This is a genomic window from Paenibacillus assamensis DSM 18201 (genome assembly GCF_000422445.1).
GTDB lineage: Bacteria > Bacillota > Bacilli > Paenibacillales > Paenibacillaceae > Paenibacillus_B > Paenibacillus_B assamensis.
Genome location: NZ_AULU01000006.1, coordinates 115344 through 346029, shown reverse-complemented (window position 1 = coordinate 346029; position 230686 = coordinate 115344). Strand labels below are relative to the sequence as shown.

Genomic DNA, 230686 nt, shown 5'->3' with positions numbered 1-230686 from the left:
GATCCCACCAGCTTCCAGTCGTATATACAGCTGTATCCATCGCCCCCATCGTGGCATCCCCACTAGACATAGCCATTGTCAACATGATCATAAACGCAACATGAATACTCCCAGCAATGATCATCGCCCATTTGATTGCTTTTGTACTCCGCTTAACAATATAAGCGACAATGATAGCAGTGACCGCATAACTCATCAATACGTCATATTCCATGACGAGAATAAAATGAATGAGACCATCTAAAAACAGCAGAAACGAGCTCCAAATATAAATGCCTGGCCATGGCCGAAGCTGCCGCTCTGCTTGGCGTCGCTTAATTTCTAACCCGACACCGAACAAAATCGTCAGCATCCCTAGAAATTTTCCATTCACGAACAGCGTAAATAACGACTGTACCATCGCCTCTGCACTAGCCCAGAATGGCACTCCTGCTTGCCCCGTAATGAAATCAATTTCACCTACCGAAGCAAATATCCAAATATTCGTTCCTAACGTTCCAATGATGGCGAATCCTCTCAAGATGTCAAGTAATAGAATTCGCTGCATAACTCCACTCCTCCTGTTTATCTCAATCTATTATGTCAGGCTATCTTAGGTCAACTTCCAAGTGCAGAAGGCCTCCCTCGACAAGCCAGATCATATCTTTAACACTCTGCTCATCTAAGCTGTTCTTGAATGGAGTTAGGCTCAATATCTCTTTAACGTTCTTGATCGTACAACGCGCTTGTGTACATTATGTGTAGACAAAGGACTAATGTCATTAAGTTTACATAATATTTTTTCCGTTAACATATAACCTATAAAAAAACGCCCCGCTGCTTTGAGGGACGTTGTTACCTTATCATTTCACATGAATCCAATCGATTGATTACATCTTAACTTATGGCAAATCTATTTACCTTATTCTCCGCTGTTGTAATGGCAGTAAGTAGAGCTTCACTACGCCCTTCTTGAACTCTTCTAAAATAGAGACAACGCAACACATTTTTACTATTAACTCGCGCAATTACTTGTTCACGACTTCTAGGTCTGTCGGCACATTGCGCCAAATTGCTTATCCACTCAACGATTTCCGCTAGGGGCAATCGTTCTGTTTCAATCATAACATCTATGATGTTAGTAATGCGCTCATCCTCTTCTTCGTTAAAGATATGAATACCGTTATACAACACCTCTTGAATTGCGGAAAGCACTTCTCGTTGTACCGTTGCATCGCTTTCCGAACACTGCACGAGCTCAACAAACATATCTGCACCATGAGCAGCACTGTGAGCCCAGCCTCCTTCATCTAAGTACCCACGAAGATCCTTCTCTTCTGCGTAATACCGAAGCAGCTCTTTTTTGAGATGCTGAAATTCAGCGAGATCTAGAAATGGCTGTTGTCTATGGCGACGTACGATCAGTACGATAGCTAGAGCCGTAAATGTCCTTGTAAACACGGATTGATCGTTCTGGCTTCCAATCCCATTGAACAAATGCTCATTATTAAGCAGTAATGCTAACAAACTGCGTAATTCCTCTTCTGAAAGCTTATTTCCCTCCTGAATCCACATATAAAATGTCGGATAAATTAAATTATCCCGCAACTCAGAATCAGGATCCCCAATGTACTTCAACATCAGTGGAATGAAATTTTGAATTCTTTCTCCTTCTCGAAGCTGATATTGCTCCTTCTCGATTCGTTTTAGCTCCAGTTTTAATTTCGCTCTCATATCGTTCACTTGTTTATCCCCTTTAACAAGATTAATATTTCCTCGATTACAATTTCAGGTTCATCATGATGAATATAGTGCCCGCTGTGTGCTGCAATACGAAATGTATTTACTTCTGAAGTTGATAAACGCTGTACCTCTTGCTGCAGCTTCTGTTCGATCTCTAATATAGCTTGACTCGGCCATTCCCCCTCCCCTATATCCGGCAGCCCCCTAGTAATAATGGAGAGTGGAATATTACCTAAGCAGCTATGCTCAGTGACTTGCTTATAGCTCTGTACCTTATCCATTTTTTCGCTGTTCAACAGTGGATTTTCATAATATTCTCGATTCCCTTGTATCAGCGTTTCAGGGAGTACTTGCTCATAAGCAAGCTCTTTGTACGCAGGTGCCGCATCTACAAGAACGATGCCAGCAATTAGCTGTGGATGGAGACTCGCGTACAGCCTCGCAACTAATCCTCCAAAAGAATGACCTACTAATAGGTATGGTGGTTTGACATTTACCGATAACAACAATTGAGAAAGCTCATCAGCTAGATCTCGACACGTCCTCAGTCCCGAGGCAGCCTGACTTCTACCTAATCCCGCTCTATCATAGGAAAATGTCGATGTTTCTATAGATATACGATCTTGAATGTCTTTCCATGTCTCACAGCTATCGCCCATCCCTGCGATAAATACAACACTCGGTGAACCTTTATAAAGATATTTACTATACAATTGAACATTATTACAGCAATGAACACTTTCAACATAATCATTTTGAAGCAATGGATCACCTCTATTCCTGTGTTACGTTTATCTTTTCTATGTAAAAATATTACTCTCTTATTTTGATCTATCAAAACGGAATTGTCAATTTATTCTAAAATATTTCTGAGATATCGTTTGTAATGAACGAGTTGCTGGTACATCCCTGTTGATTCGTTTCTCCAGCCAAGGTTAATGAAAGTATAACTCCTGCCCATCATGTGGTAACATGAATATAGGCAAGACTGACATCAAGTTGAAGCGTAAAGAAACAGAAAGGATGTGTAACTATGCAATACCGCAGACTAGGTAGAACAGAACTTAACGTATCTGCTATTGGTATCGGCACATGGCAATTTGGTGGTGAATGGGGTCATCAATATACCCAAGAAGAGGCAGATCGAGTATTACATACAGCAAAAGAAGAAGGCATTAATTTTATTGATACGGCGGAATGTTATGGAGACCATTTATCCGAGTCCCTCATTGGGAATTTTCTAGCTCGTGATAAGCGTGAAGACTGGGTCGTTGCAACGAAATTCGGTCACCAATTCCACTCCCATTTGAATCGTACAGATCGGTTTGATGCGGAGCATGTGCTCACTCAATTGGACAAATCATTGCTTGCATTGAAGACAGACTATATCGATCTGTATCAATTCCATTCTGGTAGCGATGAAGCTTTCGACCAGGATGATCTATGGACGCTGCTGGACAAGCAAGTCGAGTCAGGAAAGATAAGACACCTCGGTATTTCTTTAAACAAGAGCAACAGTATGCATCAAACAACACGTGCCCTTTCCGTAGGCGCCAGCACGATTCAAATTGTGTACAATCGCCTTGAGCGTCAACCTGAACAAGAGGTATTCCCTGCATGTGAAGCAGACGATATTGGCGTACTTGCTCGTGTACCATTGGCGAGTGGCTTCTTAAGCGGAAAGTACAAACCAGGTGCAACCTTTGCCGACAACGATGTAAGAAAACGCAATGAAGGCATTGAACTAGACGAAACGTTAAAACAAGTTACGCTCATTCAGCAAAATGAAGTTCCAGCAGATGTGCCGATGGCGCAATGGGCATTGGCTTGGTGTCTTCGTCACCCTGCTGTCGCTTCCGTTATCCCAGGCTGCAAAGATGAAGCACAAGTTCGCAGCAATGCACGAGCTGCTACTCTGCTAGACGCGGAGCATCCTTTAGTTACTACTAAATAATATGGATTTACAGGTAAAGACCGGTTCAATCGAACCGGTCTTTTAGATCATTCACTATTATGATGTGGTCAGATCTAATGAGAATACAATTTTATTACGATCAATTACCTTATCCTTCTTTATATCTTTTCAGCACTGTTGACTGCATTACTCGCGCTATCGCAGAAGGAGAATGCATGTTATCATTCAATGCGAGCTGGGATGTATCTTATATATACAGCATGAAGCAAGGGTAAAAGCAGTATTGGGATGATCCAGACAAGGATAGAATATTGGAGAATGTATGGTAAGGAGAGGTCAGGGACAGGAATAAATTCATTGGTTTCTAGATTCACCCATAGAAATAAACGAACAGTAAGATCATGTGTTGCTTGCATAATAATTGCGATAGCCGCAGGCTGCCATGTACGATATTTTCGTAACAAATACACACACATGATAATATTAATAACAACAATGATATATAAAGAACAAAGAAAACTAATATATGCAATAATCGCACTGCTAAAGAGCGCCGCGTAGGCGTGATGCTTACGATATCTATATGCGACAACGGTTAATAAGCAAGACCAACCAATTGACATTAATAGCAGCACAACCCATGGTATTGTCACAGCACTAATGAGCGGTAACAGATAATCAGTTAGTCCAAAATGACCATGAAACACAAGAAACAATACAATATTAAATCCAATAAACGTTACAATCAGTGCCCATAACGGAGTCTGTTGTTTGCTGCTCGTTCGCTCTCTAAGAATAGGATCACATTGTATCATTTCAATTGCTTTTGCAGCACTTTCTTCGACACTATAACCGCGAATCGTGTAGTCACGGGATAACATATACAGCTGCTTTTTAGTTCTTAGTACGAGTGAAGAGGACTCATCTGATGAACCCAGCCGTTGAGATAACCGTTCCAAATATCGTTCAATTGCCTCCATCGTTTGCCCCTTCCTGTTCTGGAATCGCTAGTATAGAGTCAAATGTAACATACATCTTCCATTATTGGGAAGGTAATCATGACATATTTCTACAAAATTCTGCATATATTCATACGCAAACCTGTCGAGCTAGCATTCAAAGACAAATTCATATCAAAGGGTAGTACATATCCACGCACCACAATGACTACTTTTTGTTCAACGGACAAAGACCATCTGTACAATGCCCCACCGGGATGATCATCCTGCCCCCAGCAATCCAATTATAGATCTTCTTCCCAGCTGCCGTTTTGGCAAGCAGCGTAAGCAACGGATACAATGGCCATAACGGAACCACCAGCTTCGTAATGGAGGCAACCGCATGGATCCCTGACTGAATCGTATTTGATGCTATCCACCTAACATGCAGTTCCTTTTCAACCCCTTCGATACTTACACCATACTGCTCCAACTTCGTTATTAGCTCCGGATCGCGTATCGATACAAACTGAAGGGACTTGAACCAATCCAGCTTTAACAGTCGCTTATGAATTTGTTGGCACAAAGGACACCAACTGTCATACCATACTTCCAGCTTTGCCGTGCGACTGGCATTCATAAGGACTACCCCTCTCTTGAAAAAAATTCAATATGATAACAACATAAAGATAATAAATTGCGAATGTATTTACATATAAAATATTATGTTAACATTATTTTATATTTACCTTTATCGCCCTTACCTATCTTATGCCTTACCTTTATCAGAAAATGTTAACTTTCTCGACTCGACATCAAATACCTATTCGCTATTTTCTGCCTTGCCTAAATAAAAGAAAGAGACCCATCTGTAGTCTGACAGGTCTCTGGAACTGCATAAGTAAAAATTAGAATATAGTATCAGCGATTTACGCACACTGTATTACCTTAATGACCATTGTTGATTAAATCATCTTGAGATTTTTAGAATGCATTATTTCCAAACAATATTCATCTCCCCGAATGATTCCTTGCTCCACTTAATCCTTCTTCATCACCCGTCCCTATCAACTGTACTTCTCTCTTTGACAAAACAATGGTTTCTTGTGGATGAGATATCCTTCGTTTGTATAGTGACATTAACAATTCAATATGATCAGGTGACATATCATAGTACTCTTCCCAAGACTCTAAAGATTCCTCAAAATCCATGGATTGATACTCCAATAAATGCCCACCATTTTCTAAAAAGTTCTCGTGAGAATCTATTGAATAAAAATTAGCATCAGTCCCCCAAAATGCAGAAGTTATTAATGGTTGCTCTTGACCATCTATATCGTCTATGAGATATTGTAATGCTTCATTCTTCCCAATGTTTATTTCTTCATTTCTATTTACAGCATAAGGAATTTACAAGCATCAACTTTTTTTCCAGTTAATAATTATATTTGACCGATTTATCACGTTGCAGCGGATATTGTAACTTTCCTAACATACAAAAAAGACCTATCTGTTATATCAGATAGGTCTGCCCACTGCTCTACAAAAATAAGTAAAATACCATCAGAAGATTGCTCATATCTACTTACTAATTACTCGATAAGTCCCGCAGTAAACATCGCCAGATCTAGATGAGCCGTAGCAATGCGTGTTTTCTCTTCATCGCCGAGTATTGATAGCTGCTCAATCGCACTTTTCAAATTACTTAAATTATCTTTCATAGCATCTGTCGATTCATACTTGAAGGCCGCAAGTCGTGTCTCCATTAACAACATTGGCTGCTTATAAACTTTAACAATTTCTTGTGCAAGATCCGTTTTTTGTTGGTAGCTCAGCCCATTCACATATTCCATATTTCCATATTTCGTAGTGAAATCTTGATTGAATCGTTTAAGCAACGCCGTATACTCTTGTCCCCATTTTTCAAACGAAGTACGTTCTTGTTCTTTCTCCTGCTTAATCCGCTTTTCTTCATTCTCCTGATTGATTCTCTCTTGTTCTTGTTCTTTCAAAAATGCTTCGTACTCTTCTTTGTTCTGCTCAGGAAGTAGTGGTTGATTAGGATCTTCCCAATGATAGCTGATCTTCTCTATAAGATCATTCGTATTAATACCATTTGCTCTAGCGATTTGAGCTGCAGACATCGCTTCGGGATAATGCTTTGCCGCATACAATTTGAAGGCAGCCATTTTGAAATCTTGTGCGGAATAGATCACGCTTAATGCCGCCCCTTTATTTTTAGCTAACAAGCTAGTGAACCGTTTCTCGAAATCATGCTCTTGTAAAATATGATCTGCCAACCAGTAGTTCACTTGGCTCGACTTAAGCAATTGCTTATGTAAACGGTCCTTATTATTTTTGAACAGTTCAATCTCCGTCGCTTCGTAAAGTTGATTGAAATGAATGACCATTTGTGCAAGTACTTGAGGATTCTTTGCTCCGCCTTTTGCATTGTAATGCTTATAAATGGAGTCCACCCATTTTGTACTCGTGTCATTATATTGTGTTACGTACGTTTTTACATTCGCTTTAGCTTTATCTACGATTTTTTTCTTTGCTGCAATATTTTTTTGAATGGCTTTTGAAGGACCACCATAATAAAACACGGGAACTTTCTGATTATATCGGTTATATGCGGTTCCCTTTTTAACATAGTAATGATAACCAGAATACCAGTCACCCGTCATGTTACTCTTGTCTGGATTAAGAATGACGATATTGTTGGAATTTGATAGGTCACCAAGCTGATGACTGCTTAATGATCTCGCCGTTCCCCACAGCATCGTATTACTGAAACCATGTCTAAGTTCACCTTCGATATCATAGCGGTTTTCACTCACAGCATTTTCATAACTCTGGTTCGCCTTATCTAAAGCCGCTAAAGCCTTGTCCAAGTTACTATCTCGCTGCTTCATCACTTGCTTCATGGAATTGTCAATCGCTAGCTTATCTGGCATAAGTGGAGTTGTATGTTGTACATATTTCGCTTTACCATTGACAATCTTTTCAATCGCTACCATAGGAACGTAGATGCTATTTTTTGCACTGCTCACTGGATGAGAAACATTTACACTTACATTGTTAAGCAGTATCTTATTTGATCCTAATTGAAGCACCGCTTGTGTAGATCCCTTATCTTGAGTAAGAGTTTTCATAGAAGCATCGTAAACCAAATTAAGATTGAATGCTTCATTAACTACCTCGTAATCGACGTAGAGCATCTTGTCCTTTGTAAAATAAGAAGTATCTCCCCCGATAAATGTAAACCGCTTGTTCCACTCCACCGTGCTTTCCTCATGTACTACAATTGGTGCGGGCTTTGCATTTGACTTATTTGCCACAACTGCATTACCGTCAAGAAAAATGGTGATTAGCATAAGCACTGCGACGATTCCTGAAACCCATTTCTTTTTACTCATATTTACCCCTCCGTATGAATCTAGCTGCCTAGTACGTATGAACCATTCACATTTTACCACAATGTGGATCAACTAGCTTGTATAAAATGGAGTTTCGCTTTGATTTGTACAAGAGGGTACATTCATCTATTTATATTAACATATTTATTATTATGTTAACTTTATGCTGCTATGTAATTCCTATACATAGCAAAAGCTGCCTCCATAGTCATTTAAGACTTCAAGAGGCAGCAGGCATCTACTTTTCGAGCACTCACTATTTATCCAAATCTATCTATAGATATCAAGTTATTTTTTTCACATACTTTGTCATCTCATTTATTCTGCTAATTAAGCGTAATAAGCATTCATCAACTGCTGTGTCTCTTGCTGACCTTCTTCTTTAAGAACTCCTTGCTCTGTCCAACAAGTACGACAAGCTTCTTCCGTAGCGCAAAGATGTTTATCATCACACATGTAGCATAATTGAAGGAAGTTACGTGTTACGTTCTGCTCTTTATAGTCAAATGTTGTGAATGTTCTCATCATTATCACTCCTCTTCTGGATTGATTTCACTATACCATGAATGTTAGAATTTTTATGTGAATTAAATCACAATATTAAATCAAAAAATGTGCTTCCCCTTTTCATAAGAAGCACATTCGTTGTTAAGGTATCAACCACATATAGATGGGAACGAATAAAATAGACGTAATGACACCAGCTAAGCCCATGGCAAGACCACTAAAAGAACCCTGCTCTTCCGAATTGGCAAGGCATCTTGCCGTCCCAATGCCGTGAGCAGCCGTTCCCATGGCGAGTCCGATCGACATGTCATCTCGGAAACCGAACTTGTGTAGAATCGTAATCCCGAATACACTGCCGAATAATCCCGTGCATACACTGAATACAGCAGCAAGTTCCGGTACACCTTGCAGCACCTTTGTAATCTCGATTGATATTGGTGAGCTGACGGACTTAGGTAGCATACTAAGTATGATCGCTTGTGAATCTGTTAGAAGCCACAACATAAACGCTACGCTTACGATACCGAGAGTCGATCCGCAGACGATCGAAATAATTATCGGTTTGAGTTGTTTCGCAATTTGTTCCCGATGCTTGTATATAGGTACACCTAGTGCCACGGTAGCTGGTCCAAGCAGCATCGAAAGCCATTCCCCACCAGCGGAGTATGCCTCCAACGGAATGTCGGCCGCGATAATGACAGCGATTAACAATCCTGCACTAATTAAGATTGGATGAAAACTAGGATAACGTCCTTGTACGTAGCGTGCCAATAAATAGGCGCCGATTGTAGCAGCAATACCTGTTATAATAAGAAGTAGCTCACTAAATGTCATAGCATTCTTTCCTCCCTCTTGTTCGTTGGAGAGGAAAAAGACTGTTGAGCCTGTGTAGCATCCATTAGTGGTTGCGACTTCCAGCGACGCGCAGACCATGCAGTAGTAAGTAGGACTGCTGTCGTACTGCCACCGATGCCAACTAAAATGCTAAACCAATGTTCGCCAAGCAATGGTGCAAATGCGATAATGCCTACTACATATGGAATGAAAAACAGCAGCATATGCTTCAATAGGAATTGGGCGGCTTGCTCTACCCATTCTAAGCGAACTATGCGCATATATAATGCAGCTAGAAATAATAGCAATCCTATGACATTGCCGGGTAAAGGAATGTTTCCATTATGCTGGAGCCATACTCCTACGAGATGAAATAAAGCAAGGATGAAAAATCCAAGCAGGCCGTACATACTCCATCACCTTTCTATCGTGTGTTAAACTTGTGTGGGACACAACATTTTCATTATACTACGTTATGGAGAGTACTGTGTAACGATTATCATAACCATGATAATTAACGCTATTTACGAATGACTATATAGATGAAAGAGGAGAATTATTATGATTGTTAAAACAGAACAAGAAATCGCAAGCCTTAAAAAGATAGGACAAATCGTTGCACTGACGATTCAAGAAATGAGAAAGCATACGCGCGCTGGTATCACGACACGTGAATTGGATCAAATCGGTGCACGTGTACTTAGTGAGCACGGAGCATTGTCAGCACCGAAAGTAACCTATGACTTCCCAGGATATACATGCATTAGCGTAAATCAAGAGGTAGCACATGGTATACCAGGTGACTATGTGATTAAACCAGGAGACCTCGTCAACATTGACGTTTCTGCGCAGTTCGATGGATATTTCGCGGATGCCGGTCAGTCTTTTCAAGTCGAGCCTTATGATTCCAAGCTTACTCAGCTATGCGATGATACGTACGAAACGATGATGAAGGTCATCTCCCAACTCAAACATGGCGTGCGCCTGAACGAAATCGGCAAAACCATTCAGCAAGAAGCGAAAAGTCGCGGCTATGCCGTAATAAACAATTTGTGCAGCCATGGCATAGGCAAAGCGCTGCATGAGTATCCGCAGCAAATTCTTCCTTACTATGAAAAGGGTGATAAGCGCACGTTGAAAGAAGGTTTGGTGCTCACGATTGAGCCCTTCCTATCAACGGAAGCAGACTTTGTACTACAGCAATCAGATGGATGGACACTCAAAGTTCCTGACCAGAGCTTTGTTGCTCAATTTGAACATACGATTATCATTACAAAGGACGAACCAATTATCTTAACGGTTGTCTAGTCTGAAGTGCAGTAAGCTGATCAATTAGAACACCTATATAAATGAAAATATGTCCCCTTACCTGAATAATGAAGGATATACAGTGCTGAACAATCAGCACCCGCATTGGCCCCTTCACTTCCTAAGGGGACTTTTTTCTGTACAACGATTCAGTCATGCACAATGAATATGCCTAACCGTTGTTGTTTAGTTAATACCCTCATTAATAAATATAGCATCTGTATCTACATCCACATTGACAACTTCTGTGCTGCTTCCTCTTTCTGCTTATCACTAACATGCGTATATACCGTCGTCGTCTGAATAGACGAATGACCGAGCATTTCCTGAACGGTTCGAATATCTGTCCCGCTGCGTACAAGCATCGTAGCAAAAGAGTGCCGCAGTTTATGACAGGAATAAGAGCGTTTGCGCATCGTAGTTGCTTGCCCCATGTCTTGTTGAAAACGTGCAAAAGTCTGCTCAGCGATCAGCTGAATGTTCCGAATTGATAGACGCCTTCCCTGTTGAGATACAAATATAGCATCTTCACCAGCACGTCTTGGTTGCTTCCGTTCTTGCAGCGCTTTATTTAATTGCTGAATGACTGGCTCTGGCAATGGTATCGTTCTCCATTTTCTCCCCTTACCGAACACTTCGATGTAACCACGATCGGGTCGATAATCAGACAAGTTCAAGCGATGAACTTCACTCACGCGCAATCCCCCATAAGCCATCAGCATCAACACCGCCATATTTCGTTCACGGTACTTTCCATCTGTAAGCTGTACGACACTTCGCAGCTCTTGCGGTTCCAAGTAGATAGGAGCTCGATTCATTTCTGTCTTCGACTTCTTCACCTGCAGCGCAGGATTCGTCTCTGCCAAGTCAAACTCATTTAACGCCCGATAGAAACTGATAAGTGCACAGTGCTTACGATTACGTGTTGCATCACTGACCCCAGCTGCTTTTACTTGCGATAAATACGAGACAATTTGCAGCTTTTTCGCATCCTGCACACGTTTGCCTTGAAGACTACGCAAGAAACTATACAAGTCTCCCATATAATTGCGTTCCGTATAGACGGTGTATCCCGCGTTTGACATCCACAAACGAAAAGCTTCGATCTCTTCGGTGTAATGCTCGGTCAGTTCTGCTCTCGTCCAACTCTCCATCGTGTTCTCCTTTCTGCTATAACTCTCCTTATTCCTATTCGAGTTGAGCTCTATTTCCCTACTATATCAACGCAAAAGCGCATGAAAATAACTGCATATAATCATTATTATACGCAGTTTTAGTTTGTGGGCGCAAATTATTTGTTTTATGAGGCGTAACACGTGTTTAAAACATCAATAATTTGGAATATCCCCTTTATTCTATCACCGTCCAATTCTCACGTTCCCTGTACAACCAAGAGGACTACCCAAGTACGGAACCCAAGTAGTCCATCTTTTAATTTCACCTTTCGGTAGCTAATAAGGAGAACCTTGTTCCTGATTCTATACTTCTACCATGTATATCCGTTGCAATCGTGTATAGTAGATTTTCTCCTTCCTGAAGATCTTGGACCGTCAACGTACGCCATAATAACAGACCAGACTGTCTGCCAGAAATTCCGCTGTGCGCATCCCATGCATAGTGAAATGAATCAAGCGGCAAGTCTCTGTTGTTGAGAAAGACTGCTACAGTCGGATATCTATGGGGGTCATCACGCTCTCCTCTTTCGAGACCGACATAATGGAGAACCACTTCTATAGATCGAGAACTCCGTTCCTCTTCGGCTGGCCTTAATACAATCAAAGCATCAAATGTGGAGGTTTGAATATCGGGTGCTAAGCTGCGGTTCACCTTAAACTGATCTATAATTTGCGGTATTAAGACTTCAAACTCTGCAATGCGCTTAAGTTGCTGGATTCCGGGAAAAGCATACTGCAATATGCTGAAATAACGCCTCTCTAGTTCAATTGGTGAAATAACTCCACCTATAGCACGTAATATTTGACTAGGCGTCAATGTAAACTGACCTAAAGATATTACACGACTAACAGATGGTTTAACCAAACCCTCACCCTCACCACTTCCAGATTGTATGGCTGAGCTTGGTTGATCTAACACAAAAGGGAGTTTAGGGAGATCAGGGAGGCTAATGGTCACATCAAGTTTGAAACGTAATCCCGCTCCTAATTTTTTGACTTCCTTCTCAATAACACTAATTACATATTTAACAAATTCATTCACATTATTAGGCACACTCATAATTTGCAATACTTTTCCAGGATCGAATAGTAGACGATTCAATGCGTCATTGATAGGCTTCATTAGTTGATTGGCAACTACCTCTCTTATAACACCATCCACCGCTTTTTCAACAAGACTTCGAAATTGAGAAGGGACTTTTTCTATAGCTTTATTAATTACTTCATTACGAATAATCCCGGTTAAAAGATTAGCAATATTCATTTGAATCAACATAATGATTCTTTCCTTTAAACGGTCCATTTGAATTTTAAAAATCGCAATCAGCCGTTCTAATTCCTCTTTAAGATAATCTAAGAAAGCCCTCAAAACCGCTCCGATAATACGACTTACAAATATAGGGGCTTTAGTCGCCAACACACTTAACATCAACTGATAACATTCATAAACTTTATCCAACCGTGGCATCCAGCTTGTATTTCTAAGATTGTCTACATAGGAAGATATTGCAGCCCCACCAATAGGCGTAAAAACATCGAATATTCTATCAAATAGCTTTTGTGGAATAAAGTCTCCAAATAATTTAGCTGCTTCTTGGAACCCCGCCTCCAAAGGTTTCCTCATATAAGATTTGCCCGTTACTCGGAGAATATCTTGTACTTGAACACTATTGAGCTTTTTACTTGCATCACGAAGCAATCCACCAATATCCTGTTGTATCTTCATGACGATACCATTAAATATTCGGATAACATTGCGCCCGATTAGAGTTAGTAACACGGATGATACTGCTTCGCGTATTAGTTTTCTATCATAATTAACTTCGTTCAAAATATAGGGAAAAGTTACTTGCGTTGCTAGCTCTATACCTGGAATACATGCGCTTCGCATCAGGGTACCTAGTTCCTTATTAGTCGCGAATACTTTATCCAATGCGCTTACAAATGAAGGAGACTTAATCACCTCAGCAACAAATGATTTCAGTCCAGCTGCCAATCGCCGCATAAGCTCTACTTCATTTGACTCAGAAGACCTCGTATAGGCAAACATGGCTCTCATGCTTTCTTCCGCTCCGCCTGGAAATGCATTACTAAATATATTGGCAACGATTTGGATTTCCGTTGTTTTCGCTAATAGTTGTTGTAGAGGCTTGCCCAGTAAATATTGAGTAATTATTTCGATTGAAAGCTCCGCGTCTGGTTTACGTCCTAGTTGGGTATTCATATTTCTTCTTATCTTTTCTGACGGCTTGGTACTTAGAGGACCACTGAACTTAAATGGCTCCGTTAGCTTACTCATCTGACTATTTAGTAGTTCGCCTAATTGTCCTGCCGCCCAACGGGTAGCTTCATCCTGTACATTAGCGAGCTTGCTTATGATCCACCGTTGTGTTTCTTGTAAAATAATCGTAATACTCCGAGTAATGGCTTGTTCTTTAGACAACTGTCCGATTTCAAGTGCTAATCTTGTAGTAGCAACAATTGGGGCTTGTAATGAACGGATGAGAGATAGTTGGCTGGACGATAGACCACTTTGCTCTGCTCTAGCAATCATTTTTGATACAGCCAAATCAGAATAGCGGTATATAAGTTTTCTTGGGCTATCAAAATTAACCTCTACATAACCTCGATATCCTGCCCCAACCTTAAAACCATATCCAGCCTCAAATACCATATTAAAACCTGGCTTAATGTCCTCATCATCTGAGAACAAAGAGCCTGTAGCAACTAGGTTGGCATAAGCCATTATAGCGATTGCAGCTTGTGCGTAGAGAACGCCATTAATCCTAATTTCCTCAAGAAGCAAGTTAAAAAGCTCAGTAGGCGTGCCCTTCATATCAGGCAACTCAGTTACAATTTTTCTGAGTTGCTCGATGTTTATATTCGGTTTGAGTCCAATACCTGCTGCAACTCTAGCTATTGCTTGTAGTCTAACGGCTACCCCCGCCTCTTCTAGCATATCAAGCGGACTTTGAGCCTGAAACTGAACTTTTGCTTCACCTGTAATGTCCGCAAAGATCGGCACATTCTTCATCTTGTTAAATAACGCGGACACTCCAACCCCTGCTGTTTCTTGAAAACTTACTCCCCTCCTTACCTCTACATTGGATTTAAATTCAACTAACGATCCCCCTGCAACGCTGCTCCAAGGTACAACTTTTTTAGATTCATCGGAAAAAATCTGGCGTTTGGGATTAGTTTCAGACAAATATCCCACCTCTTTCCACAAACAAAATCCTCTAATATATATGATCAGAGAAATAAATGATGTTATGGAATGTTCTGAAAGCAACTTTTTGCCGCCTCACATCTTGATGATGATCCATATGGATCTACCCAATGAAGTATCATTAGATATAATTTCATGTAAAATAAACCCTCATTTTTAGGCTAAGCCAAAATAAAAAAACTCGCCCCCACAAAAGGAAGGCAAGTTTTACTGTTATTTTTCATTTTACATATAATCTTACTTCGACTCACTGCTAGCATTCATTTGCGCTTTCTTTTTAGCGCGAAACTTGCGGAATATAAACCATACGATTGCAATAACTACAAATAGTACGGCACTGATGATTGTAAAATATTCATTAATTACATTTTCAGCTAATGAGCCGTAAATATAAAACAAAATCCCTACAATATAAAACTTAGCTGCTCGTCCGATCGCCGCGTACCCCATCAATTTCCACAAAGGGAAATTGGTACTGCCTGAAAGAATGGTAAAAATTTTAAACGGAATAGGTGTAAATGATCCTAGAAAAATAGCAGCTTCCCCATGACGATTAAACATCTCCGTTGCAGAATCGATCCATTCTTTTTTAAGGATTTTATTCAAAAACGATCGTCCTGCCACTTTCCCAATCCAATATCCAATTGGCGAGCCCAATAAACATCCAATAAATCCAACAGTAGCCAGCCATAGTGCATTGGAAGGATCAACTATACTTAGGGATACTTGTGTAAAGAAGGCTGGAATCGGGAAAATAATCGCATCAATGAAAGCATGGATCATCATACCCCATATCCCGAAATCTTCCAGGAATTTCAATATAGAATCTACCATTCAGTTGTTTCGCTCCTCAAATTTGTCTGTATTTATATTTCCAACGATATGTTTGTTTCTGTTCCCCATTTATTCGTTCATTGCAAATGCTTCCCTCTTTATCATATGAGGCAAAAATGAACAAAAATCCAAGAAAAAATGATTTTACTCTCAAATTTTCCTGAACAAACCTTCATAACCTCTATCTTACCATAGATACAGTTAGAGCTCCTCAACTATATATTGACTTCTTACCTTTTTTTCATGGGATGAGAGGACAATATTCGTTGATGGTGTTCCATACTTCATTGCTTCATCAATGAAATGCTCCAAACTTTCTACGGAATGCGTAGCTACTTTTGCAATATAGCTTATTTCCCCTGCTACGCGATAGCATTCCATAACATCAGGATGATGGTTACAAAAATGAGATAGCGCCTTACAATCTTTAGATTCGAACAAAATAAGCGCCATGATGCCACGATCTAGCTTCTTTAAGGACACACTCGCGTGATACCCTTCAATTGTATTGTTATCTTCAAGCTTTCTTACTCGCTCAATGACAGCAGGTGATGATAAATGAACGATCTCCGCCAATTCTTTCATGGAAATTTTAGCATTCTTCTGCAGCTCTTCTAGAATTTGCTGATCAATTTTGTCCAAATCTATCCCTGCCTTTCTTTATAAAGCATTTTAAGGCAATAACCGTTGTAAGTAAAGTAACGCCCTATGTTAACCATATTCAACTCATGTGTTGCATCATATTTATGATTTAAAATAATGAGATAGGAGGCGATCAGATGAAAAAAGTATTATTGCTATTAGCCGATGGATTTGAAGCAGTGGAGGCTAGTGTATTCACTGATGTTTTTGGTTGGAACAAATGGGAAGGTAATGGAGCCACAGAATTAATCACCGTCGGCTTGCGACAGCAAATTAAGTGTACTTGGAACTTTACGATTCTCGTTGAACGAGTTGTAGATGAAATCAATCTTGTTGACTTTGATGCACTTGCTATTCCTGGAGGATTTGAAGAGGCTGGTTATTACAAAGATGCCTATGATGAAAGATTTCTCGAAGTCATAAGGCACTTTCATGCTAACCGCAAACCAATTGCTACTATTTGCGTGGCTTCCTTACCCTTGGGTAAAAGTGGAGTTTTGCAGAATAAGCGGGCAACTACGTATAGTCATCCAACAAGTCGCCGCAAAGAACAATTGCTTGCATTTGGAGCAAATGTACAGCATTCACTTGTCGTTCAAGATAGTCATATTATCACATCATCTAATCCAGCTACAGGCTTCGATGTTGCGTTCCTTCTACTGGAGACTCTAACATCTATAGAAAATACTAAACGTGTTAAAGAATTAATGGGATTTAATAATTAATGATAAAAAGGAGCTTATAAAACCGAAAAGATAGTTATATATGCTCCTTTTATCTCTCCTTTTTTATGCTTTCGCTCCCCAAGATAAGGACTCGCGGTCTATTTCAATGTAGGTTAAGATTTTGTAAACTAATACCAACAAGTAGGCAATTTACCGACTTAACCTATTATAATCCTCGACAAGCTATTACTTGACTGCTATGAATGATAACGTTTAAATAAGTAGGCAACTTAGAGCGGGCATCAGCTGCTATGCAGTTTTCCACAAGACGTGCTTCTCGTTTCCCCTGCCCGTCCCACATCCAAATCACCATGATTCCGATCATTCAAGATAACTTTCTTCACAAGATTATACTAATTACTAGATGATATTTTCTTTAAATAAGGTTCACAACTCTAGTTGTATGATCTATAATAAGATCACTTTATGAAAGGAGGTGAGTATGAACATAGTTGGCTATTAATTAATAGGAGGTGCATGAACCACATAAATGAAATTATTCATAGCACGCTTTAACATCATCTTTTACAGATACTAATCACATAAGCCACAAGTGCTCTGAATTCCATTCCAATACCCAAATCCATGTTAGGAGGAATAATAATATGATACAAACACGTACTTTATTAAATCCTTTCAAAAATGTTCCATTTCTTGCGGCATTCGCAATGACATTGTTACTCGCTCTTGTTTCTGTCGTGTACGCTGAACAAGCTTCTGCACATGGTTATATCGAATCTCCACAAAGCCGTTCTTACAAATGTAAATTAACGACCAACATTAACTGTGGAGCAGTGCAATATAATCCACATGACCTCGAAGGACTTAAAGGCTTCCCTGCAGCAGGTCCAGCAGATGGCCAAATTGCTAGTGCAGGAAGATCTGCGTACAGCGCGCTAAATGACCAATCGGCTACTCGTTGGGACAAAGTGACGCTAAATGGCGGAGCAAATACATTTACTTGGCATTTAACAGCTGCACACGTTACAACCGATTGGAAATACTACATCACGAAAAAGAATTGGGATCCTAGCCAACCGCTGAAACGTTCTGACCTTGAATTGTTCTGTTCTGTATACGATGGCGGTGCTAAACCTCCACAAAAAGTTTCTCATTCCTGTAACGTTCCTACTGACCGCTCAGGATATCATGTTATTCTTGGAACTTGGGATGTTCATGACACAGCTAACGGATTCTACCAAGTTATCGATGTTAATTTGATCAACAACGGTTCTGGCATTCAATTACCAACTGTTCCTGGTAACATTACATCTATTGTTCAAACACTTAACAGCATTACATTAAACTGGTCTGCTTCCACTGCATCTTCTGGCATTAGCTACTATGAAGTATTCCGTAACGGGGCACTTGTTGGTTCCCCTACTTCAACTTCTTTTGTAGACACTGGCTTGCAAGCTAACACTTCCTACACATACACAATTAAAGCGGTAGACAATTCTGGCAATAAATCTGCTGCCTCTTCACCTGCATCGTTCACAACGAATAACGGCGGCGGCACGACTGCTCCAGCATGGAGCGCAACTCAAGTATACCTTGGCGGAGCCAAAGTTTCTTACAATGGCGCTATCTATGAAGCGCGTTGGTGGACACAAGGCGAGACTCCAGGCGTAGCTGCAGTTTGGAAAAAACTCTAGTATGTTATAAACAACAAACAACCTTACTTCTTTTTTGAGGTAAGGTTGTTTTCTACTGCTCTACTTTTTACATGTATATGCATATCGATCACACCAATCTATTACATTAATGTGGTATGGCTCGCCATTCATAAGTACTAAAGGAGTGAAATAATGAATGCAATCGATTTAATCATATTTAATTTGGAGGAAGTTAGACGTAGAAGTATAAAAGTATGGAGAGCTATCCCCGATGAAATGCTGCATTGGAAACCTGATGAGAAAGCCTTTACATGTGCGGAAATGATTAGACATATCGTACAAGCTGAATTTTTGTATCACCATGTACTAATAAGTAGAGGGGGTACAGCATTAGCAAATTTGCATAATCCTTTCGAATCGAAACCATTCATTTCTGTACATGATGAGCTCGAGTTCTCACAGCCTTATCACGAGGATTTTTTGGAGTATGTAAAAACTATTCCTATCAACGATTTAGAACATATTCAAATCGACCTATATGATCTAGGTGGTTTTATTAGACCGCTCGGGGATATGCTGCTCCGCATTGCTTACCACGAATCTGTTCACACAGGCCAGTTGTTAGACTATATGAGAACAATGGGAATTGAACGACCAAAAATATGGGACTAATTACTGGTTTATATTTTGACTATCGTTATTGCAAGCAAGTTTCATCTTTTTACATATGTTTAGATTTATTCTTAAATAAAATTATTTACAAAAGGAAGTTCACAACTCTATTTCCATGATCTATAATATAAACATTGTGAAAGGAGGTGTACATCGCTAGCGCTTCTAACTTGAAGGAGGTGTCGTGTACTCGTTAAATGCAGCTATAATCATAGCATGCTTTTGCATGATCCCTTAATAGGGAGTAGTGGCACACATGCATGAGCGCCTTTGAACTCATTTTACCCAAACCATGTTAGGAGGAATATTAATATGATACAAGCACGCACGTTATTAAACCCTTTTAAAAATGTCCCTTTTCTAGCGGCATTTGCTATGACTCTTCTACTTGCTCTTATCTCGGTAGTATTTGCTGAGAAAGCTTCTGCACACGGTTACATTGAATCTCCACAAAGCCGCGTTGTAAAATGTAATAAACTTATCAACCTTAACTGCGGGGATGCACAATATAATCCCAATGATCTAGAAGGTCTTAAAGGCTTCCCAGCAGCGGGTCCTGCTGATGGCCAAATTGCTAGTGCTGCTAAACCAGCCTACGCTGCACTTAATGCGCAAACAGATACTCGTTGGCATAAAACAACGATGAATGGCGGACCTAACACATTCACTTGGTTCCTGACTGCTAATCACGCTACTACGGACTGGAAGTATTACATCACGAAACCTAGCTGGAATCCTAACCAACCTCTAAAGCGTTCTGATCTCGAATTATTCTGTACATTCACTGATGGCGGTGCAAAACCACCAAAAACCGTTTCCCATACATGTAACGTTCCTACTGACCGCTCTGGCTACCACCTCATCCTCGGAACTTGGGATGTTCATGATACTGCAAATGCCTTCTACCAAGTCATCGACGTGAACCTAGTTAATAGCGGTACAAGCCCTCAATTACCATCTGTTCCTGGCAACATTACTTCTATCGTTCAGACTCTAAACAGCATCACATTGAACTGGTCTGCTTCCAATGCATCTGCTGGTATTAGCTATTATGAAGTATTCCGCAATGGCACACTTGTAGGCTCTCCTACTTCACCTTCTTTTGTAGACGCAGGCTTACAAGCTAACACTTCTTATACGTACACAATCAAAGCTGTAGACAATTCCGGCAATAAATCTGCTGCTTCCGCAGGCGTGACGTTCAAAACTTTAGCGAACGGCGGTGGCACAACAGCACCTGCTTGGAGCTCTACTCAAGTTTATTTGGCAGGCAGCAAAGTTTCTTACAATGGCTTTACCTATGAAGCTCAATGGTGGACGCAAGGTGAAACTCCTGGTGTTGCTGCCGTGTGGAAAAAGCTCTAACCTAAACGAATCATTACCCAAAACAACCTTGCTCCTTTTTCAAGGAGAAGGTTGTTTTTATTCCTTATCATCCACTTTTGTTTAATCTATTAAAAGCTTCAATCTATTCATCTAAAAATTTATATAAATGGAAGTTTCCTTCTTCAATTCTATGATCTATAATAGAAATAATTAAGAAAGGGGGTGCATCGTTAACGAATGTATGAAGGAGGTGTCGCAACAACCTGAAAGCGATTACAATCCAATCTCTATAGCGCAGCTTCCACACACAGGATGATATACGCGCTGCCTACCTCGTTTTTACCCACCCAAACCCATTTTAGGAGGAATTAGAATATGATACAAACTCGTACATTGTTAAACCCTTTTAAAAGCATTCCTTTCCTTGCAGCATTCGCAATGACACTTCTACTGGCTTTGATTTCTGTGGTGTTTGCTCAACAGGCTTCAGCACATGGTTACATTGAATCCCCTAAAAGTCGCTCATATAAGTGTAATCAGCTTATAAATGTCAATTGTGGACAAGTCCAGTACAACCCACACGATATTGAAGGACCTAAAGGCTTTCCTACAGCTGGACCTGCAGATGGTCAAATTACAAGCGCTGGCAGAGGAACGTACAGCACACTTAACGCACAAACCTCTACTCGCTGGGATAAAACGACACTAAGCGGTGGACCGAACACATTTAAATGGCATCTTACTACTCCACATGCTACAACAGACTGGAAATACTATATTACGAAGAAAAATTGGGATCCTAACCAGCCAATTAAGCGTTCTGACCTCGAACTCTTATGTACATTTGCAGATGGCGGTGCTACACCAGCCAAATCAGTTTCCCATACGTGCAACGTTCCTACTGACCGTACAGGATATCATGTTATCCTAGGCACTTGGGATGTGTTTAATACAAATAACGCCTTCTATCAAGCAATCGACGTAAACTTGGTTAATAGCGTTACCGCTCTTGAATCTTCATCCACTCCTGGCAACATTGCTTCCATCATTCAATCCCTTAATAACGTTGCATTAAATACCGTTACTTCCAATCAAACAAGCTACTTTGAAGTATTCCACAACAATACTGTGTAGACTTCGCTACTTTTTAACGGCCCTCTAGAGCAAACCTACATGCAGCTCAAATGAGCGGCAAGAATAACATAAGTTCTAATGGTACATCAATAACCTTGCTCCATGAATCGGGGCAAGGTTATTTGATTACTATCAGCTTCATAATTAGAACCCTGCCTGTGTTCGGCAATGTTCCGCAAGCAGTGCTGTAGAATGATTAAGGCGATCTTTGATCTTCCAATGCTTATAAATATGCAGACCTGGCTTAGAGTTGACTTCAAATAACCATGCCTTTCCCTTTTGGTCCACTCCAATATCCAGCGCAACTTCCCCAACAGGCTGCTTGATGCACTTCGTCACCTGATTCGCTACCTGAAGGCTAAGGGCAAGTATCCCTTTCTCAACCGTTGTCGCTTTTGATCCAAACACAGGTTTCAATACTTCTTGCACTGGCTTAACCCATCCGCCATGTGTTGTAACATTCTGACTACCAAAAACATTGGCCCCGATTGCGCTAATCTGCCACTTATGGTTGCCGTCTTTAAAGAGATGTACACGAAAATCAAAGAAATCGTTGTGCAGCTTGGCTAATTGAACATCTGCCTGCACAATGTAAGACGTTCGCATATTTTTGCCTACTATTTCATGATACAGCTTGGAAAGGTCTTTAGACGTAGATACCATATACCTCTTATTAAATCGCGCTTCCTTGATAAAGCCTCCATCGACATCCTTCTTCATTTTATAAATTCCTTTTCCTTGTGAGCCTGTAACTGGCTTGAAAAATACCGCTTGATGGCTAGCAAGCAATTGTGTCACTTGCGTAAGTGTAGGTGCTATAATACTAGCCGGCAAATGTGAGCGAATGGCAGGATGCTTCATTAAATATTGATGGATGGTATCTTTTCGAAAAATAAACGGTGGATTAAATAGCGGAATATGCCGCACACGTGCTTGATGAAGAAACTGCCGAACGTGCGGTCGCTCATATACCTTGTACGGGACGATACGATTATAGATAACATCTGGCATAGGAAGCGGCTGCTTATTCACTCGATACTCGCCAATCGCACTTCGTGACAAACTGCGACCATGAATCAATCCTTTCGACCAGTTCACTTCACTAGGAAGAAACGTCACCACAACACTTGCATGCGTATTCAAGTGTCGCTGCATAAGCCCCGCATGATCTGTGATCCGTGCATAAACAATGCCTATAATAGGTCCGAGCCGCAGCTTACCATTGTAGTATTTTAGATGCAAACTTTGTACAGACGGCAGCAATAGCTTCTTTTGTAGTGTTCTTGATAGTTGAACGGTGCTTGAATTTCCTTGTTTGGTAGAACGAATCACGGCTTTGACATGTCTCCCACCAACCTGCACAACGTAAGACCGTCCGTCTTTCAGCCCCCACCGAGTAAGGAGCGCGTTAGGCAGCATAAGTTCATCAGCGGATGTGCTTACCCACTGTATGTGGACACGTGTAGATCGGCTCAATCGACTCACCTCTTCAGCATCATGCAGTAATCTAAGTAATAGAACGAATAATACGATGCTTCTTTAATATTTGAATGATATAGGCAGCTCGATGCTTGTAAGAGTGTCTTGCTACTGCCCGTAATGCGTGCTGCTGCATTTCTTTTCGTTTTTTCGGATTATTCAAATAATACGTTAACCATTTAAACGTTTCTTGTTCTGATGACGTAACGATACAATCCCTACCTGGCTTGAATCGGCGCCTTACTTCAGGTGTATCTGCTGTAATCATGCAAGCACCCGAGGCCATAATCTCATAGGTACGTTGTGTAAGACGATCTGGAGAATTCTGCGGACAAAGTACAATGTCAGCTGAACTATATACTTTATTTGCTTCTGTATAGGTCAGATAAGGGTGGAGCCATTTGCGTGGAATTGACTGTCTAAACATATCCTTCAACCGGCGCCAATCATTTCCGTATATATTCAGTGTATAGCCTTCGGATAAAGAAGGATTGATCATACGTTTAAGTGTCTTGAATCTGAAGTCGTTCGGTTTTCTGGAGTAATAAGGCGCATATCCATTGGCAACTAGTGCTAATTGTGTTTTATATTTAGGTTGAACAGCTGTTGGATGATGGACACTTCGGTGATGCCCGAAATCTAAATGTGCGGCTGCTATCTTTCTTCGTTTATATTTTGAAACGGATGATCGATGAATCGTAAACACAAAATGAGGTTTTACTCTTCGTATATACGGCAGAGAGAAACGCTTCATAAATCCGGGGTCTTCTGTCGCCCAATAAACATGAGGAACATTGGCAGCCTTCAAATGTTTAGCTAAGAATAGCTGTTTCTCTACCGTATCATTAGTCGGCGTCCAACCCATCGTTATGATTAGTTGAGGACGGAATGAAGCGACCATACGAGGCAGATGTTCATCAGACGTGCAAGTAGCTACTTGATGCCCCAAATCACGAAATCCGTTTGGCAGTCCGTATTTCCACATCGGATGGTCTTCTACAAATAATATCCTCATGCAAGCCTCCCTTCTTGCTACATGAACATCATGATAACGTTTCTATGAGTATATGCCAGCGACTATTACTAGGTAATGGACAATTGCCATACTTTAATGAGATCTATTATTCCATTTGAAAGCCTTACAACATAAAAAGCTCTTTCAAGTTAAAGAATTAACATGAAAGAGCCACTCTACAGATTGTTTTTTCTTAAAGAAGATATTCTACCCTATATGGCCAATTCTCCTTGTTGTGCTTTCCGTTCAATATGAGCCATTCGCAAGAACAATGCCACAGCACCTATTGCCAAGCCTGCAATGAGACCAACCCAATATCCATAAGCCTCAAGCGAAGTAGTCTGAGCAAGTACATATCCTACAGGAAGTCCTACAATCCAGTACGAGCAGAACGCAATAATAAATACCGACTTAACATCCTTGTAACCGCGCAGTATGCCTTGAACAGGTGCTGCCACAGCATCTGATAACTGGAAGAAGATCGCATACACCATAAATACTTGCGTAAGCGCAACAACTTGCGGATCGTTTGAGTATAAACGAGAAATATTTTCATTGAACAAGAATAAAAATACCGCACAAAATACAGACAACGATACCGCAGATAAAATACCGATGCGAGCATATTGCTTAGCATCCTGAATTCGTTTCGCCCCTACTTCGAATCCAATAACAATCGTCATAGACATCGCAATACTGAGCGGTAGCATATATAACAAAGAAGCAAAGCTCAACGCAGATTGATGAGAGGCAATCGTAACGGTGTCGTAATTGCTCATTAATAATGTGACTGCGGAGAATACGCTAACTTCGAAAAATATCGACAAGCCTATTGGCACTCCTATCGTCAGTACCTCTTTCCAATGAGCAAACGATATAGCTTCAAATCGTCCAAGCATTCCTAACGAACGCATCATTTCATTTCGCTTCATTAATATAACCGCAATAATGAAAATGACGATATACGTAATAGCCGTCGCTACTCCAGCACCGACTCCACCTAGTCGAGGCATTCCAAATTTACCGAAAATGAAGCAGTAGTTGAGAAATACGTTGATTGGAAAAGACAATAACGTAATGAACATCGTAATACGTGTTTGCCCTAAGCCATCTATACTGGCACGAAGCACTGTGTATAAAAACAACGGAATAACACCAATACCGAGAGCGGACAAATATTCTCTGGCTACGCGTGCAACCTCTGGCTCAAGCGTCATCCAATTAAATATTGGATCAAGTACAAATGCCCCGATTACAATAACAGCTATACCAACGATAATAGATAAGTAAGCGGCTTGAATAAGGCTTGATGCAATTTTATCTTTTCTGCCAGCCCCTACATGCTGTGCGATAATCGGTGTAACCGCTAGGAAAATACCACTCAATCCGGTGTACACTGGAACCCATATACTTACAGCCATTGCAACTCCGGCTAAATGTTCTGTGCTAAATTGGCCAGACATGATGGTGTCGAAGAAGCCCATTAACTGCATCGTAACTTGCGTAACTAATATGGGTAGTAATATGGCAAGCAATTGTTTAATCTTCTGCTTGCGCGAGTATGTCTGAATCATATGCTGCACCTTTCTCATTTTAATAAGTCGAATATAATACTGTTTTAAACGCTCTACATAGTGTATATGTTTACACATGAAAAAGAAAGAAAATCATGAAAAAAACTGTGATTTTAAAATAATCGTGAAAAGCGCTACAAATCACTCTTCATCGACGCTTTAGCTTTTGATGGAATGCACATATAATAATAGATGTCATCATAGGAATAGGGTTACATGTAAACAGTATTAACTTATGAATTAAAGGAGCAACAACATGTCTATTCAAAAAAGTAAAGATCGCGCACGATTGGATGAGAAACTCCCGTCTATGCCGTGGTTCGTGCAACAATATATCGAATTTAAGCTGCCAGACTTATCTCCCTCTACTTTATTGGAGTATGTAAGGGACTATGAAATTTTTTTCAACTGGTTGATCATAGAAGGAATTAGCAAAGCGACCGCCATGCAAGAAGTAACGCTGTTAGATCTCGAATCACTTCGCATGGAGCATGTTACATCGTTCCGTATTTATCTCACTACGTATAAAGAGCAAACGAACAGCAGAATTACAGTATCTAGAAAGCTATCTTCACTTCGTTCTTTGTTCCATTACTTGAGCCAAATCGCAGAGGACGAGAATTTCTACCCGCTTCTGAAACGTAACATTATGGCGAAAATTGAGATTAAACGAGTAAACAAACCGAAGGATACAGCCGCCAAGCTAAAAGGGAAATTACTCGAAGAAGAAGAACTCGGAGAATTTATCGACTACGTGCGCGAAGGCTATGCAGCAGATGTAGCAACCAATAAGCAAGCCTTATATTCACATGAGCTAAATGCTATACGTGATGCGGCTATCGTCAGTCTAATCCTGAATTCTGGCCTGCGTGTAAGTGAAGTTGTGAATTTAAATGTCGAGGATATCGATTTGAACAATAAGCTTTTGTATGTATTCCGCAAAGGTAACAATGATGAAACATTCAAGACTCCTGTCTACTTCCGTGAACGCGCCAAAATGGATCTTGAGCAATACTTCATGCTTCGTTCTACTCGATATCACGCCCCTAAGCAAGAGAAGGGCTATTTTTTAGCGATCAAAAATGGAGAAAAAGTCGGTAAGCGCATGTCCAAGCGAGCCATGCAGCAAATGATATTGAAATATGCAAAGCTGTTTGGCAAGCCTGCCTTAACGATTCACAAGCTGCGACATTCCTTTGCTACCGATTATTATTTGCAAAATGATATTTACAAAACGAAGGAGCAGCTTGGCCACGCCTCAACCGAAACGACAGAAATTTATGCTCATCTAACAGACAAAACGATGTCTGAGGCTATTGATAAGTAACCGTGTAGATGGTGGACATACAAAGAACTCCCCAACGTTCACTCTTCCTGTGAAGGATTGGGGAGTTCTTTATGTACGCTAATTTACAGTGCTTCTGACAGCGCTCTATGGAAGACATGCCATGCAGCATGAACGACCTGATCAATTTCGTGTTTTTGCAGCTGTTCATAATGAATACCTGCGACTACCGTAACCGTAGTTCCCAGTCGCTTTGCCGCTTCTAGCGCCATTGGCTCAGACAATATTGCTTCTTTATGACCCGGCACAACATGCGTCATCGTATATATCTGCTCAGACGATGCCCCTGCAAGTCCGGCATTTAGACGATCATTCGTATCTTTATCGCTAGCAGTCATTGATATCGGTATCTCATCTTGCGTTAGGCATGTACCATCCATGCTGCGAATACACTCGTCTACATCGGATGTAACGACCGGATTAACATAGTAGGCTGTAGATACAGCCCCAATATGATGATGATGCGTATGCATTCCTCCCGACAACCGAATCAGATAATCTCGACCCAGTTGCATAACCTCACAAGAGATTGTATGTTCCCAGCTCAGTGTTAGCAGCTCGTCTTTATCATTCATATGCTTAAATAATCCCTCTAATTTCATCGAGCGATTGAATATTTTCCAGCTCCATATAGCTGTTAATGCCTGCCAACAATTCTTCCCCAGCACGCAGGTTCATAAAGTTATACGTTCCTATTTGCACAATGGACGCACCTGCCATAATGAATTCGATCACATCAGATGCCGATGCAATTCCTCCCATACCCATGACCGGAACTTCTACTTGTTTAGCCACTTCATGCACCATCCGAAGCGCAATCGGCTTGATAGCAGGACCCGATAAGCCTGCATACATATTTTTGAATACACTTGTACGTTGATAAATATCAATCTTCATTCCTGTGAATGTATTCACTAAAGAGATCGCTTCAGCACCTTCTTCTTCACACATCACAGCCATATGAACGATATTTTCCGCATTCGGTGATAACTTTACAGCCAAGGGCAGCGAAGTCATCTGACGTACTTCTCGAACTACTTCCCTTGCAACTTCCGTCTTAATACCGAATGCTACTCCCCCTTCCTTAACGTTTGGGCATGAAATATTCAATTCTATCATATCTACGGCTCGACGATTTTGCTTACGTCTCTCTTCAGCATCCTGCGTTATTTTCATCGCGCCAAGTACATATTCCTCTATATTACTCCCACCAAGATTAGCGATTTTCACAGGTTCGATCGTTTCCCAAAATCTCATTTCCTCGCGCAGAAATGCATCAATACCTGGATTCTCCAATCCAATACTATTTAACATCCCTCCCGATGTCTCCATAAGGCGGGCGCCGCCATTGCCTTTGCGTGGATGCAGCGTCAGCCCTTTACAAGAAATGCCGCCTAGTTTATTGATGTCGTACATCTTGGCATACTCCTTGCCAAATCCAAAGGTACCAGATGCCATAACTATTGGATTACGGAAGCGTATCCCAGCAACTTCACAAGCTAAACTCTTCATGCCAGTCAACCTCCTCTGCTAAAAATACAGGACCATCTGTACACACTTTCTTATTTCCTTGTTTCGTTGATGTGGAACATCCATAACAGGCTCCGATGCCACAGGCCATCCTTTTCTCAAATGAGACATATACCTTGACATCGAGCCCTTTGGTCAAATTGGCAACCGCCTTCATCATTGCATACGGGCCGCATGTATAGACATAATCGTAGCGGGTCCATTCAATATGCTCCAGAACGTTACCGTTCACACAAATGTGCAGTTCATTTGCATAAGGCTTATATGCCTCCGTTAAATAAGGTTGATCACGAAAGCCTAGAAAAATATCGGGTTTATTGCGGAACTGTTTAGCTGCATATAACAGCGGTGCGATTCCAACACCTCCGCCAATTAATGCAACGCGCCCCGGTTGATTCACGAATCCATTCCCAAAAGGTCCTTCAAGTTGAATGGAATCCCCTGCTCTCAATTTCGCGAACAATCGAGTACCTTCTCCAACCACCTTGTACAAAAATTCAATATGATCATGTTCAACATTGCACACACTGATTGGTCGCGACAGGATCGGATGGTTCTCCCATGCTCGAAGCATAAAAAACTGCCCCATGTTCACTTGAAAATGTCCTTTCACTTTCATCGCGTATATTCCCTCAGCAATGCATTCGTTAGATAAGATTGTGTGCACGGCTATACTCCTTTGTAAGCATTCGACATCTTAACTATGTCATGCTTTAGAAAGGAACAACTGTGAAATGAATCACAGTTTGAATGATGGAATATCGAAAGTTGACAAAGTGTTCAGAATATTAGCAACATATGCTGCATGGTACAGCCCTAATCGTTTACATATATGAAGTTTAAAATTTTGTCCCATGTTGCCTCTAGATACCAAACTGGATCACGAGGTACAAGCACAACACACAAGGATGGATGTTTGTGATGGCAATCCATAATATCAAAAACGTCAGCTTGTCTTATATATAGAAATACATATGATCCTGCCACTTGTTTATCCAATATATGAAGTGTTTCTTCAATTGGATAATTCCCGTTTTCTTCCGTGCGAATAAATAATATTCGCTTACCCGAAGACATGTCATCCAACATTCGCTTAATTCGTCGGTTCAATTTACTCATTACTTCAGGGTACTGTTTTAATTCGGTTAACGTATTTTGATAGACGTCGAAATCATGGACAGAAGAAACCTGATAGAACGTATCTTGTACGATATAATGCGCTTTTTGATAGCTTAGATCACCAGTAACCGTAATATGTTTAAGCGACAAGAAATCTTTAAATTTCGCCTCCAACAGACGGTTGACATCAGGTAAGGATTTAGAGGTCATCCAATCTAACGGCCCACTACATGGGCGAAGATTACGTGATTGAAGTTTGATAGCAGGCAAACATGAAGATCCTAAACTATAAATCGCATCATATCCTCCGCGTACTTGTGCGAGATTCATGACAACACTCTCCCCTATCAATTTATATAGATTATGAAATTCAAAGAGAGGGAGTGTTGGCGTTTGTCGCTTATATAGCGCTTTTCATAGACCATCTTAAGACAATTGACAACAACTGGAGTTGTGAACGGAATCCATCACATGCATATCCCCATTTCTTACAGGACATAACAAGAGAACAGAAGTTTACGGAAAGGAGGGTACATAATTATGCAACGATTGCTTTTTATCATTTTGCTGGGATTAACCTTATCTGGCTGTTCTAACTCGCAGCAAGTACGTCATGATGTTGTATCAACGACTCACGATCTAACAGCGCCTGACACAGCTGTGCAACAGTATAAACCCGAACACCACAATTATTATGTTCCAAAACTTCCGGGTTCAGAATCAAACATTTCAAATAGCAAGGAAAGAAATAAGCTTGATCCACCATTTGCTGCGGAAACTAAGACAGTGAAGCAGCCTGAAAAACAAGTTGCTTTACATCAATCAGCACAACTAAAAACTCGTTCTACACAGCAACGAGCACGACAACAAATCCAAATGAAACAACGCGTGAGCAAGAGATTATCGATTGCTCAATTGCACAATAAATATCCCCAGCTGTTTAAGCTAAGAGGGAGTTCCCAAGCTGGCAAAAAAGTCGCACTAACCTTTGATGATGTGCCTGACCAGACTATTACTCCTGTTATACTCGATATTTTAAAACAAGAAAATATTAAAGCGACATTTTTTCTTGTCGGTTACCGCGCAGAACGCAATCCTGCTATTGTAAAGCGCATGGTGGACGAGGGTCATATTATTGGCAACCATACGTACAATCACCCGCTGCTAACTCGTCAAGACTTGCCCAAATTTATTCGCCAACTAAGACAGACGGAAACGATAATCGATGACATAATTGGCTATAAGCCAAGGTATTTCCGTCCTCCTTTCGGAGAAATTACAGAAGAACAACTTCGATGGGCCGGTAAACATGGGTACATGGTCGTAAATTGGGATGTAGATTCCAATGACTGGAGAGGAATACCAGCTGCCGTTATGGAGAACAATATCATAAACGAAGTGTCTCCAGGGTCCATTGTTCTTCAACATGCAGGCGGAGCGGGTAAAAAAGGCTATTTAGACAATACCGTTAAAGCATTACCATCTATTATTAAACGGCTTAAAGCGCAGCAGTATGATTTTGTAACTATCCCTGAATTATTACATGGTTCAAAAAGCAAAAAATAACATAGTAAAGGACCAATCACAGCATATGGCGTTGGTCCTTTACTATGTTTACATAATATATGTTATGTAAATTATTTATTTACTTAGATTCTCCTTCTCTCTAATAAGTACACTATCATCCATTTCTATTATCTCTTCCAGTCGTCCATACCATTCTAACTAATCCTCATATATTGATAATGGGGGTGATTAGAATGGCAAAATTTCTTGATGGCCAAATATCACAAAATGCTAGCTATGCAGGTTCCATCTCGATTCCTGCAACAACGGCGCCTGCTTTATTTGGAACACTTGGATTAAATCTTACTGGCGCAGGACCGAATGTTCGTGTTAATTATGAAGCTACTGTGACCTTGGCTAATCTACTTGGTGTTCTTACAGTAGCAACAATAACGATCGTTCGTATTAGCGGCGGTATTCCAGTAGTCGTTTATACAGCAAATCAAACTCTTCCTGCACTTGTTCTAAGCGCGTATAATTTCACAATATCAGGCATTGATAATAACGTTCCTGTCCCTGCTGCTCCAGGATTTGTTTCCTATCAAGCCTTCATCAGTGTAGGCGGCTTGCTCATAGCTAGCCGTGTTGGTCCAGAAAGCTTTAGCGCGTTTGCTTCCTCTGACTAATGGCAAGTTACATCATTCTTCTAGGCGGATTGTATAATTCGCCTTCTTTCTGCTTATACTATGTAAATCAAAAGAAGCCGCGATATATACGGCTTCTTTCTCCCAAACAAACTATAGTCATTGACTTGCAACTTGACTTCTCTACGATTACTTCAACACATATACTTGCACGTCTTGTACACCAAATTTACGAGCTTCCTTTTGGCTTAGGGGCAAGAAAATATCAACTTTGTTCCCTTTAATCTTACCACCTGTATCTGTTGCTGTTGCAACTAGACCACCTTCTGGCAAATGCTTAAACTGGTAACCTGTTATAAATAGCTTCGTACCAAGTGGAATCACATCAGGATCTACTGCTACGGTACCTAGCTTAAGTGGATTACCAAGGGCGTCAATTGGGCCCCAGCCATTTTCACTCGGATGATCCGTATAAGATGTAGCTTTCATGTTATAAGTGCGTTTAAACGTCATAGGTTTACCGTTAACACTAATTACATTTTTCGGAGACTTGCTCACTTTATCGTCTGAGCTCGAGCTTTTGCGATCCGCCGTTGTAACCTTTACAGGTTGAGCTGGTTTACGGTTAGTCTCTTTGTCATCAGACTTAGCTGAATCTTGCTTTTCTTTTTGCTTTGGTACAGAAGCTTGCATAGGCTTGTCTGCATCTTTCAAACTTACTGCCATCACGGCCGGAATGCCTTGGTCCGTATTTCCCCATATCTCTTGTTCATTTATCATAGGGTTCGCGGCTTCTTCAGCTGGAATGCTCGCTGGAACGCTCTGAGCCTGCTCTTCTAATTCTGTTGCGGTAGTAGAATCCGCATATACAGGTAGTATTTGAATAATCAAGATAGCTACCAATAGTACTCCTGCAATTTGTAACGTCATTTTTTTATTCATAAATATCCTCCTTGAAGCATGCGTCCATTACAATTTCCATGGACTAACATCAACGCGGTGATCATAACATAGAATTCTAGCCTATGATCAGGTAGTTTCTGTAAAAATGCGCAAATTCACGTGTGCCAACGACTTCAATCACTTGATCTATTGTTTGGAAAATGACATTTCTGACTTTATTTTTACATATATATCCTTTATAGCAACACCCTTTTTCTATTACCCATCCTTGTAAAAGTGAAACAAAATCAAGCAATATGAAGCAACTATTAATAGGTCATTTCTCTATTAATAAGTCATTTAATCATAAAAAAAACAGGTTAATAAAACGTCATTTTTACGTTCCACTAACCTATTCCCTTACTTCAACAATTTATAACTATCTCTTATTACCCAACAAATCGTTTACTGATATACGTATAAATCCCACATAGTAGTACACATATACCTGTACCTATCAACAAGCTTTCTACCTGAACAATATCCGCAAGTGGTCCAAACAGAATCATCCCTAATGGAAGCGCACATGAACTAGCAATCTGTACGAAGCTAAATACACGGCCATGCATAGAAGGCTCGACTTTTTCCTGCAATAAGACCGTAATCGGTGTGTTAAAGCAAGGCATCGTTATTCCGATTAATACATTGCATATTAAATATACGAAAAATAGTGGTGCGACTCCTAGCCCGATCATCATCAATCCATAGAGAGCACATGCAACTGCCGTTGTATGCATTCGATTGCGAAATCCTCCCCATGTTGCAATCAACGCCCCGCCTATAACTGCACCTATACCGAACGTCATTTCACTTACCGTCAGTCTCCACATTTCAGCCCCAAAAGAGCGACTTACCATTAGAGGTGTTAAAAAGGCTGCTGGACTAGCTAATATCATGATAACGATCAATAGAATAAGCAGTTGTTTAATAAACACATGATGCTTCAAGTATACGAACCCTTCTACAATTCCTTGTAGATTCGATTTATTCTGGTTCTCCGTTTGCAAATACGCTGGGATTGATATCGTTAATAAAATGCTAATCCCGATGACAGCGGTGATCACATCAATCAACAATGTTGTTTCAAGCGTTGCCACAGATAAAATGGCTCCACTTGCTGCTGGAGACAGAACCATCATTAACGACGAAATCGTGCTGTGAATTCCGTTTACTTTCATTAAATGTTCTTTCGGAACAATCTGAGGAATTAACGCATTGATGGCCGGTGTTTGTATACCCGTCCCTGCTGAACGAATCAACAATACGATAAAGAGCTGCCACACACTTTTATAACCTGTGAAAAATAAAATAGCCAATAGTAATGTTGCAGCAGCAATCATGCCGTCAGATACGATAATCATTTTTTTACGGTTATAACGGTCCACCCAGACGCCTGCGAATAAAGATATGATGATCTGCGGAAGAAATCCGCAGACTGTCGCAATTGTCATCATGACCCCAGATGAGGTTGTAAGCGTGATATACCAAATAATCGCGTACTGTACTAAAGAAGAACCAAACAAGGTAATCGTTTGTGCAGTTAAAAATAATGAGATTTGAGACTTCCAGTTATAATTGGAGCTATGCATGTTATCATTTACACCTCTTATTTAATTTCATTTATCTATTTCGTTTGAATGATTAGCATTTACGAGTTCACTACTTGCCCTGTTCTATATTGAAAATACGATCTGCCCATTCCGCGTAGAAGCTTTCTTCGTGCGAAACAAATTAGATTGCCATTTGATACTCCCTTCATCCGGAATCATTTCAGCCAGCAGTATTCTGATTAACGTGCTTTTTCCCGCTCCATTTTGCCCAACAATCCCTACATGTTCGCCTTTGTATAATTCAAAAGAAGCATTTTCATATAACGATTTATCCCCGAAATGATGTGATACGTTTTCCACTTTCAGCAAGCTCATATCGACTCCTCTTTCCTAAATAAAATAAAAAAAGCAGAGAGCTGCGTCATTAGACGCTAACTCTCTGCTTCGTGATCAGATGTACCGAATGGGATACAACTGCTTCGAACCAATGAAGGTATTCACCTCATTGATATCGCCACAAACACAAAGAGCCATAGACAAAGCATTGTCCATGGCTCTTTAATCTAAGTAAACATCGGTAAATAGCCATAACTAAATAAGCATAGAAAACTACACTTTTTCAGCAAGACGATTCAACCGATGAATATAGGAAACTTCAAGCTTCCTGATTAAGCTCCGTACAACGCTTCATCGTATACGTTTGTGCGGAGCGAAGCTTCATCACGAGTTTAACATGTTTAATATAGAGCATTGTATACACCTTTCTTGTTTCATTAAAGCGAATTTTAGCATATGTTTCTAATTAGGGTCAAGTTACACTACACCCTTTTAGCGCGTTGATTGAATGTGCAAGCTATAACATGATTGCGTAGTTGCTCAATCAGAGTAAAGAAATTTATTTTTGTTTACATAATAATTTTTATGACTACTTATTGAACTGCAACTCAACTATAAAACGAAAAACTATTGCCAACATAGCCCAATATAGGTTAAGTTATAGTCAATTGCATAAGAACCAATCCGGGAGCTTGAGTGAGTCAGGCTGAGATTGTAGCCGTAACTGCTACTGACCGTATATCTGAACTGGATAATGCCAGCGTAGAGAATTGACATCGAGAACTTTGTGTATTCAACCGTCTATACGTCTGCGTATTCAGGCGGTTTTTTTGTGCAAATTTATAGAAAAAGAGGGGTAACCATCATGCAGCAAACATCTAAAGGATTAAAGTTCTCTGACGTGCTCATTACTGTCGTCATTGCACTCGTATTCGGAGTCCTTTTCAAAGTATGGGATACGGTCTACAGCGCCTCTAAGCTGCTCTTTCCTCAATCCGGTCAATTGACGTATGGATTATGGTTTATGGCAGGCCCATTCGCCTACTTGCTACTTCGCAAGCCTGGTGTAGCATTCATCGCAAGTTCAGCAGCCGCTATCATCTCGATGCTGCTTGGCTCCACATGGGCATTTGAAACGGTCGTTTATGGTGTTGTGCAAGGTTTAGCAGCAGAACTCGTATTTCTACTTGTTCGTTATCGCAAACACAGTCTTGTTGTAGCAGGTGTCGCAGGTATGATGTCTGCGGTCGGTTCCTTCTGTGTTGACCTGTACTTCGGTTATGCTGACTATGAAACTTGGGTGCTTGTATTAAAATATGGTTTACGATTCCTTAGTGCCTTTGTATTCTGTGGAGTATTCGCTTACTTCCTTGTTCGCGCACTTGAAGCAACAGGGGTAACCAAGTCTATTCGTCCACTCTCGCAATCTGACTATGCGGCACTTGATAAATAAACATTGCAGCGTAGAATAGTGCAGTAATTTGATTGAGGTGTAATTCATGAACGTATTACAACATAGTTCAGACCTATGTATCACCAATCTAAGATTAAAATTTGCAGGAGAGTCGTCCTTTATATTTAAGGACCTCTCCTTCGTTGTTCCTCAAGGACAGAAAATACTACTATTAGGGCCGAGCGGCTGCGGCAAATCTACGCTGCTGCAAGTATTGAGCGGGATTATACCCACTTCTATTGAGGTCCCTATGAAAGCTGACTCCATTCAGAAGCCTGACAGCTGGGGATTCGTTTTCCAAGATCCCGACACTCAATTTTGTATGCCCATGGTAGACGAAGAATTGGCGTTCGTGCTAGAGAATCTATCTGTTCCCCGTGAGCAGATGAAAGCGCGCATGATCAGCGTATTAGAGATGGTTGGTTTGCACCTCGACCTTAACGAGCTGCATGTTCCGATCCAAAGCTTCTCTCAAGGTATGAAACAGCGCTTGGCACTTGCGACGGTACTGCTGCTCAATCCTGAGGTGTTATTTCTCGATGAGCCTTCTGCCCTGCTCGATCCGGATGGCACCATGCAAATATGGGAGGCAATCAAATACGTCGCTAGTGAGAAGACCGTCATTATCGTTGAACATAAAATAGAGCACGTCATCTCCTATGTAGACCGGGTTGTTCTGTTCAATGATAAAGGTGAAATCATTGCCGATGATACTCCAGATTTCGTGTTCTCAAATAATAAAGATGAGTTACAACAATTCGGAATCTGGTATCCTGATGTGTGGCAAGACTATACACAATCAAATACATACCAGACAATTATGCATGAGAAGAATGAGAAACATTTGTACAACCAATCACCTTCTATTCCAACATTATCACGAAAGCAACCGCCATTGTTATGGCTGCATCAATTTGCAGGCTATCGTGAAAAACAGCGCAGGATTTATGTACGAGAAGCTGCCGTACATACAGGGGAATGGATCGCGATTACCGGAGAAAACGGGGCTGGAAAAAGTACCTTTCTCCTTTCCCTTATGCAGCTTCTCCAGACGGATGGGACATACGTTATTGAAGGGCACTCTATTGTGCAAGCGCAAAGCCACCGTAGGAAACATACGCCGCCAAGTCAGTTGGCATTCGTATTCCAAAATCCTGAAATGCAATTTGTAACGGATTCCGTCTATGACGAAATTGCATTTGCGCTTCAATTAGAGAAGCGTCCTCAAGTCGAAATTGACCGGATTGTCAAAGGACTGCTGTCATCGTTTCATTTGCATGTTAGCGAAGACCGACATCCGTATCAGTTATCTATGGGTCAGAAGCGCCGTCTGAGCGTAGCGTCAGCTATCGTTCAGAATCAGCCTGTTTTACTGCTGGATGAACCTACATTCGGATTAGATGCAAAAAGCACATTTGCTATACTGGAAAGACTAGAACAACTTCGGGTTAGCGGAGTATCTATATTAATGATTACTCATGATCCGCATATCGTTGAATATTTTTGCGACCATGTATGGGAGATTCGTGAGGGAGAACTATCGAGTATATCTAAAGTAAAGAGCTCGACCGCAGCGACCACATCTTTGTATGATGCTAATAAGGATGTCGATATGGCCGAGAGCCATATCATTCACAGCGAAGCCGCAACCGAGAGGAGCAAATAGATGGAACTGTTCACTCCTCAAAAAGAAACGTGGTTCTATCACGTCAATCCTGCATTCAAATTCTTTATTATATTTGCAGCGCTCTTGATCACCTTGTTCAATCGGAATTTCGCATTTGCACTTCACTTGCTGCTCATCTACATCCTGTTGCTGGTACTATGGAGCGGATACTCGTCGCGAAAATTATTGCTGTTGTTAGCACCTTTCGTTCTTATATTTATTTCTACCGCATCAACGATGATTCTGTTTGGCAAAGGCGATGTGATCTGGTGGACATGGGGCATTATTAAAATTTCAGAAGAAAGCTTTTTTCGTGGACTTCTACTATCGATGAAAACGGTTAGTTTCGGCGTTATGGGTTTATTGTTTGTATTAACAACAAAGCCGCTATTATTTTTCTACGCCCTCATGCAGCAGTTTCATTTACCGCCAAAGTACGGATATAGCTTTATCGCTGCCATTCGTTTACTGCCAACAGTATGGGAAGAATTCCATACTCGGACCAATGCTTTAAAAATACGCGGTGTTCGATATAAAGCAGGCATGAAAGGCATATACGAACGTATACGTCTTTATGCCGTACCGCTGCTTGCTCAAAGCATTCGTCGTGCGCAGCGTATTGCCGTTGCCATGGAAGCAAAGCAGTTTCACATCGGTTCTTCACGTACCTATTATTATGCGACGTCCTATTCACGCTTAGATGCTGTATTGTTGCTCCTTATGCCCGGACTATTGTTATTCGCATATATAAGCGCACAGTATATCCCGATATTTGAATGGCAACCACCGATACAGCAGTAATTTTCTGATAAAATGAACCAATAGACTTATACATCATATGTATTTTGTTCATTACAGATAAGCAGCATCGCTTGAATCACATTATATAAAGGCCGTCCAATAGTAGCATGGACTTTCCCTCGTAAGGGACTGTTCATACTCCAGAAGGACGGCCTGTTTTGTACGATAATTATTGCACATACACGGTTCAACCTAATTAATTACTTTTCTTAAAAACTCTTGCGTACGTGGATGCTTAGGAGCTTGGAACACTTCCTCAGGTGTCCCCTCTTCTACAATGTTGCCGCCATCCATAAATAAGATGCGATCTCCTACTTCTTTGGCAAAGCCCATTTCATGTGTAACGATAACCATCGTCATACCTTCTTGAGCCAATGACTTCATCACTTCAAGCACTTCTCCAACCATTTCAGGATCAAGTGCAGAAGTTGGTTCGTCGAACAACATCACATGCGGCTTCATAGCTAAGGCACGCGCGATCGCAATCCGTTGTTTCTGTCCACCTGACAGTTTGCTCGGATGCACATGGGCTTTATCCGACAATCCTACTTTGTGAAGCAAATCCATTGCAATTTGTTCGGCTTCACTTTTTGACTGCCCTTTCACCTTAATTGGCGCCAGTGTAATATTATCTAGCACAGTCATATGAGGGAATAGGTTGAATGACTGAAACACCATCCCCATTTTCTCACGTGTATTATTCACATCATGGGCTTTCTCATTGATACATTGACCTTCGAAATAAATCTTGCCGTCGCTTGGCTCTTCGATCAAATTCATACAGCGAAGCAATGTGCTTTTACCAGATCCGCTTGGTCCGATCACAACCACAACTTCACCTTGCTTAATTTCAGCATTAACACCTTGCAAAATATGCAGCTTTCCGAAGCGCTTATGCAACTGTTCAATTTTTATCATTTGTGTTCAACTTCCTTTCCAACCTGCCAATTAACTTGGACATAGAGAATGTCATGATGAAGTAAACAATTGCTGCCCCTACTAAGGATGGGAATGGTTGATATGTTTTCGTCCGAATGAGATCCGCATTGTACATTAAGTCTGCAAGACCGATAACCATAACGATGGACGTTTCTTTAATAATAACGATAAATTCATTACCGATAGCTGGCAATACCGAGCGCAATGCTTGCGGAATCACAATATAACGCATCGTTTGTTTCTGCGTCATGCCAAGTGAACGCGCCGCTTCAACCTGCCCTTTATCTACACCTTGAATTCCAGCACGGAAGATTTCGGCCAAGTAAGCAGCACTATTTAATCCAACTGCAATTACACCTGCCGTAAATTTATCTACTTGAATGGGAAGTGCGAAATAAATAATAAGCAATTGAACGAGTAGTGGCGTTCCTCTGAATACCTCAATATAAGCAGTTGCAAGCCATCTTAATGGCTTAACCTCTGATAAACGCATAAATACAAGACCGAAGCCTAGAATTACACCAAATAGAATTGAACATAGCGTAAGTAATAAGGTGACTCCCGCACCTTGTAAATACATCTCTTTATATTCCCACAGCGTTTCAAAAACAGCCATAACCATCTGACGCCCCTTTCTCTATCTGCATAACAAAGGACGGCCTATCAGCCGCCCTCTTTATACCAACATTCAACTCGTTTATTGGGACTCGGACAATGCGTTCGCTTCCGTAATAAACTGATCCAGCTTGCCTTCGTCTTTTAAGCGCTTGATCGTCTTGTTGATGGCATCTTTCAGCTTATCACTGCCTTTCGGAATCGCCACCGAGTAGCCGTCTCCGATTGGTTTAAGGGCAATAGAACTAACTGTAACCTTGTTATTATTACTTGCATAAGCAGCAGCAACCGGCTTCTCTACAAGCACAGCGTCTACACGATTGGTTTCCAATGATAGAACAAGGTCATTTACTTTTGGTAAACGGTCAGCTTGGGCATCAGGAATCTGCTTCAATACCTCTTCAAACGTACTTCCACTTTGAACGCCGACTTTTTTACCTTTCAAGTCTTCAATCGCTTTATATTTGTCAGCATCCTCCGCACGTACGAGTACACCAACTTCAGCTTGATAGATAATATCTGAGAATAACATCGCCTTCTCACGTTCAGGAGAACGATCAATACCCGCAAGTGCCATATCAGCGTTTCCTTTATTAATTGACTCTAGCACGACGTCAAATTTCATATCTTGAATCTCTAGCTCTACTCCCAAATCCTTCGCGATTTCTTGCGCTACCATAATATCGTAACCAACAATTTGGTCTTTACCATCGATATCTTTATGGAACTCAAATGGCGGGTAATCCGCACTTGTTGCCATTACAATCTTCTTATTTTCTAGAACCGTATCGTATTTATCTTTGTTAGAGCCACAGCCTGCTAGCACTGTCATAACGAGCATACATACCATTAATAGAAGCAATAGTTTTCTCTGTTTCATCTGTAATCCCCACTTTTGTCTGTAGTTGTGATGTCTATGTCTGTTATTATACATACTTATGCATACTTATACAATAGCTTTTTTTAAAAATCTCCTTTTATATTAGATTCGAATAACATTCTCAATATTCGTTATTTATAATACAATGGTTAATATATTAATATTTATATTAGCGAGGGAGCTGCTTATGAACACAAAAACACGAATTGCAGAAGCAATTGAACAGAATCAAGCTGAATTTATTGAAATATCAGGCTTTATCGCGGCTAACCCTGAGCTAGGGCATGAGGAATTTTTAGCATCAGAAAGACTTATTCAATGCTTGCACAACCATGGTTTTACAATTCAATCACCTGTATTAGAGCTTCCAACTGCTTTCATCGCGACATATAACACAGGTAAACCTGGACCGATTGTTGCATTTTTATGTGAATATGATGCATTACCACAATTAGGACATGCATGCGGACATCACTTAATATGCATGATGAGCATCGGTGCAGCAGTTGGCCTCAAAGCTGTTATGGATGAAATCGGTGGAATTATTCGCGTATACGGCACACCTGCTGAAGAGACTGCCGGTGCCAAGGTGCCTATGACAAGAGCAGGTCTATTTGATGATTGCGACATTGCGATGATGGTACATCCTTTCTATCAGTACGAGCAATCTGGTACTTCACTTGCTATGGATGCCATTAAAGTCGAATACTTTGGCGAGGCGGCACATGCAGCAGCTTCACCTTATAAAGGTATTAATGCAGTGGATGCAGTCATTCAATTGTTCAATGGTGTAAATGCGATGCGTCAGCAAGTCCGCAGTGACGCGAGAATACATGGTATCATAACTAACGGTGGACAAGCACCTAACATCATCCCAGATTACGCAGCAGCTGAATTCTATGTTCGCTCAGCTGATCGTCCTTATACAGATGAACTAAAACGCCGTTTCCAAGCTATTGCTGAAGGAGCTGCACTGCAGACAGGGTGCACAGTAAAAGTTCATGAAGATCCTTGCGCTTATGACGAACTTCGCACGAATGAAGTGCTGTCACAGTTGTTTAACAACAACCTGATCCAAGCAGGTATTCAATTAGACGAAATTAAAATCGGAAAAGACCATGGTTCACTGGACCTTGGCAACGTATCCACACGAGTACCTACGATTCACCCGTATGTACCGATTACACATGAGCCTTATGATTTGCATACGATCCCATTCCGTGATGCAGCGCAGCAGCCTTATGCCTATGAACAAATGATCTTCGCTTCCAAAATGATGGCCTATACTGCCTATGACGCTGTATCAGATGCTCAACAACTAGCACAAATTAAAGCGAGCTTTACAATGAAATAGATGCATAAAAAAGGAGCTTCCCACATCCGTCTAATGATTAGTGTGGATAAGCTCCTTTTTATATCGAATGATTACTTTTTTTACTATTTTATTACATACTTATTACGATTCAACGCTTCGTCTTATTCCGAATGAATCGTCATCTCAATTGGGAAGGTAATCGATACTATGGTACATCCAGGTTGCGAATGAAAATTCATCGTGCCTCCATGTCTCTGTACGATGCTATAACAGATGGCAAGCCCTAGTCCTGTCCCTGTTTCTTTTGTAGTAATGAATGGTGTACCCGCTTGTTGCAATACAGATGGGTCAAAACCAGTCCCTTCGTCCTCCACTTCCAAAATAACGTTACTACCCTCATACTTTGTACGAATACGCAGTACCTTGTTAGCCTCCATCGCTTCTAGTCCATTGCGTATAATATTGTGCAGCAGCTGCCTTATTTCCTTCTCGTCCAACATAATATAAGGAAGTGCTTTCAAGTCAAGCTCAATATGCTGACAATTAACAGTCGCGGTAGCTTGGACTAGAGGATAAATATGCTCAATAATATCATTTATCGACTTCGGCTGAAATTCTACAATTTTATGCTGGGCCAAGGTCAAATATTCGGTAATGATTGTATTTGCTCTTATAATTTCATCCATCATCGTATCAAAATATACATGCTCATGCTCATGTTCTGGTTTATTGCGCAGCAATTGCAGAAACCCTCTTACTGTCGTTAACGGATTCCGTATTTCATGACTAATGGCCGCTGCCATCTCTCCTACAATTTTAAGGGCACTCATCCGCTTAATCTCTTGTTCGAGCGCAGCCTGCTGTCGCATCGTAACCAGCATATCGTTCATGTTCTGTGTCAATTCTCCCCATTCATTATCCCCGCGAACACTAATCTTTCCACTTAAATCCCCAGCAGCTATCCGCTGCGACGCCTCCACTAAAGTTCGAAGGGGACGTGTTACGAAACGCCTCATCCACCAATGAACAAATGCATATATACTAACTAACAAAGTGATCCAAACGAAAAAAATAATAAAAAACACTTTCATCAGTGTCTGGTCTATTACTTGGGTTGGTAGAAGAATCACCGCTTGCCAATCAGCCTCTTTAATAGGAGTTGAAATCATATATTGCTGTATGCCCTTATTATCTGTAATTTCTATTTGAGAGGTCATTTGCTGTTCATTGATTGGTGCGAGAAATTCATATTCAGATTGTGCTTGTGTGTCATCCCACATGAAGTCCGAGGCGTCCTTATCAAGCAACAATTGTCCTGTTTTGTTCAACAGGACTACCTTACTTTTTGGATGGATACTGAGATGACTGGAAATTTGGCTGAGGTCTTGGAATCGCAGATCAACGCCTGCAACCCCTATGAGTTGATCGTCGTAATCATAAACAGGTGTACTAATCGAAATAATGGGAATATGGGTAAAATGATCAAGGTAGGGTGACGTGATGTATGTACTGCCTTTTTTGACAGGACCATGATAATAGTCATATCGAGGGTCGTCGCGTAGCTTAGCTGATGACTCATCTAACCATTTTGGAATTGTTATGCCTTGCAGTTTACCTTCTGAGTTGTAACCATACCACGACGTATATTTTCCTTGCTTCTCATAATTGGATTGATAGGAATACCAGTAACCTGCAACATAGGGGTTCGTTTGACTAGCAAACTTCTCTATTATTTTGTTACGCTCTTCCTTTGAGTCTTTACTTACATAACTATGTTGAATCAAACGGGCATACGTTTCTAAAAGCACTTTCTGCTGACGGATGATCGCATCGACTTCTGAAGCTGCAATCATCGCTTTTTCCTTATAGTCTTGATGAACATAGCTTTGGATCGTTGCACGTATCGCCTCTGAGGACAATATGAAGATGAAAGTAATCGCTATTGTAACCGTCAGAACGAGCCGTACGACCATTTGATCATGTATCGTCCGTCGTCTCATAACTATCCCCCGACATACTATTATTCACTCTCTCATAGGTGATATTCTACAGGTGATATTCTAGATGTAACAAACTTGCTAACTTCCTCTAGGTCAAATGGCTTCGTGAAGTAAGCAATAGCTCCGGCTCCCTTCGCTCTGCGTACGAGTTCCTTTTCACGGTAGGCTGAAATGATGATGACCTCTGTCTTAGGTCGCAAAGCACGTAGCTGGTGCAACCAGTCTATTACATTCATATCAGGTATACGGACATCCATAATAACAATAGAGCACCGATGAAGCTTAATGATGTCCATTGCACGGCATCCCGTACTCGCTTCATGCACCTCAACACTTTCCGATTGAAGCGCTTCCCTTAATAGCAATCGAATAGCAGGCTGATCATCAATAATCAATATGGAGGCAGGCTTATCCGGCATAGGCTCTTCCTCCGATTCCATGAGCATGGACGGCACTGCTTGTTCACGCAACACTTCGAGCTCTTGGCTCTGAAGTCGCTTACGATAACCTTTACATATTGCATATACAAGGAAAGGAACAGCCGCCATAGTTGTAGCGAACCATAAAGTCTGCATTGCTTGTTTCTCCTTCCCGATTATGTGGGTCAACATACTTATCTTTCGTCTTCATCTTCGACAATGATCGACGAACTCCCCATGAGCTTCCAACATAAACCGACACCTCTTTATTATAGTATGAAAGTTCAATTTCGCCTATTATTATTTAAGATCGAATAAAGCCGTTGGCATTCGCCAACGGCTTTATTACAGGAAATGCATTCCTCATTAAACGATATACTTACCTACTCTTCATCTTCCGCAACTCGTGCAGGTGGCACATAATTCAGCGGTAAATCAACGATAACCGTCGTACCTTTACCTTGTTCGCTGACGATACTCATTTCACCACCATGAACTTTTACAATCTCATCCGTTATCGCAAGACCTAAGCCAGTCCCACCATGCTCTGGATTAACTTGGTAAAATTTATCCATAACTTTGGTAAGATGTTCCTTGCTGATTCCAATTCCAGAGTCAATAATCCTCACTTCATAATGCGTATGTGTTTGTTTTAAACGGACTTCTATCCTAGATTTTTCAGGTGAAAACTTAATTGCATTATCCACCAGGTTGAGGAATACCTGCTTAAGACGATTGGCATCTCCATTTAACTGTTCATCAGAATCACTATTAGTCACATCATCATTTAAAGTTAAACTTATTTGTTTCTGCTCTGCTTTCATCCGCACCTGAAATAGTGTTTCTTGCAGCAGTTTATAAAGAGACAACGGCTGCCAATTCAGTTGCAGTCGATTTTGCTGCAGCTTAGAGAAATCAAGTAGTTCCTCTACAAGTCCTATTAATCGATCGGTTTCTTTGGAAATGATATTGAGTCCTAACTTCGTCTCTTCATCGACTTGATTCATATTACCTAGCAGCAGGGTCTCACTCCAACCTTTTATCCCGGTTAGCGGCGTTCTAAGCTCATGAGAAATGGAGGATATGAAATCATTTTTCAGCTGATTACTTTTTACAATTTCTTTGGCCATATAATTGAGTGTCCGAGCAAGATCACCTAACTCATACTTATAACCTTCTTTAGCCCTGACTTGGAACTTCCCTTTAGCCATCTGAGCCGAGACAATCGTTATCTCATTAATCGGCTTGACAATGGAATCTGCTAGACCAACACTAATTAGGAAAATAATAAGCAGCACGGCAATAGAAATGAGAATTGAAAGCATAATGATACTCATAATCTTACTATTAGCCGCCTCTAGCGATGTTGTCATTCGCAAAACATATGAAACATTACCATTAGCCAATAGTGGTGCTGAAACTGACATCACGGTCTCTCCCGTTTCAGGAACCTTCCCAATCCAACGCTCAATCTTGGCATTGTTCGCTGCAACTAAAAAATCTGAAGTTTGCACTTTCTCTAGAACAGGAAAGCTTGATGAAGTGTAAAGCACTTTACCTTCTTTGTCAAGAATTTGCACCTCTGCATTGTCTATGTTGAAATAACTGTGCAGTTCTGGCAGCCAACGTTCACTGTTTTCATCTGCTAAAATACTCGTATAGGTCTTATAGTATTTCATACTATTCGCGGCATGACTCTCTAAATAGTTCGAGATCGTATCGTAATAATAACTCCGTACGAACACGGAGAAAATGATTTGCAAAATTAACATCGTTAAAAACACTACGATAAAATAATGCAGTACGACCGAACGGCGTATACCTGGCTTTATGATAAAACGATTGCCTTCCATTTATATCCATGTCCCCAGACGGTTTCTATATATTTTGGTGAAGATGGTTCATCTTCAATCTTTTGACGCAGACGACGAATGTTGACGTCAACGATTTTGGGATCGCCCATGTAATCTTTGCCCCACACATGATCCAACAAAATGTCGCGGCTAAGCGTAACATCTTCTTTTTCCATAAAATACTGTATCAAGGAGAACTCTGTAGGTGTCAAGTCAATTGCCACTTGGTCTTTCGTGAAGCGCTTCGCAATGAGATCCAATGTGAATGGACCTGATTGATACACCACTTTTTGCAGCGACTGCTGATAAGAATGAACACGACGCAGCAGTGACTGAATGCGCGCTACGAGTTCAGTAGGACTGAACGGCTTGCTCACATGATCATCTGCTCCAACGGACAAAGCGTATACTTTATCTTGCTCTTGCACTTTAGCTGTTAAGAAAATAATACCAATCCGCTCGTTATGCTCACGCACACGGCGACACACTTCGAAACCATCCATACCGGGCACCATGACGTCCAATAACGCGACGTCAATTCTCGGATCTGCCATTAGTTTTTCAAGTGCTTCTGGTCCATTTGAAGCTTCAACAACCTCAAATCCATTTCGTTTTAGATTAATAACGATAAAACTGCGGATAGATTCTTCATCTTCAAGAATAAGTATTTTTGTCAATCGATCCAGCCCCTCTTCCCATTTCTTAACGTTTCGTCCTATTTATTCGCTTTTACATCTTTGTTCTCTTCCAGTGGAAGCTTGGGCTTCAAGTCCAATACATCTTTGCTGTTAATGCCGATGACTTGATCGCCGTACGCAGCGAGATACATCCACTTATCCTTATAACGTTCCCACGATCTAACGCTAAAGAATCTTATTTCGGCCAGCGCTTCGTTCGTAAACTGGTCGATAAATAAAATGTGATCGTCTACTTGCGACTTGGTGTCAATCGTCACTCGCCCATACCATGATCTCGGAAGAGTGAATTGGAACCGATCTTGATGATCACGATATTGCTTCTCAACAAGTTGGAATCCATCATTGCCATCCCATTGATAGTAATTTGTGAAGTAAGGAATCTCATATTTCTCATACAATTCCCATCCGCTAGGTTCTTCAAGTGAAGCAATCTCAATAATATTATCAGCATTTATATCTACACTGCGAATCACATTAGCTTTGTAGGTTAAGTCTTCACTAAGAATATTTTTCAACTCACCATTTTCAGTTAATGTAACAACTTGTGTTAGACCTGTATTCGATTCTGTTGATGCGTCTAGTACAAGGCCTCGTTTATACTTTGAAATAAAACCTGATGTGACATAATTAAAGTTATGTGCTTGGCTATCTAACTGCAATTCTCCTCTTTTGACAAAAGTGTTCTCTCTATAACCAAACATACTCAACTCATATGGTGAGTCTTTTCTCTTGTTAACGATAAAAAGCTCATCTTTCTTATCTCTGTTCAGATCATCGATAACAAATTGAGAATAAGGTTGCTCGAACATCTTCGGCAGCCCAGAATCGGTATACGTATATACAACTAACCCTTTCGTTAGTTCAACATCTCCTGGACCGTAGCCGACTACAATCTCCGTGCGATTGTCTTCATTAAAATCCACTAACTCTACACGATCCAAATTAGGTCCCGCACCAGGAAAATTGATTAGCTTTTTCCATACGGATCCATCATATTTGAGAATTATGCCGTGTATACCATCCGCTCCGTCTGGTCTGTAAAACGCTATTGCCTCATGAATTCCGTCTCCATCAATATCCCCTGTTCGAATGGCACTATTGTCCTTTGAATTCAGCGGACGGATGAGAACACCATTCTCTTTCTTAATTTCCTGATCAACAACGGATTTCAAATCCTCTTGCACTTCAGGAAGCTTAGGAACCCTTAGTAAAGATATAGGATCAGCAACTACTTGACATCCAGATAACAATAGCGTTAACGCAACGAGCATCATTGTGCTGCGGCGGCGTGCACGCCTCTTTTTCACTTTCATCCCTCAATTCTTTCGTTCCCTACATAAGTTGTGTTCATTATTCCAATCTTCATGTCTTATCATGCCATCATACCTATCCATCTTAATGTCTGAAAGCAGAGCTATGTTGCTACTGTTAATACAGCTCCAAGACTACTGTCGTGATATCTAAATCATACTCTTTTTCGAGCAAATAGGAAATCAATACAAACAATTGCTCCACCGAGTCCTGCTTCGCTCCTACTTGCTACCTTACTTACAAATCTATCAATCTCCATCTTCTCATTATAAAAAAAAAGAGGCATCCTTAGGTGACAAACCCATTACAATTTGTCTAAAGATGCCGTAATCTTACATTTTGTGGACATAGCAATCAATACTCTTCCTATCCTCAGCCTCTTTCACTAGTAGTACAATTTATTAAGAGGGCTCTGTTCATCCATTAGCGGCTGCAAAGCATAAATGGATATAGGAAAATACACAAATCCATAAACATATGCGGCTAGTTGATATAAATCATAGAAGAGTACAAGAGATTTATCGGTTAAGTAAAAAGGCTGGTCCGGTGCAATTGATGTAAAAGGTTCTAACGTCGGGATTTCTCTCTCCTGAATCTGTCTTGCGACATCTTTACTTAAAAATGCCACATAAGGAGCACCTGGACGAAATAATTCCGCCAACGTATAAAGATGACCGCTTCTCACATCGAAGGTTAATCCACGCTGATAGGTCATACCATGTGCTGCACCTTTTGTGTATCCATAAACCGTAAGTGTAAGACTAAGCAATTCACGTTCATTTAACTTGATTTCATACGAGCCTTGAACCTCGGTAGTATCATTTTCTTCATACCCCGTTAGACGAATCAAATCTAGAACATTACGATATATCAGATGATTGATTTGCGCGGCAGCATGCGTATACTTCTTATCATCCACTTGCGGAAAAAGGACTTTCAGGCGAGGCTTGTGAATGACATACGAACGAATGTTAACTGGTAAAGGATATAAGGTCATCGCTATTCCCCTTAACATATTGGTGATGGTGAACATTACACTCATCCTATGACAAGAGGCAATTAAGCGTGACTTTAGCCTATATTAATATTTGATATCAAATCCCTATATATAGAACACCATAATAAAATGAAAGACTTCAATTAAGTTATGGATAGCCGCTGCTTTTCTGTCTGAAGTAGTCTGCGTCCCATCACATCTACTTCTATACGACCATTGGCAAGCCCGATTACACGAGTTGCATATTTTTCAGCGAGTTCTACCTGGTGCAGGACTGCAACTACCGTCACTTGTTCTTTCAAAGCCAGTTCACGAAGTGTGTTCATGACACTTTCTGCTGATTTAGGATCTAACCCAAGTACTGGCTCATCTACTAACAGCACCTGAGCACCGTGGACTAATGCGCGGGCGATCGCAATCCGCTGACGCTCTCCACCACTTAATTCTGATGTCAGCATATGAGCCTTGTCCAATAGCCCTAGACGTTCCAGCGTGTCCATCGCTCCCATATAGTCGTCATTCCGCACCATTCCTGTCATCATACGCCATAAAGGAGTCTGTTGGGATCGGCCGATCAATACATTCTTCAGTGCTTTTCGATTCACATTCAACACAGGTGTTTGTTCCAAGTACGCACATTCACGACGTATTTTTCGTCTTCCTGACCATCCTTGCACGGTAATATTATGATCACCGATGCGGTATGTACCACTTGTCCATGTTTGCTGCATCGCAAGGCATTTTAACAGCGTTGATTTACCGCTACCACTCGAACCTACAACGCCAACAAATTGTCCCTTTTCGATTTCTATATCGATTTGCTGTAGAGCTGTCTCAGAAGGCGGATATACTTTGCTTAAATTTTCTATTTTTAGCATGTGATATGCTCTCCTCTCCACGAACCAAACTATATCTATAGTCTAAAAAAGGTTGTCCCATTCGCGCAAGCAAATCTTTCACCTGCATGGAATAAAGACAACCTTAAAAGCGCTAGAGCACTTCATTTCCCTATTTATTAGGATATTACATTTACAGCCCGATTACGAATCCGTTGCTGAACGTATCGTTCCTCGGAACTTGAAGCCAAGTACAGAGAAGACAATAAAGAAACAAGCAAGTATATAGAATATACTTCCTATCGAAATGTACTTGATGCCCATTCCTGCTAGGTATGGACCTAACAAGCTGCCGATACTAAAATGCAAGGATGCGAGCATGTTTGCTGAAGGCAAATATGCCTTTGGCAGTATGTCTGCTGCATATGCAAGTCCTAGTGAGAAGAAGGAGCCCACAAAGCCACCAGCAAGCATAAACAGAATAAGCAGCATCCATGTATTGTCGCCTACCATTGGAATGAATACAAATACGAGACCGCCTATAATTCCGCAAATCATCAAAACAGCTTTACGGTTCCAACGATCACTTAGCATGCCAAGCGGCAATTGCAAAATAAGACCGCCTAGACCGAAGAATGGAAGCAAGTAAGATATTGATGCTTCACCCATGCCTAGACGCAACGCATAGACAGGGAAACCACTGTTCATAGAAGCTTCCATATATCCAAACAACATTGCTGGCATTAAGGCAAACCAAGCCCATTGATAAGAACGGCGATAGCGCTGTGGCGGCTGTTCCATACCAGTTGATGCATCCGCCTTGCGATCAGGCAGCATCCACCAAGCAATAGCTAATATAATGATAAACAGTATTGCCGTTACTATAAAAGGTGCTGCATCGTTTATTTTCAATAAATTAATTCCTAATGGTCCTAGACTGAATCCTACCCCATACGCCATACCGTATAAAGAAATATTTCGTCCACGACGATTTGCCGGGCTAATCGATACTGCCCATAATTGAGTAGCATAGTGCAAAGCACTGTCACCCATTCCTACAATTAAACGAAGAACGATCCAAAATCCAATGCTTGGAATAAGTGGGAACAGCAGCATTGCTATCGTTACCGCGATCATGCCACCTAGCAGCATACGCTTAAATCCCACTTTAATCAAAATTCGCTCAACGAAGAACATCATACCAAATACGCCAACATATAGCGCTGTAGCATTTAGTCCGTTTATATCAGACGGCACACCCATGCGCTCCAAGAAGATAGTAAGCAACGGCAATAACAAGCCTTGGCTAAGACCCGTTATCATAACAACCGCAATCAAAATAACAAATTGCCATGTAGGAGACGTTGTTGTACGTCGTGCTGTAAGCATATTCTCCCTCCACATTATGTAGTTTTTTATATAAGTTTTACGCACAAAAAAACATGAATTCGTTTAACGAATTCACGTTGTTTGTGTCAACATTTCAATATTATAGTGGACAACTGCTGTAAACACAATTCATAATGAATAAGGAATAATGCCCAATGCAATTCTATAAGAGATTGTTCAACCATATCCATGTTGACAGCGTTGGACACTCATCATTAAGGAGGACCGTGTAATGGCCCTTCACATTCGAGTCGAATGTTCAGCCGTTTACGAGTTTATCGGCAGTTTCATGCTATTCGTGCAGCGCAAATGGATACATAATGTAGATGATGGCTTAGAATGGGTGCGAGATGTTGAACAGCAGGCTCCTGACTCATTCCTTATTCGTACTTCTCAGCTTCAGAACTATTGCATTAATGAGTTCGATATGTTATTCGCCGCATCGCTCGAGTTAAATCATGCCCACCATGTTTCATTGTTTTTGACTCAATTCCAAGAGATGAGCGACAATGCTTGGTTGAGCCTATTTTCTGACAGCGGACTGCCATACGATAATGAGCATGTGGTCAGATTAAGACAAGACTACATCCCGTTACTTCATGAATGGTACGAGCACTATTTTCGTTGGTCTGTGCCTAATTGGGAGCCTATTCTCATTCAAGATGCCGCAGAGAAAACACGCCTGTTGCATAAGATGTCTCCTGTAGATTTAATCGAGCTTGCAACTAATGGAGCCGTCTTTGAGCATAACGATCACATGCGTGAAGTCGTACTGGCTCCTATGTGGCATTACCGGCCCATCATCAACACTTGTACGTTTACAAATACAACACTAGTGTTATACGCTACAGAATCAGAAGACGACGACGATGTTCCACCTAAAGCGCTTAAGCGGATGATTCACGCATTATCTAGCGATGTTCGCTTGAAAATGCTGCGGTATCTCTCGCATGAATCTGTCACTTTTTCAGAACTTGTTTCCTTTGTTCAGCTCGAAGAAAGCACTGTTCAGCAGCATCTCGTTATTTTACGTGCTGCGGGCTATATTCGTACGTTTTGGAATGGTAAGGTAGAACGAATTTCCCTACGCCAAGAAGGAATTGCCGATCTTTCCGCATTTTTAGAAAATTATGTACAGTCTTGATCGATCGTCATGCAAGAAATAATGTTCGAATGTATACGAGTAAGTCAACATTGAGCGATTAATTTCCAGATGACCGTCAAGCACCATGGAGGTGAATCGCGATGAGCCAATCTACACAGCCAGTCCAGCAAACGTTGTTGTTCGATCTGGATGATACGCTTATCCACTGTAATAAATACTTTGATATCGTTATTCATGAATATTTGAAATTAATGACTCGCTGGTTTGATGCCTATCGTGTTGAACAGCAGGACATTTTATCTATTCAATCACGCTTCGACTTAGAGGGTGTAAGTGCGAATGGATTTGTCAGCACACATTTTCCACAGTCTTTAGTAAAATGCTATGAATTTTTGTGTGAACAAACTGGTCGCGTCTATATATTGTGGAAGCTCGGGCTAAGTGTGTACGAGATGGAAGTTGAACCGTACCCGGGCATGCTGGAAACATTAAATCGATTACGTGATGAAGGTCATGATCTTTTCCTATACACCGGTGGCGAGACAGTCATTCAACAACGTAAGATTGAACAAATGAAACTGTCTGTTTACTTCGATGACCGTATTTTTATACGGCAGCATAAGACAACGGAGGCCCTATCCTCAATTCTTCATCAACTGGAGACGGATCCGCTGCAAACTTGGATGATAGGCAATTCTTTGCGCACCGACGTAATCCCCGCCCTAACGAACGGGATCAATTCTGTCTATTTAAAGCAGAACAATGAATGGGCCTACAACCTTGTAGACGTAACCGTGGAGCCTAAGGGTGCATTTTATACGATTGATCGACTAACATCCGTACCCGATGTGATTCAACAATGGTGCACAGATCGAGACGTTCGTGTCTAATAGGTTAAGCATCTATCTATTGTAATCACAATAAGTACCTGTTCATATAGTAAGGTGCTTCATCAGAAGCCCTTTCGATGTTTGTAAAGGATTTTAGGTAGTTTCCTTTTCCATCGAAGGGGTATTTTTGATGCTCGATTATAAAAAAAACACTCCAAACCTACATACAACAGAGTTTGGAGTGCTTACATTATATTGTGTTAGTCAACATGTATAGATTTACTGTTATCACTTAGGCTTGTCTTTATCGGAAGCTTTGAATTGAAACGCAATTTTTGAATCTGTAGCGTTCCATACTAAAGCTGCTTCGAATACTTTATCGCCTTTTTTGAAGCCCTTCAGCATCGAAGTTTCTCCCTTAGCCAGCAGTCGCTTCACCGTCGCAGAAGATATTGCCTTACCAAGAATCTTTTTTGATACCGTGAATCGACAATTTGGATATCCTGTACAACCATACATCACTTTCTTATCTACAACAGGCTTTGTGCATATCGGACATGGACCTAATTCATCAGAGTGAGCATTGCCCTTTCCATGACTAGGAGAATTCTGCTCTTCCTGATCAAGTGGTTGGATGTCAAATGACCAACTCTTCTCATTATCGATAGCATCTTGTATCAGCTTATGGGTTAATTTTTTGGCCTGTTCCATAAACGATTGCGGTGAGGCTTGTCCTTGGCCAATCTCATGCAGACGCTGCTCCCATTTTGCTGTCATCTCCGCTGACGCTAATACACTTTCACCTAGCGCATCAATAAGCATGATTCCTTTGGGCATGGCATAAACCATGTTTTTCTTTACCTCGATATACTTCCGGTCTTTCAGCACCGAAATAATACCAGCTCTTGTAGCTTCAGTACCCAGTCCTTCTGTCCGTTCTAATACTTTCTCCAGCTCAGAATTGTCTAGGTGCTTGCCTGCTGTTTTCATTAATGTGATTAATTGTCCTTCTGTATATCGCTTAGGAGGCTGTGTTTTGCCTTCCTTTACTTGAAGGCTTGCAACCTGACCTATTGCCCCTTCCGCTAACTGTGGAGGAATCATCGTCTCCTCGTCATCATCTTCCTGTCGGTACAGCACTTTACGCCAGCCCTCTTGCATAATCTGCTTGCCTTTAGTTACGAATGTGTCTTCGTCATCGACTGTTGTCGTTAATTTTGTATAATTAATAATCGCTTTTTCATAGTGCGCTGCAATTAATCGCTTGGCAATCAGTTCATAAAGACGTCTTTGCTCTTCTTTCAAACGCATTAAATTGGGAACTTGCTCAGTTGGTACAATCGCATAGTGATCACTCACTTTAGAAGCATTAACAAATCGCTTGTTGCCAATTATTGATTCATTGGGCAGTGGATAATAGGATGCAAGTGAATCAAAACGGGACAGCTTCTGTAAAATATCTGGGAATTGCTTCGCCTCTTCTTCTGTTACATAAGCCGAGTCAGACCTAGGATAAGATATGTACCCTTCCAAATAAAGCTGTTGCAAAATGTTCAACGTTTGCTGTGGTGAGTATTTGTAAATTTGGTTCGCAGCAGCCTGCAAAGCAGACAGGTTGAACAACTGCGGTGGCTGAAATTCTTTGCGCTCGGTTTGAATACTTGTAATCGTTGCAGATTTGTTCTCACAGCGCACGCGAGCTTGTTCTGCTTCATCAGCAGAAGAAAAGCGCGATTGCTCTCCTTTAAACCAAGTGCCTTCGTAGTTCAGTCCATCCATGTCAAACTGGGCTTTTAATTCCCAGAAAGGTTCAGATTTGAAGTTCTGAATCTCCTTCTCTCTAGCTACGATTAATGCCAAAGTCGGGCTTTGTACGCGACCTGTTGAAAACACTTCTCGTACACCTCGCCGTTGGAACAACAAGGAATAGACCCTAGAGCCATTCATACCTACAAGCCAATCTGCACAAGAGCGGCTTACTGCTTCGTAATATAAATTCCTTGTCTGTTCTTCTTCCATTAAGTTGGAGAAGCCTTGAACCACAGATTTCGGTGTAAGGGAAGAAATCCATAAACGTTTCATTGGTTTCTTTACACCGCTCAACTGAATAATAATTCGTACGATGTACTCCCCTTCTCGCCCAGCATCGCTTGCAATAATAATTTCTTTGACATTTGGACGCTGAAGCAAGCCTTTTAATAATTGAAATTGTTTGGCTTTAGATGGAGTGACTTTATGTTGAAATTTCGGCGGTAAAATTGGTAAAGTGCCTAAATTCCATCGTTTATAAATTGGATCATACGCCTCTGGTGGAACCAATTCACAAATATGTCCTACCGCCCATCCTACATAAGCACCCTCTGGGAATTGGGAACACGGAGCAATTTCAATATAGCCTTGCTGTTTCTTATGCTTGAACGGAGCCGCTAGCTTCGCCCCTTGATCTGGCTTTTCCGCAATAATTAGCTGCAAACGGTGCAACCCCTTCTCAAGAAGTAAAAAAGGTCGAGATCCTCACCTCGACCTACTCGACCTAACTTTATCAATAGCCATTATTTTATCACATGTCAAAAATGTACTCAATCCATCTTACATCCTAGCTAACTCTAATAATTGTTACTGAGGCACCTGGAGCCGTTGTTGCCAAAGTAGCCGCACCTAGTAAGCCGAACAACTGTAGAGATAAAGTTGCACCAGCTGGTATAGAAGCAATAACGTTCGCCTCAAATGCACCTAATGCAACAGTAGGTGCATTAATGGTTGCGGCTAACGGTGTTCCATTTACGACAATTCGTGCACTTACAAGAACAGAGACAGCCAGATTTATGGTATATGCAATGTAATAATGACCTGCGGGTGTTATCGTAAACACGGTATTCGTGCCATTTATCGTAATTCCTGTGCCAATATCCTGAGCATCAGGAAGTGGTACGTTTGTACCGCCTAAAACTACTGCAATTAATGTTCCTGATGTATTCGCAGCAAACGCATAGTTATTCGTAACTCCTATGCCGGTAGCGCCGGTTACTCCGGTTCCTCCCGTTGCTCCCGTTACTCCTGTCGATCCGGTTGCTCCCGTTACTCCTGTGGCTCCCGTTACTCCCGTCGCTCCTGTTGCTCCTGTTGCTCCTGTTGCTCCCGTGGCTCCCGTTACTCCTGTCGATCCTGTCGCTCCTGTGGCTCCCGTCGATCCCGTTACTCCTGTCGATCCTGTCGCTCCTGTGGCTCCCGTCGATCCCGTTACTCCTGTCGATCCTGTCGCTCCCGTTACTCCCGTCGCTCCCGTTACTCCCGTCGCTCCCGTTACTCCCGTCGCTCCCGTTACTCCCGTCGCTCCGGTTGCTCCCGTTACTCCTGTCGCTCCCGTTGCTCCCGTTACTCCTGTCGCTCCCGTTACTCCTGTGGCTCCCGTTACTCCTGTCGCTCCTGTGGCTCCTGTTACTCCTGTGGCTCCTGTGGATCCCGTCGCTCCGGTTGCTCCCGTTGCTCCTGTCGCTCCCGTTACTCCTGTCGCTCCTGTCGCTCCCGTTACTCCCGTTGCTCCTGTGGCTCCCGTTGCTCCTGTGGCTCCCGTTACTCCCGTTGCTCCTGTGGCTCCCGTTACTCCCGTTACTCCCGTGGCTCCCGTTGCTCCCGTTACTCCTGTCGCTCCGGTTGCTCCCGTTACTCCTGTCGCTCCTGTGGCTCCCGTCGCTCCCGTTACTCCCGTTACTCCTGTCGCTCCGGTTGCTCCCGTTACTCCTGTCGCTCCTGTGGCTCCCGTCGCTCCCGTTACTCCGGTTTCTCCCGTCGCTCCCGTTACTCCCGTCGATCCCGTTACTCCTGTGGCTCCCGTTGCTCCTGTTGCTCCCGTTACTCCTGTCGCTCCCGTTACTCCTGTCGATCCGGTTTCTCCCGTTGCTCCTGTGGCTCCCGTTGCTCCTGTGGCTCCCGTTACTCCTGTCGCTCCTGTTACTCCGGTTACTCCCGTTGGTCCCGTTGGTCCCGTATTCCCTGTCGCTCCGGTTGCTCCCGTTACTCCCGTTACTCCGGTTACTCCCGTCGCTCCTGTTTCTCCCGTTACTCCTGTGGCTCCCGTTACTCCTGTCGCTCCCGTCGCTCCCGTTACTCCGGTGGCTCCCGTTACTCCGGTGGCTCCCGTTACTCCGGTGGCTCCCGTTACTCCGGTGGCTCCCGTTACTCCTGTCGCTCCTGTTACTCCGGTTACTCCCGTTGGTCCCGTTGGTCCCGTATTCCCTGTCGCTCCGGTTACTCCTGCTCCCGTCACTCCGGTCGGACCTGTTACCCCCGTCGCTCCCGTTGGTCCCGTATTCCCTGTCACTCCGGTTACTCCTGCTCCCGTCACTCCGGTCGGGCCTGTTACCCCCGTCGCTCCCGTTGATCCCGTAATCCCTGTCGCTCCTGTTACTCCTGCTCCCGTCACTCCGGTCGGGCCTGTTATCCCAGTCGCTCCCGTTGGTCCTGTATTCCCAGTCGCTCCGGTTACTCCTGCTCCCGTCACTCCGGTCGGGCCTGTTATCCCAGTCGCTCCCGTTGGTCCTGTATTCCCAGTCGCTCCTGTAACACCACGAATTTTACATTTACCCTCAATTTTTTCAAGTAATTTTTCCAATACAACAATCGCTGTTTTTATATTATTAATAAGTTCTTTATGACATCCTTTTAAACATACTGCTATTGCGAGTAATTGTTCGAGCAGAATTAACCATTTTTCAACAAACGCCCTCACTGAAAAACAATCCTGATTTAGTAAGGTTTGAATTATTTTAATCGTCTTTCGTAAATTAGCCTTTAAGGTGTCATGTATACATAATTCGATAACAAAACTGTTTAATCTATTTAGTAGGTGATTCAATTGCTCTACGCACTTATTTTCGGGATTCAAAATGCACTGTTGAATTAAAGCTACCAAACTTTGAATTTGTTTGATCAGAACTAAAGATTGTTGAGGCGTCAGTACACCATGACATATTTTATTTCGCAACCCATTCTTCCCATTCTTTCTCTTTTTCTTAGCTGTCTCTTTTCTCTTCCTTACTGTGGTCTTCCCTAATCGCTTTAACAATTTTCGTTTCGCATATTCAAATTGCGTAGAGCCTTCTGATAATTGCTCCTTCGTTTTACTCCCTCTATTTGTAGCTACGTGAATCACCTCCTCTACCTACACCATATGTAGTTATACCTAATATGGATTATAGGAATGGGAGAATGTATAAATCAGTATCTTTTGCAACCTCATCTTCATAAGATGCTGCATAGGCATCTGATTACACAAAAATAGCTCTGTTACCTCTCTTATGCGATATATTTTATGACATTAATTATTCGTCTCCTAAATAATAACGAACAAGGTGAATGTGATGAACAAACACAACTCCCGCATATTAATAGGCAGCCCCATACACCAAAAACCGCAAATACTAACAGAATTCCTCCAATCATTGCTTCAACTGCATCATCAGCAAATTGAATTTCATTACTATTTCATTGATGATAATATGGATCCAAAATCCCGCGAACTGCTTAGCGAATTCCAGAACAAAATGGATTGTACTCGGATCATTCGTTCAGATGAGCAGCAACATTATGAGTGTAATGATACAACTCACTATTGGCATGCCAACTTAGTCTGGAAAGTAGCCTCTTTCAAAAACAGCATCATGCAACACGCAATTGATAATAAATTTGATTATGTGTTCCTTGTTGATTCCGACTTAGTTCTACACCCAAATACGATAGAACAGCTAGTCAAAGCCGATAAACCGATCGTCTCGGAAATTTTTTGGACGAAATGGATACCCGAGGCTTTGGAGCAACCTCAAGTATGGCTTTATGACGAATACACTCAATGGGAACATTGCCCTGATGAGCTGCATGTATCTGAAAAAGAGCAAATACATCGATTCACACAATTTTTGAACAAAATGAAAGTACCCGGATTATACGAAGTAGGCGGACTTGGAGCGTGCACATTAATTCGTCGGGATGCCCTATTAGCCGGAGTATCCTATACACGGATCTCAAATATATCGTACTGGGGTGAAGATCGTCATTTTTGTATCCGTGCCGCAGCATTAGGTATTCCTCTACACGTCGACACGCATTATCCTGCCCTTCACCTATATCGGGAATCCGATCTTGAGCAGTACCTCCAAAGTAAATCTCTAGAAAAAACAACCCTTACAGATTACGAAAACACTCCTCCTATAGAAAACGGCAGTCAGACTCCAGTTACTGTCCGTGAGCGTCCTAAACTTACGTTGACTATGGTTGTCCGAAATGAGGCCCATCGTTATCTCCGTCAAACGCTAAGTATGCATCGTGATTACATTGATGAAGCTGTCATTATCGATGATGGCAGTACCGATAACTCTTCAGACATATGCAAAGAGCTGTTAGGAAACGTACCACTTCGCCTCATTCGAAACGAACGTTCCAGATTCAGCAATGAGATTCAGCTGCGGCAGCAGCAATGGACAGAAACGGTGCAGACAAACCCTAATTGGATTTTAAATTTGGATGCCGATGAGCAATTTGAATCCCGTTTTGCCGACCATATTGACGATATGCTCAAAGCCAATTCTATCGACTGCTATTGTTTCCGTCTGTTCGATCTATGGAATGAGACACATTACCGTGAAGATCAATATTGGCACGCCCACCTGTATTACCGTCCATTTTTAATTCGCTATCGTGAAGATTTCCAACCTGTCTGGAAAGAAACACCACAACATTGCGGTAGATTCCCACTCAATGTACTGGAACTTAGTCATCAGCTTTCTCCACTTCGATTGAAACATTTGGGCTGGGCAAAATACGAGCACCGTCTTGAAAAATACAATCGCTACATGCAATTAGATCCAGGTGCACAATATGGTTGGAAAGAACAGTACGACTCTATCTTGGATGAAGAACCTATACTCATCCCTTGGTCACAATCCGAATTTTAGAGAAATGGAGACCTATTCATCTATGTCCACTATAATCCACACGCTTCCACTGCTTATTCGTAATTCACCATATGATCAACTTGACCGCAGCATGTTACAGCAGTGTCTGCAAAGCTTGAGCTTTAGTGAACAGGCTGTTGTCGTGATATACAATCAAGGTAGTATGAGCAATGAAGAAGTGAAACAACTTTGTCAATCGATCGGACTTCCTTTTCATCTACTAGGCTCGGAAACTAATATTGGTATTGCTCAAGCTCGACAGAAATGCTTCGAATTTATATGGGAGAACTACCCTAACACCGATTTTATTTCTGAAATCCACGTTGATATGATCTTCCCGCCTAACTGGTATCAACCTCTAATTGATTATTTAGAACAATCCGAAGAACCTCTTATCTCTCCTGGAATACTGACCGCTGAAGGAGTTCTTCAACCGCTTGGAACGCATGTAGAAGTCCCTTCTTCCTATGAACAACTGTGTTCATTGCTCAATAGCTGCTCTCAAACATCTGTTATGAGCGCCTTCGTTCATCCTGTAATACATCGTGCAAGCATTTTGCGCGCAATTGGGGGGTATGATATTCGTTTCCTCCGCGGCAAACAAGGGTATGAGGATGATAGTTTAGTACTAGGGTACTTGTATTACATGGGTCTTAGGAGCAATTGGCGACCAAAATGCTGCTTAGCTTCATGGGTGTATCATGCTACCTTAGCTCAGCGTATGAGTTTGCCTGATAAACATATGCATTTTGCACAAAACGAGCAAGGTTTGCTTGAACAATACGGAGCACACGGTTTAGAGCAGCTCCAACGCATATACCCTGACTCAGCCATCTTTCACGAGCTGTTAAATAGTTGGCTTGCAGCGCGAGATATCCCTCCCTCTACACAATGATCATTACGAACCGAGAACCGAAATAGGAGTTGTGAAGATGAAACAAGATCAAAAAGAAGTATGGGATCGATTATGGTCGCACGAAGTGTCCTATCAATGGGATCCATTAAGTCAAACCATACTAGAATCCCTCACCCATTCAGTAGGAGCAATATCTGGGCGCTCCATGTTCGAAGCAGGATCTGGAACAGGAAAAATATCTCTACGACTTTCCCAACTTGGAGCAAATGTGACTTTAGCAGACTATTCCCAAATGGCATTAGAAAATAGCCGCGCTGCGTTCGAACAGCATCAATGCAAAGCTGATTTTATATTAGCGGACATTAGGAATATACCTGTTGAAAATAATCGATATGACGTTGTGTGGAATGCAGGCGTGCTCGAGCATTTCTCTTATGAGGAAAAAGTACAAATATTGAAGGAAATGCGAAGGATTACGAAGTCTGATGGCGTGGTCATTATTTTCACACCTAACGCACAATGTCTACCATACCGTGTAGGGAAACATTACGCAGAACAATCTGGTGCATGGATGTATGGAGTAGAAGAGCCTGTTTTGTCTTTACAGGACGAATTTCAAGATAGTAATATTACACTGCTAACTGAACACTCCATTGGCTTTATAAACAGCCTGGACTTTCTTGATTTTGTACCTAACGCAAATGTACTCAAGACGCAATTACGAATATGGTATGAGCAATTAGATAGCGTGGAACAAAGCTGGTTCCCAGGTTATTTACTTGCCAGCATTGGAAGGGTAACGAAAAACTAAACAATGTCATCTAACTTAACTTAAAAAAAGCTGCAACTAGTTAAACTAGTACGCAGCTTCTTATATTTTACATTTAAAAATTCAATAGCATATCTAAAATAGCATAACGAAATAAGTGCAAACTTTTGATTAAGGCAACATGGATGAGCCCATCAAATATTTATCTACCTCGCGCGCAGCTTCACGGCCTTCATTAATTGCCCATACGACTAGGCTTTGTCCACGGCGCATATCACCAGCAGTAAATACTTTGTCTACATTTGTTTTGTAAACGCCATATTTTGCTTTTACATTCGACCAACGATCCGTCTCTATGCTTAATTGCTCGGGAATTGTCTGCTCTGCTCCATCGAAACCGATAGCGATCAATACGAGATCCGCCTTAAATTGGCGTTCCGTTCCCGGAATTGGTTGATAAATTTTACGTCCTGTCTCATCAACAATACGTTCGATTTGAACCGTTTCCAGCGCATTGACACGACCATTTTCATCACTGATAAACTTGGTTGTCATAATCGAGAATTCACGTGGATCACGTCCGTAAAGAGCCTTTGCCTCTTCTTGTGCATAATCAAGCGTATACACGTTCGGGAATTGTGGCCAAGGATTATCCACTTCATCGCGCTCTAGCGGAGCCTTGGCATGTGTACCAAACTGTGTAACACTTGCACAGCCGTGGCGGAGTGCAGTCGCTACACAGTCCGTACCCGTATCGCCACCACCGATTACGACTACATGTTTATCTTTGGCATCAATATATTGGCCGTCTTCCAAATTGCTGTCTAAATAGCTCTTGATCGTGGAGTTCAGGTAATCCATCGCATAATGAATACCTTCAAATTCACTTCCTTCGATCTTAAACTGACGCGGTCTTGTAGCTCCACCACAAAGGACAACTGCATCATAATCTTTCACAAGTTGTTCAGATGAAATATCTTTGCCGATTTCTGTATTTGTAATAAACTGCACACCTTCAGCAGCCAACAAGTCAACTCGACGCTGAACAACACCTTTACTTAGTTTCATCGTTGGAATACCATAAGTGAGTAATCCACCGATCCGATCAGCACGCTCATATACCGTTACGAGATGACCCGCTTTGTTCAACTGTGCCGCAGCTGCTAGACCAGCAGGTCCAGAACCAACAACAGCTACCTTTTTGCCAGTGCGCTTCTCCGGAGGTTGTGGAGTAACCCACCCTTCGCTAAAGCCTTTATCGATAATCGCTTGCTCAATCGTCTTAATCGTTACTGGCTTGCCGATTAATCCTACCGTACACGAACCCTCGCATGGTGCAGGACATACGCTTCCTGTAAATTCAGGGAAGTTATTTGTCTTGTGCAAGCGCTCCAATGCCTCTCTCCATAGTCCACGGTAAATTAAATTATTCCATTCAGGAATCAAATTGTTGACCGGGCAGCCTGAAGTTCCGCCTGTAAGCTCAATTCCAGTATGGCAATAAGGTGTTCCGCAATCCATACAACGAGAACCCTGTGTACGGAGCTCCTCTTCGGACATATGCTTATGGAATTCTTCCCAGTCTTTAATTCTCTCTAGTGGATCACGATCAGCAGGAATCTGTCGTGTATACTCCATAAATCCCGTAGGTGTTGACATGCTAGTTCCTCCATCCGTTCGTCTGCGTATCTATTTATTGAAATTTTATACATCAATATAATACGTAATCCCTAACACAAGCAAGAAGGAAATACATTGTCCGACAAATAATTATGTAAAGTTTAGCGTAAATAAACAGAAAACCATATAGAGAAAATATCGTTTAGTTTGCACTGCTTTACACTAATAAAGGGGCATGTGAAATAAGCCCCTACTTTTTGTTACGCTCGTATACAGTAAAACGATGAGGAAATGGATTCTTCTCATCCACTGTTCCTTCTGTTTCCTCAACAAGCATCCACTCAGATTGATCATAGTTTGGGAAATAATCTGTACCTTCAAATTCTGCATCAATGAAGGTAATTAATAATCGATCCGCATGCGGCATAAAGAGGTGGTAGATCTCTGCACCGCCCATGATCATGATCTCTTCTTTTTCTGCAAGTTCCAGCACCATTCTTAAATCGGTAATGGTCTCAACACCTTCAGCCATCCATTGTGAATTGCGCGTCAATACAAGATTCCGCCGCTTTGGAAGCGGACGTCCTATAGAGTCATACGTTTTTCGGCCCATGACAACCGTTTTTCCACTCGTTACACGACGAAAATACTGCATATCATTTGGCAAGTGCCACGGCAAAGCATTATTTTGACCAATAAGCTGGTTACGATCCATTGCCCAGATCATGTTAATACTCATTCCGGCGTAGTCCCCCCCACTACAAGAAATTCATCACAAGTATTAAATTGCGACTGGAGCTTTAATTCCAGGATGATACTCATATCCTTCAAATTCGAAGTCCTCATAGGTATAGTCAAAGATGGATTCTGGCTTACGCTTAATGACTAACTTTGGCAATGCAAGCGGTTCTCGAGATAATTGAGTCTGTACTTGCTCCATATGATTCGAATAAATATGCACATCTCCGCCAGACCAAACAAACTCTCCGACTTCCAAGTCGCACTGCTGTGCAATCATATGCGTTAACAAAGAATAGCACGCGATATTAAATGGAAGCCCCAAGAACGTATCTACAGAGCGCATATTTAGCATGCAGCTAAGCTTTCCATCTGCTACATAGAACTGAAATGCGTAATGGCATGGAGGAAGTTTCATATTATCTACTTCGCCCACATTCCAAGCGGAAACAAGTAGTCGACGTGAATCCGGGTTCGTCTTGATTTGTTCGATCACATTTGTAATCTGATCAATAACACGTCCATCTGCCGCTTCCCACTTACGCCATTGAGAACCGTAGACAGGTCCAAGGTCACCGTTCTCATCAGCCCATTCGTTCCAGATTCGAACCCCATTCTCTTGCAAATACTTAATGTTCGTATCACCACTAAGGAACCAAAGCAGCTCATGAATGATCGATTTTAAATGAAGTCGCTTCGTTGTTACAAGTGGAAAACCTGCTTGTAGGTCAAAACGAAGTTGGCGCCCAAATACGGATACCGTACCTGTACCTGTACGATCTTCCTTCTTAACACCGTTGTCTAATACTTCTTGTAGTAGGTCTAAATAATTTCTCATGCTGATAAATTCCTCCGTTCTTTCCCTAACTATCTTAACAGTGTACCATTGCAATGAAAAAAAATCATCATTGACAAGGGTTTCAATTCAATACGAAAAATTTCTCAATGCTAATAAAGATTCCTATCATCAATCTGTTTTATTCCATAGTTCCAAAGCTAGCGCAAGTCAGTCACTATTCATACTAATTCATTATCGCTAGTATAAAAAAAGTCCCTGTCGTCGAATAGACAACAGGGAAAAATAAACCATATAGAACCGTAACAAATAAAACAGAATTAATTAGAGAATAAAGTTACCTTAGCTATGGATCGGATGACCCAATACAACCTCAGCAGCTTCCATTACGATTTCACCCAATGTTGGATGAGCGTGAACAGTCAATGCCAAGTCTTCCAATGTAGCTGCCATTTCAACAGCCAAGCCCAATTCTGCGATCAAGTTAGACGCTTCAGGACCCACGATTTGGGAACCTAGAACGATACCTGTCTCAGCATCAGCAACGATTTTCACGAAGCCATCAACGCTTCCGCCAAGGGACAACGCACGACCGTTAGCTGCATATGGGAACTTACCGGATTTAACATTCAAACCTTTACCTTTTGCTTCGGATTCGGACAAGCCTACGCTTGCGCACTCTGGATCCGTGAAGCAAACAGCTGGCATAGCTTTGTAATCAACAACACTAGGCATTCCTGCGATTGCTTCAGCAGCCACTTTACCTTCGTAAGAAGCTTTGTGTGCCAATGCAAGACCAGGAACGATATCGCCGATAGCGAAGATGTGTGGAATGCTAGTACGACCTTGGTGGTCAACTTCGATAATTCCACGATCTGTCATTTTAACGCCAATCATATCAAGACCAAGCTCACCGTCAGTGTTTGGACGACGACCAACTGTAACTAGCAAGTACTCTGCAGTTACTTCTTTCGTCTCTCCGCCAACTTTGAACGTAACAGTTACATCTTTATCTGTTTGCGTAGCACCTTCAGCTTGCGCACCAGCAAAGATTTCAACACCTGTTTTCTTCATGTTTTTGGACACGATTGTAGTCATGTCTTTGTCAAATCCAGGAAGAACCATGTCAGCGCCTTCGATGATTGTTACTTTTGTACCGAACTTGGAGTACATTTGGCCAAGCTCTGCACCAATGTATCCACCGCCGATAACGATCATGCTCTTAGGAATTTCAGGCAATTCCAACGCTTCTGTGGAAGACAAAATGCGTCCGCCGAACGGGAATGCTTTCAATTCAATTGGGCGAGAACCTGTAGCGATGATACAGTTCTTGAACATGTAGCGAGGTGCTTCTTGATCATTGAACACGCGTGCTTCGTTTTCATTGATGAACATTGCTTCACCTTTGAATACTTGCACTTTGTTCTTTTTAAGAAGCGCACCAACGCCGCCTGTAAGCTTTTTAACTACGCCACCTTTGAATTGTTGAACTTTAGAGAAGTCAACTTTAACGTTCTCTGCCGTAATACCAATTTCAGAAGCGTGTTGTGTTACTTCGTACTGATGAGCTGCGCTAATAAGAGCCTTGGATGGAATACAACCACGGTTCAAGCACACGCCGCCAAGCTCAGACTTGTCGACGATCAATACGCTTTGTCCTAGTTGAGCAGCACGAATTGCTGCTACATAACCACCAGGACCTGCCCCGATTACTAGTGTATCAATGTTTAAAGACGCGTCTCCTACTACCATTGCTTATACCTCCATGACTAGCAGTTCTGGGTTAGCCAACAACTGCTTGATATAGTTCATAAAGTTTTGAGCTGTAGCGCCATCGATTAGACGGTGGTCGAAGCTCAAGGACAATGCCATAACAGGTGCTGCAACAATCTCGCCGTTCTTCACAACTGGCTTCTCAGAAATACGTCCTGTACCCAAGATCGCAACTTCAGGGAAGTTGATGATCGGAGTGAAGAACATACCGCCTGCCGAACCGATGTTTGTGATTGTAATTGTGGAACCTCTCAACTCGTTAGGAGCAAGCTTGCCGTCACGACCGCGTGCTGCCAAGTCACGGATATCATCAGAGATCATCCAGATGCTACGACGATCTGCGTCCTTAATAACAGGAACGATCAAGCCGTTGTCTGTATCTGCTGCGATACCGATGTTGTAGTACTTTTTGTACACGATTTCTTGTGCTTCTTCGTCGATCATTGCGTTCATAACAGGGAACTGACGTACCGCTGCTACCAATGCTTTTACGATGAATGGCAAGTAAGTAACTTTTTTGCCTTTTTGCTCCATAACCGGCTTCAAGCGGTTGCGGAATGCAACAAGTTCTGTAACGTCAACTTCGTCCATGATTGTAACGTGTGGAGCCGTGTAAGCAGATTTAACCATAGCGTTGGAAATCGCTTTACGGATACCTTTGAACGGAGTGCGCTCTTCTTCTTGTAAGCGATCAGCTGCTGGTGCCGCTGCTGCTTTGTCAGCTTTCGCTGCTGGTGCAGCAGTCGTTTCAGCTGTTTCTGCCTTAGGAGCTGCTGCTGGAGCGCCACCTTTGGAGAATGCTTCAACGTCTTCACGAGTAATCTTGCCGTTGTTACCTGTTCCAGGAACATCAGCAATGTTGATGCCAAGCTCACGAGCGAACTTACGAACGCTTGGTGTTGCCAATACTTCACGGTTAGGAGCTGCAGGTGCCGGAGCCGCTGCTGCTTCTGCTTTAGGAGCTTCAGCTGCTGCTGGAGCCGGAGCTTCTTCCTTCGCTTCTTCTGCTGGAGCAGCTTGCTCAGGAACGTCGCCTTCCGCGTCGATGATAGCTACAACTTCACCCATGTGCATTACCTGGCCGTCTTTTGCAAGAACTTCAAGTACAGTTCCGTTCACAGGACAAGGAACTTCTACGATCGCCTTGTCATTTTGTACTTCCATGATAATGTCATCATCAGTTACTTTGTCGCCTGGCTTGATAAGCATTTTGATAATTTCGCCTTCATGTAGTCCTTCACCAAGCTCTGGGAAACGATATTCAAACTTTGCCACAGGTAGGTACCTCCTTCACTTCTATAACGGTTCTATCTATTTAGAAATTCAATACTTTGTTAACTGCTGTTACGATACGTGCAGGAGATGGCAACCATTGGTCTTCGATTTGAGCGAATGGATAAACCGTATCTGGACCTGCAACGCGAAGTACTGGTGCTTCAAGGTGAAGAATTGCTTTCTCATTGATTTGCGCAATAACCTCTGCAGCAACACCAGATGTTTTTTGAGCTTCTTGAACAACGATCGCACGGTTTGTCTTTTTAACAGACTCAACGATAGTATCGATGTCAAGCGGCAGCAACGTACGAAGGTCGATAACCTCAGCTTGTACGCCTTCTTTTTCAAGCTCAGCAGCAGCTTTCATAGCTGTGTGAACCATAAGACCGTAAGCCAAGATTGTTACATCTTTACCTTCGCGAACTACTTTAGCTTTACCGATCTCAACTGTGTACTCACCTTCAGGTACTTCGTCACGGAATGCATGGTACAAGTTCAAATGCTCCATGAAGAATACAGGGTCGTTTTCACGGATTGCAGAGATTAGCAAACCTTTTGCATCGTACGGGTTGGAAGGTACGATAACTTTGATACCTGGAGATTGAATAAGCAAACCTTCCAAGGAATCTGTGTGAAGCTCAGCCGCTTTAACGCCGCCACCGAAAGGTGTACGGAATACGATTGGCGAGTTGTAACGTCCACCGGAACGGTAACGCATACGAGCTGCTTGAACAACCATTTGGTCAAGTGCTTCGTAGATGAAACCTACAAATTGAATCTCAGCTACTGGACGGAATCCAGTTACACCAAGACCTACTGCCATACCACCGATTGCAGATTCTGCAAGCGGCGTATCGAATACGCGCTCTTCACCAAATTCTTTTTGCAATCCTTCTGTCGCACGGAAAACGCCGCCAACATGACCTACGTCTTCACCGAAAACAAGGACGTTAGGATCTCGTTTCAACTCAACGCGCATTGCGTCGCGAATCGCTTCTTTCATATTCATTTGTGCCATTGATTCGTATCCTCCTTACATCGTCGCAAAGTAATCTTTGCCTGTCCGCTCATCGAATTATTTCGAACTTCATCTATATAAATGAAATCTTATTGGAAGTCTGCTTTTTGTTCTTCAAGGTGATGTGGCGTTACTTCGAACATTGTGTCGATTAGGCCAACAACAGTCATTTTCTCTGTTTGCTCTGCACGCTTGATTTCTTCGTTTACTTTCGCTTTTGCTTCTTCTTTTACGCGAGCTGTATCTTCTTCAGTCCAAAGACCTTTGCTCTCAAGGAATTTACCAAAGCGAACGAGTGGATCTTTAACAGACCATTCAGCTTCTTCATCTTTAGTACGGTATTTAGACGTGTCATCCGCCATGGAATGTGGACGGTAACGGTATGTCAACGCTTCGATCAATGTAGCGCCTTCACCGTTACGACCGCGCTCAGCTGCCATTTGAACTGCTTTAATAACAGCCAATACGTCCATACCATCGATTTGCATACCGTGAATACCAGCTGCAACTGCTTTGTGAGCAATAGACTTAGCTGCTGTTTGCTTCGAGAATGGCGTCGTAATTGCATAACCGTTGTTTTGTACAAAGAAAATAACAGGTAGGTTGTATGCACCTGCGAAGTTCAAGCCTTCATAGAAGTCACCCTCGGAGGAACCGCCATCACCTGTGTAAGTAATTGCAACATTTTGTTGCTTTCTAAGTTTGAAGCCTTTGGCGATACCCATTGCATGCAAAATTTGTGCACCAATGATGATCTGTGGCATCAATACGTTTACACCCTCTGGAATTTGTCCACCATGTTGGTGACCACGAGAGTACAAGAATGCTTGGTATAGTGGCAAGCCGTGCCATACGATCTGTGGCATATCACGGTATGCAGGTACTACGAAGTCTTCTTTGTTAAGTGGGTATACACTACCTACCATGGAAGCTTCTTGACCAGATACTGGTGCGTAGAAACCAAGACGACCTTGACGACCAAGGTTGATTGCACGATCATCCCATGCGCGTGTAAATACCATACGGTACATAATTTCTTTCAATTGATCATCGCTCAATTCCGGCATCATGTCCGGGTTGACGATTTCGCCTTCTGGTGACAAGACAGATAGTGTTTGTACATCTTCCGTCTGAACTTCAAATGGGAACTTGCTCATCATTTTCACCTCAATAAAAGTTTGAAGATTTTGTTTCTCTGTTATAGAATTATTATACACCTGTTCTACTCAATTGGTCAAAAGAAATAGCGGAAAAAGTGAATATTTTGTTCTCTTGTAGCTATAACAGTTTCTTTTAACTACTATAACAGGATAAAACAAATCAGTCTAGTTCCAGTGATATTTAGCACATACATTTCGATATGTATTGTGTTCAACTTCTAAATCCATTACGCTCTATACTTTCAAGAATAATGAATGTAGACAGTTGATTCGTTCTTAGTGTTAACCAATTTCGATAAAATTTTGCATAGGTGGTGTTGCGAATGTCAGATTCCGCATACTTCAAACGTACAATTGTTAAGCATGATGTTTCTTCATCTATATTACCTACAGGAACTCGCTCGCTGCGAGTCTATTTACCTCCAGGTTTCAACGAGATTCTCAGCTACCCTGTCGTTTACTGCCAAGATGGCGAAGACTTCTTCAACTTTGGTCGCATCGCTACAATCGCTAACAAACTGATACTGGATGGCGAAATTGAACCTATTATCATTGCAGGCGTTGATGTCGACAAAAAAGTCCGTACCGAAGAGTATTCACCAGATGGAACATTGTTTGAAACGTATACAAAATCATTTATGGAAGAAATCGTTCCTTTTGTAGAAGCAACCTATCCTGTTCGCACAGATTGGAATGACATCGTTTTAGCAGGAGATTCATTAGGCGGCACAGTGTCCTTGCACCTTGCTCTTAAGCAGCCTGAAAAGTTCAAGCAAGTCATCTCCTTATCGGGAGCATTCTACTCTGCATCCTATGAGATTCTAGCTTCTCAACCTGATTTCAGTTGGCTTCGTATCTTTATGATTGTTGGTTTGCAAGAGACTGCGTATGAAACAGACCGTGGTGTATTTGATTTCTTGCAAATTAACCGCGACGCCAATCAGCTACTTTCCGAGCGCGGAGCTCATGTTCATTATGAAGAGCATGACGGACAGCATCTATGGGGCTTTTGGCAAAAACATATCCCCGATGCTCTTAAATACTATTTTGAAGTCTAAACTTTACTAGCAGCACGATTGAAGGACTGACTACGTCCCTACAGTTGCGCGTTGGTAAATAACGATTTTAATTATTAGCCACAACATTAAAGAAGTGACATGGAGAACACATGTCACTTCTTTCTTATATATACTTCGCTATAAGATTCTTATCCTCAGCAGATAGTTAACAGAACTATCTTAATTCTACCTAATTTTACATCTATTACAAGGAATGCTCTACGCGAATTCGCTGAAGCAATCGCTCACATCCTGCTTCTACTAAACGATAGACTTCCTCAAAGTTACCTGTATAATATGGGTCAGGAACATCCGCAATTTGCTCCTCAGGTAGCAGCGTCATAAATTTGAACACATGCCCTGTAGCTGTCGATGACCCTTCCCAAGCTAGTACATTCCGCTCATTGCTTGTATCCATACAAACGATATACGTAAACTGCTTAAAGTCTTTAGCTGCGATTTGTCGCGCTTGTTGACCTTGATAAGAAATGTTGCGCTTATCCAGTAACTGGCGAGTTCCTTCATGCGGTTGATGACCAATATGCCAATCACCAGTTCCAGCACTATCAATGGATATTACACTAGATAACCCTGCCTCCGTTACTTTTTGCCGCATAACCGCTTCCGCCATTGGCGAACGACAAATATTACCCAAACATACAAATAACACAGATACCATAATCCTACTTCCTCCTTCTCTTGCTACCATTGTAGCCGCATCATTTCTGCATTTCAACATTTGTCAACTTGCAGCTAGTAACTTGGTCACAATATAAATTTCCTATATACTAGATATAGAAAATACATACCTGTACCGAATATTAGAGTGTTCATAAAGGAGAAAAGAAAATGTCACAACAGAAGCAGCAGCTTTCTCATATATATAAGGAAACAACACAAAAGCTACACGCTGTAATCGTCGCTGGCGGTGAGCAGCCAGCATGGATCGTAAATGAACTCCAATCAGCAGACATCATTATAGGGGCTGATCGTGGTGCATTATTTCTCGTAAAGCACGGCATTAAACCTACCCTTTCGCTAGGCGATTTCGATTCCGTTGATGAGCAAGAAAAACAGTTTATTGCTGAAAATAGTGAACGAATGGTTGGCTTTGACGAAGTAGACAAAGATTATACCGATACTGAGCTGGCCTTGCATTATGCAATGGAATATGGAGCAACTTCGATTACTATGTACGGCACGACAGGAACACGACTCGATCATACACTTGCTGGCATTCATCTCCTCCGGCAAACCTATGAAGCTGGCATACCTATGAAAATTGTCGATGAGCACAATTCAATCCAACTTACCGGGGATTATTTAAAAATTGACAAAGACAGATATACGTACATGTCACTGATTCCTCTAAGCATGGATGTTACTGGTATATATTTAGACGGTTTTGTTTATCCTCTTGCGGATGCAACCCTGACAATTGGACAGTCGTTAGGTGTAAGCAATCGTTGGAAGGAAGAGCATGGCACCATAAAGATCAATAGCGGACTAGTCCTCGTCATTTGTAGTCGAGACTAATACAACTTCCCTAGTCATCAAAAAGCTCTTTGCCGCGGATGACCACAGCAAAGAGCTTAACTAGGATTGGATAAACCTCTTTTGAAAATATTATTTATATAGTTATACACCTAATAAAATTACAACTTTCTTACTTTATACGTATAACAATTAGATTTTTATTTTCCCTGCATTTTTTGTTCCGATATTTCAATCAATTCACTAACCGTAACGAACTTGTATCCTTCGTTTAATAGAATGGGAAAAAGACGTTTTACAGCCTCAACGGTTTGTTCTCTTTCCCCGCCTCCATCATGAAGCAAGACAATAGAACCGTTCTTCATATTTTCTAACACTCTATCAAAGATAGCATCCGCCCCAGGATATTCCCAATCTCTTACATACATATCTCGTGACCAAAGTGCTAATCGATAGCCCATTTCTTCAGTACGCTCTAATGTTTCCATACGAAACACACCGTATGGAGCTCTAAACAGTTGACTCCGCGTCTTTGCATGAGTAATGATGGCTTCCTCGGTTGTTAGTATCTCTTTATCGATCTCATCATTAGTTATTGTAGATAAATTTGGATGGAAATAAGTGTGATTACCAATCTCGTGGCCTTCTTCCACAATACGCCTTGTAATGTCGGGAAATTCATCTACAAATTCTCCAACTACAAAAAAGGTTGCTTTTGCGTCATATTGCTTAAATAAGTCTAGTAGTAAGGGGGTATATTCCGTAGGACCATCATCAAATGTGAAACAAACGTATAATTCGCTCTCATCAGGTAGCCTGACATCTCTTATAATCCGATGATCTAGATTGTCTACTAATTCTGGATTTTCACAAAATTCTCGAAAGTCAACAATATCAGCTGCCATATACAATCACCTTTTCATGTAGAATTGGAATTACCCATGTTACATTAAGGAGAAATTGAACATATTTCACACATGATAAATTAAAAGATGTTGGACTTTTTGACGTGCACAAATAGTTTCGAGTGTTACTGTGTTATAAACTTTTCTAAACAGTAGACGTTCAATGAAAGAGGCTAGTATGTTACATGGAGTAAATTTCTGGTATGTGCCTATATTATCACATTCGAGGTTAAGGAGTCTCATTATATTTACTATTTTGAGTAGTATTTAGGCATTTTTTATAATTCCTCAACTCATACGCTAAAAAAGAGAGTGAGAAAAAAGCTCCTACGTCTTGTAGGAGCGAGAGAATAAAGTATATAAAATGATTGCTGTATGTTATTTGTACAATGACTTATACAATCTTGAACCAAGGAGCTAGTTGGTTGTATATCTGAATCGCCCCTTGCTCAGCACCTAGCTCACTAGATGCTATCGCCGAGACTACTGCCACACCATCTACTCCAGCTTTAACAAGTGGAGTCACTCGCTCAGCTTGGATCCCCCCTATAGCAACAATGGGAACTTTGACACCTGCTCGACGCATATCCATAATTAAAGACGGACCAATAACTGGATGAAGATCCTGCTTTGTCTGGGTAAAGAACATCGGTCCCACTCCAATATAGTCTACCCCTTCATACTCTGCATCGAGACCCTCTTCCACGTTATGGGTGGATTGACCAATAATCGTCCCAGCAGGAAGAAGTTTGCGCGCCTTCGTTAATGACATATCCTCTTGGCCTAGATGAACACCATCTGCCCCCAACTGTGCAGCTAGCTGTACATCATCGTTTACAATAAACAATATGTCATGCTGACGGCATAAATCTCTGAGTCGCGTACCGAGTTCAATTCGCTCATTTTCATTAAGACTTGTTTCATCAACCTTCTCTCTCCATTGAAAAGAGGTAATACCGCCTCTAATTGCACTCATCAAAGTCTCTTCAATGCCTTGAGGACAATTTACGGTACCAGCAACAAACATAAACATCAATTTTTTATGTAGTGACACAACGATTCTTCCCCTCTATCAAGCATACGCACAGCCCAATGATTAACTGGGCCATGTCCATTTCCAACAGCAATCGGATACTTAATCGCCATATGAATATACTGCTTTGCTTTTATGACCGAGTCAAGCACAGAATATCCCTTTGCCAAGTAAGCCGTTATCGCTGAAGATAACGTACACCCTGTCCCGTGGGTTCTCATCGTATGATGTCGCGGCCCTTCAATCCACCAGCCTCCAGCACCGTCATAAAGCAAATCAGCAGAGCAATCCTTATCTGGTCCGTGTCCACCTTTTACAAGCACATATCGTGCTCCTAGATCATGCAATTGTTTAGCTGCTTCCAATTGGTCATTACGGCTATGAATGGCTATCGACGCTAGCGCAGCGGCCTCAGGGATATTAGGCGTCACAACTGTAGCAATTGGCAGTAATTGTGTCCTCAACTTTTCAATCGCATTTTCTTCTAGCAGGGCCGTCCCGCCTTTAGCGATCATAACAGGGTCCACGACAATATTAGGCCAATGAAAATTTGCCAAGCGTTCAGATACAAGGTGTATGGTTCCACCATCTGCAAGCATCCCTGTCTTTACTGCATCTGGACGAACATCTTCTTCAAGCGCATCAAACTGAGCTGCAATATGTGCAGCAGGAATACGGTGAACATCATGTACACCAAGTGTATTTTGAGCCGTAAGAGCTGTTATTACACTCATACCATAGACTCCACACTCTTGAAATGTCTTAATGTCTGCTTGGATACCCGCTCCACCGCTGCTATCTGATCCTGCAATAGTTGCGGCGCGAGCCGGCATCCTTAACGACTCAGCAGTTGAATGTACACTAGCAGACTCTAAAGAGGCTCCCTCTTCCCGTGCCCTTGCTATTTTATCAGCACTTTCCAATGGAGAATTATAGATCTCACCGCTTAGTGTATAGATTTTAATAGGCTGCTCAGCCCTCATGTCGACATGCCTTCTAGTGGGCTGCTAGCTGAAGCATAGCGCTTCATGGGAATGCGGCCAGCTTCATACCCTAGTCTCCCAGCCTCTACCGCCCACTTCATAGCTTCGGCCATCTTGATTGGATCTTTTGCTCCTGATACGGCTGTATTTAACAAAACCGCATCCGCGCCAAGCTCCATTGCCTTAGCAGCATCGCTCGGCGTTCCGATGCCAGCATCCACAATTACGGGCACCGTTGCTTGCTCAATAATGAAAGTAAGATGATGTGGATTCAACAATCCGAGTCCTGTTCCAATCGGAGATGCGCCAGGCATTACGGCGTGCACACCAAGCTCTTGTAGTCTTCTGGCTAATATAACATCATCGGATATGTAAGGCAGTACAATAAACCCTTCGTCCAATAAAATCTCACAAGCACGATACGTTTCTAATGGATCAGGAAGAAGTGTTTTAGCATCACCGATGACTTCTACTTTAATCATATCGCACAGCTCAGACGCTTTTGCTAAACGAGCAATACGTACAGCTTCTTCCGCTGTTGATGCACCGGCTGTATTCGGCAAAAGTGTATACTTATTCAAATCTAAACTTTCTAAAAAGTTTGGTTGTGTCGGCTCAAATACATTCATTCTTCTTATAGCAAACGTTAATATTTCCGTCTTAGACACTTCCACTGCCTTACGTTGGATATCAAAGTCAGGAAACTTCCCTGTTCCTAGCAGTAATCTCGATTCAAATGAATGTGGTCCGATACGTAAAGGTGATCTCATTATTTTTATCCCCCTCCAACAAAATGTACAATTTCGATCCGATCCCCATCTGACAATAGCGTTGTTTCATATGCTTGTTTGGCAATAATACTTCCATTAAGTTCAACAATTACGATTCGCTGTTCCATTTGCAAATGGCATAGCAACTGATAGATATGATTTTGTTCTTCAGAGAATTCAATTGAGTCTCCGTTTATAATCAGTTTCATATTCACCAACCTCTCTAATCGCTGCACACCGTTTACCCATTATCTATGTCAGCTATGATTTCAATGAACAACCTGCGGCATAGGCGTATGACGTAGTGGATTAAAGGCACTCATCCAAGTCCATGGCATATTCCCCGTTTGAATCCAAGAAGCAACACCAATTCCTGTAGCTGCACTTAACAATATGCCATTGCGATAATGTCCTGCCGCCAACCACAATCCTTTAATGTGGGAAACCGGCCCGATATAGGGAAGTCCATCCGAAGTGGCTGGCCTAAGGCCCGCCCATGCAGTGACAAGCTCTGCTTCATGTAAACTTGGAATGTACGCTATCGCATTTTGAATCAAATTCGTAATTGACCCTGCGCTTACTTTTCGATCATAACGATATGGATGAGAAGTGGCGCCTATGTATACATGCCCTCCACTCTTCGGAACGATATACGTTCCATTACCATACAGTATCGAATCAAATGCAGAGTCCATGCGCACAACCGCCAATTCCCCTTTAACAGGATAAAAATGAGTGCGAACATCCGTCTGATCATTAAAGCTGTTACTATCTACTCCAGCACATACAACTACATGCTCTGCAGTCCATGTCCCCTCAGTTGTTTGGACGCCACGAATAGCACTATTTTCAAATATGATTTTATTTACTTCCTGATATTCTTTAAACTGAACGTCTCTTTTTCGTCCCCCTGCTATTAACGCTTCCATCAGCTTCACTGGCGAAACATGACCTTCCTGAGGCACTTCATACATACCATATATAGTAGGATTGATATAGGGATACATTTCTGCTTCAGCAAGCAGATTCCGCCAACGTATATATCCACCCGCTCCAACATCAGTCTCTTTTGCAGCATTTTGAAGTTCTGCGCCAACTAACATCTGCTCCTGCTGTGAATACACAGGAATGAGCAAGCCCTTCCGCCTAAACTCCAAGTCCACTTCACTATCCAGCCATAATTGTTCTGCCCATCCAGGAAAGAGATCCAGACTCGTATAAGCAAAATGAGCAAGATCTTTATTGTCAAATCGCTCAGCTGTTGGTGCCAGCATACCCGCAGCAGCTCTTGATGTACCTTGACTCAACTCTCCTCGCTCCAATACGGTTACCCGCATCCCAAGCTTTGCACACTCATAAGCTACAGAGCACCCGATAACACTTCCACCTATCACCAATACATCAGAATGTCTTGAATGGTTCATGTCTCCCCATCCCTTCCATGCTTTTCACTTAATTATGTTCATTCATGAACCTCATATTGCATGCGCACTATTGAGCAATGCTTCACGGTAGATACGAGCAGCTACTCCAGGTGATTCTGCGTTCCAAATACCAGACATTACCGCAACTCCTGATCCACCTGCACTAACAACGTCCACAATGTTCTCGGGTTTAATTCCTCCTATAGCAATAATAGGTACATCCACTACTTCTCGGCATGCCTGCAAACCAGCTAATCCACGTTCCGGAATCCCAGGCTTACAAGATGTATCAAACACATGACCAAATAATAAATAATCAGCACCATCTTGTTTCGCAAGCGCAGCCTCAGCTTCGTTATGTACAGATACCCCTACAGTTAATTGTGGATACATACGTCTAACAATATTGCAAGGTAAAGAATGATAGGCGAGTTGCACCCCTTTCGCTTGAACGGCTGCGGCAACATCACATCTGTCATTAATGATCCACTTCTGAGTAGGTATTCCGTAGTGCTTACAGCTTTCAACTACCTCCCACAGCTTTTTCGCTGGCCATTCTTTCTGTCGGAGATGTATAAAATCTGCATAGTCTGCTATCTCAATAGCAATACGTATGACCTCATCTACCTTTTGCACGGGTGGAGAAATTACATGTAGCCAAGGTACAATCATCATTCGTTATGCCTCCTCAAACAACAATTGCTTCTCTTTCTGTAAATAGAATTAGAGGAAGTGATGATGGAACGATAATAAGCAAAAAAGGACCCCTCTTATAGAAAGAGTGGTCCTTGGTCTGAGCAATCCGATAGCTATAACGTAGTAAATACACGCAATAGGCACATGTCTATGTCAACCGCCAACGATAACGTATCTAATTACAACGTATATCGTGTAGCTCATTATAAAGGCATACTTACATTATGTACGCTCAGATCAACATATTGTAGAATTAGGCTACAATACTGGGCGCTAATCGAAGGATACACACGCCTTTAAAATAGACATGCCGGTTTTATCATTCCAATCCACACTTCCCTACGCTGGTATAATCCAGATCAGGTCGTTAAGAGTCCGAAGCCTATGCTTCATCTCAGCCGATAACCGGCCCCCCTAGTGTTGGATAGTTCTGGTATGTTTTGCATCGTAAGTGTAACATGAATACGATGTTTTGGAAAGAGAGGAATCCCAACAATGGGGACACACCCAAAAATATTGATAACTGAAACAAATTTACGTCTTCCTCCATCAATAACATCTCTTTACATAATACCCTTTACTCACAGCCTCGCGCTCGCTTGCAAAGATTTCGACATAGGAGGAGGGTGCACAACGTTCAGGATAAGCGACTTTGACATTGTTTTCAATTGAAGCAAACCAGGTTTCACGCTGCAATATTTTCGAACCTCCTAGCGCATAGTGATTATACGTAAATGTACCAACCGCCATCCCCTGTATGAACGACATGATACTTATATCGTTAATAGTATTATTCCAATGTTCAGTTGGTATCGTTGGCATCGTAAAGAGGTACGATACTCCATTGCGTCGTGCCCACTCATTATGGCGATTGATATAGAATGCAAGTTTTTGTTGAATCGTTTGAATAATAGTCATCCGCCGCACTTCATCAAATCTTACATCATCATGAAGTAGAGAAAGACTTGAGCGATGCTTCAACTCATGCTGATAACCACTTATCCATGTACGCGTTGATGAGTCATACACCGTTACATAATCATCTAATGTGAAAGTGTACACGTTACCTTGTTCATCAACAAAAGAATATGGCTGTACCGGCTCCCAAACATGACCAATTCTCTCTTCCCCCTGTACTGTTGCATAGCGATCATTTACATAAAAGTATGCACCATCATAACCAACGATTGTGATTGCAGGAATATAAAAAAATAAGGCTTGTTGAGATACTACATCGTCTTCAATATCCAAATTAACATAAATAGAATGAAGTAAAGTAGTTACCGCCTGCTGCTTATTCAAAATTAGCTGTTTATTTGATTCATACGAATCATCCGTTGCTTTCCAAGCAGCCGTCTCTTTTAATTTTTGAGACGCATCATCTACTGCATTGTTCATCCAACGATTATACTGCTCTTCTACAAAAAGCTTATAGCGGTATTCATTAACTTGCTGTCGATGTGACCAACTAAATGGAAGTATGATGCAGACAAAAAAGATGGACCATTTAATAAGTCTCATTCCGCACCATTCCTCCTATTGGTATACTAAAAGCAGTTGCTGGATCTGCATCAAACGTAAGCCAACGAGTTAATCTACTTGAACGAGTCTCATCGAGCCTGTGCAGTGTAACTTGAAAGTAATCTCCTGCTTTTAAGCGGTATAAGCGAGAAGAGTCCGATAAATCCACCGATGTGTTAGGGAAAAGTTTATTCATCATGCCTCTATGATGGACCATTTGATAATGCGTCATAAATTCATTTTGAAAAGAGTTATGCTGTACTGGGTCAGTATATGTAGGAACATAATGTTTCTCGTAATGCTCCATTTCAATGTCATAAACGTAACCCGTACGATGAAGATCCTCCATTAACGAAATCCACATTTGAGGAGTAATTACACCTTTATCACGAACAGCATCGACATAAGCAGTGGCAACCTTCATTGCAACTAACTCACTCATCTCATCATGACGTTGAAAAGTATCACGTAATGGAAAAATAAACAACAGCAACATAACTAACATTAGAGCAAGCCAGACACGCATAGCATCTACCATACACTCACCTCTTATCTGTATTGAATTCGAAGCAAGCGACCAAATGCATCACGGTTATGCTTAGGCACATACATTCGATGAACATTTATAAAATGAACTGGCATATCCTCAAGATCCATATTGGGGAGAAATGAATAACCATCGACTTCAATGACTACGTTGGAATCCTTCAGTTGTGTCAACATCGAAACGATATCAGTTCCTTTAGTCGTTAGTGGAGCAGTGATTTCTAGCGTCTCCTGAGTCGTGCGGTCCTGTCGTCCTGTATCTATTAGCAATGCGTTCAACAATTTACTAGAGTGCTGATAGTAGTTGACAGCCATACTTAAAGCGCCTACAAATATAAGGATAGCGCAGGAAAAGGCGATAAGTTCTCGAACATTTTCGTTCATAGTGCATAATCAACTCCTGCGCATTTTTATACATCCATACATCCTTTAACTTCTGCCTAATATTTACTGCTGTTCAAACACAATTGCTCTCGTCACATTTGAAGTATCTACGATTAATTTGGCGAGGAATTTCCCGCTAGGATTTACATATGTATCCAAAGACTCCTTCGTCGCCAGTTCGATTTTATCATTCCGTGTATTATTCGAAATCTTGCCATCCGAATCAACGTTAGCCCCGTAGAACATACCAGGGTTATTCGCAGCCTTGTCCTTACCTGTTTTGACCCAAATTCCAAATTGGTCTTTTTGATGGAACTTACGAATCGCATTAATAACTTGTGATCCACTTACAGTTGTGTTGTCATACACTGTGAAAGATGCTTTACTTAGCTCAGTCTGAATAGCTGAAAACTCATTTTGTGCTGTTTTAGTAGCTTCTTGAGCGGATACAAACAACAAGACAACTATGGTAATTAAAGCAATGGTAAGAAATATACCTGCGGCTACTTTTAAAGCGGATTGAGCATTATTCATTGAACATGTCCCCTTTTATAAATTGATTAAGTAATATTGAATAATAAAAGTTACAGCCTCTGAATTTGAGTAAAAGAGTGATGCATTTGTTGTGCACTAAGCCAAACTAAAGGAATAACAAGATACATAAATACAATCGCATACATAGGAGCAAACCCAAACCATCGACCCCAGACTGCCTTTGATTCTATTATTTTCTCTTCTTCCTGCTTGCGCATATCTTGTTCATACCACCATGATTGCTCCGCATCATCAAATGCTTGCTTGATTGGAATTTGATCAAACGCAAGTTCCAACTGATCAACGAACCGAACAAAGTCTGGATAAGGTATATCTTCCTTTAATCGCTGTAATGATTCCTCTGGACCACTGTCCCAATGAAGCAAACATCGATGAATAGCTTCTTTACAGCAAACGGAGCTCCTCATCATCCAATCAAGCATCTGTTCAGAAGTCATTCGCTCAAATGCACGGAGCAAAAGCGCCAATGAGTAAAAATGACTTAATTCCAGACGTATTTCCATATTACGAAGCCTCTTTTTAAAGAGAAGCATGCCCGTGGGGGTATAGTACGCTATAACACTTAGCATGAAGGCCACCAACAGTTCCCACCACCATAACAAACCTATCTCTTGTTCGTAAGCTAGATTCAGAAGGTGTTTGCTTAATTGCACAGCGCGCTCCGATGTCCAGTCAGCATATGCTCGTACAGCTTGCTCTTGAACATAATGTTCTTGTTCTGCACGATTGGAAGTTTTCAATGTAGCCTCACTTACCCATTTCTTATGAAGAGCAGCCTGCTCAGCGTTCCATTCAGATACTATGGACTGGCTATAAGAAGAACCGTCCCATTGCACAGTGCTTTTTGCATCACCACGTGGCAGTACTCCCCACAATGGAGAAATGGACTGTTGTTGCTGTATAACGATATGGATGACAATTGCCATAATAATAGAGAGCAGCATTATTACAGCAGCATATGCTAATCTTTTAGCATACCATCGCTCTAGTGACAACGACTCGTTAGCATCTTTAAGAAGAAATGCGTTTGCACTTAAACGTGATGTGGGTATGCCTCTCATCCATCGGTAAACAATCGAACGCACAAACTTTAAACGTAAAATATCAATATTTTTTCTAGCCTCTTCACCTTTAGGTTTTTCAGAAATACTTTTCCTCCATTGAAGCTGCTCTAATAACCAGTGGCTTACAATAACAGTAACAAGAACAATTACTTGTACATACCATCCGATTCGACTGTCGTAGAATTGAGTCATATCAGGAAAATATGCTCTACCCCATTGCTCAATGGGATTTGCAAACAAGATTGGAATGACAGCTATAACTTTTAATCCCTTTAAGAATGTATCTAATCTCATTCGCATTAGATGTTCTGACTGCATATCACGAATCATCATAGATAAACCTTGCAAAAATGAAGAGCGATTATCCTCTTTAGGATCACCATACTCAGCTACTAACCGGGCTAATCGTGCAAATAAACGATAGTGACGATTTGGTGCTGCATCATCATACTTTACTAGAGCTTCATCCGTATCATGCTCATAAATACAAGCAAGCAATCTCGAAAGATGAGGCCGAATTAATGGTGAAGCACGTTCTAGCGCTTCTTCCACAGCGAGCTCAACCATTTGATGGCGCTGATAAGCATGTCTAATTGTGGAATAAGCCTGCGCAGATTGGCTAAGCACCTTTAATTCCGCTTGCTGAGCAAACATTTGTATACAAAGATCATCAGCTACGCGAAGTACGAGTATAAGCACAAGAAGTGAAATCCAATCCTGTTCAAAACTAATAAATACAAATAAAATCCCACTTAAAACAACAATGATTGCCCAAAGTACCAAGGAAACTTTTTCCCTTAATAATCGTTCATCATATCCGTATATTATTAATAGCTGTTGATATACTTTTGCACGTTTATGCTTGAATCCAACAATTCTCCCGAACCAGTAATAGCTCCGCTGTAAAAATAACTTGAATATATTTGTCTGGCGTTTCTTAGATTTAAACGTGACTTGATTGTTCCATGGTTGACGCATCATGCGTTGAGACAGCTTCCATAGTAACAGCCCTATAAGCGCGAAAATAATTGCTACTAAAAGTAACGAGTTAAGCCACAACATACTCCCTCCCCGATGCTATCCACACTCTAAATGATTCTTGATCGTAGTCGGTCATCTGCGAGAGCATTGCTTGTATATGTACGTCAGAAATTTCATTCACCCAAACATATCTATCATTTTGGAACTCAATAATATTTTTGTAAGTATGAGAACTGCTGTTAACTTGATCATCATAATACTGAATAGCTGAACTTCTATATTCCACCCAAGAGTTTGACGATGAAGTTGACACATCCTGTTGATGGATATCCTCCTTTCCTAACTGTCTATTGAAAGTTTGATTACCTTTGGTTATTTCCGAGGGAACACATTCAGTAATCCGTTCAATATATCGCATTCCATTTGCATTTCTGCTTAAATGGATATTAAAATGTATAACTTGCACAACCTGCTGCTCTGCAATTCGTTCATTATGAAACATACCTGTCTTCAACAAAGAATTACGCAAAGCCCCGATTAAATCTGGAAATGTCTTAGCGTGATGTGTAAATACCGTAAACAGACTCGCCACTTGAGCCATTTGAATCATCCAAGCTGCAACTGGATCGGTTGCGACCTCCCCAAGTATATGAACAACACCATCTGTCTTCTTTTGTACATCTAAACCTGATTGTCCAGAAATATGTTCTGTTTCTCTCAAAGTTAAAATATTGCGATTGGGATATAGCTGCCTTAAATGAAGTTCAAATGCCTGCTCCTGGACTCTCAAAGGATAAAAAGCGTAGATGGATTGAACCAATGCCATTAAAAGTGTCGTTTTTCCAGACCCTTGAGCACCTGTAACAGCTGTAATACGGGCTCCTTTCATCAAAAATTGGAGCAATTGAATTACATCTGCAGACCCATCAGCTGAAATAAGATGAGATAATGAAGGCTGTTCACGCTCAAACTTACGTACAAAAAATGCCCAAGACTCTGAAAATGGCGGTCGCATAACAACTACGCGAGAACCATCCTTCATGTCATTTACACGATAGCCATCTACTTCTGTCAGAGGCCCTGGTGCACCATGTTTATAAATGGTTTGACATACACGTTTCAATTCTCTTTCACTCTCAAAGCTGAGAAAACCGAGACGTATAGACTTACCTTGATAAAACATCCATACACTATCGCACGAGCGTGGAATTTTCGAAGTATGAATGCCACTCCTTGAAGCTGAATGGGATGAGCCTGCAGCTAAACCAGTAGACATAAGCGGCGCAGATTGAATCAAGCCATTTACCCCTCCTGAAACCCCTTCAATTCTCATATCACGCAGCTCATCAATAACTGACAACCCTTTATATCGCTCATAAATACGTTGAGCAATGATTCTAATTCGCTCTTCATGCTTCACAACTGGACGTTCTTGGCGATATGCTTGACTGACATCATGCTCGTCTACAGCATAACTGAGCTCCTCTTCACCCTTTATGTCTCGGAGAGCCTTAATTTGATCCCAGCCGTAACGTTGAACGATCTCATGCATAGCTTCTAGACCATAGCGCTGAAAATAAAGATATAGTAAAATATCGAACTTATCTTTGGCTGAAAGCTGAATGGGGTCATCAAACGGAACAAGCATCTTCCAGCAGTCGTTGGACGGTTTCAATAATGGGCGTATAATTTCGACAATAATATCTTTCACGTATTCCTTTTGCAGCCGATCACCACTATGACAGGAGCGCAATGACTGCCTTATCATCGTTCTCCTCAACAGTTCCCTGCGATACATCTCATCATTTGAGAAGTGATCTAAAAAAGGGTCGGCTGTCCATTTTTGAATTTGATCACGAACGATCTGATCGAGTTCCTCCCAAGTCAATGCAGATGGTGCAGCTGCTTCCTGATTGGATTTCTGCTTTAAGCGAAGCCGATACAACATCCATAGTATAAGTAGGAATACGACACCAACCAACATTAATACCTGTATGTAGTAATTACCTATCCATTCCATCTTCTTCCCCCTTCACTGGCTTTACGATTAGGGAGAACTGCCTCAGATAATAGCTGTTCTGAAAGTTGATCAACATAATTAAGCAAGTTTGATGCGCCTGGCTTGTTGTAACGATACTGTAGTTGTAAAACATAATGTACAAGATGCCCCTCATTGGCATAGTGTCTCAGCTGCGTATCGTAAGGTACCGCATATATCAACTTGCCACGCATATGCTTTTTCATATTGGCTAGATTTAAATGCGCCTCAGGATCATAAGCAGATACAACCCAAATCTGCTTTTGTTCGAATGCATTACTACTATAAAAATACTTCGGATCACGCCATAAACTCATATCTCTTTGATCTTGAGTAAGCAATGTAATGGTTCCTGTGCTGTAGGCTTGTTCTTGCACACATACGTTCATTTCCGTCTGGCTCTTACTCTGATCTTCAAATCTGGCGTCCCGCCGCCGGAGCTGACGGTCCCAATCCCAAAGAACAACATCATAGGCATTAGCCGAAACCTGCATAAGTGTACGCACGTCATGATCAGAGCCAAATCGTTCACTCGTTATTCCTCCTTGGATCGGACTATCATATCTATCAGCTACACGAAGTACATCTAGACCAGGAATAATGGGAGAGGTACATGCTATAAACATGGGGATATCCAGCAATTCATTTTGAACGAGTCTTTTATATTCCCCCCAACCATCTGGCACTGACAATTGAGTCATCTTTTGCTCATTACTTCCTATATGCATAGAAGCGCGAATGAAATATTCAAGCCCTTCCCCCTCGTCGTCCTGATGAATAAGTAACACTTTAAGTCCAAAACGTGTAACTAATTCGATGCCAAGCAGTACCGTTGTTAATGAGGATCCTAGCGCGCGTCGCGAACCTTTTTTTATAAACCAATGTTTACATGGCTTCATGCCACCATCGCCCTTTCTTATCGCTTCGCAGCAGTTTTCGCCAGTTACGATCAGATATTGGCCCACAACTTCGTTCTAACCATATTCGCCATACTGAACGTGCTGATTTCGTATACTTAGACAAATCCATCCTTCCATGCACTTCGTTATAGAGATATGCTGTCCAATTTTCTTCTTCGAATGGTATAAATATAGCTTCCTCTTTTGGAGCAACGTATATAGACTGCAGATGCTCCACAACATAAGCTACTTCTTTAGCATGATCCACGGTATTTAAAATGAGTAGTCGTACATCACGATTCAAGTCTACTTCATGAAGCAGACGGAACGACTTTATCCATTCCATATTACGATGAACAGCAAAGGCCTCCACCGTTTGTACCATGACACGTTCACGAGCGCTTATAAAGGTAGTAGCATCACAAAATGTAAGTCGATCTGTATCTATTAAAATATCATCATATGCATCAAGTTCTATCTCATGCTGACGGCTTAATTGCAATAATTCTTCCCAATGAAGTATGCCAGATACCGTATCCATCCCGTTCCAACGACACCATTTCTCCTTATTTATCCAAGTTTGATTTCGATACGTTAGCCATGGCATATTCATCGCATCAACTAGTAAAACTCTTCTACCAGCACGTGTAAGTAAAGTTCCTAACCCAAGAATAAAATCCTGTTTATTACATGCACCTACGAAAAAGCTGATATTAGACATCTCAATCACCCCTTGTTTCACGGTGTAACCGGCAGGTTAGAACTATCGTTCTGATATCCCCCAACCTCAACCAAATCTTTATACGCTGAGGTATTGCTTTGATTGGTTCCTGGAGCTGTGTTGTTGCTGTTTGAATGAACACCATTCATTGATGTCGCAGGGAGTTCATTCTGCCCAGCTCCTACTTTGTTATTGGTCATTTGTTGTTTATGTGAAGGCTGTTTCTCTGACTGCTGTCCTTGCTGATGCTGTTCCATCTGCTCTCCTTGTTCTGTAGAAGTAGATTGTCCAACAAATGGCGCTTCACGCTTCGGAGCTTTGCTTTGCCCAGTAAAAGGAGATATCATTGAGGAACTAGAGTGAGCACTGTTACCACCACTTGAAACTGCTGTGCTATTTGTTCCATAAGTCGTAGAAATCGTCCCTGAATCTGTGATTGCACCAGAACCTATTTGAGATTGGCTATGTTTAATTAAATCTCCTTCTAAACGCTTCCTAGCTTGTCCTGACATCACAATGTTCGCATCCTTAACTAAATTCGGATTGTTGTTTATTAATTGTGTTACATGTTGATTGACTGGATAATTAACGATTGCTCGTTCCTGTACATAGGCATCGACATAACGTACGGCATAGATTTGACCTCCGTTCAAGTAAGCATCCACACAAGCGCTGGACATCGTTAACAATTCATGTTCTGACATATGAATCCAAATAGTCGAATCTTGAATGCGATGTACTTTCTTATGAGACAGAACTACATAGTCTTGTCCATCGGGATACCTAATCCGCACATCAATGACATGATTAGACTCAAGTGCAAGCGGCAATTGAATGACTCCCGTTTCAATCCAACGTATATCTTGACCGATCGATCCTTTATTTCCTACCATAGAGTCTATTAATGGAACATTAGCTGCTAAATCTATCTTTGCAATACTTCCTTTTAAATCTTTAGGTTCAAGTACGTGCTCTGGGATTAATCTTTTGGGTAGCTCTATTTGTTTTAAATCTGACCCATGTAGTCTTGAACCTGCAACTTTGGATTTTGCAAGTACCCAAACGTGCTGTTGTTCTTCTTTCCCTTGCCCTTGAATAATTTGCTCACTTAACTGAGCTTTTTTCATCCAATCCTCTCTTTCAATTTGCCAATTTCGTTCGATCCAAATAATATAACCACCACTAAGCGTTACCATGACGGTAGCTGTCACTGCTACACCAATTGCAACCTGCTTTGTTCGTCTTGACCATCTGCCAATCAAGCAAAAACCCCCTTTCACCTATTATTTTCTCTTGCTCCAAGAGAACCATCTTCTCTTCTGTTCTTGTACCTTCATCCAAGATTGCAGCCATTCTTCTAAATCCGATCCACCCTTAAATGGATTTGAGCATGTGGGAACGGAAATAATGCTATGGCATTTCAGCTGTAAACGCGACGAGCGTAATTCTTCCTCTTTGGCGTGTGGCAGAGCAAAAATCCATTGTTGATAATTTAATTCAACTAAATTGTGCAAGGCTGCTCTAGTATCATCATCCCTCCAAGGAGCTATCGAACCTAATAGTAAACTGTATGAAGCGCGAACAAATTCTTCATCTAATCTACGCTTTGCTCCAATCACACCAAGATCTAGAACAATAAAGTCATATTCCATTTGCAGCTGTGTTACTGATGATATGGTTAATCCTCCAGACTGTTCACCCAATTCAATGTAAGAAACTCCTTGCCACTGCCAAACTCTGTTACTCCAATCTTCCGCACAATCACCTTCAACGGATGACAGGATAGAATGGACAACAGAGCGACTTGACTCCGCATTCGAAACATAAGCGACTTTGCCACGGTTACTTCTTGCAAGTCGATGCGCAATCATTAAGCTCATATGCGTACAACCTAATCCTGAAGCTATACCAGCTACAGCGATCGTAACAGCTCGCTGCAATCCATGGTTAGTCTTCCCATGTTGATTCCGCTGTCCTTCCATAAATTCATAGGCTGCAGGAAGAACATTGCTATTGGCATGCGCCAATAGCTCTCTTTTTAATTCTTCCGCAGATTGATATCTCGCATTAGGATTTATTTCCATTAATTTAGTAAGAATTTCGTAAAATGATTTAGGAACATCTTCATTAAGCATCTGTGTACGAAAAGGTTCCATTCCTCGCCAGCGTCCTTCAGATAACACGAAAGCTAGCAATGCACCAATGCCGTAAAGATCAGTACGCGCGTCACTTTGCTTGCCTTCGTGCTGCTCAGGTGCAGCGAAGCCTACTGTTCCTAACTTCATCGTATCCGCTAACTCAGAAGGTTTCATTTGTCTAGCAATACCGAAGTCAATCAACTTTATTCGATGCTGATCAGCTAACATTACATTAGAAGGCTTCATATCTCGGTAAATAATTGGTGGGGTACGTCCATGCAAGTAACTTAATGCATCACACAATTGAAGACTGTACGCAATCGTCTCGTCAAACGAAAGAGTGGTTCGCTTCAATCTCTCAGCAATGGTTTCCCCTTCAATGTACTCCATAACCAAAAAGGCGTGCCCATCTTCATCTGGTGAAAAAAAATCAACGATGAGAGGCAAATTGGGATGTCGAAGCTCAATTAACCATTGAGCCTCCCTTATAAGATGTTCGCGATCATGTGCCAGCGGGATCGATTCTTTAATGGCCCAATACTTGCCCATTAAACGTTCATCTTGCGCTAAGTACACATAACTCATGCCTCCGACGCCTATTAGACGCTTAATTCGATAACGTTCGTGCAACAATGCACCTGCCATTAACTTCGTAGGAGCACGCACTCCACAAACCTCCTTGAAGTAGCCATTGTAAAATAATTGTACTCATTACTACAGGTTGAAAAACGCAAAAAACCCGAATACAGCCAATTAGGCGTATTCGGGATGCTTTCCCTGAAAGGTTACGTTTATGTTATTGATGTCATTATAGATTCATTTCCATCATTTGTCTATACCTTGTTTGCAAAATAGTATCGATTAATTTTTAAGCATATACAATGTGATCTCATCGCGATTATGGAACAATTGCTTCGCACGAACAATTGTTGCATGCTTTTCGAACATCTCCATGCAATCACGTATTGTTTGCAGCGGCTTCTTATGCATCAATTTCACAGTTACAATTAATGTACCACCATAAACAAGAGAATCTAGAAGTTCAATGACTAGCTGTGCAGTATGCTTCGGACTCCAACTCATATCACATACAATTAAATCAAACTCATTTGGCTCAAAAACTACCTCAGCAGCATTTCGTCCATAATAAGTAAAATGAGGGTGCTCCATGAGTGTCGGATGCATTTTTGCCGGATCCACAGCCGTTACATGAATGCCGCGCTCTAACAACAAACTGCTCCATCCCCCTGGTGCTGCACCTACGTCCAAAGCATTTCGATAAGCAGAGAAATCCAATCCAAATATACGTTCTGCTTCTAACAACTTAAATTTTGCACGAGAAATTTGTCCATCTTCACGACGGAAACGGATAGCTCCACCTGGCCAATCAGACTGCTGATTAGCGAAAGTTGCTAAGCCTGCATATACTTGCTGCTCATGTTCAAACAAGGTTAAGATGAAATCTGGTTGCTGAACGGCTGCCGTAATATTTTGCTTTGACCACACAGATTGAATAGCAGAACGCCATTGGAAAACAACTTCTTTATCACTAGCATCATCTGTTTTCACTTTCTTAGGTGACGTTCGTACATGAACAGCCCCAGTCGATTCACCTTGTATAGACAGACCGCTTCTTTCTAATAGCGCCTCCCATAATTGCTCGGCATCTTCTTCACTAGCGACAGCATCAACCGGAAGAATGATATGAACAGGATAGGCATCACGAATAAAGATGGCTGGCTCACGACGAAGAAGATCCCATACCGCTCCTTCTGATTCAGGAAGTTCCATAAAAGCAACTTCTCCAGAGACTAGTATCGTACTTTTCAAATGACTATACTTCCTTCGCAGTTCTTCCTGCGCATAAGGGATATAGCCATGATTAGCTGTAACGATCCAGTGGGATCCTAGTTCATAATTACGTGTTGGGTGTATTTCATTATTGATTACTGACAACTTATTTTTCCTCCAAGCATTACTACGACTTTATGCGTACCCAAGGCCGGCCTTCTATCCAGTTCACTGCAATAGGCAGATCAAAAGTTTCGGAGAGCTTTTCTGGAGTAAGCACATCTTCTTTAGGGCCAGCGGCTACGAGTTTTCCTTTGTGCAGCAAAGCTACATGTGTAAATAACGGTACAATTTCTTCAAGATGATGAGTGACATGTACGAGATGTACGTCTTTTGCAAGTAATTCCGGCAGGTCTGTAAGCCACATCTCTCTTTCATTAAGATCGAGCCCTGCACAGGCCTCGTCCATAATGAGCAATTTGGGGTTATTCATCATAACACGTGCCAATAAAATTTTTTTGCGTTCCCCTTGTGAACACAACCCAAATGGCTGCTCTGCTAAATGAGCCAGTCGTACCATACGAAGCTGTTCCAATGCTCTCTCCTTAAGGATATCCGTATCCTTGTCAAACAAACGCAAATGCGCTTGCCAGCCGGTAGCAACGATCTCCCACACAGGATCCCGCAATGTTAATTTTTCCACAAGCGTTTGACTTATATAACCGATCTCTTTTCGTAACTCCCGAACATCACATCGACCGTATGTATGACCTAGAACACGAACTTTGCCTGAGCTAGGAAAGTGATATCCTAGTATCATTTCAAGCAGCGTAGATTTGCCAGAACCATTTCTGCCAAGTATCGTCCAGTGTTCTCCAGCCTTCATTTGCCACTGTAAAGGATATATAATTGTGCGATCTTGACGTTCAAATGTTACATCATCGAGATGAATCATCCATGCCGCCTCCTCTTAGCCGCTCATACAGATAAGGGATAGAATGAAATGCATAAATTTTTTGCGGATCCGCAAAGACATTGTGTGAAATCAAACTTTGTTGACTTTGTTTCACTGAAACAGTACGCCAAACAATTAGACAAGGTACACTTGCCACCTGATACGCCTGAGCGAGATCAGGCACTTCATTAATATTTAAACGTTCAAATTGCAGTTCGGGCAGTAAATGCTCAACAACATCCAGCATTCGGCTAGCGACATGACAAGTACCGCACAATGGACTATACATATATAAAAGATCAATATCGGACGGAACCTGTCCATTCTTTAGAGCTTCACGTAGTTCGTGAATCATTATGCTCATTTGCTTAAGCTGCGAACTTGCTCGATTACATGAAGTGGCATGGGCCCATTGTATAGTTCAACCTCACTCGGCTTGTTCATATACAGCATCTCGTACATACGACTCCGTCCTCTGTCACAAGAGGTGTGCAAATAAATCCGTTTTGCATACAATCCGCGATTGACCATTTCTGCAACTAGCTCTGTACCTGTTGGTTCATCAGGACCTAGGTCATGATCCAACGATAAAATATCGACTTCCGCACCTTCAAGGAGTAATATACACTCCTCCATGTTCCGTGCCAATACAAATCCATCTGGGCATTTGCGCCAATCATCAAGATACACATGGATCATCTTCGCGCACCCTTTCTATATTACAACGTTTTTCAATATTTAGCGCTAATAATTAATGTAATTAATTATTTAAATAGGAGCGAATGAGCATATCGTAAATACACGTTAATTGGAATATTGCAGTTTGCTCAAGATTTCCCACTCCGCATGATGAAACGATACATCACTGGCAGGTGTCTCCAATACATTCATTACTCCTTTTAGTTGAGGAGTAGATAATAGCTCCTTCATTGCTACCAACGGTATATGTCCTTTACCAAGCTGCGCATGACGATCTCTCAACGAGCCGAACGGTTCTGCTGCGTCGTTTACATGAACAACTTCAACATCATCCCAGTAGCCTAAACGCTCACCATGACGTATTAGTTGCTCTGTCCCTAATTGATCATCTGCATGCCATAAACCACTCACATAAGCATGGCATGTATCAAAGCAAAAGCCTACTCGATCCGGATCTATGCACAATTGTTTAATTTGAACATGTTCTTCGAACGTCGAGCCGATACCACCATACAATCCTGCTTGATTCTCCACTAAAATGAGTGCTGGCCCTTTATACATGGTCAGTACAGCATTTAATGTGGTTAATATATCGCGATATCCTTCTAGACGATTAGACTTCTTTACAATTCCGAAATGAACAACAACACCAATTGCGCCCGTTGCTTCAGCAATTTCCAAGTCATTGCATAGGCTATGGACATGCTGAATAGCCACTTCTGGTTGATCTTGAATCGATATCGCCAGGTTCAAGGGATAGGCAGAATGAATAACCGAGCGCAATCGATATTGTTCCATCAATTGACGACAACGCTCGGCCTCAGCTGCGATAAACTGTTTCACCTGCAAACTGCGCGGGTTTTTTGCAAAAAACTGAAAGCTTGAACAACCATTCTGTTCAAATAAAGCAATCGCTCTTTCGGCCATACGAACATATCCGCCACTTAACTTAATGTGGCAACCATAGCTGAGCTCATTAGCCATGTGTGCCGACAGCTTCAGGAGCATGCTCATGCTGACAAGAAGAACAATATACCGCTACTTTTCCGCTTATCACTGCATCAGACAGCTTCGTGCGACACTTGCTGCACGTTTCACCTTGTCGTCCGCTAACTGCATAAGAAATAATTTCTGGTTGTTCAATGGCTTCTTGAAGCCATTGAACCATACTATTGTATATCGCTTCCCAATCAGAGGAGGACAACGTCTCCGTTTTTACAGTTGGCACAATACCTGCCCTAAAGCATATTTCGTCTGCGATTGCGGGAGAAATACCAGCAATTATCGCTTGATTCGTTAGAGCTGTCCGAAGTGCCGTACGTCGCTTTGCAAATCGATTTTGGAACAAAGCTGCATTTAAATTACGACTAAGTGGCTCAAGCCCCCACTCCTTCGCAATATCATCCATTTCTTTCGCACTTAGCCATTGAAGTGAAAGCGTGCGTGCACCCGTCACATCCCAGCGTCCTTGATCAAATGAAACGCGCAGTTGCGGTTGAATAGCAGTATTTCCGTTTACTGCTATAGTCTCCGTATTTTCATGGATGCCAGACTCTTCATCTGCTGCAGTGGCAGTATGGAACAACGCACCATTACCAACCGTCAACAGCAACCTTCTGCCATCATCTAAATGAAACACAATCCCTTTAGCTCGACGCTCCACATATAACAACTGTCTTCCTACAAGACCTTGTTGCAATTGCTCAATGGATACATTCGCCCAAGATTCCTTAAGCAGCGAAATTGCTCTAAACCGCTGCCCTACAAACAATTGGTTCAACTTTTTACGTTCTCGCTCTAATTCTGGTAGTTCTGCCATCTATTCCAACGCCCTCTCTGTATCATTATTTTCTTTAATTTGCTCGAACAGCTGCCTAACTTGCTCAAGATTATTGAATACATAATCAGGGAGGTCATTACTGTTCTCTCTATACGATGCATAAGATGACTTTGAGGTCACTCCTGTAAGCACTAAAGCGGTAAGACATTTTGCTCGAATACCCGCTTGGATGTCAGTCAATAAGTTGTCTCCTATCACAATTGCCTCAGCAGACGTGCAATCAAGCTGTTTAAGAGCTACTTCCATAATGATTGCATCTGGCTTCCCTATACAAATAGGTGCTGCACCAGATGCAGCCTGGATAGCGGCTGCAATGGTTCCTGCACCAGGAGAAATTCCCTTATCTGAAGGCAGCTGTACATCTGGATTCGTCACAATAGAAGCTGCGCCCTTACGTATTGCTATTGAAGCTGCTTCCAACTTGCTATAAGTGAACTGTCGATCAAGTCCTTGAACGACAACATCAATATGCTTTTGTTCTACTACTACAGGGTCATTCGTCCATCGGATATTACAATCCGTCAACGCCTGCTGCAATCCTTCTTCACCTATCATAAATACAAAAGGATCTTTGTAATGGTCTCGAATATACGCAGCTGCCGCCTGCGCAGAAGTCAGCACATCCTCTGTTCGCGCTTGTATACCCATTTCTCCCATAAGCGCTGCTATTTGCTGCGGCGTACGAGTTGAGTTATTGGTCACAAACAAATACGGCACTCCCCACTCCTGCAAGCATTCAATTAAGCGATCAGCTCCATCGATAGCTTGAGAGCCGTGAAACATAGTTCCGTCCAAATCAATGAACGCATGAAGCTTGTTCGATATTATTGTTTTGTTCATGGCGACGTTGTTCCTCTCTAGTTGTTTTTATTCCAATAACGGTGAAGGCAAAAACTCCGCTCAACACAATAATCGCACCGATCCACTGCTGCACGTTCATCTGCTCATCCAACAATAAGTAGGCGAACAAACCTGTAAATATAGGGTTTAAATTCAAAAACATTCCGGCTTGTGTTCCCCCAACGCGTTGTACGCCAATGTTCCAGAACATCATAGCTGCAACTGTTGCACCAACACTCGTATAGGCAATACCTACCCAGAACCAGGTATCCCCTGTTGTTGATATCACGTTCTTCCACTCCAATGGCAACATGATTAGTACACCAATAATACCTCCCCAGAACGTGGACAAAAACGGTGATATGTACATCATAGCCCATTTGGATGCAATTGAATATATGCCCCAAATGAGAACAGAGCCTAGCATCCATAAATCACCAATGTTAAATGACATTAACCATAAACGTGATAAATCACCTTGCAGGATGAAATAAATAACCCCGCTAAAAGATACACACATTGCAACGATTTGCAGCTTATGTAGTCGATCACGATAAATGATAAAGCTCAGTAGAGCAATCATAATGGGATTTAATGCTGATATTAAACCTGTATTAGTCGCCGTTGTATGTTCTAGTGCATAAAACATGCATACATTAAACAGCAATACGCCGGTTAGACCCATTAACAAAAGCGGCAGCCAAGCAGCTCTTGGAGGAATTATTTTCTTTTCTTTTTTCAATACAATTGGCAGCCATACGATAACCGCTATCCCCCAACGAAACAAGACAAGTGTCATCGGCTCCGCATGGTCGACAAGTAATTTGCTCGCTACAAAATTGCCTCCCCACAGCATGCTTGTAAGGACAAGCAATGCGTAGATGAACCCTTTCATACGCATCCTTCTTTCTTAGTCGTGTGCGATACCTAACTAATCTGTTTGTTTAGAAGAAGCGATTACTTTATCTACCCAACGCTCAACCGCATACCCATCTGACAAAGTAGGTGCGATATCAGTCCAACGATTATCTCCCGTCATTCGCAAAATAAAATGATGAAGAGCAGCAAAATGACTGTCTTGGAATACGCCAAGCGTAGCCTTTTCATCTGGCAATAGTTCCAGACTATCTGGTGTCGGCAAACTTGGTACAGTACCACTAATTAAGTGCACAACGGGCATCCGATCTTTTTCCAAATCACACGTCATGCTTCCTTTAGTGCCAACAATATGAATACGGAACGCATCTGATCCGTAAGCAATGCGGGATACTTCTATCGCTCCCCTTACACCCGTTTCTGTTTCTATATGCATGGAGGCCCAGTCATCGACATGTACTTCAACTTGTTCTGCAGCATGGATAGCGCTTGGTCTGTTTTTAACAAATGTATGCGTACGTCCATCCACTTGCTTAAAGTTTCCGAACCAATGACGAACAAGATCAAGAGCATGTACACCAATGTCCGTAATCGCTCCACCACCAGACAATTCATCACTTAACCGCCAACTAAATGGACGATCCGCATTTAAATAACCTGAACGCATGTACGCAATGTTACACTGCAATACATCTCCGATGATCCCTTCTTTAAGACATTCGCGTATCCGCATAACTGCTGGATGATATCGGAATGTAAAAGCTAATTGCTGCGGGTAGTGCGCTGGTACAGTAGCCAATAACTTAGCTGTTTGTTCTGCTGATTCTGTCACAGGTTTCTCGCAATAGACTGCTTGATTGAAATGCATTGCCGTTTTTACCTGTTCAGCATGAAGTGCATTAGGGGTACAAATACTCACTGCCTGCGATTGACCGCGTTCTAATGCTGTCTCGAGCTTATCCGTTACATAATTAAAACCAATTTGCTTCGCTTGTTCCGCCAAAACCCCCGGCCTTCTTGTGACCAACGAATCCAATACAGGAGTGACAGGCAATCGTTTAATGATAGGCAATGTACGCAGCGCCACTAGATGTGTCTTCGCAATCGTACCAAATCCAACAATCGTAAATCCAATATGATGCATGGTGTATATCCACCTTTCTTTCTAAACCATAGGTAACTTAAACTCGTTAATGGCTTCCTGTTGTAAGTTGCTTCATCCATTGTAAATAACGAAAAGCAGCGTTGCAAGCAAGTTCTACTCCCAATACTTCGACATCATGAGATATAGCAACCTGTCGAAATGATGCGTGCTATTATTTATCCAGTCGCTTTTTCATCTATCTGTCACATCCTGCGCTTTCCCGGAAAATAATCCGTATTGGAAAGATGAAAAAAACGGCTTACGCCGTTCCTTCCTCGTCTTCTGCGATTGTAACAACATGATGCTCTAAGGCAAGTACGGTGTTGGGAAATACATGTTGTGCCTCCGCTAAAAGCTCTTCCATCTGTTCCCCTTCTTTGTATCTGGAACTGAAATGATTCAACGCAAGCTTCTTAGCACCAGCATCCCTTGCAATCTCTGCAGCTTGCTGTGCGGTACTGTGACCATATTCATTTGCATTATCGGCTTTATCATGCATATAAGTAGCCTCATGAACTAGTAAATCAGCGTTGCGAGCTAATCTCACTGCATTTTCACAAGGTTTCGTGTCTCCCAAAATAGCAACTGTTCGTCCAGGTATCGGCTCTCCTAATACGGAAGCGGCAAACAATAATTCCCCATTCGGCAGTTGTACATCTTTACCTTGCTTAAGCTGACCATATACAGGTCCCGGTGGAATCCCTTTATCTCGCAGTAATTCAAACTTAAGTTTACCAGGACGATCCTTTTCTACAATACGATAACCAAGTGTAGGAATTCGATGCGAAAGCTGCATCGCTGTTACAACGAATTGTTCATCTTCCCAAACTACCCCTGGTTCAATTTCCTTTATCAGCAACGGATAGGAGACCTCAGTTCGGCTTACTCCGAAACATACTTTCATGTAATCGCCTATTCCTTTCGGCCCAAATACCGTTAATGGAGTCTGACCACCTTGATAAGAGCGGCTAGAAAGGAAACCCGGCAATCCAAATAGATGATCACCATGTAGATGCGTAATAAATATAAATTCACATTTACTCATTTTTAATGGCGAACTCAACAGCTGGTGCTGGGTACCCTCACCACAATCAAACAACCAAAATGTGCCCCTCTCCTCCGTTAAGCGAAGCGCGAGGCTGCTCACATTACGCGTTGTCGATGGCATGCCTGCACCTGTTCCCAAAAAATAAATGTCCATACTAACACCCCGTTCTCAATCTAATGAGGCTCGTTGCCTGTAAATTTGACTCATACGTCTAAACGTTACCTATATTTAGCTTGTAACAAAGCCCCTGCACCGTAATGACGGACAGAGGCTTCTTATCCTACTACTATTATGATTCCTAAATCACGCTTTATCTACATTAAAATATTGAGCTTGTGGATGTGCAAACACCATTGCACTAACAGACGCCTCTGGCTCCATCATAAATCCTTCTGTTAATTGGACACCTATATCTTCTGGCACCATAAGCTTGAACAGAGGCTCTTGATCCTCAAGATTCGGACATGCCGGATAGCCAAAGGAAACTCGAATTCCTTGATAACGAGCGCCAAAACGCTCCTTCATCGTCAGTGTATCAAGATCTGGATAACCCCATACTTCCCGCATCATATGATGAATTCGCTCTGCCAATGCTTCTGCTAGTTCTAATGCTAAAGATTGCAATGCATGCGAGCGTAAATACTGTCCCTCCTGCTTCCAAATCTCAGCCTGATCACGAATCCCCTCACCTGCAGTAACAACAAGGAATCCAACGTAATCCATTACACCACTTTCTTTTGAACGAAGAAAGTCTGAAAGACACAAAAATGGTGCTACCTTTTGACGAGGGAAAGTAAACGTATGAAGCACTTCTTCTTGACGTTCAGGATTATAAATATGAATCGAATTCCCCTCAGACTGAGCCGGGAAGAAACGATACATGGCATTCGCACGCAATTGCCCCGTCTGTTCACCATGTATAAGAAGCTCATCTATCGTCGCTTTTAACTCTACTGCCTTTGGATCTTTAGCAGCTAAGAGCTTGTCTATCGTTCCTTTTAAACCTAAATGGTGGCCCAGTAGCATTTGCATATTCACATAAGGTACAAGCTGCTTGGTTGGAATATCACGAATGACGTGGCGATTCAAATCAGGTGGTAAATACACCTGCGCCTCTCCAATAGCAGAGCGTTCCACTCGTGTTAATTCAGGCAGCTGTTGTTCTTCTTCCGTCTCATTTGCTAGTCTTTCCTTATGTGCTCTTAATTCTTCCACCAATATAGATCGTTCATTCGCGTCCATTAGCTTATTAGCCAAGTCCAATCCATCCATTGCATCTTTGGCATAGAGAACAAGACCATCGTATTCTGGACTTATGCGATTTTTAGTGAACTTACGTGTCAACGCTGCTCCACCTACCATAATAGGAACATCGATTCCAGCGTTGCGCATATCCTGAGCTGTAATAACCATTTGCTGTGCTGATTTTACAAGCAAACCTGATAGTCCGATAGCATCCGGCTTCTCCTTACGATATGCTTCGATTAGCTGTTCAGGTGGGACTTTGATGCCTAAGTTCACAATCTGGTAACCATTATTGGATAGAATGATTTCGACGAGATTTTTACCAATATCATGCACATCGCCTTTTACTGTAGCCAGCAAAATTTTTCCCTTAACCGCACTCTCATTCTTCTCCATAAAGTTTTCCAGATGAGCAACAGATGCTTTCATTACTTCAGCACTTTGCAATACTTCCGCAACAATCAGCTCGTTGTTGTTGAATAATCGACCTACCTCTTCCATACCTTTCATCAATGGCCCGTTAATGACCTCAAGCGGCGTATATTTTTCCAAGGCCAATGTTAGATCCGGTATAAGACCTTCTTTTGTTCCTTCAACAACGTACGAAGCAAGACGTTCTTCCAAGGTAAGATTGCTAATCTTTTCTTTCTTCTCTACTTTACGATTGCGAAATGCCGCTACAAACTCTGCTAAAGTCGCATCATTTGTATTATACAGCAGCTCTTCAGACAACTTGCGCTCATGATCAGGAATCGATGCATAACGCTCAAGCTTTTCTGTATTTACAATCGCGTAATCCAATCCTGCCTTTGTACATTCATATAAAAATACAGAGTTAAGCACCTCACGGCCAGCCTCTGGAAGACCGAATGAAATGTTACTTACTCCCAATATAATTTGACATTTCGGCAGCGCTTCTTTAATTAACCGGATGCCTTCAATCGTTTCTTTGGCAGAGCCAATATATTGTTCATCGCCAGTACCTACCGGGAATACGAGTGGATCGAAAATAATATCTTCGGATCGTATCCCAAAATCATTTACGAGAATATCGTGAGAGCGCAGCGCAACTTCTAACTTATCTTCACGTGTAATAGCCTGTCCACGCTCATCAATTGTTCCGACAACGAGTGCTCCCCCATAACGGTGAACGATAGGTACTACTTGCTCGAATTTCTCCAATCCATCTTCAAGGTTAACGGAGTTAATTATTGCTTTACCTTGTGTATGTTTCAAAGACATCTCAATTACTTTTGCATCCGTTGTATCGATTACAAGAGGTACTTTTACTTTCTTAACGACTTCTTGTAAAAAGGCAGTCATGTCTATCGTCTCATCGCGATCAGGATCCTGTAAGCAAACATCGATGACATGTGCACCATTTTTCACTTGCGCGCGTGCAACTTCAGCAGCTTCTTCTATTTTCCCTTCAGCGATTAGACGTTTGAACTTGCGTGAACCTAATACATTTGTGCGTTCCCCAACCATATAAGGGCGACCGCTATCTTCTATGTACACCGTCTCAATACCAGAAACAGCTGGTGGATGATCGCCATATTCTCTTCTCGGCTCATACTTCGATAACGTTTCAGCAAGCACACGAATATGCTCTGGAGTCGTACCACAACAACCTCCTGCTACGTTGAGCCATCCTTGCTCAGCAAAGGCAGCAATTTTACGGGCAAGTGATTCCGGTGATTCGTGATATAGACCATTTTCATCTGGCAAGCCCGCATTTGGATAACAACTAATGGCTGTCTTCGCTATACCTGCTAATGTCCTTATATGATCACGCATAAATTCGGGACCTGTTGCACAGTTTAGACCAACCATAATAGGCTGCAAATGCTCAAGCGATATGTAGAAAGACTCTATGTTCTGCCCTGCTAATGTCGTACCCATCGGCTCGATCGTACCAGATATCATTAATGGCAGCGTTTTACCTGTAGCCTCCATTGCACGTTGAATCCCGATAGATCCCGCCTTAACGTTCAATGTATCTTGAGAGGTCTCCAACAACATGACATCTACGCCAGCTTCAATGAGTGCCAAAGCTTGGTCATAATACGTTTCGATAAGCTCATCGAATGTAACCCCACCAGTCACAGATAACGTCTTTGTCGTAGGTCCCATAGCACCTATTACATAACGAGGATGTTCAGGAGTCGAATACTTCTCCGCCGCCTCAACTGCTAATCTAGCAGCTTCTAAATTCAACTCTCTTGCACGATCTTGAATATCATACTCTGCTAATACAAGACTAGTAGAACCGAACGTATTCGTTGAGATTAAGTCTGCACCTGCAGCCAAATATTGTTCATGAATATCACGAATGATATCAGGACGTGTAGCAACTAATATTTCATTACAACCGTCTAAATGCTCTCCACCAAAGTCATCAGCTGTCAAGTTAGCTTGTTGAATCATAGTGCCCATAGCACCATCTAGTATAAGAATGCGCTCTTGCATACGCGCGGTTAATAATGGTTTCGTCATCCGCCTGCCCACCTCTGTCTCAAAACGTTAGAACTAAGTGTAGCAGAAGTCCATCCAATAGGAAAGAATAGGTTTTCCTGTGCGAGTAAAAATGTTTCTTGCCCAATCATTTCCTCTGTACTATAATACCAAGTAAACCTAATGGAATAATGAAATTGGAGAAGCGAGGGATCGGCTATGGCACAAATTCGAATCCGCAACACGAATGAAACGATAACCGGAGTTGAGCAAATACGGGAATATTTGAATAGTGTTGGAGTTTTGTATGAACATTGGGATGGAGCTAAACTTCCTGCTGAGCTTAAGGAGAAGTTTATTCTTTCAGATGAAGAGAAACAACAAATTCTTTCCGTATATGATACGGAGATTCGGGATTTAGCCTCTCGTCGTGGCTACTTAACTTGGGATATCGTCGCATTATCGGATGCTACTCCAAATATCGAAGAACTGCTGAAGAAATTCGAACAAGTCCATACTCATACCGAGGATGAAGTTCGTGCTATCACAGCAGGCGAAGGTTACTTCATTATTAAAGCATCTGAAGAAATCGGTTATATCGATGTACTTGTAGAATTAGGAGATGTTATTTCTGTTCCTGAAAATATCCCTCACTTCTTCACACTTACAGATAAGCGTCAAATTGTAGCTGTTCGTCTATTTATTGAGACAGAAGGATGGGTTGCTCATCCTTATGAAGACCCGGCTTTTGTAAAATAATTCACTGCCCCTAATACCTTCTAGGTATAGGGGCTTTTTTATGGAATGCATTTATATATTTTTACTCACCTATTGCTTAACTTTAAATTCTTTCTTTGGCATAGAATGCAGGTCTCGTGCATCAACATGAGAAATAACCGTATACGTACCTGGCTTATCAAAAGCATGTATAAACTCATACTTCCCATCTTCGCTCCATTTCCCTTCATAGCGCTGATGTTCTTCTCCATCTAACCACCACTCAAACACTACCTTAGCATCATCAACAGCAGCTTCCTTTTGCGTAACACGAGCAATAATCGTTACTTCTTCATTGACCTTCACGGGTTCAGGTACTGTAAGATCAACTTGTATTGGAATAAGTTTGGCTGCTGGCAATGATGAATCAGTTTGCTGCTTAGTATGAGCACTATGTTGTTTCTCCTTGCCAGTTTCCCCTTCACTTGAACACCCTGCTAACAATGCCATTGCAACGATAACTACTACCATAACTTTACGCAAAAAACACACCTACCTCATTTTATAAAATCCATACCTAAGCTATCACGTTAACACATCCTACTATAACAAAATATGGATGAAACTAAACAACTAATTTAGATCTGTTTTGTGAACAATTTATGACATGAATTATATATCAATAAATATGATTACTGAATAAAATTAACGAAACAACAGATGAATTGGCTTGTACATCATAGCCGACTAGTATGTTAATAAAACCCAACAAAAAAAGCCCGTCAAATGACGGACTTTCACCTAATTAACGATCTCCTGTTGCTTGTTAATGGATTCAATTACATCAAACAAATCATGCAAAGACTGTATAGAATATTCAGGTTTAATATCACCTGTCAATGGCTTATCATTGCGATTCAACCATGCGTTATGCATACCTATGCTTACAGAACCTTGAATATCTGTTGTCAGTTTATCCCCAACCATCAAGCCTTCATGAGGACGTATATTTAATAATTTCATAGCATGTTCAAATACGATTCTTGACGGCTTTCCTTCAGAAAAGCGCCCCGAGATGACTACGTGATCAAAGTAACTCGATATAGCAGGTACGCCATCCAACTTTTCTTGTTGCAGGCACGGAGCACCATTCGTCAATAACAAGAGTGGATATTTTGCTTTAAGCTTCTTAAGAACCTCGAACGTATCCTCATAAACATAGGGTCTTTTTCGACGCTCTTCCATAAATCTCTCTGCACAAGCTTGTCCTAACTGCTCATTATCAACACCTAGATTTCTAAGTCCCTCTGTCCAAGCGGCTACACGGTACTGTGGTACCAATTTCTGTAATACACGGAATTCTTCATGCTCACCGCCAGTAAAATGAGCCCACAGTGCTTCAAATGGATTAATTCCAATATTCTGAGTAAACGCATATGTCTCATACGTAGCATACAATTGACGCGCAGAGGCACGAACGGCTTCCTCCAACTGCTTGGGAGCTACACCTGATTGTTCATTTGCATACTGGCACGTTGCGTCAAATGCTTCTTCTACACTGCGCTCATCCCACAATAACGTATCATCTAAATCAAACAATACCGCCTTAATCGTCATCGTTCCCCAACTCCATTACTTCGACAATTTTTCGTATGCGATACCATGCTGCTCAGCAAATTTAATTAAACGCTCACCCATTGCGTCAGTATCATAGCGATTCATAACGCGCGAGAACACCCAATTTGCACCTTTTTTCTCGGGCCATATCACGATATAACCTGGCTGGATCGTAATTTTCTTAATACCCTTAGCCTCAAGGACACGAAGACGGTTCCACTTTGGAGTAGAGAGAGAGTCTTTCGCTACCTTTAAATAAGGTCGACGTACAAACAAAATAATCCCGAGTGCGACATAGGCAATAACGGTCACCCAATATAGCGTTGGAGACTGAGCCATTGCTACAGCGTTACCAAGAAATGCATATAATAAAGATACAAAGATCAGAGTAGACGGCAAAATAAAGTTACGACCTTTAAATTCATCGTATTGTTCACTACCTACTTTTATTTCTTTATGTCCAGATTTCTGACGCTGCTTATTAAGTGTGGCACTATTTTTGCGCACCTTTCTTTCCCAACTGCGAGACATCGCGGTCCGACCTCCTACTATAATCACTATAGCACATCAACTCTAACGGATTCCTTCAATTAAGGACATAAACCATTAATGTACAATATCTGATGAAGAATCCTTACCATTTTCCTCTTCATCTTCTACCCATTTTATTGTGTCCAAATTGTTGCGAACCTGTTGACGGAACAGTCCCAAGTATTCTTCGCGCAATTTCGCACGCTCAGCAGTTTCTTCTTCAGTCAATCCAATTGTCTTATGCTTGCGAGCCAATTCATTAATGCGCGCAATCATATCATCGATGTTCATTGTATTACCTCCGTCTTTACTAGCATATCCTTTACTTTGACACGGTAGCTGGTTAATGTCAAGCAAACTGAAGCTAATAAAAAGAGTGCCACAACCGTACATTGTGGCACTCAAATAGTATTCAACGATCTAATGAAGAAACGAATGGAATCTCAATTATTTCCCCCACTTGCAGGTGTCTTCCAACTAAATTGTTATGCTGCAAAATATCGTGCACATGTTGTCTTATATCATCTCCGTCATTCATGTACTCCTTAGCAAGAGCCCATACCGTATCCCCCGGCTGAACGATTACTTGCAGCATATTTTCTGGATCCTCTGTTCCCCCCGACCAAGCCTGAACAATAGAACCAAAAGTCACAGAAAGCATAAGTATTAGTAGAGTAAATAATCCTAACCTCTTTCCGCTAAGAAAATGACGTCTCTTCGGTGTATGTAAATGTGTCTCACGTTGACGATAAATGGATTGATAAGTTGTGCGCATACGAATTCCCCCAAACGCTTGTTCTTAATTTCGATCAATAATGTAACACGAACACTTGTTTGAGTCAACGCTTTTTAAGAACCTACGTTCCCTTTATTTTTATTTTGAAATTATCGTAATTGCTATAGCTACCATTAATCTATTAAAATAAACATTTTTTTAGAACTTACGTTTGTACGAACGGTAGTTCTATGGTATAATTTCTGACAAAAGTGTACTCATTGGAGTTGATAACTTTGTCAAAAATATCGAGCCGTCAACAAGCGATACTCGAATTCATAAGAAATGAAGTTCGTCTTAAAGGCTATCCACCTTCTGTGCGAGAGATTGGAGAAGCTGTTGGATTAGCATCCAGCTCAACGGTACACGGTCACCTTGATCGCCTTGAGAAGAAAGGTTTCATTCGTAGAGACCCAACTAAGCCCCGTGCTATTGAACTGCTCAGTCATGAACAATCTGAGCGCATGCATGAGTTCTCGAACACTATTGCACGAGTTCCAATGGTTGGAAAAGTAACTGCCGGCGAGCCTATCACAGCAACTGAAAATATTGAAGATTATTTCCCGTTACCTCTTCATATGGTAGGAGATGATTCAAATACGTTTATGTTGACTGTTTCTGGTAACTCAATGATCGAAGCAGGCATACATAACGGAGACTATGTCATCGTTCGCCAACAGCAAACCGCTTCTAACGGAGATATCGTTGTTGCTATGACAGAAGATAATGAAGCGACTGTGAAAACATTTTACAAAGAGAAGGATCATATTCGCCTACAACCGGAGAACTCCAGCATGGAGGCTATTCGACTCCAGCATGTCACGATTCTAGGCAAAGTTGTTGGTCTATTCCGCGATTTTCATTAATAAATGAAATGATTTCCTGCATTTTAACAACTAGAACAAAGCACAACAAACATCAATAAAAAAGGAGCTTTCCACAATTGGGTTTTAACCAATGGGACAGCTCCTTTTTGCTTCCTCATAATTAATTAGGTAGTCATCCCATACTAATCGTTCATGAAAAATTTCTGGATTATATTTTCTAAAACAAGCATGCTGGAATAGCATAAACAACTGAGTTCGCGTATTTAAACAAGCGACGGTCAAAAAGTAGAGTGATTTTATTGCTTGAGTCGATGTAAACACTTGTGCCACTCAAAAGGTAACCGCCAAGATCCTTAAAACACTAGGGATTGAAAGATTAATATATGGTCATGTAATAATCACGTTCCCGTTGGTTAACTTGATTGCGATTAATGAGCGAGCTTTAAACACTGTTAAATAGTTCGAATAATGGATATGGTTTTGCCCGATCTATATCCCCTTCTGTTATAATAGTGTAGTCTTTAAAAGGGCCTACTACGCTACACATCTCGTACTTATTCATTGCCTAAAATTAATGACCACGATTTCCTTCTCTCCTATTACTTTAAATCAAATAAAAAGCCACACAATGACGGCTTGGATTCGAATTCTTTCGATTCAATAGTTAAAGCAAGAAAATGCCATATTATCGTGAGTTCGAAAGCTTAATTAACGATTTTAAATTAAAGAAATCCATAAAATGGTTTTTGAAGCTTGTTAATTTAGGCTTGTCTGTTGAAGTTCTAGCATACCTATTAGCTGCTTGACTTAGTTTATTAAAAATTTCCATTTGAAACTGCCCAGCACTTCTAATGCCTAAGTCTAACAATCCCAATTGCTCTAGATGGTTATATATATTTTGCACCTATCATTCTCATTATACTTTTTCCTTGCCTCGCGATCATCCGGCGGCAAGTTGATTTCCCAGGTGTACGTACCGTTGTATATTCCCTCATTCCTAAGCTTTGCATATTCTTCTGTGAATTCATGAAGTCTTTTTATTTCATCAACTCTAAGATCTCTCAATATGTCGTAATAAACTAGTACCTTATTCTCCTCTTTAAGGTTTGATGATAAGTTATTCTCGAAACCATTAATGATAACATCCACTTTTTCTTCTTGTGCCTCATGTAAAAGCTCATCTAATACAACAGGAAAAGCCTTTGTTATAAAATCTAGGTCATCTTCAGCACTAGAGCACAACTTATTCAATCTCTGCTCCAAAGACTCAACTCGCATGGATAAACGTTACATTTTATATGCTGACATAACACTACCCACGTATAGTGAGAATTGCCTGCAACCTCCAAATACTCAGCAATTTGTGATCCAGATTCAATCCCAAAGATGTCAGTTATGGTAGGCACCACTCTATTTGAAGCCATTGCATCCGCTCGGAGAAGTCGGAAAGTATAGTTAGGTATGATGTTATTTTAGTAGACGTGAGTAACCATCTCTATCAAAAGGTGGCTTTCGTTAGGGGAAATTTTAAATGCAAGCAGGATATTCGATGATAATCTAGAATATGTTATTTATTTCTATTTTATTCCTTAGGAGGCCTTTACATGAAAAAGAAATTATCAACGTTACTTTTATCTCTTGCCATGTCTGTTAGTTTAGTAATTCCTGCGAGTGCCGCGCCTTATAATCCGCAATTACCTAGCCCTGATGTTGAACCAATCAATAACTTCTGGAATACAGCCCCATATATAACCAATAATGTTAATGGTTCATCAATCACCCAACAAGGTTGGATGGATAATTCAAGTGATATTGATAACTACGCTATCTATTCTAACGGTACTAGAAAGCAATTACTTTTTTTCTGGCCGCCTGATAATCAAAAATATACTGTCTCGATTTTTGAGAAATCCGACTTTAACGATGGGTATGCGACGGCGATTATCTCTCGTGACTTTATAAATGGAAATGCTGAGTATTTAGAATTTATTCCTAAACCGAATACGCACTATATTATTCAGGTTTGGGGGGGCAATTTAAGCCCTGTCCCCTCTGATCCTTATTGGCTTATTTCATCCTATCAATAAATTTCAACGCCACCCATAATTAGTGTTGGGTGGCGCTTTTTTAAATGCAATTAAATAAATCCGTTTGGTTAACAGATGTCTTAGCTTAGTATCCGCTGACTCTACGAACCGCTGGATCGAACCTTACTCGAGTGTGTAAATCACTTCAGATGCCTACTTACACATTTCTAAAAAGCTAAAAGCGAAGAACATGGATAAATTTGAGGGCAAGATCAATACAATCTTTCTTGGCACAAAAAAATAGTTGGGCATTTGTTGGGAATAGAGTAAACTACGGCATTAATTTTGATAACGCCCCCCCAACATAAAAACCCCCAAAGCCTTACGGCTCTAGGGGTTGGAATGATTAATATAAGGTCATGTATTGATCGCGTTCCCATTGGTGAACTTGAGTTCTGTACATATCCCACTCAATTTCTTTCAACTCGAAGAAATGTTGTGTCGCATGTTCGCCAAGCGCGCTGATGATAACTTCATCTTTCAACATTTCATTCAAAGCTTCCTTCAAGTTTGCAGGCAAGCTAGGAATGCCTTCCGCAATACGCTCTTCTTCTGTCATCACGTAAATGTTACGGTCTGTAGGAGCTGGAAGCTTCGTATTTTTCGTAATTCCGTCAAGACCAGCTTTCAAAATAACTGCCAAAGCCAAGTATGGGTTAGCAGATGGGTCAGGATTACGAACTTCTACACGTGTACTCAAACCACGGGAAGCAGGAATACGGATCATCGGGCTGCGATTGCTCGCCGACCATGCAACATAACAAGGAGCTTCGTAGCCAGGCACGAGACGCTTGTAAGAGTTAACTGTTGGATTCGTGATCGCTGCAAAGCCACGTGCGTGCTCAATCACACCTGCCATGAAAGAACGAGCATCTTTACTTAAGCCAAGTACATCTGATTCGTCTACGAACGCATTTTCTTGTCCATTGAACAAGGAGATGTTACAGTGCATACCAGAACCATTTACACCAAATAGCGGCTTAGCCATAAACGTTGCATGCAAGCCATGCTGACGAGCAATCGTCTTAACAACGAGCTTGAACGTTTGAATTTGGTCTGCTGCTTTAATTGCATTAGCATATTTGAAGTCAATCTCATGTTGGCCAGGAGCAACTTCATGGTGAGAAGCTTCGATCTCAAAGCCCATCTCTTCGAGCTTCAGTACGATCTCACGGCGACAGTTCTCACCAAGATCAGTAGGAGCAAGGTCAAAGTATCCACCTTGGTCATTCAGTTCCATCGTTGGATTGCCTTTTTCATCTGTCTTGAACAAGAAGAATTCTGGCTCAGGACCAACGTTCATAGCTGTGTAGCCCAATTGTTCTGCTTCTTTAAGCGCACGTTTCAAAATACCGCGTGGACAACCAGCAAATGGAGTTCCGTCTGGCATATAGACATCACAGATTAGACGCGCTACACGGTCTTCCTGTACCCAAGGGAAGATAACCCAAGTATCCAAATCTGGCACAAGATACATATCGGATTCTTCAATACGAACATAACCTTCGATAGAAGAACCATCGAACATCATCTTATTATCCAATGCTTTAGGAAGCTGGCTTACTGGGATCTCAACGTTCTTGATAGTCCCAAGCAAGTCTGTGAATTGAAGACGAATGAAACGAACATTTTGTTCTTTAGCAATCTGCAAAATATCTTCTCTTGAATAACCCACGTGGAACCTCTCCTTTACCTACACATTTATTTCCTAAAGAAACGGGACAACTCACCTTGAATAAGAGATACCTGTCCCGGTCTCTTGCCGGCCAATAGTTGCTGTTTCAGCATCCGATGCAATTGAAGATCAGACATTTCTTTGCGCTTCGTCTCAGAATCTTCACTCAGTACAGTTGCTTCATCTGAACCTTTAGACATCGGATTCAAAACTTGCTTAATACCTGCTATGTTGACGCCTTTCTCTATCAATGCCTTAATTTCAAGCAGACGCTCTACATCATTAAACGAAAATAGACGTTGGTTGCCTGAAGTTCTTGCTGGCATTATCAATTCATGTTGTTCGTAGTAACGAACTTGACGTGCCGTCAAATCCGTCAACTTCATGACGATACCGATTGGGAACAACGCCATATTTCTGCGAATTTCATCGCCCATCGCTCATCAACCTTCCTCAATTCATTCATCACGAATTACCTTTATTTTACCGTTGGGAAACAAATGTGTCAACCGATGTTAGCAAAACTAACAAAGAAATTTCGTACATAGGTTTCGAACTATAGTTTAACTGCTGTTTTCAGCATTACTACCTACTCGATTGCGAGCAAGTTGCGATCAATCATCGTTTGCACTGCAATCAAAGCACCCAGCTTGGCATGAGCATAAGTTAAGCCACCCTGCATGTACGCCGTGTAAGGTTCACGGATCGGTGCGTCTGCTGACAATTCAAGACTTCCACCCTGCATAAAGGTTCCCGCTGCCATAATGACTGGATGCTCATAACCTGGCATGTCCCAAGGCTCTGGCACAACATGAGCGTCTACTGCAGAAGCTTTTTGAATTCCTTGTACGAATGCAATCAAATGATCAGCAGAATGGAAGCGAATCGCTTGAATAAGATCCGTGCGAGGAGCTGTCCATTTCGGAGACGTAAGGAATCCAAGCTTTTCAAATAACGCCGCAGCAAACACACTGCCACGTACTGCTTGTCCGACAATACTCGGTGCAAGGAACAACCCTTGATATAGAGAACGAGTCGTCCCAAGCATTGCACCAACCTCACTGCCGATGCCCGGCGCTGTTAAGCGTTGGGCAGCTTTATCCACATAACACTTCTTGCCTACAATATACCCACCTGTCGCAACAATACCACCGCCAGGATTTTTTATTAATGAACCTGCCATGATATCGACACCATGCTCTGTAGGCTCCGATTGCTCAGTAAATTCTCCATAGCAATTATCTACAAACACAATGACATCAGATTTCATTTGCTTAACTCGCTTCACCATCTCAGCAATCTGCTCTACTGTAAATGAGGCTCTCCAGCCGTATCCACGAGAACGTTGAATCCCGATCACTTTCGTTTCAGGACGAATGGCCGCTTCTACCGCTTTCCAATCAATATCGTCTTGATCGTTAAGTGCCACTTCATCATAGAGAATACCCCAGTCACGCAGCGAACCTGACCCGTCTCCTTCTTTGCCAATTACCTTGTGCAAGGTATCGTACGGTGTCCCGCTAATATACAATAACTGTTCACCCGGTCTAAGCACGGCAAATAGCGCCGTAGCAATGGTATGCGTACCCGACACAAAGTGCGGTCGAACCAATCCTGCCTCAGCGCCAAAGACATCAGCATATACTTCATCCAGAACTTCTCTGCCACGATCATTGTAGCCATAGCCTGTTGATCCTGCAAAATGATAGTCACTTACCCGATGCTTCTGAAATGCCTGAATCACTTTCCACTGATTGCGTTCAGCAATCTTCTCTATCCCGCGAACCTGCACAGCTATCTGATCTTCTACTAACTGCTCAAAATGTTGTAACTGTGATGACAATTGCATGACATTAATTTCCCCTTGTTATCATTTAAGCTAATTCATATATAAACATAATTACCGAGACACAAGTACTGTGCACGATAGATCAAGTATTACGATTTCTCACCTTATGAAAATCAAATCTATGTTATACATGAGCTACCGCAAGTTTACCTATGAATAACATAAGATGCAAGCTTATGCCCTTGAACTTCTGATTCCGCCTTATCCAATCGCACGCGAAGACAAACTGCATCTTCATCATGATTCTTTTCCAGCACTTGACCTAGACGATAGGCAAGCGCAATTAAATCACCTCGAACCGCGGGGATTCGGTAGGAAACTGTTTTTCCTACAAACTGTTCTTGAACAGCTAATGCTACACGCTCCAAATCCTGCTTATCAAGTGCACTCACCAGCATATGTGTGCGATCTTGGTGCAGCAACTGCAATCGTTCCTGCGAACAGAGATCCCGCTTATTATATAAAATAATTTCGGGTTTAGAGCCAGCACCCAGCTGTTGTAAAATATCATTCACTACGCTCATTTGATCTTCTCTCATTTCACTTGAAGCATCAACAATATGTAAAATCAAATCCGCCTCGTTCACTTCCTCTAATGTCGCTCGGAACGCTGCAACAAGATCATGAGGAAGATTTTGAATAAATCCAACCGTATCTGTCAGGACAATTTCTATTCCATTGGGCAGTTGCCAAGTTCTTGAGGTAGGGTCCAACGTCGCAAACAACCGGTTCTCTACATACACATCAGCCGATGTTAATTCACGTAGAAACGTAGATTTACCAGCATTCGTATAGCCGACCAAAGCAACTTGAATGACACCACTCTTCTTCCTCCGTACACGATGGAGCGTGCGATGTCGGACAACTTCTTTTAGTTGGCGTTTCAAATCGGTAATACGATTGCGAATATGCCTACGGTCGGTTTCTAGCTTCGATTCACCAGGACCTCTCGTACCAATACCACCACCGAGACGCGAAAGATTTTTCCCATGTCCAGATAGTCGAGGCAGCAAATAAGATAGCTGTGCCAATTCAACTTGAAGAATACCTTCTCTTGTTTTGGCACGCTGAGCAAATATGTCCAATATAAGCTGAGTGCGATCAATAATTTTTGCATCCAGCGTTTCTTCCAAGTTCCGTACCTGAGCCCCTGATAAATCTTGATCAAAAATAGCAGTGTTGGCACCCAGTTCATCCATAACTGCCCTTAGCTCTTGCACTTTCCCCTTGCCGATGAACCATTTTGGATCTCGCGTGTCTCTAGATTGGCTCATCGTCGTTAATACGTCTACACCTGCTGTTTCTGCCAATTGCACAAGCTCTTCTAGTGAATAATAAGGGTCGATGCCACTTCGCTTCACTTCATCTGTAATAAGGCTTACAAGAACAGCGCGATGTAGAGTCGTCGTTTGCGTATCATGACTCGTTGTTCGCATTCGTATAAGGAATCTCCTTTGACGTCAGTGTCGATTAGTAATCAGTATACCTTATTTTCGCTCAACCATTAAATCATCAATTCTTAACGTCATTAACTCTTGTTTACTAGGCGACTGAACCGGATATTGCTGCAGCAATCTTACCGCTTGATTGCGCATCGCCTTCTCCATCACATTGCGCACATAACGAGCATTGCTAAAAATATGAGATGTTTGTATTTTCTCTGTAATGACCATTTCCTTCAACTGTTCCAATGCTTGCGGCATTAAGACATAGTCTTGCTCCTTAGAAATGGATTCAGCAATTTGAATTAATTGATCAACCTGATAGTCTGGAAAATCGATTTGAATCGGAAACCGAGAAGGCAACCCTGAATTCGTCTGCATAAACCAGTCCATTTCATCGCGATAGCCAGCTAATATAAGTACAAACTGATTTTTATGATCTTCCATCGCTTTTACAAGACAATCAATGCACTCCTTACCAAAATCTTTTTCCCCACCACGGGCCAAACTGTATGCTTCGTCAATAAACAATACGCCACCCATTGCCTTTTTAACTAAATCCCTAGTCTTTTGTGCCGAATGCCCAATATACTCCCCTACCAAATCAGCTCGCTCCACTTCAAGCAGATGACCTTTGCTCAATATACCAAGCTTTTGGAACATCTTTGCCATGATGCGTGCTACCGAGGTTTTACCTGTTCCCGGATTCCCTTTAAAAAGCATGTGATAGACATGGGATGGGCTTAATAAGCCCGCTTCTTGCCGCCTTTGATTCATTTGAATAACAGCATACAACTCGAACGCAATATCTTTAATATGCTGTAAGCCTACAAGACGATCAAACTCTTGACTCACCTCACCAAAAGCACTGTGCTGAGATTGAGCAAGCACTGCCGTTTCAGCTAGCTCAGTTGATGCAGCCGCAGGCTCCGATCGAGGTGCTGACGTCTGTTCGTTTGGTCGCAATACAATGTTAATTTGGCGTGAAGGACGCGACTTAGCCATCGCCATCTGAGACGTTGAAGATACATTACGCATCTGCACCCTGTTCACCTCATTGTTAGATGTTAAATACGGGAGACCACTCCTTGTCTGTATACAAGCGGTCACGTACTCAGCTTATTCGGCTAGACATGTCCATATGTTTGTCACTATAACCACAGCTTGTCCCATTTCCATTTCGTATAGGCTAAGCTTTCTCGTAAAGGGTGCCAAACCGGTGATAACACCTCACTATTCACCGTTTCTACTTCTATAGCAGCATACTGCAACGTCTCTGCTATTTCACGTGCTCTCGTACCATGAAAATCATGAGTAACTATCGTGATGCTGTCCCACTGATTATTTAAAACGATCGCCTTAGCATATAATAAATTTTCTAACGTGCTTGTGGACTGATCCTCTTCTAACACACGCTCTTGTGGTATCCCTTGTTCAACCAAATAACGTTTGCTGCCCTCTGCCTCAGAGTACAAGTCTTGCGAACCGCCTTTTCCGCCTGTAGCAACAATATATTCAAATCGTCCCTCTTGATATAATTTCACAGCTAAATCCAGCCTTTCTCTCAGCCCTGGGCTTGGCTTAGCACCCCACATAGACGCGCCAAGAACGATACCTACATCCGTTTTCTGTCCTGTCGACGCACCACCTGCTTGCGCAATTTTAAACTGCGTATATCCAAACCACACACAACCTACTAGTAATAAAACAGCAAATAGAATCACCATGCGTCGGAACATTTTTCTCCAGGGATTTGACCGTTTGCTCGAATGTCTTGATTTCATCTTACGTCCTCCTGTTCATTCTTCGGTTGAGATATAAATAAAAAAAGAGACACGCACTGTTTCCTGATGCGTGTCTCTGTCTCTGTAGGCTATCTCATTTCAATTGTGCATACTCAATAAAATGCATTCACGCGGCTGCGTTAGGCAGCATATCGCTCATTCATTCTATTCATACCTGTTGTTGCAGGCGGTAGTTGACTTCCCTCTGCTGGAGGCTGTTCCGGAATGACTTCGCCATTGGAAGAATTAGAACCTGGAGTACCTCCCCCTTCTATAGGGTCGGTAACTTCAGTTGATCCATCGTTTGGACCACCATTTCCGTTTCCGCTGCCATTGTTATCTTGGCCATTTCCATTATTACCAGTGTTATTGCCGTTACCATTGTTGCCATTTCCATTGTTCTGTCCGTTGTTATTTCCACTATTGCTGCCGTTGTTACTGCCATTATTGTTGCCGTTTCCTTCGCCTGTACCAGATTCATTTCCTTCTCCACCTGTATCCGGCTGCTCTGGATCAGTTGGCGTGGTTGGGTCAACAGGCGGTTCTGTTATCTCTTCTTCAGCTGCAATGGAAACAGGAACCTCACTTGATTTCGCTTCGCCTTCTATCTTGCTAGAAGTGGCTACTACGTAGTACGTGTACGATTCACCGGGGAATACTCCGATATCTTCTGCATTCGTTGACTTGAGATCACCTAACAACTTTACAAATTGCTGCTCTTTAGCAGACTTGCGATACAGTTGATAAGTAGCATCGTCTCCTGGTACTGCATTCCAATTCAACGAAACCGTCTTCGTATTCTCCGAATACGCCGCAGTTAAACCTGACACTGTAGTTGGCTGCTTAGGCGGTTCAGGACGCTTCACATTATCAGGTCTTTGGAATGAGCCTGAATCTGTCCCTTTAAGCGCCTTACTCATAACTTCCGAGAATAGCTTCGCAGGTTGCGAAGAACTTCCTCTTAACACATGATCACGGTCCGTTCGGTCATATCCCATCCAAACAGACGCTGTCCACTGCGGTGTATAGCCGACAAACCAGAAATCACGAGCACCTGGTCCGTTGTAGCCCGGAATACCGTGTTGGGAAGACCCTGTCTTACCTGCTACAGGTCGATCCATCTGTGCCGCTGTACCCGTACCGCTGTTAACAACTTCTTGCATCATCTGTGTCATATAATAAGAAGTTTGTTCACTCATTACTTGTTCAGGTTGAACCTTCAGCTTATAAACATCTTTACCTTTACTATCCTTAACAAGCTTAATCGTATAGGCATCATAGTATTTACCACCATTTGCAAATGCGTTGTATGCCCTCGACATTTCTAACGGTGAAGTACCATGCGTCATTCCACCCAATGTCAAAGCTAAAGAATAGTCATCTTTGTGCATGTCAATGCCTAGCTTTTGAGCGAACTCATAACCTTGCTTCATCCCGATTTCATTTAGCAACCACACGGAAGGCAAGTTCGTTGAACGCTTCACTGCTGTCGTCATATCAATCGCACCAACATATTTATTGCGCCCGAGGTCAGTTGGACAATAGTCACCGAAGCATTGTTTGTCATCACGCAAGGTAGACCAGGGATACCAGTCACCAGTATCTACCGCAGGTCCATATGTCGCAATCGGCTTCATGGTTGATCCGGGCTGGCGCTTATCCGTTACACGGTTGCGACCTTTCTTCTCATAATCACGACCACCCATCATCGCCATAATCGCACCGTTGGAGTGATCTGTGATAACCATAGCTGCTTGTGACTTTATTTCATCTTTGCTCTTTTCAAAGTTGCTATCATCATTGAACTCATCATACATAACTTGTTGTGCATGAGTGTCCATTGTCGTATAGATGGTATAGCCACCGCGATACAATTGATCCTCTGTTAGGCCAGTTACCGTTTCCGCTTCTTGAACCATGTAATCAAGATAGGATTGGTACGCTGAATTCGTCTTCGACTTCTCTTGATGCTGTTTGCCTACACTCGGATCATATTCCACATCCCATGCTGCTTTCATCTGCTCTTCTGTGATGTAGTTCTCTTCACGCATCAGTTTCAATACAACCTGCCTGCGCTGCTTTGATTTTTCAGGATTCGATATTGGATTATAGTGAGATGGAGCCTTAGGAATTGCAGCTAATGTTGCCATTTCCCATATTTCCAGATCATTTAAATTAGCCTTACCGAAGTATGTCTTGGCCGCTGCCTTGACACCATACGCACCTTTACCGAAATAAATTCGGTTTAAGTACATGGTCAATATTTCTTCCTTCGTATAATGATTTTCTAATGATACAGCTATCGATACTTCCGTTGCTTTACGGAAAAACGTCTTGTCGCTTGTTAAAAACATATTTTTAGCAAGCTGCTGAGTGATCGTACTTCCACCCTCTACAAGACTGCCAGCCATTATATCTTTCACCATCGCACGTCCGATAGACCACAGATCTACACCTTGGTGATTCATAAACCGCTTATCTTCTGTTGCAATAAATGCTTGACCAAGATGTTCAGGAATATCCTTGTACTCTATAATATCACGGTTGCTCACTTGTTGGCCCAGCTTAGCAATCTGCTTTCCGTTTCGGTCCAATACGATGGATGCCTCAGCCATTTTGAACATATCAGCTTCTTTATATTCTTTCATTAAGCGTTCACCATTCAACATAATGAACAAATAACCACCGACCGCACAAAAGATCGCGAAAGCCGTCGTGAAAAAGAACAACCACCACGTTTTCTTCCACGTCCACGATTTCTTTTTGCGCATTGTCGGCTTTGGCTTTCTCGGTGATTGCGTTCGAGATAGTTTATCTTGATTTGCCATTTTCTCCGACTCCCCTTACATCATTCTTGCGTCTCCAGCATAATGTAATTCTGAAGCGCAACTTTATGTCTTTACCCTTGCATGAATTGTCTAGAAACATCTTGCACAAGTACAATAGACAATGATTAGACGGCATACGAATAGAAGTTCCCTTCAATGAATCATGATACACGAAAAAAAGTCCCCTGTATAATCACGTCAAATCACTTGTAAATGATACTTACCTGCTTTATCGTTCACCCACAGCCCATTCACCCCAGTAATGAAAAGAACAACCCGTACGGGTTGTTCTTAAGCACCACTATACATTTGACGTACTGTGCCATTAAAAAGTTTCATTCCGAATGCTGGATCCAATAACTGTAAACATAATTAGTTGTCATTTTGTTGATCTTGCATTAGGGATACGTTACGCAGCGGCGTAAATGTTGAGATGGCATGCTTATATACCATCTGCTGGCGGCCGTCACTGTCTATAACGATTGTAAAGTTGTCAAATGCACGGATTACACCGCGAATTTGGAACCCGTTCGTTAAGTAAACCGTAACAGGTATGCTTTCTTTGCGAAGTTGATTTAGGAATGTATCTTGGATATTGATGGATTTGTTCATCGTCCGTACCCCCATATCATGAGATTGATTGTGTTGAAATATATTCAACCTGTTATCGAAACTTTCCTGCTAACAAACTGCAAATTTGTAAGAAATGTTCTTCTGCTTCATTTCCATCCGTCACATCTACCCAATGAATATCTTTCATCCGGCGGAACCATGACAATTGGCGTTTCGCGAAGCGGCGCGTGTCTCTCTTCAACAATTCAACTGCCGATTCGTAGGAGCGTTCTCCAGCTAAGTACGAGGCTATTTCTTTGTAGCCCAAGCCCTGCATAGCAACAAGAGTACGATCATAGCCTGCTTGCAGCAAACTTTCTACTTCCTTGACAAGCCCTTGTTCTAACATTTCATCAACACGTGCCTCTATACGTTTATATAGCAGTGACCTATCCATTGTCAAACCTATTATACATAATTCATAGGGAGACACACGTTCTTGTCCCTCCAATTGCTCGGACATTGTGCGCCCAGTCATGTGAAATACTTCCAAAGCTCTTATCACTCTTCGCGTATCGTTAGGGTGCAGACGCGCAGAAGATGAAGGATCAATTGCCACCAAGCGGTCATGCAGTGCCTGTGCACCAAATTGCTCGGCATACGAAGCCATTTCCGTCCGAAACGACTCATCCCCACCACTCTCCGAAAATTCAAAGCCGTACGCGACGGATTCAACATACAATCCAGTTCCACCAACGATAAATGGAAGTTTATTTCGTGATGAAATATCTTCGATTAAAGAAGTGCATCGTGTTTGGAATTCAGCAACAGAGAAAGACTCATCAGGATTATGAATATCCATCATATGATGTGGGATTCCTTCACGATCTTTCACTGCCAACTTCGCCGTTCCGATATCCATTCCCCGATATACCTGCATGCTGTCTCCAGATATAATCTCAGCATCAAATTTCTTTGCGATATCCAAGCTCAATCGGGTCTTACCTACAGCTGTTGGCCCGACCAACACAAGGAGAGGTGTTCGAGTATTACTTGTCGTTGTCAATTGCAATCACTCCATACGCCAGTTTAGAGCCGGTTTGGACCGTGTCTTCGAATCCGAGTCGCTTGAACTCTCCACTATACTTCAACTCTTTCAAGACGATAGATCGACGCGCTACTCGTTTCGCCTCTACAATGACGTCTTCATGAAGAGCCTCATGATTCGCTACATTACGCAGTGGATCAATAGCTGCAGAAGTGCGAACAGGCTTGCGGAACATCGGATCAAAGTATACAACGTCCACCGATTGGTCAGGAAGGGACTTCAACAAGTCCAAGTGATTGCTATGAATCATTTCAATACGACGCATCGCTTCATTGACTACTTCCATCTCTGTCGTATAAATTTGCAAACCCTCACGCACAAGTGCATACATGGCCAACTCACTCTCACAAGCAATTACTCGGCCCGAAGCTCCTGCTGCGACCGAAAATACGAGCGCATCTGAGCCTAGACCAGCTGTACAGTCAAGAATGGTATCACCAGCTTGTACATTTGCTGCACGAATCATGACATCCTCTATCCCACTAAGATGCCGCTTAATTCGCAAGTACGCCATGCTCGGATGATAAAATAAATCTGTTTTTCCAACCTGTGTAAAACGCACTTCATCATCGGTAAGGACAATGAATTGATCATCGCCAAGCCTCTTCATTATCCGAGGCAAAGACTGTTTTCTGCGTTCGACAAACGGGACTTCGATATGCTTCGATAGCTGCCGCGCCCGTTCTATCACGGCTTCCGAAGTCATATCCCCTGTCGTAATAATCATAGGTTCCTCCTCATTATAAACGGTTTTGAAACATAAACACAAATGATCATGCTGTTTGAAGAACCTAACTTCAATAATGCTACATTATTCGCTTGAACATTTTTTCCAAATCCGTAGTTGTAAATTTAACAATTATTGGTCTCCCGTGCGGGCATGTATAAGGTTGTATACATGCACCAAGTTGTACCAGTAGTGCATTTACTTCGAGCTCTGTAATACGCTGATTCGCTTTAATTGAGGCCTTGCACGAACACATAATGGCCGCAGCTTCACGAATTTTACCAATGTCTATCGCCTTTTCCTCAAGTACCCAATCAATCATTTCTTGAATGATAGCTTCCTCATCACCTTGCGGGAACCAGTACGGATGGGAACGCACTAAGAATGTTTGTTGACCGAACGGCTCAAGACCGATTCCAACCTGCTCTAGTAAGGGCAATCTGTCCAAAATCCGTTTTGCCTCATTCGGTGTAAATTCAATCGTTAATGGGATTAATAATTCTTGCGACGCATCTGCTGGCTTCGCAAATTGCTCACGGAATCGCTCATAGTTCACCCGTTCATGAGCAGCATGCTGGTCGATAATATATAAGCCCTCTTCATTATTGCACAACAAATACGTACCATGCACTTGTCCAACATAGTTAAGCGCCGGGAATGCCGGCAATGAAACTTCATCAACCGGCAACTGAGACACCGCCTGATTCCAGCTAGTAGCAGATGTACGATAAGCATCTTTTGACCCTAGCGTTGAACTAGCTGAAATAGATTGCTTATTTGAAGAACGAGCAGCATTTTGCTTATATTCCGAACTATTCTTCGACTCGCGCCACGCTGTAGATGGAGAAGTTGTACGCGATCCGCTCGCTGTTGATAGTGGTCGTTGCTCATCATAATATGACTTAGCTACATCTAGATGTGCAGCAGCTTCCGTATTCGTGCTTTTTTCCCTATTCGTTTCAGCGTCTGATCTTAAATTATCGGCCACAGCCCCCGAAGCATCGATCACGGTCTCTGCTGCCGACTCTTTTGCACCAGTCGAAGGCGTTTGCTCATGTTCCCGTACATGTATATTCACCGTTGGCTCTGGAGGAGCAGATAAGGCTCCCATGCCTGTTCGCGACTCATAGCCGCTCACACTTGAAGCAGTCCAGTCCAGGCTAACTTGTTCCACCATTGTGCGAACTTTTGCCTTAGGAGGCGCTGCTAATGGGATCAAAGGTTGTCCTAGCAATTGATCATGAATCGCTTGTTCTACGAATTGGACAAGCTCTGCTTCCTTACTGAAGCGGACTTCCATTTTTGAAGGATGAACATTGACATCGACCAATGTAGGGTGCATGGACACCTGCATTACCAGTAACGGGTATCGATTAATAGGAAGCAAAGTATGATATGCACGTAAAACCGCCTGATTTAATGGAAAACTCCGAACATAGCGTCCATTCACAAACCAAGACATCGCATTGCGGTTTGACCTAGTAAGTTCAGGTTTTCCTACATAGCCTTCAAGTTGATAATCTAAATGTTCTGCTTCGATGCGTACCATATGCTTGGCGGTATGCACCCCATATATCGCAGCAATTACTTGCAGCAAATCACCATTCCCGACCGTTTGTAATAACGAATTTCCATTATGCTTCAATGTAAATCCGATATTCGGATATGCCAGTGCCATACGATACAAATAGTCAGAAATATGACCTAGCTCCGTCTGAATGGATTTCATATATTTCAAACGGGCAGGCGTATTGTAGAACAGCTCCCGAATCGTAAATACCGTTCCTTGCATCGATTGCACATCTTCATTCACCATACGCTGGCCGCCCTCAATGACGAAACGACGACCCAAGCCGGTCGTCTCAGACGATGTGACAACTTCCACCTTGGACACCGCCGCAATACTCGGAAGTGCTTCTCCGCGGAAACCAAGACTGCGGATAGCAAACAGATCCCGATTCGTACGGATTTTACTGGTTGCATGACGCTCAAATGCCGTCTCCACGTCTTCCGCATGAATACCTGAGCCGTTATCCTTGACTTGAATTAGCTGAAGTCCGCCTTCCTCGACACTTACATCGATATGTTTAGCGCCAGCATCGATTGCATTTTCAACAAGCTCTTTGACAACAGATGCTGGACGCTCAACAACTTCCCCCGCTGCAATCTGGTTTGCCAATTGCTCGTCCATCACTTGGATAATACCCATATTTGTTCCCTCCCCGCAGTCTTTTACTTTTACTGTTACTATTCACTATCTTTCACTAATCACTATTCGTGTCAATACGAAGCACGCCGCTAGAATTATAAAATATACAGCCTGCAACGCCACTACTTACTAACGCTTAATCGCCTGACGCGCCTCACGCATAAGAGCATGCAACTGATTCATCGCTTCAAGCGGTGTCATCTCCATCACATCTATTTCACTCCACTTTTCGATCAGCTGACGATATTCGTTACTGCCCACCGAATCATCCGTTTCTACAGAAGCTGCTGCTTCACTTTCATACGAAACAGCAGACTCATGTAGGCTTCGGGCTTCTTTCTTAGCAGCTGTCGCAGCTGCAACCGAAGCTCTCGTAGAAGGACCCGACTGAACCGATTCACTTCTTTCGCCAAACAAGTCAAGCTGTTCGATAGCAATCGCTTCATGATGAATTGGCGTCTGCTGTCGCTGTTGCCCATACTCACGATCAACATCACGGTCAACAGTTTGTTCCTGACGTTCAATAACAGCCTGCCTTTCCTTAACAAAATGAGCCTGATTCGGTACATCTGACTCATAATCCGTTAGCAAATCATACGCGCGATCTATAATGGACTCCGGCAATCCTGCCAATTTAGCACAATAAATACCGTAACTTGTACTCGCAGCTCCGTCTACCAATTTGCGCAAAAATGTAACATCACTGCCACTCTCTTGTACAGCCATCGATACATTGCGAAGCTTGTCCAGATGGTCTGCAAGGTGTGCCAGCTCATGGAAATGTGTCGAAACAAGTGCTTTACATCCTATATGATGATGGACATATTCAATAACCGCTTGCGCGATAGACATCCCTTCACTTGTAGAAGTTCCACGCCCCAATTCATCAATTATGACTAAGCTGCGCTTCGTTGCCTTCGCAGTCATGACTTGAATATCCATCATTTCAACCATGAACGTACTTTGACCACCGATCAAATCATCTGCTGCGCCAATACGTGTAAAGATGCGATCAACCAATGGGATTACTGCATGTTCCGCTGGAACGAAACATCCAATCTGAGCCATCACATGAAGCAAAGCCACTTGACGCATGTACGTACTCTTACCTGCCATGTTAGGTCCGGTAATAAGCAGCATCGACGCATTCTCATCACTCAGTTGGGCATCATTCGCCATGAAGCTGCCTTGCTGCATAACTGCTTCAACAACCGGATGACGGCCATTCTTCACATCTAGATGATAACTTTCATGAACTTGCGGCTTCACGAAGCGCTGCTTCGCACTAACCGCCGCTAAAGATTGATACACATCAAGTTGGGCAATTGCTTCAGCTAGATGCTGCAATCTGCGGACATGTCCATTGATACGCTGCCTAAGCTCACTGAACAACTCATACTCCAAGCCAACCATTTTATCTTCTGCCTCAAGAATGAGTGATTCCCGCTCCTTAAGCTCGGGAGTAACGAATCTTTCAGCATTAGCCAAAGTCTGCTTGCGCTCATAGCGCCCTTCTGGCAAAGAGGATAGATTGGATTTGGTCACCTCTATAAAGTAACCGAACACTTTATTAAAACCCACTTTGAGTGACTTAACCCCTGTCACTTCTCGTTCTTTTCGTTCCAGTTCGGCAATCCAGCGCTTGCCGTTAACACTGGCTTCACGAAGCTTGTCCAAGTAATCGTGATAGCCATCTTTAATAAGATTACCTTCACGGACAGAGATCGGAGGCTCATCTTTAATCGCGGTCTCAATCCATTCCTTAATATCCGAACAAGGATCCATCGATTGAGCCAACTGCTGCAGCGTGCTCGAAGATGTCGCCATACAGCGCTCCATCAGAGCAGGTACACGTTCCAATGAAACCTTTAATGCCGTTAAATCTCTGCCATTTGCTGTACCGAATGCAATACGCCCTACAAGACGCTCCAAATCATACACAGAAGATAATTGCTCGCGCAGCTCTTCACGAGCAATAAAATCATTGTATAACGTCTCTACGGCCTCAAGACGTTGATCGATTGATTTCCGATTCAATAACGGCTTATCAATCCATCGACGAAGCATACGACCGCCCATGGACGTTTCTGTTTGATCAAGAAGCCATAGCAATGATCCTTTCTTCGCTCTTTCTCGCACCGTCTCTGTTAGTTCTAGATTACGACGCGTAAAGGGATCTAGGACGAGGTATTGATCAGGTTCTAGTTCTTGAATCGTTGTAAATTGGCTTAATGAACGCTTTTGGGTCTCATGCAAATACGACATCAGCAAGCTTACAACTTTCTGACGTTCTTTATCCAAGCGCGTCCATACAGCTTCTCCAAACTGCTGACGTGTTAATGCTTCATTGGTATCTTTCCAAGCCGTAAACAGCACTTGACGATTCCAAGTCATCGTCAGCGGCTTGACCGTGTCCAGCAGATGCTCATCACCTATCATTTCACTAGGCACATATACGTTTACCTCATCGAGCAGCCAATTGCCTTCCATCGGAGCAGAAGAAACCGTAAGTTCACCTGTAGACAAGTCGCATGCAGCCCAAGCATGCTTACCTTCCAGTTCCGTAACGGCCAACAAATAGCGATTGGCCTTCTCTTCAATTGTTTTGCCATCCATCACTGTACCAGGCGTCACAATACGAACAATCTCGCGGCGCACAACTCCTTTCGCCTCGGATGGATCCTCTACTTGCTCGCATATGGCAACTTTGTAGCCTTTCTCGATCAAGCGCTGAATATAGTTCTCAGCAGAATGATGGGGCACACCGCACATCGGGATCCGCTCCTCAGATCCTCCTCCACGGCCAGTCAATGTTATCTCCAACTCCCTTGATGCCAACAATGCATCATCAAAGAAGAGTTCATAAAAATCTCCTAGACGGAAAAATAAAAAGGCGTCCTTCGCCTGTTCTTTCACTTTTAAATATTGTTGAATCATTGGCGTGTATGTGGCCATCGTCAACCCCCATTGCCATTCTTAAATTACTTTTGCTTATATCACAGTTATTGAATAATCTCTTTAACTTATCTAGTATAACAAAAAAAGCACAGGAGCTCACCCCGTACTTTTCATCGTTTCGTTGTATGATTAAGCATGTATCCAAGTATTCCTGACATCCGTATGTTCTTTCCAGCTCCACTCTTCGCACAATCGTTGAGTCAAGTGAGACAACAATAACTGCTGCTTGTCATCTGCGAACACCTTCAGCTCTGTCAATCGATGAATGGCAAGATCTTTATAAACTTGCCGCGCATCCTCAGTATAAGCAGAAATAATTGGAGCACGTGCAGCCTCTCGTCCTGGCAGCTTCCAGTAATGACGTACGATGATTTCAAATACACTCAGCAGTTCCGCACTTAAGGACGGATCCACAAGAAAGTTCCATAATGTTCGATATTCGAAGCCACCAGCTCCATGATGTGGGTGCTGACGCACATCACCTAGAGTTCCATAACCAGCTCTTCGCCTATGCTCATTTCGCTCTCGTTTCTGCTCTAGAAGCGAGCAAGGCAACGCCAAGTAAGTGTCTAGTGCACGTATAAGCTCAGTAGTACACATTTTCCCTGCTACATGCAAATGAGCCCCGATAGGAAATCGATTTAAAGGTTTCGATCCTGCCAAACAAGAAATTACAGAGCCATGCTCACGATCTGACTGCTGTAATGAAATTGAAGCTGCTCGCATCAATTTGCGTATCGTAGATACTAACGTTACAGCATAATCAGCTGGCTGCGGACGAAGCTCTAATAATGGATATATAACCTTTCCATTTATCCGCACCGCATCACAACCAATTTCACCAGCCAGATCAAAAAATCGGGAAGCTGGTATAATTTTTCGGTTTTCAGCATCGTACAAAATAAACTCCGCATCTAATCCAAATGATAGGTCTAATCGTTGCTGGCCTTCACTGCACCGCTCTTCACCTAATAATATCGCATCTAGTTGGATTCGCTCCTCATACTTCCTCCACACCCACTCGGGATCCCTCCGAGTAACGGGAGCTGCTCGTACAACGGAATCCCCCTCCTGCGGCTCATCCAATGCATAGCATCGCGAATTCGAGCTCGGGTCATTCTGTATAGGTATCACTGTGGCATCACTTGTACTTTGAATGGTGACAGAGCAGGTGTCCCAGCCAAGTGCATAGGCAGCTCGCTCCGCCATCCTTGCCAGCCTGCGATAGGGTGGATCAGACCATTTTGCAATAGGCCGATGCATACCAATCACCTGCGGCATACTGTGGCAGTGAGCTGCCGCGATAACTTCGCACTGATACACCCAAAAGGTTACGGTTCGGATGTATTGAGAATCCTTGGTTCGATACGAATCATTCCAGACCGCATCATATGAAGTTGGCAAGGCAAATTGCCGCAGCCTTCTCACCATCGTCCCGCTTTGCCATGGACCCGCATAGCGATTCAGCACGAGCGCTCTGCCCTGTGGATGTGCTGCATCCAATTGTTTTGCGATTTCCACATAGTTCCCTGTTGTCCCAATAAGCCAATGGATTTCCATCTGATGCGCACGATCTTCCAGGCTGTGCAGCCGTTTGATGTTAATACTAGAAGATCGATTAAGCTCCCACGGCAGCCAATTTGTTCGAAAAGTGGTCGTCTTCGCCACCGAATGAACCTCCTTTTACTCCATACCTGCAAACAAGAAGCAAATGAATCACATATTTAGAAAAAAAGAGGGCTCCCGCCCTCGTCGAACATGCTGCCTATGCATATAGTGATGTTGTACAGGAAACAAGAAGCCGCCGCATACGGCTGCGGCGAGCTTATGTTTCTTCATCCGGTAAATATGGCTCTAAATCTTCATAATCATCGCTGGAATTCGCACTGCTAAAATCTAAATACTTATCTTCCAGATCGGATGCGCCGTTTGGATTAACAACGACCCATACCTTCGTTTCAGCGACCATTTCTACAAGAAATTCTCGCTCGACACGAATGATAACACTTGTTCCACTTGAAGAAACTGTCGCTTCCACACAACTAGGTTCTTGCGTAGCTTCTGCGGCTACTTCTACCGTAGCTGCACGGTGATGCGGATCCACATAAGCTAACGATACAAGATCGGCATATGATACCGTTTCTTTAGCAACATCGGTTTGTGAGTTATTATTGTAGGAATACCAGATGTTGATATCGTAAGTACCAATTACCTCAATCCCATCCCCCGCCCGCACCGCCTCATATTGATGGTTTATAATCCATGCCCCCAATATGCTGGTCGGATTGTGAGGCGGAGTGACCGTATGTGTGACGACGGAGAACTTGCGACCTTTGCCGCAAATCGCTTTCGTAATGATTTCACGGCTGTGGTTCTTATCTCGAATTGCCATCCTATGGACCTCCTCCATACAATCATTCTTTTAAAGTGTATGCAGGACATAGGCGAATGTTGATAAAATGAAGCATACTAAAATTATTTTCCTTGTCCATCACCGTCGCTAGCCATCATATTCAGGTCTTTTTGCGTCATCGCAACATTGGTGGATACACTATTTTACATAAGATTGCCTCATACATAATATGATTTTTACCGCTCGTCACATGCAGTGAAGTATCACTGCTTTTTCCTTCACTCAAAGCTTTCTCTATGATGTAAAATGATAAAAAGCCGACCCTCTAGGATCGACTTCTCTTTCTTATACAGACCATGTTCCAGATGCTATTGCCCTTCAACGGTCAGCTCTTTTTTATCTTTCTTTGCCACCTTCAAATACACTCTCAATTCACGGAATACTTGAAGAATGGCCGCTCGAACCTCCAACTCCTCACGTGTCGTAGGCAGCGGAAGCTCACGAAATTGCGGCTCCAGTTCATTAAGCAATCGTTCCGTCGTCCCCGTGTACAGTGGATGTTTCACATCTTCACTCAATTGCTCAAATAAGTTAGCTACGAGTTGGTTGTACGGCATCGTTTGATAAATTTGCGACAGCAGCTGCATTAAATTTTGAATAGAGTCCAATTGTGTCTTGCGCATATAGAAATATAACAGCCACTTCTCTTCAATCATCTCTTCTTCAGATGGCAGCAGTCTGTTCTCCAACGCCTTAGAGGCCGTTGCGATACCGCTCTCAATATTGGCGGCAGTATCGATCATTTCTTTGCCGTCCCATACATAAGAAGCATCCCTTAAGTTACGACTGAGCTGCAAAAAGATAGCGGAGAAGCAGGCATCAATTTCTTTGCGAATATCCCACAGCTTTTCGTGTTCCTTGGGCATATAAGCCAAATTCACTAGGGTGGCCGCACCTAAACCACAGCTAAGCAGGAGTACTTCATTCCAAAGAATATGAAGCGTTACTTGTCCTTCCGCATAAAGGTGAAATACCACTACGGCACTCGTTACTATGCCTTGCTTGAAATTTAAACGTGCCACCAATGGGAACGTTAACAATATGTACGCCGCCAGCACCCACAAATGGAAGCCAAATAGTAAAAACAAGCACGATGCAACGGCAAGGCTGACAATGGAAGCGAAAAACCTGGCAGAGGTTGAGCTGATACTCTTTTTACGTGTAACTTCTACAGCGAGTATAGACAATGTCCCTGCACCAAGATGATTATCTAATCCAAGCAGATCAGCTACAATAATGGCGAGAATGGCTGCAATAGCAGTCTTAATGACACGAAATCCTACGAATCCAAATAACATGATGTTCACCCTCTATCGATTGGATCGTTTACGGTTAGTATGTGACTACTCCTCAACATCATACCACGATCGCATGCAGCCTGTCCGCATCTAACACCGTGCAGCCTCACTTCCCTTTATACTTATATTAGATAAGTATAAGCACGAATCTATATGGCTTATAAAATGGACAAAACAAAAGCGCCCCCATTTGGGAACGCCTCTGCTAACGATGTTACCTGTTAATTTCCATCATGTAAAAATCCATGTAAACAATCATTTAAGAAGTTGTATCCGTTTCTTGATCTACATCTTGGCTGATAACTTCATCATTCGCTTCCAACTTACTTGGTAATACAACAGAAGCTAGAATAATATCTTCTTGCGTGAACAAGGATACCTTCTTAGGCCATGATACATCCTTCACAAGTAACTTCTCGCTAATGTCAAGCGAAGATACGTCTATTTCAATAGAGGTAGGAATGTGATCCGGCAACCCTTCCACTTCTACACTTGTTTCTTGGATATCCAGAATGCCTCCACTTTTCGTACCTGGAGCAGTCCCTATATATTCAAGGGGTACGCGTACTTTAATGGGTTTGTTCTTATCTACCTTAATTAAATCCAGATGCTGCCATTTTTCATCTTGGCGCTGGACATCTTTAATCATCACCGGAATCGGTTTTTTGCCATCTACAACTAAATGAACAACATCGGTTAAACCTTTCGAGCGAACATAATTGATTATTTCTCTAGCATCCACACTAAGGGATATACTGTCTATTCCTTGCCCATATACAACAGCAGGCAAGCGTCCTTGTTTCCTCAATCTTTTTGAGGATGAACCACCCTCAACTTTCCTGCTTTCCGCTTTTAGTTGGAAAGACGTGCTTGTTGTGCTCATCATTAACAACCTCCTCGTCGGTAGCTACTCACGGTCGAGCATGTCGTAATCAATGTCTACTTTCGTGAGTGAAATTGGTATAACAGATATTTACCCAGTTCCTTAGCGCTTATAACCGAACAAGAGGAAAATTTTTATTGCATGATGAGCACAGTTGTATTTCAGCTTTGGCAAACTCCCGCTGCTAAGCCGTACGTTACTTGCTGTTTGCATGGCCAATAAGCCTCCGTTCCAAGTAGGAAACGGCTTCATACATAATCGTAGCGACTATCGCGATCAACACGAGAGAAGAGAGGACTAACGTAAAGTTAAACACTTGGAATCCATAAATGATTAAATAACCAAGCCCTACTTTGGACACGAGAAACTCGCCAACGATGACACCAACCCATGCAAGACCTACGTTCACCTTTAGCGTAGATACAATAGATGGAATCGTTGCTGGAAAAATAACTTTACGGAATACAACACTTTTGCTGCCGCCAAATACTTTCACAACTTTCACATAGTTCGAATCAACCTCGCGAAATGCGTTATATACAACAAGGGTCGTAATAAGCACTGTGATCGACAACGTTGTAGCGACAATGGCCGTAAAGCCAGGACCAAAGCCGACGATGAACAAAGGGCCTAAGGCGACTTTAGGCATACTATTAAATACAACCATGTATGGATCGAGCACGTTGGCTAAGTACCGTGACCACCAAATCACTACCGCTAATAAGGTACCGAATACAGTACCGAGCACAAACCCCACCAGCGTCTCTCCTACTGTCATCAATAAATGCGGCCATATACTGCCGTCCGCAAAGTCTTTCCACAGCTGCGCTCCTACTTTGGAAGGATAGCTGAAAAGAAGTACGTCAATCCATTTGAAGCGTCCAGCCAGCTCCCAGCATACAAGCATCACCGCCAACAAACTAAACTGCGTGACCGTGACACGGGTGCGGTGTAAACGTTCTGACTTTTTATATTTATCAAACGTATCCGCCATTAGCGCCTTCGCTTCCGGAGAATAGTAAATGGCTGAAGTTTCCGCTCGCTCCCTGCTCATTTCATATCCCTCCCGTCTGATTATCAGAGGCTTCAAGCTCTTTCCACAACTCGTGGAACCAATCATTGAAACCTGCCTGCTCACGGGCAAAAAATGGGGTTGCAGAACGAATCGGTTCTGGAACATCAAATACGCGTCGAATGCTGCCTGGATTGCGATTCATTACAAATACACGATCGCTGACAGCCAACGCCTCCGATAAATCATGCGTCACAAGAATGGCCGTCTTCTCATGCGCCTTTAATGTATCTACAACAAGATCTTCGAGCTGCAGCTTCGTCTGATAATCGAGCGCTGAGAAAGGCTCATCGAGCAAAAATAACTCTGGTTCGGTGGCCATCGTCCTTATAAGCGCGACTCGCTGGCGCATTCCTCCTGACAATTGGTGCGGAAACAGTCGCTCTGTTCCTTCTAATCCCATCCCTTCAAGCATCCGCACAACGCGTGATCGACTTGCCTCATTCAGTTGATTCGTTAATTCTAAACCCATACATGCATTGTCCAAAATCGTCCGCCATGGAAACAAGTAATCTTGCTGCAGCATGTAGCCGATCCGGGAGGAGCTGCCTGTTACACGTTCCCCATCTACAAAAACGTTACCTTTGGTTGGAAAATCAAGCCCTGCAATTAACGACAACAAACTCGTTTTCCCACATCCACTCGGGCCAACGATGCTTACAAACTCACCAGGATATATTTGTAAGGATACATCCTCTAGCGCAAGCTGAGCTCCTCGCCCTGTCACATAAACATGCGAAACGTCTTGGATTTCTACCATTGTGTGCATGCAGCTGCCTCCTTTCGGCTCATACTCAAATGACACGGTCTCATTTCACCGTTTGCTTCGCTTGCTCTGCGAAGCGATTGTTAACTAGACGTTCAAGTGGAACATTCTGCTTCAATTCACCCGCAGTCTGCAGCACATCTTGCAAGTTACTCCATTCCTCTTGCTCGAGCACACCATCAGACGCATAAGATCCTTGCTCTTTATATCGCTTAACTGCATCGATAACGATTGAGCGATCCGCATCTTTAAAATAAGGGAGTATCGCATCTGCAATATCTTCAGCAGAATTATCAGCTACCCAACGTTGCGCGAGTTGCAAGGCGTTTGTGAACCTTTGCACCACATCAGCTTTTTCATCTAAATAACTGCCTTTAGCCATATAGGCCGTATATGGCAATCTTCCGCTCTCTACCCCAAAGGAGGCGACCACCGTACCGCGCCCTTCTCGTTCAAATATAGAAGCTTGAGGTTCAAACAACTGGACATATTGACCAGTTCCCGATGCATAAGCGGAAGCAATATTTGCAAAATCAACATTTTGGATCAAATTCAGATCCTTCTGAGGATCGATGCCATGCTTGCGTAAAGTAAACTCCCCAGCCATTTGCGGCATGCCACCTTTACGTTGGCCCAGGAATACGCTTCCTTTTAACTCATTCCAATCAAACGTCCCGTCATGCTCTCTCGCCATTAAAAAAGTGCCATCCGTTTGCGTCAGCTGTGCAAAGTTAATGACTGGATTGTCCGCTCCCTGCTGAAATACATATATAGAAGTTTCAGAACCTACCAAAGCAATATCAATGCCCCCAGACAGTAATGCCGTCATCGTCTTATCTCCGCCGGCCGTCGTCTGCAGCTCCACTTCAATTCCTTGTTCAGCAAAAAAACCTTTAGCTAATGCGACATACTGCGGAGCGTAAAATACCGTGCGGGCTACTTCGCCTACTCGAACCTTTGGCTTACCGCTATCATTGCCGCAAGCGGCAGCAAAGATAGGCAGTATTAACATGACAATCAAAGCACATGCATAGAATCGAAAGCGCAGCCGCATTGTCATAACCTCCTTCATTTAGTTGCTTGATATAGTCATACAGCTTATGCAACAGCAGAAGTGATGGTTAATGCCTATAACTGCCCAGTTCCTTGCTTATCTCGTCACATCGCATAACAAAAAGCCGATCTGCTTGCATTACGCAAACAGACCGGCTCAACGATAAATTTCTCAATAATGAATTTAGATAACTGAGAACTGCTAAATCGTGCAAAATGAAATGCACAATGTATGCTCGTTCTATTAACGGCTCTTCACTAACATAGAAATAGCCTCTTGAATCACTTCATCTGGACTTTCACCCGCTTCAAGCTGCTCTTGTACACACTTCGCTAAGTTAGCTCCAATAACGAGTCCGATCGTTCTGTCCACAGCTGTACGTGCAGCTGACAACTGTGTAATCACATCACGACAATCCTCACCGCGCTCTAACATATTAAGAACGCCTCGGATTTGACCTTCCACCCGTTTCAGTCGATTGCGTATCGCCTCTTGATGTTCCACATTTACACCCCCTACTTCCATTTGCAAACACTAAATAAACAAGTTCTATCCGGCGTCTTCTGTATTTCCCAAATAAGTAGCGACACCGCCTAGTTCAACACCATCGATAAGCGCTTGATGTTCAATACCCATCAGTTCCATGCTCATCGTACATTTATTTTGCTGGGTCAGGCATGGGACTTTGTCCTTTTTGTACAAATACCACAAGTTCATGATTGACGTTCTCGGTACGCAGCATCGTATTTCCTGTCTTCTCCGTCCATAGCTTCACATCTGAAGCGAATCCTGGATCCGTTGCTTTGATTTCAATTACATCACCCGCATCTGCACGTTCTACTGCCTGATATAACTGTTCAATTGGGCCAGGACATTGCAAACCTCTTGCATCAATCACTTGTTTCGGCGCAGCCATTTGTCCAGTTGGGGAATCAACCTCTCCCTTCGATGAGGAAGCATTTACTGTTGTCGATTCAGCCCCTCCCTGATTAACACAATTACTCTGTGTGTGGGATTTTGTGGATGCTGCCATATAAGTTCCATCCGAATTCGATCCAGACTGATTGGATTGGTTAGCTTCTCTTTCTTTTCGCATATAACTATAGGTCTTGTATCCACCATCGACGTTATACACCTTAAATCCATACTGCTCAAGCATTCTTGACGCGATATATCCTCGCAAGCCCACTTGACATGATACATAGATCGGCTGATCTTTCGGCAACGTGTGATGCGCTTGACGAATGTCATTCAACGGAATATTCGTGGATCCTGGTATGTTCCCTGCTTGCACTTCCAACGGTTCACGCACATCAATAAGCAATGCTCCTGATGCAATCAATTCGTCCACTTGATGCCATTGAACCGTATCTACAAGCTCATCCATCATATTCGATGCGATATAACCCAACATATTGACAGGGTCTTTAGCAGAAGAATACGGCGGTGCATAACACAACTCAAGGTCCGCAAGATCATATACCGTTAGTCCGCCACGAATCGCTGTTGCCAAAACATCGATACGTTTATCTACACCATCCGCCCCGACACCTTGAGCACCTAGTATACGACCATCTTCAGGTGAGAATATGAGCTTCAAAGAAATCGCCGCTGCGCCTGGGTAATATCCAGCATGTGATACAGGATGCGTATGAACAACACGATATGGAATGGAAAGTCGTTTAAGCGTCTTCTCATTATTGCCTGTTGAAGCGACTGTCAGCTGAAATACTTTTGCAATAGATGAACCATAAGCTCCCTCGTATTGAGCTGGACGCCCTTGAATAATATCCGCTACAAGTCGACCTTGACGATTCGCACCCCAAGCAAGCGGTACATAAGTCGGCTGCCCGTTCACACGGTCTTTCACCTCAATCGCATCGCCTAGTGCATAAATGGATGGATCACTGGTCTGCAACTGCTCATTCACTCGAATAGCGCCACGCTGTCCAAGCTCTAAGCCCGCTTCCTTAGCAAGTTCATTTTCTGGCTGCACACCGATTGCTAATACAATCATGTCTGTATCCACACGTCGACCACTTTCACAAATAACAGACTTACCTTCGTTTTCAAACGCAGAGACACCTTCGCCTAGCAGTAGTTCTACACCATTTGTACGCATATGTTGATGTACAATCGCAGCCATTTCCTCATCAATCGGGTTCATAACTTGATTGCCGCGCTCAATTAACGTTACTTCCAAGCCACGCTCACGCAAGTTTTCAGCCATCTCTACGCCGATAAAGCCACCGCCAATTACGACTGCTTTTTTAGGCTGCTGCTCATCTACATACGCTTTAATGCGATCCGTGTCCGGAATATTTCGCAATGTAAACAGCGTCTTCGTTTCCTCAATACCTGGAATATTCGGTCGTATTGGCTTCGCCCCTGGTGACAAAATAAGAATGTCATAAGGTTGCTCATAAACGGTACCATCTTGTACACGTCGTATTTGCAGCACTTTGCGATCACGGTCAATGCGCACCGCTTCACTCCAATTACGAATATCCATTTGGAATCGCTCTGACATGCCTTTCACCGTCTGTACGAGCAATTTGCTGCGCTGCTGGATCGCACCTCCTATGTAATAAGGAAGTCCACAGTTGGCAAACGAAATATGCTCTCCGCGTTCCAGCAGTATAATATGGTCTATCTCATTCAAACGTCGCAAGCGTGCAGCTGCTGAAGCGCCTCCCGCTACTCCACCAACGATTACGATCGTACGTGCTTGATTGATTTGTGGTTGGTTCATTCCAGGATCCCCTCTCATATAAACAAACCTCATACCCCTAAGGGTATGTTTGTGTACAAAAAAATATCTGAGTACCTATAGAGGCATCCTAACACCATTCATAAGTCATGTCAATTCCCGCGATTTGTTACAGCCTGTTCACACACCATACACCGCATCTCCTTAAATTTGTGATACGCTTTGAACAAGATAGTTAGACTAACCATGTACACGTATACGAGGAAGTGATTCCATGAGCATCATTCAAACGAATCAGCTGCGTCCTGAGCTGCAATATGTCTGGGAAGAAGCCCAATCTTTTGTAAGCAGCAGTTACGCCGAGCTAGGACATTCAGCTACAATGATACAACGCCGTTTAGATCGGATCATCGCCGAACTTCATGAGACAGGCACCTATGCACATACGACAGAAGAACTTGAATTTGGTGCAAAGTTAGCTTGGCGCAACAGCAATCGCTGTATTGGAAGACTATTCTGGCAGTCTTTGACTGTATTTGATGCGCGGCATCTTCATACACCAGAGCAATATGTCGAGGCTATGCTTACACATATCCGATATGCTACCAATGAAGGTCGCATTCGCCCAACTGTGACTATTTTCCGACCTACAGAGCCTGGCAAGCCTGCTCCAATGCGCATTTTAAATTATCAGCTTATTCGCTACGCTGGCTATGAAACGACTACAGGCATTATCGGTGATCCACACGCTGTGCCCTTAACGGAACAATGCGAAGCGCTCGGATGGAAAGGCAAGCAAACTAACTTCGACCTCTTGCCGATTATGCTGCAGCAAGCAGGTGAACCTCCACAATGGTTCGAGCTTCCTGAGCAGGATATTAAACAAGTGAAACTGCGGCATCCATCCTATGAATGGTTTGCAGATCTTGAATTGCAATGGTATGGCGTCCCTATTGTATCCAATATGCGACTAGAAATAGGAGGCATTTCATACGAAGCAGCTCCATTCAACGGCTGGTACATGGGAACCGAAATAGGTGCGCGGAATCTTGCCGACACAGATAGATACAATATGCTGCCCGCAATTGCAGATCGTATGGGACTGGACATGTCATCACTCGCCACACTTTGGAAGGATCGAGCCTTGGTTGAGCTTAATGCCGCTGTACTACATTCCTTTAAAGAAGACGGTGTCAGCATTGTAGACCACCATACGGCAGCATTACAGTTCGCTCAATTCGAGAAACGTGAGCAGGATCAAGGCCGAAATGTTACGGGAGACTGGACTTGGCTCATTCCACCCGTGTCGCCAGCAACAACACATATTTTCCATAAATCCTATGATGATACGTACAATCGTCCAAACTTCTTCTACATGGAAGAATCAAAATAGGCAGATAAACTGTATCAGCTCCAACTTTATGCTAGCGAAGCATTCGAAGTTGGGGCTTTTTTATACATCCACAAGCTTGATAATCCTAATACTTGAAATATCACTTTGTTCATAACGAAAAGCGCCATGACCGTAGTATGGACATGGCGCCAGATTTAATTTGCGGTATTTGTATCACATAGCGATTGCCCATCGTAACTCGATGAGTCAACGTCACAACTTTACAGCTTATAGATATCTTTCGTCTTAGCTGTCAAATAATCAACAAGATACTGCGGATTCAATGGCTCACCTGTCATCTTCTCGATTATTTCTGCAGGCGTCAACAAGGAACCATATTGATACACATGCTCGGTAAACCATTCTTTAATTGGCAGCAGATCGCCTGCTTCAATCTTCGCATCCACATCTGGCATTTCCTGACGAAGCGTATTCATCATTTGCGCACCGTACATGTTACCTAGTGAATAGGATGGGAAGTAACCCAATCCACCAAATGACCAGTGCACATCTTGCAATACCCCTTCCCCATCATGAGATGGACGAATGCCTAAGTAGCTCTCATACTTGCTATTCCAAGCTTCTGGAAGCTCATCTACTGACAAGTTGTCATTAATCAGCATTTTCTCAAGTTCATAACGAATGATGATATGTAAATTGTAAGTAACCTCATCCGCTTCAATACGAATTAAAGAAGGTTCAACACGATTGATCGCACAGTAGAACTGCTCGACATCAACATTGCCTAGTTGTTCCGGATATCTGCGCTGCAGCTCGCCATAGTAACGTTTCCAGAACTCACGGCTGCGCCCCACGATATTTTCCCACAAACGGGATTGAGACTCATGGATACCCATGGAGGTACCTGTAGCCAATGAAGTACGAGCAAGATCAGAGCTAATGTTCTGCTCATACAAGGCGTGACCGCCTTCATGCAAGGAACTAAACACCGCACTCGTCACATCATTTTCCAAATATTTCGTCGTAATACGAATATCCTGCGTATTGAGTCCGATCATAAATGGGTGAGCGCTCTCATCCAGTCTGCCCGCTTCGAAATCATACCCAATCTCCCCAAGCAAATAGGAGCTGAAATCCTTCTGTATTTCGATGTCATAAGCCTCTTGTAGGAAGTTTGCATTTGGCTTGTTCGATGATTGCTGCACTTCATGTACAAGCGGTACCAACTGGTCTTTGAGTTGGCCAAAAATGCTATCAAGCTGTGCTGTAGTCAAATTAGGCTCATACATATCAAGGAGCGTGTCGTAGCGTGTATCTTTGACTCCCCAGTAGTCGATGAACTGCTGTGTCATCGTAATAATATTTTGCAAATACGGCTTAAACAGTTCGAAGTCGCCCTTATTCTTCGCCTCTTCCCAGACTGTCTCCGCTTTGGATGTTAGGACAACATATTCTTCATACAGCTTTGGCGGGATAAGCTTGCTGCGATTGTATTCCCGGCGAGCGTCTTTCACCATCTTCTTCATCGGTGCATCTAGGGAATCAAACTGCGCTTCTAGTTGATCCAAGCACGCACCCATCTCTTCCGAAACAGAGAGTTTGAAAACTTCAGATGAAATCTTACCAATTGCTTCTGAACGAAGCTCCGCACCTTTACGAGGCGCTCCCGTACGCAAATCCCAATGCATGAGTGAAACGGCCTCACTATATGCTTTCATCTTCGAAATGATATCCAAAAATTGCTGTTCAACTGTTGATAGCGTTGTCATTTCCATCCACTCCCTGTTGTAATAGGCTACCTCTTGATGATACGCCCTACACCATATATAATCAACAAGCAAAAGGACAAGAACAACCTGATTTGTTCGTCTATGTAAGATGGGAAATTCCATGAATACATACTTACATAGTTGTTGGATGATGTAGAAAGGAGCGTTGTCGCTATGGACTTGCAATTTACTGAACTAGCGCTCCAAGCCATCATGAATCGCGGAGTCGACGAACACGCAGTTATCAAGCTTGCTTATGATACCGAAGGCTGTGGTTGTGCAGTCAATGGTGTACCAGCCCTATGGATTATGAACGAGGAAGACGTGGAATCCTTTGATGAGCTTATTAGCTCCAATGCGCCGTGTCGAATTGTTATCCATCGTCAGCATGCTGTATTTTATGAAGATTACTTAACGCTAGATTTGACAGCTGACAAGTCATTCCGCCTGTACGGCAGAGGACAAACCTATTCGAACCATGTACGCTGCGAGGACAAACGTCTTCGCTGAATAAAAGGGGGATTTGATTTGACTAACCAACCACTTACTAACACATCTCAGGAATCATCTGCTACAAACCTAACCAACATCTTGGCGTATAATGAGCAGTTCGTAAGCCGACATGAGTATGAGCAGTATTTGACAGACAAGTTTCCTGACAAAAAAATGGTCATTTTCACATGTATGGATACTCGCTTAGTTGAGTTATTGCCTAAAGCGATGAACTTACGCAACGGTGATGTCAAAATCATTAAAAATGCCGGGGCTATCATTTCTCAGCCGTTTGGCTCTGTCGTGCGCAGTGTGCTCGTTGCTATTTATGAGCTAGAAGCAAATGAAGTAGTCGTAGTTGGACATTATGAGTGCGGCATGACAGGCTTAAATTCTGAACGCATCGTGGAAAAAGCGAAGCAGCGCGGTGTAGATGATCTCGTTCTTGACACACTTACAAATTCGGGAATCAAGCTCCATCACTGGCTGCGCGGCTTTGACAATGTGCAAGAAGGTGTGCTGAACAGTGTCCGCATTTTACGCAACCATCCATTGCTGCCTTCTGATATTCCTGTACACGGAATGATTATCGATCCGACGACAGGCAAGCTGGATCTCGTTGCAGACGGATATGAATACTTAGAGCAGAAGTCCAAAGGAATCCAATCCAATCACAACTCGGATGATCAAACTTGCTCCACGCGTTAATATATTTTACAAGCATGAACTGGTAAGGGGTTGTTCGCAGCCCCTTTTTCTGGTAACCTTAATCGTAATTATTACTTTTAGTATCGAAAAGGAGGCCACACCGGTTGATATCATCTAATATACGATCCGATGATCCTGCTGCCCATCCTTCTCCTCGTTTGCCCCAGCTCCCACTCCTGCTCCCATTACTGCTATTGCTAACGCTAGTTGGCGTACTGGCCGCACAGCCGCTCGCATCCAACACCGAACTTTGGCGCACATTTACAACCGTATTCGTTAGTATTTTACTTGAAGCCATGCCGTTTCTGTTATTGGGCATCATTCTATCTTCGCTTGTTCATGTTTTTATTGCCCCAGACTTTTTTCGTAACATGGCGGTTAAGTGGCCACGACCGGCACTTGTCCTTTTCGCAGCTTTAGGCGGTATTCTGCTGCCAATTTGTGAGTGTGGGATGATTCCTGTTGTGCGAAAGTTTATGCAAAAGGGCCTTCCACCCTCAGCAGCCGTAACCTATATGTGCGCAGCGCCTATTTTAAATCCGATCGTATATGCTTCAACCGCCACCGCTTTCCCAAGTGCTCCTTGGATGGCAGTTGGACGTATGGCTGTAGCTTTTTTCGTCGTCCTAACCATAGGTTGGATCGTGTCAATAATCGTACATCGCAGCCATACTTTTTTGCTCATTCATCCGGAATCCTATCGTAAGACAAGCACTCATCCTAAGAATCAAACCTACCTACAACTCCCTAACAAATTAAGACATGCAGCCGATCATATGGGCAAAGAGTGGATGGAGACAACCGTATATTTAACGTTCGGGGCATGTATTACAGCCTTGTTTCAGATCTCATTTCCGCGCAGCCTAATTGTGGACGCATCTTGGATGAATCCTGCATTAGAACACGCTGGGCTAATGACCCTAGCTTACCTACTATCACTCTGTTCCACATCAGACGCCTTTATCGCCGCATCGTTTACAAGCATGCTTGCACCAGCTTCCTTACTTAGTTTTCTCGTATTTGGCCCCATGATGGATCTAAAAACAACGCTCATGATGATGACCGTTTTTCGGAAACGCTTTATTTTATTGCTAGCTTGCTTACTACTACTAGTTGTTCCATTGTTTGCAACTATATTTATCTCTATCGTTTTGTAATATCCTGAAATATTTTCAACCGATATATGAATATTCTATTTATGAAAAGGAGTATAAAGGAGTGATAACGATTGAATGCGAATAGCTCTTCACTAAGCTCTGAACGCAAGATGAAGCTGTTTTGTGCGTTTTTGTTACTAGGATGGAGCATGATGATCGTATACATTACAAAACAACAACTGATGCCGCTGTACGTAGCACCGCGAATGGAATGGCTCGTAAAAGGCACCGCACTCGTCTGTTACATCCTTGGTATGTTCCAAGTTTATATGGCTGTCGTTCCCGCTAAACCTAACCATTCATCTGCCTGTAATTGCACAACAATGGAAACGAAGCACAAGCGAGGATTTGCGAACTCTTTGTCCTCTTGCTCAGCTGCAATCACGCTATTATTACCCTTTATCTTGTCCTATATTTGGCCGCCGATGCCGTTGTCCAGCCAAACAGCTGCTCTAAAAGGCGTTCAATACGCACCATCTGCTTCACTTAAGCAATGGACTTCTGGTCAGTCTTCATCGCCAACAGATGCTGGTTCCTCTCCTAAGTCAGACTCCACAGGCCCTGTCTATGAACCTAGCAACAGTTCGGCTCAACAAGAAGCTGAGAAAGAGAGTCGATCAAATAAGAGTGGGCAACCAAGTCAGGCTAGCAGCGAACAACAATTTGCCGCAAACACTAGAGCTCCTATTTTTGAAGCAGATGAATTTACGCAAATATATGCAGATTTAGCAAAGCAGTTATACAACAAAGAAGTCATTGTCGTTACTGAAAAACAGTACATGGAAATTATATTGACGCTAGATTTATATAAAGAGCAATTTGCAGGCAAACGTATACGAATACCGGGATTCGTATATCAAGACAAGGAGATGGAGAAAGGTAGATTTGCAATCGCCCGCTTCTCCATGCAGTGCTGTACCGCTGATGCGTCACCATTCGGCATTTTATCAGTCAACCAGACGAAACATAATGTCAAAGCAGATGAGTGGGTCGAGGGAGAAGGTGTACTTACGATTGCTAAGCATGAAAATAATCAAGTTATGCTGCTAGAGGTCGATACACTGCGTTCGATACCTGCTAAAGAAGATCCTTATGTTTACCCAGATCTGGATTTTGGCTCCTAAATGTAAAAGGGTGCTCCCGTCAACTTGGACGAGATGGCACCCTTTTTATTGCGTTTATGCTCGAAGCATATCTTGCAGCTCAACATACAATTGCTCAGCATCCATCTGTTCGCCGATTAAGACGATGACATCATCAATGTCTCCCTGTGGTCTAATGGGGATAAACTCCGTCTGCCTATACGCAAATTGAAACATGTATCGCGTCGTCGTGTCACTAAACGTAACGATTCCTTTAGCCCTATATACCTGCTGCGGCAGCCCCTTCAGCCACTGTTCAAACGTATGACTGTCAACAGATGTAGGCAACGCACGTGTCCAGACGGTTACATGTGCATGTGAAGATTGATGATGCGCATGCGCTTCACAACCAACATCATGAACATGTTCTCCTTGACAAGAACAAGATGAAGGAATCGTTGATCCCTCTTCTCGTTGATAGGAAACTTGACCCAGCTCATCACTCAACATCAAGCTCCGCTGCCACTGCTCAGGCTTCACTTGTGCTTGCTCTGCATAAACAATCGTCGCTTCCTTATTCCATTGTTTTAATTGCTGCTCTACTCGCTGAATATCCTTCTCTTGTACGAGATCGCATTTATTCACAATTAGCAAATTCGCGGCCCGAATCTGCTCTTGCAGCAAATGCATCATCTTGCGGCTCGGTTTGCTAACCGAAGCAGTATCATCTATCCAATGTGACATTTGCAGAGAATCAACCAATGTTACAATATGCGTCAATTGAACAGGAGCGTATAGAGAAACATCTGTTAACGCATCTACAAGCTCCATAGGCTCCGCAATGCCTGTACATTCCACGTATACGACATCTGGCTGATGCTCCTGTACCAGCTCCAATAACTTCAGGCCAAAGTCGCCTCGGATTGAGCAGCATATACAGCCACCGAGCAGCTCTTCCATATTCACTTCCTCAGGCAGCAGCTGCCCGTCTAGATTCACATCTCCCGCTTCATTCATAATAACCGCAGGTTTCATTCCTTGCTGTAAACATTGCTGCGTCCACTGCTGAAGAAGCGTCGTCTTGCCGCTCCCTAGAAAACCAGCCAAAATAACAACCGGTATATCTTGACGTTCACTAGAAGAAGTAAGTAAGTCCATTATTGAATGATTATGTTTCATATAACTCTCTCTTTCTCAGCTACAGTCTTCAAATTATTGGTATTCCGCTGACCACCGTTCAAGCTAGTCGATGACAACGATATTTTTCTGCGGCCTTTAAACAATAGCCACCATATCGGAAGTAGCAGCAATATGAATACAACAGAGACCCAAAAAGCTGCTTGTATACGGCTTACTGTCACTACATGTCCATCAGTGGAAGTATGCCCTAGCATGACAATTGCCGAATAAATAGCGATGGAACATGCACTTAACAGTTGTTTCAGCCAATTAGATAGAGCCGATCCTTGAGCTACATGTTCATTTTCCAGACATACCATACTCATATGATTGCCTGGCATCGTTACCAAGCTAACACCTACGCTGCGGATAAACATCGCACTAATGACCATAAAAAGCGAAACAGCGCCATTCATGGAAGCTAATAACAACGATCCAACAAGCATCAGTATTAATCCCGAGAACAGCAGTCTCTGTGGCCCTACCACATCATACAATCTCCCTACTATTGGTGCAAGCAAGACCATAACAAAAGAGGGGAATAACATAATCCAACCACTGTCAGCCGCATTCCACCCTTGTACATCCATCAAATAAAGGGGCATCAAATAAGTCCCTGCATAAAGCGCTAGCGTTACGATCCCGTTCCATAGCATCGTAAGCTTCCATAAACGATTTTTAAATAATCGCCAATAAAGTAAAGGTTGCTTGTCCGCAGCACTGCTATGAGCGAGCCGCGCTAGCATTCCGCTTCCTGCCACTGCTACCAATCCATACCCCCAACCTACTCCAAACCAATGATGGATTTGGCTTAAGCCAATAATTACACATGCGCTTCCCGTACCGGCCAGAACGAATTGTCGCAATGGGAATGCAGAATAGGAGAGCGACATTGATTGTCTTGGTAGCTGGCTAAGGCAAGCTAACATACAAATATTAAGCAATCCAGTGAACAGAAATAAACTTGACCATCCAAACTGAACGTACAACCATCCACTTATAACAGGTCCAATCGCAGGTCCCAACATGGCCGCCATGGACCACCAGCCCATAGCCGATGCTCTTTTTTCTTCAGCGATATGATGATAAATCAGTGAAACCGTTAGCGGAGTAATCACGCCCACACATAGGCCTGACACAATACGAATGGCCACAAGTGACTCCCAATCCGTTAACATGCTGCCCATACAAGAAAATATCGTAGATACAGTGGTTGCTGCCACCAGCACTTTACGTATCCCCCACCGCTCCATTGCATATCCAGAAAGTGTCATCGACACTCCAGCAGCTGCCATGAATCCAATTAAGGACCATTGAGCCTGATCTATGTTTATGCCCCAGTAGGCCTTCCAGATCGGAATCATGACCGTATAACCGCTTATTCCATACATCGACATAAACACACCAAGTAAGGAACATAACAAAAACAAAATTTCTATTTTTTTTCTGTTATGTATAAAAATCCGCCCCTTTTCAACTTAATCTCTACTTTTATGATTAAAATACTTGCCTATTAGATTTTTTTTCTTATAATGTAGTTGTTCCCATCTCGCACGGCACGTTCAGTGAGGTACATGTATGGATGAACGATATCAACTTCGAATTAGGAAGGAGTTCCTGATATGTTAAATACGTTATCCTATGGTTTGTTGGGGTTGTTAGCCAAAGAGCCGTGTTCTGGGTATGATTTAATGCTGCGTATTCAACCATTCTGGCAAGCGAAACATAGTCAAATTTATCCGTTGCTCGCCAAGCTGGAACGTGAGAACTACGTACAATATGAACGCATTGAGCAAAGGGACAAGCCAGATAAGAAAGTGTACACGATAACCGATTTGGGACGTGAAGCTGTTATGGAGTGGCTTGGTGACCCACCAGCCGAAACCGCTTTCCGTGACGAACTAAGCCTAAAAGCTAACTGTATCTGGATGACTGACCGCAATACAGCAGCCCCTCTATTCCTCGCTCGCATGAAGCAGCTAGAGACCAAGATTGCCTATTACGAAAAGTTATTGACCCGCATCCCTGAAGAAGAACGTCATATTCGTTCCAAACATTTTGGAGATTATATTTTGTTGAATCGTGCAGTTTCTCTCGCAGAAGGACAAATCGAGTGGTGTAAATGGGTTATTCAAATGCTTGAGGACGGACAAGATGTGTAAACAAGCGAATAATTGAAGCAAGCTACAACCGCAGATTATCCCAACGGACAACTGCGGTTGTTATTTATTGCTGCCTTTGCTGCATCGCAGCATGACGAGCTGCAATCACTTCGGAACGGTCTCTAAGACTGTGACGATGAATCAGTTCTTCACTCCAGATAGGAGGCTCCAACTTCCATTCCATCGATTCGCTGAGGCACTGAGCTTTACACTGCTCCAATAATCGATCGTCTGAAATAGGAAGATTCATGACTTCAAAAGCTTCAATAGGCTCCGATTGCATACTTTGTTCTGCCTCTTTTTTTACTTTAGCAACACGTTGGTCTATTTGCACGAGCAGTTTATCCTTATCCAAGCCTAAAGAATGCCAATTCAAATCTTTGGCATCATTTTGAACGAGAGTCAGCATTTTAAGTGCGCCTTTGCTGTTGCCTCTTCGCTCATGGTACAGACCAACTGCAATTCTTACGAGTGATAACCATAAAGTCTGTTTATCAGCATCTAGCTCTTCCTTCCACATTTCTTCCATAATTTCATGGCATTCAAACCAATCACGGGTAACGTGAAACTCTATTAAATAACGAACATAATTGTGATTATACATTTGTCACCAGCTTCCTCAAGAGCATTATTTCCATCTCTATTCAATTTCCATGATTATTGTAACAATTACAAATGTTTTTTGAAACCATTCGTGACTTTATCCGTAAACAATCTTAAGGATAACAAAATTATATGATTCATCATCTGAGGAGGCAATTATGCGTAAATTAATGGCGGCTTTCATGGCTATTACACTTCTATTCGCCGTAACGGCACCTGGTATCGTTGACGCTAAGAAGCGCAGCGGCGGTGGTTTCAGTTCTGGGGTTAAGAAATACAACCCAGCGCCGACGAAGAATGATTCTGGCGTATCTTCTACAAACAAAGCAAACCAACCAACGAACAAAGCTACAACTACAACTCCACCAAAGACTTCTAAGCCTAGCTTTGGCGGCAGCTTCCTTAAAGGGATGATGATCGGTGGACTTGCTGGAATGCTATTTGGTGGATTGTTCGGTGACATGGGAATGTTGGGTAACATTCTTGGTCTTATGGTCAACGTATTTGCAATCGTACTATTATTTATGGTTGCATCGATCATATTCCGCAAATGGCGTGATTCACGTAAAGCTCGTTCTTCACATGGAGGTTTCAACTAATGACACTACGATTGTCTATGGACGAGCTTGTTAATGCAGTATGTCTCAATATGGCAATGCGCAGACAAGTTCAACCTACAGATATCGAGGTAGAATTATGCTGGGATGAACAATATGGATTTACCGCTCAAGTATGGATTCAAGGCCGACAGCAATATTTAGTAGAGATGAATCTACTAGAAGCGATTGAGCAATATGTTCATCAACAGTACGGTCATCGTGTTTTCCGTTCTGATATCCAGCTCGATCTCAATGATGATGAAATGTGGGCAGACGTTAACGTTTCCGCTTAATCTTCACACAACTATTTCATTCTAATCACAAAGCGGCTTCTCTACGATGTAACATCGATAGAGAAGCCGCTTTTTTATTGCTTGTTTATGGAAAGAATGACGTGAAATCCGCTTCTATTAAATAATTTTAATCAAAAACGGTCGTTTTGTTACAACATTGTCTTCTCTTTTTAAGGTTGGTTTAATGTTGACTGTTTATTATAAATTCATAGAAAACATATACGTTGTAATGGAGGTACAAGTTATGTTGAAGAAAACTGTATATATTGAATTTCAAGATCGCCAAATCCCAGTGTTTTGCACAACTATTTCACATAAGAATACATTCTCTCTACTTAAAGATGCATTGAATCGTAAACTATTTACGGGTAAGCGTGCCATCAAGAAATGTCTAGATACGCTTATAAGTATCGAGATCGTTGGTTCAGAAGCTATCTTGCACTCGAAATGGGAAAATGACACACTCGCTTTATCTTTGTACTAGGTACAACTAAGCATTATTTAACTATCGACCCGACAAATGAGTCTGTCACACTCTGAAGCTCACCTTTTCATGGAGTGAAATGACACGGAGTGGCTTGCCCGGCAACGGCGTAATAGACGATATTGTTTCGCTATCTAGATTCCACCAAGCGATATATGGGTCTTTATTTACGCCTGACAGAAGAATGTAATTTTTAATCCAACTATGAATACGAATAGAAGAATGGCGCATTGCTCCTTCGAGAGTGATGCGCTTTCTTATTTGACCATCTATCATCCCTCGAATCTCAAGGCTACTCTCATCTGTACAGTGAATGAGCAACTGTTCAAGTTGATCTTGTGAGGTTACGATTTGGTTAGGTCCTTCCCCAGTGTGAATGACTTTAGAGGCAAGTTGCAGCGAATGTAAATGCCAAATACGCAATGTGTTCTCCATCGCACTACATGCAAATAACAAGTTATTATCTATGCTAACGCCCGCATCTGCTACTAATGCTCCAGCCTGAATCGTATGTGTAATCTCCCCAGTTGTAAAATCTAATATTCTCATTGTGGATGAAGTATGGCTCGTAAATAGTATCCTTTTGCCATCTTGCAGCGAATACATTTGATGTGGTATAAAACCAATACCATAGGGTCCGCCAACATATACTTTTTTGTCTCTTAAAGCAATGAAACGGAACTGTTGAGATGCTCTGAGCATCCCTGCCAAGCAACTTACTTCAAATTGGTTTATAAATGGTAAAATGCTGTCAAAGGAATAACTCTCTTCTGCAGCGATATATCGTTCGACCTGATCCGTCATAGGATAGATTCTTATCCAATGCCGCCCTCCCTGCTCCATTACCAATAACGTATTGCCTTGGGCCTCTTTTTCTAAACCATTTAGTCTGCCCTGCTTCCATTCCCAGCGCCAAACGATGTTTAAGTTCTCATCTAAGAGAACCACAACATTAGGCTCGCATAGAACAGCAAATTGAGCCATACAATCACCTGTATCATCAGAGTAGCTGCGCACGATCATCTCAACCTTATTTAGACCCTTACTTCTCTATTTTAACAAATCGCTAGCTAGTAGCTCCCAAGCGTCGTCATCTCCATACCATGATGAGCCAGTAGGCATGAGATATTGCAGCGTACTTTTATACCTAGCAATCAACTCTAGCTGCTTACAATCACCAGACTCATTTAGCAACAACAATTCGAACGAATATTTACGCAAGGTAGATATCGCTTCTTCTAACAATCGTATGTCTTGTTGTGCATATCCCATTCTAATAAGTGTAATTGGCTTATCCATCCTCACATCATCTAAAAATCTACGAATACGCTTCTCCAATAGTTGATAGTACAACTCATAGTTGTATAAAGGAGGCTCTCCCTCAACAACAGGAAAGTCATGAAAGGAATGACAGTCCCATTTTCGATCTACTACATGATAATACAGTCCATTATCAGTAATTCCGATAATATCCAAGTTGTCTCTGTCCATAAATGAAGAGAAATTGGATTGAATAAGTGAAGCAGTCAGACCCGCATTGGGCATACTGAACCAATCTAGTGGATAAGAAGCTTGCCGCAAACCTAATCGTCTTATTTGATAGGCTACCGAACAATTCCCACCTATACCGATTACAATACGATTTACACGAGATAAAGCACTCAATATCCGCCCCCCTCCTCTCATCTTTATATTATGCAGCTATAACGACAAATGAATGTGTATACAACGCGGCAAGATAAGAAAAGGGGATGAGCCTAATGCCCTCCCCTTTCAAAGCTGCATAACCATTTATTTAATGATTAGTCAGAGACAGCTACAGCGCTTAAGCTTTCTGGACCTGTGCGGTTCGCTAGATTGATACCACTACCGAGCACGTATGCAGTATAGATTGGGAAACTAGGCGTTGTTGGAACGTTAAAATCTGTTGCTGAAACCGTAAAAGTAAGCGTATCAAGAGCGTTAACAGGAAGTGCTGTCGTTGCCGAATAAATTTGGGTTGTGTCACGGAAAATTAAAATTGTGACCGTTCCTAATACTGCTAACAATGTCGTAACAGCAACCGTTGCACTCAATTCTACTCGTGTGTTTGTGGTAGCTGTTGCTAAATTGATTCCTAATGTTCCAAATAAGACTGGAGCAGCAGTTAGTGGAACCGCAATCGAACCTGCATAACTCGCATTTTGCGAAATTTGACTATCTACAAATGTAGACATTGGCTTCACCTCCACTACTACTATATGTATTTCACAAACTCTCGCTTGGACAAATGCTAGACTTATCAAAAATAGACGGCAAAATAATCTTGACACGATACATTTTGTATCATAAAGTACAACTATCAGCTACATCATTCACCATATCTGACTAATCTAATAAACGAAGGAGTATTCCCATATGACGATCGGAGAAAGATTGCGACGCCTGCGCATTTCTCGCAAACTATCGCAAGAGGAAGTAGCAAGATACATTGGGGTGACGCGCTCGGCATACAGCCATTACGAAATAAACAGCCGACAGCCTGTGTATGATACAGTTCGTAAACTTTCGAATCTATTTGACGTATCCATTGACTATCTTATAAACTCCGACCTGCAAGATCATGAGCCCCAAGAAACAAAAAGACTGCTTCAACTATGGCAAGCCATGGATGAGCAGTCACGAGAGCAAACTCTTCATATGATGCAGCACGCTATGAAACAATCAAATTCAAAATTATAGGTCATATACAGGAAGTTCGATATGAAACGTACTTCCTTGCCCATATGCACTTTGTGCCCATATTCGACCATGATGAAGTTCTACAATTTCTTTGGCAATCGACAACCCTAATCCACTACCGCCTACAGCTGAATTGCGAGATTTATCTTTTTTGTAGAAGCGATCAAAAATATAGGGCAAGTCTTCTGAATCAATCCCAACCCCTGTATCGTTAATTGAAATATGTATACAAGATTTAGATACAACATATTGAAAGCGTATGCTTATCTTTCCTCCGGTTGGGGTAAATTTGACAGCATTGTATATGATATTATCCAATACTTGTGTCATTCTATCCAAGTCCATTCTAAGATTCAAACTTACCGGAGGGGCATCTCGATACGTTAAATTGTAACAAGCAAACATCAGTCCCCTTGCACGCAATTCTAATTCATATTGTTCTTCGATATGAGAAATGAAGCGCTCCAAACGTACATCTACCATTTCTACGTTGACCTGGCGAGCCTCCAACTTAGATAATTCGAACAAGTCCTCAATCAAATGATTTAAGCTATTAATTTTGTTAAGCATAAGTTTTACATATTTTTTTTGTTCGTCAGGTTCAACAATAACATCGTCGTAGAGTGCTTCCAAATATCCTCTAATTAACGTCATCGGAGTTCGTAAGTCATGAGATATATTCGATAACAAATGTCTGCGTGAGCGTTCCATCCGTTCCAGCTCATCATTTTTGGATTCTAAACTTTCATTCATCCGCACCAACTCTGAAGTACGGTGCTCAATCCTCGTTTCAAGTCCAGCATTCAACTCTCGTAATTCGAAGTAGAGCGATTCCACATCCCCCATTGCTTTTGAGATACGTCGAGATAGCATTAGAGATTGCATAAGTACACAAATAACAAGCCCAAATGGAGCCAAATCCCGAATCGGGGCAAATCCTTGATAGTATAAAATATCGTTAAAAATAAACACGGCAAAAATGATAAATCCTAATAAGGTGATCGTGGCACCCGTCCGCTGACTCTGGATGGCACGAACCGTAACGATAATGGAGAAAACAACCGCAAAAACGATATAGATTTGATATAGAATAAGAATCGATGTGAATAATAATGGTGATAGCGTCAAAGTAATGAGCAAAAATAGTAAACCAATGCCTATCAAAGTGAAGTAGAATTTTTGAAGTGTTTCTTCCTTAAATAAATAATGAACAAAGCTGACACCTGCCATTACAGCGATCGTAATCAGACAATAATCTAATCTTATGAGCCCAGTCCATCGATACCATGAAGTCCAATACATAAGCATCACATCGCCTAGAGTAAGCATTCTTACAGCAATAGCGAGGCAAAGCAATCCAAAAAAGAATGTAAACTTCTCTCTTCGCCTTCCCATAAACATACCGAACTGATACAACCCGATAATAAATAGACATCCAAAAATAAGCGAATCCTTGGCTGTCTCCAGTTTGCTTTTACGAGTCATTTGATTTACAGTTCCAATCTCTGGTGCCGCAGAAATCCCGCCCTTATGATGTGCAAAGTTTGCTACTTGGATAACCAGATCCAATTTATCTTTTGGTGCAGGAATCATAATTAAACGATTTCTAAAAGAAGGGACTGCTGCATCAGCGTTATCTGCCACTACACCTTCTTTTATGTACAGCTTGCCATTGACCCAGATGTTATAGGAGCTAAATGCGCCAGGCATCCATAAGCCAAGAAGAACTTCAGATGAGTTTTTAAAAATTTGAACTCGATAGGATGCATAGCCTGTACCGCTAAGCGGAACACCGTTCAATTCAACTTGATTCCACAACTTCGGGATGGATACATAATGCTGATCTTTGCTCACAGCAAACATTTCTGGTGTACGCAGCTCATTCCAATTGAACTCCCACTTTCCGTTAAGCGTAACGGCCCCGTCTTTTTCAAAATTCCAATTTCGCAAATTCAATACACCATATTGTACTTGTGGCGCAATCTTGGATTGTGAAATATCTCCAATAAGTTGAATGACTATGATAACTAGTACTGCTAGTGCTACAAATGCATGAAAGGATAGCTTTTTGATGCGAAAACACCCCCAGTACACTTACTCGCTGCCATATATAATTTCCTGCTTGGCTTATTCGACAACTACTCTCACTTACTGAGTTGTCATCTTCTACCATTGTTCGCTATAATATGAGATGTGGAGGTGAATAGCCAAGATGAGTGCTGCCAGAATACTTGTAGTAGATGATGAAACTGAGATTACAGAGCTAATCTCCTTGTATTTAAGACGGGAGGGATTTCAAGTCGTAGTTGCAGACAATGGCTATGATGCACTGCAGCTCGTTGGTGAAGTGAAACCCGATCTTATTATACTTGATATTCTACTAAAATCATTAGATGGGATTGAAGTTTGTAAAGAAATTAGAAAAACTTCAAATGTCCCCGTCCTTTTCATCAGTTGTAAAAGCGATGATGTTGATATTATTTTAGGTCTTACTATTGGCGGAGATGACTACATAACGAAGCCATTCAGTCCAAGCCAATTAGTTGCACGAGTAAAGGCGCATCTTCGACGTACGACTTTGCATAAATCAGCAGAAAACAACACGCTGCTAGCTTATCCCGGACTAGAAATCGATCTTAATAGTCACACCGTCAAAACAAATGGACGTCTCATTTCACTGTCGTCTAAAGAATTCGATCTGCTTTCACACCTAGCTCAGACCCCAAATAAAGTATTTCGCTTGGAGCAATTGTACCAGCTAATTTGGAATTCTGAAAGCTTTGGTGATACAAGAACATTAATGGTTCATATCAGCAATCTTCGCAAAAAAATAGAACCCGATCCCACCAACCCGCGATATATTGTAACGGTAAGAGGCGTAGGCTACAAATTCCTTGTGAATGAGTAGCTTTTTTTATCGATGTCTCACCTTTCCTTATCTCACAGTAGAATGAACCCCTTCTTTTGTAGTACAATAAGATTTAGTGATTTTTTTGATGACAAGGAAGGAAGACTGGATATGCTATACATGGAGCAAAATTGGAAAGACTACGAATTGATAGATACTGGAAACGGGGAAAAATTGGAGCGTTGGGGCGATGTCGTCCTGCGTCGTCCTGACCCTCAAATTATTTGGCCAATCGCAAACGAGAATCATCAGTGGAAAAATGTACACGGACATTATTCTCGTAGTTCATCCGGCGGTGGACAGTGGGATATGAAGAAGCCGATTCCTGAGCGCTGGTCGATACAATACCGTGATTTGAAGTTCCATATTAAGCCGACAAGCTTTAAGCACACGGGTCTGTTCCCTGAACAAGCTGTGAACTGGGCATGGATGATGGATAAAATAGCAAATGCAAACCGTCCCATTAAAGTACTTAATCTGTTCGCCTATACAGGTGGAGCGACATTAGCGTGCGCTTCTGCCGGGGCACAAGTATGTCATGTCGATGCCGCTAAAGGTATGGTTCAATGGGCAAAAGAAAATGCTCAGCTGTCAGGTCTTGCGGACCGTCCAATTCGTTTTATTACCGATGATGTGTTCAAGTTCGTACAACGTGAGCAGCGTCGTGGCAATAAATATGATGCGATTATTATGGACCCTCCTTCTTATGGTCGCGGACCTAACGGTGAAACGTGGAAACTAGAGGAAAGCCTATATCCATTCTTGGAATTCTGTACGACAATTATGTCTGACAATCCTTTGTTTATGTTAATTAACTCCTATACGACAGGACTTTCTCCTACTGTATTGGATAATTTGTTAACGATGACGATGAAAAAGCGTTATGAAGGCAAAATTACTTGCGGTGAGATTGGATTACCAATTACGAACTCCGGCATGGTACTGCCTTGCGGTATACTAGGACGTTGGGAGTCATGATGAACGGCGGCTCCTATCCGTCTGTCCCAATTGTATTTGAGGATAATCATATACTTGTTGTAGAAAAGCCTGTGAACATATTGTCACAGGCTGATTCTACGCAAGATTTAGATATGCTCACCCTACTTAAGCATGATGTCAAAACTCGCTATAACAAGCCTGGCAATGTATATATGGGGCTCGTACATAGGCTAGATCGCCCTGTTGGCGGAGCTATGGTATTTGCTAAAACATCCAAAGCAGCTTCCCGATTGTCCGATACCGTACGGAAGCATGAGCTAGACAAGCAATATCTCACAGTCGTCCACGGCCGTCCTGGCGCCCTATCTGGGAGCCTAACACACTATTTGTTGAAGGATACTCGCACAAATAACGTACGTGCTGTGCCCGCTCATACGCCCGGAGCAAAAGAAGCTCGTTTGGACTATGAAGTGCTAGAGCACAAAGAAGGACTGTCCCTCATACGCATCCAGCTTCATACCGGCAGATCACATCAAATTCGAGTCCAAATGCAAACGATTGGCTGCCCGCTATATGGAGATCAACGATATGGTGCTAACGTGAACAAACCTGGCCAGCAAATTGCCTTGTGGTCGTACAAATTAGCATTCCCTCATCCAACATTGAAGGAACAGATGAGCTTCACTTGCAGTCCCCCACAAGTCTATCCGTGGGATATGTGGGGAAGTTTATAGTGTTAATCTACAATAACGAGTACGGATGCCAAAAGTTCCTGCAAATGCAGGACAATTCGTAAGCATGATGCGAGCGAAACGAATAGGTACAAAATAGATTAGGTTGCCGCAGCTGCACTTTCATCACAGCTGTGGCAACCTATTATTTGTTTCTTTGAAAAAAAGAGCAAGATCCACTAATGTAAACATAATTTCTTTGAAAAATAATTGTTTATTGGTAAATCTGATGACACATTTAGCTGTTACATATATAAGGAATAGAGCGTCAAGTTTATACTTCCAAGGATGTCAAATTGGATGATGTGCGGATTCAGCCAAAGAAGAAGCTGCGACGCTTGTTAATTCTGACTGTTGCTTTTTCGTCGCATTCGTGAGCTGATCGATTGGTGATTGAGTCAGCTTATGAAGTAATAACAACAATAGTTGCTGATTGTGTGCTGAAATTCGATTTAGAAGTTCATTCCAGTAAGATTCACGCGCAGCCAAGCCTCTGTTCATCTCTTGTTCTCCGAATGAAGTTAAACTAACCCATACGATACGTCGATCTTCTTGATCACGTTCGCGGCTTATTAATGCATTTTTCTCCATACGGTCTAACAATGTCGTTACAGCTGCTGCTGTCGTTTCTAAATAAGGAATTAATGCGGAAGGCTTCAAACGCTTATGTTCCGCCACCTTTTCCAACACAATAAGCTGACTGTCCGTCAAACTAGGGGCTAACGCCTCGTCCATAACGTTGCGATAATCTTTTGTTAATTTAGACCATACTTTCGCAAAATCGTGAGCATGCATCCGACCACCCTCTCCAACACTGTCCCGTACCTACAAAAACAACTAAATTATACCACAGTTGTCATTCATGGTCACGTTCCCTTTCACATATGTTTACAAATGCTAAGAATTAGAGCGCTACTCCATGTCAAACTTGTCATATCGTTCACACTGTGCCTAATACCTTCATACAATAAAGTAGGCAATCTCATTTCTGAAAACGAAAGGAGCATGAGGATGGATACGTGGAAGCTGGACTTATTCAACCGCGCAGTTCGTGCCGGCATTATAAAAGACCCACAATGGCAAGACCGATTGGATGAACCGGTACCACTGTGGGTCGTGTTGGAGTTAACGATGAAATTAAATGAACTGTTAGACCCGCCTCATAAACCTTATGACTGATCCAGCGTCGTTCTATGCATGCTGAGGAGGATGGAGCGCAAATAGATCGACTACCTGCTCATCCTTCTCTAATGGAAGCAGTGCTTTACCTATCGACTTTCTATCCATAAGTGGAGCCCTCTCGGTTAACACGGATAACGTACGTCCACCATCCGTTAATGCGAAAATCGGATAAGCTTCCTTACTAAAGAAAGCACCCATAATAGCAGAACCGTTTGGCTTTACACGCTTGCCTTCCTTGAACTCAAAGCTAGCCATCCCTTTACCGCCTCGACCCTGCTGGACATAATCAAGCAACAAAGAACGCTTGCCCCAGCCCAAATCGGTCAAGATCGTAATTTCCCCTTCATCTCCATTCACACTGAGTGCAGTAACAACACAATCCTCATCCTTCAGCTGTATGCCACGCACACCAGCAGCAGCTCGTCCCATTGGATTGATTTCATTTTCTGCGAAACGAATGGACATGCCTTGCTTCGTAACAAGAAGTAAATCATTAGACATATTTGAACCATAAACATGGATTATCTCATCTTGGTCAGCCACTTTACATGCAACAACTGCCGCGCTTCGATTCGTCTCATATTCTTTAAGCAGCGTTCGCTTTACTTGACCTCGCTTCGTAACGAAAACGAGTGATTGTAATTCATCTTCGAACGACTTGACTGGAATGACGGCGACAACCCGATCCTCTTTCGCAATCGGAATCACGTTGACAATAGCGGTACCATTATCTTTCCACTTAAATTCAGGCACAAGATGTACCGGAAGTGAGAAGTATTGACCTCGTTGTGTAAACAACAACAATCGATCAAGTGTATTTACTTCGAACACATGTCTGATTTGGTCCCCTTCCTTCACACCTGAACCGTTCCACTCTCCTCCTGAACGATTGAATGAAAGCATACTAGTACGCTTTACATATCCATCATTGGAAACCGTTACAATTACATCTTCTGAATTAACCATAACTTCGAGATTGACTTTGATCTCCTCAATCTCACCTTGTACTACGGATCGACGATCAATGCCATAGCGATTACGGATATCTGTCATTTCTTTCTTGATGACTTGCAGCAGTTTACGCTCATTACTTAAAATTAGCTGAAGCTCTGCTACCTTTTTCTTAATCTCATCCAACTCTTTCGTTAATGCTGTTAGTTCTAGATTCGTTAAACGATACAATTGAAGCGTTAAGATTGCGTCTGCTTGACGTTCTGTGAATCCGAATTGGTTAACGAGATTAAGTTGTGCATCTTGGCGATTTTTCGATGCTTTAATCGTTGCGATGACTTCGTCCAATATATTTAATGCCTTAACTAGACCCTCTAATACATGCGAACGATCCAACGCTTTATTCAAATCATATTGTGTACGTGCAGTTACCACATCGCGTTGATGTTGAATATAAGCCTTCAATATTTGAATAATGCCAAGCTGTTGTGGAGCTTTATTCACGATCGCAACCATATTGAAGTTATAAGTAACTTGTAGATCCGTCTTCTTGAACAAATAGTTCAAAATACCTTGCGCATCCGCTTCTTTCTTTAGTTCAACCACAATGCGCAATCCATCGCGGCCACTCTCATCCCGTACTTCAGCAATGCCATCCACTTTCTTCTCCAAGCGAATGTTCTCCATCGCTGTAACAAGGCGCGACTTCACAACTTGATAAGGAATTTCCGTAATAACGATTTGTTGCTTGCCACCGCGCAAATCTTCGATTTCGGTCTTGGAGCGAATGTAGATTCGGCCTTTTCCAGTCCGATAAGCTTCCCGGATTCCTTCTTCCCCCATAATAATACCACCGGTTGGGAAGTCAGGACCTTGAACGATTTGCATCACTTCATCAAGTTCCATAGAAGGCTTATCGATCATCGCAACACAAGCGTCAATAATTTCACGCAAACTGTGTGTAGGTATCTCGGTAGCAAATCCGGAAGAAATACCGCTGACACCATTCACAAGTAAATTTGGGAACCGTGCTGGGAGAACCGAAGGCTCTTCCGTTGTATTATCAAAGTTCGCTCTAAACAATACAGTATCTTTTTCAATATCACGCAGCAGCTCGTTCGCAATTGGCGATAGTCTTGCCTCTGTATAACGCATTGCTGCTGCTGGATCGTCATCTAGGGAACCCCAGTTTCCATGCCCATCTACGAGTACATGAGACATTTTCCAAGGCTGTGCCATACGTACCATACCGTCATAAATAGATGAATCACCATGCGGATGATAATTACCCATTACATCACCGACGGTCTTGGCAGACTTACGATAAGGCTTATCTGATGTATTACCTGAATCATACATCGCGAACAAAATACGTCGCTGAACTGGCTTCAAGCCATCCCTAACGTCAGGAATGGCTCTGTCTTGAATAATGTATTTGGAGTATCTACCGAATCGGTCACCAACTACGTCTTCTAGAAACGCAGGCTTGAACTGTTCCGATACGCTCATCTCTAATCACCCTTCTATTCTTCGAACTCCGTAAAGTCCACGTTCTCTACAATCCAACGCTTTCGCGGCTCGACTTTATCTCCCATTAATGTCGATACTCGACGCTCCGCTTTAGCAGCATCTTCAATCTGTACTTGTAACAACGTTCGTGTCTCCGGATCCATTGTCGTTTCCCACAGCTGATCCGGATTCATCTCACCGAGTCCTTTATAACGCTGAATTTCAGCTTGCGAGCCTAACTGTTTCAAATAATTGTTCAATTGTTCCTCTGTCCATGCGTATCTGACGGAAGTGTGCTTCCCTTTTTTGTGAGTTATCTTGAACAACGGCGGTTGAGCGATGTAAACTCGTCCCGCGTCAATTAGCGGCTTCATGTAGCGATAGAAGAATGTTAGCAGCAATACTTGGATATGTGCTCCATCCGTATCGGCATCGGTCATAATAATGATTTTGGAATAGTTGCATTCGTCCAGCTCAAACTCTGAACCAACACCTGCCCCGATCGCGTGAATAATAGTCCGGTACTCGTCATTTTTAAGAATATCTGCGAGCTTAGACTTCTCAGGGTTCATCGGTTTACCCTTAAGCGGCAGAATTGCTTGCGTCTTAGAATCACGTCCTTGCTTCGCAGATCCACCTGCGGAGTCACCTTCGACGATAAACAACTCATTACGAGTAGAGTCTTTGGATTGTGCTGGTGTCAGCTTGCCACCTAAGTTCGTACTCTCGCTGCGCTTCCTGCCTGAGCGTACTTCTTCTCTTGCTTTGCGTGCAGCTTCTCTAGCCTTCGAAGCTTGAACGGCTTTCTTCACTAACGATTGCGCAACTTGAGGATTCTCCTCCAAGAAGATTTGCATCTGCTCCGTTACGACCGCATCAACGACGCCACGTGCAGAAGCACTACCTAGCTGGTCTTTTGTCTGCCCGACAAATTCCACATCTGACATTTTAACACTAACGACCGTCATCATGCCTTCTCGCAGATCATTACCTTCAAGATTTTTATCTTTTTCCTTCAACAAGCTATTTTTACGAGCATATTCATTCATGACTCGCGTATAGGCCGTTTTGAAGCCGGTCTCGTGCGTACCGCCGCCTCTTGTTGAAATGGAGTTAACGAATGATGCGATTGTTTCCGTATACCCATCATTGTATTGCATCGCGATTTCAACTTCGATCTCATCTCTTTCACCTGTGAAGTGAATCACTTCATGAAGAACACTCTTGTTCTCATTTAAATACTGCACGAATTCACTTGCACCACCAGCATAACGGAACTGCTCTTGCTTGCCAGAACGTTCATCCTTCACATTGACTTCCAAGCCAGAATTCAAGAACGCTATTTCCTGCAAACGCTCGCTCAATGTATCAAAATTCAGGTGAATGTTACCATGGAACACTTTCGTATCAGGCTTAAATGTTACTTTTGTACCTGTACGATTCGTGTTTCCGGTGACTTCCAAGCCAGTAACAGGCTCACCTACATGCTCCACTCCAGCAGCATCCGTCCACGACTCAAAGCGTTGGCGGTGGATCTTGCCGTCTCGATAAATTTCTACTTGCAGCCATTCTGATAAAGCATTCGTTACCGAGGCACCAACCCCGTGCAAGCCCCCGGATTTCTTATATCCTGCTCCACCGAACTTACCGCCCGCATGCAAAATCGTGAATACGACCTGTGGAGTCGGTACACCTGTCTTATGTATTCCCGTTGGAATACCACGTCCATTGTCTCGTACAGTTACGGAATTATCCGCGTGTATAGTGACATCTATAACAGAGCAGTATTTGGCAAGATGCTCATCGACGGCATTGTCCACGATTTCCCAAACAAGATGATGAAGACCCGAGGAGCTTGTACTTCCTATGTACATCCCCGGTCTCTTACGTACCGCTACAAGCCCTTCGAGCACTTGAATGTCGTCAGCGCCATATTCCATTATCGTGCCTGCACCTTGCTGCTCAGGCTTTCCGCCGAACATATCGACTTGGTCGACCATTCATGCTCCCCCTTTGATTAAACTAATGATGATTATCGAATTTCCGAAATCAAAAGAAAATCTGTCGCACCCCGACGTCTGGAACAACGCCTCCAGCCTTTCGGCAATCGTCAGGATGCAAACAGATGTTTCGCTTTCTTAACTATTTTAATTCATCATGTCCTGTTTCGTAAAGACACTGAAAGCAATAAACAGTGCACAAATTGCCCATATGCTTAGTACAGCCAATGAAAACGGGAGTGTCATACCGTCTACCGGCGTTGGAGTTCCTGCCAAATAATCCGTTAATTTCAAATTAATCATAAACAAATATTTTGCAGTTGGCCATGATGATGCCATGTTATACAAAATTGTACCAGCAATTAGCGTTGCCATTAATGTCACAATGCTGGCCGCCGTACTCCGAACTAGTACGGAGATCATAAATCCAAGTGCAGCTACGACAATACTAGCAAACCAGATTAGGCCGCATTGCATGAGTACATACAGCCATGCTGGCACGATATGAACATCATTATAATTCACGCTCGTACCCGATATGTCAAATCCCGTAAATAACGGAATCGTCCAGCCTCCATACCCAAATACAGCACCTGAAATGACATAAGATAGCAGCGCTGTCACAAATACGATGACACCCGTAAACATCATAAGCACAAGCCATTTACTCATTAATACTTTCCATCTTCTCACAGGTCTTGTGAGCAGCATTTTAATCGTGCCTGTAGAGCGTTCAGAGGATACGATATCACTGGCAATTGCCATGACTAGCAGTGGTATAAATAGATTTACCGAGTTGTCCATAAATGTACGCGTAAACGTTACACCATTGGGCTCTTTCGGATTGACATCATGATCAAGATAATATTGAAGCTGCTGCAAAATAATTTTTCTAAACTTTTTCCATTCTTCAGGTATTCGGTCACTGCCTAATGAGTTCTGCAAATCTGTAATTTGCTGCGTCAATTCTCTGCGCCAGTCCTGATCGAACTTCTCAAGACTATTTTGAGCCACTTTCATTTGTGCGTATGTAAAAACAGGTATGAGAATAAGTAAGATAAGAAGCACGACATAGAACCGTCGTTTCTTCAATACTTTTATCGTTTCATTTTGAATAAGCGCCAACATATTATTCGATGTGCCCCCCTTCTGTCATTTCTAAGAAGAGCTGCTCTAACGTAGGCATTACACGCTGAATACCATTCACTAGCACATCTTGCTCGAGCAATAGTCGATTCAAGTCAGCAATATGCTCAGGATGTGTTTCCGTCAATACTCGACTATCTGGTAAACCTATCAAAATAGACTCATCGATGATTGCATCCTTTTCACTTACGATCCGAGTTAACCCACTTTGCTTCAAAATCTTTGCAGCCTGCTCTACATCCGATACGAACCATATCACATATTGATTTCTTCCAAGTAGAAGCTGATTCACATCATCTACTGCCAGCACTTTTCCGTTGCTAATAATCGCAACACGGTCACACATTAACTGAATTTCGCTTAGCAAGTGACTAGATACAAATACAGCCATCCCACTTTCAGCCAACACACGGATAAATTGGCGCAGCTCCTTGATACCTAAAGGATCCAATCCATTCGTCGGCTCATCTAGAATAAGCAGCTTAGGCCGAACTAGCAACGCTTGAGCAATGCCGAGTCGCTGTCGCATACCTAGGGAATAGGTTCCTACTTTGTCATGAATGCGTTTGGACATCCCAACGACAGCGACTACTTCCTCAATTCGCTTCTCATCTACATCCGGCACCATCCTTGCAAACTGCTCTAAATTTTCCCACCCCGTTAAGAAGTTATACATTTCAGGGTTTTCAACGATGGCACCGACGAAACGAAGCGCTTTCTCTGGTTCTTTATTCACATCATAGCCACATACTTGTATTCTACCTTCTGTCGGCTTAATGAGGTCCACTAACATTCGTATCGTTGTTGTCTTCCCTGCACCGTTGGGGCCGAGAAAGCCAAATATTTCACCTTCATGAACGTCAAACGACACATTATGTATAATCCACTTCTTGCCCACACGTTTCTTCACTTGCTGTACGGACAAGACAGGAATGGACTGTTCAGTCATATGACCGCCTCCTGTTTATCTAACTGTAACGAGTCATTACACGCTAATTGACTGCTTTCTCATTTCTTATTTGATACTTTGCACCACTCGTGTAGCAATCGCCTCGTACCCTATTCCATTCGGATGAAAATGATCAGAAGACAAATATTTTCCTATGTTACGCTCAAATAAATCTTGTGTCGGAATCATAATCATATTCGCATCTTTATTTATCTCATTAAACATCGTATCATTCCATTGCTGAACAACTTCATTACCATCTTGATGCATTTCTTTCAAATCAGAAAATGGATTGTACAATCCCACATATACGATAAGTGCAGATTCATTCCATTCTCTAATCTGTTTCAGCACCCGAATCGCATCAGTCGTCCCCTTTTCTACTTTTACCTTGAGAGATTCTGCGTTCAATGGGTTGTTGCTCATCTGATCATCGCGTGCGCTTTGAAATAAATCATTGCCGCCTATGGTTAGAAAAATAACGTTCGCTTGCTTCAATGTATTGCCGACAGATTGCTGTTTCAAACGTTCAGCTAGTTGATCTGCACGCTGTCCATTAATAGCTAAATTATTTACGAGTTTAACAGGTTTCGTTTGCTCCTTAGATAGCTGGGCGACAGCACGACGAACATAACCTTGACCTGTCTCATCCCCTGTCCCACGAGTCAAGGAATCTCCTAAGGAGACAATATTTATTTCTTGCTCTGAACGTTCTGGTTCAACAATTGGTGCTTGAGACTCAGGTTTCTCTGTAAATGGTATGGAAGCAGGAGCTATAATATCTGCGACAGCCAAACCAAATCCTAAGAGAAACAGCAACGTCGTCGCCACTCCCCCCGCCATAATAATCGACCACAGCCGAGATTGTTTACGCTTCAAAGATACCCCTCGTTTCTTTGTTCAAATATAACCCTCTGTGCAAGCGCGCAAACACATGAGAACGACGCCTCACACGATTACAATACTTCATATCGATATTTTTCCAATCAATATCTTTACATTACCTATTTCCTTGAAACAATGCAAACATAACCAGTTCATTCCATTTGACAAAAAGCTTGCAAATTCTGCATTTTTCGCCTCGCTACCTAAACGAAAATCAGGACTTTTTTCTATATAATTAGGAATATAATCCATGTACACTGGTCAATTCTCACATTAAAATAGGAAGTATTACCTCATAGACAAGCACACCTTAGAATCGTACTCAGTTAGATGCAGTTCACTTCATCCTCGAAAGGAGGTTCTGCGCTTTCCTTCATGCCTCATTGTTTTAACTCTATCATCGTATTATAACCCCATTTATTGAAGGAGGATTTTATTTGAGTACAACTTCCTACCGCAAAACGTTAGCTACATTTATGAGCCTAACGCTAACTGCAAGCCTATTGTTTCCAACTTTTGCAGCAGCTGAGCAAGCAGGGCAACCTTCCAAGTTGTCAGAGATTGAAAAAATTAAAAACTTAAAAGTAACATCCCAACTACCGCAGGATATCAAGTTACAATTATCAAAATTAGAACCCCAAAATTATTTACCTCAGGCTTATTCAGAAGGTAATAAACCGATCACTGTTATCGTAGAACTTCAAACAGAGCCTGTGAAAGTTCAACAGACTCAACAAAACCCTGGCATTTTAGCGAATGGTGAGGACACCATTCAACACTTGCAAGTGGAACAAGCACAATTTAAATACGCGCTTCAATCCGAGTTAAACGGTAAGGTTAATCAACAATTCACTCAAGTTTTCAATGGCTTCGCCGTTGAGATCAAGGGACAGCAAGTAGAAGACCTACTTAAACTCCCAGGTGTAAAAGCAATTTATCCAAATCAGACGTTCTATTCATTGCCATTCCAAGATGATGCAAATGTGAATCCATTTATGGATGAATCGACGAAGCATATCGGTGCTCCTCTGTTTTGGAAAGCTGATGTGACGGGCAAAAACATTAAGGTCGGCGTACTCGATACAGGGGTTGATTACAATCACCCAAGCTTAAAGGATGCCTACAAAGGCGGATATGACACTATCGACAACGATAACGATCCATATGAAACTAAGCCTAATCCGGCGAAACCACCAAGAAACGGTCGTAACGTAGAAACCTCTCATGGTACTCATGTCGCTGGAACTATTTTAGGGCGAGGCAATCCCGAAATCCCTAACTATGATAAAGGTTGGGTACGAGGCGTAGCACCTGGTGCCGATCTTTATGCTTACCGCGTACTTGGTGAGTATGGTAGTGGTACAACTGCTTCTGTTATCGCCGGGATTGAAAAAGCAGTTGAGCAAGGTATGGACGTTCTGAATCTATCCTTAGGCTCACCTACTAACTTCGAATATACAGCAGATTCCGTAGCTGCTAACAATGCTGCCATAGTAGGAGTCCCTGTAGTTATTTCGAACGGAAACTCAGGCCCTAACGGTTATACCGTTGGTAGTCCAGGTGCTGCGCATCAAGCGATTTCGGTTGGCGCATCTACACCACCACTAAAAGCTGCTAATTTCCACGGTGTTGGTACAACCGCTATTCACGGTAATATTGCTACATATGAGAAGTTCCTACAAGATAACCAAGAGCTTGAGGTCGTGTTCGCGGGACTTGGTAAAACTTCTGATTTTACAAATAAAAATGTTAAAGGAAAACTGGTTCTTATCTCCCGTGGAGAGATTACATTTGTTGAAAAAGCGCTTAATGCTACAGCTGCAGGTGCTGCTGCCGTTCTTATTCATAACAATGCTGACGGAGAGCTAAGCCCATCTGTACCTGATCCTAAAGCCGTTCCTACATTCGGTATTACGAAGAAAGATGGAGAAGCGATTAAAGCGAAGCTCGCTGCTGGAACAACAAAGCTAACGTACTCAACGGTTACCGAACAGGATCTAGTGGCTGGCTTTAGTTCACGCGGCCCTGCTTTGCCAGGATATGCAATTAAACCTGATATTCTCGCACCTGGCGTAGCGATTCGTTCCTCTGTCCCGGCCTTTGACGGCAAATACGAAAAAGCTTATGAAGATAACAATGGCACAAGTATGGCCGCTCCTCATATAGCTGGTGTTGTAGCGCTATTACAGGAAAAAGCCGAGAAGGAACAAAAAGAATTAAATCCAGATTTAATCAAGTCACTCATTACGAATAATGCAGTTTCTGTTAAAACACGCGAAGGTCAAACCTATGATATTGCCTCTCAAGGCGCAGGTCGTGTGGACCTTCCTAGAATCCTACAAGCAGAAGCTGTTGCTTCAGTAGGATACACGACAGATGCAACAAAAGATTATGTACCTGATGAATATTCCACTGGTAGTGTATCATTTGGTCAAGTAAATGTCGGTGCAGCATCTGAAAAACAAGTAACACTCAAAGATATTGCCAACAAAGGCCAAGTGTATGATGTTTCTGTGGAAACAATCAGCGGTTCCCCGAATGTTACCGTAACTGCGGATCAAACTCAGGTGAACCTTACAGCTGGCGGTCAAGCTTCATTCAAACTTACGCTGAATGTGCCTACTAATGCAGCTAAAGGTGTATATGAAGGGGCTGTAATACTAAAGGAGACTACAAGCAATCATACTTTACGTCTTCCGTACAGCGCTTATGTTGGTGAAGATTACGTTCTGCCATCAGTACCTACTGTCACTCCTTCTAAACTTTACTTCTCTCCAAATGGGGATGGCGTGCAGGATGTTATTGATGTTGAGTATGGGGTTGCTGAAAAAGTAAATCAACTAGCCATCAGTGTAGTGGATGCTGTTTACAACGAACAAGGTACGATTCTAGAATCAAATGGCAGTGTCAATAAAGGATATTATGAATTCAGCAAATGGAATGGAACAGTGAAGAAAGACAATGCATCCGTTTCACTCAAAGATGGTTTCTATTATTTGGTTCCTAAAGTTGATTCTAAGCTGTTACTCAATGCTAGAAGTGGACTTATTGTAGATAATACAGCTCCAGACTATACATTAAATGAACCAGGAGTAATTAAAGGTAAGCCTACTCATGGTACGATTAGTGGTACAATCGATAGCGATTTACTAATCGATCTGCTACCTGCAACAGAACCACTTAAAAATATCATTGGTGTAGAAATAGCAGCAATCAATCCGGATGGCTCTGCAAGCTACTTTAAGGGAGAGGTCTACGACAACGGTGATTTTAAAGTAGATGTGCCATTAAAGTATGGCGCAAATGCACTTGGAATATTTGTATATGATTTAGCTGGAAACGGACTCACTGAACCACAAATTATCGAATTTAATTATAAGCCTGACTCACCAGCTGTAGGAGCCATTTCATCTGCTTCTGAAGTTAAGGTGGGAGATACGTTCCGCGTAGATGTAAAGGTTACAGCCACTGAGGCGGTTTATGCAGCTAACTTTAGCGTATTGTACGATAAAAAGTTTGAGTTGGAACTTAGTAATATTCAGCAAAGTGTAACGTTGGCTACCTACCAACAGCAGCATAATCCTGGTGTACCATTATCGATTCAATCAAACATTGTTGATTTTGGTCCTAATAAGAAGAGACTCGATTATGCAGTAAGCCTTTCCAATGGGGCTGCTAAAGGCGTCGATAATCTTGTCAGCCTAACGTTCAAAGCAAAAGAAGCAGGCTCTTATTTATTTGATGTCCAAAACATTAAGTTGTTAAGTTCAGCAGATAAAGTAGAGGCTGTTGTACCTTATGCACCTATCTTAATAAAAGTAGTTAAACCTGCACCTGAAAAACCAAACCCAGGTAACAACTACTCAGGCGGCGGATATTTCCCTTCTGCTCCATCAGGAACTAAACTAAAAGCAGGAACGTTAACGGAGTCCACCAAAGACAGTAAGAAAAATGCGATCTTAGCGGTAGAAGACAGCGTAATTAAGGCTCAATTGGACAACAAAGATGTGAAGCAAGTTCAACTTGATGTATCTGACGTAGACTTCACGAAATACGAGCAAGTTGAGATCCAGCTGTCCAGCTCTATTGCTAAAGCGCTTATTGACGCCAAGAAAACATTGCGCGTAAACGGTACTACCGTTGATATTCAAGCATACAACGAAACACTCAGCGAACTAGCTGACAAAGATGGCATCAAGTTCATTATCTCTCAAAAGAATGCTCCTTCCACTTCTGCTGTGGCAGGTGTGAAACAAGCTGCACCAACATTGAAATTCGCAACAAACAAGCAAACATGGAAAGCTCCATTGCTAGTCGGTCTCAAAATTGATGCCGCAGTGGCAAAAGATCCGCGTAAAGTAGGCGTTTACGACGCTACTTACAGCGACAAACTAACTTACTTGAATGCTGGTCTTAAGCCAGCAACAGGGTATCTACATGTTAATGTAGATAAATCTGGCACTATCTTCACATTAGGCTCTTATGAAAAATCTTTCTCTGATCTTGCAAAGCATTGGGCAAAAGATCGCATTGAAGTGCTTGCGGCTCACCATTTGATCGCAGGCAAAACGACGCCTAACACATTCAAGCCGAACGACAACGTAAATCAAGCTGAATGGCTGTCCTTGTTGGATCGTTTACTTGGTTCAACACTAAAGTGGAATGATCGTGCGAAAGAAAAAGGTGCATTTACGAACCTTACACGCGAACAAGTTGCTGTATTGCTTGTTCAAGCTTTGAAAGCTGATCTCAAATCAACGACGAAGAAGCTTACATTCAAAGACAGCAACAAGATTAGCGCTGATGCCCAAGCTGCAATCGCTTATGCAGTTGAGCAAGGCTTTATCCGTGGCACAGACAAAAATCTATTCAACCCTAAAGCACTCGTAACACGTGCTGAAGCAGCTGCTATTCTCCATCGTGTATTGGAGCATTTGCAGCACCAGCACAAATAATTTTAAACACAATTATTAAATAAGAGGCTATTCCAACCGTAGACTTCTACGAGGAGGGATAGCTTCTTATTTTTTCGCCTCTTCCAACTTTAATTTCTCGTAATCATTATTGTTTCACCGTCTAATATATGGGGTAATTTGTATTTACTGCACTTCGATTACCTGCATTACCTGCATTCCCTTTCGCGCCCGCTGAAAAGCCTCAATCCTTAATCACTTATCTAGAACAAACAACTAGGAGGCCTAATTGATGAATCAAATGAATAACAAGTGGTATTTGAAATTACTAAGTATTAGCTTATGCATTGGAATTCTACTCCCCTCATCCAGTCTAGCTGCGTTAGGACACCCGCAAGTCCCGTTGCCCAATCCAATACTAACTCCTAAAAGTTATGTAACGAACTACGACAAAACAAGCAGTACGCCAATTACCGTACTTGTTGAATTACATAGTGATCCATTGAAAGTGCACGACCTCAAAGCCAAAAATGGACTTGTGGCACGTTCGCAAACGCAAACGTATAAGCAACAAATTAACAGAGAACAAGCTGATTTCAAACAATCCCTGCTGCAAAGCTCGCAAGCACAAATTAATCATCAGTATGTTCAAGTGTTTAATGGCGTATCGATTCAACTTCCACAACATGAGGTGGATCAATTATTGCAGCTGCCTCATGTGAAAGCTATTTATCCAAATCAAATCTTTCACGAAACCCCTTTAACCTACGCCGATGCAGAAGCTAGCATGCAGCATCCTACTTCAAATACAACGATTAGCCATGATATTATCGGGGTGTCAGCACTATGGAATCTAGGTTTCAAAGGAAAAGGAATACGAGTTGGTGTTATTGATTCTGGCGTCGATTATCGCCATCCAAGCTTGGCGAAGGCCTATCGAGGAGGTTACGACTTTGTAGATAACGATAAAGATCCGATGGAGACACAACCTAGGCCTGACCTCACAGCTGAAGAAAATGCTAAATACGCGACGGTGCATGGGACATTTGTAGCTGGTGTATTGGTAGGTCGTGGTAACCCTAGCACACCAAATGGTCCGTACGGCTCTGTTCGCGGAGTTGCACCGGAAGCGGAACTTTACGCCTATCGCGTACTTGGCCCGTATAAAAAAGGAACAACCGAACACATCGTTGCTGCGATTGAACAAGCAGTAAAAGACGATATGGACATCATCAATCTATCCTTAAGCGGCGAAAGCAATTCACAGTATACAGCGGACACAGTAGCTCTAAATAATGCTGCCATGTCAGGAGTTATAGCCGTCACCTCCAATGGCAATCGAGGGCCTGGTGAATATAGTGTCACCCACCCTACTGGTGCACATCAAGCTATTGCTGTGGGAGCTTCCACGAGTACAAACATCAACCAACAGCAGATTGCACCATTTAGCTCTCGTGGGCCATCTTTGCCAGACTACGAGATTAAACCCGATCTTGTAGCTCCTGGTACAAAGATTCGTTCTACAGTCCCTTCATGGGATGGTGATTACTCCAATGCCTACAAAGAAACAAATGGCACAAGTATGGCTGCTCCACATGTCGCTGGTACCGCCGCGTTACTGTTGAACAAAGCAGAAATAGAAGGTAGTTATTTTGAACCAGGAGAAATCAAATCTATACTTATGAACAATGCAGTACCGCTTACAGATGCAGCTGGAAAAAGGTACAAGATCCACGACCAAGGAGCAGGTCGATTATCCATCCCAACTGTACTGGAAGCTGAAGCAATTGCACTCATACAAGCTACGACCAATGTTACGAATAACGCTCAACCTGATGACTATTACACAGGCAGCCTTTCTTTTGGACAAGTTATGCCTGGTGCTAACATTCAGCGTGAACTGATACTTAAAGATATCGTAGATAAAAACCAAGTGTATAACATATCCATCCAGTTCGATGGACCAAATCACAATACAGCCGATATAGCAGATCCATATTACAAAGAGGCATCTGAGCAACAGACAAACCAATCACCTGTCACCATTTCAGTTCTTGATGCAACTTACGATACAACCGTCCCATTGCGCGCTGGAGAACAAGCTGACATTTCTATTCAATTACAAGTACCTGAAAATGTAACCGAGGGAAGCAGCTTTGGACACATTATCCTAACGGAAGCAACAAGCGGACACATCTTACGAGTCCCTTTTAGTGTATTTATTGGAGACCGATATACATTACCACCCGTATTTTCTCTTAAAATGACACCGAATGTGTTGAACACAAATCAACCTACAGCAAATATTGAATATAGTGTACGCGAATCTATCCAACATTTGAATTTGAGTGTTCAACATGCAGTATACGGCGACATGGGAACGATCCAAGAGCGATCAGGAATTACGAAGCGCGGACACTACGAAGTACGCAATTGGAACGGAACCGTCTTAAAAGATAACCGCAAGGTCCAATTGCCAGATGGAGCGTATACAATTATCCCTACTATAGGAACATCACAGACACCAATTACATCTACAGCAATTTCATTTACGATAAACCGAGGCATAATCACATCACACGAAAATCCACGACATAATACCATGTAAGTAACATCTGTACGTAAAAGAAGCTGTCCCTCACCAACTTGGTGTAGGACAGCTTCTTAATTAGTAGAATACAGAAAATGCAATAGTCGTACACGCACAATCCTCACTAAATTACATGTACTTGAATTGAGCAGCTACCAAACCATAATACGTGCCTTGTTTATCCATCAGTTGATCATGCGAGCCTTGTTCTTGAATAACACCTTGATTCAGTACAATAATACGGTCGCAATCTCGAATGGTTGATAATCGATGCGCAATGATAAAGGAAGTACGCCCTTTAAGCAATGTCTTCAACGCATGTTGAATTTTAATTTCCGTATCGGTATCAATACTTGCTGTCGCCTCATCCAAAATAAGAATTCTCGGATCCGCAAGCAGCGCTCTAGCGAATGACAACAACTGCCGCTGTCCCATAGAAAGGGCACTTCCGCGCTCTTGCACCTCTGTATCATAGCCCATTGGCAACTTCTCAATAAACTCATGAGCATGAACAGAACGTGCAGCTGCCTCCACTTCCTCATCTGTTGCATCTAGTCGACCGAAGCGGATGTTCTCACGTATAGTACCCGAAAATATAAACGTGTCTTGCATAACGATACCGATCTGTGTCCGCAAGCTGTTCAATTGTACTTCACGTATATCATGACCATCAACGAGTACACGTCCCTCTGTCGGATCGTAAAACCGACTAATTAAACTAATAATCGTCGTTTTACCTGAGCCTGTATGGCCAACAAGAGCAATGGATTGCCCTGCTTCCACATCGAAGGAGATATTTCGTATTGCAGGACGGCCAGCTTCATATTCAAACACAACGTTGTCGAGCTGAATATCTCCCTTTACAACAGGCAGCTGCTTTGATTCTTTATTCTCATCCACATTTGGCTTCTCGTCCATAAACTCAAATATGCGCTCTGACGAAGCCATAGCAATCAACATTTGAGAATACATCATACCTAGACGGTTAATCGGTTCCCAGAAGTTCCCTACATACTGCGCGAACGCGAACAATATCCCAACCGTAATAGCTCCAACTTGAATTAAATGCGAGCCATACCAGAATAATATGAATCCTCCAATTGCGCTCGTAACCTCAATAATCGGGCTAAACGTTTGATTCATCATCGAAGCCCGGTCAAAGGAAGCTTTATTGATGCGGTTCATTTTATCAAAAAACTTCATGTTCTCTTGTTCTTGCGCATAAGCTTGTGTCACTCGCATCCCTTGAATCGCTTCATTCAAATGAGAATTAATGCGAGATTGCTTAATGCGAACATCTTGCCAAGCCATGCGAATATGACGGCGCAATCGCGTAGAAACAACGAACATAATCGGTACAGTAATCATAACCGCGATAGCTAATTTTACATTTAAGAACATTAATATAATGACGATCCCTGCCAATTGAAGCAAATCAACTAAAACGTTTATAGCCCCATTGGTAAACAAATCTTGCAAAGAGTTCACATCATTCGTAATACGTACGAGGACGGAACCTGCAGGACGCTTATCATAGAAACGGAAAGACAACGTCTGTATATGCTTGAACAAATCAGCACGTAAATCATAAATAATGCGTTGACCAATCATACTCATAAACTTAATGCGATATGTATTTGCAGCCCATTGAACAATGTACAAGCCAAGTACGGTACCAGCCACGATATACAGCATTCTAAGAGACGGATCCATGCCATTTGACGGAGCAATAGCTGAATCAATCGCATAACTAATGAGAAACGGAATTGACAACTTCGTCAGTGTATCTACGATAATAAGTACGATCAGTGCAGGAAGCAGCTGACGCTTGTACGGTCGCATATAAGCGAACAGCCTGCGCATTTGAGCCCAGTTGAACGGCTTCTCAATAAGTTCATCATCTGGATATACAAATCGCGAAGGATTTTTCTGGGCTTCACGCGCAATCGCTTCTGACTCATGCTGCGAAGTCGATGCAGCTGTTGTGGTCCTCATGAGCTCACCTCACTATAAACCCCTTGTTTGGCAAGGTTCAAATAATCTGCATATTGAATTTGGTACGTATCCTGATACATGCCTGGCTGTTGAATAAGTTCCTCATGCGTTCCACGCTGAACTATCTTTCCTTTATCTAATATGAGAATCTCATCGGCATGTCGCAAAGAAGAAATACGATGGGCAATAATAAATACAGTACGGCCTTTCATCACTTCTTGGAACCCAGCTTGAATCGAATGCTCTGTTTCCATATCTACAGCACTTGTCGCATCATCCAGCACTAATACTTTAGGGTCGCACAACAATGCGCGCGCTATTGCAATACGCTGCTTTTGACCACCTGACAACCCAAGTCCACGTTCCCCTACTAACGTATCATAGCCTAATGGAAGCTCCATAATAAAATCATGCGCTTGGGCCAACTTCGCAGCGCGAACAATTTCATCCATGCTCACATCATTGCGACCGTATGCGATGTTGTTTCGTATCGTTGATGAGAACAAGAACGTCTCTTGAAATACGATAGCCACTTGACTACGCAGACTCGTAATTTCAATGTCTTTGATGTTTCTCCCATCCAGCATTATTGCTCCCTCATTCACATCATAAGCTCGCATAAGCAGCTGAATAATGGTAGACTTACCAGCCCCCGTGCCTCCCATCAAGCCGATTACTTTACCAGGAGTAGCATCAAAGTCAATCTGGCTCACTGCCTCTGCATCTTCTTCATAGTTGAAAGAAACATCATGAAACTGGACATGACCTTGAACCTTATGATCATCCAACACATAAGAAGAGTCACTATTCTTGATGTCGATAGGAGAATCTAGCAATTCCAAAACACGCTCACCAGAGGATTTTGCTTGCGTGTAATTGTTAATATGAAACCCAATACCCCACATTGGACCAATGATATACCATATCATACTGAAAAATGCGACTAGTTCCCCGAGCGACAACTGTTTATTAATTACCATCGCTCCACCTACAGTAAGCAGCAGAACCACACATAATAAAGATAGAAGCTCCATGACCGGAAAATATCCGCCCCACAAGTTGGCCGCGCGCAGCTGATTGTTTTTGTAAGCCTCATTGCGACTTGAGAATTTATCCACTTCGTGTTTTTCGCGCGCGAATGATTTTACCGTACGCATACCAGTTATGTTTTCCTGAGCAGCTGTATTCAGTTCACTAAATGTTTGCCGCATCTCTTGGAAGGCTGGATGAATTTTGGCTTGAAATTTGGATACAGTGAATACGAGTATTGGCATCGTAACCATCGTAATAAGCGTAAGCTGCCAATTAAGCGATAGCATCATTGCGGCTCCGAACACGACCATCAGGAACAAATTCAGCAATTGTGCAAAGCCGAAACCGATAAACAATCGTATTCCTTCCAAATCAGCAGTAAGCCTCGACATCAAATCACCGGTACGTGCTTTGTCATAGTATCGATAAGATAACGTTTGCAGCTTGTCATAAGAAGCATTTCGCATCTCATAGGCAACATGATTGGCTACTCTTCCTCCTAAAAATCCGTGCAGGAATTGCATCGAACCTTTCAGCAACACAACGAGAACTACAGATCCCGCCAGCCAAGGTACCCAATGAAACTGTTCTTTGCCAATAACATCATCAATAAGGATGCGCAGCAAGTTAGGATACACAAGACCAAGCGCAGTTGCTACAACTAAGCATAACAATGATCCCAGCATCATTTTTCTTTGTGACCAATAGTACGGACGTAATTGACCAAAAATATTCATGGCAACCTCCCTCCTCCTACTCTCTATGTTATGTATTATCGGAGTTTAACACCAGCTTGTAGCAACAGCAAAACGCGCATTATCTCATATTTAAGCGGAATATGCGAAATTGAGAGATTTTGCATATATATACCCATATATTTCTTTTAATTCATTGTATTTTCTCAAATAATATCCATATTCCTTCGTTATGCACAAACTGCCCCGATAGATCGGGGCAGCAACTCACGCCATTCATATCAAATAAATATAAGAACGACAAAAAAGATATTTTTATAAGCTTGTTTCTCGCTGTAGATTCACTTGCTGGATTGCATCTTGAAGCACTTCTATCGAGATCGTATCAGACGTAACCGATCTCAATCGATTAATATGTGCAAGCCATACTTCACGCGCTTCATTTTCTAGTTGACTCATTTCATTTTGGAAGCAAGACGTTATATGCGAAATGAGCATCTCCTGCATGTTGTGCACCTCGATCTTCATTGCCTCCGTACACATCACTTCCAAATGCTGCTTCAAGCTATCGCGCCCACCCGCTTCAAAGAAATGCTTTGCATTCTTATACCATTTACGCAGCTCTTTGACTTCCATCTGGAGTTGAGGCAGCTTTGCCTCCACATGTGGTGTAACCCAAGAAGCCAATGGCGGCCACTCGTAAACATAACCTTCGAACCTAGCCATCATAAAGGAAGAAGTATCTCCAATATGCTGAACGATAAGCCGCTTCGCATGCTGTTCTAAGCGCAAGCTCGTAGCCAATACTTCATTCGTCAGCTCTACTTCCAGATGACGTCTCCAATCTTGGAATGCAAGTCGTAATGCTAGATCAAGGTCAGATTGATCAGACCGCAACGATGCCGGATTGAACGCATAGGCAAATCCATCATTGAAACGATATTGAATACGCTGGCGAACGTGATACAGTAATTCTTCACATTCTTGAGTCATTGCACGGGTCTCATCTGTTTGGGCAAGCTCGCTCAATTGATGTTCAACCTCGGACCAAGATTGCTCAATTTGTTTCTGCTGCTGTTCACGATCCGCAGCATTGGATAATATCGCCCGCTCCAATGCTTGGAGCTGCCCATGTGCACGCTGGATGTCAGCATAAGCTCGCTCCATGCTCATCGCAGCAAGTTCATTTACAGCGAATGACATAAACCGTTCTTCAAACGCCTCAAAACCAGCAGCACGGATTTGCGCTTTATCATCTGTCAATTTACCCTCTAGCGCACGTAAACTGGACACCGCATTCAATCTTGGAGAACGAATACCAAACTCCAATAACCTACCTTCTACATAGCTCATAACACTCTCTAACTCGTCCTTACTCGCGGCGAGATCTGCTGCATTGACGATAAAGAACATCTTATCCATTTCGAATGCATCTTTCACTCGTCCAAGCTGAGTAAGGAACTGTCGATCTGCTTGAGAAAAAGCATGATTATAATACGTTACAAACAAAATCATATCTGCATTTTTAATATACTCAAAAGCTACTCCTGTATGCCTTGCATTAATAGAATCCGCACCAGGCGTATCTACGAACACGAAGCCTTGTCGTGTCCATTCACAGTCATACATGTATTCAATATGTTCAACAAAAGCAGAACGAGATTCATCTGCTACATAGGAACGATATTCCGCTTCCTCAACAAGTATTTCTTTACCTATATGTTCTTTGACATGAGCATAGCCCGTCGATATCGCTTGAATAAAGCTATAATGCGGGCGTCCAGAAGGATGCAGCTTATCAGGATTCCATCTCGATAAGGAAGCTAGCGCTTCTTCTAACGAGTAAAGAGCTGCGTTAGCATCGCCCATTTGTACCAAAGCATAACGCATATCTTCTAATAGTCTCTGCTCGCTCTTTAATCGAATCAAGGCAGTACCATGAGGCCGTTCTGCCGTTGGTGCTGTAATCGTATTAATGGCAGCTGTCGTTGGATTAGGAGAAACAGGCAGCGCATTCGCACCAATTAGTGCGTTAGCAAACGATGATTTCCCTGCACTAAATGCGCCAAACAACGCAACAGTAAAACGGTTATTTGCGAGCCGCTCTGCCTTGTTGCGATAGTCAACAGCAAGCGCATTCATCGAGTCGATACGCTCCAATTGCTGTGAAGTCGAGCGCAGCGCTTCTACGGCAGCAGCAATGCCGCTCCGTACATTCGTTGGTTCCAGCACTGAAGCTGCGGTATGTGCTTGCCTTTCTTTTCCTTTAGGCTGTGGTTCAACCCCCGTGCTAACAGAAGTAATATACATTTCATCTACATCGACCCGCTGCTCTAACGCATGCTCCACACTATCCACAATATACTGCTCATTAAGCTCATTCCGCCTTGCATCGACGATGTTACTAGCTTGCTCTCTAACAGAATGAATAACGTGCTGAAGTGACTGCAAATCGTCATTTCCATTCCTATCGTTACGGTCATGATTCAGCTGTGCTTGCAAATGATTCACTGTTAGCTGAACTTCGTTTAGACGCGCTTCCAATTGATGCAATGCAGCTAGCTGCTGTTTTAACTGTTCAAATTGTTTTTCTTGCTGATGAATCATTTCCGAATCTCTTGTGCTCATTTGTTCAAATAATTTATCAGAGCCTGCGAGCACCGTCCGTCTTACTGCAGTCTTCATCTCTTCAGCACGGGATTGACAATAATTCATCGTGTACTCACCGCTGCCTGCTGAGGACTCCTGTACATGCTTCTTCAACATATCATTTGTAAATTGAGGTAGTTCATCCTCCAGCTCTTGTACCAAGAGTCGATCATCCGCTCCTGCTTCACGAGCAAGCGTACGATACATAGATAGCAAATGTGCATACACATGGGCACGCAATTCTTCATTCCATTTGGCAGTGAGCTGGTCTAGTCGACGCTCCCGCTCCGCCTCTGTTTTTCCTGCTGTAAAGAGGAGTCCAACTTTGAAACCAGGTTTACGACTGTCCAAATACTGCTGTGCTGCATCACGGAGCACGGAAGGTGTTAAGTTCGCGTCCCGTAGAAGACGCATCAGCGCTTGCATCCACTCATTCTGCTGATTCGTGATCTGACCACGCAACAGCTCCAATTGAGATGCTGCAGCGTCATACTCCCCTTGCAGCGCCTGTACCGCTTCCTTGCCTCCAACTTGCTCTTCCCATTGCTCACGTTCTTCTGCTATTGGCTCAGTAGCCCAAGCCTCATATTCTTTCACAATCTCCTGTGAAGCTCTGATCGCTCCAACTTGCACAAATGGTGCTCTATGTTCTACCAACAAACGGAGTGCCGTTTGCGCAGCCATCCACTCATTGCATGGATGCTCAGGCTGGCGCATCGATACATAATAAATAGCTGCTGGCGCAATATTCCACGCTTCCAAAGCAGCCTCAACGCTATCGCGATAACTTTGAAACGACAGTTCTTGTTCACGATGTTTATCAATTTGGTTCACAATCCAAATGAGCGGCTTACCTGCGTCAGCAACCTTTTTAGCGAAAGTAAAATTCAACTCAGACTGTACATGATTATAATCCGTTACATAAACGACAACATCAGCCAAATGCAACGCTGATTCGGTTGCAGCTCGGTGCGCATCGTCCGTAGAGTCAACACCTGGAGTATCAAGTAATACAGCTCCATCCCGAAGCCATTCTACCTCTTCAAACAGAACGATTCGCTCAATCTGCTCTCCATCGCGGCAAGCGGCTTGCAGCTCCGACAAAGGAATTTGCTCAGCAGTGGTCCCACCTGTAGAATTATGGCGATATATTTCAGCACGACTTGTTCCATACCGAACCTCAACAATATTTGCACTAGTTGGTATCGGACTAGATGGCAGTAATGCTCGACCGCTTAAGCCGTTGATGACGGTGGACTTGCCTGCAGAAAAGTGCCCACACATCGCAATGTATACAGATTGCTCACGCCATTTGACGGCTACTTCTTTCATTTTAGTTGATGCGGCGGCATTTCCAGCAGCCTCTAATTGAGCAGCTAGAGCCTCCAATTGTTTATCGAAGCTTATTGAATCTGTACCTGAATGTATTACGGATTGAAGCGTTTCTGAGATGCGATCCCTATTATGCACAATACCCATTCCCCCATCTATAAGCTCCACGCCTTTTAGCAAGACATGGTAAATCGATTTTTTGCATGAAAAAACCGAGAATGCTCGGCTTTCTCATTTTGCCTACAAACTCGGTTATTAGTGTACCATATTTTGTTCTTCAGGGAGAAGAATTTCAAACTGTTTAGCATGCTGTAGAATAATAATGCCTTGATGCTTATCGCGCATTACGACTACATTATTTTTCTGCTTCATCCGATCCACATATTGTTCAGGCACACTGCCTGCTCCATACACCGTTACGCCGTCCACTTCGATTTCCTCATCGTCTTGGACAGGTTGTTCAAGCAACTTCAAGTATATATCTGAGAATTGTTCGAAGCTATCCGTATATACTGAGATGCACTTCATTTCGATCGCCACCTATCCGTGTAAATAGTATATTATCCATTCTTCCTTCATTTAGCTGCTTTCATACGCCTTTTGCCAAATTTACATATCTCTAGCAACGGACAAACTTCGCAGCGCGGGGACTGAGCTTTGCAGTGATATCTTCCAAAAAAAATAAGTCTATGATGCGTATCCGTCCATTCCTGCTTCGGGATTTTTCGCATAAGTTTCTTTTCAACTTCCAACACACTATCTTCATCATTAGCAAGGCCTAAGCGCTTAGATACACGCTCTACATGTGTGTCAACTGCTATCGCAGGCACACCGAAAGCATTGGAAACTACGACATTCGCAGTCTTACGCCCTACTCCTGGCAATGTTGTTAATTGTTCGTGCTGACGCGGAACTTCACCATCATAACTCTCTAGTAATATATGGGACAGTTTCTGAATGTTCTTCGCTTTATTTCGAAATAGTCCAATGCGTCGAATATCCTGTTCCAATTCATCTAGAGGCACTGCAATATAGTCTTCTGGTCGCTTGTATTTGCGGAACAAATCAGCCGTGACCTTGTTGACCATCTCATCGGTACATTGCGCAGATAGCAAAACCGCAATCGTCAACTCAAATGGATTGGAATGATGTAATTCACAATGCGCATCTGGGAACATCTCCCCAAGCGTATCCAATATGCGGCGCACACGTGCGCTTGTTGCCATTTAAATCCCTCTCTTCTTTTCTTACCCAAGAATATATTATACCATGCTACAAGCTATTATGGCTAGTAAATGTCGTATAACGTCAATAAAAATTCAAAAGAGCTTGGTCTATGATGACCAAGCTCTTGCATCCGTTAAACTAGTTTTTCTCTACTTCAACGACTTTGCCATTCATTAGATAAATCGTAATACTATCACCGTTTTTGAAGGAAGACCAATTAAGCGTCTGACCTTTACTATGAACAAGCGCTTCTGGCAGCACAATGAGGCGAGGCTGAGAGCCACTCACGCTAGTACGTTGTACGAACAACTCCTTCGTATTCGCATCATACTTCCAGAAATTATGCTTCTCACCAGCCATTACTTTCAATACGGTTGCATTGTTTGCATCTTTACGAATTTCTATACGCTCTCCTACTTGCAGCGCTGCTGCACTATTCGAAGTTGTACCATTTGCTGCAATAACAGTCACACCATTATTAATCGGATGCGTAGACGTCTGACCTTTGTAATCTTTAATTGTAACGATACCTGCGCTTGCGTCAATCGCTTCAATACGCCCCGTATTTACTGCTACTTTTCGCAGTTCTACTAAGCTGCGTCCATTGAACACGGCATTGACAACGTCGTCTGGACGCAAGTCAGATACGGAAAGCTTTTCATTGTTAAATCCATACACAGGAACCGACAATACAGAATGCTCCTCAACTTGGCGACTTGTATCCCTAAGCGTCACACGGCCGTTGGACGAATTCACTCCTGCAATTTCAAACTGTTTGTTTGTACGCACAGACATAGACATCGCACTTGCCTGATCTTGGGATAAGACCACTGTCACTTCATTGCCAGGTTTGACGTCAGCAAGTGTCGCACTGCTTTTCCCGTATACATCAACTACGAATAAGTTAGTCGAGTATGGAATCGTAATGATTTGCTCATTTGCAAGCTTTAATGTAATGGTACGGGAAGAGGTGCTGACATTGACAATCGTACCTTCGTATTTATGCGCAAATGACACAAGAAGTACTTTGTCTCCCGTAAACTGAATGTTTACTTTACGCTTGCCATTCAGCATCGGAATAACAGCAGCGCCGATAATACTATTGCCATCCAACTCATACTTCGTATCATCCGTTAAATAGAAGCTCTTAACGCCAATATTATCAGCGATGACCGTCAACAATTTTTTCTCCGCATTATAATATTCAACTTGAGCACCGATAAGCGTCTCTACTTTACGGCTAAGCACTTCAATGCGCGTAACCTTATCTTCTCCATCGATCGTCAACTTGACACGATCTCCATATTCTCCAGCAAGCAAGTTATCCACACTAGTGTGTTTCATACCATTAATGACAACTTCAACATTGCGAGCAATCATTTTCGCTTCCAGTCGGTTGTCGTCCTTCAAAATGGTGATACTCGTCTTAGCAGGTCCCATTGCTTGAATCTTACCGTCAATCGTATAGGAAGGAGAGCTGTTTAATGTGATTCCAGTAATGACACTATTTTTCACTGTAAACGTAATCGGATCGTTCACTTTCAAATCTTCGAACTTAAATAGCTGATTCGCATAACTTACGACAGCCTGCTCATCTACTCGGAACGTCTCGCTTGCACCATTATCAAGTTTAACCGTCACATTTCGAGTCGTTTTGTTAATTTCAGTAATAGAACCTTTACCAGACTTATTGACAGGGCCTGACTTGACCTGAATTTCAAGCACGCGACGATCTTCAGAGAAAGTTTCACGCATAATCGTCAATTCTGAATCGGCTGTTAGCTTGTCTACCGTAATTGTATTACCGCTTGCATCTTTCAAGATTGTATTTTGCTCATACTTGACTTGCTGCAAGTCTTCGCTGCCTGCTACTTTGAGATAAAGCTTGTTCTCAGATGGAACTACATATTTCAACGTAGCTTGTACAGTCTCCACTTGAGGTGCTGCATCTATCAATTCTACATAAGCCGCATTGTTAGCTTCTCCGATAACACGTACTTTTGTATAAGCTGGAATATCCTTAGGAGCAATCGGCTTAGCATTACTGTAGTATACTGTTTTCGCATCTACACGATAGTTAACCCATTGATTGTCCTGATTAAACAAACGAATAGAGCTATCCGTAATGCCACCAGAAATGCCATGGTACTCATTCGCGTACTGAATATCAAGCACACTCTCGCCACGGCTGAAGAAAGAAGCAATTTGCGCACGAGTTACATTATTTTTCGGAAGAAAACGGTTTTTGTCCATACCTGTCGCTAGCTTTAAATGGGTAGCCACATTCACATAACCTAGCGCATTAGCTGAGATATCACCGTTGTCCGCAAATGTCGTTTCTTGTTTCATTGCTTCTTGTGCATCAGCATCTTTTCCCATTGCTCGAACAAGAATTTTAGTTACCCATTCACGTGTAGCTTTCTGCTCTCCCCAGGTTCCTTTTGCTTTAGGATCAAGTGCTGCTACTTCCTCAGTCTTATTGATCAATCCCTTCTGGATTGCCAATGCTGCATATGGCTTGAAATGATTGCCCACTTTAATCCCTTCAGGCAGCACAACCTCATCAGCATTCGGAAGCTCACTCTTCACATTCATATATTGAAGTGCAATCGTAATTGCTTCTTGTTGCGTAACAGGATCATCAGGACGGAACTTACCATTGTACCCTTTCAAAATACCTAGTGCCGCTAGTTTATGTATATGAGCTTCGCCCCAATGCCCAGACTTCAAATCTGAAAACATAGGACTAAACCCTGTCGTGTTTACTTTAGTCGCAGTTGAAGCAGCCTCCGCAGCCAATGCCGCAGGAACTGTTGACATCGTTAACGATAAAGCCAGTATCGCACTTGTAGCAATACGGATTGGCTTACGAGTTTGATTTACCATGACGCATCTCCTTAATATCCCAATTATCTGTTCGTTCAAATATGTATCTATTCGACAACAACAGGGGCATCTCCTGCCCCTGTTGTCGATTGTCATACATATTTAACTATCCGTTAAACATCATTACTATGGTCGCTTGATAGGATGTTCCAATGTCACATGCCCCATCAAACTCTCAGTTGCTTGGCCATCTATTAAAATATCAATGGCTTTCACATCTTCAAATTGGAACAACGTTTGTGTCAACGCATTAAGCGCGAATTGCTCTCCGCCAGAACCAAGGTTTGCTCCTTCAGGAATGTGAATATCGATTGTCAGCGTACCATTATCGAACTTGTGAGACTTAAACTGAATTTGCTCCCACAATGCGTACGTATTAGGCACGTCCGTCTTTTGCAATGCCGCTAGCACAGCATCGAATCTTTCCTTGTCAGTCGTATAAGTGAACGTTTTATCGTATGATTTCAGTTCCATCAATTGATCGTCAGAAATATACACTTTAATTGTCTGTTCTTTTTTCTCTGGTTTTGGAGTTTCTTCTGGTTTCTGCTCAGGCTGCCCAGGAGTCTGCTCACCAGTTGTTGGTGCAGGATTCTGACCGGTCGCCGTTGGCGGTTCTACCGGAGCAGGAGCAGTCGACTTATTCCCGCATGCAGATACGATACTCATAGCTAGCACTAGCGTCGCTAGAATCATCCAGTTCCTACGTTTCATGTAACATGACCTCCCTTATATACCATATTAAACGATCTAACATATGTTCAGGTTGCAAATTTATTAAGATGAATTATTTTACATTCAGGTAATCTTTAATTCCGTTAACAATTTGTCCTGCTACTTTGTTCTGGAATTCTGCGCTAAACATCTTTTGCTCATCGCTTACATTGGTTAGGAAACCGAGTTCTAATAACACCCCTGGCATCTTCGTGTTTCGAATAACGTGGAAGTTCCCCTTCTTCACACCCCGATCACGCATGTCTGTTCCCTTCATAATGTATTTATGCATTACTTCAGCAAACGCTTTGCTTTCTGGGCGATAATAATACGTCTCGACACCATTTACACTTGGAACAGCGATACTATTGCCATGGAACGAAATGAACAAGTCAGCGTTTAAATCATTTGCAATTTTAACTCGATCCTTAAGCTCAAGGAACCTGTCATCTTCACGTGTCATTACCACATGGAATCGACTGTCCTTACGAAGAATCTCTGCTGTCTTCTTCGCCATTTGCAAGTTAAAATCCTTCTCGTAGCGTTTCTTGACACTCACAGCACCTGAATCATGCGCACCGTGTCCTGCATCAAGGACGACTACATACTTGCCGTCTGGACGTGATGGTTTCGAAGGATCCACTGGTGGTTTGACAGTGCCTCCATCGCCGTTATTATTACCCTGTCCTGTTCCCTGTTCAACAGTTATCGATACCAATCCTTCGGTGGATGTACTCACATGATAACTGAGAGCTTGCGTCCCATCAATAACAAAACGCACCGTATTCGGAGAATTGCTAAAGAGCGAGTATCGAATTTGCTTCACGTCAGGATAATCAGTAACCGTGAATGTGCCTTGGCCCATATGCTCCTCGAACCCAAACCGCTCTCTAAACTGTTCTGAAAAGTTTGTTTTAGGAAAGTCTATAACGATGCGCTCTGGATTACTCATCGTCATAATCTTAGGTGTAACTTCTCGATCCAGAGCAACATGTAACGTGTTCTCATAGAAATTCATATCAATGACTTCAGTATCATCAGTAGATGGCTTACCACTCGTATTGCCGTCTTCGCCTTCTCCTGGAGTTGTTGGCGGCTTAGGTACTTCATTTCCACTTCCATCAGGTGTGAACAAATAGACAGACTTCGTTGCATGATCCCAATCTACTACCAATCCGAATGTTTCACCAATAAATCGAAGCGGAACTAGGGTTGTCCCATTTACAACCTTAGGAGCTACAGCAAGGTCGATCACTTGACCATTTACATATCCCTTTTTATGACCTACTTCCAATGTAATATTTTTGTAGTTGTCAGAGATACGTACTTTCTGCTCCTTACCACCTTCCCAATTGACACGGTAACCTAATTCTTCTGATACAATTCGAATAGGTACCATTACCACACCTTGAGTGATTTGAATCGATTCCGTCGTATGTAAGGAACTCCCATTCAAATACAAACTAGGTGCTGCTTGTGCCTGTGTCCAACTAGGAAAGACTAGACATATGACCATAACGAAGAACAAACTTGCACATAACTTTCTTTCTCGCTGCATCTTCACCTCTACATCCTTTCAAGTTGTTCTGTCTCTTTGAACTTATGAGAACAATTTCAATGATACAGACGTAAGATTAGACGTGAAATAATGCAAAAAGTTGCGAGATTTTAATAAGTGGTATTATCATACAACTTACCAGATTTCATTGTTAAATGCTGGTTTGTGATCCAAGCGTTAGGATCATCATCTGCAATAATTATTGTATTTCTACGTGCATATAGTGCAAACAACGTTCTCAGACGCTCCGCCTCAAATGGATCAATATGCTTCAATGGTTCATCCATAACAATAATAGATGGCGCACCTAGAAAAGCCTGCGCCAAAATAATCCGCCGCTGCATACCTACGGATAAGCTATTCATTCTACGCCTTCTTATATCAACTAAACGGAATAATTCCAGCACAGATTCGATAGATTGTGTAGATAGGTTCCCCTTAAGCCCTGCCATATAACGAAGCAACTTCTCCGTTGTCATCTCTTCATATGAGATTACCTCACTAGGTACATAGCCAATTTGGCTCCGCAGTACACCAAGATGCTGCTTATACGGGACACCATTCCATAATAACTCTCCCTCATCAGGATCAGATGCACTGGCTACTAGCTCCAGGAATGCTGATTTCCCAGAGCCGCTAGCTCCACTAATTACACATAATCCTTGCCTAATGTGTAATTCGCCAATCTCAACATGGAAGTCTTTGCTTATTTTCTTTTTTATCCCACGAACCGTAATCATAATGAAGTCACCTTTCGACCATATCCGTCTGTACGAATAATTTTCACAACGCTGTCAACGGCTAGTAGAATGCCAACCGTAAGTGCTACCCCATTTTGCAAGAGATACAAGGAAGTATTTACCTTCATAATTGATAATTCATTCATTAGCATATACAGCAGCCACACACTACCTGACCAACGATAAGCAGAGTTAATCCCTTTTCGATATTGAATCGCAATGAGCATACCCATAACAAGTGTTGCAGGAGCGAGCCAGTTAAGTATGAACAGCATTAAAGACAATTCTTCACCTGATACATAAGCAGACAAAGACCCCCCAAGCCCAAGTACAACACTGACAACATACATTAGAAACAAACGAACCATAAATTGCAGCTGTGGTGGATATGGTGTTACCATTTCCAACTTTCGCATCCCGTTATTTGAAGATCGAAATGAATATAGCAGCCCTGCTCCCATATAAGCAGGAATTGTCCACGGAAACAACTCCCATAGCCAACTCGCTCTTATTTCATTACTACTAGCTACGGATATTAACAAAATAAACATCGCGGCAGTAGCAATAAAAAATTTAGCGTGATAAACATAGCATTGTAATCGCAACAAGTGTAATAACGATAATCGATTGGTCGTTGTTGGCTGCAGATTTGCAAATAGGTCATCATTATTGTCCACTGAACTACTATCTTTTTCCAAATTGCGCTGTAAAGCCAATTTAAAATGAGGTCGCAATACGGCAATGAGACGATCCGTCTCTTCCTGCTTAGGGGGAGACGCTACATAGGATTGTAAAAATGGAGTAAGATCCTGCTCTAGTTGCTCTTCATCCGCTGTATTCGTATTCTTCGCATTATCATTCGTGCCATGATTATATTCCATTACGGCTCCCCTCCTTTTGATTTCTATTATTAGAAAGTGACGAGACAGCATATTCCAAAGGCATTACATCCTTAAGTACATTCTGTTTATTTTCAATTAGCTTCTTCTTCAAACTTCTAAGGGCACCATATAAGTGAGATTTGACTGCACTGAGCCCCAACTCCATCGTAATCGCAATTTCCTCAAGCTTAAAATCATGATAAAACCTTAATATGACAACTTGACGTTGAAGCGGTGTTAACTGTTCAAGCACACCTATCAACTCTTTACGCGTTTCTTGCCGCTCAATTAGTTGTATGACGGTAGATGAAGCCGCTTGTTCTCGACCTAGAAGCTCTTGCTCCACCTCCTCCATACAATCAACCATTTTCACCTGATTAACCTCGGCGCGACGGAAGAAGTCTCGACATAAATTACCTGCTACCCGATATAACCAAGGCTTTACTAAGGCAGGCAACCTTTCCTGCTGCAACTGCTTAATGAGTCGCAAAAATGTCTCTTGTGCAATATCTTCCGCCCGCTTGCGGTCATTCAGCATTCGTTCCGCATAGATAACGATCGGAGTATGATAGCGACGGACAATCGTCTCAAATGCTGCTTCATCCCCAGCCGCCATTGCTGCTATCAACTGCTCATCAGTCACTGCCACTCCCCCTATCTCTATTATTTTATGGTTAGCCCTAATCCTCACCTACTAAGTTGCACCACCGCTCTCTTCTCTCGAACAGCCAGATCGCTACTGCAAATAACAAGATCGCAAGCACTAAATAAACGATTCGATTGACAACTCCATGCACTTCTAGATTCCATGTGTATATGAATGTACTCCACTCCCCAAGCATGCTTCCAACTGATAAGGCCTCCATCATCCACCAAAAAAATGCCGCCAACCAGCCGATATATGCCTGTCTTGTCCATGCCATAAAAAATAATAAAAGGGAAAGATAAAATATAATTGTTGTCCAAGCAGTCCATACGACGGTCCACAAGGATGCCGATCCATAACCAAACCCACTATCCCATCCTTGAAAAGATCGAATAAGGACTTCATCATATTTAATCACATAAATCGAATACCAAATCGTCTGATAGCACAACACAGCAGCAAGCACTAGCACTATTTTTCTCAAATAAATGCCCCCGATTGACACAGGCCACGCTGCTCTAATTTCCAACATGGGCAGCGTCGACTCTTTGTACGTCATTACAATGAATACAACTATAGCAAACGGAACTGCTCCAACTTCATGCATATAGAATGTCATTGGTGGATTGCGCTCGATACCGCGCAGCAACAACAATACAGACATCAATCCTATCTCTGAAATAAGCAGAAACGACCACCAGGACAACAGCTGTTTAAGCTCATAAACCCAATTCGATTTATTACTCATGGCCCATTACCTTCGACCATTTTTCGTGAAACGATTGCTCCGTAATAACTGGATATAACCCTTCTGGCATCAGAAGTCCTTTGTTATAAAAATAATTTATAGCATGAACATCGATATAAAATCGATTATATGTCTCATAATAATAACGCAACAGGTTCTTTAGCTCTTCTGACTTCCCTTCCATATAGGCCGTCGTAAACTTCTTAACTGTATGATGACGCTCTCTCATCGGGAATTTCATTTGCGAGTCTACTTCCATTCGGTACATCTCCAGCAGCATAAGGCGGAGCTCCATAACGAGTGATTCTGACAAATCTACCTTGTAATAAGACATCAATTTGCTCGGCTCACCGAACAAGATACCCTCTAGCACGAGTGTCAACTGATAATCATCCAGGTTTCCATGCTTAGACTGACGTATGTAATAGGAATTTCCTACTACCTCCCCCGTATAAGAAGCGCTTGCTATCTCTTCTTGAGGCATATATACAATTTGCTTAATATGCTCATGAACAGGAAGCCACTGATGGTAGTACGCCAACGCCTTTCCAACTCGACCAGCAAACCTTTCAGCCTCTTGCTTGTTACTAGGCGTTGTAAGTAAAGTTACCTCGCTATGAGGGATATTTACTTCTAAAAATGGGCCGCTCCATAAGTCCATGCCACTAGCATTCAAACTTTCATATTGGCGAACTGGTATATCATTGCTATTATTCTGTTGTAATGAAGGCAACTCAGAAATATTCGTGTATACAGATTCATCGAACCCTACAAGTGTAAGCCTCATATGATGTCTCTCCGGGCTGCGATCACTTGAAGAACGTTGAAGAGACCCATCACTCCCATACAAACTAGATTGATTCATCAGAGGATACCATGCAACTTTATGCTTAAAATGCATCCCGTCTTTCACAGCCGAGTGCGATACGACTTCGTTTCCTTCGCTATAGGAGCGGACAATTCCCTCAATCATGTAATCGAACGAGATCGTTGCTCGCTCCCCTTTTTTCCATACACCTTCCCTATTGGAAACGAGTATAAATTGGCCCTCACGCTCAAAGTTCACAGACTTCCCGTTTAGTTTGACATTCTCTACATAGAAAGGAACATCAAGCGTAAAGGGAATTACAGAATGACCTTCTTCCACAAATGTCCCTGTCAAGCTAGCATCAAACTTCAACACACGATCATTTTGTCTCGTAACCTGCACATTTGTTTCTTCCAGTTTCATCATTTGCTCTGGATACAACTCATTCACTTGTTCAAATATACGTGCGGATTCTGCAAACTTTTTACTCCAAGCAAGTCGCTCACCCCACATCATCCCATAAGGAACAGCACTGAGTAACAAAAGCACAACGCTTCCAACGAATGCCATTTTCCAATTTTTCACGGTTCGCCCCGGCTGTTGACTTTGAAGGAGCATGATTCCACACACACTCAACGTAACGATAAAGGCAGTGGCAAATAGTCCATAGCGAAGTGTTTCATCCATCAACCAAGGTGTCGCCCATAATTCATGATAGTGAAATCCACCAGATAAAAATTGAGTAAGGTGAAATAACTTCAATGGATTTAGTTGCAATATTTCAACGAGCACGATGTCATTAAAATAAGTCCCGAACATCCAACCACACAGCCCGATAAAATAGACGATGCGATTACGTATCCATGCAGCCAATGTCATTCCAATCGTTAATGTCAATGCATAAGACAGTACATACAGTGGTATAAACAATGTCAAAGTACGCCATAGCGCATCACTTGGAACTTCTTTTGCGAGCGAAAGAAATACATATACCCCCAGCGGAAATAATATAAATAATGACATATAGATCATGCCAACTAACCATTTTGCACTCCATATTCCTATGCGGGATATAGGCAATGCACTCATCCATTCATAGGAAGGTTGAATCATATCTCTACGAATAAATAGAATACCTAATATCATAGAAATACTTAAGGTTAGAACATGCTGGAGTTTGTTATAGTCATCTAAATAGTAATACAAGTCCTCTGATACCGGGGGCGCAGCCACGGAAAGTGTCTGATACATCCACACACCAAAAAATACAGGTATAAGCAGCCATAAGGGTCTATCCACCATTACTTTACACTCATATTGAAACTGCCTAGTCCACCTCTTCCACCGCATTACTTCGCACCTCCAAGAAGCGCCAAGTATCCATCCTCCAGGGAAGGCGCAACTGCGATAGCCTCTGCATATGCAGGTTTCTTAACACTTACGATGCGGCACAATACCCCTCGGTCCAATCGCTTCGCAGATACTAACACGTCTGGCTGAATATGAACGAATTGCTCATCGGAGACCTTTACTTGCCACACCTTACCTTCTGCATGTGCAGCAAGCCCTTCAGGATGGCCGACATATTGCAGTTCGCCTTGATTCAACACAGCTAATTGATCACAACTTGTCTCGATATCCGCAACAATATGGGTTGATAGTACAACGATGCGATTGTTGCTGAAGCGGTTCAGCAAATTGCGGAATCGCACTCTTTCCTCTGGATCTAGCCCTGCTGTGGGCTCATCAACGATCAATACGCTTGGATCACCAATCATAGCCTGCGCGATGCCTAGCCGTTGGCGCATACCACCAGAATACGTTTTGATCTTATCCTTTGCCTTCGCTGTCAAGTTTACTTCCTCCAACATCTTATCTACCATCCGCTTACGCGTCGCTGTATGACTGAATCCTTTCATTAACGCTACATAGTCAAGAAACTCTCTTCCTGTCATGAGCGGCTGGGCCTGAAATGATTGTGGTAAATAGCCAATCACCCCACGAATCCGATGAGCATCGTTTTCCATGGTCATACCATTCACGCAAATCGTGCCTGTGGTCGGCTTCTGAAGGGTTGCTAGCATACGAAGAAGTGTAGATTTGCCCGCACCATTTGGCCCCAATAAACCGAACATTCCATGTTCTATCGTTACATCTATATTAGATACAACAGCTATATTCCCCTTATACTGCTTCGTAACACCTTTCAACTCGATCACGTTATAGTCCTCATTTCATCATGCGTATTTACCGGTATACCACTATAACGACCATCCTCTTCAAATAGTTAGGTGGTTTGCAATTTTTAAAATGAAAATACCCTGCTGCCGGATTTTTTCCAGACAACAGGGTATTATAACGTTGCTAATCTATTTCAATAGTCATAATCAGCAATTAAGCTTGAACTGGATACGCCAATCGTTCTTGATGCGATTGTTCATAGGCAGCAATCTTGTCGTGATGCTTCAACGTCAACCCAATATCATCTAGACCTTGGAGAAGGAATTGACGGCGGTGCTCATCTAGATCAAAGGAATAAGAAAGTCCATATTCATCTGAAATCGATTTGTTTTCCAAATCAATGTGAAGTTGATAACCTTCGTGCTTATCCGCACGTTGGAACAACTCCTCTACCTGCTCCTCTGAAAGGATAATAGGAAGAATACCGTTCTTGAAGCAGTTGTTATAAAAAATGTCTGCATAGGATGGTGCAATTACACAACGGAAACCAAAATCCAAGATCGCCCATGGAGCATGCTCACGCGAAGAGCCGCAGCCAAAATTGGCTCTAGAGAGCAATACCGATGCGCCTTGGTAGCGCGGCTTGTTCAAATTAAACGACTCTATTGTATTTCCTTGCTCATCAAATCTCCACTCAAAGAACAAGAATTGACCAAAACCACTCCGTTCAATTCGTTTCAAAAATTGCTTCGGAATAATAGCATCTGTATCCACGTTGACTCGGTCTACAGGAGCAACGAGCCCTGTTAATTTCGTAAATGGTTGCATCTGTTCGTCCTCCTCTACTAGTTTAATACTTCTGCTTTGAATTCCCAATTGCGTACATCGAAGAAGCGACCCTTAATCGCAGCAGCTGCTGCCATCGCTGGGGATACGAGATGTGTACGTCCACCGCGACCTTGACGACCCTCAAAGTTACGGTTCGATGTAGATGCGCAGCGCTGACCTGGCTGAAGCACGTCAGGATTCATCGCCAAGCACATACTGCAGCCCGCTTCACGCCATTCAAATCCTGCTTCCGTAAAGATGCGGTCAAGACCTTCACGTTCTGCCTGCATCTTCACACGTCCAGATCCAGGTACAACAATTGCAGTTACGCGATCACTAACGGTATGACCTTTAGCCACAGCAGCAGCCGCACGCAAGTCTTCTATACGTCCATTTGTACATGATCCGATGAATACATAGTCAATTTCTATCTCTGTCATTGGTGTCCCTGGCGTAAGGGCCATATACTCCAAAGCTTTCTCAGATGCTTTACGCTCGTTCTCTGTCTCCATCTCTACAGGGTTTGGAACAGCTGCCGTAATGTCTGTACCCATACCTGGACTCGTTCCCCACGTTACTTGTGGAATCAATGATTCAACATCGAACTCAATAACAACATCATAGAAAGCTCCCTCATCTGTTACAAGATGCTTCCAGTGTTCCACAGCTGCGTCATAAGCTTCATCTTGCGGTACATATTGACGCCCCCGCAAATAATTGAAAGTAGTCTCATCTGGAGCAATAATACCAGCACGAGCTCCCCCCTCGATGGACATGTTGCATACGGTCATACGCTCTTCCATCGTAAGCTCACGAATCGCATCACCTGTATATTCAATGACATATCCAGTCGCAAAGTCTGTTCCATATTTAGCAATAACACCGAGAATCATATCCTTCGCTGTCACGCCTACATTGCGCTTGCCAACAAAACGAATTTCCATCGTCTTCGACTTCGCTTGCTGCAAGCATTGTGTTGCCAATACGTGCTCTACTTCACTCGTTCCGATACCAAATGCCAACGCACCAAACGCACCGTGTGTAGAAGTATGGCTGTCACCGCAAACGATAGTCTTGCCCGGATGCGTCAATCCAATCTCTGGTCCCATGACGTGAACAACACCTTGATCGATATCATTCAAGTCAAACAAACGAACACCAAAATCAGCGCAGTTCTGTGAAAGTGTATCAATTTGTTGTTTGGAAATAGGGTCTGTAATATTGAAGCGGTCTTTCGTTGGAACGTTATGGTCCATTGTCGCATACGTCAAATCTGGGCGACGGACCGGACGACCGCTCAAGCGCAAACCTTCAAATGCCTGTGGAGAAGTAACTTCATGAACAAGATGCAAGTCAATATATAAAATGCTAGGCTTTCCTGTTTCCTGTACAATGACGTGCTGATCCCAAATTTTTTCGTATAGTGTCTTCTTAGACATGTTTCCTCACCTCATCAAGTGATTTGCAAATTCTCTCTCTTTACGTTTCTCTGTGAAGTCAGATGCGTTCGTCCCGCATTAACTGCATAAATCTATTTATCTTGGGACTCAATATACCATTTCTTTCTTAATTGTTCCAAGATATAATATCTATAATATTGATAGGTTAAGACTATAAAGAGGAGGGCATATGCTTATGGAAATAAGACAATTACAATACGCCATTCAGATTGCGGAGGAGCGTAATTTCTCTCGTGCTGCAGAAAAGCTTCATATCGCACAGCCTTCATTGAGCCAACAGTTGTCCAAGCTAGAAAAGGAAATAGGCGTTCTATTGTTCCAACGAACGACCAATTCCGTAGAACTGACTCACGCTGGAACGGTATTCGTTGAACGTGCACAAGCGATTGTAGACTCTCTTGAGCAGCTCAAAAAAGAGATGTATGATATTTCCCAAACGAAAGCAGGAAAAGTAACAATAGGCACGATGCCTATTACAGGCTCGCACCTGCTGCCGCATGTGCTGCCATCCTTTCATCGCAGATATCCTGATATCGAGCTTGTCCTTACCGAGGAACCGTCTACTTCCAATCTAGTGAAATTAACGGCACAAGGAAAAAACGATCTTTGCCTAGTATCGCTTCCCTTGTCAGATCCATCACTCGAATATGAGCCTATATTGGAAGAAGAAATTGTACTTGCCGTACCAAGGAACCATCGGTTGGCTGCGGTGAATGTAACTGAATCATCTACCGGAACAACTGCTATACCGCTTGCAGATGTTAAGGATGAGCCTTTTATATTTTTAAAGCGAGGTCAAGGTTTCAGGCAAATTACAATGGATCTTTGTAGTCAAGCTGGCTTCGAGCCGCGAATTGTATTTGAGAGTAGTAATATTGAGACAGTTCAATCACTCGTTGCTACAGGAATGGGGGTGGCGCTTGTTCCAGCCTTTATTGCGACAGCACCACGGAGCGAGTTCGTTCCACAATATGTCGCGCTTGAAGGGCAGCCTGCCCGCACGCTCGTACTGGCCTATCGGAGCGGCAGATATATGTCTAAGGCAGCAGAAGCATTTAAAGAAACGCTGCAAGATACATTGAGCGCCCAATTCGGCAGTCGTGTCCGTGCAGCAACAACGAACAGCTTACCGTCTACGACGATAAATTAGCCAAAAGAAAGAGGAGGTCTTTGTTCTCAGCCCTCCTCTTATTCCTCTAACCCAAATATCTAAAAGGGTATATGTATTTACTTTTGTAATTGATACAGACCATCACGTCTATCCTCGAACACGGGAATTCGACTGCGAACCTCCTGCACCAATGAAATCGTGAGTTCACCTTGAATTAGACGTTCTTGGTCATCTCCCTCTACAATCAACTCGCCCCATGGATCAATGATCATCGAATGACCAAAGAAAGAAGTTGGCTTGCCGTCAGAGCCAATACTCGTCCCCATCCGATTGCAGGCAACCACATACATTTGGTTCTCAATCGCACGTGCTGTCAACAAGGTTTTCCAATGATGAAGTCGTGGATTTGGCCACTGAGCAGGGACAAACAGTACTTCTATATGCTGCAATGCCAAACTGCGGATATACTCCGGAAAACGTAAATCGTAACAAATAATAATGCCGCATTTTACTCCATCTAATTCGAATATGCCTAGCTCATTTCCGCTATGTAAGTGAACATGTTCATCCATTAATTTAAATAAATGGGCTTTGTCGTAGGAATGTACCAACTCACCCTTTTTATTAACTACATAAGAACGATTGCGAATTTGCCCCTCCTCTTTTACAGCTACAGATCCACCAACAATATGCACATGATGCAAGGATGCCATTTCAGACAGCAGCTTCAAAGTTTGCTTTCCATCTTCATCTGCTAACTCATGTACACGGTCAAGTGCATAGCCTGTATTCCACATTTCGGGCAGGACAATTACATCAGGCATATGAGCTGCAACTGCCGCTTCAATCTGTTTTATAACTTCTTCTACATTTCGTTCTGGCTCACCAATTCGAATATTCATCTGAATAGCGCATACATTCCACGTCTTGTTCATCGACGCCCCTCCAAAATGTGTAGTTTCTACCATCATACCCTTTCATGGAAACACGTCAAGATGGGTACAGTAAGGAAAGCAGTTTCCGACTCGCCATTTATTTCTTACTGTTTTGGCCACTACAGATCCATCGTTAGGAGTTGACGTATGAATTTATCAGCTGCACAAGTCAAAGCTTTTCGTAAAATATGTATCTTTCTAAGCGCTGTCCTGCTCACCTTAACACCGAATGTTGTATCAGCTATTCCAGAACATCAGCATAATACACAGCCGCACTCTGCTCAAACAGTCTTACCCGAGCAACCAACACAACCTTTGCCGCAAGTGCAACTATTTGATATGCAGCAAGAACGGATCGTCAAAACGATACCTAACACACCCGCTATTCAAGCAGAAGCCACAAAATGGCTGCAATCGGTAACCGGCCTTTCTCCACAGTTAAATATAGGAAGTAAATGTGGTTATATCGTTCGCATCGCCCTTGCCAATCCATACCAGATCAAACTGCCGAGGCTTGAATTACAAACGAAGGATGTGTTCTTGATCTACTGCCCGGACAAGCAGCCATTACTGCTCGTGTTTACACCTGAACGCAAACCATTTCTGCTTGAATTCAAACACAATGTCCAGCCTTTCATGGAAGAGCTAATGAAGCCTATGCTGCCAGGTGCAGAACAACAATAATCGTTTTGCTGCTTAGCTATTCAATTGCAGTTCGCTAATTTGTGCAAAAAGCTGTACACACTAGGAAAAACATGCTAAATTATCGACTTAAGGCAAGTATTATCGGCCTAATCGCTGAAGCTAACACTGCACAATTATGTGCATGCATAAGCATGTTATCTCAAATCATATTCCGGAGTGTGAGATTAAGAATGACCTTGAGCTCTAAAAGTTCCTTTCCTATCGTTCCTGCGTCGCGCATGCAGCATTTGCCGACGCAGTTTTTTGCACAATTGGTTAAAAAGGCGAATGCACGTATGTCAGCAGGCCATGACGTTATTAATTTAGGGCAAGGCAATCCTGACCTTCCTACACCTGATCATATTGTCCAGGCCATGAAAACAGCAGTAGAGAAGCCAGTGTACCATCGTTATCCACCCTTCAGTGGCTTCTCCTTTTTGAAGGAAGCTGTTGCAAAACGGTACTTGGAAGATTATCAAGTTACGCTTGATCCTGAGACGGAAGTAGCCGTTTTGTTCGGTGGAAAGACAGGGCTCGTTGAAATTAGTCAAATTTTGCTCAACCCAGGCGATGTATGTTTAGTTCCTGATCCCGGTTACCCGGACTATTGGTCTGGTGTTGCTCTAGCAGGAGCTGAAATGGCTATGATGCCATTGACAGAATCCAATGACTACTTGCCCGATTATGATGCTATATCAAGTGATACATTAAAACGTGCTAAGCTGATGTTTTTAAATTATCCTAACAATCCAACATCTGCAATTGCAAATGCAGCCTTTTATGAACAAACCGTAGAGTTTGCCCAACGCAATCAAATTGTAGTGGCTAGCGACTTTGCATACGGTGCGATTGGCTTCGATGGCCATACACCGATTAGCTTCCTTCAAACGCCTGGCGCAAAGGAAGTCGGTATAGAATTCTATACCATGTCCAAAACGTATAATATGGCTGGATGGCGTGTAGCATTTGCAGTTGGGAATGCTGAACTCATTAGACTCATTAACCTCATGCAAGATCATATGTATGTCAGCTTGTTTGGAGCTGTTCAAGATGCTGCGGCAGCAGCTCTTAACGGTTCACAACAATGCGTGTATGATCTAGTACATACGTATGAGACGCGCCGCAATACGCTGTTCGATACGATGAAATCAATAGGTTGGGAAGCTACACCATCACCAGGTTCCTTTTTCGCATGGTTGCCCGTACCTACTGGCTACAACTCTGCTTCTTTTGCCGATATATTGCTGGAACAAGCAAATGTAGTCGTAGCACCTGGCATCGGTTTCGGTACACATGGAGAAGGATATGTACGAGTCGGCCTACTTGCTGATCATGCACGCTTGCAAGAAGCTATTGACCGTATAGGCAAACTACGGTTATTCGGTTAATATTGTTCGCTCTAAACGCGTAAACTGATTATAATAGGAATACAGTCGTTTCACTCCTTTACAGCGATGTAATCTCATGGTAAACTACTGAGAAATTAAGCAGTGAAATACAAGAAATCTAATCATGAAACGCGATGACAGGACCAGTACACGAGTTCAGACACGATTAGAGAGCGGGAGCCACCGGCTGCAAGCCCCGCCGTGTCCCCTCGTCGAAACCTACCCTTGAGCGGTCAGTATGGAATGTACTCGCAATGGCAACAGGCTATCTCATGTCAGTTGCATGTATGCGATAAGTCCTGACCTGAACGGAACTCCACCGTTATTGGATAAAGCAGGAAGATTCTCGGTTTGTTATCTGGATGTACATAACATTCCGTTTCTTCAACTAAGGTGGTACCGCGGAAGCCCAGACTTTCGTCCTTTATTGGACGGAAGTCTTTTTTGTTGTTATGTTGATGATTCATGAACAGCTTCTTGATACATGATTACACTTCCTGCTCACGTAACGCATCATAATTAGATTTAGCTGATTTAGATGACTTGTACCTAATCACTTGCTAACCTAAAGAATTATTGAAGGTGAATCCGATGAATCAACGTATTGTCGTCAAAATAGGCAGCAGCTCATTAACGTCCGAGCAAGGCGGATTGGATCGCAGCAAAATTGCTTTCTATGCCAATGAGCTCCTTTCAATCATAGCGAATGGACACCAAGTTGTTCTTGTTACTTCTGGCGCAGTGGCAGCAGGTTTCACACGAATCGGCTACAGCACTCGTCCCAAACAACTTCACGAGAAGCAGGCAGCTGCAGCTGTCGGTCAAGCACTTCTGATGCAGGCGTATCAAGAGCAATTCAATTCGCAAGGTGTTACTGCCGCTCAGATTTTACTTACACGCCAGGACTTTGCGAATCGCAAGCGCGGCCATAATGCATGGTTGACGATCGAAGAGCTAATCAAACAAGGCGTCATTCCTATCGTCAATGAAAATGATACGGTTTCAGTCGATGAGCTAAAGTTCGGAGATAATGACACATTATCAGCACTTGTAGCTAATCTCGTACATGCGAATCAGCTTGTCATTATTACAGATACAGATGGATTGTATACAGCAGATCCACGCAAAGATCCGAATGCTAAAAAGTTTGAACATATTGAAACGATCACTGAAGAAATCTACAGCTATGCTGGTGGTGCAGGAAGCACAGTCGGTACAGGTGGAATGCGTTCTAAATTGGATGCCGCTAAAATCGCGATGCGAGGCGGAGTTAAGGCATTTGTGGGAAGAGTCCAACAAGATGGTGATTTGAGACGTGCGGTAGAAGGAATTGGTGCAGGCACTTATTTTGCAACAAAGCAAAATGGTCTCCCTGTTAAAAAACAGTGGCTTGGCTTCCATTCCACCCCGCTCGGAACCATTGTTGTCGACGCAGGTGCAGAACAAGCATTGCTAGGAAAAGGCTCCAGCTTGCTCCCTGTAGGCGTTCATCTTGTACAAGGTGATTTTCACGCTGGGGATGTCGTTGAAGTAACGGGTATCGATGGTAAAGTGATTGGTCGAGGAATCGTTAATTATGAGCATGATCAATTGCAGCAAGTGGCTGGCTGCACAACTGTTGATGTACTTAAGAAGCTAAACGTACCCCGTATTGAAGTCATCCATAGAGATGAATGGGTTACATTAAGATAGGCATGCTTAATCAACAGAATTACTAAGTTATCATTGACATTAGACGGAGTCATAGATGAACAGATGTAAGAGGAGGAACCTAAGATGAGTGAAGTTAGAAATAAAGCACTGCTTGCCAAGCAAGCGGCTGTTAGTACGAATCGGTTGACGACAGAAGAAAAAAATAACGCATTGCTCCTCATGGCCGATCAGCTTATTACAGAACAACAATCCATTATCGAAGCCAATCAACTCGATTTGGAGCGAGGAAGAGCAAATGGAACAAGCACATCGCTGCTTGATCGACTTGCCCTCAACGAAGAACGCATTGCTGACATCGCACAAGGGCTTCGCCTTATCGTCGAATTGCCAGATCCTGTTGGCGATGTGCTGCAGGCGTTCGAACGCCCTAATGGTCTTAAGATCGAGCAACTACGTGTACCGCTAGGTGTCATCGGAATGATTTATGAGGCACGCCCTAACGTAACAGTCGATGCAGCAGGGCTTTGCCTAAAGACCGGAAATACAGTAGTTCTACGCGGTGGCTCTGCTGCCCTGGAAACGAACAAACGTATTGTGGCTGTACTTCATCAAGCATTACGCGAAACCGCAATTCCTGTAAATGCCTTGCAATATATTGAAGATGCAGATCGGGCATCTGTAGATGAGATGTTGACCTTAAACGGTATTTTGGACGTAGTTATCCCTCGCGGTGGTGCCTCATTAATTCAAAATGTGGTGCGCAATGCTACTGTACCTGTAATTGAAACAGGTGCTGGTATTTGCCACACGTTCATTGATGCTAGTGCAGATGCTGAGATGGCTCATCAAATCGCTTATAATGCGAAAGTTCAGCGCCCTTCCGTTTGTAACTCGATGGAAACGCTGCTCATACACCGTGATTATGCTGTGGAACAAACGAAAAAGCTGCTGCAAGCTTTTCAAGAACGTGATGTGGAATTGCGAGGCTGCTCACATACACAACAGCTTCTTGGCAATATCACACTAGCAGCTGAGCAAGATTACAGAACCGAATATAACGACTACATTCTTAACATTCGAATCGTCGAATCTCTAGACGAAGCATTGCAGCATATTACCCAATACGGTACAAAGCATTCTGAATGTATTGTAACGGAGAATGCTGAGCATGCAGCTCGCTTCTTACAAGAAGTCGATGCAGCTGCTGTATACCACAATGCATCGACTCGTTTTACAGATGGTTTCGAATTCGGCTTTGGCGCTGAGATCGGAATCAGCACACAGAAACTACACGCTCGCGGGCCTATGGGTCTACCTGCATTGACATCCAGTAAGTACAGAATAAGCGGAACTGGACAGATAAGAGAGTAATCTCAAGTGTAATTCGTCATATGTGCCGTAACCCGTCATCCCCTCCTCCATCTAAGTCACGAGGATTTGGAATGACGGGTTACTTGTATACAAATAATTGCACACATATTTGAAATAGGAGGTTTCTATACAATGAACCAATCTACTGTAAATGCAACGGCAAACAACAAAGCACTAACTTACTGTTTCTTCGGCGCAGGGTCTCAAGCAGAAGCGATCGTCCGCGGCATGCTGAAGCAATCCATTACTGCTCCTAGCCAGATCCAAATGATTAATCGCAGCAACCAAGAACGCTTAGCCGAACTGCGTCAACGCTATCATATCCAAGCTGACAACGATATGGACACGAAACGCCGCTGGCTCAGCGAAGCAGACATTATCGTCTTAGCAATGAAGCCAAAAGATGTACGAGATGCATGTCATGAATTGCGCTCGCTTTTGCGTGAAGACTGCCTTGTCATCTCCGTCATCGCCGGGCTTTCCATTGACTCACTCCAGCGGATGCTCGGTTCCATCGCGGTTGTGCGTACCATGCCGAACACATCCAGTACAATAGGTCTCGGCGCGACAGGTGTAAGCTATTCTTCCGAGGTAACTGCTGAGCAGCGTGAGATTGCGATAAATCTGCTGCAAGCGATTGGAATCGTCGCTGAAGTAGAAGAAGTTTCGATTGATGCGATAACAGGGGTTTCCGGGAGTGGCCCTGCTTATGTATACTATTTAATGGAAGCCATGATTGAAGCAGGCATCCAAGAAGGACTAGAGCCTGAGCAAGCCCATGATTTAGTCGTTCAGACTGTTCGTGGCGCGGCTGAAATGGTACGACTTACAGGCGAATCGCCTGCCGAATTGCGACGTAAAGTGTGTTCACCTGGCGGAGCAACATTAGCTGCTCTCACTGTAATGGATCAAAACGGTGTTGGAAAGGCGGTGAAATCGGCAGTGCATCGCGCTCGAACTCGTGCCGCTGAGATGGGCGAAGAGATTGGGAGGGAGATACATTGAGTAATACTTGCGTAGCAACATACCGCTTGTATGATGATCGTGCCGATTTTTATAAAAAAGCAGAAAGTATTGCAGTTGGATTAACCGTCGGCAGTTGGACAGACATTCCAGAAACGAAGAAGGCCTCGATGCAAAAGCATCTGGGCCGTGTCGTTGATGTACATATTCACGAAAGCGACGTACCTAATGAACGCTATGCTGATGTTCGCATCGCTTATCCAGATGTGAATTTCAGCCGTGATATCCCCGCACTGCTCGTAACCGTATTTGGTAAGTTATCCATGGACGGACGCGTGAAGCTGCTTGATCTGGATTGGTCATCTACGTTCCAGCAAGCCTTTTCAGGGCCAAAGTTCGGGATCACAGGTATTCGAGAACAGTTGGGTGTACACAATCGTCCACTGCTTATGAGCATTTTCAAATCTGTTATCGGTCATGACCTTAGCGCTCTGCGTGAACAATTCCATCAGCAAGCGTTAGGCGGTGTCGATCTCATTAAGGATGACGAAATATTATTTGAGAATCCGCTGACACCCATTCAAGACCGAGTTAAAGTTTGTCTAGAGGCCGCTAAACAAGTAGAAGAAGAAACCGGCAAAAAGCTGCTCTATGCTGCGAACTTGACAGGGCCGACCTTCGAACTGCGCGATCAAGCACGCCGTGCTATTGACGCAGGTGCGAATGCACTGCTGTTCAATGTACTAAGCTATGGATATGATGCTCTACACGGACTGGCTTCTGATCCTGATATTTCAGTACCGATTATGGCACATCCGGCTATGGCAGGAGCGCTTTACCCATCGCCGCACTACGGCATTTCAGCTCGCTTATTGCTGGGCAAGCTGCTCCGTCTTGCTGGAGCTGACTTCGTGCTGTTCCCTTCACCATATGGATCAGTGACGATGCCGCTGGAAGATACGCAAGGGATTCGCGAAGCTTGTCTAGATACAGCTCGTCCAATGAAGCAAAGCTTCCCAGTCCCATCTGCAGGCATTCATCCTGGGCTCGTTCCGCTAATCATTCGCGACTATGGTATCGATGTTGTCGTTAATGCAGGCGGTGGTGTTCATGGACACCCACTCGGTGCAGCTGGAGGTGGACAAGCATTTGTTCAAGCTATTGATGCTGTTCTACAAGGAATAAGCCTTAACGATTACGCACAACATCACGAAGCCTTGCATCAAGCGATTCAAATATGGGGGACAAAAGAGTGAACAACATGAAGAAGAAAGTCATCTTTTGTGATTTTGATGGAACGATAACGGCCAATGACAATATAGTCGCGCTCATTAAGCACTTTAATCCGGAAGGATGGCGGGATATCGTTGAGGATGTGCTAGCAGAACGCATCTCCATTCGCGATGGTGTCGGTCAAATGTTCGCCTTACTCCCCGCTTCTATGAAAGATCAGGTCATTCGCCAAGCTATTAACCAAGCTGTAATTCGACCTGGCTTCAAGGAGTTTCTAGCTTTCTGCAAACAGCATGAGATTGAATTCTATGTGACAAGCGGTGGAATTGACTTCTTCGTCTATCCATTGCTAGAACCATTCGATATATCGCACAATCATATTTATTGCAATGGCAGTGACTTCAGCGGAGAACATATCCGAATCACCTGGCCGCATGCATGCCAAGAGCCATGTACAAATGATTGTGGAATGTGCAAAACAACTATCGTTCGTCAATTCCCTGCTGAGCAGTATGAACGAATCGTCATTGGCGATAGTGTTACTGACTTTGCCGCAGCGAAATTAGTGGAATTTGTATATGCTCGTGCACAGCTTATCGATAAGTGTGAAGAGCTTGGACTCCCGCATGCAACATTCGATACGTTCTATGATATAGTTGAGCATTTATCTGTATCTATTGTTTCCCGAACATCCTAAATAACTTTATCATTCTAATTGAGTCGAAGGGAGCCCTGTGCATTGATCACTCTTTCATCCGAACAGAAGCAGCACGCTTTCCAAGAACTACGCTCCATCAAGGAACAATTTGCTGCACGTCATTGGTTTCCTGGCACGAGCGGTAACTTATCCGTTAGAGTTGGGGATATAACAGATGGACAGTTTCAATTTGCAATTACAGCGAGTGGCAAAGATAAATCTGTCCATACACCTGAGGACTACTTGCTCGTCAATGAAAATGGTGTGCCCACAGACGCTACTTCATTGAAGCCAAGCGCTGAAACACTCATTCATTGCGAAATCTATCGATTAACTGGCTGTGGTGCCATTTTTCATGTACATACGGTATTTAACAATATCGTATCTGAAGTGTATGGTGATCAAGGCTTTATTCCCGTACAAGCCGTAGAACTAATCAAGGCTTTTAATATTTGGGAAGAAAATGCCCGTATTGAGATCCCAATCGTTCCCAATTACGCACACATACCAAGCATTGTTCCTGAGGTCACGAAAAAATTAAATCCGAGTATTCCCGGGATTATACTGCGCAATCATGGTATTTATGCGTGGGGGGCAAATAGCTTTGAAGCTAAGCGCCATCTTGAAGCCTTTGAATTCCTATTTGAATATGTATATCGCATGGATCTGCTTCGCCGCTAGTATCTAATTCGAAACGCAAAAGTACAAAAAATATCCCACACCACTGTCTAAAAGTGATGCGGGATATTTTTATTTCACATGATTTATCTATCCAACAAGACTGATGTTCAACGTTGCTAGTTGTCTTTGTTCTACGTCTTATTCTTCATCTTCCTGTAGAATAACCTCGACGGTATTTGAATAGTACGGAAATTCCCTACTAATCGTACCAACGACAGCTGTCGAAATTACGTATGCTGTATTCGAAATTATACCTTCCCGATACTGGGTCACTCTCGCTTTATATTGTATATGGACAATCTCATTTGATTCCACATTCGAAATATGAATCCCATCCGCTAAGACACAATCTTTCTGCCTTACTCCATCAACTGTAAGCGTATCAGACACCAGCCTTAGGTTAGAAGGCAGTTGATCCACCACTTCTAGTGACAAATTCATATTTCCTGTATTTTGAATCGCAATAGCATAGCTAATCGTATCGCCTACCGTTACGACTTTTGAAGAAGTTGACTTCACAACGGTTATCGAAGGATCATACAGCGGAACGCTATCTGAGGTTATAGCGACTTGACCTAATGTGATCACTCCATCCACCCAACGATAGTCGTATGAAATATTACCTCCAATGACTAAGTTACTGCCATCACGCAACGGAAGGATTCGTATTTGGAAACGAACAATAATCTTCTCGCCTTTCTTTAATCGTTCGACGATAAGTCCGGCAAATGGATTTTCGTCCAACGGTATTCCATTCACCATCAAGCTGTCAATAACGAAAGCAGCATTTGCATTCATAGTAAACTTCAATAAGAGATTGAATAAATCATCATTTGAAATATTGTCAATGACATATTCCAGATTAATGACATCGCCAACAAAGACGATCTGAGGAATGCTCCTAGGATTCAAATACACGCTCACCTTTTTATTGCGATCTGGGTCAATTGGTGGTGGCGGCGGAATCGGTGGACCTGGTTCTGCGGTAATCGCGACTCTATTGGAAGAAACAGACCCTTGGATTTGTTCAGCCGAATATCTAACCGATGCTTGATTTACCAAAATCCTATTTGCTGCATACTGAGCAAGCTTTACTCTAAATGTGATTGTGATCGTACTCCCCGCTTCAATCGTTCCAATAGGAATACCCGCAGCCACGTCGAACCTATTCATATCAGGCAATCCGTTAATGGTAACACTGTCAGGTATCCACTGCAAACCACTCGGCAGCAGATCAACGACAAGCAAATTGTAAAGCGGATGTGTCAATATATTTGTAATTACAATCGTATACGCCACTTCAGAACCAACTTGAATGACAGAAGCAGAGGCAGATTTTCGTACGATCAGCGGCTCAGACACAATGATTTGCTCTGCTTGTGCAGAATACGTGCTGACAGCTTTACGTCCACTTTGCAAATCAATCGTAAATAATGCCCCTACCTCATTTAGAAGCTTTCCTGAGCTCGGTCTTGCAAGTACTCGCACATCGAACTGCACCCTCACAACCTGACCGATCGTAAATGGTTTCCACAACACTCCTGTTTCTGGCGATTCACCAAGCCTCGGTTCTCCGTTTACGAACAAGCTGCCCGGAATATATTCTACTTCAGTTGGTAATTTATCAAAAATAAGCAGTTCTCCAGATAGTACTCCATTATGCACAGCATCAATTTGATAAGTAAACTGACTACCTACCATGACGACAGACGCTTCTGCCTGCTTCGACAATTGTACTCCGGAAGGAAACAGTTCCACATAAATGATATTTGAACGGATCAATTCTTGTTCTCCACTTACTTGATACGATAGATTCGCTTGTGTACTCGTTGTCTCTCGTTCAGGCACATAAGTAATCAATACGGAATATTGAATAACAACTTCCTCACCTGGATTGATGTCAGCAAGTAAGATGGCATAAGGCGTTGTTTGTGTTTGTTTTACTCCTTGAATAACAATACTGTCTGGGACATATCGAGAGTATTCAGTTAATACATTCGTCAAAACCGCTTGCCTTATCGTTCTGGCCGAATTGTTCGTCAAAATAATCGTAAACTGAACCATTTCACCAGAAATCGCATCTGGAACATCCACTAGCTTCACTAGGCTGACGGCAGAGTCATAGACGGGCACGGCCACTTGATTAGACGAAGTCTGTAAAATGACCGTTCTCCCGCTATATGGCTCAAATTGTATCGTTGCTGCCGCCTCGTTCGTCAGCCTGTCGAGGGGGGGAGCGACGTCACTTCAACTTGGAATGTTACTGTCGTCGACGTTCCAGGAGCAATATTGCTCAACGTAATCCCCGTCTGTGGATTAGATGCTGGAGACGGTACGCCATCAATCGTAACACTGCCTGGGACAAAGGTACCTCCTTCTGCAATCGGATCGGTTAGCACCGTTGAGGCCCCTATATTACCATCATTTCGTGCCACCAGTGTATAGGTGACTGTATCCCCGACTGTGGCTTCACTTTGGCTTATTGTTTTGGTCACCGTAATTATAGCTTGAACGACCGCAACGGTTACCGTATTTGAAATGGACGTGCCTGTAAATGTGCCAGATGTAAAGCTCACGGTAGCTTGATTTGATAAGGCAGGAGGGTCCGGCAAAGAAACGACACGCACTTGGAATTTAACCGTTTCTGTTTGTCCCGGTGCAATTGTATTAAGATCGATGCCCGAAGTAGGCTGGCTATCAGGTACGCTTACGTTATTGACGATGACACTCCCTGAAATAAATTCACTGCCTGCTGGAATTGGATCAAAAACTACTGCATTATTTACCGTTTCAATACCATTATTCGTCACGGTAATTGTATAGGTCACAACATCATTAAACACGGCAACAGTTGCATCAGCAGACTTGGCAATCGTCACATCGGGTGATGAAACTGGAATGGTCACTGTATTCGATTGGATTAGCCCGCTTATGGTGCGTCCGGATGGTAAAGCGTACGTATAATCAACATCCGCCTGATTAAGCAGCTCTTGAGATGGCGGCAGTGATACGATATTAATTTGGAAAGCAACAGTCACAGAACCACTTGCCCCAATCGTACTAATCGCAAATCCCGTATTTGGATTAGCAGTAGGCTGGGCCGCCCCGTTTATCGTCACACTGCCTGGGACAAATACGCTGCCTACTGGCGTTGCGTCCGTGAACACAGCCGTCGCAGCTGTATTTCCTGTATTTGATACAACGATCGTATACTGTACCGTATCCCCTACCGTTGCTACTGAGCGTGATGCGCTCTTTAAGGCGGCAATTCTCGCTTCATACACAGGAACAGACACTGGATTTGATGGGACGGTCGCACTATAGGAACCTAACGAGAACGATGCGCTAGCTGTATTATCAATCGATTGCGTTGGTGGCAATGCAACGACAGTTAGTTGATAGGTTACTGTTGCCGTTGCACTTACCTCAATCACCCCAACAAATACACCTGTCGCTGGATTCGCATCTGGTATAGAGGCACCATTCACCGTTACACTACCCGCTACAAAACTTGCTCCAGTTGGCAGCGGATCGTTAACAATAACATTCGTAACTGGTTCGATGCTCGTATTCGCAAGCAGTACACTGTACGTAATCGTATCTCCTATCGCCGCCTCCGTTGTGATTGTACCTTTAACTACATCTAGATTAGGCAGGAATACAGGAATCGTCACCGTATTGGATACAATATTGCCACTTTTCGTTCCTCCATCTGGCAATTGGAAGGAATAAGGAACGGATGCTTGATTGCTCATATTTCCACCATCTGGCAAGGAAACAACGTTAACTTGGAATGTAACCGTCACATTTTCGCTCGGATTGCTTGAAACTGGAATACCTAAGGTTGGATTGGCTCCAGCGACTGGTACACCATTCACCGTTACACTATTCTGAATAAATACGACATTCGCTGGCAGAGGATCGGTCACGACAGCACTTGCTGTAATATTTCCAGTATTCGTTACAACTACGGTATACGTTACTGTATCTCCGACACTTGTCGCAGCATGGTTGGCGCTTTTTGCTGCTGCCAGCGTCGCCTCGAACACAGATATGCTAAGCGGATCGGCCACAGTCGATCCCGTAAATGTTCCGCGTGTAAAGGTTATCGTTGGCTGAGTAGTCACGTTTGGCGGAGATGGTACCGAATTAACTAGCAACTGATACGAAACGAGTACAGATTGACCTGAATTTAGCGAGCCTACAGGTATACCAACAGAAGGATCTGCTCCAGGTATTGGTGTTCCGTTTATCGTCACACTGCCAGAAACGAATGAAGTGCCTGCTGGAATTGGTTCCGTAATGACAACAGTCGTGAGTCCTTGGATTCCATTATTCGTAGCGGTAATATTGTAGGTAATAATATCACCAACAGACACACTCGTTCGATTAGCCATCTGAGTGAGAGAGACATCTGGAACAGAGACCGGGACATTTACGATATTCGATGAAGCACTTCCATTCAACGTTCTTGCATCTGGTAATGTAAACGTAAAGGCTGCAGTTGCTTGGTTGGATAGTACAGGAGGTACTGGCTGGGAGACGACATTTACTTGGAACGTGACTGGCACACTTGCATTAGCTGCTAAGCTGCCAATACTGAATCCAACCTGCGGGTCAGCACTCGGTAAAGGTGTTCCACCTACAAGAACAGAGTTCGGAACGAAAACAGCCCCATTAGGTATCGGATCCGTTAATGTAATATTCGCTGCAATATTGCCCGTATTGCTAACTTGAATCGTATACGTGAATGTATCTCCTATGGATGCATTCGTTAATTCAGAGCTCTTCCCTAAAGTTAGAGCAGGCTGGTAGACGGCAATTACTATAGTGTTAGAAGTGGAAGTTCCTGTGAAAGTTCCCGAAGTGAAAGAAGCTGTTGCTTGATTCACTAATGTCGGTGGTACAGGGACAGTAACTACATTTGTCTGGAACGTCACAAGTACAGTTGTGCTTGTTGCAATCGCACCAATGGTAATACCCGTTTGCGGATCTGCCGTCGGTATCGGTATTCCATTTATCGTTACGCTGTTTGGTACGAATGAAGTTCCATCTGGTATAGAGTCTGTCAAGGTCACATCTGTTACAGGTGCTACACCGCTGTTACTCAAACTAATCGAATAAATAATGGTGTCCCCGACACCTACGGATGTATAGTTGGATGCTTTGCTTAAGGTCAGATTAGGTGATGAAACAGGTATAGTAACCGGATTGGATGTCACTAGCCCTGTAAGGGTACGACCATCTGGAGCGATATAAGAGTATCCTACTGTCGCCTGATTGACCAACTCTTGTGGTGAAGGTAGTGACGTTACATTTATTTTGAAAGACACATTTGCCGAACCGCCTGCTTCAATCGTACCCAGCGGAATCCCGGTTGCTGGATTAAGCCCTGGACGTGGCTCGCCATTGACAATAACGCTGTTCGCCAACAATACGGCGCCAGGAGGTACATTATCGATCAACGTCCCGATGACATTAATATTGCCCGTATTTGTAACAACGATTGAGTACGTAATAATATCTCCAACGGTGGCAACAGTCTCGTTTGCCTGTTTAGCTGCTGCAAGTATCGGCTGATATACTGTAATGGATATTGAGTTAGACCAAGAAGATCCTGTAAAGGTACCAGATGTATAGCTTACCGTCGCTTGATCGACCAGCACTTGTGACGGCGGGAGTTCAGTAACGTTAGCACTAAAGCTAATCGTGACCGTCTGATTCGGCACAATCGTTCCTAACGTTATCCCCGTAGTTGGATTCTCCCCTAATCTTGGAAACCCATCCACAAGTACGCTATCTGTTACAAATGAAGATCCAGGTGCAATCGGATCAACCAGTATAGCATTGGTCACATTTTCAATCCCATTATTTCGTACGACAAAGCTATAAACGACTTCATCGCCTACGACAACCGCCGTTACATTCGATGCTTTTGTCACATTAACATCGGGATTTGATACAGGTATCGTTACGGTATTCGATGTTAATGAACGAGAAACGATACGGCCCGAAGGTAATGTAAACGAATAGTCGATAACGGCACTATTGCTAATGGTTTGTGTTGCTGGCAGTGACACAATATTCAATTGAAACGTCAACACGGACGTCGTATTCGGCGCCACCGATCCAAGATTAACACCATTAGCAATATTGGCTCCTGCTATCGGTACACTATTAATGGTTACGGTATTTGGTACAAAAATGGTTCCATCTGGTATCGGATCGGTCACCACAACGTTAGCAGAAACATCCCCGCTGTTACTTATTGCAATGGTATAAGTAATGGTATCTCCAACGGTAGCATTTGAAAGATTGGCCGATTTGGTTGTCTGAATAATGGCATCATAAATAGGCACTGAACTCGTATTGGAGGTAGAACTACCTGTAAATGTACCCGAAGTAAAGCTGACAGATGCTGTATTCGTTAAGAACGGAGGCGCTGGCAACGAAGTAACCTGAACCTGGAATGTCACATTTAACGTCTGCCCAGGTACAATTGTACCCACATTAATACCATTTTCGGGATTAGCAACTGGGCGACTGGCACCACCTACAATAACACTTCCAAGTACAAAGGCAGAGCCAGTAGCAATCGTGTCACTCACAATAGCATTCGTCACATTTTCAAAACCATCATTTGTAATGGCTAGCGAGTACGTTAAAATATCGTTTAAGGTCGCTTCTACTGCATCCACACTTTTTACTATCGATATATTCGGAGCAGAGACTGGAATCGACAACGGATTGGATACAATGCTCTTATCTACCGCTCGGCCTGACGGCAGCTGATAACTATAACCAATGGTTGCTTGGTTATTTAATGTTTGAGGGGATGGCAGTGAAGTCACATTTACTTGGAACGTAACCGTAATCGTTTCCCCGGCAGTAATTGTACCCAGAGCAATTCCAGTAGCAGGATTGGCATCTGGTTGGGCTACCCCCGAAATGATGACCGTATTAGGAACAAAGGTTGTTCCTACCGGAATCGTATCCGTTAAAATAGCACTAGCCGCATAGTTGCCTGTATTCGCTACTGCAAAGGAATACGTGATCGTATCCCCTACTGTCGCTCTAGTATGGTCGGCACTTTTTGCAGCGGTAATAGTCGGTTCATATACCGGAATCGTGAGCGCATTCGAAGCCGACGTTCCAGAAAATGTTCCAGATGTGTAAGATACGATGGCTTGAGTCGTCAACACAGCAGTTGGTGGCAGCGTATCTACTCTTACTTGAAACGTCACTGGAATAGACTGCCCTGGCGCAATGACACCGATCGGAATACCCGTTCGCGGATCCTCGGCAGGAGCTGGAACACCATTGATTACGACACTACCAGCTATAAAAGATGCTCCTACCGCCAATTGATCGGAGGCAATTACCGCATCAATGTTGGCAATTCCTGAATTGGTTGTGTTGATCATATACGTAATGATGTCGCCTACGGTCACATCTGGCAAATTAGCAGTGAGCGCTACACCAACGCTTGGCGACGATACTGGAATGGTTGACGTATTCGATTGAATTGACCCAATCAAAGTCCGTCCATCTGGAAGCAAATAGCTGTATGAAACGGTTGCTTGATTAGATAGAATTTGCGGCGTCGGCAGTGAGGCTACATTCACTTGAAACGTAACAGTGGCTACGCCCCCTGGTTCGATAATACCTACTAAAATACCTGTCCCTGGCGTACTTCCAGGCTTAGGAACACCATTTACAGCGACACTATTCGGAATAAATGCCGTCCCGGCTGGAATCGTATCTGTCACGGTGGCTGTCGCCGCATAGTTCCCCGTATTTTGAATCGTGACTGTATACGTAATCGTATCCCCAACCGTAGCTCGGGACTCACTCCCTTGCTTCGCAGCACTTATAATAGGCTGGAATACAGCAATACTGACCGTATTAGAAGTTGATGTGCCTGTAAATGTGCCGGCAGTAAACAGTACCGTGCTTTGATTTAACAAAGTACCGCTCGGCTGTGGTATCGAATCTACACTAACTTCAAACGTAACGGGTACTGTCTGACCGGGAGCAATCGTTCCAATTGCTAGCCCTGATGATGGATCCGTCCCTGGACGTGACACCCCGTTCACCGTGACACTATTCGGTACAAATGTCGAGCCGCTGGCAAAAGTATCCGTCAAAACGGCATTCGTTACATTGTCCACGCCTTGATTTCTTACATTCACCGTGTATCGAATAGTATCGCCAATTGCAGCAACCGTACGACTTGTTTGTTTGACAATAGATACGTTCGGTGCAGAGACGGGTATAGAAACGGTATTTGAATTGCCTGTTCGCGTTGTCGTTCGACCGCTCGGCGTCTGGAACGTGTAGCTAATCGATACTTGGTTATTTAACTGTTGTGATGGAGGTACAGAAACGACATTGACTTGAAAGGTAACCGTCGACGATGCTCCAGCAGCAATCGACCCAACTGGAATTCCTACCGTAGGACTAGCACCTGTCTGAGTGACGCCATTTACGGTCACGCTGTTAGGAACAAACACCGTACCAGAAGGAATATTGTCCGTCAGGACCACGGTTGAGGCGATATTGCCTGTATTGGATAGCTGTACCGAATAGGTCAACGTATTTCCAACTTGCGCAACGGTTTGATTGACGGATTTTGCCGCTGCTACAGTTGAATTATAAATGGGCAATACTAATAGATTGGACGTTGAAGTACCTGAAAACGTCCCTGATGTAAAGCTCAATGTCGCTTGATTATTCCAATTGCTTGGCGTTGGCGGCAAAGCATCGACCTTGAACTGAAAAGTAACAGGTATCGTTTGACCTGCTGCTATTGTACCAATCGCAATTCCTGTATTCGGATTCGCTAACGGCTGAGGAACTCCAGCAATCGTTACACTGCCTGCTACGAACGATCCAGAAGCAGGGACTGGATCAATGAGAACGGCATTGGTCACAGCAGATATACCGCTGTCCGTTACATTTACCACAAACGTAACAACATCCCCTACTACCGCTTCCGTTACATTTGTACTTTTCACAACATTTACGTTTGGTGAGGATACGGGAATAGACAATGTATTGGATTGGGATGAGCCATTTATTGTTCTGCCGTCTGGCGGTTGGAACGTAAATGCAGCGGATGCTTGGTTGGTCAACTGCTGGGGCGTCGGAACTTGAGTTACGTTTACATCGAAGCTCACGTTAACCGTACCGTTAGGGGGTACGTTCCCCGAATTGATACCTGACACTGGATTCCCTCCTGGAACCGGCACACCTCCAACCCTTACACTGTTCGGCACAAACACAGAACCGCTAGGGATCGGATCGGTCACCGTTACATTGGCACTAATGCTACCTGTGTTTTGAACTGCAATGTTGTAGGTGATCGTATCTCCTACCGTTGCAGCGATAGAGCTCCCTGTCTTCACCAAATTAATAACCGGCGCTAATACAGGAACACTGCTTACATTTGATACGGATGAACCTGAGACGGTAGACCCGCCAGAAATACTTTGGAAAGAATAGCTAACAGCCGCTTGATTGTTCTCCTGAAACCCTGTAGGCACTGAAGCAACTCTGATTGTTAACTGTATGGTATTCGTACTTCCTGGAGCCAAAGTTCCAATTGATATACCCGTGCTTACATTCGGATTGCTCAGTACATTGCCATTCAATCTGACACTATTGGCGACAAGTGTTGTACCTGCTGGAATTATATCTGTGAATACTGCGTTGGTCGCATTTAATGACCCTGTATTCGTAATAACGACCGTGTACGTAATGTTGTCTCCCACTACCGCAAAGGTAGATGGAGTCGATTTCGTTAAATTGACTTGTGGTGAATTAATATTAATTTGAAGAGCATTAGCGTTTACTAGATACGCATCACCTGATGAGGTTAGTTGCAATACCGCACTTGTCTGATTGTTGCTTAACGTAGAGGAAACGTCGACATTTGTAATATCCCAACCTTGTCTACCTCCTGAAATATTGGTTCCAGGTGCGCCATTTACCGCATTTCTCGTACCAAAAGTTCCACTCGTATCCAAGGTGCCATCATCTTTATTAATTTGGGAAGCAAAAAAGTTGTTTGCAAAATTGTTTGGTCCGCTTAAGGTCGTTAAATTACCCGTATTAGGTCCAAACTTGGCCTGATCTCCAGTTCTATTGGCATCTCCCTCTTGAGCACTAAACAGCGCTCTTCCTGAAACCGTGCCCGACGTTGGTGTAGCGAAACCCGTTATTGAGGTAGAAACTGCAGAACCTCCAGCACTGATGTACAAAGAACCTACACGAAGAGACATATTACGAAATGGAAGGGTCGGATTCAAATAAACGACAGCCAATGTCCAGCCCGCATGATTGGACGTATCATCTGGAACGACGATGGTACCGACTACATTTCCAACCGTGTATGTGCCAGTACCTGCACTGGTAATGATAGATGTTACATTCGCTGAACGGACATAACCGAGAATACCAGTGGCCATCGTTACGCTTTGCGCAGTCGCGCTATCTGGTTGTATGCTAAACGATGTGCCTGCTGGTGTTCGTAAAGTAACGGGATTATTAATATTAGCCGTTAGGTTGACATTCCCGTTAACATAGGTGCCGCCCCAAATCAATTCTGCATACAACACAGTACTTCCTGAGGGAATGACTAATACAGCAGCAGCACTATTTGATGTATAGTTCGAAGTAGTCCCGAAAGGATACGTGCCAAATCTCAAAGACGTGTCGACGGTTGTGAAGGCACCTATGCTATCTAGCGTTCCCGGTACGCCCACTGTATCTGATCGACTAAGGCCGAGCGTGTTTCCTGTAAATGTGATGGCGCCTCTCTGATTATCACTATACCTGACAACAAAAGCCATCCCTTCACCGCCCTGTCGTTATTCGTTCCTATTCTATGAAAAGACAAGAATCGAATATAACCTTCTCTTTCAAACAATGAACGGCTTTATCATATAAATTGGTGTAAACAACACGGTAAGATTGTCCATTGCCCCTTCCAATCCTTTTCATACAATATTAGTAACGTACTAAGGAGGGTTAACATGTCTCAAGATGTCGTTTCTTTGCAAATATACGCGCAAGTAAGCAGCCCAGAAGAAAAGAAGCTGCTAGACGATCTGCACCAGCATCTTATACGCCATGTTGTACAACTTAATTTATCTGGGTTCGCCTCTGTTACGTTGCAAAATGTTGCAGCTCCAACTGAAGCGAATGTATCGCCTGATACATCCAACAAATAATTTAAGCCCGCTGCCTATAAATAGCAGCGGGCTTCATTATGAGCGGCCATTGCCACGAAACTTCTGAGTAAAGTTGCGAGCATCTTCCACCGTTCGTATTTTGTTTCGACTCCATTCTAATAAAATGCGATCAATATAACGGAAATGTACTTTCCCAGCAAATACAGCCTCTTTTAAAGCCATAAGAATAATCGGTTCCGAATAATGATCATCATCGATCCATCCTGCAATCGTCTCGCATTCCATTGGTGATAATGGTCTGCCGAATTCTTTCTCAAAAATATCAAACAAATTAGGAGTATTTTCCTCTGAGCGGTTTCCATGCTGCTGTCTTTGGCGTTGGCGTTCTTCTCGAATATCCTCTGCCAGAACAACGGCAAGCTTCTCCCATATCCCTTCAAGATTGTAGCATTCCCCCTGCACTCGGGTGATCGGGTCAATATGCTCATCAATCGATAGAAAGCCTTCCTTCATTAAACGCTGCAGCGCTGAAATAACTACCGTTTCCGTGGAGCTCATTCGTTCTTGTATTTCATCAATAGTAGGAAACTCTTTGCACTCATTTTGTTTGAAATCCATTAAGTGAATAAGCAGCATTACTTCTATGTCTGTTAATTGGAGACGTTTATAATGCGTAAACAAAGCGGCAGGAAGTGAGAGTTGTCCACTTTGCATCTGTCGGGCAATGCCCTTCGCATAAGCTCGCCATGCATCTGCACTCATACGTTTCCCTCCTGTTCCTTCATCCACAACCATCTAACTTCAAGGCGGCTATCTGTAAAGACTTCCACCTTTGTCCTATTGTCTCATAATTTGCTCACTTTTGTCATGGAAAAGACAATACATCCCGTACCACAAAAGTAGTACGGGATGTATGGAACCATCTTATTAAGATGTTATGGATACAAGCGATATAATGTACGTGGGAAAGCAATCGTCTCACGAACATGATCAAGACCACAGATCCAAGCGACAGTACGCTCCAATCCAAGTCCGAATCCGGAGTGAGGAACCGTTCCATATTTACGTAGATCCATGTACCATTGGTAAGCTTCTGTAGACAACTCATGCTCACGGAAACGCTCTTCCATAAGAGCAGGATCGTCGATCCGCTGAGATCCACCGATAATCTCTCCGTATCCTTCTGGTGCGATCATGTCTGCACAGAGCACAACATCAGGACGATTCGGATCTGGCTTCATATAGAATGCCTTAATTGTCGTTGGATAATGCGTAATAAATACCGGTGTCTCATATTTTTCAGCAATAGCTGTTTCATGAGGAGCACCGAAATCTTCACCCCATGGAATGTCGAAGCCTTGCTCTTGCAAAAATGCAATCGCATCATCATAGGTGATACGCGGGAATGGAGCTACAACTTTTTCAAGCTTGGAAACGTCACGTCCCAACGTCTCCAATTCCGCACGACAGTTCTTCAATACCGTTTGAACGACATGAGAAACGAACTGTTCTTGAACGCGAAGGTTTTCTTCATGATCAACGAACGCCATTTCAGGTTCAATCATCCAGAACTCGATCAAGTGGCGACGAGTTTTCGACTTTTCTGCACGGAACGTTGGACCGAAGGAATACACTTTACCTAGAGCCATTGCCGCTGCTTCCATATAGAGCTGACCACTTTGAGTTAGGAAAGCATCCTCTTCAAAGTATTTCGTATGGAACAAGTTCGTCGTTCCTTCGCAAGAAGAAGGTGTCAAGATCGGCGGATCAACTAGTGCGAAACCGCGATCATCGAAAAATTGCTGAACTGCTCGAATAATCTCAGCACGTACAGTCAAAATAGCACGCTGCTTCGGCGCACGAATCCAAAGGTGACGGTGATCCATCAAGAAGTCAACACCGTGCTCCTTCGGTGTAATTGGATAATCTTCCGTAATCTGAATAATTTCGATGCCCGTTACAGTCATCTCGTATCCAGACTTGGAGCGCTCTTCTGCACGAATCAAACCTGTTACATACAAAGAACTTTCTTGTGTTAAGCTCTTAGCAGCTTCCCATACTTCCTCCGGCAATTCACTGCGTACTGCTACACCTTGAATATAACCAGATCCGTCACGCAGCTGCAAAAATTGAATTTTGCCACTGGAGCGCTTGTTGTGTAGCCAGCATCCGATGCGGACTTCTTCGCCCACATGACGGCTAACTTCACGAATGACACATGTTGTTGCCATTGTCTTCGTTCTCTCCCTTATGTGCTTATGCGTTGAGCAATTTATTTCACGTTGCCAGCAAGACGATACGTATCACGTGCAATCATGAGCTCTTCATTCGTAGGAATGACGAGTACCGCAATTTTAGAGTTCGGTGTTGAAATATAACGAGGCTCTTTAGAGCGGATTTTATTTAACTCTTGGTCAATTTCAACGCCCAAGAATGTTAGTTTCTCACATACACGCTGGCGAACTGTAGCCGAGTTCTCACCTACACCCGCTGTAAATACGATTACATCTACGCCGTCCATAGCCGCTGCATAAGCACCGATATATTTGCGGATACGATATTCGTACATTTCAAATGCCAATGTTGCATTTGGCTCACCATTTTGCATACCTTCTTCGATCTCACGCATATCACTAGATGTACCGGAGATCGCTTGCAAACCACTGTGCTTATTCAACATAGAGTTTACTTCATTTACAGTAAGGTCTTCTTTGCTCATTGTATATGGCACAATTGCAGGGTCCAAGTCACCAGAGCGAGTACCCATCATTAGACCTTCAAGCGGTGTCATACCCATTGTTGTATCTACAGACTTGCCGCCCTCAACTGCAGTCAAGCTGCCGCCGTTACCGATGTGACAAGTAATAATCTTCAAGTCTTCAAGCGGACGATTCACAACTGCCGCAGCTTGCTTGCTTACGTAGTCATGAGACGTACCATGGAAACCGTAGCGGCGAATTTTATGCTTTTTGTAAAGTACTTGCGGAATTGCATACATATAAGATCTTGCTGGCATTGATTGGTGGAATGCCGTATCAAATACACAAACTTGTGGAACATTCGGCATATTCGTCTCTGCTGCTTTGATACCCATCATACACGCTGGGTTATGAAGCGGTGCCAAGTCGAATAGACGACGAATTTCTGCTTTCACTTCAGAAGTTACAAGTACAGAACCTTTAAATGTTTCACCACCGTGAACGACACGATGTCCAACAGCTTCGATCTCATCGATGGACTTCACTACACCAACTTCAGCGTCTGTCAACTTGTCCAACACTTTGCGAATTGCAGTCGTGTGGTCAAGGATTTCGCTTACTTCAGACGTCTCGTCTGTGTGATGAGGCTCATGAACGAGAATAGATGAATCCATGCCAATACGCTCAACGCGACCACTCGCTAGAGCTGTTTCACTTGACATATCGTATACTTGGTATTTCAACGACGAGCTTCCTGCGTTTATTACGAGAATTTTCATAGTCTATCCCCATCCTTGTCATACTTGAAAAATCCAGCGCCAGTCTTAACGCCTAGTTGATTTGCACGCACCATTTTTTTCAACAACACAGACGGACGATACTTGATATCCCCGAATTCACGGAACATGCCTTCCATCGCTGCCAATACCGAATCAAGTCCAAAGTGATCAGCCATTTCAAGCGGACCATACTGGAAATTATAACCGATCTTCATCGCATTGTCGACGTCTTCTGGTGTAGCAACACCTTCTTGAAGAACGTGAAGTGCTTCATTAATAAGCACGCAAATAAGCCGTGTAGTTACGAAACCAGGCGATTCATAAACCATTACGCCCTTCTTCTGAACAACTTCTTCCACGAAACGCTTTGTCTCAGAGAATGTTTCTTCAGACGTTTTCAAACCACGGATAATTTCAACCAAGTCAATTTTGGATACCGGATAAATAAAGTGCATACCGATTACACGAGACGGGTATTTCGTCGTGCTTGCCAACTCAGTAAGGGATAATGTAGAAGTATTGCTCGCTAAAATAATATTACTTGGGCAAACGCGATCAAGCTCTGCAAATACAGCTTTCTTTGCTTCAAGATCTTCAGAAATGGTCTCGATAACCATATCGCAAGCACTTAGCTCTGCCAAGTGAGTAACCTTATTAATGCGGGACAAGATTAGTTTTTTTTCTGCTTGGGTAATTGCCCATTTCTCCAACTGCTTGTCCAAGCTCAGTTCGATCATTGAGTAAGCATGGTCTAACTTCTCTGGCGTCTGCTCAACAAGCAATACATCTAGACCTTTAACAGCAAGCATTTCTGCAATGCCTTGGCCCATAGTACCGCCGCCAATGACGCCTATCTTTTTGAAAAACATGGTCTCTTCCACCTTTCATGTTGCTATGCTCTCCCGATATTGTACCCGAAGGACAGGTATCGTTATCAGCACAAATTGCATAGGTAACTAACCATATCTTATCATTTTTCATGAATATGAAGTGAAAAAACCAGTGATTTTCACACTGGTATTTTCTTACTGTCACAAAATAGACACCTAAATGCATTGCCATCAAGTCTTTCGTCTTGTAGCAGTGGCAAAATAGCTTGATCAAACACGTCTCTATTCTGTTCCAACTGTTGACGAACTTTACGATGAAGCTCGTCTAATATGCGATTTATTTCCGTTGTTAGCTTTTCATTGGATACATGCTTTAGTCGCACAATTCCCAGCTCCGTGAGCCCTGCATTAACCATCGTTTCTACAATATTCAAAGCTTGGTCGAAGTCCCCTTGAGAACCGGTAGAGCGATCTCCATAAAACATTTCTTCTGCTACAGCTCCACCTAAAGCAATCATTATCTGCTCTTCCAAAAAAGGTTTTGTATAAATATAACGATCTTGCTGTGGTTGATGTCGCACATAACCAAGCGCTTGACCACGCGGACTTAGTGAAATTTGAGAAACACTCCCTGGGCGTACTGCCTCGGCTGCAATCGCATGTCCAAGTTCATGTACAGCTACTCGGAACCGTTCATCCTGCGCTGTTTCACGATCTGTTTTTTCACCCATCATGACTTTATCAATCGCTTGTGTAAGGTGCCTCATCTGAATTTGCACATCCGCTTCACGCATAGCATAGATCGCACCTTCATTCAGAACGCTTTCCAATTGTGCTCCAGAGAAACCGAAAGTTTCTTCAGCAATACGTTCTAAATTGACATCATCAGCCATCGGTTTATTTTTTGCATGCAGCTGCAAAATATGTGTACGGCCACTTTTATCAGGCAGATCCACTTGAATATGTCGGTCAAACCGACCTGGGCGTAACAAAGCTGAATCTAGCATTTCCTTGCGATTCGTTGCTGCAATAATCAAGATTTGTGGATTCTCACTGCCGTACAATCCATCCATCTCAGTCAAAAGCTGATTCAACGTTTGATCGTATTCCCGCTGCTGCCCACCGTCTCGCTTACCTCCAATGACGTCAATTTCATCAATAAATATGACGGCACTTTCTTTTTTCGCTTTCTTAGCTTGCTGTCGTGCTTCCTTGAATAATTCGCGAATACGCCCTGCGCCAACACCGACGTACATCTCGACGAATTCACTTCCTGATGCACCTAAAAATACAGCATCTGCATAGTTTGCAGCAGCCTTTGCCATTAACGTTTTCCCTGTCCCCGGTGGACCTGTTAACAACAGCCCTTTAAGGGGGCGAATTCCAAACTTGCGTATGTCCTCCCTTTTCACGAGAAAATCCAACGCTTCAATAAGCTCTTGCTTGGCACGATCCTGTCCACCAATATGTTGAAAGTCAATAGACTTATCTGTTAACCGACCTGACTTTGCGCGAGGAGCACTTCCCTCATATCTGTTCATTGCTTGACCTCTGCGCTTCGCAACGACTGCTAGTATTCCAAGCACAGCAGCAGCAAAGACAACAGGCCACACATTAACTCCAATGTAAGCCAAAAGTGCTAGTAACGGAACGAATATGCCAACTCCGATCTCAAGCCATCGTTTTGTTCGATTGTTCATTTGGCCACACCCCCATAGACTCCCCATTGAGCGGCAGCAGCAGCACTTTACTTCCTTTTCCCTTCTCTGCTGTCAGTGTCACATATACATATTCATTATCCATTTCTGTCTTTACAGCTACACCGCTTCCCTCTGCTAGTTTATTCAACTGAATAGGGATATCACCATAGCTGCGATGCGCCATCGCCTCCGTCACGGGAAATAGCGCTTGTGACCACCATCGTTCAAGTTCTGGAGTTGTATGCTCATTGTTTATTTTTATAGAAATATTACGCTTATCTTGTTCACGATTAGCCTGTCGTTTCACATCTTGTACAACAGTCCGAACGTCTGCACCTGGCTCTAAAGAAAGTTCTATAGTAACTTGCTTAGGACCCCATACGACTTTGGCTTGTTGAACCGTATCTATTTGTTGAATGGTTGATTGTAACGGTGTCTCGATCATTTGATGACGATAAAAAGACCAACCGCCGAACAAAACAATCGAACTGACCGCCATTGTCGCAACCAAGGCTGTCCAACGTTTATTTTGCATGATCTTCACTCCTTGATAGGGATTGATAAACCTTCGACGGTACTACTTGTTATACAAAGTGTATAGGTAAAAGTATATCATAATGATATATCATCATTTGAATGTAATGATTGGATCTTCGATTTAACATGCTTTTGTCAAAATCTATCTGAAATCGTTTACAATCGTCGAACTTTCGTTTATACTTCATCTTACCAAATGTAATAGATTGACAATGAAGTTGATCACATTACATATTTCCTCAAATTTTAACACGAGTTCTCACACCTACGATCACAACACTCATTTCTATTTCCAAATCACTTTTAATTTCGATTCGTTGTTCAGTACTCTATTTTCACGACCAGCTGTTGGATACGGTATAAGCTCACATTGAGTTTATATAGATTACACTTATACATAGGGGAGTTGATAGCGATAAACCGAGAGAAAAACCATATTGGATTGCCAAGCATCTAGTGAGGAGGTTCTGACGTTCTGTTTCGGATGATGTAGCTGTATCGAAAAATGCAAACACACATTATAGGAGGTAATTTATCATGCAATTACGCTTATCCAATCCTGTACTTAGCAAGCTATTGGTTGCTACTGGTGTTACCGTGTTAGTAACGGCTTGTACACTTATGTTCGCTGACAAAGTTTCCGCTCATGGTTATGTTCTAGATCCGAAGAGCCGTGCCTACCAATGTGCTCAAGGTGTAAATACAGATTGCGGTGCCATCGTATATGAGCCACAAAGCCTTGAAGCAACAAAAGGTTTCCCAGCGGCTGGCCCTGCTGATGGAAAAATCGCAAGTGCTGCTGGAGCATTCCCTAAACTGGACGAGCAATCTGCTACTCGTTGGTCCAAAGTTAATTTGACTGGTGGTCCAACAACTTTCGCTTGGAAAAAGACTGCTAACCATGCAACAACGAACTGGAAATACTACCTTACTAAACCGAACTGGAATCCAAACGCAGCATTGACTCGTGATTCCTTTAACTTAACTCCTTTCTGTACAGCTGATGGCGGCGGCAAACAACCACCAAAAGATTTCTCTCACAGCTGTAACGTTCCAACAGATCGCACTGGATACCATGTAATCCTTGCTGTTTGGGAAATCGCTGATACACCTAACGCATTCTATAACGTTATCGATGTAAACTTCGGTGGACAAGCACCAACAGATACAGTTGCACCTACTGCACCTGCAAGCTTAAGCGCTACTGGCACAACGACAACTAGCGTATCTCTTGCTTGGAATGCAGCTTCAGACAATGTTGGCGTAACTGGTTACCAAATTTTTAACGGCTCTACTTTGATCGGTTCTGTATCTGGCACTACGTTGAATTACACAGCTGCTGGATTAACTTCGAATACAGCTTACACATTTACAGTGAAAGCTGTTGACGCTGCAGGCAATGTATCTGGAGCTAGCAATGCTGTAAGTGCAACAACGGCTCCTGTTGCAAATGATACAACTGCTCCAACTGCTCCAACTTATTTACACAAAATGGCTGTTACAACTAATAGTGTATCCTTGATGTGGACAGAATCCACTGACAACGTAGGTGTAACTGGCTACCAAATCTACAATGGCAACACACTAGTTGCAACAGTTCCTGGCACTGCAATCGAGTACAACGTAACAGGACTAACTGCAAATACAGCATACTCTTTCAAAGTTCGTGCTATCGATGCAGCTGGAAACGTTTCCGCTGATAGCAACATTTTAACGGTTACGACTTCTGCTGGCACTGGAACTCCAGGTACTGCACCTGCGTGGGCAGCTAACACTGCTTATGCGGTAGGTGCAGAAGTAACGTACAACAATGTTACTTATGTTTGCCGCCTTGCACACACTTCCCTTAATGGCTGGGAGCCAACAAATACACCAGCATTATGGCAAGTAAAATAATTCAATACGAGCTATTGAACAAAGGAGGGCTAACAGCCCTCCTTTTTCACAGCAAAAAAGCGTAAGCGTTCACTCACATGAACACTTACGCTTTTGGCTATTGGTTAGGCATCGGATATCCTTCACCTATACGCTGACCATTATCGAAACGGAAGAAGTGATAATAATGCCGGCTCTTCCCTTCCTCATCTTTTCGGTTGACAAACGCTTGGTAAACGAACTCACCATCTTTGATACCAGGTGTAATCTGCTTAATATCCGCATCCGGATAGGTAGTCAGGAGTTGATTCGCGATATAAGCTTTGTCCACTCCATCAGCTGCTTTCTTCACATCTACCTTTTCCTTGCCTACCCAGATAATCTGCTCTACATTAGAAGCATCTTTCCCCTGAATGACATAAGTCGTATCAAACCAAACAAACTTATCTACTTCGTCGACACTCGCAAGTTGAATCGTTTCATTCGCTCTTTGTATCGCGGCCGCTTCTTTCGCGTCTTCCTCACGGTTGACCGAATTCAAAAAATAGACTAAGAGACCAATAATCAACACCAACGCTAGTATTACACCAGATACAACCCAACGCCAACGTGGGTTACGACTGCGTCGTGGTCGACTTCGAGTCATATGAAGATCCATCTACTGCCTCCTAGCGTTCAAGCAAGTTTCGGAAGCATTGTTCCGCTTCATGCTTAATGCGCTCTTCATCCATTGTCAAGCACTCACCATTTTTAACAACTTGGTTGCCGTCCACCCATACGTGCTGAACGTCTTTAGCACTAGCGGAGTACACCATATGAGACACGAGATCCGTATGCGGATATAGATGCGGCTGGTCGATATTGACTGCAATAAAGTCAGCCTTCATCCCAGCTTGCAACAAACCTACATCGTTCATATGTAGCGTACGAGCTCCATTCACAGTAGCCATTCTCATTGCATCTGCGGCAGGAACTGCTGTTGGATCACCAGACACCCCTTTATGTATAAGGGCAGCTAAACGCATTTCTTCGAACATATCCAAGTTGTTGTTGCTGGCAGCACCATCGGTACCTAGAGATACAACCACTCCAGCACGCTGCAAATCAACGACACGGGCAACACCGCTTGCCAATTTGAGATTACTTCCTGGATTATGAGAAACACCGACGTTGTACTTCGCCAATGTTGCGATTTCTTCATTATTTAAATGAACGCCATGTGCAATAAAGGAAGGACGACTAAACAACCCCAGCTTCTCCAAGTGAGCAACAGGACGTAGTCCGTATTCTTTCACGTTCTGCTCTACTTCAGCTGCTGTCTCAGACATATGCGTATGAAGCATTAAGTCTAACTCATGTGCAGCCTCTACAAACTTTTCAATAAATGCAGGCGGACATGTATATGGAGCATGCGGCGCAAGTAGCGTTGTAATTCTGCCATTTGCTTGTCCATTCCAGTCTTTCGCAAATTGAACAGCTTCATTCAACTTCATAAGTTGTACTTCTTCGCTACACAATCCAATTGCACCACGCATCAAAGCAGCGCGAATACCAGACTCTTCACTTACTTTTGCAACTTGGTCCATATGATCATACATATCAACGAAGAGCGTAGTTCCACCCTTAAGCATTTCGATCACTGACAATGCTGTACCCCAATATACATCGCTGCCCGTAAACTTAGCTTCCATAGGCCACATTTTTTCCTGCAGCCAGCTTTGGAGAACCATATCGTCCCCATACCCACGGAGCAGTGACATTGCAGCATGACCATGTGTATTAATTAAGCCAGGCATGAAGAACAGGCCTTTGCCCTCTATATATTCAACTTCACCTTGCTCATAAGCTTCAGGAAGTGTTTCGCCAATATAAACAATACGATCTTGTTCTACAACCATATAACCTTTAATCGTAGTCTGAGCTGCACCTTCTTGCAGTTGTGCAAATAATCCGTTACGTATGATCAATCGTTGTGTCATTCGTTACAACATCCTTTCCTTCATTAGGTAAATAATAAGCCAAGCTAAACAAATCGGTTGAGAAGTCAGCTGTATGCACACGTACATGTGCAGGAACCTTCAAAATAACCGGAGCAAAGTTAAGAATAGCCTCTACACCAGCCTCAACAAAGCGATCAGCTACTTGCTGCGCCTCTAATGCAGGCACAGTAATAATGCCGATACGAATGTTATTGGCCTCTACACTTTCTTTTAGTTCCTCCATAGGCTGAACTTGTAGATTACGAATAGCAGTCTCTATCTTCGCTGGAAATGCATCAAATACAGCAACAATTTTCATATTGTCATTGAAAAAGCCAGAATAGTTGCACAATGCTTGTCCAAGCTTACCTGCTCCAACCAGCGCTACATGAATTTGCTGGTCCAACTTAAGTATATGTCGAATCTGCTCAATTAGATAAGAAACGTCATAACCGATACCTTTACGTCCAAAGTCTCCGAAATAGGCTAAATCCTTACGAATTTGGGCTGGGTTAAGATCTAGTTTCTGTCCCAAATCTTGAGACGATATCGTTAGTACTTCACTTTGTTTTAATTCTTTTAGATGTCGCAAATAAACAGGCAGCCTGCGTACGACAGCTTCAGAAATTTTTAGTGTTTTCATATACCAGTCCCCCTTTCGTTCTCCCTATCAACATACCAACTATTATTATAATAAACCTTTTGCATTTCCTCTACTGGTTACTGCTGTTCCTCTTTGAGCCACGTTTCAACTCTCGGAACAACATGCTCCGTTGCCATATGTTCCATTTTAGGTCCAGGCAGTGAATACAGAAAATGCTTCCCGTAGCTTGTTTCAATCACTCTTGTGTCGTATATAAGCACAATTCCTTTGTCTTGTGTCGTTCGAATAAGTCGACCAAACCCTTGCTTGAATCGGATAACCGCTTGCGGAACCGAATATTTACGAAACGGATTCTGCTTGCGCCGCTTCAACAAATCGCACTTTGCTTCCACCAGCGGATGATTCGGCGGCTGGAATGGCAACCGAACAATGGCCAAACAGGTCAATGCGTCCCCTGGAATATCTACACCTTCCCAGAAGCTGCTTGTGCCTAAAAGCACCGATGCTGATTGCTCTTGAAAACGACGTGTAAGCTTGCTTCGATTACCGCTGTCCATACCTTGTCCAAGAACTTGAATGCCATGAACCTTCAACTGTTCTTTCAGGGGCTCATATACGTCCTTGAGCATACGATAAGAAGTAAACAGTACAAGCATTCTGCCTTTTGTCACTTTGGCAATGTCCGCTAAGGAAGTTGTCAAGTTAGAGTTAAAGTGAGGATCGCTTGAACCTCTTACTGTCGGAAAATCACGCGGTATAATGACTAAAGCCTGTTCACGATAGTTAAACGGAGAAGGCAAAATGACGGTATTTAACCGTCCATCCCTTGCAGCATCTTTCAAACCAATCTGTTCTTCAACGAAACTGAAAGATTTGTCAACAGACAAGGTCGCAGAGGTAAGAATGACACTTTTCTTCGGTTCAAAGAAGTACCGATTAAGCGCTTCACTAACATCTACTGGTACAGCATACATATTCATTGATTTATGTTTATACTGCGGATTACCTTCCATCCAATATACGGTCTCAGGATCATTCACCTGGACAAACATACGGAATTCATCTTTAACATTCGCCAAATCTTTGAGCAGTCCTGTTACATCAGTAATAACACCCTGTAATTCCTCGTCATCTGCATCTTTCCATTCTTGAGTCAATTTCTCTCCGGAACGCACGATATCATTTAATCTTGTATGAATTTCTTGTTCCATTTCAGAAACGGTCGACCATGCCTCGGGCTTATTAGAAGATTGCAATCGTAATACAGCCTGTCCTACTTCAGCTTGACCAGCTTCTGGAGCTGGCAGCAATTGATACATAGCTTCATGCAATCGATCCCAACTATCCTTAATCTCAACAATCTGATTCATAAGTTTATCGATGCCTTCTGCCCACACCAATGATTTCTCGCTTCCAGATAATCGCAACCGGGTTTGAAGCAGAACAAGGGAACCATTTTTACTGTCTTTATACAAACGCACGAGCGGATGTACCAATGAGAAATATTGCACATGAACACCAAGATGCTTTCCGGCCGTCTCTTCGAAATGATGTGCCTCGTCAATGACCAAATGCTCATATGCAGGCAGTAAACGATGCTCCGCAATCACATCCGTAAACAATAGAGAGTGATTCGTAATGATTACATCCGATAAATTCGCACTGTTCTTCGCACGATGATAATAACAGCGGCGGAACCACGGACAGGCACGATTCAAGCAAGAATCACTGTCGCTTGACACCGTATCCCAAAAATCAGGTCCTTTATGCACCAAATGAAGCTCTTCGTCATCACCATGCTCCGATTGACTCAACCAAACAACCATCTGTGCAGCTGTGATGAGATCGTCACGAGCATGTACAAACTCTCTATGATTTATTTTATGTTCAAACTTTCTCAAACACAAATAATGACTGCGTCCTTTTAATACCGAAGCTTTAAATGGCACAGGCATAATCATGTCTAGCAAAGGCAAGTCTCGTTGACGCAACTGCTCCTGCAAGTTAATTGTATGTGTACTAACAATTACTTTCTTTTCGTTCTTTACGCTGTGATACAAAGCTGGGAGTAAATATCCAAGTGACTTTCCTGTTCCCGTGCCTGCTTCAATCAGCAAGTGCTTGTCTTCATCCAAGCATTCCATAACTTCCTCAAACATCTGTTCTTGTGCAGAACGAGGCTCATAGTTGCTGAATCGCTGTTTGAGATTGTCTTTCACTTGATCCATAAAAGAACGGAAGGAAACACCTTCTAACGCCTTATCCTCCATTCCTTCGCGCGGTGGCAGCTCATCTGTCCATTCATCCATCTTAAAGCTAAGTTGACGGTACGAATGCTGGTCATGACGATCATTAAATCTGGTTGCATCTTGTTCAATGCGTGTTAACTCAGATTGCAACAACCAAGCAAGGTCATTATCTTCGTTCGCAAACAATTCAACGATACGCTGCAGCGTCAAAAGGGGAAGATCTCGAATAGCTTCTATACAGCGAACAAATATGTGCGCGGTTGCAAGTGCATCACTATCTGCCTGATGCGGTCGTTCGTGTTCGACTCCAAATGTCTGTGCAACAGAGCCTAATTGATAAGACGTTAATGATGGGAACAAAATTCGCAGCATTTCGATCGTATCCAATATGCGACCAGTAAAAGGTAAATAGCCTGTCTGCTCAAGTGCATTCCGTAGAAATTGATAATCAAATGCTACATGATGCCCCACCAACGCCACATCACTTAATAATGGCACAAGACCTGTCATCGCCTCATCCAAGTCAGGCGCATCGGCAACCATTTCATCAGTAATTCCTGTTAATTGTGTAATAAACGCAGGAATCGGGATGGAAGGACGGACAAGAGTATGATACTGCTGTTCAATCGCTAGCTGTTCATTTAGCACAACGAAGCCAATCTGTATAATTTCATCGCCAGGCTGATTGCCTGTCGTTTCAAAGTCCAATACGGCAAATCTCATCATTTACATATTCCTCTCGCCCAATTCTGTTT

At 42.7% G+C, this 230686-nt stretch carries 196 protein-coding genes and 2 riboswitches (1 of these 198 running past the window's edge); of the genes, 51 read left to right on the top strand and 145 right to left on the bottom strand.

Going from position 1 to position 230686, the window contains the following annotated elements; genetic code table 11:
• The 3 genes from H580_RS0104530 to H580_RS0104520 form a co-directional block, all read right to left on the bottom strand.
• Positions 1-547, bottom strand: the 5' end (the start) of a protein-coding gene (locus H580_RS0104530) for a DUF418 domain-containing protein (RefSeq protein WP_036604544.1). The gene continues 611 nt to the left of window position 1, outside the view; only the first 547 of its 1158 coding nucleotides appear in the window; it begins with the start codon at positions 545-547; the stop codon falls past the left edge of the window.
• Between the two features lie 329 nt (positions 548-876).
• Entirely contained in the window at positions 877-1722 is an 846-nt protein-coding gene (locus tag H580_RS0104525) for a DUF2785 domain-containing protein (RefSeq protein ID WP_028593728.1), read from the bottom strand.
• Positions 1719-2486: an alpha/beta fold hydrolase gene (locus H580_RS0104520; protein WP_084508930.1), complete on the bottom strand. Its 768-nt coding sequence runs from the start codon at positions 2484-2486 to the stop codon at positions 1719-1721. The genes H580_RS0104525 and H580_RS0104520 overlap by 4 nt, the downstream gene beginning before the upstream one ends.
• 269 nt (positions 2487-2755) lie before the next feature.
• Here H580_RS0104520 and H580_RS0104515 point away from each other — a divergent pair, with 269 nt between their 5' ends.
• Entirely contained in the window at positions 2756-3676 is a 921-nt protein-coding gene (locus H580_RS0104515) for an aldo/keto reductase (protein WP_028593726.1), read from the top strand.
• A 182-nt stretch (positions 3677-3858) separates the two neighbouring features.
• On the opposite strand, the gene H580_RS0104510 is transcribed toward H580_RS0104515, so the two are convergent.
• The 7 genes from H580_RS0104510 to H580_RS23360 all read right to left on the bottom strand — a co-directional run bounded on the left by H580_RS0104510 (position 3859) and on the right by H580_RS23360 (position 9745).
• Positions 3859-4617, bottom strand: coding sequence for a hypothetical protein (locus H580_RS0104510; protein ID WP_028593725.1), 759 nt, complete (start codon positions 4615-4617; stop codon positions 3859-3861).
• 187 nt (positions 4618-4804) lie between these two features.
• Positions 4805-5215, bottom strand: a complete 411-nt coding sequence (locus tag H580_RS0104505) for a thiol-disulfide oxidoreductase DCC family protein (protein ID WP_028593724.1) — start codon at positions 5213-5215, stop codon at positions 4805-4807.
• 371 nt (positions 5216-5586) lie between these two features.
• Complete coding sequence (locus H580_RS25370) at positions 5587-5802, bottom strand: hypothetical protein (protein WP_169449347.1); 216 nt, start codon at positions 5800-5802, stop codon at positions 5587-5589.
• Positions 5803-6167: 365 nt separating this feature from the next.
• On the bottom strand, positions 6168-7994 hold the full coding sequence (locus H580_RS0104495) for a stalk domain-containing protein (RefSeq protein WP_028593722.1): 1827 nt from the start codon (positions 7992-7994) through the stop codon (positions 6168-6170).
• Positions 7995-8324: 330 nt separating this feature from the next.
• The gene (locus tag H580_RS0104490) at positions 8325-8522 is read right to left on the bottom strand and encodes a hypothetical protein (protein WP_342663179.1); all 198 of its coding nucleotides are present in this window, start codon (positions 8520-8522) and stop codon (positions 8325-8327) included.
• A gap of 120 nt (positions 8523-8642) precedes the next feature.
• Positions 8643-9335: an LrgB family protein gene (locus H580_RS0104485; RefSeq protein WP_028593720.1), complete on the bottom strand. Its 693-nt coding sequence runs from the start codon at positions 9333-9335 to the stop codon at positions 8643-8645.
• Positions 9332-9745 (bottom strand): CidA/LrgA family protein, encoded by a 414-nt coding sequence (locus tag H580_RS23360; protein WP_245583487.1) that lies wholly within the window; start codon positions 9743-9745, stop codon positions 9332-9334. Before H580_RS23360 ends, H580_RS0104485 begins: the two co-directional genes overlap by 4 nt.
• 151 nt (positions 9746-9896) lie before the next feature.
• Between H580_RS23360 and map the strand changes: the two genes are divergently transcribed.
• Positions 9897-10643 carry a type I methionyl aminopeptidase gene (gene map, locus H580_RS0104475; protein ID WP_028593719.1) on the top strand — a complete coding sequence of 249 codons (747 nt, stop codon included), beginning with the start codon at positions 9897-9899 and terminating at the stop codon, positions 10641-10643.
• 224 nt (positions 10644-10867) lie between these two features.
• Here the strand turns inward: map and H580_RS0104470 are convergent, their stop codons facing one another.
• The 4 genes from H580_RS0104470 to H580_RS0104455 form a co-directional block, all read right to left on the bottom strand.
• Positions 10868-11797, bottom strand: a complete 930-nt coding sequence (locus H580_RS0104470) for a tyrosine-type recombinase/integrase (RefSeq protein WP_028593718.1) — start codon at positions 11795-11797, stop codon at positions 10868-10870.
• 283 nt (positions 11798-12080) lie between these two features.
• Complete coding sequence (locus H580_RS0104465; RefSeq protein WP_051217240.1) at positions 12081-15026, bottom strand: hypothetical protein; 2946 nt, start codon at positions 15024-15026, stop codon at positions 12081-12083.
• A gap of 258 nt (positions 15027-15284) precedes the next feature.
• The gene (locus tag H580_RS0104460; protein WP_028593716.1) at positions 15285-15881 is read right to left on the bottom strand and encodes a YqaA family protein; all 597 of its coding nucleotides are present in this window, start codon (positions 15879-15881) and stop codon (positions 15285-15287) included.
• 201 nt (positions 15882-16082) lie between these two features.
• Positions 16083-16523, bottom strand: a complete 441-nt coding sequence (locus H580_RS0104455; RefSeq protein ID WP_028593715.1) for an Lrp/AsnC family transcriptional regulator — start codon at positions 16521-16523, stop codon at positions 16083-16085.
• A 137-nt stretch (positions 16524-16660) separates the two neighbouring features.
• On the opposite strand from H580_RS0104455, the gene H580_RS0104450 reads away from it, so the two are divergent.
• The 5 genes from H580_RS0104450 to H580_RS23355 all read left to right on the top strand — a co-directional run bounded on the left by H580_RS0104450 (position 16661) and on the right by H580_RS23355 (position 21996).
• Positions 16661-17248 carry a DJ-1/PfpI family protein gene (locus H580_RS0104450; protein ID WP_028593714.1) on the top strand — a complete coding sequence of 196 codons (588 nt, stop codon included), beginning with the start codon at positions 16661-16663 and terminating at the stop codon, positions 17246-17248.
• Between the two features lie 605 nt (positions 17249-17853).
• A complete protein-coding gene (locus H580_RS0104445; protein WP_028593713.1) occupies positions 17854-18903 on the top strand; it encodes a lytic polysaccharide monooxygenase in 1050 nt (349 codons plus the stop codon).
• Positions 18904-19056: 153 nt separating this feature from the next.
• On the top strand, positions 19057-19536 hold the full coding sequence (locus tag H580_RS0104440; RefSeq protein ID WP_028593712.1) for a DinB family protein: 480 nt from the start codon (positions 19057-19059) through the stop codon (positions 19534-19536).
• A gap of 312 nt (positions 19537-19848) precedes the next feature.
• Positions 19849-20901, top strand: a complete 1053-nt coding sequence (locus H580_RS0104435; RefSeq protein ID WP_028593711.1) for a lytic polysaccharide monooxygenase — start codon at positions 19849-19851, stop codon at positions 20899-20901.
• A gap of 336 nt (positions 20902-21237) precedes the next feature.
• Positions 21238-21996, top strand: a complete 759-nt coding sequence (locus tag H580_RS23355) for a lytic polysaccharide monooxygenase (protein ID WP_157282689.1) — start codon at positions 21238-21240, stop codon at positions 21994-21996.
• A gap of 144 nt (positions 21997-22140) precedes the next feature.
• Here H580_RS23355 and H580_RS0104425 read toward each other — a convergent pair whose 3' ends face one another.
• The 3 genes from H580_RS0104425 to H580_RS0104415 form a co-directional block, all read right to left on the bottom strand.
• Complete coding sequence (locus tag H580_RS0104425) at positions 22141-23472, bottom strand: YheC/YheD family endospore coat-associated protein (RefSeq protein WP_028593710.1); 1332 nt, start codon at positions 23470-23472, stop codon at positions 22141-22143.
• 31 nt (positions 23473-23503) lie between these two features.
• Positions 23504-24490, bottom strand: coding sequence for a CgeB family protein (locus H580_RS23350; protein WP_051217239.1), 987 nt, complete (start codon positions 24488-24490; stop codon positions 23504-23506).
• A 212-nt stretch (positions 24491-24702) separates the two neighbouring features.
• Positions 24703-26064, bottom strand: coding sequence for an MATE family efflux transporter (locus H580_RS0104415; RefSeq protein ID WP_028593709.1), 1362 nt, complete (start codon positions 26062-26064; stop codon positions 24703-24705).
• 256 nt (positions 26065-26320) lie between these two features.
• Between H580_RS0104415 and xerS the strand changes: the two genes are divergently transcribed.
• On the top strand, positions 26321-27391 hold the full coding sequence (gene xerS / locus H580_RS0104410; protein WP_028593708.1) for a tyrosine recombinase XerS: 1071 nt from the start codon (positions 26321-26323) through the stop codon (positions 27389-27391).
• Between the two features lie 83 nt (positions 27392-27474).
• Here xerS and lpdD read toward each other — a convergent pair whose 3' ends face one another.
• The 4 genes from lpdD to H580_RS23340 form a co-directional block, all read right to left on the bottom strand.
• Positions 27475-27984, bottom strand: a complete 510-nt coding sequence (gene lpdD / locus H580_RS23345) for a prenylated flavin chaperone LpdD (protein ID WP_157282687.1) — start codon at positions 27982-27984, stop codon at positions 27475-27477.
• A 4-nt stretch (positions 27985-27988) separates the two neighbouring features.
• Complete coding sequence (locus H580_RS0104400; RefSeq protein ID WP_028593707.1) at positions 27989-28921, bottom strand: dihydroorotate dehydrogenase; 933 nt, start codon at positions 28919-28921, stop codon at positions 27989-27991.
• Positions 28902-29606, bottom strand: a complete 705-nt coding sequence (locus H580_RS0104395) for a dihydroorotate dehydrogenase electron transfer subunit (RefSeq protein ID WP_028593706.1) — start codon at positions 29604-29606, stop codon at positions 28902-28904. The genes H580_RS0104400 and H580_RS0104395 overlap by 20 nt, the downstream gene beginning before the upstream one ends.
• Positions 29607-29755: 149 nt before the next feature.
• A complete protein-coding gene (locus tag H580_RS23340; protein ID WP_051217238.1) occupies positions 29756-30388 on the bottom strand; it encodes a DUF1796 family putative cysteine peptidase in 633 nt (210 codons plus the stop codon).
• Positions 30389-30598: 210 nt separating this feature from the next.
• On the opposite strand from H580_RS23340, the gene H580_RS23335 reads away from it, so the two are divergent.
• Positions 30599-31624 (top strand): polysaccharide deacetylase family protein, encoded by a 1026-nt coding sequence (locus H580_RS23335; RefSeq protein ID WP_084508926.1) that lies wholly within the window; start codon positions 30599-30601, stop codon positions 31622-31624.
• A 194-nt stretch (positions 31625-31818) separates the two neighbouring features.
• Complete coding sequence (locus H580_RS0104380) at positions 31819-32250, top strand: hypothetical protein (protein ID WP_028593705.1); 432 nt, start codon at positions 31819-31821, stop codon at positions 32248-32250.
• 147 nt (positions 32251-32397) lie between these two features.
• On the opposite strand, the gene H580_RS0104375 is transcribed toward H580_RS0104380, so the two are convergent.
• From H580_RS0104375 to H580_RS0104365, 3 genes are all read right to left on the bottom strand, one after another.
• A complete protein-coding gene (locus tag H580_RS0104375) occupies positions 32398-33150 on the bottom strand; it encodes a 3D domain-containing protein (protein ID WP_028593704.1) in 753 nt (250 codons plus the stop codon).
• 389 nt (positions 33151-33539) lie between these two features.
• Complete coding sequence (locus tag H580_RS0104370) at positions 33540-34739, bottom strand: MFS transporter (RefSeq protein WP_028593703.1); 1200 nt, start codon at positions 34737-34739, stop codon at positions 33540-33542.
• A gap of 84 nt (positions 34740-34823) precedes the next feature.
• A complete protein-coding gene (locus H580_RS0104365; protein WP_028593702.1) occupies positions 34824-35075 on the bottom strand; it encodes an ATP-binding cassette domain-containing protein in 252 nt (83 codons plus the stop codon).
• A 635-nt stretch (positions 35076-35710) separates the two neighbouring features.
• Positions 35711-35822, top strand: a riboswitch (TPP riboswitch).
• A 79-nt stretch (positions 35823-35901) separates the two neighbouring features.
• Between H580_RS0104365 and H580_RS0104355 the strand changes: the two genes are divergently transcribed.
• Genes H580_RS0104355 through H580_RS0104345 form a run of 3 tightly spaced genes read left to right on the top strand, consistent with a single transcriptional unit; the run spans position 35902 to position 38956 of the window.
• Entirely contained in the window at positions 35902-36489 is a 588-nt protein-coding gene (locus tag H580_RS0104355) for an ECF transporter S component (RefSeq protein ID WP_036604540.1), read from the top strand.
• Between the two features lie 46 nt (positions 36490-36535).
• On the top strand, positions 36536-38155 hold the full coding sequence (locus tag H580_RS23330) for an ABC transporter ATP-binding protein (protein ID WP_084508924.1): 1620 nt from the start codon (positions 36536-36538) through the stop codon (positions 38153-38155).
• On the top strand, positions 38156-38956 hold the full coding sequence (locus H580_RS0104345; RefSeq protein ID WP_028593700.1) for an energy-coupling factor transporter transmembrane component T family protein: 801 nt from the start codon (positions 38156-38158) through the stop codon (positions 38954-38956).
• Positions 38957-39148: 192 nt separating this feature from the next.
• Here the strand turns inward: H580_RS0104345 and H580_RS0104340 are convergent, their stop codons facing one another.
• From H580_RS0104340 to H580_RS0104330, 3 genes are all read right to left on the bottom strand, one after another.
• Entirely contained in the window at positions 39149-39874 is a 726-nt protein-coding gene (locus H580_RS0104340) for an amino acid ABC transporter ATP-binding protein (protein ID WP_028593699.1), read from the bottom strand.
• Entirely contained in the window at positions 39861-40517 is a 657-nt protein-coding gene (locus tag H580_RS0104335) for an amino acid ABC transporter permease (RefSeq protein ID WP_028593698.1), read from the bottom strand. Before H580_RS0104335 ends, H580_RS0104340 begins: the two co-directional genes overlap by 14 nt.
• A gap of 75 nt (positions 40518-40592) precedes the next feature.
• Positions 40593-41390: a transporter substrate-binding domain-containing protein gene (locus H580_RS0104330; RefSeq protein WP_036604538.1), complete on the bottom strand. Its 798-nt coding sequence runs from the start codon at positions 41388-41390 to the stop codon at positions 40593-40595.
• A gap of 187 nt (positions 41391-41577) precedes the next feature.
• On the opposite strand from H580_RS0104330, the gene H580_RS0104325 reads away from it, so the two are divergent.
• Positions 41578-42744 carry a M20 family metallopeptidase gene (locus tag H580_RS0104325; RefSeq protein ID WP_028593696.1) on the top strand — a complete coding sequence of 389 codons (1167 nt, stop codon included), beginning with the start codon at positions 41578-41580 and terminating at the stop codon, positions 42742-42744.
• A 122-nt stretch (positions 42745-42866) separates the two neighbouring features.
• Here the strand turns inward: H580_RS0104325 and H580_RS0104320 are convergent, their stop codons facing one another.
• The 8 genes from H580_RS0104320 to H580_RS0104280 form a co-directional block, all read right to left on the bottom strand.
• Complete coding sequence (locus tag H580_RS0104320) at positions 42867-44705, bottom strand: sensor histidine kinase (RefSeq protein ID WP_051217237.1); 1839 nt, start codon at positions 44703-44705, stop codon at positions 42867-42869.
• Between the two features lie 32 nt (positions 44706-44737).
• A complete protein-coding gene (locus H580_RS23325; RefSeq protein ID WP_028593694.1) occupies positions 44738-45280 on the bottom strand; it encodes a response regulator in 543 nt (180 codons plus the stop codon).
• 227 nt (positions 45281-45507) lie between these two features.
• Positions 45508-46977, bottom strand: coding sequence for a sensor histidine kinase (locus H580_RS0104310; RefSeq protein ID WP_036604536.1), 1470 nt, complete (start codon positions 46975-46977; stop codon positions 45508-45510).
• Positions 46953-47654: a response regulator transcription factor gene (locus tag H580_RS0104305; protein ID WP_028593692.1), complete on the bottom strand. Its 702-nt coding sequence runs from the start codon at positions 47652-47654 to the stop codon at positions 46953-46955. Before H580_RS0104305 ends, H580_RS0104310 begins: the two co-directional genes overlap by 25 nt.
• A gap of 38 nt (positions 47655-47692) precedes the next feature.
• A complete protein-coding gene (locus tag H580_RS23320; protein WP_245583486.1) occupies positions 47693-48982 on the bottom strand; it encodes a hypothetical protein in 1290 nt (429 codons plus the stop codon).
• Positions 48983-49371: 389 nt separating this feature from the next.
• The gene (locus tag H580_RS0104290) at positions 49372-49983 is read right to left on the bottom strand and encodes a DUF3298 and DUF4163 domain-containing protein (protein WP_028593691.1); all 612 of its coding nucleotides are present in this window, start codon (positions 49981-49983) and stop codon (positions 49372-49374) included.
• Positions 49984-50126: 143 nt separating this feature from the next.
• On the bottom strand, positions 50127-50861 hold the full coding sequence (locus H580_RS0104285; protein ID WP_028593690.1) for a phosphonate ABC transporter ATP-binding protein: 735 nt from the start codon (positions 50859-50861) through the stop codon (positions 50127-50129).
• A 162-nt stretch (positions 50862-51023) separates the two neighbouring features.
• Positions 51024-52208 (bottom strand): MFS transporter, encoded by a 1185-nt coding sequence (locus H580_RS0104280; RefSeq protein WP_028593689.1) that lies wholly within the window; start codon positions 52206-52208, stop codon positions 51024-51026.
• Between the two features lie 232 nt (positions 52209-52440).
• Between H580_RS0104280 and H580_RS0104275 the strand changes: the two genes are divergently transcribed.
• Together H580_RS0104275 and H580_RS0104270 are read left to right on the top strand one after the other, a co-directional pair.
• Positions 52441-53352, top strand: coding sequence for an ArsR/SmtB family transcription factor (locus tag H580_RS0104275; RefSeq protein WP_028593688.1), 912 nt, complete (start codon positions 52441-52443; stop codon positions 53350-53352).
• A gap of 101 nt (positions 53353-53453) precedes the next feature.
• Entirely contained in the window at positions 53454-54203 is a 750-nt protein-coding gene (locus tag H580_RS0104270) for an HAD family hydrolase (RefSeq protein ID WP_028593687.1), read from the top strand.
• Between the two features lie 228 nt (positions 54204-54431).
• Here the strand turns inward: H580_RS0104270 and H580_RS0104265 are convergent, their stop codons facing one another.
• Positions 54432-56615 (bottom strand): DNA topoisomerase III, encoded by a 2184-nt coding sequence (locus H580_RS0104265; RefSeq protein WP_028593686.1) that lies wholly within the window; start codon positions 56613-56615, stop codon positions 54432-54434.
• Positions 56616-56739: 124 nt separating this feature from the next.
• On the bottom strand, positions 56740-58872 hold the full coding sequence (locus tag H580_RS0104260; RefSeq protein ID WP_245583485.1) for a BclA C-terminal domain-containing protein: 2133 nt from the start codon (positions 58870-58872) through the stop codon (positions 56740-56742).
• 631 nt (positions 58873-59503) lie between these two features.
• On the opposite strand from H580_RS0104260, the gene H580_RS0104255 reads away from it, so the two are divergent.
• From H580_RS0104255 to H580_RS0104245, 3 genes are read left to right on the top strand one after another with little or no spacing between them, the layout of a single operon-like run.
• The gene (locus H580_RS0104255) at positions 59504-61093 is read left to right on the top strand and encodes a glycosyltransferase family 2 protein (RefSeq protein ID WP_028593684.1); all 1590 of its coding nucleotides are present in this window, start codon (positions 59504-59506) and stop codon (positions 61091-61093) included.
• A gap of 22 nt (positions 61094-61115) precedes the next feature.
• Positions 61116-61988: a glycosyltransferase family 2 protein gene (locus H580_RS0104250; RefSeq protein WP_036604534.1), complete on the top strand. Its 873-nt coding sequence runs from the start codon at positions 61116-61118 to the stop codon at positions 61986-61988.
• A gap of 37 nt (positions 61989-62025) precedes the next feature.
• A complete protein-coding gene (locus H580_RS0104245; RefSeq protein WP_028593682.1) occupies positions 62026-62760 on the top strand; it encodes a class I SAM-dependent methyltransferase in 735 nt (244 codons plus the stop codon).
• 129 nt (positions 62761-62889) lie between these two features.
• On the opposite strand, the gene H580_RS0104240 is transcribed toward H580_RS0104245, so the two are convergent.
• The 7 genes from H580_RS0104240 to pdhA all read right to left on the bottom strand — a co-directional run bounded on the left by H580_RS0104240 (position 62890) and on the right by pdhA (position 71095).
• Positions 62890-64377 (bottom strand): glutamate synthase subunit beta, encoded by a 1488-nt coding sequence (locus H580_RS0104240; protein WP_028593681.1) that lies wholly within the window; start codon positions 64375-64377, stop codon positions 62890-62892.
• 211 nt (positions 64378-64588) lie between these two features.
• Positions 64589-65077 carry a dihydrofolate reductase gene (locus H580_RS0104235; protein ID WP_028593680.1) on the bottom strand — a complete coding sequence of 163 codons (489 nt, stop codon included), beginning with the start codon at positions 65075-65077 and terminating at the stop codon, positions 64589-64591.
• Between the two features lie 42 nt (positions 65078-65119).
• Positions 65120-65914 carry a thymidylate synthase gene (gene thyA, locus H580_RS0104230; RefSeq protein WP_028593679.1) on the bottom strand — a complete coding sequence of 265 codons (795 nt, stop codon included), beginning with the start codon at positions 65912-65914 and terminating at the stop codon, positions 65120-65122.
• A gap of 300 nt (positions 65915-66214) precedes the next feature.
• Complete coding sequence (gene lpdA / locus H580_RS0104225) at positions 66215-67624, bottom strand: dihydrolipoyl dehydrogenase (RefSeq protein ID WP_028593678.1); 1410 nt, start codon at positions 67622-67624, stop codon at positions 66215-66217.
• A gap of 3 nt (positions 67625-67627) precedes the next feature.
• Positions 67628-68920 (bottom strand): dihydrolipoamide acetyltransferase family protein, encoded by a 1293-nt coding sequence (locus tag H580_RS0104220; RefSeq protein ID WP_028593677.1) that lies wholly within the window; start codon positions 68918-68920, stop codon positions 67628-67630.
• Positions 68921-68960: 40 nt separating this feature from the next.
• Positions 68961-69938, bottom strand: a complete 978-nt coding sequence (locus H580_RS0104215) for an alpha-ketoacid dehydrogenase subunit beta (RefSeq protein ID WP_028593676.1) — start codon at positions 69936-69938, stop codon at positions 68961-68963.
• Between the two features lie 89 nt (positions 69939-70027).
• Complete coding sequence (gene pdhA, locus H580_RS0104210; RefSeq protein ID WP_028593675.1) at positions 70028-71095, bottom strand: pyruvate dehydrogenase (acetyl-transferring) E1 component subunit alpha; 1068 nt, start codon at positions 71093-71095, stop codon at positions 70028-70030.
• Positions 71096-71421: 326 nt separating this feature from the next.
• Here pdhA and H580_RS0104205 point away from each other — a divergent pair, with 326 nt between their 5' ends.
• Positions 71422-72156, top strand: a complete 735-nt coding sequence (locus H580_RS0104205; RefSeq protein WP_028593674.1) for an alpha/beta hydrolase — start codon at positions 71422-71424, stop codon at positions 72154-72156.
• Between the two features lie 205 nt (positions 72157-72361).
• Here the strand turns inward: H580_RS0104205 and H580_RS0104200 are convergent, their stop codons facing one another.
• Positions 72362-72835, bottom strand: a complete 474-nt coding sequence (locus H580_RS0104200) for a low molecular weight protein-tyrosine-phosphatase (protein ID WP_028593673.1) — start codon at positions 72833-72835, stop codon at positions 72362-72364.
• A gap of 170 nt (positions 72836-73005) precedes the next feature.
• Between H580_RS0104200 and H580_RS0104195 the strand changes: the two genes are divergently transcribed.
• Positions 73006-73692 (top strand): thiamine diphosphokinase, encoded by a 687-nt coding sequence (locus H580_RS0104195; RefSeq protein WP_051217236.1) that lies wholly within the window; start codon positions 73006-73008, stop codon positions 73690-73692.
• A gap of 158 nt (positions 73693-73850) precedes the next feature.
• Here the strand turns inward: H580_RS0104195 and H580_RS23315 are convergent, their stop codons facing one another.
• From H580_RS23315 to metH, 28 genes are all read right to left on the bottom strand, one after another.
• Positions 73851-74555: a polysaccharide deacetylase family protein gene (locus tag H580_RS23315; protein ID WP_051217235.1), complete on the bottom strand. Its 705-nt coding sequence runs from the start codon at positions 74553-74555 to the stop codon at positions 73851-73853.
• 394 nt (positions 74556-74949) lie between these two features.
• Positions 74950-75609 carry a thiamine phosphate synthase gene (gene thiE / locus H580_RS23310; RefSeq protein ID WP_036604614.1) on the bottom strand — a complete coding sequence of 220 codons (660 nt, stop codon included), beginning with the start codon at positions 75607-75609 and terminating at the stop codon, positions 74950-74952.
• A complete protein-coding gene (gene thiD, locus H580_RS0104180) occupies positions 75588-76421 on the bottom strand; it encodes a bifunctional hydroxymethylpyrimidine kinase/phosphomethylpyrimidine kinase (protein WP_028593671.1) in 834 nt (277 codons plus the stop codon). Before thiD ends, thiE begins: the two co-directional genes overlap by 22 nt.
• Before the next feature lie 146 nt (positions 76422-76567).
• Complete coding sequence (locus H580_RS0104175; protein ID WP_036604532.1) at positions 76568-77341, bottom strand: thiazole synthase; 774 nt, start codon at positions 77339-77341, stop codon at positions 76568-76570.
• Positions 77342-77346: 5 nt separating this feature from the next.
• A complete protein-coding gene (gene thiS, locus H580_RS0104170) occupies positions 77347-77550 on the bottom strand; it encodes a sulfur carrier protein ThiS (RefSeq protein WP_028593669.1) in 204 nt (67 codons plus the stop codon).
• Positions 77551-77610: 60 nt separating this feature from the next.
• Complete coding sequence (gene thiO, locus H580_RS25365; RefSeq protein WP_051217233.1) at positions 77611-78765, bottom strand: glycine oxidase ThiO; 1155 nt, start codon at positions 78763-78765, stop codon at positions 77611-77613.
• 51 nt (positions 78766-78816) lie between these two features.
• Entirely contained in the window at positions 78817-79440 is a 624-nt protein-coding gene (locus H580_RS0104160; RefSeq protein ID WP_051217232.1) for a thiamine phosphate synthase, read from the bottom strand.
• 340 nt (positions 79441-79780) lie between these two features.
• A riboswitch (TPP riboswitch) is annotated at positions 79781-79887 on the bottom strand.
• A 123-nt stretch (positions 79888-80010) separates the two neighbouring features.
• Positions 80011-80982 (bottom strand): hypothetical protein, encoded by a 972-nt coding sequence (locus tag H580_RS0104155; RefSeq protein WP_028593667.1) that lies wholly within the window; start codon positions 80980-80982, stop codon positions 80011-80013.
• Entirely contained in the window at positions 80969-81520 is a 552-nt protein-coding gene (locus H580_RS0104150) for a hypothetical protein (RefSeq protein WP_028593666.1), read from the bottom strand. Before H580_RS0104150 ends, H580_RS0104155 begins: the two co-directional genes overlap by 14 nt.
• Positions 81521-81531: 11 nt before the next feature.
• Positions 81532-81912 (bottom strand): hypothetical protein, encoded by a 381-nt coding sequence (locus H580_RS0104145; protein ID WP_028593665.1) that lies wholly within the window; start codon positions 81910-81912, stop codon positions 81532-81534.
• Positions 81913-81975: 63 nt separating this feature from the next.
• A complete protein-coding gene (locus tag H580_RS0104140) occupies positions 81976-82446 on the bottom strand; it encodes a hypothetical protein (protein ID WP_028593664.1) in 471 nt (156 codons plus the stop codon).
• Between the two features lie 50 nt (positions 82447-82496).
• Positions 82497-84593 (bottom strand): hypothetical protein, encoded by a 2097-nt coding sequence (locus H580_RS0104135; protein WP_028593663.1) that lies wholly within the window; start codon positions 84591-84593, stop codon positions 82497-82499.
• Positions 84580-86532, bottom strand: coding sequence for an ATPase, T2SS/T4P/T4SS family (locus H580_RS0104130; RefSeq protein WP_028593662.1), 1953 nt, complete (start codon positions 86530-86532; stop codon positions 84580-84582). The genes H580_RS0104135 and H580_RS0104130 overlap by 14 nt, the downstream gene beginning before the upstream one ends.
• Complete coding sequence (locus H580_RS0104125) at positions 86520-87449, bottom strand: hypothetical protein (RefSeq protein WP_028593661.1); 930 nt, start codon at positions 87447-87449, stop codon at positions 86520-86522. The genes H580_RS0104130 and H580_RS0104125 overlap by 13 nt, the downstream gene beginning before the upstream one ends.
• Complete coding sequence (locus tag H580_RS0104120; protein ID WP_028593660.1) at positions 87436-88170, bottom strand: hypothetical protein; 735 nt, start codon at positions 88168-88170, stop codon at positions 87436-87438. The genes H580_RS0104125 and H580_RS0104120 overlap by 14 nt, the downstream gene beginning before the upstream one ends.
• A gap of 17 nt (positions 88171-88187) precedes the next feature.
• Positions 88188-89432, bottom strand: coding sequence for an SAF domain-containing protein (locus H580_RS25360; protein ID WP_051217231.1), 1245 nt, complete (start codon positions 89430-89432; stop codon positions 88188-88190).
• A 21-nt stretch (positions 89433-89453) separates the two neighbouring features.
• Entirely contained in the window at positions 89454-90974 is a 1521-nt protein-coding gene (locus H580_RS23295) for a serine/threonine-protein kinase (protein WP_051217230.1), read from the bottom strand.
• Positions 90975-91169: 195 nt separating this feature from the next.
• The gene (locus H580_RS0104105) at positions 91170-92264 is read right to left on the bottom strand and encodes an SAM-dependent methyltransferase (protein WP_245583484.1); all 1095 of its coding nucleotides are present in this window, start codon (positions 92262-92264) and stop codon (positions 91170-91172) included.
• A gap of 22 nt (positions 92265-92286) precedes the next feature.
• Positions 92287-93054, bottom strand: coding sequence for an ABC transporter ATP-binding protein (locus H580_RS0104100; protein ID WP_028593658.1), 768 nt, complete (start codon positions 93052-93054; stop codon positions 92287-92289).
• The gene (locus tag H580_RS0104095) at positions 93038-93418 is read right to left on the bottom strand and encodes a thioredoxin family protein (protein ID WP_245583483.1); all 381 of its coding nucleotides are present in this window, start codon (positions 93416-93418) and stop codon (positions 93038-93040) included. The genes H580_RS0104100 and H580_RS0104095 overlap by 17 nt, the downstream gene beginning before the upstream one ends.
• Positions 93415-93753, bottom strand: coding sequence for a cyclic-phosphate processing receiver domain-containing protein (locus H580_RS0104090; protein ID WP_028593656.1), 339 nt, complete (start codon positions 93751-93753; stop codon positions 93415-93417). Before H580_RS0104090 ends, H580_RS0104095 begins: the two co-directional genes overlap by 4 nt.
• A gap of 105 nt (positions 93754-93858) precedes the next feature.
• On the bottom strand, positions 93859-94737 hold the full coding sequence (locus H580_RS23290; protein WP_036604529.1) for a deoxyribonuclease IV: 879 nt from the start codon (positions 94735-94737) through the stop codon (positions 93859-93861).
• The gene (locus H580_RS23285) at positions 94730-95572 is read right to left on the bottom strand and encodes a DNA-formamidopyrimidine glycosylase family protein (RefSeq protein WP_051217228.1); all 843 of its coding nucleotides are present in this window, start codon (positions 95570-95572) and stop codon (positions 94730-94732) included. Before H580_RS23285 ends, H580_RS23290 begins: the two co-directional genes overlap by 8 nt.
• Positions 95573-96433, bottom strand: coding sequence for an HAD-IIA family hydrolase (locus H580_RS0104075; protein WP_028593655.1), 861 nt, complete (start codon positions 96431-96433; stop codon positions 95573-95575).
• Positions 96390-97328 carry a DMT family transporter gene (locus H580_RS23280; protein WP_084508918.1) on the bottom strand — a complete coding sequence of 313 codons (939 nt, stop codon included), beginning with the start codon at positions 97326-97328 and terminating at the stop codon, positions 96390-96392. The genes H580_RS0104075 and H580_RS23280 overlap by 44 nt, the downstream gene beginning before the upstream one ends.
• Positions 97329-97364: 36 nt before the next feature.
• Positions 97365-98453, bottom strand: a complete 1089-nt coding sequence (locus H580_RS0104065; RefSeq protein WP_028593654.1) for a Gfo/Idh/MocA family protein — start codon at positions 98451-98453, stop codon at positions 97365-97367.
• Positions 98454-98712: 259 nt separating this feature from the next.
• Positions 98713-99654 carry a ribonuclease Z gene (rnz, locus tag H580_RS0104060; RefSeq protein ID WP_028593653.1) on the bottom strand — a complete coding sequence of 314 codons (942 nt, stop codon included), beginning with the start codon at positions 99652-99654 and terminating at the stop codon, positions 98713-98715.
• 150 nt (positions 99655-99804) lie between these two features.
• Positions 99805-103242 carry a methionine synthase gene (gene metH / locus H580_RS0104055; RefSeq protein ID WP_028593652.1) on the bottom strand — a complete coding sequence of 1146 codons (3438 nt, stop codon included), beginning with the start codon at positions 103240-103242 and terminating at the stop codon, positions 99805-99807.
• 177 nt (positions 103243-103419) lie between these two features.
• Here metH and H580_RS0104050 point away from each other — a divergent pair, with 177 nt between their 5' ends.
• Complete coding sequence (locus H580_RS0104050; protein ID WP_028593651.1) at positions 103420-103959, top strand: 1,2-dihydroxy-3-keto-5-methylthiopentene dioxygenase; 540 nt, start codon at positions 103420-103422, stop codon at positions 103957-103959.
• A 69-nt stretch (positions 103960-104028) separates the two neighbouring features.
• On the opposite strand, the gene H580_RS0104045 is transcribed toward H580_RS0104050, so the two are convergent.
• The 5 genes from H580_RS0104045 to H580_RS23275 all read right to left on the bottom strand — a co-directional run bounded on the left by H580_RS0104045 (position 104029) and on the right by H580_RS23275 (position 106840).
• Entirely contained in the window at positions 104029-104469 is a 441-nt protein-coding gene (locus tag H580_RS0104045; protein WP_028593650.1) for a FixH family protein, read from the bottom strand.
• Between the two features lie 249 nt (positions 104470-104718).
• Positions 104719-105534, bottom strand: coding sequence for an HAD family hydrolase (locus H580_RS0104040; protein WP_028593649.1), 816 nt, complete (start codon positions 105532-105534; stop codon positions 104719-104721).
• Between the two features lie 15 nt (positions 105535-105549).
• Positions 105550-106065: a hypothetical protein gene (locus tag H580_RS0104035; protein ID WP_028593648.1), complete on the bottom strand. Its 516-nt coding sequence runs from the start codon at positions 106063-106065 to the stop codon at positions 105550-105552.
• Positions 106066-106140: 75 nt separating this feature from the next.
• Positions 106141-106356, bottom strand: coding sequence for a DUF896 domain-containing protein (locus H580_RS0104030; protein ID WP_028593647.1), 216 nt, complete (start codon positions 106354-106356; stop codon positions 106141-106143).
• Between the two features lie 121 nt (positions 106357-106477).
• On the bottom strand, positions 106478-106840 hold the full coding sequence (locus H580_RS23275) for a LysM peptidoglycan-binding domain-containing protein (RefSeq protein ID WP_036604527.1): 363 nt from the start codon (positions 106838-106840) through the stop codon (positions 106478-106480).
• 236 nt (positions 106841-107076) lie between these two features.
• Between H580_RS23275 and lexA the strand changes: the two genes are divergently transcribed.
• Positions 107077-107706 (top strand): transcriptional repressor LexA, encoded by a 630-nt coding sequence (gene lexA / locus H580_RS0104020; protein WP_028593646.1) that lies wholly within the window; start codon positions 107077-107079, stop codon positions 107704-107706.
• Positions 107707-108546: 840 nt separating this feature from the next.
• Here lexA and H580_RS0104015 read toward each other — a convergent pair.
• The gene (locus H580_RS0104015; RefSeq protein ID WP_157282685.1) at positions 108547-108930 is read right to left on the bottom strand and encodes a hypothetical protein; all 384 of its coding nucleotides are present in this window, start codon (positions 108928-108930) and stop codon (positions 108547-108549) included.
• Positions 108931-109271: 341 nt separating this feature from the next.
• Between H580_RS0104015 and H580_RS0104010 the strand changes: the two genes are divergently transcribed.
• The gene (locus H580_RS0104010; protein WP_028593644.1) at positions 109272-109754 is read left to right on the top strand and encodes a hypothetical protein; all 483 of its coding nucleotides are present in this window, start codon (positions 109272-109274) and stop codon (positions 109752-109754) included.
• 346 nt (positions 109755-110100) lie between these two features.
• On the opposite strand, the gene glnA is transcribed toward H580_RS0104010, so the two are convergent.
• The 22 genes from glnA to H580_RS23260 all read right to left on the bottom strand — a co-directional run bounded on the left by glnA (position 110101) and on the right by H580_RS23260 (position 137124).
• Positions 110101-111429 (bottom strand): type I glutamate--ammonia ligase, encoded by a 1329-nt coding sequence (gene glnA, locus H580_RS0104005; RefSeq protein WP_028593643.1) that lies wholly within the window; start codon positions 111427-111429, stop codon positions 110101-110103.
• A 26-nt stretch (positions 111430-111455) separates the two neighbouring features.
• A complete protein-coding gene (locus H580_RS0104000) occupies positions 111456-111866 on the bottom strand; it encodes a MerR family transcriptional regulator (RefSeq protein ID WP_028593642.1) in 411 nt (136 codons plus the stop codon).
• A gap of 152 nt (positions 111867-112018) precedes the next feature.
• On the bottom strand, positions 112019-113278 hold the full coding sequence (locus H580_RS0103995) for a methionine gamma-lyase family protein (RefSeq protein WP_051217227.1): 1260 nt from the start codon (positions 113276-113278) through the stop codon (positions 112019-112021).
• Positions 113279-113424: 146 nt separating this feature from the next.
• The gene (gene hflX / locus H580_RS0103990; protein WP_028593640.1) at positions 113425-114714 is read right to left on the bottom strand and encodes a GTPase HflX; all 1290 of its coding nucleotides are present in this window, start codon (positions 114712-114714) and stop codon (positions 113425-113427) included.
• 51 nt (positions 114715-114765) lie between these two features.
• A complete protein-coding gene (locus H580_RS0103985) occupies positions 114766-115758 on the bottom strand; it encodes an AAA family ATPase (protein ID WP_245583494.1) in 993 nt (330 codons plus the stop codon).
• A gap of 113 nt (positions 115759-115871) precedes the next feature.
• Positions 115872-116504, bottom strand: a complete 633-nt coding sequence (locus H580_RS0103980) for a YdcF family protein (RefSeq protein WP_028593638.1) — start codon at positions 116502-116504, stop codon at positions 115872-115874.
• 140 nt (positions 116505-116644) lie between these two features.
• Positions 116645-119332: a transglycosylase domain-containing protein gene (locus H580_RS23270; RefSeq protein WP_084508916.1), complete on the bottom strand. Its 2688-nt coding sequence runs from the start codon at positions 119330-119332 to the stop codon at positions 116645-116647.
• A 372-nt stretch (positions 119333-119704) separates the two neighbouring features.
• The gene (hfq, locus tag H580_RS0103970; RefSeq protein WP_028593637.1) at positions 119705-119944 is read right to left on the bottom strand and encodes an RNA chaperone Hfq; all 240 of its coding nucleotides are present in this window, start codon (positions 119942-119944) and stop codon (positions 119705-119707) included.
• Positions 119945-119996: 52 nt separating this feature from the next.
• Positions 119997-120950 carry a tRNA (adenosine(37)-N6)-dimethylallyltransferase MiaA gene (gene miaA / locus H580_RS0103965; RefSeq protein WP_245583482.1) on the bottom strand — a complete coding sequence of 318 codons (954 nt, stop codon included), beginning with the start codon at positions 120948-120950 and terminating at the stop codon, positions 119997-119999.
• Entirely contained in the window at positions 120934-121719 is a 786-nt protein-coding gene (locus H580_RS0103960; RefSeq protein WP_028593635.1) for a class I SAM-dependent methyltransferase, read from the bottom strand. The genes miaA and H580_RS0103960 overlap by 17 nt, the downstream gene beginning before the upstream one ends.
• Positions 121720-121798: 79 nt before the next feature.
• A complete protein-coding gene (gene mutL, locus H580_RS0103955; protein ID WP_028593634.1) occupies positions 121799-123928 on the bottom strand; it encodes a DNA mismatch repair endonuclease MutL in 2130 nt (709 codons plus the stop codon).
• A gap of 129 nt (positions 123929-124057) precedes the next feature.
• Positions 124058-126883 (bottom strand): DNA mismatch repair protein MutS, encoded by a 2826-nt coding sequence (gene mutS, locus H580_RS0103950; RefSeq protein WP_028593633.1) that lies wholly within the window; start codon positions 126881-126883, stop codon positions 124058-124060.
• Positions 126884-127015: 132 nt separating this feature from the next.
• Positions 127016-128554 (bottom strand): putative amidoligase domain-containing protein, encoded by a 1539-nt coding sequence (locus H580_RS23265; protein ID WP_051217226.1) that lies wholly within the window; start codon positions 128552-128554, stop codon positions 127016-127018.
• A gap of 157 nt (positions 128555-128711) precedes the next feature.
• Positions 128712-129278 carry an outer spore coat protein CotE gene (locus H580_RS0103940; RefSeq protein ID WP_028593632.1) on the bottom strand — a complete coding sequence of 189 codons (567 nt, stop codon included), beginning with the start codon at positions 129276-129278 and terminating at the stop codon, positions 128712-128714.
• 329 nt (positions 129279-129607) lie between these two features.
• Positions 129608-130597, bottom strand: a complete 990-nt coding sequence (locus tag H580_RS0103935; RefSeq protein ID WP_028593631.1) for an aromatic acid exporter family protein — start codon at positions 130595-130597, stop codon at positions 129608-129610.
• A gap of 259 nt (positions 130598-130856) precedes the next feature.
• Positions 130857-131483 (bottom strand): 50S ribosomal protein L25, encoded by a 627-nt coding sequence (locus H580_RS0103930; RefSeq protein ID WP_051217225.1) that lies wholly within the window; start codon positions 131481-131483, stop codon positions 130857-130859.
• Between the two features lie 193 nt (positions 131484-131676).
• Positions 131677-132474: an ABC transporter permease gene (locus H580_RS0103925; protein ID WP_425414109.1), complete on the bottom strand. Its 798-nt coding sequence runs from the start codon at positions 132472-132474 to the stop codon at positions 131677-131679.
• Between the two features lie 61 nt (positions 132475-132535).
• Entirely contained in the window at positions 132536-133321 is a 786-nt protein-coding gene (locus H580_RS0103920; RefSeq protein WP_028593628.1) for an ABC transporter ATP-binding protein, read from the bottom strand.
• A gap of 40 nt (positions 133322-133361) precedes the next feature.
• Complete coding sequence (locus H580_RS0103915) at positions 133362-134372, bottom strand: ABC transporter substrate-binding protein (protein ID WP_028593627.1); 1011 nt, start codon at positions 134370-134372, stop codon at positions 133362-133364.
• Between the two features lie 243 nt (positions 134373-134615).
• A complete protein-coding gene (locus H580_RS0103910) occupies positions 134616-134876 on the bottom strand; it encodes a metal-sensitive transcriptional regulator (RefSeq protein WP_028593626.1) in 261 nt (86 codons plus the stop codon).
• Between the two features lie 45 nt (positions 134877-134921).
• Positions 134922-135023, bottom strand: a complete 102-nt coding sequence (locus H580_RS26620) for a DsrE/DsrF/DrsH-like family protein (RefSeq protein ID WP_245583481.1) — start codon at positions 135021-135023, stop codon at positions 134922-134924.
• A gap of 7 nt (positions 135024-135030) precedes the next feature.
• On the bottom strand, positions 135031-137124 hold the full coding sequence (locus H580_RS23260; RefSeq protein ID WP_211224383.1) for a CoA-disulfide reductase: 2094 nt from the start codon (positions 137122-137124) through the stop codon (positions 135031-135033).
• Positions 137125-137356: 232 nt separating this feature from the next.
• On the opposite strand from H580_RS23260, the gene H580_RS0103895 reads away from it, so the two are divergent.
• Positions 137357-138475 (top strand): nitric oxide synthase oxygenase, encoded by a 1119-nt coding sequence (locus H580_RS0103895; RefSeq protein WP_051217223.1) that lies wholly within the window; start codon positions 137357-137359, stop codon positions 138473-138475.
• 221 nt (positions 138476-138696) lie between these two features.
• Here the strand turns inward: H580_RS0103895 and H580_RS0103890 are convergent, their stop codons facing one another.
• Complete coding sequence (locus H580_RS0103890; RefSeq protein ID WP_028593624.1) at positions 138697-140211, bottom strand: carboxypeptidase M32; 1515 nt, start codon at positions 140209-140211, stop codon at positions 138697-138699.
• Between the two features lie 168 nt (positions 140212-140379).
• Between H580_RS0103890 and H580_RS0103885 the strand changes: the two genes are divergently transcribed.
• From H580_RS0103885 to H580_RS0103870, 4 genes are all read left to right on the top strand, one after another.
• Positions 140380-140715, top strand: a complete 336-nt coding sequence (locus H580_RS0103885; protein WP_028593623.1) for an iron-sulfur cluster biosynthesis family protein — start codon at positions 140380-140382, stop codon at positions 140713-140715.
• A gap of 18 nt (positions 140716-140733) precedes the next feature.
• Positions 140734-141405 carry a beta-class carbonic anhydrase gene (locus H580_RS0103880; RefSeq protein ID WP_051217222.1) on the top strand — a complete coding sequence of 224 codons (672 nt, stop codon included), beginning with the start codon at positions 140734-140736 and terminating at the stop codon, positions 141403-141405.
• Positions 141406-141509: 104 nt separating this feature from the next.
• Complete coding sequence (locus H580_RS23255; protein ID WP_051217221.1) at positions 141510-142562, top strand: permease; 1053 nt, start codon at positions 141510-141512, stop codon at positions 142560-142562.
• 71 nt (positions 142563-142633) lie between these two features.
• Positions 142634-143686 (top strand): TIGR03943 family putative permease subunit, encoded by a 1053-nt coding sequence (locus H580_RS0103870; RefSeq protein ID WP_028593621.1) that lies wholly within the window; start codon positions 142634-142636, stop codon positions 143684-143686.
• Between the two features lie 54 nt (positions 143687-143740).
• Here the strand turns inward: H580_RS0103870 and H580_RS0103865 are convergent, their stop codons facing one another.
• A complete protein-coding gene (locus tag H580_RS0103865; protein ID WP_245583480.1) occupies positions 143741-144823 on the bottom strand; it encodes a CobW family GTP-binding protein in 1083 nt (360 codons plus the stop codon).
• Positions 144820-146226, bottom strand: a complete 1407-nt coding sequence (locus H580_RS0103860) for an MFS transporter (RefSeq protein ID WP_281167954.1) — start codon at positions 146224-146226, stop codon at positions 144820-144822. Before H580_RS0103860 ends, H580_RS0103865 begins: the two co-directional genes overlap by 4 nt.
• 219 nt (positions 146227-146445) lie before the next feature.
• Between H580_RS0103860 and H580_RS0103855 the strand changes: the two genes are divergently transcribed.
• Complete coding sequence (locus H580_RS0103855; RefSeq protein WP_028593618.1) at positions 146446-146985, top strand: PadR family transcriptional regulator; 540 nt, start codon at positions 146446-146448, stop codon at positions 146983-146985.
• 64 nt (positions 146986-147049) lie between these two features.
• On the opposite strand, the gene H580_RS0103850 is transcribed toward H580_RS0103855, so the two are convergent.
• The gene (locus H580_RS0103850) at positions 147050-147589 is read right to left on the bottom strand and encodes a DUF309 domain-containing protein (protein ID WP_028593617.1); all 540 of its coding nucleotides are present in this window, start codon (positions 147587-147589) and stop codon (positions 147050-147052) included.
• Positions 147590-147746: 157 nt separating this feature from the next.
• Between H580_RS0103850 and H580_RS0103845 the strand changes: the two genes are divergently transcribed.
• The 3 genes from H580_RS0103845 (at position 147747) to H580_RS0103835 (ending at position 148964) form a co-directional block, all read left to right on the top strand.
• On the top strand, positions 147747-148187 hold the full coding sequence (locus tag H580_RS0103845) for a hypothetical protein (RefSeq protein ID WP_028593616.1): 441 nt from the start codon (positions 147747-147749) through the stop codon (positions 148185-148187).
• Positions 148187-148480 (top strand): YxcD family protein, encoded by a 294-nt coding sequence (locus H580_RS0103840; protein ID WP_028593615.1) that lies wholly within the window; start codon positions 148187-148189, stop codon positions 148478-148480. The genes H580_RS0103845 and H580_RS0103840 overlap by 1 nt, the downstream gene beginning before the upstream one ends.
• A 244-nt stretch (positions 148481-148724) precedes the next feature.
• A complete protein-coding gene (locus H580_RS0103835) occupies positions 148725-148964 on the top strand; it encodes a hypothetical protein (RefSeq protein ID WP_028593614.1) in 240 nt (79 codons plus the stop codon).
• Between the two features lie 45 nt (positions 148965-149009).
• Here H580_RS0103835 and H580_RS0103830 read toward each other — a convergent pair whose 3' ends face one another.
• From H580_RS0103830 to H580_RS0103820, 3 genes are all read right to left on the bottom strand, one after another.
• Positions 149010-149981 carry a WD40 repeat domain-containing protein gene (locus H580_RS0103830; protein WP_028593613.1) on the bottom strand — a complete coding sequence of 324 codons (972 nt, stop codon included), beginning with the start codon at positions 149979-149981 and terminating at the stop codon, positions 149010-149012.
• A 33-nt stretch (positions 149982-150014) separates the two neighbouring features.
• A complete protein-coding gene (locus H580_RS25355; protein WP_051217220.1) occupies positions 150015-150629 on the bottom strand; it encodes a DUF1796 family putative cysteine peptidase in 615 nt (204 codons plus the stop codon).
• 137 nt (positions 150630-150766) lie between these two features.
• Entirely contained in the window at positions 150767-151180 is a 414-nt protein-coding gene (locus H580_RS0103820) for a hypothetical protein (protein WP_028593612.1), read from the bottom strand.
• A gap of 181 nt (positions 151181-151361) precedes the next feature.
• Between H580_RS0103820 and H580_RS0103815 the strand changes: the two genes are divergently transcribed.
• Complete coding sequence (locus H580_RS0103815) at positions 151362-151685, top strand: helix-turn-helix domain-containing protein (protein WP_028593611.1); 324 nt, start codon at positions 151362-151364, stop codon at positions 151683-151685.
• On the opposite strand, the gene H580_RS0103810 is transcribed toward H580_RS0103815, so the two are convergent.
• Complete coding sequence (locus H580_RS0103810; RefSeq protein ID WP_245583479.1) at positions 151680-153779, bottom strand: sensor histidine kinase; 2100 nt, start codon at positions 153777-153779, stop codon at positions 151680-151682. The genes H580_RS0103815 and H580_RS0103810 overlap by 6 nt on opposite strands.
• 118 nt (positions 153780-153897) lie before the next feature.
• Here H580_RS0103810 and H580_RS0103805 point away from each other — a divergent pair, with 118 nt between their 5' ends.
• From H580_RS0103805 to H580_RS0103795, 3 genes are all read left to right on the top strand, one after another.
• Positions 153898-154593, top strand: a complete 696-nt coding sequence (locus H580_RS0103805; RefSeq protein WP_028593609.1) for a response regulator transcription factor — start codon at positions 153898-153900, stop codon at positions 154591-154593.
• Positions 154594-154704: 111 nt separating this feature from the next.
• Positions 154705-155571, top strand: a complete 867-nt coding sequence (locus H580_RS0103800) for a class I SAM-dependent methyltransferase (RefSeq protein WP_036604522.1) — start codon at positions 154705-154707, stop codon at positions 155569-155571.
• Positions 155568-156266 (top strand): RluA family pseudouridine synthase, encoded by a 699-nt coding sequence (locus tag H580_RS0103795; RefSeq protein WP_157282683.1) that lies wholly within the window; start codon positions 155568-155570, stop codon positions 156264-156266. Before H580_RS0103800 ends, H580_RS0103795 begins: the two co-directional genes overlap by 4 nt.
• Positions 156267-156554: 288 nt before the next feature.
• Here the strand turns inward: H580_RS0103795 and H580_RS23245 are convergent, their stop codons facing one another.
• Positions 156555-157058, bottom strand: a complete 504-nt coding sequence (locus H580_RS23245; protein WP_084508906.1) for a MarR family winged helix-turn-helix transcriptional regulator — start codon at positions 157056-157058, stop codon at positions 156555-156557.
• A 216-nt stretch (positions 157059-157274) separates the two neighbouring features.
• Here H580_RS23245 and H580_RS26355 point away from each other — a divergent pair, with 216 nt between their 5' ends.
• Positions 157275-157442 carry a hypothetical protein gene (locus tag H580_RS26355; protein ID WP_169449346.1) on the top strand — a complete coding sequence of 56 codons (168 nt, stop codon included), beginning with the start codon at positions 157275-157277 and terminating at the stop codon, positions 157440-157442.
• A gap of 12 nt (positions 157443-157454) precedes the next feature.
• Here H580_RS26355 and parC read toward each other — a convergent pair whose 3' ends face one another.
• From parC to H580_RS0103760, 5 genes are all read right to left on the bottom strand, one after another.
• On the bottom strand, positions 157455-159905 hold the full coding sequence (gene parC / locus H580_RS0103780; protein ID WP_028593606.1) for a DNA topoisomerase IV subunit A: 2451 nt from the start codon (positions 159903-159905) through the stop codon (positions 157455-157457).
• Positions 159906-159919: 14 nt separating this feature from the next.
• A complete protein-coding gene (gene parE / locus H580_RS0103775; RefSeq protein ID WP_028593605.1) occupies positions 159920-161905 on the bottom strand; it encodes a DNA topoisomerase IV subunit B in 1986 nt (661 codons plus the stop codon).
• A 147-nt stretch (positions 161906-162052) separates the two neighbouring features.
• Entirely contained in the window at positions 162053-163033 is a 981-nt protein-coding gene (locus tag H580_RS0103770) for an ABC transporter permease (protein WP_028593604.1), read from the bottom strand.
• A 1-nt stretch (position 163034) separates the two neighbouring features.
• Positions 163035-164000, bottom strand: a complete 966-nt coding sequence (locus H580_RS0103765) for an ABC transporter ATP-binding protein (protein ID WP_028593603.1) — start codon at positions 163998-164000, stop codon at positions 163035-163037.
• A 66-nt stretch (positions 164001-164066) separates the two neighbouring features.
• Entirely contained in the window at positions 164067-164879 is an 813-nt protein-coding gene (locus H580_RS0103760) for a GDSL-type esterase/lipase family protein (RefSeq protein ID WP_028593602.1), read from the bottom strand.
• Between the two features lie 443 nt (positions 164880-165322).
• Between H580_RS0103760 and H580_RS26780 the strand changes: the two genes are divergently transcribed.
• Both H580_RS26780 and H580_RS0103750 read left to right on the top strand, forming a co-directional pair.
• Positions 165323-169840, top strand: coding sequence for a S8 family serine peptidase (locus tag H580_RS26780; protein WP_036604519.1), 4518 nt, complete (start codon positions 165323-165325; stop codon positions 169838-169840).
• A 250-nt stretch (positions 169841-170090) separates the two neighbouring features.
• A complete protein-coding gene (locus tag H580_RS0103750) occupies positions 170091-172406 on the top strand; it encodes a S8 family serine peptidase (RefSeq protein WP_028593600.1) in 2316 nt (771 codons plus the stop codon).
• 111 nt (positions 172407-172517) lie between these two features.
• On the opposite strand, the gene H580_RS0103745 is transcribed toward H580_RS0103750, so the two are convergent.
• The 16 genes from H580_RS0103745 to leuC all read right to left on the bottom strand — a co-directional run bounded on the left by H580_RS0103745 (position 172518) and on the right by leuC (position 194747).
• Positions 172518-174383: an ABC transporter ATP-binding protein gene (locus H580_RS0103745; RefSeq protein WP_036604518.1), complete on the bottom strand. Its 1866-nt coding sequence runs from the start codon at positions 174381-174383 to the stop codon at positions 172518-172520.
• Positions 174380-176152 carry an ABC transporter ATP-binding protein gene (locus H580_RS0103740; protein ID WP_028593598.1) on the bottom strand — a complete coding sequence of 591 codons (1773 nt, stop codon included), beginning with the start codon at positions 176150-176152 and terminating at the stop codon, positions 174380-174382. Before H580_RS0103740 ends, H580_RS0103745 begins: the two co-directional genes overlap by 4 nt.
• A 273-nt stretch (positions 176153-176425) precedes the next feature.
• Positions 176426-180229 (bottom strand): dynamin family protein, encoded by a 3804-nt coding sequence (locus tag H580_RS0103735; protein ID WP_169449345.1) that lies wholly within the window; start codon positions 180227-180229, stop codon positions 176426-176428.
• A 117-nt stretch (positions 180230-180346) separates the two neighbouring features.
• Positions 180347-180619: a hypothetical protein gene (locus tag H580_RS0103730; RefSeq protein ID WP_028593596.1), complete on the bottom strand. Its 273-nt coding sequence runs from the start codon at positions 180617-180619 to the stop codon at positions 180347-180349.
• Between the two features lie 47 nt (positions 180620-180666).
• Positions 180667-181317, bottom strand: coding sequence for an endonuclease III (gene nth, locus H580_RS0103725; RefSeq protein WP_028593595.1), 651 nt, complete (start codon positions 181315-181317; stop codon positions 180667-180669).
• 139 nt (positions 181318-181456) lie between these two features.
• The gene (locus H580_RS0103720; protein WP_036604516.1) at positions 181457-184204 is read right to left on the bottom strand and encodes an S-layer homology domain-containing protein; all 2748 of its coding nucleotides are present in this window, start codon (positions 184202-184204) and stop codon (positions 181457-181459) included.
• Positions 184205-184330: 126 nt separating this feature from the next.
• Complete coding sequence (locus H580_RS0103715) at positions 184331-184918, bottom strand: GerMN domain-containing protein (RefSeq protein WP_028593593.1); 588 nt, start codon at positions 184916-184918, stop codon at positions 184331-184333.
• A gap of 73 nt (positions 184919-184991) precedes the next feature.
• Positions 184992-186476, bottom strand: coding sequence for an N-acetylmuramoyl-L-alanine amidase family protein (locus H580_RS0103710; RefSeq protein ID WP_036604515.1), 1485 nt, complete (start codon positions 186474-186476; stop codon positions 184992-184994).
• Between the two features lie 110 nt (positions 186477-186586).
• Positions 186587-187216 carry an ATP-binding cassette domain-containing protein gene (locus H580_RS23240; RefSeq protein WP_051217219.1) on the bottom strand — a complete coding sequence of 210 codons (630 nt, stop codon included), beginning with the start codon at positions 187214-187216 and terminating at the stop codon, positions 186587-186589.
• Complete coding sequence (locus H580_RS25350) at positions 187213-188097, bottom strand: hypothetical protein (RefSeq protein ID WP_051217218.1); 885 nt, start codon at positions 188095-188097, stop codon at positions 187213-187215. Before H580_RS25350 ends, H580_RS23240 begins: the two co-directional genes overlap by 4 nt.
• Entirely contained in the window at positions 188087-188740 is a 654-nt protein-coding gene (locus tag H580_RS23230) for an RNA polymerase sigma factor (RefSeq protein ID WP_245583478.1), read from the bottom strand. The genes H580_RS25350 and H580_RS23230 overlap by 11 nt, the downstream gene beginning before the upstream one ends.
• 37 nt (positions 188741-188777) lie before the next feature.
• Complete coding sequence (locus tag H580_RS0103690; protein ID WP_028593591.1) at positions 188778-189491, bottom strand: hypothetical protein; 714 nt, start codon at positions 189489-189491, stop codon at positions 188778-188780.
• Entirely contained in the window at positions 189484-191649 is a 2166-nt protein-coding gene (locus H580_RS0103685; RefSeq protein ID WP_028593590.1) for an ABC transporter permease, read from the bottom strand. Before H580_RS0103685 ends, H580_RS0103690 begins: the two co-directional genes overlap by 8 nt.
• A complete protein-coding gene (locus H580_RS0103680) occupies positions 191649-192518 on the bottom strand; it encodes an ABC transporter ATP-binding protein (RefSeq protein ID WP_028593589.1) in 870 nt (289 codons plus the stop codon). Before H580_RS0103680 ends, H580_RS0103685 begins: the two co-directional genes overlap by 1 nt.
• A gap of 175 nt (positions 192519-192693) precedes the next feature.
• Complete coding sequence (leuD, locus tag H580_RS0103675) at positions 192694-193308, bottom strand: 3-isopropylmalate dehydratase small subunit (RefSeq protein ID WP_028593588.1); 615 nt, start codon at positions 193306-193308, stop codon at positions 192694-192696.
• 17 nt (positions 193309-193325) lie between these two features.
• Positions 193326-194747, bottom strand: a complete 1422-nt coding sequence (gene leuC / locus H580_RS0103670) for a 3-isopropylmalate dehydratase large subunit (protein WP_028593587.1) — start codon at positions 194745-194747, stop codon at positions 193326-193328.
• Between the two features lie 196 nt (positions 194748-194943).
• Here leuC and H580_RS23225 point away from each other — a divergent pair, with 196 nt between their 5' ends.
• Positions 194944-195918, top strand: coding sequence for a LysR family transcriptional regulator (locus H580_RS23225; RefSeq protein ID WP_051217217.1), 975 nt, complete (start codon positions 194944-194946; stop codon positions 195916-195918).
• A gap of 77 nt (positions 195919-195995) precedes the next feature.
• Here the strand turns inward: H580_RS23225 and H580_RS0103660 are convergent, their stop codons facing one another.
• Positions 195996-196814, bottom strand: coding sequence for a carbon-nitrogen family hydrolase (locus H580_RS0103660; protein WP_028593586.1), 819 nt, complete (start codon positions 196812-196814; stop codon positions 195996-195998).
• A gap of 147 nt (positions 196815-196961) precedes the next feature.
• Here H580_RS0103660 and H580_RS23220 point away from each other — a divergent pair, with 147 nt between their 5' ends.
• Both H580_RS23220 and H580_RS0103650 read left to right on the top strand, forming a co-directional pair.
• Positions 196962-197498, top strand: coding sequence for a hypothetical protein (locus tag H580_RS23220; RefSeq protein ID WP_051217216.1), 537 nt, complete (start codon positions 196962-196964; stop codon positions 197496-197498).
• 191 nt (positions 197499-197689) lie between these two features.
• Positions 197690-198886 carry a pyridoxal phosphate-dependent aminotransferase gene (locus tag H580_RS0103650; protein ID WP_028593585.1) on the top strand — a complete coding sequence of 399 codons (1197 nt, stop codon included), beginning with the start codon at positions 197690-197692 and terminating at the stop codon, positions 198884-198886.
• 275 nt (positions 198887-199161) lie between these two features.
• Here the strand turns inward: H580_RS0103650 and H580_RS26120 are convergent, their stop codons facing one another.
• Positions 199162-199353: a hypothetical protein gene (locus tag H580_RS26120; RefSeq protein ID WP_157282681.1), complete on the bottom strand. Its 192-nt coding sequence runs from the start codon at positions 199351-199353 to the stop codon at positions 199162-199164.
• A gap of 124 nt (positions 199354-199477) precedes the next feature.
• Here H580_RS26120 and proB point away from each other — a divergent pair, with 124 nt between their 5' ends.
• The 6 genes from proB (at position 199478) to mtnB (ending at position 205484) form a co-directional block, all read left to right on the top strand.
• Complete coding sequence (gene proB / locus H580_RS0103645; RefSeq protein WP_028593584.1) at positions 199478-200578, top strand: glutamate 5-kinase; 1101 nt, start codon at positions 199478-199480, stop codon at positions 200576-200578.
• Between the two features lie 84 nt (positions 200579-200662).
• A complete protein-coding gene (locus tag H580_RS0103640; protein ID WP_028593583.1) occupies positions 200663-201910 on the top strand; it encodes a glutamate-5-semialdehyde dehydrogenase in 1248 nt (415 codons plus the stop codon).
• A gap of 132 nt (positions 201911-202042) precedes the next feature.
• A complete protein-coding gene (proC, locus tag H580_RS0103635; RefSeq protein WP_028593582.1) occupies positions 202043-202915 on the top strand; it encodes a pyrroline-5-carboxylate reductase in 873 nt (290 codons plus the stop codon).
• On the top strand, positions 202912-204129 hold the full coding sequence (locus tag H580_RS0103630; RefSeq protein ID WP_028593581.1) for a 2,3-diketo-5-methylthiopentyl-1-phosphate enolase: 1218 nt from the start codon (positions 202912-202914) through the stop codon (positions 204127-204129). The genes proC and H580_RS0103630 overlap by 4 nt, the downstream gene beginning before the upstream one ends.
• Positions 204126-204803 carry a 2-hydroxy-3-keto-5-methylthiopentenyl-1-phosphate phosphatase gene (locus H580_RS0103625; protein WP_028593580.1) on the top strand — a complete coding sequence of 226 codons (678 nt, stop codon included), beginning with the start codon at positions 204126-204128 and terminating at the stop codon, positions 204801-204803. The genes H580_RS0103630 and H580_RS0103625 overlap by 4 nt, the downstream gene beginning before the upstream one ends.
• Before the next feature lie 42 nt (positions 204804-204845).
• Entirely contained in the window at positions 204846-205484 is a 639-nt protein-coding gene (mtnB, locus tag H580_RS0103620) for a methylthioribulose 1-phosphate dehydratase (RefSeq protein ID WP_028593579.1), read from the top strand.
• 138 nt (positions 205485-205622) lie between these two features.
• On the opposite strand, the gene H580_RS25345 is transcribed toward mtnB, so the two are convergent.
• Positions 205623-207617, bottom strand: coding sequence for a DUF7507 domain-containing protein (locus H580_RS25345; RefSeq protein ID WP_169449344.1), 1995 nt, complete (start codon positions 207615-207617; stop codon positions 205623-205625).
• 83 nt (positions 207618-207700) lie between these two features.
• Positions 207701-216337 carry a DUF11 domain-containing protein gene (locus tag H580_RS23215; RefSeq protein ID WP_084508902.1) on the bottom strand — a complete coding sequence of 2879 codons (8637 nt, stop codon included), beginning with the start codon at positions 216335-216337 and terminating at the stop codon, positions 207701-207703.
• 183 nt (positions 216338-216520) lie between these two features.
• Here H580_RS23215 and H580_RS0103610 point away from each other — a divergent pair, with 183 nt between their 5' ends.
• Complete coding sequence (locus tag H580_RS0103610) at positions 216521-216718, top strand: hypothetical protein (RefSeq protein WP_028593578.1); 198 nt, start codon at positions 216521-216523, stop codon at positions 216716-216718.
• Positions 216719-216754: 36 nt separating this feature from the next.
• Here H580_RS0103610 and H580_RS0103605 read toward each other — a convergent pair whose 3' ends face one another.
• The 6 genes from H580_RS0103605 to H580_RS0103580 form a co-directional block, all read right to left on the bottom strand.
• Entirely contained in the window at positions 216755-217441 is a 687-nt protein-coding gene (locus H580_RS0103605) for a DnaD domain-containing protein (RefSeq protein WP_028593577.1), read from the bottom strand.
• A gap of 173 nt (positions 217442-217614) precedes the next feature.
• The gene (gene asnS / locus H580_RS0103600; RefSeq protein ID WP_028593576.1) at positions 217615-218910 is read right to left on the bottom strand and encodes an asparagine--tRNA ligase; all 1296 of its coding nucleotides are present in this window, start codon (positions 218908-218910) and stop codon (positions 217615-217617) included.
• Between the two features lie 41 nt (positions 218911-218951).
• Positions 218952-220157: an acetate/propionate family kinase gene (locus tag H580_RS0103595; RefSeq protein ID WP_028593575.1), complete on the bottom strand. Its 1206-nt coding sequence runs from the start codon at positions 220155-220157 to the stop codon at positions 218952-218954.
• Complete coding sequence (locus tag H580_RS0103590) at positions 220154-221026, bottom strand: 3-hydroxyacyl-CoA dehydrogenase family protein (protein ID WP_028593574.1); 873 nt, start codon at positions 221024-221026, stop codon at positions 220154-220156. Before H580_RS0103590 ends, H580_RS0103595 begins: the two co-directional genes overlap by 4 nt.
• A 140-nt stretch (positions 221027-221166) precedes the next feature.
• Positions 221167-222687 carry an AAA family ATPase gene (locus tag H580_RS0103585; protein ID WP_028593573.1) on the bottom strand — a complete coding sequence of 507 codons (1521 nt, stop codon included), beginning with the start codon at positions 222685-222687 and terminating at the stop codon, positions 221167-221169.
• Complete coding sequence (locus tag H580_RS0103580) at positions 222659-223222, bottom strand: hypothetical protein (RefSeq protein ID WP_051217214.1); 564 nt, start codon at positions 223220-223222, stop codon at positions 222659-222661. The genes H580_RS0103585 and H580_RS0103580 overlap by 29 nt, the downstream gene beginning before the upstream one ends.
• A 536-nt stretch (positions 223223-223758) precedes the next feature.
• Between H580_RS0103580 and H580_RS0103575 the strand changes: the two genes are divergently transcribed.
• A complete protein-coding gene (locus H580_RS0103575) occupies positions 223759-225120 on the top strand; it encodes a lytic polysaccharide monooxygenase (protein ID WP_028593571.1) in 1362 nt (453 codons plus the stop codon).
• A 97-nt stretch (positions 225121-225217) separates the two neighbouring features.
• Here the strand turns inward: H580_RS0103575 and H580_RS0103570 are convergent, their stop codons facing one another.
• From H580_RS0103570 to dinG, 4 genes are all read right to left on the bottom strand, one after another.
• Entirely contained in the window at positions 225218-225757 is a 540-nt protein-coding gene (locus H580_RS0103570; protein ID WP_028593570.1) for a cell wall elongation regulator TseB-like domain-containing protein, read from the bottom strand.
• A 10-nt stretch (positions 225758-225767) separates the two neighbouring features.
• Positions 225768-227078: an amidohydrolase gene (locus H580_RS0103565; protein ID WP_028593569.1), complete on the bottom strand. Its 1311-nt coding sequence runs from the start codon at positions 227076-227078 to the stop codon at positions 225768-225770.
• Positions 227053-227721, bottom strand: coding sequence for a redox-sensing transcriptional repressor Rex (locus tag H580_RS0103560; protein ID WP_028593568.1), 669 nt, complete (start codon positions 227719-227721; stop codon positions 227053-227055). The genes H580_RS0103565 and H580_RS0103560 overlap by 26 nt, the downstream gene beginning before the upstream one ends.
• A gap of 77 nt (positions 227722-227798) precedes the next feature.
• Positions 227799-230654, bottom strand: coding sequence for an ATP-dependent DNA helicase DinG (gene dinG, locus H580_RS0103555; protein WP_028593567.1), 2856 nt, complete (start codon positions 230652-230654; stop codon positions 227799-227801).
• Positions 230655-230686 lie beyond the last annotated feature (32 nt).

Coding starts and splice junctions, on each gene's coding strand:
- H580_RS0104515 (WP_028593726.1), top strand. CDS start 2,756: ATGCAATACCGCAGACTAGGTAGAACAGAACTTAACGTATCTGCTATT.
- H580_RS0104510 (WP_028593725.1), bottom strand. CDS start 4,617: ATGGAGGCAATTGAACGATATTTGGAACGGTTATCTCAACGGCTGGGT.
- H580_RS0104505 (WP_028593724.1), bottom strand. CDS start 5,215: ATGAATGCCAGTCGCACGGCAAAGCTGGAAGTATGGTATGACAGTTGG.
- H580_RS0104495 (WP_028593722.1), bottom strand. CDS start 7,994: ATGAGTAAAAAGAAATGGGTTTCAGGAATCGTCGCAGTGCTTATGCTA.
- H580_RS0104490 (WP_342663179.1), bottom strand. CDS start 8,522: ATGATGAGAACATTCACAACATTTGACTATAAAGAGCAGAACGTAACA.
- H580_RS0104485 (WP_028593720.1), bottom strand. CDS start 9,335: ATGACATTTAGTGAGCTACTTCTTATTATAACAGGTATTGCTGCTACA.
- H580_RS23360 (WP_245583487.1), bottom strand. CDS start 9,745: ATGTACGGCCTGCTTGGATTTTTCATCCTTGCTTTATTTCATCTCGTA.
- map (WP_028593719.1), top strand. CDS start 9,897: ATGATTGTTAAAACAGAACAAGAAATCGCAAGCCTTAAAAAGATAGGA.
- H580_RS0104470 (WP_028593718.1), bottom strand. CDS start 11,797: ATGGAGAGTTGGACGAGAGCAGAACTGACCGAGCATTACACCGAAGAG.
- H580_RS0104460 (WP_028593716.1), bottom strand. CDS start 15,881: ATGGTAGATTCTATATTGAAATTCCTGGAAGATTTCGGGATATGGGGT.
- H580_RS0104450 (WP_028593714.1), top strand. CDS start 16,661: ATGAAAAAAGTATTATTGCTATTAGCCGATGGATTTGAAGCAGTGGAG.
- H580_RS0104445 (WP_028593713.1), top strand. CDS start 17,854: ATGATACAAACACGTACTTTATTAAATCCTTTCAAAAATGTTCCATTT.
- H580_RS0104440 (WP_028593712.1), top strand. CDS start 19,057: ATGAATGCAATCGATTTAATCATATTTAATTTGGAGGAAGTTAGACGT.
- H580_RS0104435 (WP_028593711.1), top strand. CDS start 19,849: ATGATACAAGCACGCACGTTATTAAACCCTTTTAAAAATGTCCCTTTT.
- H580_RS23355 (WP_157282689.1), top strand. CDS start 21,238: ATGATACAAACTCGTACATTGTTAAACCCTTTTAAAAGCATTCCTTTC.
- H580_RS23350 (WP_051217239.1), bottom strand. CDS start 24,490: ATGAGGATATTATTTGTAGAAGACCATCCGATGTGGAAATACGGACTG.
- H580_RS0104415 (WP_028593709.1), bottom strand. CDS start 26,064: ATGATTCAGACATACTCGCGCAAGCAGAAGATTAAACAATTGCTTGCC.
- xerS (WP_028593708.1), top strand. CDS start 26,321: ATGTCTATTCAAAAAAGTAAAGATCGCGCACGATTGGATGAGAAACTC.
- lpdD (WP_157282687.1), bottom strand. CDS start 27,984: ATGAATGATAAAGACGAGCTGCTAACACTGAGCTGGGAACATACAATC.
- H580_RS0104400 (WP_028593707.1), bottom strand. CDS start 28,921: ATGAAGAGTTTAGCTTGTGAAGTTGCTGGGATACGCTTCCGTAATCCA.
- H580_RS23340 (WP_051217238.1), bottom strand. CDS start 30,388: ATGAATCTCGCACAAGTACGCGGAGGATATGATGCGATTTATAGTTTA.
- H580_RS23335 (WP_084508926.1), top strand. CDS start 30,599: ATGCAACGATTGCTTTTTATCATTTTGCTGGGATTAACCTTATCTGGC.
- H580_RS0104380 (WP_028593705.1), top strand. CDS start 31,819: ATGGCAAAATTTCTTGATGGCCAAATATCACAAAATGCTAGCTATGCA.
- H580_RS0104375 (WP_028593704.1), bottom strand. CDS start 33,150: ATGAATAAAAAAATGACGTTACAAATTGCAGGAGTACTATTGGTAGCT.
- H580_RS0104370 (WP_028593703.1), bottom strand. CDS start 34,739: ATGCATAGCTCCAATTATAACTGGAAGTCTCAAATCTCATTATTTTTA.
- H580_RS0104365 (WP_028593702.1), bottom strand. CDS start 35,075: ATGAGCTTGCTGAAAGTGGAAAACGTATCACATCATTTCGGGGATAAA.
- H580_RS0104355 (WP_036604540.1), top strand. CDS start 35,902: ATGCAGCAAACATCTAAAGGATTAAAGTTCTCTGACGTGCTCATTACT.
- H580_RS23330 (WP_084508924.1), top strand. CDS start 36,536: ATGAACGTATTACAACATAGTTCAGACCTATGTATCACCAATCTAAGA.
- H580_RS0104345 (WP_028593700.1), top strand. CDS start 38,156: ATGGAACTGTTCACTCCTCAAAAAGAAACGTGGTTCTATCACGTCAAT.
- H580_RS0104340 (WP_028593699.1), bottom strand. CDS start 39,874: ATGATAAAAATTGAACAGTTGCATAAGCGCTTCGGAAAGCTGCATATT.
- H580_RS0104335 (WP_028593698.1), bottom strand. CDS start 40,517: ATGGTTATGGCTGTTTTTGAAACGCTGTGGGAATATAAAGAGATGTAT.
- H580_RS0104330 (WP_036604538.1), bottom strand. CDS start 41,390: ATGAAACAGAGAAAACTATTGCTTCTATTAATGGTATGTATGCTCGTT.
- H580_RS0104325 (WP_028593696.1), top strand. CDS start 41,578: ATGAACACAAAAACACGAATTGCAGAAGCAATTGAACAGAATCAAGCT.
- H580_RS0104320 (WP_051217237.1), bottom strand. CDS start 44,705: ATGAGACGACGGACGATACATGATCAAATGGTCGTACGGCTCGTTCTG.
- H580_RS23325 (WP_028593694.1), bottom strand. CDS start 45,280: ATGCAGACTTTATGGTTCGCTACAACTATGGCGGCTGTTCCTTTCCTT.
- H580_RS0104310 (WP_036604536.1), bottom strand. CDS start 46,977: ATGGAAGGCAATCGTTTTATCATAAAGCCAGGTATACGCCGTTCGGTC.
- H580_RS0104290 (WP_028593691.1), bottom strand. CDS start 49,983: ATGACCTTATATCCTTTACCAGTTAACATTCGTTCGTATGTCATTCAC.
- H580_RS0104285 (WP_028593690.1), bottom strand. CDS start 50,861: ATGCTAAAAATAGAAAATTTAAGCAAAGTATATCCGCCTTCTGAGACA.
- H580_RS0104280 (WP_028593689.1), bottom strand. CDS start 52,208: ATGCTTACAGCACGACGTACAACAACGTCTCCTACATGGCAATTTGTT.
- H580_RS0104275 (WP_028593688.1), top strand. CDS start 52,441: ATGGCCCTTCACATTCGAGTCGAATGTTCAGCCGTTTACGAGTTTATC.
- H580_RS0104270 (WP_028593687.1), top strand. CDS start 53,454: ATGAGCCAATCTACACAGCCAGTCCAGCAAACGTTGTTGTTCGATCTG.
- H580_RS0104255 (WP_028593684.1), top strand. CDS start 59,504: ATGAACAAACACAACTCCCGCATATTAATAGGCAGCCCCATACACCAA.
- H580_RS0104250 (WP_036604534.1), top strand. CDS start 61,116: ATGTCCACTATAATCCACACGCTTCCACTGCTTATTCGTAATTCACCA.
- H580_RS0104245 (WP_028593682.1), top strand. CDS start 62,026: ATGAAACAAGATCAAAAAGAAGTATGGGATCGATTATGGTCGCACGAA.
- H580_RS0104240 (WP_028593681.1), bottom strand. CDS start 64,377: ATGTCAACACCTACGGGATTTATGGAGTATACACGACAGATTCCTGCT.
- H580_RS0104235 (WP_028593680.1), bottom strand. CDS start 65,077: ATGAGTATTAACATGATCTGGGCAATGGATCGTAACCAGCTTATTGGT.
- thyA (WP_028593679.1), bottom strand. CDS start 65,914: ATGAGAAATTATTTAGACCTACTACAAGAAGTATTAGACAACGGTGTT.
- lpdA (WP_028593678.1), bottom strand. CDS start 67,624: ATGGTAGTAGGAGACGCGTCTTTAAACATTGATACACTAGTAATCGGG.
- H580_RS0104215 (WP_028593676.1), bottom strand. CDS start 69,938: ATGGCACAAATGAATATGAAAGAAGCGATTCGCGACGCAATGCGCGTT.
- pdhA (WP_028593675.1), bottom strand. CDS start 71,095: ATGAGCAAGTTCCCATTTGAAGTTCAGACGGAAGATGTACAAACACTA.
- H580_RS0104205 (WP_028593674.1), top strand. CDS start 71,422: ATGTCAGATTCCGCATACTTCAAACGTACAATTGTTAAGCATGATGTT.
- H580_RS0104200 (WP_028593673.1), bottom strand. CDS start 72,835: ATGGTATCTGTGTTATTTGTATGTTTGGGTAATATTTGTCGTTCGCCA.
- H580_RS0104195 (WP_051217236.1), top strand. CDS start 73,006: ATGTCACAACAGAAGCAGCAGCTTTCTCATATATATAAGGAAACAACA.
- H580_RS23315 (WP_051217235.1), bottom strand. CDS start 74,555: ATGGCAGCTGATATTGTTGACTTTCGAGAATTTTGTGAAAATCCAGAA.
- thiD (WP_028593671.1), bottom strand. CDS start 76,421: ATGCCGGCTCGCGCCGCAACTATTGCAGGATCAGATAGCAGCGGTGGA.
- H580_RS0104175 (WP_036604532.1), bottom strand. CDS start 77,341: ATGAGATCACCTTTACGTATCGGACCACATTCATTTGAATCGAGATTA.
- thiS (WP_028593669.1), bottom strand. CDS start 77,550: ATGAAACTGATTATAAACGGAGACTCAATTGAATTCTCTGAAGAACAA.
- thiO (WP_051217233.1), bottom strand. CDS start 78,765: ATGAACCATTCAAGACATTCTGATGTATTGGTGATAGGTGGAAGTGTT.
- H580_RS0104160 (WP_051217232.1), bottom strand. CDS start 79,440: ATGATGATTGTACCTTGGCTACATGTAATTTCTCCACCCGTGCAAAAG.
- H580_RS0104155 (WP_028593667.1), bottom strand. CDS start 80,982: ATGAGACTTATTAAATGGTCCATCTTTTTTGTCTGCATCATACTTCCA.
- H580_RS0104150 (WP_028593666.1), bottom strand. CDS start 81,520: ATGGTAGATGCTATGCGTGTCTGGCTTGCTCTAATGTTAGTTATGTTG.
- H580_RS0104145 (WP_028593665.1), bottom strand. CDS start 81,912: ATGAACGAAAATGTTCGAGAACTTATCGCCTTTTCCTGCGCTATCCTT.
- H580_RS0104140 (WP_028593664.1), bottom strand. CDS start 82,446: ATGAATAATGCTCAATCCGCTTTAAAAGTAGCCGCAGGTATATTTCTT.
- H580_RS0104135 (WP_028593663.1), bottom strand. CDS start 84,593: ATGTTGTGGCTTAACTCGTTACTTTTAGTAGCAATTATTTTCGCGCTT.
- H580_RS0104130 (WP_028593662.1), bottom strand. CDS start 86,532: ATGGAATGGATAGGTAATTACTACATACAGGTATTAATGTTGGTTGGT.
- H580_RS0104125 (WP_028593661.1), bottom strand. CDS start 87,449: ATGAAGCCATGTAAACATTGGTTTATAAAAAAAGGTTCGCGACGCGCG.
- H580_RS0104120 (WP_028593660.1), bottom strand. CDS start 88,170: ATGTCTAATATCAGCTTTTTCGTAGGTGCATGTAATAAACAGGATTTT.
- H580_RS0104100 (WP_028593658.1), bottom strand. CDS start 93,054: ATGATTCATCTCGATGATGTAACATTTGAACGTCAAGATCGCACAATT.
- H580_RS0104095 (WP_245583483.1), bottom strand. CDS start 93,418: ATGAGCATAATGATTCACGAACTACGTGAAGCTCTAAAGAATGGACAG.
- H580_RS0104090 (WP_028593656.1), bottom strand. CDS start 93,753: ATGATCCATGTGTATCTTGATGATTGGCGCAAATGCCCAGATGGATTT.
- H580_RS23290 (WP_036604529.1), bottom strand. CDS start 94,737: ATGGCTAATGAGCTCAGCTATGGTTGCCACATTAAGTTAAGTGGCGGA.
- H580_RS23285 (WP_051217228.1), bottom strand. CDS start 95,572: ATGGCAGAACTACCAGAATTAGAGCGAGAACGTAAAAAGTTGAACCAA.
- H580_RS0104075 (WP_028593655.1), bottom strand. CDS start 96,433: ATGAACAAAACAATAATATCGAACAAGCTTCATGCGTTCATTGATTTG.
- H580_RS23280 (WP_084508918.1), bottom strand. CDS start 97,328: ATGAAAGGGTTCATCTACGCATTGCTTGTCCTTACAAGCATGCTGTGG.
- H580_RS0104065 (WP_028593654.1), bottom strand. CDS start 98,453: ATGCATCATATTGGATTTACGATTGTTGGATTTGGTACGATTGCGAAG.
- rnz (WP_028593653.1), bottom strand. CDS start 99,654: ATGGACATTTATTTTTTGGGAACAGGTGCAGGCATGCCATCGACAACG.
- metH (WP_028593652.1), bottom strand. CDS start 103,242: ATGACGAAACCATTATTAACCGCGCGTATGCAAGAGCGCATTCTTATA.
- H580_RS0104050 (WP_028593651.1), top strand. CDS start 103,420: ATGGCACAAATTCGAATCCGCAACACGAATGAAACGATAACCGGAGTT.
- H580_RS0104040 (WP_028593649.1), bottom strand. CDS start 105,534: ATGACGATTAAGGCGGTATTGTTTGATTTAGATGATACGTTATTGTGG.
- H580_RS0104035 (WP_028593648.1), bottom strand. CDS start 106,065: ATGTCTCGCAGTTGGGAAAGAAAGGTGCGCAAAAATAGTGCCACACTT.
- H580_RS0104030 (WP_028593647.1), bottom strand. CDS start 106,356: ATGAACATCGATGATATGATTGCGCGCATTAATGAATTGGCTCGCAAG.
- H580_RS23275 (WP_036604527.1), bottom strand. CDS start 106,840: ATGCGCACAACTTATCAATCCATTTATCGTCAACGTGAGACACATTTA.
- H580_RS0104010 (WP_028593644.1), top strand. CDS start 109,272: ATGAAAAAGAAATTATCAACGTTACTTTTATCTCTTGCCATGTCTGTT.
- H580_RS0104000 (WP_028593642.1), bottom strand. CDS start 111,866: ATGGGCGATGAAATTCGCAGAAATATGGCGTTGTTCCCAATCGGTATC.
- H580_RS0103995 (WP_051217227.1), bottom strand. CDS start 113,278: ATGCAATTGTCATCACAGTTACAACATTTTGAGCAGTTAGTAGAAGAT.
- hflX (WP_028593640.1), bottom strand. CDS start 114,714: ATGCGAACAACGAGTCATGATACGCAAACGACGACTCTACATCGCGCT.
- H580_RS0103985 (WP_245583494.1), bottom strand. CDS start 115,758: ATGCGTAATGTATCTTCAACGTCTCAGATGGCGATGGCTAAGTCGCGT.
- H580_RS0103980 (WP_028593638.1), bottom strand. CDS start 116,504: ATGAAATCAAGACATTCGAGCAAACGGTCAAATCCCTGGAGAAAAATG.
- H580_RS23270 (WP_084508916.1), bottom strand. CDS start 119,332: ATGGCAAATCAAGATAAACTATCTCGAACGCAATCACCGAGAAAGCCA.
- hfq (WP_028593637.1), bottom strand. CDS start 119,944: ATGAACAAATCCATCAATATCCAAGATACATTCCTAAATCAACTTCGC.
- H580_RS0103960 (WP_028593635.1), bottom strand. CDS start 121,719: ATGATTATTACGACAGGGGATATGACTTCGGAAGCCGTGATAGAACGG.
- mutL (WP_028593634.1), bottom strand. CDS start 123,928: ATGGGTATTATCCAAGTGATGGACGAGCAATTGGCAAACCAGATTGCA.
- mutS (WP_028593633.1), bottom strand. CDS start 126,883: ATGGCCACATACACGCCAATGATTCAACAATATTTAAAAGTGAAAGAA.
- H580_RS0103940 (WP_028593632.1), bottom strand. CDS start 129,278: ATGGCAATTCGAGATAAGAACCACAGCCGTGAAATCATTACGAAAGCG.
- H580_RS0103935 (WP_028593631.1), bottom strand. CDS start 130,597: ATGTTATTTGGATTCGTAGGATTTCGTGTCATTAAGACTGCTATTGCA.
- H580_RS0103930 (WP_051217225.1), bottom strand. CDS start 131,483: ATGATGAGCACAACAAGCACGTCTTTCCAACTAAAAGCGGAAAGCAGG.
- H580_RS0103925 (WP_425414109.1), bottom strand. CDS start 132,474: ATGGCGGATACGTTTGATAAATATAAAAAGTCAGAACGTTTACACCGC.
- H580_RS0103920 (WP_028593628.1), bottom strand. CDS start 133,321: ATGCACACAATGGTAGAAATCCAAGACGTTTCGCATGTTTATGTGACA.
- H580_RS0103915 (WP_028593627.1), bottom strand. CDS start 134,372: ATGCGGCTGCGCTTTCGATTCTATGCATGTGCTTTGATTGTCATGTTA.
- H580_RS26620 (WP_245583481.1), bottom strand. CDS start 135,023: ATGAGCATGGAACTGATGGGTATTGAACATCAAGCGCTTATCGATGGT.
- H580_RS23260 (WP_211224383.1), bottom strand. CDS start 137,124: ATGAACCAACCACAAATCAATCAAGCACGTACGATCGTAATCGTTGGT.
- H580_RS0103895 (WP_051217223.1), top strand. CDS start 137,357: ATGAGCATCATTCAAACGAATCAGCTGCGTCCTGAGCTGCAATATGTC.
- H580_RS0103890 (WP_028593624.1), bottom strand. CDS start 140,211: ATGGAAATGACAACGCTATCAACAGTTGAACAGCAATTTTTGGATATC.
- H580_RS0103885 (WP_028593623.1), top strand. CDS start 140,380: ATGGACTTGCAATTTACTGAACTAGCGCTCCAAGCCATCATGAATCGC.
- H580_RS0103865 (WP_245583480.1), bottom strand. CDS start 144,823: ATGAAACATAATCATTCAATAATGGACTTACTTACTTCTTCTAGTGAA.
- H580_RS0103855 (WP_028593618.1), top strand. CDS start 146,446: ATGTTAAATACGTTATCCTATGGTTTGTTGGGGTTGTTAGCCAAAGAG.
- H580_RS0103850 (WP_028593617.1), bottom strand. CDS start 147,589: ATGTATAATCACAATTATGTTCGTTATTTAATAGAGTTTCACGTTACC.
- H580_RS0103845 (WP_028593616.1), top strand. CDS start 147,747: ATGCGTAAATTAATGGCGGCTTTCATGGCTATTACACTTCTATTCGCC.
- H580_RS0103840 (WP_028593615.1), top strand. CDS start 148,187: ATGACACTACGATTGTCTATGGACGAGCTTGTTAATGCAGTATGTCTC.
- H580_RS0103835 (WP_028593614.1), top strand. CDS start 148,725: ATGTTGAAGAAAACTGTATATATTGAATTTCAAGATCGCCAAATCCCA.
- H580_RS0103820 (WP_028593612.1), bottom strand. CDS start 151,180: ATGTCTACATTTGTAGATAGTCAAATTTCGCAAAATGCGAGTTATGCA.
- H580_RS0103815 (WP_028593611.1), top strand. CDS start 151,362: ATGACGATCGGAGAAAGATTGCGACGCCTGCGCATTTCTCGCAAACTA.
- H580_RS0103805 (WP_028593609.1), top strand. CDS start 153,898: ATGAGTGCTGCCAGAATACTTGTAGTAGATGATGAAACTGAGATTACA.
- H580_RS0103800 (WP_036604522.1), top strand. CDS start 154,705: ATGCTATACATGGAGCAAAATTGGAAAGACTACGAATTGATAGATACT.
- H580_RS0103795 (WP_157282683.1), top strand. CDS start 155,568: ATGATGAACGGCGGCTCCTATCCGTCTGTCCCAATTGTATTTGAGGAT.
- H580_RS23245 (WP_084508906.1), bottom strand. CDS start 157,058: ATGCATGCTCACGATTTTGCGAAAGTATGGTCTAAATTAACAAAAGAT.
- H580_RS26355 (WP_169449346.1), top strand. CDS start 157,275: ATGGATACGTGGAAGCTGGACTTATTCAACCGCGCAGTTCGTGCCGGC.
- parC (WP_028593606.1), bottom strand. CDS start 159,905: ATGAGCGTATCGGAACAGTTCAAGCCTGCGTTTCTAGAAGACGTAGTT.
- parE (WP_028593605.1), bottom strand. CDS start 161,905: ATGGTCGACCAAGTCGATATGTTCGGCGGAAAGCCTGAGCAGCAAGGT.
- H580_RS0103770 (WP_028593604.1), bottom strand. CDS start 163,033: ATGTTGGCGCTTATTCAAAATGAAACGATAAAAGTATTGAAGAAACGA.
- H580_RS0103765 (WP_028593603.1), bottom strand. CDS start 164,000: ATGACTGAACAGTCCATTCCTGTCTTGTCCGTACAGCAAGTGAAGAAA.
- H580_RS0103750 (WP_028593600.1), top strand. CDS start 170,091: ATGAATCAAATGAATAACAAGTGGTATTTGAAATTACTAAGTATTAGC.
- H580_RS0103745 (WP_036604518.1), bottom strand. CDS start 174,383: ATGAGGACCACAACAGCTGCATCGACTTCGCAGCATGAGTCAGAAGCG.
- H580_RS0103740 (WP_028593598.1), bottom strand. CDS start 176,152: ATGAATATTTTTGGTCAATTACGTCCGTACTATTGGTCACAAAGAAAA.
- H580_RS0103730 (WP_028593596.1), bottom strand. CDS start 180,619: ATGAAGTGCATCTCAGTATATACGGATAGCTTCGAACAATTCTCAGAT.
- nth (WP_028593595.1), bottom strand. CDS start 181,317: ATGGCAACAAGCGCACGTGTGCGCCGCATATTGGATACGCTTGGGGAG.
- H580_RS0103720 (WP_036604516.1), bottom strand. CDS start 184,204: ATGGTAAATCAAACTCGTAAGCCAATCCGTATTGCTACAAGTGCGATA.
- H580_RS0103715 (WP_028593593.1), bottom strand. CDS start 184,918: ATGAAACGTAGGAACTGGATGATTCTAGCGACGCTAGTGCTAGCTATG.
- H580_RS0103710 (WP_036604515.1), bottom strand. CDS start 186,476: ATGCAGCGAGAAAGAAAGTTATGTGCAAGTTTGTTCTTCGTTATGGTC.
- H580_RS23240 (WP_051217219.1), bottom strand. CDS start 187,216: ATGATTACGGTTCGTGGGATAAAAAAGAAAATAAGCAAAGACTTCCAT.
- H580_RS25350 (WP_051217218.1), bottom strand. CDS start 188,097: ATGGAATATAATCATGGCACGAATGATAATGCGAAGAATACGAATACA.
- H580_RS0103690 (WP_028593591.1), bottom strand. CDS start 189,491: ATGAGTAATAAATCGAATTGGGTTTATGAGCTTAAACAGCTGTTGTCC.
- H580_RS0103685 (WP_028593590.1), bottom strand. CDS start 191,649: ATGCGGTGGAAGAGGTGGACTAGGCAGTTTCAATATGAGTGTAAAGTA.
- leuD (WP_028593588.1), bottom strand. CDS start 193,308: ATGCAACCATTTACGAAATTAACAGGGCTCGTTGCTCCTGTAGACCGA.
- leuC (WP_028593587.1), bottom strand. CDS start 194,747: ATGTCTAAGAAGACACTATACGAAAAAATTTGGGATCAGCACGTCATT.
- H580_RS23225 (WP_051217217.1), top strand. CDS start 194,944: ATGGAAATAAGACAATTACAATACGCCATTCAGATTGCGGAGGAGCGT.
- H580_RS0103660 (WP_028593586.1), bottom strand. CDS start 196,814: ATGAACAAGACGTGGAATGTATGCGCTATTCAGATGAATATTCGAATT.
- H580_RS23220 (WP_051217216.1), top strand. CDS start 196,962: ATGAATTTATCAGCTGCACAAGTCAAAGCTTTTCGTAAAATATGTATC.
- H580_RS0103650 (WP_028593585.1), top strand. CDS start 197,690: ATGACCTTGAGCTCTAAAAGTTCCTTTCCTATCGTTCCTGCGTCGCGC.
- H580_RS26120 (WP_157282681.1), bottom strand. CDS start 199,353: ATGAATCATCAACATAACAACAAAAAAGACTTCCGTCCAATAAAGGAC.
- proB (WP_028593584.1), top strand. CDS start 199,478: ATGAATCAACGTATTGTCGTCAAAATAGGCAGCAGCTCATTAACGTCC.
- H580_RS0103640 (WP_028593583.1), top strand. CDS start 200,663: ATGAGTGAAGTTAGAAATAAAGCACTGCTTGCCAAGCAAGCGGCTGTT.
- proC (WP_028593582.1), top strand. CDS start 202,043: ATGAACCAATCTACTGTAAATGCAACGGCAAACAACAAAGCACTAACT.
- H580_RS23215 (WP_084508902.1), bottom strand. CDS start 216,337: ATGGCTTTTGTTGTCAGGTATAGTGATAATCAGAGAGGCGCCATCACA.
- H580_RS0103610 (WP_028593578.1), top strand. CDS start 216,521: ATGTCTCAAGATGTCGTTTCTTTGCAAATATACGCGCAAGTAAGCAGC.
- H580_RS0103605 (WP_028593577.1), bottom strand. CDS start 217,441: ATGAGTGCAGATGCATGGCGAGCTTATGCGAAGGGCATTGCCCGACAG.
- asnS (WP_028593576.1), bottom strand. CDS start 218,910: ATGGCAACAACATGTGTCATTCGTGAAGTTAGCCGTCATGTGGGCGAA.
- H580_RS0103595 (WP_028593575.1), bottom strand. CDS start 220,157: ATGAAAATTCTCGTAATAAACGCAGGAAGCTCGTCGTTGAAATACCAA.
- H580_RS0103590 (WP_028593574.1), bottom strand. CDS start 221,026: ATGTTTTTCAAAAAGATAGGCGTCATTGGCGGCGGTACTATGGGCCAA.
- H580_RS0103585 (WP_028593573.1), bottom strand. CDS start 222,687: ATGAACAATCGAACAAAACGATGGCTTGAGATCGGAGTTGGCATATTC.
- H580_RS0103580 (WP_051217214.1), bottom strand. CDS start 223,222: ATGCAAAATAAACGTTGGACAGCCTTGGTTGCGACAATGGCGGTCAGT.
- H580_RS0103570 (WP_028593570.1), bottom strand. CDS start 225,757: ATGGATCTTCATATGACTCGAAGTCGACCACGACGCAGTCGTAACCCA.
- H580_RS0103565 (WP_028593569.1), bottom strand. CDS start 227,078: ATGACACAACGATTGATCATACGTAACGGATTATTTGCACAACTGCAA.
- H580_RS0103560 (WP_028593568.1), bottom strand. CDS start 227,721: ATGAAAACACTAAAAATTTCTGAAGCTGTCGTACGCAGGCTGCCTGTT.
- dinG (WP_028593567.1), bottom strand. CDS start 230,654: ATGAGATTTGCCGTATTGGACTTTGAAACGACAGGCAATCAGCCTGGC.